The 230,686-nt window shown below is 53.4% G+C and carries 214 protein-coding genes, 6 tRNA genes and 2 pseudogenes (2 of these 222 only partly in view); 96 read left to right on the top strand and 126 right to left on the bottom strand.

What is annotated here, in order from left to right; translation table 11 throughout:
- Positions 1-251, top strand: the final stretch of a protein-coding gene (locus HALO_RS12200; protein WP_035579356.1) for an HAD-IC family P-type ATPase. 2,482 nt of this gene lie to the left of the window's left edge; the window shows 251 of its 2,733 coding nt (coding positions 2,483-2,733); its start codon lies off the left edge, out of view; it ends in the stop codon at positions 249-251.
- Positions 252-321: 70 nt separating this feature from the next.
- Here the strand turns inward: HALO_RS12200 and HALO_RS12205 are convergent, their stop codons facing one another.
- The 3 genes from HALO_RS12205 to HALO_RS23115 form a co-directional block, all read right to left on the bottom strand.
- Positions 322-1,383: a potassium channel family protein gene (locus tag HALO_RS12205; RefSeq protein ID WP_035579355.1), complete on the bottom strand. Its 1,062-nt coding sequence runs from the start codon at positions 1,381-1,383 to the stop codon at positions 322-324.
- Positions 1,384-1,545: 162 nt separating this feature from the next.
- Positions 1,546-1,689, bottom strand: coding sequence for a hypothetical protein (locus HALO_RS23110; RefSeq protein WP_157693171.1), 144 nt, complete (start codon positions 1,687-1,689; stop codon positions 1,546-1,548).
- A gap of 373 nt (positions 1,690-2,062) precedes the next feature.
- Positions 2,063-2,233, bottom strand: a complete 171-nt coding sequence (locus HALO_RS23115; RefSeq protein ID WP_157693172.1) for a hypothetical protein — start codon at positions 2,231-2,233, stop codon at positions 2,063-2,065.
- A 134-nt stretch (positions 2,234-2,367) separates the two neighbouring features.
- Between HALO_RS23115 and HALO_RS12215 the strand changes: the two genes are divergently transcribed.
- Positions 2,368-2,550 (top strand): hypothetical protein, encoded by a 183-nt coding sequence (locus tag HALO_RS12215; RefSeq protein ID WP_035579351.1) that lies wholly within the window; start codon positions 2,368-2,370, stop codon positions 2,548-2,550.
- Between the two features lie 148 nt (positions 2,551-2,698).
- Positions 2,699-2,869 carry a hypothetical protein gene (locus HALO_RS23215; protein WP_172821674.1) on the top strand — a complete coding sequence of 57 codons (171 nt, stop codon included), beginning with the start codon at positions 2,699-2,701 and terminating at the stop codon, positions 2,867-2,869.
- A 100-nt stretch (positions 2,870-2,969) separates the two neighbouring features.
- On the opposite strand, the gene HALO_RS12220 is transcribed toward HALO_RS23215, so the two are convergent.
- Positions 2,970-3,728, bottom strand: coding sequence for a dienelactone hydrolase family protein (locus tag HALO_RS12220; protein WP_035579350.1), 759 nt, complete (start codon positions 3,726-3,728; stop codon positions 2,970-2,972).
- 175 nt (positions 3,729-3,903) lie between these two features.
- Between HALO_RS12220 and HALO_RS12225 the strand changes: the two genes are divergently transcribed.
- The 5 genes from HALO_RS12225 to HALO_RS12245 all read left to right on the top strand — a co-directional run bounded on the left by HALO_RS12225 (position 3,904) and on the right by HALO_RS12245 (position 6,089).
- Entirely contained in the window at positions 3,904-4,584 is a 681-nt protein-coding gene (locus HALO_RS12225; RefSeq protein ID WP_035579348.1) for a Bax inhibitor-1/YccA family protein, read from the top strand.
- Between the two features lie 83 nt (positions 4,585-4,667).
- Positions 4,668-5,057 carry a sulfurtransferase complex subunit TusD gene (gene tusD / locus HALO_RS12230; protein ID WP_035579346.1) on the top strand — a complete coding sequence of 130 codons (390 nt, stop codon included), beginning with the start codon at positions 4,668-4,670 and terminating at the stop codon, positions 5,055-5,057.
- Between the two features lie 10 nt (positions 5,058-5,067).
- Positions 5,068-5,433 (top strand): DsrE family protein, encoded by a 366-nt coding sequence (locus HALO_RS12235; RefSeq protein ID WP_035579344.1) that lies wholly within the window; start codon positions 5,068-5,070, stop codon positions 5,431-5,433.
- Positions 5,434-5,445: 12 nt separating this feature from the next.
- Positions 5,446-5,736: a sulfurtransferase complex subunit TusB gene (gene tusB, locus HALO_RS12240; RefSeq protein WP_035579342.1), complete on the top strand. Its 291-nt coding sequence runs from the start codon at positions 5,446-5,448 to the stop codon at positions 5,734-5,736.
- A 2-nt stretch (positions 5,737-5,738) separates the two neighbouring features.
- The gene (locus HALO_RS12245) at positions 5,739-6,089 is read left to right on the top strand and encodes a TusE/DsrC/DsvC family sulfur relay protein (protein ID WP_035579340.1); all 351 of its coding nucleotides are present in this window, start codon (positions 5,739-5,741) and stop codon (positions 6,087-6,089) included.
- 6 nt (positions 6,090-6,095) lie between these two features.
- On the opposite strand, the gene HALO_RS12250 is transcribed toward HALO_RS12245, so the two are convergent.
- Together HALO_RS12250 and HALO_RS12255 are read right to left on the bottom strand one after the other, a co-directional pair.
- Complete coding sequence (locus HALO_RS12250) at positions 6,096-6,731, bottom strand: helix-turn-helix domain-containing protein (RefSeq protein WP_035579338.1); 636 nt, start codon at positions 6,729-6,731, stop codon at positions 6,096-6,098.
- Positions 6,732-6,846: 115 nt separating this feature from the next.
- The gene (locus tag HALO_RS12255; protein ID WP_035579335.1) at positions 6,847-7,788 is read right to left on the bottom strand and encodes a histone deacetylase family protein; all 942 of its coding nucleotides are present in this window, start codon (positions 7,786-7,788) and stop codon (positions 6,847-6,849) included.
- 104 nt (positions 7,789-7,892) lie between these two features.
- Between HALO_RS12255 and HALO_RS12260 the strand changes: the two genes are divergently transcribed.
- A complete protein-coding gene (locus HALO_RS12260; protein ID WP_035579333.1) occupies positions 7,893-10,640 on the top strand; it encodes a bifunctional acetate--CoA ligase family protein/GNAT family N-acetyltransferase in 2,748 nt (915 codons plus the stop codon).
- Between the two features lie 82 nt (positions 10,641-10,722).
- On the opposite strand, the gene pdxH is transcribed toward HALO_RS12260, so the two are convergent.
- A complete protein-coding gene (pdxH, locus tag HALO_RS12265; RefSeq protein WP_035579332.1) occupies positions 10,723-11,367 on the bottom strand; it encodes a pyridoxamine 5'-phosphate oxidase in 645 nt (214 codons plus the stop codon).
- A 235-nt stretch (positions 11,368-11,602) separates the two neighbouring features.
- Here pdxH and HALO_RS12270 point away from each other — a divergent pair, with 235 nt between their 5' ends.
- A complete protein-coding gene (locus HALO_RS12270) occupies positions 11,603-12,289 on the top strand; it encodes a cytochrome b/b6 domain-containing protein (RefSeq protein WP_035579329.1) in 687 nt (228 codons plus the stop codon).
- 11 nt (positions 12,290-12,300) lie between these two features.
- Here the strand turns inward: HALO_RS12270 and HALO_RS12275 are convergent, their stop codons facing one another.
- Genes HALO_RS12275 through HALO_RS12285 form a run of 3 tightly spaced genes read right to left on the bottom strand, consistent with a single transcriptional unit; the run spans position 12,301 to position 13,854 of the window.
- Positions 12,301-12,705, bottom strand: coding sequence for a DUF2069 domain-containing protein (locus HALO_RS12275; RefSeq protein ID WP_035579327.1), 405 nt, complete (start codon positions 12,703-12,705; stop codon positions 12,301-12,303).
- Entirely contained in the window at positions 12,702-13,325 is a 624-nt protein-coding gene (gene wrbA, locus HALO_RS12280) for an NAD(P)H:quinone oxidoreductase (protein WP_035579325.1), read from the bottom strand. The genes HALO_RS12275 and wrbA overlap by 4 nt, the downstream gene beginning before the upstream one ends.
- Positions 13,326-13,383: 58 nt before the next feature.
- The gene (locus HALO_RS12285; RefSeq protein WP_035579323.1) at positions 13,384-13,854 is read right to left on the bottom strand and encodes a gamma-glutamylcyclotransferase family protein; all 471 of its coding nucleotides are present in this window, start codon (positions 13,852-13,854) and stop codon (positions 13,384-13,386) included.
- A gap of 169 nt (positions 13,855-14,023) precedes the next feature.
- Between HALO_RS12285 and smrA the strand changes: the two genes are divergently transcribed.
- Positions 14,024-14,614 (top strand): DNA endonuclease SmrA, encoded by a 591-nt coding sequence (smrA, locus tag HALO_RS12290; RefSeq protein ID WP_035579320.1) that lies wholly within the window; start codon positions 14,024-14,026, stop codon positions 14,612-14,614.
- Positions 14,615-14,697: 83 nt separating this feature from the next.
- Here the strand turns inward: smrA and HALO_RS12295 are convergent, their stop codons facing one another.
- The 4 genes from HALO_RS12295 to metH all read right to left on the bottom strand — a co-directional run bounded on the left by HALO_RS12295 (position 14,698) and on the right by metH (position 22,068).
- Complete coding sequence (locus HALO_RS12295) at positions 14,698-15,246, bottom strand: DUF934 domain-containing protein (protein ID WP_035579318.1); 549 nt, start codon at positions 15,244-15,246, stop codon at positions 14,698-14,700.
- Positions 15,239-16,891, bottom strand: coding sequence for a nitrite/sulfite reductase (locus HALO_RS12300; protein WP_035579316.1), 1,653 nt, complete (start codon positions 16,889-16,891; stop codon positions 15,239-15,241). The genes HALO_RS12295 and HALO_RS12300 overlap by 8 nt, the downstream gene beginning before the upstream one ends.
- Positions 16,892-17,046: 155 nt before the next feature.
- On the bottom strand, positions 17,047-18,369 hold the full coding sequence (locus HALO_RS12305) for an MATE family efflux transporter (RefSeq protein WP_050713486.1): 1,323 nt from the start codon (positions 18,367-18,369) through the stop codon (positions 17,047-17,049).
- 3 nt (positions 18,370-18,372) lie between these two features.
- Positions 18,373-22,068 (bottom strand): methionine synthase, encoded by a 3,696-nt coding sequence (gene metH, locus HALO_RS12310; RefSeq protein ID WP_035579314.1) that lies wholly within the window; start codon positions 22,066-22,068, stop codon positions 18,373-18,375.
- Between the two features lie 292 nt (positions 22,069-22,360).
- On the opposite strand from metH, the gene nfuA reads away from it, so the two are divergent.
- Complete coding sequence (gene nfuA, locus HALO_RS12315) at positions 22,361-22,984, top strand: Fe-S biogenesis protein NfuA (protein WP_035579311.1); 624 nt, start codon at positions 22,361-22,363, stop codon at positions 22,982-22,984.
- Positions 22,985-23,077: 93 nt separating this feature from the next.
- Here nfuA and HALO_RS12320 read toward each other — a convergent pair whose 3' ends face one another.
- Positions 23,078-24,127: a DNA-binding protein gene (locus HALO_RS12320; protein ID WP_035579308.1), complete on the bottom strand. Its 1,050-nt coding sequence runs from the start codon at positions 24,125-24,127 to the stop codon at positions 23,078-23,080.
- Between the two features lie 238 nt (positions 24,128-24,365).
- On the opposite strand from HALO_RS12320, the gene HALO_RS12325 reads away from it, so the two are divergent.
- Complete coding sequence (locus HALO_RS12325; protein WP_035579306.1) at positions 24,366-25,547, top strand: tyrosine-type recombinase/integrase; 1,182 nt, start codon at positions 24,366-24,368, stop codon at positions 25,545-25,547.
- Positions 25,548-25,577: 30 nt separating this feature from the next.
- Positions 25,578-25,994 carry a SufE family protein gene (locus HALO_RS12330; RefSeq protein ID WP_035579304.1) on the top strand — a complete coding sequence of 139 codons (417 nt, stop codon included), beginning with the start codon at positions 25,578-25,580 and terminating at the stop codon, positions 25,992-25,994.
- 24 nt (positions 25,995-26,018) lie between these two features.
- Here the strand turns inward: HALO_RS12330 and yidD are convergent, their stop codons facing one another.
- Genes yidD through HALO_RS12360 form a run of 6 tightly spaced genes read right to left on the bottom strand, consistent with a single transcriptional unit; the run spans position 26,019 to position 30,789 of the window.
- Positions 26,019-26,348, bottom strand: coding sequence for a membrane protein insertion efficiency factor YidD (gene yidD / locus HALO_RS12335; protein WP_035579303.1), 330 nt, complete (start codon positions 26,346-26,348; stop codon positions 26,019-26,021).
- Between the two features lie 23 nt (positions 26,349-26,371).
- The gene (gene hisI / locus HALO_RS12340) at positions 26,372-26,842 is read right to left on the bottom strand and encodes a phosphoribosyl-AMP cyclohydrolase (RefSeq protein WP_035579300.1); all 471 of its coding nucleotides are present in this window, start codon (positions 26,840-26,842) and stop codon (positions 26,372-26,374) included.
- A gap of 56 nt (positions 26,843-26,898) precedes the next feature.
- Entirely contained in the window at positions 26,899-27,339 is a 441-nt protein-coding gene (locus HALO_RS12345; RefSeq protein ID WP_035579298.1) for a transcriptional repressor, read from the bottom strand.
- A 41-nt stretch (positions 27,340-27,380) separates the two neighbouring features.
- Positions 27,381-28,394, bottom strand: a complete 1,014-nt coding sequence (locus HALO_RS12350) for an alpha-L-glutamate ligase-like protein (RefSeq protein ID WP_035579296.1) — start codon at positions 28,392-28,394, stop codon at positions 27,381-27,383.
- Positions 28,391-29,914 carry an inactive transglutaminase family protein gene (locus HALO_RS12355; protein WP_035579294.1) on the bottom strand — a complete coding sequence of 508 codons (1,524 nt, stop codon included), beginning with the start codon at positions 29,912-29,914 and terminating at the stop codon, positions 28,391-28,393. Before HALO_RS12355 ends, HALO_RS12350 begins: the two co-directional genes overlap by 4 nt.
- A gap of 38 nt (positions 29,915-29,952) precedes the next feature.
- Positions 29,953-30,789 (bottom strand): ATP-dependent zinc protease family protein, encoded by an 837-nt coding sequence (locus tag HALO_RS12360; RefSeq protein WP_035579292.1) that lies wholly within the window; start codon positions 30,787-30,789, stop codon positions 29,953-29,955.
- 238 nt (positions 30,790-31,027) lie between these two features.
- Here HALO_RS12360 and HALO_RS12365 point away from each other — a divergent pair, with 238 nt between their 5' ends.
- Complete coding sequence (locus HALO_RS12365; RefSeq protein WP_035579290.1) at positions 31,028-31,558, top strand: DUF3833 domain-containing protein; 531 nt, start codon at positions 31,028-31,030, stop codon at positions 31,556-31,558.
- A gap of 98 nt (positions 31,559-31,656) precedes the next feature.
- Here the strand turns inward: HALO_RS12365 and HALO_RS12370 are convergent, their stop codons facing one another.
- From HALO_RS12370 to gorA, 4 genes are all read right to left on the bottom strand, one after another.
- Entirely contained in the window at positions 31,657-32,049 is a 393-nt protein-coding gene (locus tag HALO_RS12370; RefSeq protein WP_035558199.1) for an ectoine synthase, read from the bottom strand.
- Between the two features lie 106 nt (positions 32,050-32,155).
- Positions 32,156-33,424, bottom strand: a complete 1,269-nt coding sequence (gene ectB, locus HALO_RS12375; RefSeq protein ID WP_050713487.1) for a diaminobutyrate--2-oxoglutarate transaminase — start codon at positions 33,422-33,424, stop codon at positions 32,156-32,158.
- Positions 33,425-33,521: 97 nt separating this feature from the next.
- Entirely contained in the window at positions 33,522-34,100 is a 579-nt protein-coding gene (gene ectA, locus HALO_RS12380) for a diaminobutyrate acetyltransferase (RefSeq protein WP_035579286.1), read from the bottom strand.
- A gap of 223 nt (positions 34,101-34,323) precedes the next feature.
- Positions 34,324-35,706: a glutathione-disulfide reductase gene (gene gorA / locus HALO_RS12385; protein ID WP_035579285.1), complete on the bottom strand. Its 1,383-nt coding sequence runs from the start codon at positions 35,704-35,706 to the stop codon at positions 34,324-34,326.
- Between the two features lie 219 nt (positions 35,707-35,925).
- Here gorA and can point away from each other — a divergent pair, with 219 nt between their 5' ends.
- Positions 35,926-36,573: a carbonate dehydratase gene (can, locus tag HALO_RS12390; RefSeq protein WP_035579283.1), complete on the top strand. Its 648-nt coding sequence runs from the start codon at positions 35,926-35,928 to the stop codon at positions 36,571-36,573.
- Between the two features lie 57 nt (positions 36,574-36,630).
- Here the strand turns inward: can and HALO_RS12395 are convergent, their stop codons facing one another.
- From HALO_RS12395 to galU, 7 genes are all read right to left on the bottom strand, one after another.
- Positions 36,631-37,158 carry a cytochrome c gene (locus tag HALO_RS12395; RefSeq protein ID WP_035579281.1) on the bottom strand — a complete coding sequence of 176 codons (528 nt, stop codon included), beginning with the start codon at positions 37,156-37,158 and terminating at the stop codon, positions 36,631-36,633.
- A 49-nt stretch (positions 37,159-37,207) separates the two neighbouring features.
- On the bottom strand, positions 37,208-37,852 hold the full coding sequence (msrA, locus tag HALO_RS12400; RefSeq protein ID WP_035579279.1) for a peptide-methionine (S)-S-oxide reductase MsrA: 645 nt from the start codon (positions 37,850-37,852) through the stop codon (positions 37,208-37,210).
- 11 nt (positions 37,853-37,863) lie between these two features.
- Positions 37,864-41,940, bottom strand: coding sequence for an autotransporter assembly complex protein TamB (gene tamB, locus HALO_RS12405; RefSeq protein WP_081899071.1), 4,077 nt, complete (start codon positions 41,938-41,940; stop codon positions 37,864-37,866).
- 9 nt (positions 41,941-41,949) lie between these two features.
- The gene (tamA, locus tag HALO_RS12410) at positions 41,950-43,803 is read right to left on the bottom strand and encodes an autotransporter assembly complex protein TamA (RefSeq protein WP_050713488.1); all 1,854 of its coding nucleotides are present in this window, start codon (positions 43,801-43,803) and stop codon (positions 41,950-41,952) included.
- A gap of 107 nt (positions 43,804-43,910) precedes the next feature.
- On the bottom strand, positions 43,911-44,744 hold the full coding sequence (locus tag HALO_RS12415; protein ID WP_035579273.1) for a hypothetical protein: 834 nt from the start codon (positions 44,742-44,744) through the stop codon (positions 43,911-43,913).
- Between the two features lie 9 nt (positions 44,745-44,753).
- Positions 44,754-46,046, bottom strand: coding sequence for a nucleotide sugar dehydrogenase (locus HALO_RS12420; RefSeq protein ID WP_050713489.1), 1,293 nt, complete (start codon positions 46,044-46,046; stop codon positions 44,754-44,756).
- Positions 46,047-46,049: 3 nt separating this feature from the next.
- Positions 46,050-46,940, bottom strand: coding sequence for a UTP--glucose-1-phosphate uridylyltransferase GalU (gene galU, locus HALO_RS12425; protein ID WP_035579268.1), 891 nt, complete (start codon positions 46,938-46,940; stop codon positions 46,050-46,052).
- 171 nt (positions 46,941-47,111) lie between these two features.
- Between galU and ubiG the strand changes: the two genes are divergently transcribed.
- Both ubiG and HALO_RS12435 read left to right on the top strand, forming a co-directional pair.
- On the top strand, positions 47,112-47,855 hold the full coding sequence (gene ubiG, locus HALO_RS12430; RefSeq protein WP_035579266.1) for a bifunctional 2-polyprenyl-6-hydroxyphenol methylase/3-demethylubiquinol 3-O-methyltransferase UbiG: 744 nt from the start codon (positions 47,112-47,114) through the stop codon (positions 47,853-47,855).
- Positions 47,856-48,524 carry an HAD-IA family hydrolase gene (locus tag HALO_RS12435; protein WP_035579264.1) on the top strand — a complete coding sequence of 223 codons (669 nt, stop codon included), beginning with the start codon at positions 47,856-47,858 and terminating at the stop codon, positions 48,522-48,524. It begins immediately after the preceding gene.
- A 27-nt stretch (positions 48,525-48,551) separates the two neighbouring features.
- Here the strand turns inward: HALO_RS12435 and HALO_RS12440 are convergent, their stop codons facing one another.
- From HALO_RS12440 to HALO_RS12500, 13 genes are all read right to left on the bottom strand, one after another.
- The gene (locus HALO_RS12440) at positions 48,552-49,313 is read right to left on the bottom strand and encodes a YciK family oxidoreductase (RefSeq protein WP_035579263.1); all 762 of its coding nucleotides are present in this window, start codon (positions 49,311-49,313) and stop codon (positions 48,552-48,554) included.
- A 35-nt stretch (positions 49,314-49,348) separates the two neighbouring features.
- Positions 49,349-50,143 (bottom strand): tol-pal system protein YbgF, encoded by a 795-nt coding sequence (gene ybgF, locus HALO_RS12445; protein WP_035579261.1) that lies wholly within the window; start codon positions 50,141-50,143, stop codon positions 49,349-49,351.
- 50 nt (positions 50,144-50,193) lie between these two features.
- On the bottom strand, positions 50,194-50,733 hold the full coding sequence (pal, locus tag HALO_RS12450) for a peptidoglycan-associated lipoprotein Pal (protein ID WP_035579258.1): 540 nt from the start codon (positions 50,731-50,733) through the stop codon (positions 50,194-50,196).
- Between the two features lie 40 nt (positions 50,734-50,773).
- A complete protein-coding gene (gene tolB, locus HALO_RS12455) occupies positions 50,774-52,066 on the bottom strand; it encodes a Tol-Pal system beta propeller repeat protein TolB (RefSeq protein ID WP_035579256.1) in 1,293 nt (430 codons plus the stop codon).
- Positions 52,066-53,244 (bottom strand): cell envelope integrity protein TolA, encoded by a 1,179-nt coding sequence (gene tolA / locus HALO_RS12460; protein ID WP_035583356.1) that lies wholly within the window; start codon positions 53,242-53,244, stop codon positions 52,066-52,068. Before tolA ends, tolB begins: the two co-directional genes overlap by 1 nt.
- A 13-nt stretch (positions 53,245-53,257) precedes the next feature.
- Positions 53,258-53,695, bottom strand: a complete 438-nt coding sequence (tolR, locus tag HALO_RS12465) for a protein TolR (protein WP_050713490.1) — start codon at positions 53,693-53,695, stop codon at positions 53,258-53,260.
- 11 nt (positions 53,696-53,706) lie between these two features.
- Positions 53,707-54,402 carry a protein TolQ gene (tolQ, locus tag HALO_RS12470; protein ID WP_035579252.1) on the bottom strand — a complete coding sequence of 232 codons (696 nt, stop codon included), beginning with the start codon at positions 54,400-54,402 and terminating at the stop codon, positions 53,707-53,709.
- Positions 54,403-54,460: 58 nt separating this feature from the next.
- Entirely contained in the window at positions 54,461-54,874 is a 414-nt protein-coding gene (gene ybgC, locus HALO_RS12475) for a tol-pal system-associated acyl-CoA thioesterase (protein WP_269449296.1), read from the bottom strand.
- Entirely contained in the window at positions 54,871-55,908 is a 1,038-nt protein-coding gene (gene ruvB / locus HALO_RS12480) for a Holliday junction branch migration DNA helicase RuvB (protein ID WP_035579250.1), read from the bottom strand. The genes ybgC and ruvB overlap by 4 nt, the downstream gene beginning before the upstream one ends.
- Before the next feature lie 73 nt (positions 55,909-55,981).
- Positions 55,982-56,590: a Holliday junction branch migration protein RuvA gene (gene ruvA, locus HALO_RS12485; RefSeq protein WP_035583352.1), complete on the bottom strand. Its 609-nt coding sequence runs from the start codon at positions 56,588-56,590 to the stop codon at positions 55,982-55,984.
- A gap of 249 nt (positions 56,591-56,839) precedes the next feature.
- Positions 56,840-57,403 (bottom strand): crossover junction endodeoxyribonuclease RuvC, encoded by a 564-nt coding sequence (gene ruvC / locus HALO_RS12490; RefSeq protein ID WP_035579248.1) that lies wholly within the window; start codon positions 57,401-57,403, stop codon positions 56,840-56,842.
- Between the two features lie 61 nt (positions 57,404-57,464).
- Complete coding sequence (gene aspS / locus HALO_RS12495) at positions 57,465-59,246, bottom strand: aspartate--tRNA ligase (RefSeq protein WP_050713491.1); 1,782 nt, start codon at positions 59,244-59,246, stop codon at positions 57,465-57,467.
- Positions 59,247-59,312: 66 nt separating this feature from the next.
- Entirely contained in the window at positions 59,313-59,612 is a 300-nt protein-coding gene (locus HALO_RS12500; protein ID WP_035579243.1) for an FmdB family zinc ribbon protein, read from the bottom strand.
- A 280-nt stretch (positions 59,613-59,892) separates the two neighbouring features.
- On the opposite strand from HALO_RS12500, the gene HALO_RS12510 reads away from it, so the two are divergent.
- Positions 59,893-60,831 (top strand): D-2-hydroxyacid dehydrogenase, encoded by a 939-nt coding sequence (locus tag HALO_RS12510; protein ID WP_035579241.1) that lies wholly within the window; start codon positions 59,893-59,895, stop codon positions 60,829-60,831.
- Between the two features lie 2 nt (positions 60,832-60,833).
- Here HALO_RS12510 and HALO_RS12515 read toward each other — a convergent pair whose 3' ends face one another.
- Positions 60,834-61,109 carry an acylphosphatase gene (locus tag HALO_RS12515; protein WP_035579239.1) on the bottom strand — a complete coding sequence of 92 codons (276 nt, stop codon included), beginning with the start codon at positions 61,107-61,109 and terminating at the stop codon, positions 60,834-60,836.
- Positions 61,110-61,144: 35 nt separating this feature from the next.
- On the bottom strand, positions 61,145-62,044 hold the full coding sequence (locus HALO_RS12520) for a YihY/virulence factor BrkB family protein (RefSeq protein ID WP_035579237.1): 900 nt from the start codon (positions 62,042-62,044) through the stop codon (positions 61,145-61,147).
- Positions 62,045-62,202: 158 nt separating this feature from the next.
- Between HALO_RS12520 and HALO_RS12525 the strand changes: the two genes are divergently transcribed.
- Positions 62,203-63,303, top strand: coding sequence for a bifunctional nicotinamide-nucleotide adenylyltransferase/Nudix hydroxylase (locus tag HALO_RS12525; protein WP_050713493.1), 1,101 nt, complete (start codon positions 62,203-62,205; stop codon positions 63,301-63,303).
- A gap of 74 nt (positions 63,304-63,377) precedes the next feature.
- Here the strand turns inward: HALO_RS12525 and HALO_RS12530 are convergent, their stop codons facing one another.
- The 7 genes from HALO_RS12530 to HALO_RS12560 form a co-directional block, all read right to left on the bottom strand.
- A complete protein-coding gene (locus tag HALO_RS12530) occupies positions 63,378-64,295 on the bottom strand; it encodes a LysR substrate-binding domain-containing protein (RefSeq protein ID WP_035579232.1) in 918 nt (305 codons plus the stop codon).
- Between the two features lie 62 nt (positions 64,296-64,357).
- Positions 64,358-65,776, bottom strand: a complete 1,419-nt coding sequence (cls, locus tag HALO_RS12535; protein ID WP_050713494.1) for a cardiolipin synthase — start codon at positions 65,774-65,776, stop codon at positions 64,358-64,360.
- A gap of 80 nt (positions 65,777-65,856) precedes the next feature.
- Complete coding sequence (locus HALO_RS12540) at positions 65,857-67,362, bottom strand: fumarate hydratase (protein ID WP_035579226.1); 1,506 nt, start codon at positions 67,360-67,362, stop codon at positions 65,857-65,859.
- Between the two features lie 220 nt (positions 67,363-67,582).
- A complete protein-coding gene (nei, locus tag HALO_RS12545; protein WP_035579222.1) occupies positions 67,583-68,404 on the bottom strand; it encodes an endonuclease VIII in 822 nt (273 codons plus the stop codon).
- Positions 68,405-68,408: 4 nt separating this feature from the next.
- Positions 68,409-70,436 (bottom strand): excinuclease ABC subunit UvrB, encoded by a 2,028-nt coding sequence (gene uvrB, locus HALO_RS12550; RefSeq protein WP_050713495.1) that lies wholly within the window; start codon positions 70,434-70,436, stop codon positions 68,409-68,411.
- Positions 70,437-70,460: 24 nt separating this feature from the next.
- The gene (locus HALO_RS12555; protein ID WP_035579217.1) at positions 70,461-70,868 is read right to left on the bottom strand and encodes an OsmC family protein; all 408 of its coding nucleotides are present in this window, start codon (positions 70,866-70,868) and stop codon (positions 70,461-70,463) included.
- Positions 70,868-71,065: a hypothetical protein gene (locus tag HALO_RS12560; protein ID WP_035579215.1), complete on the bottom strand. Its 198-nt coding sequence runs from the start codon at positions 71,063-71,065 to the stop codon at positions 70,868-70,870. Before HALO_RS12560 ends, HALO_RS12555 begins: the two co-directional genes overlap by 1 nt.
- A 177-nt stretch (positions 71,066-71,242) precedes the next feature.
- Between HALO_RS12560 and ygfZ the strand changes: the two genes are divergently transcribed.
- On the top strand, positions 71,243-72,205 hold the full coding sequence (gene ygfZ / locus HALO_RS12565) for a CAF17-like 4Fe-4S cluster assembly/insertion protein YgfZ (protein WP_035579211.1): 963 nt from the start codon (positions 71,243-71,245) through the stop codon (positions 72,203-72,205).
- 10 nt (positions 72,206-72,215) lie between these two features.
- On the opposite strand, the gene HALO_RS12570 is transcribed toward ygfZ, so the two are convergent.
- From HALO_RS12570 to HALO_RS12585, 4 genes are all read right to left on the bottom strand, one after another.
- The gene (locus HALO_RS12570; RefSeq protein ID WP_035579209.1) at positions 72,216-72,977 is read right to left on the bottom strand and encodes a TatD family hydrolase; all 762 of its coding nucleotides are present in this window, start codon (positions 72,975-72,977) and stop codon (positions 72,216-72,218) included.
- Positions 72,978-72,995: 18 nt separating this feature from the next.
- Positions 72,996-74,585 (bottom strand): peptide chain release factor 3, encoded by a 1,590-nt coding sequence (gene prfC / locus HALO_RS12575; protein ID WP_035579207.1) that lies wholly within the window; start codon positions 74,583-74,585, stop codon positions 72,996-72,998.
- Positions 74,586-74,811: 226 nt separating this feature from the next.
- Entirely contained in the window at positions 74,812-75,021 is a 210-nt protein-coding gene (locus HALO_RS12580) for a putative motility protein (protein WP_035579205.1), read from the bottom strand.
- 150 nt (positions 75,022-75,171) lie between these two features.
- Positions 75,172-76,413 carry an NAD(P)/FAD-dependent oxidoreductase gene (locus HALO_RS12585; RefSeq protein ID WP_035579203.1) on the bottom strand — a complete coding sequence of 414 codons (1,242 nt, stop codon included), beginning with the start codon at positions 76,411-76,413 and terminating at the stop codon, positions 75,172-75,174.
- 312 nt (positions 76,414-76,725) lie between these two features.
- On the opposite strand from HALO_RS12585, the gene amt reads away from it, so the two are divergent.
- The gene (amt, locus tag HALO_RS12590; protein WP_050713496.1) at positions 76,726-80,106 is read left to right on the top strand and encodes an ammonium transporter; all 3,381 of its coding nucleotides are present in this window, start codon (positions 76,726-76,728) and stop codon (positions 80,104-80,106) included.
- Between the two features lie 118 nt (positions 80,107-80,224).
- Here the strand turns inward: amt and HALO_RS12595 are convergent.
- The 4 genes from HALO_RS12595 to HALO_RS12610 form a co-directional block, all read right to left on the bottom strand.
- Positions 80,225-80,299, bottom strand: a tRNA-His gene (locus tag HALO_RS12595).
- A 34-nt stretch (positions 80,300-80,333) separates the two neighbouring features.
- Positions 80,334-80,408 (bottom strand) — tRNA-His (locus tag HALO_RS12600).
- Positions 80,409-80,473: 65 nt separating this feature from the next.
- Positions 80,474-80,550 (bottom strand) — tRNA-Arg (locus HALO_RS12605).
- A gap of 94 nt (positions 80,551-80,644) precedes the next feature.
- Positions 80,645-80,721, bottom strand: a tRNA-Pro gene (locus HALO_RS12610).
- Positions 80,722-80,988: 267 nt separating this feature from the next.
- On the opposite strand from HALO_RS12610, the gene folD reads away from it, so the two are divergent.
- Both folD and mtnN read left to right on the top strand, forming a co-directional pair.
- Positions 80,989-81,855, top strand: coding sequence for a bifunctional methylenetetrahydrofolate dehydrogenase/methenyltetrahydrofolate cyclohydrolase FolD (folD, locus tag HALO_RS12615; protein ID WP_035579197.1), 867 nt, complete (start codon positions 80,989-80,991; stop codon positions 81,853-81,855).
- Between the two features lie 44 nt (positions 81,856-81,899).
- The gene (gene mtnN, locus HALO_RS12620) at positions 81,900-82,607 is read left to right on the top strand and encodes a 5'-methylthioadenosine/S-adenosylhomocysteine nucleosidase (protein ID WP_035579194.1); all 708 of its coding nucleotides are present in this window, start codon (positions 81,900-81,902) and stop codon (positions 82,605-82,607) included.
- A 57-nt stretch (positions 82,608-82,664) separates the two neighbouring features.
- Here the strand turns inward: mtnN and pyrC are convergent, their stop codons facing one another.
- Entirely contained in the window at positions 82,665-83,702 is a 1,038-nt protein-coding gene (gene pyrC, locus HALO_RS12625; RefSeq protein WP_035579190.1) for a dihydroorotase, read from the bottom strand.
- Between the two features lie 181 nt (positions 83,703-83,883).
- On the opposite strand from pyrC, the gene HALO_RS12630 reads away from it, so the two are divergent.
- The 3 genes from HALO_RS12630 to HALO_RS12640 are packed head-to-tail and all read left to right on the top strand — an operon-like array spanning position 83,884 to position 86,161.
- Complete coding sequence (locus HALO_RS12630; RefSeq protein WP_035579188.1) at positions 83,884-84,306, top strand: hypothetical protein; 423 nt, start codon at positions 83,884-83,886, stop codon at positions 84,304-84,306.
- A 1-nt stretch (position 84,307) separates the two neighbouring features.
- Entirely contained in the window at positions 84,308-85,579 is a 1,272-nt protein-coding gene (locus HALO_RS12635; protein WP_035579187.1) for an ATP-binding protein, read from the top strand.
- 42 nt (positions 85,580-85,621) lie between these two features.
- Positions 85,622-86,161 carry a response regulator transcription factor gene (locus HALO_RS12640; RefSeq protein WP_035579185.1) on the top strand — a complete coding sequence of 180 codons (540 nt, stop codon included), beginning with the start codon at positions 85,622-85,624 and terminating at the stop codon, positions 86,159-86,161.
- Positions 86,162-86,221: 60 nt separating this feature from the next.
- Here HALO_RS12640 and HALO_RS12645 read toward each other — a convergent pair whose 3' ends face one another.
- Both HALO_RS12645 and hybE read right to left on the bottom strand, forming a co-directional pair.
- Positions 86,222-86,995 (bottom strand): 3-hydroxybutyrate dehydrogenase, encoded by a 774-nt coding sequence (locus HALO_RS12645; protein WP_035579183.1) that lies wholly within the window; start codon positions 86,993-86,995, stop codon positions 86,222-86,224.
- A 72-nt stretch (positions 86,996-87,067) separates the two neighbouring features.
- The gene (hybE, locus tag HALO_RS12650; RefSeq protein WP_035579181.1) at positions 87,068-87,493 is read right to left on the bottom strand and encodes a [NiFe]-hydrogenase assembly chaperone HybE; all 426 of its coding nucleotides are present in this window, start codon (positions 87,491-87,493) and stop codon (positions 87,068-87,070) included.
- A gap of 182 nt (positions 87,494-87,675) precedes the next feature.
- Between hybE and HALO_RS12655 the strand changes: the two genes are divergently transcribed.
- Entirely contained in the window at positions 87,676-87,939 is a 264-nt protein-coding gene (locus HALO_RS12655) for a GrxA family glutaredoxin (protein ID WP_035579179.1), read from the top strand.
- A 104-nt stretch (positions 87,940-88,043) separates the two neighbouring features.
- Positions 88,044-88,811, top strand: a complete 768-nt coding sequence (locus HALO_RS12660) for a DUF1338 family protein (protein ID WP_050713497.1) — start codon at positions 88,044-88,046, stop codon at positions 88,809-88,811.
- A 71-nt stretch (positions 88,812-88,882) separates the two neighbouring features.
- Here the strand turns inward: HALO_RS12660 and HALO_RS12665 are convergent, their stop codons facing one another.
- Both HALO_RS12665 and HALO_RS12670 read right to left on the bottom strand, forming a co-directional pair.
- Positions 88,883-89,548, bottom strand: coding sequence for a CoA transferase subunit B (locus HALO_RS12665; protein WP_035579176.1), 666 nt, complete (start codon positions 89,546-89,548; stop codon positions 88,883-88,885).
- Between the two features lie 63 nt (positions 89,549-89,611).
- On the bottom strand, positions 89,612-90,310 hold the full coding sequence (locus HALO_RS12670; RefSeq protein WP_035579173.1) for a CoA transferase subunit A: 699 nt from the start codon (positions 90,308-90,310) through the stop codon (positions 89,612-89,614).
- A gap of 148 nt (positions 90,311-90,458) precedes the next feature.
- Here HALO_RS12670 and HALO_RS12675 point away from each other — a divergent pair, with 148 nt between their 5' ends.
- The 3 genes from HALO_RS12675 to HALO_RS12685 all read left to right on the top strand — a co-directional run bounded on the left by HALO_RS12675 (position 90,459) and on the right by HALO_RS12685 (position 93,256).
- Positions 90,459-91,367, top strand: coding sequence for a LysR family transcriptional regulator (locus HALO_RS12675; RefSeq protein ID WP_035579171.1), 909 nt, complete (start codon positions 90,459-90,461; stop codon positions 91,365-91,367).
- A gap of 90 nt (positions 91,368-91,457) precedes the next feature.
- On the top strand, positions 91,458-92,339 hold the full coding sequence (locus tag HALO_RS12680) for an acyltransferase (RefSeq protein WP_050713498.1): 882 nt from the start codon (positions 91,458-91,460) through the stop codon (positions 92,337-92,339).
- Positions 92,276-93,256: a LysM peptidoglycan-binding domain-containing protein gene (locus HALO_RS12685; RefSeq protein WP_331710081.1), complete on the top strand. Its 981-nt coding sequence runs from the start codon at positions 92,276-92,278 to the stop codon at positions 93,254-93,256. Before HALO_RS12680 ends, HALO_RS12685 begins: the two co-directional genes overlap by 64 nt.
- A gap of 93 nt (positions 93,257-93,349) precedes the next feature.
- Here the strand turns inward: HALO_RS12685 and gcvT are convergent, their stop codons facing one another.
- Positions 93,350-94,462, bottom strand: a complete 1,113-nt coding sequence (gene gcvT, locus HALO_RS12690) for a glycine cleavage system aminomethyltransferase GcvT (RefSeq protein WP_035579167.1) — start codon at positions 94,460-94,462, stop codon at positions 93,350-93,352.
- Positions 94,463-94,600: 138 nt separating this feature from the next.
- The gene (locus tag HALO_RS12695) at positions 94,601-96,010 is read right to left on the bottom strand and encodes an alanine/glycine:cation symporter family protein (RefSeq protein ID WP_035579164.1); all 1,410 of its coding nucleotides are present in this window, start codon (positions 96,008-96,010) and stop codon (positions 94,601-94,603) included.
- A gap of 391 nt (positions 96,011-96,401) precedes the next feature.
- Here HALO_RS12695 and gcvH point away from each other — a divergent pair, with 391 nt between their 5' ends.
- Positions 96,402-96,791: a glycine cleavage system protein GcvH gene (gene gcvH, locus HALO_RS12700; RefSeq protein ID WP_035579161.1), complete on the top strand. Its 390-nt coding sequence runs from the start codon at positions 96,402-96,404 to the stop codon at positions 96,789-96,791.
- An 87-nt stretch (positions 96,792-96,878) separates the two neighbouring features.
- Positions 96,879-99,773 carry an aminomethyl-transferring glycine dehydrogenase gene (gene gcvP / locus HALO_RS12705; RefSeq protein WP_035579158.1) on the top strand — a complete coding sequence of 965 codons (2,895 nt, stop codon included), beginning with the start codon at positions 96,879-96,881 and terminating at the stop codon, positions 99,771-99,773.
- 52 nt (positions 99,774-99,825) lie between these two features.
- On the opposite strand, the gene HALO_RS12710 is transcribed toward gcvP, so the two are convergent.
- Entirely contained in the window at positions 99,826-100,734 is a 909-nt protein-coding gene (locus tag HALO_RS12710; RefSeq protein WP_035579155.1) for a LysR family transcriptional regulator, read from the bottom strand.
- A 175-nt stretch (positions 100,735-100,909) separates the two neighbouring features.
- Here HALO_RS12710 and ppnN point away from each other — a divergent pair, with 175 nt between their 5' ends.
- From ppnN to HALO_RS12725, 3 genes are all read left to right on the top strand, one after another.
- Positions 100,910-102,292 (top strand): nucleotide 5'-monophosphate nucleosidase PpnN, encoded by a 1,383-nt coding sequence (gene ppnN / locus HALO_RS12715; protein ID WP_035579152.1) that lies wholly within the window; start codon positions 100,910-100,912, stop codon positions 102,290-102,292.
- A gap of 83 nt (positions 102,293-102,375) precedes the next feature.
- Positions 102,376-103,110, top strand: a complete 735-nt coding sequence (locus tag HALO_RS12720; RefSeq protein ID WP_035579149.1) for a sulfite exporter TauE/SafE family protein — start codon at positions 102,376-102,378, stop codon at positions 103,108-103,110.
- A gap of 132 nt (positions 103,111-103,242) precedes the next feature.
- On the top strand, positions 103,243-103,443 hold the full coding sequence (locus HALO_RS12725) for a hypothetical protein (RefSeq protein WP_035579145.1): 201 nt from the start codon (positions 103,243-103,245) through the stop codon (positions 103,441-103,443).
- A 131-nt stretch (positions 103,444-103,574) separates the two neighbouring features.
- Here the strand turns inward: HALO_RS12725 and HALO_RS12730 are convergent, their stop codons facing one another.
- Complete coding sequence (locus HALO_RS12730; protein WP_306448926.1) at positions 103,575-104,411, bottom strand: DUF6694 family lipoprotein; 837 nt, start codon at positions 104,409-104,411, stop codon at positions 103,575-103,577.
- A 591-nt stretch (positions 104,412-105,002) separates the two neighbouring features.
- Here HALO_RS12730 and HALO_RS12735 point away from each other — a divergent pair.
- A complete protein-coding gene (locus tag HALO_RS12735; RefSeq protein WP_035579142.1) occupies positions 105,003-105,530 on the top strand; it encodes an HPP family protein in 528 nt (175 codons plus the stop codon).
- A 73-nt stretch (positions 105,531-105,603) separates the two neighbouring features.
- Here the strand turns inward: HALO_RS12735 and HALO_RS12740 are convergent, their stop codons facing one another.
- The 10 genes from HALO_RS12740 to HALO_RS12785 all read right to left on the bottom strand — a co-directional run bounded on the left by HALO_RS12740 (position 105,604) and on the right by HALO_RS12785 (position 117,714).
- The gene (locus HALO_RS12740) at positions 105,604-105,987 is read right to left on the bottom strand and encodes a histone-like nucleoid-structuring protein, MvaT/MvaU family (protein ID WP_035579139.1); all 384 of its coding nucleotides are present in this window, start codon (positions 105,985-105,987) and stop codon (positions 105,604-105,606) included.
- A 689-nt stretch (positions 105,988-106,676) separates the two neighbouring features.
- Positions 106,677-107,666, bottom strand: a complete 990-nt coding sequence (gene moaA / locus HALO_RS12745) for a GTP 3',8-cyclase MoaA (protein WP_035579136.1) — start codon at positions 107,664-107,666, stop codon at positions 106,677-106,679.
- Entirely contained in the window at positions 107,663-108,067 is a 405-nt protein-coding gene (locus HALO_RS12750) for a putative zinc-binding protein (protein ID WP_035579133.1), read from the bottom strand. The genes moaA and HALO_RS12750 overlap by 4 nt, the downstream gene beginning before the upstream one ends.
- A 53-nt stretch (positions 108,068-108,120) precedes the next feature.
- Positions 108,121-109,383, bottom strand: coding sequence for a molybdopterin molybdotransferase MoeA (locus HALO_RS12755; RefSeq protein WP_035579132.1), 1,263 nt, complete (start codon positions 109,381-109,383; stop codon positions 108,121-108,123).
- Positions 109,380-109,958 carry a molybdenum cofactor biosynthesis protein B gene (gene moaB / locus HALO_RS12760; protein ID WP_035579129.1) on the bottom strand — a complete coding sequence of 193 codons (579 nt, stop codon included), beginning with the start codon at positions 109,956-109,958 and terminating at the stop codon, positions 109,380-109,382. The genes HALO_RS12755 and moaB overlap by 4 nt, the downstream gene beginning before the upstream one ends.
- A gap of 35 nt (positions 109,959-109,993) precedes the next feature.
- Positions 109,994-110,815, bottom strand: a complete 822-nt coding sequence (locus tag HALO_RS12765) for a peptidylprolyl isomerase (RefSeq protein WP_050713499.1) — start codon at positions 110,813-110,815, stop codon at positions 109,994-109,996.
- A 40-nt stretch (positions 110,816-110,855) separates the two neighbouring features.
- Positions 110,856-111,539, bottom strand: coding sequence for a respiratory nitrate reductase subunit gamma (gene narI, locus HALO_RS12770; protein ID WP_035579123.1), 684 nt, complete (start codon positions 111,537-111,539; stop codon positions 110,856-110,858).
- A gap of 13 nt (positions 111,540-111,552) precedes the next feature.
- Positions 111,553-112,365, bottom strand: coding sequence for a nitrate reductase molybdenum cofactor assembly chaperone (gene narJ / locus HALO_RS12775; protein ID WP_035579121.1), 813 nt, complete (start codon positions 112,363-112,365; stop codon positions 111,553-111,555).
- Positions 112,358-113,920: a nitrate reductase subunit beta gene (gene narH, locus HALO_RS12780; protein ID WP_035579119.1), complete on the bottom strand. Its 1,563-nt coding sequence runs from the start codon at positions 113,918-113,920 to the stop codon at positions 112,358-112,360. The genes narJ and narH overlap by 8 nt, the downstream gene beginning before the upstream one ends.
- Positions 113,917-117,714: a nitrate reductase subunit alpha gene (locus HALO_RS12785; RefSeq protein ID WP_050713500.1), complete on the bottom strand. Its 3,798-nt coding sequence runs from the start codon at positions 117,712-117,714 to the stop codon at positions 113,917-113,919. The genes narH and HALO_RS12785 overlap by 4 nt, the downstream gene beginning before the upstream one ends.
- A gap of 358 nt (positions 117,715-118,072) precedes the next feature.
- Here HALO_RS12785 and HALO_RS12790 point away from each other — a divergent pair, with 358 nt between their 5' ends.
- A complete protein-coding gene (locus tag HALO_RS12790; RefSeq protein WP_035579114.1) occupies positions 118,073-118,519 on the top strand; it encodes an Rrf2 family transcriptional regulator in 447 nt (148 codons plus the stop codon).
- A gap of 6 nt (positions 118,520-118,525) precedes the next feature.
- Here the strand turns inward: HALO_RS12790 and HALO_RS12795 are convergent, their stop codons facing one another.
- Positions 118,526-119,737 (bottom strand): NnrS family protein, encoded by a 1,212-nt coding sequence (locus HALO_RS12795; RefSeq protein WP_035579111.1) that lies wholly within the window; start codon positions 119,735-119,737, stop codon positions 118,526-118,528.
- Between the two features lie 158 nt (positions 119,738-119,895).
- Here HALO_RS12795 and hmpA point away from each other — a divergent pair, with 158 nt between their 5' ends.
- A complete protein-coding gene (gene hmpA, locus HALO_RS12800; protein ID WP_035579109.1) occupies positions 119,896-121,068 on the top strand; it encodes an NO-inducible flavohemoprotein in 1,173 nt (390 codons plus the stop codon).
- 115 nt (positions 121,069-121,183) lie between these two features.
- On the top strand, positions 121,184-121,534 hold the full coding sequence (locus tag HALO_RS12805; RefSeq protein WP_035579106.1) for a DUF488 domain-containing protein: 351 nt from the start codon (positions 121,184-121,186) through the stop codon (positions 121,532-121,534).
- A 73-nt stretch (positions 121,535-121,607) separates the two neighbouring features.
- Here the strand turns inward: HALO_RS12805 and HALO_RS12810 are convergent, their stop codons facing one another.
- From HALO_RS12810 to HALO_RS12820, 3 genes are all read right to left on the bottom strand, one after another.
- Positions 121,608-121,994: a SirB2 family protein gene (locus tag HALO_RS12810; RefSeq protein WP_035579104.1), complete on the bottom strand. Its 387-nt coding sequence runs from the start codon at positions 121,992-121,994 to the stop codon at positions 121,608-121,610.
- Positions 121,995-122,005: 11 nt separating this feature from the next.
- Positions 122,006-122,398: a hypothetical protein gene (locus tag HALO_RS12815; protein WP_035579102.1), complete on the bottom strand. Its 393-nt coding sequence runs from the start codon at positions 122,396-122,398 to the stop codon at positions 122,006-122,008.
- An 84-nt stretch (positions 122,399-122,482) separates the two neighbouring features.
- Complete coding sequence (locus HALO_RS12820; RefSeq protein WP_231896711.1) at positions 122,483-123,052, bottom strand: hypothetical protein; 570 nt, start codon at positions 123,050-123,052, stop codon at positions 122,483-122,485.
- 176 nt (positions 123,053-123,228) lie between these two features.
- On the opposite strand from HALO_RS12820, the gene HALO_RS12825 reads away from it, so the two are divergent.
- The 5 genes from HALO_RS12825 (at position 123,229) to HALO_RS12845 (ending at position 129,708) form a co-directional block, all read left to right on the top strand.
- On the top strand, positions 123,229-125,130 hold the full coding sequence (locus HALO_RS12825) for a type IV pili methyl-accepting chemotaxis transducer N-terminal domain-containing protein (RefSeq protein ID WP_035579097.1): 1,902 nt from the start codon (positions 123,229-123,231) through the stop codon (positions 125,128-125,130).
- The gene (gene narL / locus HALO_RS12830) at positions 125,127-125,795 is read left to right on the top strand and encodes a two-component system response regulator NarL (protein WP_035579095.1); all 669 of its coding nucleotides are present in this window, start codon (positions 125,127-125,129) and stop codon (positions 125,793-125,795) included. Before HALO_RS12825 ends, narL begins: the two co-directional genes overlap by 4 nt.
- A gap of 238 nt (positions 125,796-126,033) precedes the next feature.
- Positions 126,034-127,626, top strand: a complete 1,593-nt coding sequence (locus HALO_RS12835) for an antiporter (RefSeq protein ID WP_035579093.1) — start codon at positions 126,034-126,036, stop codon at positions 127,624-127,626.
- Positions 127,627-127,698: 72 nt separating this feature from the next.
- Positions 127,699-128,157 carry a universal stress protein gene (locus tag HALO_RS12840; protein WP_035579090.1) on the top strand — a complete coding sequence of 153 codons (459 nt, stop codon included), beginning with the start codon at positions 127,699-127,701 and terminating at the stop codon, positions 128,155-128,157.
- 57 nt (positions 128,158-128,214) lie between these two features.
- Positions 128,215-129,708 carry an MFS transporter gene (locus HALO_RS12845; RefSeq protein WP_035579089.1) on the top strand — a complete coding sequence of 498 codons (1,494 nt, stop codon included), beginning with the start codon at positions 128,215-128,217 and terminating at the stop codon, positions 129,706-129,708.
- 198 nt (positions 129,709-129,906) lie between these two features.
- Here the strand turns inward: HALO_RS12845 and HALO_RS12850 are convergent.
- The 4 genes from HALO_RS12850 to HALO_RS12865 form a co-directional block, all read right to left on the bottom strand.
- Positions 129,907-129,983: transfer RNA gene (locus HALO_RS12850), tRNA-Pro, on the bottom strand.
- A gap of 132 nt (positions 129,984-130,115) precedes the next feature.
- Positions 130,116-130,937 (bottom strand): inositol monophosphatase family protein, encoded by an 822-nt coding sequence (locus HALO_RS12855; RefSeq protein WP_050713501.1) that lies wholly within the window; start codon positions 130,935-130,937, stop codon positions 130,116-130,118.
- A 94-nt stretch (positions 130,938-131,031) separates the two neighbouring features.
- Positions 131,032-131,466: an anti-virulence regulator CigR family protein gene (locus HALO_RS12860; protein ID WP_035579085.1), complete on the bottom strand. Its 435-nt coding sequence runs from the start codon at positions 131,464-131,466 to the stop codon at positions 131,032-131,034.
- 132 nt (positions 131,467-131,598) lie between these two features.
- The gene (locus HALO_RS12865; protein WP_050713502.1) at positions 131,599-132,093 is read right to left on the bottom strand and encodes a pilin; all 495 of its coding nucleotides are present in this window, start codon (positions 132,091-132,093) and stop codon (positions 131,599-131,601) included.
- Between the two features lie 219 nt (positions 132,094-132,312).
- On the opposite strand from HALO_RS12865, the gene pilB reads away from it, so the two are divergent.
- The 6 genes from pilB to HALO_RS12895 all read left to right on the top strand — a co-directional run bounded on the left by pilB (position 132,313) and on the right by HALO_RS12895 (position 138,048).
- Positions 132,313-134,064, top strand: a complete 1,752-nt coding sequence (gene pilB / locus HALO_RS12870; RefSeq protein WP_050713503.1) for a type IV-A pilus assembly ATPase PilB — start codon at positions 132,313-132,315, stop codon at positions 134,062-134,064.
- Positions 134,065-134,067: 3 nt separating this feature from the next.
- Positions 134,068-135,300 (top strand): type II secretion system F family protein, encoded by a 1,233-nt coding sequence (locus HALO_RS12875; RefSeq protein ID WP_035579080.1) that lies wholly within the window; start codon positions 134,068-134,070, stop codon positions 135,298-135,300.
- 48 nt (positions 135,301-135,348) lie between these two features.
- Positions 135,349-136,194, top strand: coding sequence for a prepilin peptidase (locus HALO_RS12880; RefSeq protein ID WP_035579078.1), 846 nt, complete (start codon positions 135,349-135,351; stop codon positions 136,192-136,194).
- Positions 136,195-136,278: 84 nt separating this feature from the next.
- Entirely contained in the window at positions 136,279-136,881 is a 603-nt protein-coding gene (gene coaE / locus HALO_RS12885; RefSeq protein ID WP_035579076.1) for a dephospho-CoA kinase, read from the top strand.
- 34 nt (positions 136,882-136,915) lie between these two features.
- Positions 136,916-137,149 carry a DNA gyrase inhibitor YacG gene (yacG, locus tag HALO_RS12890; protein WP_022523595.1) on the top strand — a complete coding sequence of 78 codons (234 nt, stop codon included), beginning with the start codon at positions 136,916-136,918 and terminating at the stop codon, positions 137,147-137,149.
- An 11-nt stretch (positions 137,150-137,160) separates the two neighbouring features.
- The gene (locus tag HALO_RS12895) at positions 137,161-138,048 is read left to right on the top strand and encodes a DNA replication terminus site-binding protein (RefSeq protein WP_035579074.1); all 888 of its coding nucleotides are present in this window, start codon (positions 137,161-137,163) and stop codon (positions 138,046-138,048) included.
- 39 nt (positions 138,049-138,087) lie between these two features.
- Here the strand turns inward: HALO_RS12895 and HALO_RS12900 are convergent, their stop codons facing one another.
- Positions 138,088-138,429 carry a hypothetical protein gene (locus tag HALO_RS12900; RefSeq protein ID WP_035583345.1) on the bottom strand — a complete coding sequence of 114 codons (342 nt, stop codon included), beginning with the start codon at positions 138,427-138,429 and terminating at the stop codon, positions 138,088-138,090.
- Between the two features lie 387 nt (positions 138,430-138,816).
- Here HALO_RS12900 and HALO_RS12905 point away from each other — a divergent pair, with 387 nt between their 5' ends.
- The gene (locus HALO_RS12905) at positions 138,817-139,635 is read left to right on the top strand and encodes a helix-turn-helix transcriptional regulator (protein WP_231896712.1); all 819 of its coding nucleotides are present in this window, start codon (positions 138,817-138,819) and stop codon (positions 139,633-139,635) included.
- Between the two features lie 89 nt (positions 139,636-139,724).
- Here the strand turns inward: HALO_RS12905 and HALO_RS12910 are convergent, their stop codons facing one another.
- The 8 genes from HALO_RS12910 to HALO_RS12945 form a co-directional block, all read right to left on the bottom strand.
- On the bottom strand, positions 139,725-140,099 hold the full coding sequence (locus HALO_RS12910; protein WP_035579070.1) for a histone-like nucleoid-structuring protein, MvaT/MvaU family: 375 nt from the start codon (positions 140,097-140,099) through the stop codon (positions 139,725-139,727).
- 349 nt (positions 140,100-140,448) lie between these two features.
- Positions 140,449-142,128, bottom strand: a complete 1,680-nt coding sequence (gene rpsA, locus HALO_RS12915; protein ID WP_008957327.1) for a 30S ribosomal protein S1 — start codon at positions 142,126-142,128, stop codon at positions 140,449-140,451.
- A gap of 183 nt (positions 142,129-142,311) precedes the next feature.
- Positions 142,312-143,010 (bottom strand): (d)CMP kinase, encoded by a 699-nt coding sequence (cmk, locus tag HALO_RS12920; protein ID WP_035579068.1) that lies wholly within the window; start codon positions 143,008-143,010, stop codon positions 142,312-142,314.
- Complete coding sequence (locus HALO_RS12925; RefSeq protein WP_035579066.1) at positions 143,003-145,282, bottom strand: bifunctional prephenate dehydrogenase/3-phosphoshikimate 1-carboxyvinyltransferase; 2,280 nt, start codon at positions 145,280-145,282, stop codon at positions 143,003-143,005. Before HALO_RS12925 ends, cmk begins: the two co-directional genes overlap by 8 nt.
- 5 nt (positions 145,283-145,287) lie before the next feature.
- Entirely contained in the window at positions 145,288-146,379 is a 1,092-nt protein-coding gene (gene pheA, locus HALO_RS12930; protein WP_035579064.1) for a prephenate dehydratase, read from the bottom strand.
- Between the two features lie 5 nt (positions 146,380-146,384).
- A complete protein-coding gene (serC, locus tag HALO_RS12935) occupies positions 146,385-147,488 on the bottom strand; it encodes a 3-phosphoserine/phosphohydroxythreonine transaminase (RefSeq protein WP_035579062.1) in 1,104 nt (367 codons plus the stop codon).
- On the bottom strand, positions 147,472-150,210 hold the full coding sequence (gyrA, locus tag HALO_RS12940; RefSeq protein ID WP_035579060.1) for a DNA gyrase subunit A: 2,739 nt from the start codon (positions 150,208-150,210) through the stop codon (positions 147,472-147,474). Before gyrA ends, serC begins: the two co-directional genes overlap by 17 nt.
- Before the next feature lie 152 nt (positions 150,211-150,362).
- Positions 150,363-150,797 carry an acyl-CoA thioesterase gene (locus tag HALO_RS12945; protein WP_035579058.1) on the bottom strand — a complete coding sequence of 145 codons (435 nt, stop codon included), beginning with the start codon at positions 150,795-150,797 and terminating at the stop codon, positions 150,363-150,365.
- A gap of 143 nt (positions 150,798-150,940) precedes the next feature.
- Between HALO_RS12945 and HALO_RS12950 the strand changes: the two genes are divergently transcribed.
- The 12 genes and pseudogenes from HALO_RS12950 (at position 150,941) to HALO_RS13005 (ending at position 162,874) form a co-directional block, all read left to right on the top strand.
- Entirely contained in the window at positions 150,941-151,870 is a 930-nt protein-coding gene (locus tag HALO_RS12950) for a recombination-associated protein RdgC (RefSeq protein WP_035579055.1), read from the top strand.
- 67 nt (positions 151,871-151,937) lie between these two features.
- Positions 151,938-153,119, top strand: a complete 1,182-nt coding sequence (locus HALO_RS12955; protein ID WP_035579053.1) for a 1-acyl-sn-glycerol-3-phosphate acyltransferase — start codon at positions 151,938-151,940, stop codon at positions 153,117-153,119.
- A 128-nt stretch (positions 153,120-153,247) separates the two neighbouring features.
- Entirely contained in the window at positions 153,248-153,529 is a 282-nt protein-coding gene (locus HALO_RS12960; protein WP_035579049.1) for a hypothetical protein, read from the top strand.
- A gap of 102 nt (positions 153,530-153,631) precedes the next feature.
- Complete coding sequence (gene metG / locus HALO_RS12965) at positions 153,632-155,668, top strand: methionine--tRNA ligase (protein ID WP_035579046.1); 2,037 nt, start codon at positions 153,632-153,634, stop codon at positions 155,666-155,668.
- A 175-nt stretch (positions 155,669-155,843) separates the two neighbouring features.
- Positions 155,844-156,425: an electron transport complex subunit RsxA gene (gene rsxA / locus HALO_RS12970; RefSeq protein ID WP_007114112.1), complete on the top strand. Its 582-nt coding sequence runs from the start codon at positions 155,844-155,846 to the stop codon at positions 156,423-156,425.
- Between the two features lie 12 nt (positions 156,426-156,437).
- Complete coding sequence (rsxB, locus tag HALO_RS12975) at positions 156,438-157,034, top strand: electron transport complex subunit RsxB (protein WP_035579043.1); 597 nt, start codon at positions 156,438-156,440, stop codon at positions 157,032-157,034.
- Entirely contained in the window at positions 157,034-158,686 is a 1,653-nt protein-coding gene (rsxC, locus tag HALO_RS12980) for an electron transport complex subunit RsxC (RefSeq protein ID WP_050713504.1), read from the top strand. Before rsxB ends, rsxC begins: the two co-directional genes overlap by 1 nt.
- On the top strand, positions 158,683-159,732 hold the full coding sequence (locus tag HALO_RS12985) for an RnfABCDGE type electron transport complex subunit D (protein ID WP_035579037.1): 1,050 nt from the start codon (positions 158,683-158,685) through the stop codon (positions 159,730-159,732). Before rsxC ends, HALO_RS12985 begins: the two co-directional genes overlap by 4 nt.
- Positions 159,729-160,364: an electron transport complex subunit RsxG gene (gene rsxG / locus HALO_RS12990; RefSeq protein WP_050713505.1), complete on the top strand. Its 636-nt coding sequence runs from the start codon at positions 159,729-159,731 to the stop codon at positions 160,362-160,364. The genes HALO_RS12985 and rsxG overlap by 4 nt, the downstream gene beginning before the upstream one ends.
- Positions 160,361-161,062: an electron transport complex subunit E gene (locus tag HALO_RS12995; RefSeq protein ID WP_035579032.1), complete on the top strand. Its 702-nt coding sequence runs from the start codon at positions 160,361-160,363 to the stop codon at positions 161,060-161,062. The genes rsxG and HALO_RS12995 overlap by 4 nt, the downstream gene beginning before the upstream one ends.
- 71 nt (positions 161,063-161,133) lie before the next feature.
- Positions 161,134-161,772, top strand: a complete 639-nt coding sequence (nth, locus tag HALO_RS13000) for an endonuclease III (protein ID WP_035579030.1) — start codon at positions 161,134-161,136, stop codon at positions 161,770-161,772.
- 31 nt (positions 161,773-161,803) lie between these two features.
- Positions 161,804-162,874, top strand: a pseudogene (locus HALO_RS13005) (hypothetical protein).
- Here HALO_RS13005 and HALO_RS13010 read toward each other — a convergent pair.
- On the bottom strand, positions 162,857-163,933 hold the full coding sequence (locus tag HALO_RS13010) for a tRNA-queuosine alpha-mannosyltransferase domain-containing protein (protein ID WP_035579028.1): 1,077 nt from the start codon (positions 163,931-163,933) through the stop codon (positions 162,857-162,859). The pseudogene HALO_RS13005 and the gene HALO_RS13010 sit on opposite strands and share 18 nt — an antisense overlap.
- A 232-nt stretch (positions 163,934-164,165) precedes the next feature.
- Between HALO_RS13010 and HALO_RS13015 the strand changes: the two genes are divergently transcribed.
- Genes HALO_RS13015 through HALO_RS13030 form a run of 4 tightly spaced genes read left to right on the top strand, consistent with a single transcriptional unit; the run spans position 164,166 to position 169,574 of the window.
- Positions 164,166-164,540: a response regulator transcription factor gene (locus tag HALO_RS13015; RefSeq protein WP_035579026.1), complete on the top strand. Its 375-nt coding sequence runs from the start codon at positions 164,166-164,168 to the stop codon at positions 164,538-164,540.
- Complete coding sequence (locus tag HALO_RS13020) at positions 164,537-166,600, top strand: 3'-5' exonuclease (RefSeq protein WP_035579024.1); 2,064 nt, start codon at positions 164,537-164,539, stop codon at positions 166,598-166,600. The genes HALO_RS13015 and HALO_RS13020 overlap by 4 nt, the downstream gene beginning before the upstream one ends.
- A complete protein-coding gene (locus HALO_RS13025) occupies positions 166,597-166,806 on the top strand; it encodes a hypothetical protein (RefSeq protein ID WP_035579022.1) in 210 nt (69 codons plus the stop codon). Before HALO_RS13020 ends, HALO_RS13025 begins: the two co-directional genes overlap by 4 nt.
- A 2-nt stretch (positions 166,807-166,808) precedes the next feature.
- Positions 166,809-169,574, top strand: coding sequence for a sensor histidine kinase (locus HALO_RS13030; RefSeq protein ID WP_050713506.1), 2,766 nt, complete (start codon positions 166,809-166,811; stop codon positions 169,572-169,574).
- Here HALO_RS13030 and HALO_RS13035 read toward each other — a convergent pair.
- The 3 genes from HALO_RS13035 to HALO_RS13045 all read right to left on the bottom strand — a co-directional run bounded on the left by HALO_RS13035 (position 169,571) and on the right by HALO_RS13045 (position 172,387).
- Positions 169,571-170,710: a DUF294 nucleotidyltransferase-like domain-containing protein gene (locus tag HALO_RS13035; RefSeq protein ID WP_035579019.1), complete on the bottom strand. Its 1,140-nt coding sequence runs from the start codon at positions 170,708-170,710 to the stop codon at positions 169,571-169,573. The genes HALO_RS13030 and HALO_RS13035 overlap by 4 nt on opposite strands.
- 36 nt (positions 170,711-170,746) lie before the next feature.
- Positions 170,747-171,076: an HlyU family transcriptional regulator gene (locus HALO_RS13040; RefSeq protein ID WP_035579018.1), complete on the bottom strand. Its 330-nt coding sequence runs from the start codon at positions 171,074-171,076 to the stop codon at positions 170,747-170,749.
- A gap of 90 nt (positions 171,077-171,166) precedes the next feature.
- On the bottom strand, positions 171,167-172,387 hold the full coding sequence (locus tag HALO_RS13045) for an argininosuccinate synthase (RefSeq protein WP_035579016.1): 1,221 nt from the start codon (positions 172,385-172,387) through the stop codon (positions 171,167-171,169).
- A 255-nt stretch (positions 172,388-172,642) separates the two neighbouring features.
- Here HALO_RS13045 and rnt point away from each other — a divergent pair, with 255 nt between their 5' ends.
- Both rnt and HALO_RS13055 read left to right on the top strand, forming a co-directional pair.
- Positions 172,643-173,311, top strand: coding sequence for a ribonuclease T (gene rnt, locus HALO_RS13050; RefSeq protein WP_035579015.1), 669 nt, complete (start codon positions 172,643-172,645; stop codon positions 173,309-173,311).
- A gap of 163 nt (positions 173,312-173,474) precedes the next feature.
- Complete coding sequence (locus HALO_RS13055) at positions 173,475-174,734, top strand: 6-phosphofructokinase (protein ID WP_035579013.1); 1,260 nt, start codon at positions 173,475-173,477, stop codon at positions 174,732-174,734.
- A 96-nt stretch (positions 174,735-174,830) separates the two neighbouring features.
- Here HALO_RS13055 and HALO_RS13060 read toward each other — a convergent pair whose 3' ends face one another.
- Complete coding sequence (locus tag HALO_RS13060) at positions 174,831-176,546, bottom strand: bifunctional protein-serine/threonine kinase/phosphatase (RefSeq protein ID WP_035579011.1); 1,716 nt, start codon at positions 176,544-176,546, stop codon at positions 174,831-174,833.
- Between the two features lie 272 nt (positions 176,547-176,818).
- On the opposite strand from HALO_RS13060, the gene ppa reads away from it, so the two are divergent.
- From ppa to purH, 8 genes are all read left to right on the top strand, one after another.
- On the top strand, positions 176,819-177,349 hold the full coding sequence (ppa, locus tag HALO_RS13065) for an inorganic diphosphatase (RefSeq protein WP_022523655.1): 531 nt from the start codon (positions 176,819-176,821) through the stop codon (positions 177,347-177,349).
- A 189-nt stretch (positions 177,350-177,538) separates the two neighbouring features.
- Positions 177,539-179,413, top strand: a complete 1,875-nt coding sequence (gene dsbD / locus HALO_RS13070) for a protein-disulfide reductase DsbD (RefSeq protein WP_035579009.1) — start codon at positions 177,539-177,541, stop codon at positions 179,411-179,413.
- Between the two features lie 348 nt (positions 179,414-179,761).
- The gene (accB, locus tag HALO_RS13075) at positions 179,762-180,235 is read left to right on the top strand and encodes an acetyl-CoA carboxylase biotin carboxyl carrier protein (RefSeq protein ID WP_035579007.1); all 474 of its coding nucleotides are present in this window, start codon (positions 179,762-179,764) and stop codon (positions 180,233-180,235) included.
- 31 nt (positions 180,236-180,266) lie between these two features.
- Entirely contained in the window at positions 180,267-181,607 is a 1,341-nt protein-coding gene (gene accC / locus HALO_RS13080) for an acetyl-CoA carboxylase biotin carboxylase subunit (RefSeq protein WP_035579006.1), read from the top strand.
- 100 nt (positions 181,608-181,707) lie between these two features.
- Complete coding sequence (prmA, locus tag HALO_RS13085) at positions 181,708-182,622, top strand: 50S ribosomal protein L11 methyltransferase (RefSeq protein WP_035579004.1); 915 nt, start codon at positions 181,708-181,710, stop codon at positions 182,620-182,622.
- Positions 182,623-182,748: 126 nt separating this feature from the next.
- The gene (dusB, locus tag HALO_RS13090; protein ID WP_081899069.1) at positions 182,749-183,786 is read left to right on the top strand and encodes a tRNA dihydrouridine synthase DusB; all 1,038 of its coding nucleotides are present in this window, start codon (positions 182,749-182,751) and stop codon (positions 183,784-183,786) included.
- Positions 183,783-184,148 (top strand): DNA-binding transcriptional regulator Fis, encoded by a 366-nt coding sequence (gene fis / locus HALO_RS13095; protein WP_035579003.1) that lies wholly within the window; start codon positions 183,783-183,785, stop codon positions 184,146-184,148. The genes dusB and fis overlap by 4 nt, the downstream gene beginning before the upstream one ends.
- A gap of 69 nt (positions 184,149-184,217) precedes the next feature.
- The gene (gene purH, locus HALO_RS13100; RefSeq protein WP_172821675.1) at positions 184,218-185,816 is read left to right on the top strand and encodes a bifunctional phosphoribosylaminoimidazolecarboxamide formyltransferase/IMP cyclohydrolase; all 1,599 of its coding nucleotides are present in this window, start codon (positions 184,218-184,220) and stop codon (positions 185,814-185,816) included.
- Between the two features lie 111 nt (positions 185,817-185,927).
- On the opposite strand, the gene HALO_RS13105 is transcribed toward purH, so the two are convergent.
- A complete protein-coding gene (locus tag HALO_RS13105; RefSeq protein WP_035579000.1) occupies positions 185,928-187,385 on the bottom strand; it encodes an NAD-dependent succinate-semialdehyde dehydrogenase in 1,458 nt (485 codons plus the stop codon).
- A gap of 119 nt (positions 187,386-187,504) precedes the next feature.
- Positions 187,505-188,056 (bottom strand): GTP cyclohydrolase I FolE, encoded by a 552-nt coding sequence (folE, locus tag HALO_RS13110; RefSeq protein WP_050713507.1) that lies wholly within the window; start codon positions 188,054-188,056, stop codon positions 187,505-187,507.
- 359 nt (positions 188,057-188,415) lie between these two features.
- Between folE and HALO_RS13115 the strand changes: the two genes are divergently transcribed.
- Positions 188,416-188,982, top strand: coding sequence for a hypothetical protein (locus tag HALO_RS13115; protein WP_050713508.1), 567 nt, complete (start codon positions 188,416-188,418; stop codon positions 188,980-188,982).
- 36 nt (positions 188,983-189,018) lie between these two features.
- Here HALO_RS13115 and HALO_RS13120 read toward each other — a convergent pair whose 3' ends face one another.
- Complete coding sequence (locus tag HALO_RS13120; protein WP_035578993.1) at positions 189,019-189,993, bottom strand: serine/threonine protein kinase; 975 nt, start codon at positions 189,991-189,993, stop codon at positions 189,019-189,021.
- 54 nt (positions 189,994-190,047) lie between these two features.
- A complete protein-coding gene (locus HALO_RS13125; protein ID WP_035578992.1) occupies positions 190,048-190,752 on the bottom strand; it encodes a ComF family protein in 705 nt (234 codons plus the stop codon).
- Between the two features lie 83 nt (positions 190,753-190,835).
- On the opposite strand from HALO_RS13125, the gene HALO_RS13130 reads away from it, so the two are divergent.
- The 3 genes from HALO_RS13130 to HALO_RS13140 all read left to right on the top strand — a co-directional run bounded on the left by HALO_RS13130 (position 190,836) and on the right by HALO_RS13140 (position 192,909).
- Positions 190,836-190,920, top strand: a tRNA-Leu gene (locus HALO_RS13130).
- Positions 190,921-191,241: 321 nt separating this feature from the next.
- Positions 191,242-191,871, top strand: a complete 630-nt coding sequence (locus HALO_RS13135; protein WP_035578989.1) for a hypothetical protein — start codon at positions 191,242-191,244, stop codon at positions 191,869-191,871.
- 51 nt (positions 191,872-191,922) lie between these two features.
- Positions 191,923-192,909: a hypothetical protein gene (locus HALO_RS13140; RefSeq protein WP_035578987.1), complete on the top strand. Its 987-nt coding sequence runs from the start codon at positions 191,923-191,925 to the stop codon at positions 192,907-192,909.
- A gap of 81 nt (positions 192,910-192,990) precedes the next feature.
- Here HALO_RS13140 and HALO_RS13145 read toward each other — a convergent pair whose 3' ends face one another.
- Positions 192,991-193,752 carry an SDR family oxidoreductase gene (locus tag HALO_RS13145; RefSeq protein ID WP_035578984.1) on the bottom strand — a complete coding sequence of 254 codons (762 nt, stop codon included), beginning with the start codon at positions 193,750-193,752 and terminating at the stop codon, positions 192,991-192,993.
- Between the two features lie 182 nt (positions 193,753-193,934).
- On the opposite strand from HALO_RS13145, the gene HALO_RS13150 reads away from it, so the two are divergent.
- From HALO_RS13150 to HALO_RS13175, 6 genes are all read left to right on the top strand, one after another.
- A complete protein-coding gene (locus HALO_RS13150; protein ID WP_035578982.1) occupies positions 193,935-194,420 on the top strand; it encodes an FxsA family protein in 486 nt (161 codons plus the stop codon).
- Positions 194,421-194,655: 235 nt separating this feature from the next.
- Positions 194,656-194,949: a co-chaperone GroES gene (locus HALO_RS13155; protein WP_027959273.1), complete on the top strand. Its 294-nt coding sequence runs from the start codon at positions 194,656-194,658 to the stop codon at positions 194,947-194,949.
- An 85-nt stretch (positions 194,950-195,034) separates the two neighbouring features.
- Entirely contained in the window at positions 195,035-196,678 is a 1,644-nt protein-coding gene (gene groL, locus HALO_RS13160; RefSeq protein ID WP_035578979.1) for a chaperonin GroEL, read from the top strand.
- Between the two features lie 1,032 nt (positions 196,679-197,710).
- Positions 197,711-199,369, top strand: coding sequence for a group II intron reverse transcriptase/maturase (ltrA, locus tag HALO_RS13165; protein WP_035583339.1), 1,659 nt, complete (start codon positions 197,711-197,713; stop codon positions 199,367-199,369).
- A gap of 121 nt (positions 199,370-199,490) precedes the next feature.
- A complete protein-coding gene (locus HALO_RS13170) occupies positions 199,491-199,796 on the top strand; it encodes a hypothetical protein (RefSeq protein ID WP_035578978.1) in 306 nt (101 codons plus the stop codon).
- Between the two features lie 303 nt (positions 199,797-200,099).
- Positions 200,100-200,834, top strand: a complete 735-nt coding sequence (locus tag HALO_RS13175) for an RNA methyltransferase (protein WP_035578975.1) — start codon at positions 200,100-200,102, stop codon at positions 200,832-200,834.
- A gap of 64 nt (positions 200,835-200,898) precedes the next feature.
- Here HALO_RS13175 and HALO_RS13180 read toward each other — a convergent pair whose 3' ends face one another.
- On the bottom strand, positions 200,899-202,248 hold the full coding sequence (locus tag HALO_RS13180; RefSeq protein WP_035578972.1) for a Na+/H+ antiporter family protein: 1,350 nt from the start codon (positions 202,246-202,248) through the stop codon (positions 200,899-200,901).
- 206 nt (positions 202,249-202,454) lie between these two features.
- Between HALO_RS13180 and HALO_RS13185 the strand changes: the two genes are divergently transcribed.
- The 7 genes and pseudogenes from HALO_RS13185 (at position 202,455) to mntR (ending at position 208,064) form a co-directional block, all read left to right on the top strand.
- On the top strand, positions 202,455-203,852 hold the full coding sequence (locus HALO_RS13185; protein ID WP_050713509.1) for a GntP family permease: 1,398 nt from the start codon (positions 202,455-202,457) through the stop codon (positions 203,850-203,852).
- 58 nt (positions 203,853-203,910) lie between these two features.
- Positions 203,911-205,119 carry an MFS transporter gene (locus tag HALO_RS13190; protein WP_035578968.1) on the top strand — a complete coding sequence of 403 codons (1,209 nt, stop codon included), beginning with the start codon at positions 203,911-203,913 and terminating at the stop codon, positions 205,117-205,119.
- Positions 205,116-205,241 carry a hypothetical protein gene (locus HALO_RS23620; RefSeq protein WP_268746281.1) on the top strand — a complete coding sequence of 42 codons (126 nt, stop codon included), beginning with the start codon at positions 205,116-205,118 and terminating at the stop codon, positions 205,239-205,241. The genes HALO_RS13190 and HALO_RS23620 overlap by 4 nt, the downstream gene beginning before the upstream one ends.
- Before the next feature lie 35 nt (positions 205,242-205,276).
- Positions 205,277-205,726 carry a potassium channel family protein gene (locus HALO_RS13195; RefSeq protein WP_035578965.1) on the top strand — a complete coding sequence of 150 codons (450 nt, stop codon included), beginning with the start codon at positions 205,277-205,279 and terminating at the stop codon, positions 205,724-205,726.
- Positions 205,727-205,753: 27 nt separating this feature from the next.
- A pseudogene (locus HALO_RS13200) lies at positions 205,754-206,761 on the top strand (cation:proton antiporter domain-containing protein); the annotation flags it as partial.
- A 138-nt stretch (positions 206,762-206,899) separates the two neighbouring features.
- The gene (locus tag HALO_RS23750; RefSeq protein WP_442905701.1) at positions 206,900-207,295 is read left to right on the top strand and encodes an NAD-binding protein; all 396 of its coding nucleotides are present in this window, start codon (positions 206,900-206,902) and stop codon (positions 207,293-207,295) included.
- 289 nt (positions 207,296-207,584) lie between these two features.
- Positions 207,585-208,064 (top strand): manganese-binding transcriptional regulator MntR, encoded by a 480-nt coding sequence (gene mntR, locus HALO_RS13205; protein ID WP_035578960.1) that lies wholly within the window; start codon positions 207,585-207,587, stop codon positions 208,062-208,064.
- Between the two features lie 207 nt (positions 208,065-208,271).
- Here the strand turns inward: mntR and HALO_RS13210 are convergent, their stop codons facing one another.
- From HALO_RS13210 to HALO_RS13290, 17 genes are all read right to left on the bottom strand, one after another.
- Positions 208,272-209,030, bottom strand: coding sequence for a DUF3750 domain-containing protein (locus HALO_RS13210; protein ID WP_035578958.1), 759 nt, complete (start codon positions 209,028-209,030; stop codon positions 208,272-208,274).
- Positions 209,031-209,382: 352 nt separating this feature from the next.
- Entirely contained in the window at positions 209,383-210,330 is a 948-nt protein-coding gene (locus tag HALO_RS13215; protein WP_081899067.1) for a glycosyltransferase family 2 protein, read from the bottom strand.
- Positions 210,331-212,379 (bottom strand): acyltransferase family protein, encoded by a 2,049-nt coding sequence (locus HALO_RS13220; RefSeq protein WP_050713511.1) that lies wholly within the window; start codon positions 212,377-212,379, stop codon positions 210,331-210,333.
- Positions 212,380-212,565: 186 nt separating this feature from the next.
- A complete protein-coding gene (locus HALO_RS13225; RefSeq protein WP_050713512.1) occupies positions 212,566-213,324 on the bottom strand; it encodes an AAA family ATPase in 759 nt (252 codons plus the stop codon).
- Positions 213,325-213,501: 177 nt separating this feature from the next.
- The gene (locus HALO_RS13230) at positions 213,502-214,428 is read right to left on the bottom strand and encodes a glycosyltransferase family A protein (protein WP_050713513.1); all 927 of its coding nucleotides are present in this window, start codon (positions 214,426-214,428) and stop codon (positions 213,502-213,504) included.
- Positions 214,429-214,472: 44 nt separating this feature from the next.
- Positions 214,473-215,432: a glycosyltransferase family 2 protein gene (locus tag HALO_RS13235; protein ID WP_050713514.1), complete on the bottom strand. Its 960-nt coding sequence runs from the start codon at positions 215,430-215,432 to the stop codon at positions 214,473-214,475.
- A gap of 264 nt (positions 215,433-215,696) precedes the next feature.
- The gene (locus HALO_RS13240; RefSeq protein ID WP_035578944.1) at positions 215,697-216,512 is read right to left on the bottom strand and encodes a glycosyltransferase family 2 protein; all 816 of its coding nucleotides are present in this window, start codon (positions 216,510-216,512) and stop codon (positions 215,697-215,699) included.
- Between the two features lie 150 nt (positions 216,513-216,662).
- The gene (locus HALO_RS13245) at positions 216,663-217,562 is read right to left on the bottom strand and encodes a phosphoribosyltransferase family protein (RefSeq protein ID WP_050713515.1); all 900 of its coding nucleotides are present in this window, start codon (positions 217,560-217,562) and stop codon (positions 216,663-216,665) included.
- Between the two features lie 219 nt (positions 217,563-217,781).
- Entirely contained in the window at positions 217,782-218,990 is a 1,209-nt protein-coding gene (locus tag HALO_RS13250) for a glycosyltransferase family 4 protein (RefSeq protein ID WP_035578940.1), read from the bottom strand.
- A gap of 125 nt (positions 218,991-219,115) precedes the next feature.
- The gene (locus HALO_RS13255; RefSeq protein WP_035578938.1) at positions 219,116-220,471 is read right to left on the bottom strand and encodes a UDP-glucose dehydrogenase family protein; all 1,356 of its coding nucleotides are present in this window, start codon (positions 220,469-220,471) and stop codon (positions 219,116-219,118) included.
- A 51-nt stretch (positions 220,472-220,522) separates the two neighbouring features.
- Entirely contained in the window at positions 220,523-221,590 is a 1,068-nt protein-coding gene (locus HALO_RS13260; RefSeq protein ID WP_050713516.1) for an NAD-dependent epimerase, read from the bottom strand.
- A 67-nt stretch (positions 221,591-221,657) separates the two neighbouring features.
- On the bottom strand, positions 221,658-222,854 hold the full coding sequence (locus HALO_RS13265) for a hypothetical protein (RefSeq protein ID WP_035578936.1): 1,197 nt from the start codon (positions 222,852-222,854) through the stop codon (positions 221,658-221,660).
- A 199-nt stretch (positions 222,855-223,053) separates the two neighbouring features.
- Complete coding sequence (locus HALO_RS13270; RefSeq protein ID WP_081899063.1) at positions 223,054-225,054, bottom strand: polysaccharide biosynthesis protein; 2,001 nt, start codon at positions 225,052-225,054, stop codon at positions 223,054-223,056.
- Between the two features lie 49 nt (positions 225,055-225,103).
- Positions 225,104-226,255 carry a hypothetical protein gene (locus HALO_RS13275; RefSeq protein ID WP_050713517.1) on the bottom strand — a complete coding sequence of 384 codons (1,152 nt, stop codon included), beginning with the start codon at positions 226,253-226,255 and terminating at the stop codon, positions 225,104-225,106.
- A 24-nt stretch (positions 226,256-226,279) separates the two neighbouring features.
- Positions 226,280-228,094 carry an ABC transporter ATP-binding protein gene (locus tag HALO_RS13280; RefSeq protein WP_050713518.1) on the bottom strand — a complete coding sequence of 605 codons (1,815 nt, stop codon included), beginning with the start codon at positions 228,092-228,094 and terminating at the stop codon, positions 226,280-226,282.
- Positions 228,095-228,100: 6 nt separating this feature from the next.
- Positions 228,101-230,353, bottom strand: a complete 2,253-nt coding sequence (locus HALO_RS13285; RefSeq protein WP_035578929.1) for a polysaccharide biosynthesis tyrosine autokinase — start codon at positions 230,351-230,353, stop codon at positions 228,101-228,103.
- A gap of 43 nt (positions 230,354-230,396) precedes the next feature.
- On the bottom strand, positions 230,397-230,686 hold the final stretch of the coding sequence (locus HALO_RS13290) for a polysaccharide export protein (protein ID WP_197671935.1). The gene runs 865 nt beyond the window's last position; 290 of the gene's 1,155 nt are visible here — the last part of the coding sequence; its start codon lies off the right edge, out of view — the gene reads right to left on this strand; the stop codon is at positions 230,397-230,399.

The following is a 230,686-nucleotide window of genomic DNA, read 5'->3' on the forward strand; positions in this document are numbered from 1 at the left end:
TGCGCTATCTACACATGACCTCCTTTAACTGGCGTGGCGTGCTGGGAACCCCTGCTGTGCTGACAGCGGTCACTGTGGTCTTCATTGCTCAGCTTGCCTTCACGTATCTGCCGGTCATGCATGGCCTGTTCGATACTCGGCCGCTAGGTATTGCGGACGGGGTGTTAATCATCAGTATCGGTATCGCCATGATGATAGTGCTGGAAGTTGAGAAGACACTGATGCAAAGGGCCGGTTGGCTGGGGCAGTGAGCATGCAAGGGCATGCCCATCAAAAGGGCAAACCCGCTTAGCAAAGGGGAAGAAGGTGAACGTCACGTTGTTAACTTTCTGCGGAGAGTAACTCACTCAATTGCAGCTGTGAAAGCCGCGTATTGGCCATGTAGTAAACAATGTCGCCGTCCTGCAATGGGCGGTCAGTAGTGGGGTTAAGCATATTACCGTCGCTGTCGTCACTGCTGTTAGCGAGTCCTAGCACGGTAGCGTTGCAGACTTTTTTCGCTTGCATAAACAGGTCACCAAAGGTGGCACCGGCAGGCGGTTGGTTTAGCCTGGTTTGGTACTGGGTAGCGCCMCGATCAACCGCAAGCAGTTCATTAACGACTCGTGAAATTCCCGCATCAGACGCTGAGCGTACCAACATTTCAAGCGCTAGTGCTTGGGTGCATTCGATGCCGGGCAAGGTGCGTCGCAACATGGCTGCGGTGTCGGGATTAGCGCAGTGGGCGACGATATGGGCGTTTTTTGCTTTAAGGCTGTAGGCGCTCAGCGCGACAGTGGCAACACGGTCATCGCTGGTATCGTAAATAATGATGCGGCTGGCGCTCTCAACTCCTGCCCGCTTTAATAGGTCGGCATTGGAGAAACTCTCCCCTTTAATAAATTTCAAATCGGCCGGGCGAGGATTGCTCATCTCTTTGATAACGCAGAGCACTATTTCATCAGGCAGGCTCTTATCGGCTTGGAGAATGTCCAAAATGCGCTCTGTGGTTTCACCGTGCCAGCCAATAACAAGCGTATGGCCGGATAGATGGCTAAAATCGCCTTTTCCTTGCATTTGTAGTCTCCAAAAATTAGAGAGAGTGACAGTGGCTTTACCGATTAAGGCAGCAAACAGCGAAATGCCGCCAGGGATAAGATAGAGCGTGGCGATCCACTTGCCAGCCACGGTGGTCGGGCTAAAATCGCCGAAACCCACGGTACTGGAGACGACCACATAAAAATAAACCCAATCGGTAGCGGAATCAGCCATTGCTTCGCCGACCAGTGCAAACAGCACCCAGGTGGTGCCCATGTGGGCGAGCACAATCAGGAGAAGAAAGGTCCACGAAATTTGTAGCGTGGAGGCTTTTAGAACGCGGAGCAGTCGCTGAATAACGGGCATAACGGTCTCTTACAGTAATGGTGTGGCAGTCTAATTTGCTCGGCGTTGATTAGCTTTTGAAGCACTAGCACTTAAAGCACAGCAAGGCGCGCCTGCTATCGTGCTCTGAATAAACAAAAGGGCCGCTATATGCGACCCTTTCATATTTGTTAACGGGACTTGTCAAACAAATCGTTTGGCGAGCCAGGAAAATGCGCTATCGGTTAGCGATTTTTTACCGTGGTGCTCGCGGTGCTGACTCCACACCATACCGCCAGACACAACCGCTAGGCTCATCAACATACCGGCAAGAATAAGTTCATTCATAGCCTTTCATCCTCATCTGAGGTTTTATCGCGCTCTACATAACCATAGCCGAACGACCCTACAAAAATCAATATTATACCTAGCCCCACGCCGAGCCAAACGTTATCGGTATTTAGGCTGGGGTTTGTGACTACCCAGCCGGCAGTGAAGCAGGTAGCAACCACAATAACTCCCACGTTCCGAGTCGCCTCTAAGAACTGTTGTCGAGTCGCTCGGGCGCCAATTCTACGCCGATGGGCTGAAGCCCTGCGTTCTTGTAAACTTTTCTGGAGCCTCGCTCGCAGGGCCTCCTGTGGGTCCTTACCGCCATGAGGTTCTTTCATGCCACCAGCCTGCCATTAATCCAGAAAATCAACGTGAAAACAATGCGGTATTAAAAACCTGCCTTATTCACTTGGGTGCCGCGTATGCAGTCACCATAGACCATGGTGTCGCCAGCCTCTTCTGCTAGTTGGCGGCAGTCTGCGGTTCTTGAAGAGGTAGGGCCTGAACTACAGCCTGCAAGTATCAAGGTAAGTAGGCAGAGGGCGGTGAGGGCTTTCATTGGCAACTCCTTGTCAGCAAATAATCCTTTCGGCATTTAACCTCATAGGTATCGCATGTGTCGATGATATGTTTCGGAACATCGCGCTAAACGTGAATGTCATAGCTAGGGCTTTGTTTTTCTAGGATAGGCATATGGATCGTGTATTTGCATGGGATCACCACCACCGTCAGATCGTTTACCGCATCCCCGGCCATCAGCATGAAGATGGCCGGGAAGATAGCGATCTCTCTCCCGTATGGTTGCCCGCGGAGGAGTCAGACTTACCCGATGGGGTGACGGTTGAGGATCTGCGCAAAGTATCCGTTAAGGATTAGCCGTTAGTGGTCTGATCTGTTGAGCCGCTGCTATACGTGCTGTTCAGGGCTTTTAAACAGGTATGTTCAGGCTCATAAAATAGATTGTGTTTGGCTAGCGATCAGCTAAAATTCGATTGCTAGCCCCTCTATCTCTGGATATACCGCCATGTTGAAAGGTTTGATTGTCTGTTTTGCGGTGCTATTTGCGCAATTGGCGGTACTGCATGTGATTGATGCTCGTCTTTACAACTCCCCTCAAGATGCGCGACAAACGGCGGCGACCACCGTTACCCCGCATAAAGATGAAAAAGACGATGAAGAAGAAGTGCAAAGTTAAACGTTAGCTATCTTCACTCAGGTTTTCCCAACGGGTGTGGTACTAGACTGCTCTGCATTTAAGTTCTTAGCGGCGCCCAGCGCCGCTGACGTTGTTGGCTTTAAAGCATTTCATCCAACCAGACGTTGAAGGCCTCCCAAGAGCGTTGATCGGCGCGCTCGTGATAGGCATCACTACCAAATACGCTAAAGGCATGGGGCGCTCCAGAATAGATGCCTACTTCATAAGTAACGCCTGCGGTTTCCAGCTCCTCCGCCAGAGTAGCAACATCCTCTAAGCTTACCGCGCTATCAGCGCCGCCGTGGGCGATAAAGATAGGCGCCGTTTCACTTGAGTAGGCCTGGCCTTCGGGCGTTGTTAGTCCACCGTGAAAGCTTGTATAAGCGGCTATGTTGTCGGCTTCGCCGGAGCGGGCGATCTCTAATGCCACCGCTCCTCCAAAGCAGTAGCCCATGATCACCGTTTGTTCGGCAGCGCCTTGCTCTCGTGCTTGGGCTAAGCCGCCCAGCGTGAGGGCGCGCATCCGCTCTCTATCTTGGTAGAGCCGATTGGTAGCGGCGCGCTTATCATCGACTGCCTGGGGGCGATTGCCTTCACCATAAAGATCCACAGCGAACACGTCGTAGCCTTCATCGGCCAGCATATCGGCACGCTGGCGCTCATAATCATCCAACCCATCCCAGTCATGAACGATCAGTACACTGCCTTTAGCGTTGTCACCCGCGGAAACGAAGTAGCCCTGAAAATTCTCTTCATTCAGGCTGTAGGCAATATCCTCTCCAGCGGGTGAGAAAGCCATGGCAGGCAGAGCCAGGGTTAAAAGTGTTAAGGTGCTGACAGGCAGTAGAATTTTTTTCATCTTTCTGGTGTCCAAAGAAGTGTTCAACAAGCATAGACAATGATTGTTGAACTGTTTCAACGTTGAATAACCATTTAAGAGAAAGTCTTTGTGTATTAGACAAAGGCTTGCGTCTGGAACTCGGTAACGGCATTCTTGTCAGTTGTTGGAAATACCATTTAGGGAGCATGAATACATGGCTTACAACGATCTACGTACGGCACGTCCTCAGTCGAGCGGCGTTGCCAACAGTGTCAGCACTAACAAGGTGTTGCGTAACACCTACGCGCTATTGGCAATGACACTGCTGTTCTCAGCTGTCACCGCGGGTGCTGCTGTGGCCCTCGGTATCCAGCAAATGAACATCTTCGTGTTCTTCATTGGTGCTTACGGCTTAATGTTCCTGGTTCACAAAACCGCGAACTCAGCGGCTGGTTTGTTGGCGACGTTTGCCTTCACCGGTTTTATGGGCTTCACCCTTGGGCCGATTCTTTCTGCCTACCTGACCCTGCCTAACGGCGGTGCGTTGATCATGAATGCGCTGGCCATGACAGGCCTGACGTTTGTTGGCCTTTCCGCGGTCGCGTTGACTACTAAGAAAGACTTTAGCTTTTTGAGCAACTTCCTGATGGCAGGTGCCATCGTGTTGATTCTCGCTATGGTGGCTGGAATCTTCTTTAACATTCCGGCGCTTTCGTTGATGGTGTCCGCCGGCTTTGTGCTGTTTGCTTCTGCCGCCATCCTGTATCAAACCAGTGAGATTATTCACCGTGCTGGCGAAACTAACTACATTCTCGCCACGGTGACGCTCTACGTATCCATCTACAACCTGTTCGTTAGTCTGTTGTCTATTCTGGGTATTATGAGCAACGACTGATCTAAACAAGCGGTAGACGATATGACAGGCCCTATTGCAGGGCCTGTCTTTTTTTAGGGTAACTGTTACCAGGTATTATGATCATGCAGTACGGCTTATTGGTGATGGGCGCGCCATATAGCAGCCCGGCACCTCACTCTGCATTGCGTTTTGCCCATGCCTTACTATCGCGCGGGCATCAGATTACGGGTGTGTTTTTCTATCATGATGGCGTCCATAATGCCTCATCGCTGATGGCTCCACCCCAGGATGAGCTTAACCTGCGAGAGGCCTGGGTTGAACTGAATCAGCAACAGGCGGTTCCATTAGACGTCTGTATTGCCGCAGCGCTGCGGCGCGGACTGATGAGTGAGTCGGAAGCGCAACGGCATGGCAAGCAGGCTTTTAATGTAGCGCCTCCCTTTGAGTTGACCGGACTTGGTCAATTACTTGAGCTTCAGCAACGCGCTGATCGCTTAATTACCTTTGCTTAAAGGAGGGCCAATGGTGACACCTGAAGCGCTACTAGTAATAATCCGCCATGCACCTCACAGTTCAAACTTGTTACGGGAAGGGTTAGATGCTGCATTGGTCGCAGCGGCCTTTGGCCAGCCCGTGCATTTGCTATTTATGGGCCAGGGGATAATGGCGCTGCTGAAAGAGCAGGGCAGTGGTGCGCCCGGCCAAAAAGCTACGCTGCCCACCATCGATATGCTGGAAATGTACGATATCGACCAGCTTTTGGTTCCTGAAGGGGCGCTGCAAAGTATGCAAATATCCGCCGATTCGCTGATAGAAAACGCCACCTTGATAGCGGATCAGCAAATACCTGGGTTATTTCAGCAACACGCCACGATACTTAACTTCTAGGGTGAGTGCATTATGATCCTACACATCCTTACCAAAGCGCCTGATAGTAGTGCAGCTACGCAAATGCAGCAGGCGGTAGGAGATCAAGATGCCGTGCTGTTAATCGAGGCCGCGGTAACAGCTGCGCTCGATGTGTCCTGGGATGCTTGGCAGCAGTACCCGTCGCGTATATTCCTACTCTCAGAAGATCTTATCTCCCGCGGACTGGCCAATATTGCTGAAGATAACGAGCTGCCTACCCTAGAGATGGAAGGCTTTGTTGCACTTACTGAACAGTATGAAAAGACGGTCACCTGGTACTAACTATGTCAGAAGCAAAAATATACCGTTATCTTGATTCACCAAAAAAATATCCGCTAGATCCTGAAGGTTACTTAATTTATCAGTCCGAGTGGGATGAATCCGTCGCGAATTTAATGGCTGCCGAAGAGGGCTTAACGCTTACCGCTGAGCACTGGGAAGTGATTGACGTTGTGCGAGCATTTTATCAGCGTTACGAAATGGCACCGGCGATGCGACCACTGGTAAAAGCGACCAAGAATGCCTTGGGTGAAGAGAAAGGGCGCTCGATTTATTTGATGCAGCTATTCCCTGGCAGCCCGGCAAAGCGCATTGCTCGCCTGGCCGGTTTACCGAAGCCTACTAACTGCTTATAGCTGAGCCTAGGCCGTGTCGCCGCGGGTACAGACCGACAGAACAACGGCATCGTCTATGCTGGTGGATACCAGGGCGTGCCCCATGTCACTATCGAAATAGATGCTGTCGCCCTCGGCCAGCACTAGCGGGGCGTAGAATTCGGTATAGAGCATGATATCGCCATGCAGCACCATCAAAAACTCTTCACCATCGTGGCGTACCCACTGGTGATACTCGTCAAAGCTACGCGCCCGGACAATGGTTTTGAAGGGAATCATACGCTTTTGGGCTAGCTGATGACCCAGTAATTCGTGCTCGTAAGTGGGGGTGGGGTGCAGTTGCCCTTTGCCTTTACGTGTTAGGTCGCGCCGTCCCATGGTGTAACGCTCCCGCTTAGGCGGCGTGAGCAGCTGAGGAAGGTCGATATTTAAGCCGGTAGTGAGCTTCTGCACCACGCTAAACGTTGGCGAGACCTGGTCATTCTCAATTTTCGATAGCGTTGAGCGGGCAAGCCCTGTCCGCTGGCTAACGTCTTCCAGCGTCCACTGATTCGCGAGGCGAATTTGCTTGAGCCGCTCGCCTAAACGCAGCGGCTCAACAAAGGGTTTGCTTCCCGATGCGATACGCAGCGCGGCATGATGCTCTTCAGTTGTAGCGGTCATAGGTCGTCACATTGGCTGCGTTGTCAAACGATGCGTGTCTATAGGCGCGCGTGATATGCCAACATGATATCACAGCCAAGAAGTGGCTAAGAACGGTTGCCCGAGGCGAGTAAGCTCATGGTACCTCAGCAAAAGGAAGGCCCAAAAGTGCTTTTAGATGCGCCTCAACGCCACTCGCCAGCGACTTCGGGTTATAGCCCCCTTCAAGCACCGATACAATGCGGTTATCGGCATACAGCGTGGCGATCTCCATAGCCAGATGGGTTATCCAGTAGAAGTCCTCATCCTCTAAACAGATATCCCCCATGGGGTCATCCCGATGGGCATCGAAACCGGCGGATAGCATCACCAAGTCAGGTTTAAAGGCGTGCAGGGCAGGTAGCCAGTGGTTCTCAATAATGCGCCGAAACTCTGGGCCATCGGTACCCACTTCCAACGGTGTGTTGACAACGTTTTGCCACTCGCTGCGCAGATAACGCCACGGGTAAAACGGATACTGGAAGCTGGTGCAGATGAGTATCTCAGGGTCGTTTTTAAAGATATCGATGGTGCCATTGCACTGGTGCACGTCAAAATCCAGAATCGCGATACGCTTGGCGCCGTATTTGGCTCGCGCATGGGCCGCGCCCACGGCGATATTATTGTAAAAGCAGAATCCCATCGCATCGCTAGCTTCTGCGTGGTGGCCTGGTGGTCTAACCGCACAAAAGACGTTATCTGCCTGACGCTTAAATACCTGATCCACACCACGAATAACCGCCCCGGCAGCAACCCGCGCGGCTTGCAAGCTGTCAGGGTTCATCATGGTATCGCTATCTAGCGTAACAATGCCTTCGGTGGGCAAACACTTATCCAGCGAGCGCAGATGGCGCAAGGGGTGTACTCTGGCAAGAGCCTCTTCGTCGGCTTCCTTGGCATCCGCCTGCATGGTTTGTTGTAATAATCCGGCAAGCGACAGGCGAGCGCGAATAGCCTCCAGACGCTGAGGGCTTTCAGGATGCTCCGGCCCCATGTGATGCAATGAGCAGTCTGGGTGGGTAAGGTAGGCGGTAATCATTCCAACGCTCCATTATTATTGATGCCACCTTAATCGCCTTCAGGCCTTGGGCGACAGTGTCAATAAGTCGTACAGCTGCGATTCATGTTCAGGGGAGACGCATTTTGAGCACGCGCTTTTTACACCATTTTTTCGAACCTCGCACACTAGCGGTGTTTGGCGCCTCTGAAAAGCCTGCGTCGTTAGGCGGTTTAGTGCTGAGAAACATCCAAGAGGGCGGTTTTAAGGGGCCGCTTTGGGCGGTCAACCTTAAAGGCTACTCCCAGGTCTTTGGCGTGCCGTGCTTTAGTCGTGTAAGCGATCTACCCGAAGTGCCCGACTTAGCCGTGGTCTGCTCGCCTATTGAAGGCGTTCCCAGCCTGATTAAAAAGCTTGGGCAGTACGGTGTCAAAGCGGCTCTGGTTCTCTCAGGCGGTGCTTATCTGGACCGCGATAAAGGCAATAAGGGCTCTATCCGCGAGCGAATGCTCAGTGCGGCACGGGTTTCGGGTATTCGTGTGCTGGGCCCAGAGTGCATGGGGCTGATTGTACCGGGCAAAAAGCTGAATGCCTCTTATGCCAGTCAGCCAGTAAAAGCGGGCCGCGTGGCCTACTTGGGCCAATCCGGTATGCTCGCCAATGCGATGATCGATTGGGCCGCTGGGCGTGATGTTGGGTTTTCCCATTTGATTACCGTTGGCGATAGTGTGGACGTGCTGCTCCCGGATCTGATCGATTACGTTAATCAGTTCTCTCCCGCTCAAGCCATTATGCTGCACTTGGAGCGAATCAGCGACGCTCAGCACTTTATGACCGCGGTGCGGGATGCGTCACGTAACCGCTTGGTGTTGGCGATAAAAAGTGGCCGCACCCCAGAGTCAGATATATCCGGTATGGCGCCCACCCCAGGGATTGCCAATCGTGATGTAGTGTTTGATGCCGCCTTTGCCCGAGCAGGGGTGGTGAGGGTCGACGACTCCGATGAACTGCTTGATGCATTGGAAACCCTGTCGCGCATGAAACCCCTCAAGGGCGATCGTCTGGCCATTGTGTCTAACGGCTTAGGGCCCGCGATGCTGGCCATTGATAAGCTGATTAGTGCGGGCGGCAAATTGGCTGAATTTAGCGACGAAACCCAGGCAGCGCTGCACCGCAGCGAGGTCGATATGAGCAAGCCAGGGGAGAACCCGGTGGACGTGGGGGGCAACGCTTCGCCGGAGCGATTTGTCCAAGCCCTGGAGATTGTCGCTGCTGACGCCAATGTCGATGCGGTACTGGTGGTACACGCGCCCACCCGAATGGCGCCATCGCTAGTGACTGCCCAGGCGCTGATCGATAACCGCAAGAAGTTTCGCCGCAACCTGCTGACCAGTTGGATGGGCTTAAAAGAGGCGCTTAATGCCCGCCATATATGCAATTTAGCCGGAATTCCGACCTATATTTCACCCGAAAAAGCCGTTAAGGCCTTTATGCATATGGTGATCTATCAGCGCGTTCAAGCGCTGCTACAGGAGATCCCACCCAGCCTGCCGTTTTCCACTAGCCCGGAAATACGCGCCCAGTGCCGTACGCTGATTAAACAGGCAAAAGAGCAGGGCAGACAAACCTTAACTCACTCTGAAACCGCCCAAGTGCTTGAGGCCTATGGTATTCCCACGGCACCCAGCGTCTATTTGGCCAATGCCGATGAAGCGCTCGCCCGCGCTGCGGAGATTCCTGGCACCAAGGCGCTTAAAGTAGTGCATGAAGGCAACTGCCGCCCATATCGCTACCGTAAGCACCCGCATAAAATTTCGGCGGGTCTGCTGCAGGATTTAGACACGCCTGAACAGGTGGCGGAAGGCGTTCGCCAACTAGGCGAAAAAGTCGCTGAGAAATTCCCCGAATACGCGATCCGCGAGTACTGTTTGCAGCCCATGCAGCGTGGCAAGCACTCGATGCAGATTTGCGCGGGCATAACCCGTGACCCAGTCTTCGGCCCGCTTATCGTGTTTGGCATTGGCGGTTATAAAGTTAACGTACTGGCTGACCGCCAGGTCGCGCTACCGCCGCTCAATATGAGTCTGGCCGCCGATGTGGTGGGCAGAACCCACGCCGCCTCATTAATTCGCGAACATTCCGCCGACCCTGAGCGTGACATTCAGCACCTTTGCCAAATGCTGGTCAAACTATCGCAAATGGCGTCTGATCTAAGCGATCTGCGCGGGCTAGAAGTCAATCCTCTGCTGCTGAATCGTGACGGTATGGTCGCCGTCGATTTCGCCCTGGATCTTGGTTCGCCATCGCGCTTTGCGATCATGCCGTACCCTGAAGAGCTGCGTGAGTGGGTGACGCTGAAAAACGGCTGGCAGGTCGAGGTCAGGCCTATTCGTGCCGAAGATGCCCACCTAATCACCACCTTCCATCGCCAGCTCTCGGAAGAGAGTATTCGTTTCCGCTATTTCCACAATAAGTCCAACCTGACCCAGCGTGACTTATCGATCCTCTCGCATATCAATTACGACCGTCAGATGGCGTTTATTGCCGAGTATTTAGGCGACGATGGCAGCAAAGAGATGCTTGGCGTGGTCCGGGTGTGGAACGACCCAGATAATATTCGTACCGAATTCTCGGTCATTATCCGCGATGATCTGCAGGGCCTGGGTATTGGCAGCCTGCTGATGAAGAAGATGATTGATTACTGCACTAATATTGGCACCCTGGAGATGATCGGCAAAATTATGGTCGATAATCATCCTATGCGCGCGCTAATGAAACACTTAGGCTTTAAATGCCGCTATAACATGGAAGAGCAGGTAATTGATGCCGTGTTGCGCCTCAACGAGCCCGAAAGTGAGTGGCAGCGACACCGCCTTGAAAGTATGCCGGATTAGGCCTTTTAACAACGTAAAACCGCTACAAGGCCTGCGTACAACACGCAGGCCTTAATTGAATTGGTAAGCTTCGTTTTAGACGTTACGGCGCCATGCGGAAACGGCTCCATTCACCGCCGTCGCGACGTTCAAAGCGTAGGCGGTCGTGTAGGCGGCTAGGCTGGCCCTGCCAAAACTCAATCATTTCCGGACTGACACGATAGCCMCCCCAGTGAATCGGGCGGGGAATGTCCTGTCCATCGTAGGCTTGTTCAAAGCGCTTTTGGCGCTCTTCGATCCAGTTGCGGTCAGGGATCACCACACTTTGAGTCGCAATCCAAGCGCCCAACTGGCTGCCTCGGGGGCGACTGGCAAAGTACTCATCAGACTCGTCGGCGGAGACCTGCTCAACGGGGCCTTCAATACGCACCTGTCGGGAGAGCGAGGGCCACCAGAAGGTCATGGCCGCGTAAGGCACATTGCTCAGCTCGCTGCCCTTGTGACTGTGGTAGTTAGTAAAAAAAACCATGCCGCGTTCATCGAATCCCTTGAGCAGCACCACTCGGGCGTGGGGGCGGCCTTGGCTGTCAACGCTGGCTAGCGTCATGGCGTTGCCATCTTTACCTTCTTTTTCCAGCGCAAGGGTGAACCACTCATCAAATAACACGAATGGATCGTCGGGTGTCTGGGACTCTTCTAGCCTGCCGCCTTCATAATCACGCCTAATGTCGGCTATGTTACGTGTCATCGAATGCTTCTCCCTGTAGTTTCATCCATGTTCGCTGGTCTGCCTTTAAAGCTCAAGTGACCGACATCAATGGATGTTAAACGCGTTGACGCACTGCTTTTATTTACCCAATGTTCTGGCTAACGATGGCGGCTAACTGTCTCACATTCTATGAGACAGGCTCAATTAATGCGAAGCTATCTCATCATTCCGGGCTCACCCACTGTAAGCTCATCACTGCTAATGAGGATAGGTTATGCGCGAGAAGGTAGCGATTGAGGTATGGGATATTTGGGTTCGCCTATTTCACTGGGGGTTAGTGGCGGCGGTGTTGGTCTCCTTTTATACCACCAAGACCAGCGGTGCGCCCTTTCTATTTCCGGTTGAAGTGCACGCCCAAGCGGGCTACCTGGTAATAGGTTTACTCGTCTTTCGTGGGCTGTGGGGCCTACTGGGTAGCGTGTATGCGAGATTTAAAACGTTTTTATATCCACCCGTTGAAACGGTTGCTTATTCCCAATTGCTGCTAAAGCGTCGGCCCGGCGCTTATGCCAGCCATAACCCGCTAGGCGGGTGGATGGTACTGCTGATGCTGCTTTCGCTTAGTTTTCAATCAGTTAGCGGCCTGTTTTTAAGTGACGATATCTTTTTTCAGGCGCCGCTCTATGGCGTATTTGGCGATGGAGCAGGTGGCCAGCTTAGAACCCTGCATCAACTCAATAGTGATCTACTCATCATTCTAATCGGGCTGCATCTAGCTGGCTTGATCGTACATCGGCTGCTGGGTGAACCGCTAGTAACAGCAATGCTGGTAGGTACCAAGCGCTTTCGCCAGCAGCCAGTCGATGCGCGTAACGAACCGTGTAATGTTGCCACGCTGCGTTTACGTGCCATCGGCAGTTTATTTATTGCTGCTGGCGTCGTCCTATGGCTGTGGTTTTAAAGCACTTATTTTTATTGCCCCGTTTTCTGTTGACGCAACTGTCGACTGCGAAAGCGCGCATAGCCCATGCAGCCAGCAAACAGCACCAGCGCGACAACCGCCTCTAGAATTCCGCGCAGACCTTGCCCAGGCAGGGTTATTAACATCACGCCTTGGGTGAAGTAGAGCAGGCTAACAAAAGCGAGCCATGCGTGCCCGCGTGCGCGTTTACCAATGATGGAGGGTAAAAACAGCACCAGGGGAAGCACGAACGCGACCACAGGGCGCCAATTAAATTCGTCGCCTTGGAGTACAAGGCCACGGTAAACAACCAGTAGCAGCAGTATGGCAAAGCTGGCTAATACCACCTGTCGGCTTCGAAGGGTCAGTTTATCAAGCCCATGGCGTGCTTCTACATCTTCCAGCCACTGCCTCATAATGCCTCCTGACGCATAGCGTGCAGTGCCAAGGCAAGACGCGCCAATCGTTTACCCTGGGCAACACATAGTGCGCGCTCGTGCTCGTCGACCGAGCGGTCACTCCGCGTCCCTGCCAAATGGCTCGCACCATAGGGGGTGCCGCCGGTGCGTGTCTCTAGCAAGGTGGTTTCGCTATAAGGCACTCCTGCATAGACCATACCGTGATGCAGTAGCGGCACCAGCATGGTGAGCAGGGTGCTCTCCTGCCCACCGTGCAGGCTTGAAGTAGAAGTAAAAGCGCTGGCTGGCTTGTCGATTAAAGCGCCGTTCATCCACAGGCTGCTGGTAGAATCGATAAAATACTTAAGCGGTGCGGCCATGTTGCCAAACCTAGTAGGGCTGCCCAGTGCTAACGCGCTGCAGTTGCGCAGGTCGTCCAGGTCAACGTAGACCGCGCCTTCAGCAGGAATTTCTGGGTCAACGGCTTCGCAGGTTGTTGATACCGGCGCTACCGTGCGCAAACGCGCCTGAATGCCGGGCACACTTTCCACGCCGGCCGCGATCTGCTGCGCCATGGTGGCGGTCGCGCCTGAACGCGAGTAGTAGAGAACCAAAACGTAAGGGGTCATCTCACTCATCACTATTCCTGAATGGGTTCATAAAAGCTGGCTGGGCAATAGGGCACCGCGCAACTGCCTATGGTACCAGAGCTATCGGCAAGTCCGTGTACGGTAGCCAGGCTTTTTGTCGCGCTGGCAGGCGTTGGTAGACCCAGGCGCGAGTGCCATCGTCGAGGGTTATCGCCACCCGCTCGTAGCGAACTCCAAGTCGCTCGTAGCGGTCAAGGCGCGCCAGCTGTTTGGCGTCCACACGTAACAATAGGCCCTCCACGTTACTCCCCGGCTGCGGTGAAAGATCGAGACCGTTGCGCTGGTACCCCTCAAGCACGGCTTCCTCAGGGTCGCCGAAGCTACCCATAACGACCAAGCGCACAGGTGCATAGCGTAGCGTGCCGTAAACAAACACCTGATGGGTGCGCTGTTCGATAGCGGGGAGGTCGTCAGGGCGGTCATAAAACCAAGGGCTGAGCATGGTTAACCAGAGCCACCCGGCTAGGGCGAAGAACCCCACAGCGCTTAACATTAACAGGCGTTTTAGCCACACCATACGTTGCCTCACTATCTTTAACTCACTATGAACGATACAAAAATGGCTGGTTAGCTTGGCGCGCCCAACAGACAATGACAAGTTCTAGGTTATCGACTTATTGAATCTTCTTAAGCAAAGTGCCTGGATTTGCTAGGATAGCGAGTAGACCTTAACGGAGGAGCCTGCAATGAATCAGCCACTTCGTGAACATACGGATTTTCGTGCTCTTGTTGGCGATGTTAAGCCACTGCCACCGAGCAACCGTGCAGACCCAGGCGCTAACCGTACGAGCCCTTCTGAATCACAGTTGGCCCGGCGAGAATGGGCAGAAGAAGAGATGGGCGCGCGCAACTTTCTATCCGACGATTTTGTCGATCTGCTGCCCCCCTTTGATCCCATGGAGTATCGCCGTGAGGGCATTCAGCAGGGCGTTGTCGATAAATTAAGGCACGGTGGCTATAGCGTTCAATCGCAGTTGCATCTATTAAGGCGGCCATTAAGTGAGTGTCGCCGAATGCTGTTTCCGTTTATTCAAGAAGCCTACGCCCACGATTTACGCTCCGTTATGATCGTGCATGGCCGTGGCCGCGAGATTGATAGTCCAGCGAACGTGCTGCGTTCGTACCTAGCCAAGTGGCTCAGCCAGTTCGAGGAAGTGCAGGCGTACGTATCCGCACAGCCTTCGGAAGGGGGGCTGGGGGCTACCTGGGTGATGCTACGCAAAAGCGACCGCGCTAAGACCAATAACCGCGAGCGCCAGCAAAAGCGCCGGGGATGACGGTTTTACAATAACGCTGTTCACAAATAAAAAAGGGCAGCTGACGCTKCCCTTTAACATTACTTGATGGATGGAATGTGCGTTTAATCCCTAGTGGCTAAGCGGCGTTCAAACAGCGCCTGACGCTCTTCCACATCAGGCTGGTAGCGAACGCTGATAAAGCTGAGCGCACGCAGGGCATCATCTGGATGCTGGTCATCACGCAGCGCCATCGCACTGAATCCACAGCGGCGCATGTAATCCAACTGATCAACCAAGACGTCGCCTACAGCGCGCACTTCACCACGGTAGTCGTAACGCTCGCGAAGCAGGCGAGCGATGGAGTAGCCACGGCCATCAGTGAAGGCGGGGAAATCAATGGCGACCGCCGCAGAACTACCCAGCTGCTTGGCTAATTCTGCCGTCAGCTCGGTATCGCTGGTAAGTAGCGGTGCCAGCTCATCATCATCTTGATTCGCTTGCCATAGTGGCAAAGGCACAAACGCTGGGCGTTGCTCGGGTAGCGTGTCTTCATCATAGGAGACACACCAAGCGTTCTCCGCCGCCACCTCGCCGTTGGCAATCAGGTGATCGACATGAACCGGTGTTTGCTCAACCGCTTCAGTTTGCGTCTCAGCTGTTTTATTAGGCATAGACACGCTCCTTAAAGGGTTTTAGGCCAATACGGCGGTAAGTATCCAAGAAGCGTTCGTCCTCATGGCGCTGTGACACATAGACTTCCAATACTTTTTCCACTACGTCCGGCACGTCTGAGCGGAAAAAGGACGGGCCTAAAATCTTACCCAGCGAGGCATCGTCGGTGGAGTTACCGCCAATCGATATTTGGTAGAACTCTTCACCTTTTTTATCCACGCCCAGGATGCCGATATGGCCAACGTGGTGGTGGCCACAGGCGTTCATGCAGCCGGAGATATTCAGATCCAGCGGGCCAAGATCATACAGGAAGTCTAGATCTTCAAAGCGCTCCTGCAGTGCTTGGGCGATGGGAATCGATACCGCATTGGCCAGGCTGCAGTAGTCGCCGCCAGGGCAGCAGATAATATCGTTGAGCGTGCCCACGGTGGGGTTCGCCATACCCAGCGCTTCAAGCTCTTGCCAAAGTGCTTCCAGCTCGTCGACCGGAACGTCAGAAAGCACCAGGTTCTGCTCGTGAGTGACGCGCACTTCACCAAAGCTGTAGCGATCGGCTAAATCAGCCACGGCTTCCATCTGATCGGCGGTGACATCACCAGGCGCGTGCTCGCGGCGCTTCAGCGATAGCGTCACGGCTTTATACCCAGGCACCTTATGATCGGTTACGTTGTTAGTGACAAATCGTGCAAAGCTGCGATTTTCTGCACGCAGGCGGTCAAATTCTTCGTTTGCGTTTACTGCAACCGGGCGACGATCAGGCTCGGGGAAGTGAACTTTAGCCGCATCAACCGCTGCTTGGTTAAGCGTCTGCGGGCCGTCTTTCAGGTGCGCCCACTCTTCATCAACCCGACGACGAAACTCTTCAATACCCAGCGCTTTGACCAGAATTTTAATCCGCGCCTTGAACTTGTTATCCCGGCGACCAAACTGGTTGTAAACCCGTACGCAGGCTTCCAGGTAGGTCAACAAATGCTGCCAGGGCAGATCTTCACGAACCACGTCCGCAATCATCGGGGTACGGCCCAGGCCGCCACCGGCCAACACTTTTATACGCAGCTCGCCGTCGGCGTTGTACCAAAAACGCAGCCCAATATCGTGAACCTGGATCGCGGCACGGTCTTGGGCCGCACCGCTGACCGCGATTTTGAACTTGCGGGGCAGATAGGCGAATTCCGGGTGCAAGGTTGACCACTGGCGGATTAACTCACACCAAGGACGTGGATCTTCCACTTCATCGTTGGCGATGCCGGCAAACTGGTCGCTGGTGGTGTTACGAATGCAGTTACCACTGGTTTGAATGGCGTGCATCTGCACCTTGGCGAGATCGGCCAGAATATCCGGCACGTCTTCAAGGGCAGGCCAGTTCAACTGTAAATTTTGCCGCGTAGTAAAGTGGCCATAGCCGCGGTCGTAACGGCGAGTGATCTCAGCCAAGGCACGCAACTGGCTGCCTGCCAGCATGCCGTAAGGAATCGCAATGCGCAGCATGGGCGCATGGCGTTGAATATAGAGGCCGTTTTGCAACCGTAACGGACGGAACTCTTCTTCTCCCAAACGCCCGGCGCGGTAGCGTTCCATTTGGTCACGGAACTGAGCGACACGCTCATCAACCAGGGTTTGGTCGTGAATATCATAACGGTACATGGGGCACGATCCTGCTAAAAGCGAAATGGTCACGTTGAGACGGACGTTAATATAGTGTCACCTTAACGCGGGCGTCATATTCTACAAAAGAATATATAATTATCTTTTTATCTCTAAAAGCTATTTAGAACACATATCATGGGCCAGTCAACGAGTTAGAAAGCGGGGGCCAGCCAGCGGCGGCGCTGCCATACCCATAAAAATCCGGCTGAGTTTATCAATCGATAAAGCAGTTGCATAAGCCAAATACCTAATAAACCCTGTTCTAAGCCAATCCCCACCCACCAGGCCAGGGGTAAAAAAAGCAGCCACTGCATCCCCAGGGTGAGCATCATAACCGTGCGCTGGGCGCCTGCGCCCATTAACGCCTGGGCAAGCACCAGGGCGGCGGCATCCAGCACAATCATCACGCCGGTTAGCTGCAGCGGCAGTTTACCCAGCGCGACTAGCTCGCTACTGCTGAAAAATATCCCAAGTACCTGTTCGGGTATCACTAACATTGGCAGCGCCAGCACAAGTAGCAGTAGCCATGCGACCCGCAGCGCATCCAGACCCCAGCGGTGGGCTTCGTGCTGAGCATCTCGGCCTAATGCCTCACCCACTAAGCTCATCGCCGCAACGCCAATACCCACTCCCGGCAAAATTAGCAGCAGTGAAAGATTAATCAACACATGGCCAACCGCGACACTGGCCGTGCCTAGCTGGCTAAGTAACCAAATGAGTACCGCATATCCCGCTGCAAATAAAAACTGCTGCAAAGAGTGAGGAGCGGCAAGTACCAAGGTCGTACGCAGGGTGGCTAAGCAAGGCATGCGTGTCAAAAAATGGTGGATAAATGGGCTTTTTATGCTCACCCAACACCAAACAATCAAGCCAATAAACAGCGATAGTGTTGTGCCAGCACCCGCACCGCTCGCCCCCATTTTGGGTAGCCCGGCAAATCCATAGATCAACCCAGCACTGACCACCACATTAATCAAGTGAACCGCCACGATGATACGCAAATAGAGATGCGTTTGCTGGCGACCGTTCCAGTAGCCACGAAAGCAGAGCGTTAGCGCAATGGCCATCAGTGACACCACCCGCCAACGAAAATAGCTAACCGCTACGCCTTGAACGTCATCGGCCTGGCTAATCAAGCCAATCAGCAGCGGTGCTTGCCACCAAGCCCAGACGGACAGCGGCAGGCCAAACACAAGCCCAATCACCAGCCCCGAGTTAAGCGGTTGGGCGATCTCTATGTTGGCAGCACCGACGCGATGTGCAGTTTGTGACTGCACGCTGGAGGAGAGTCCAAACACGACAGCGCTGAGCATAAACATGGCGTAACCGCCCACTCCCACGCCAGCAAGGGCTACCTCGCCTAAATGCCCTACCAGTGCGGCATCGATCAAGTTGAGCATGCTCTGGGAGAGCATGCCCAGCATGATCGGTAAGGCAAGACGCATAACCTTGCCGTGACGGCCAACTGACAGCATTAATCAGCTCGGGTCGTAGGAGAGTACCGGCGAGAGCCAGCGCTCCATTTCCTCAAGGGGCATCTGCTTACGTGCGGCGATGGCCTCGACCTGATCTCGGGTGATCTTACCGGTAGAGAAGTATTTCGACTGCGGATGGGCAAAGTACCAGCCGGAAACCGCCGCTGCGGGCCACATGGCGAAGTTTTCGGTTAGCGCCAGACCGGTATTTTCAGTGGCATCGAGCAACCGGAATAGCGTGGCTTTCTCGGTGTGATCCGGGCAGGCGGGGTAGCCAGGGGCAGGGCGGATACCCTGGTATTTCTCGGCGATCAAGGCATCGTTGTCCAGAGTTTCTTCCGGCACATAGCCCCAAAACTCTTTGCGCACCCGTTCGTGCATGCGCTCGGCGAAGGCTTCCGCAAGGCGATCCGTCAACGCCTGCACCATAATCGCATTGTAGTCGTCACCGGCGGCCTCATACGCTTTGGAGAGCTTATCGACACCGTGGCCGGTGGTGACCGCAAAGCCACCAATCCAATCGGCTTTGCCGCTCTCTTTGGGGGCAATAAAATCGGCCAGGCTGTAGCAGATGCCGTCGCGGCCTTTGGTGGTTTGCTGGCGAATGTGATGCAGACGCTCGACGACTTCGCTGCGCGACTCATCCGCATAGACCTCAATAACGTCGTCATCGACGCTATTGGCGGGCCATAGGCCGATAACACCGCGGGCCTGGACGCGCTTCTCCTCAACCAGCTTGCGCAGCATGACTTTGGCGTCTTCAAACAGATTGCGGGCTGCCTCGCCGACGACTTTGTCGTCGAGAATTTTGGGGTACTTGCCCGCTAGCTGCCAGCTCATAAAGAACGGCGTCCAGTCGATGCGTTCGATCAGCTCTTCCAGGTCGTAATCATCGAAGGTTTTTAACCCCAACATATTGGGCTCGGCGGGGGTGTGGTTGTTCCAGTCGGTGCGAAAACGCCGCTTGCGCGCCTGAGTGTAGTCAAGATCCGCTGCTTTGGGGCGGCGCTTGGCGTTACGCTCGCGAACCTTTTCGTACTCTTCACGGATTTCGGCGACGTAAGGTGTTTTTAAAGCAGGCGTCAATAATTTGCCCGCTACGCCAACGGCCCGGGAGGCGTCGGTCACATAAATCACCGGATGCTCATACTGCGGTTCGATTTTGACCGCGGTATGCGCTTTAGAGGTGGTGGCACCGCCAATTAGCAGCGGTAGATCCATGCCGCGGCGCTGCATCTCTTTGGCGACGTGCACCATTTCATCCAGCGACGGGGTAATCAGGCCCGAAAGACCGATAATATCGGCGTTGTGATCTTTGGCTGCCTGTAAGATTTTGTCGGCGGCGACCATAACGCCCAGATCAATCACCTCGTAGTTATTACACTGCAACACCACGCCGACAATATTTTTACCGATATCGTGGACATCGCCTTTGACCGTGGCCATCACGATCTTGCCTTTGGCCTTGGTCTCTTCGCTCTTTTCGGCCTCGATATAGGGGATCAAGTAGGCGACGGCCTGTTTCATCACTCGCGCGGACTTAACCACCTGCGGCAAGAACATCTTGCCATCGCCAAACAGGTCGCCGACCACGTTCATGCCGTCCATCAGCGGGCCTTCAATGACCTCAATTGGGCGTTCGGCCTCGGCGCGGGCTTGCTCGGTGTCATCTTCGATATACACCGTAATGCCTTTCACCAGCGCATGTTCAATACGCTTATTGACCGGCCAACTGCGCCACTCGAGATCCTCTTTCTTGGCCGCGCCGCTACCGTCGCCTTTATACTTATCGGCAATATCCAGCAAGCGCTCGGTGCCGTCGCTGCGGCGATTGAGCACCACATCCTCTACAGCGTCGCGTAGCTCGGCGGGGAGGTCGTCATAAACGGCGAGCTGGCCCGCGTTGACGATACCCATGGAAAGGCCCGCGCGGATCGCATGATAAAGGAACGCCGAGTGAATCGCTTCGCGTACTGGGTTGTTGCCACGGAACGAGAACGAGACGTTAGACACACCMCCCGAGATCATTGCGTGGGGCAGGTTGTCGCGAATCCATTGAGTCGCTTCGATAAAGTCGACCGCGTAGTTGTTGTGCTCCTCAATACCGGTGGCGATGGCAAAGATATTGGGGTCAAAGATAATGTCTTCCGCGGGGAAGCCGATTTCATCCACCAGCAGGCGATAGGCGCGCTGACAAATTTCGGTTTTGCGGGCGAAGGTATCTGCCTGGCCATCTTCATCAAAGGCCATGACGACAATCGCAGCGCCAAAGCGGCGGCACTTGGTCGCCTGTTCGCGGAAGGCGGCTTCGCCCTCTTTAAGCGAAATGGAGTTCACCACCGCCTTGCCCTGGACGCACTTCAGGCCCGCTTCGATGATCTCCCACTTGGAGGAGTCGATCATAATCGGTACCCGGGCGATATCCGGCTCGCCAGCGATCAGGTTTAGAAAGCGCTCCATGGCTTCCTTGGACTCGAGCATGCCCTCGTCCATATTGATATCGATGACTTGCGCACCGCTTTCGACTTGCTCCAGGGCGACCTCTAACGCCGTGGTGAAGTCCTCTTCTACTATCAAGCGCTTAAAGCGCGCCGAGCCGGTGACGTTGGTACGCTCGCCGACGTTGACGAACAGCGAATCGGCTTCAATATTGAACGGTTCTAGACCGGATAAACGGCAGGCGCGGCTGCGCTCAGGAATGACCCGGGGCGCCATATCGCGAACAGAATCAGCAATGGCGCGAATATGCTCGGGCGTGGAGCCGCAGCAGCCGCCGATAATATTGACCAATCCGCTTGAGGCAAACTCGCTGACGATCTCCGACATCTCTTCCGGTGTTTGGTCGTACTCACCAAACTCGTTGGGCAGCCCCGCGTTGGGGTGGGCGGAGACAAAGGTGTCGGCCTTGGTAGAGAGCTCTTCCAGATAGGGGCGAAGCTCCTCGGCGCCCAGGGCGCAGTTTAAGCCCACCGAGAGTGGCTGAGCGTGGCGCACCGAATTCCAGAACGCTTCTGTGGTTTGACCCGAAAGCGTGCGGCCAGAGGCATCGGTAATGGTGCCGGAGATCATTACCGGCAGGCGCTCACCGCGGTCATCGAATAGCTCTTCCAGGGCATAAATCGCTGCCTTGGCGTTAAGCGTATCGAAGATGGTTTCGATCATGATTAGATCGGCACCACCTGCAATCAGCGCCTCGGCGGCTTCATAGTAATTCTCGCGCAGCTCATCAAAGGTGACGTTACGCTTAGCGGGATCATTCACATCCGGCGATAGCGAGGCGGTGCGCGAGGTGGGGCCTAACACACCGGCAACATAGCGGGGCACGCCGGTTTCGGCGGCCACCGCATCACACACCTCGCGGGCCAGGCGTGCTGATTCGCGGTTAAGCTCAACCACCAGCGATTCCATGCCGTAATCAGACTGTGACAGCTGAGTGCTATTAAAGGTGTTGGTCTCAATAATATCGGCACCGGCTTCCAGGTAGTCACGGTGAATCCGCGTGACCACTTCGGGGCAGGTAAGCGCGAGCAGATCATTATTGCCTTTGAGATCCGAGGGCCAGTCGCTAAACCGTTCGCCGCGAAAATCTTCCTCGATCAACTGGGCATTCTGCAGCATGGTGCCCATGCCGCCATCCAGAATCAGGATGCGTTCAGCAAGGCGTTGGGTGAGGGTTGCGATCAAAGCACTATCAGCCATGGCAGGGGGAGTTCTCCAGCGTCACAGTCGTCAAAGGGGATGTTGTTATCGTCGGAAAAGCAGCATCTGTCGTTATAAGGCGCATAATGATAACAAAAGGGATGGCAAAAGGCGCCCCTACGGAGGCTATACGCAAGATAAGGAAAGATAATTAATAGTCGCCCGTAAAAAGAGCTGTTTAAAATAGCCGACTAAAACAGTCGGGATTGTGTCAGCGCGCTGTTTTGCTTACCATAGACACAAATGACATGTGAAGTGGCGCCGCCACTACCACGGGAGGAAGACAGCCCTCATGACCACGACTAGCGAAAAAGAAACCAGTGTTGATACCCAAGGTATTGATATTACGAACAGTGCGCAAGAATACTTGGCAGAACTGCTGGAAAAGCAGAACGTTGAGGGTATTGCCGTACGCATTTTCATTACCCAGCCGGGCACACCCTACGCGGAAACCTGCCTAGCTTACTGCCGTCCCGGCGAAGAAGAGCCGACCGATGTCACGCTGGAGCTCGAGAAAATCAATGTATTTCTCGATAAAAACAGCTTAGCGTTTTTGGAAGAAGCGGTGGTGGATTTCAACGCCGACCGCATGGGTGGTCAGCTGACGATCAAAGCGCCCAACGCCAAGATGCCTAAGGTCAATGCCGATAGCCCGCTGGAAGACCGTATTAACTACGTACTTTACAGCGAAATCAACCCTGGGCTGGCGGCCCATGGCGGTGAAATCAAGCTGGTTGAGCTCACCGAGCAGCAGTATGCGGTATTAGCCTTTGGCGGTGGTTGCCAGGGCTGTGCAGCGGTCGATTTAACGCTGAAAGATGGCGTTGAGAAAACCCTGATGGAGCGCATTCCCGAGCTTGCCGGCATTCGCGACGTCACCGACCATACCGATACGACCAACGCTTACTACCGTTAAACCAACGGTATCGCACCAAAAGCCCAGCCTTTAACAGCTGGGCTTTTTTATATTCTCCGTTTTAAGACCAGTCTTTTAAGAACGCAGCTTTGATCACTGTTCTGGTTCATTACCCTTGGCACTCTGATGTGAAAGCGCGTCGGGAAGTGCCGTTAGCTGTGTTTGCAACGCCTCCATACGGTTCCACAACTTCTCTTGCCACGCTTGCTGTAGCGCGGTTTCGCGATCGGCATGCTGTTGGGCCTGCTTCTTGAGCGCCACCTTCGACTCATCCAGCTGTAGGGTAAGCGCCTTCAACTGCTTTTCCAGAGATGTGATTTGTTGCGCCTGGTCACTAAGCCGCTGCTCGCGTTCGTTGCCTTCCAGCTGCAGTTGATGCAGGGCCTGCTGCTTTGTTTTTAACTCCTGACTTAATGTCTCCACACGCTGCTCAGACTGCAGCTGACGTTTTTGGTAACTCTTCTCCTCCTGGGCGCGTGCCTGTTGAGCACTATCCAGCATCGCCATCAGCCTGCCTTCCGCTGCCTCATGACGCTGCTCTTCTTGTGCCAGCCGCTGCTCCCACGCCACCTGCTGCTCACTAAGGGCTTGGCTATGCGTATCTCGCTGCTCCTCTATCTGGCTCTTTAGCTGCTGTTGCGCCTGCTTCAGTTGATTGACTTCACTGTGTGACGCTTCGGCAAGCTGGTGCCAGTGGCGCTCACTGGTTTGACTCGCAGCTAATTCCCGGTTTAACGCCTCCATGCGCTGATCAATATGGCGTAAATGCTCGGCGAGGGCGCTTTCACGCTGTTCGGCGTTGGCCGCCTGCTGTTTAGCCTCCTCAGCAAGCTGCTGGGCATCTGCCACTTGACGGTCTGCATCTTCGCGATAGTGGAGCAGCGTTTGATTCGCTACCTCTTGGGCTTCGCGCCATAGCTCGCTGGCCATAGTCACCACGACTTCCGGCACCCCTCTGGGTGGTGGCACGTCGCGATTTTGCTCCCGCTCGCTGCGCCACTGGCGAAAGTGATCACTAATCGTGGTGAAGCTMCCGGTGCCCAGCACATCGCGGATGCGCTGCACGCTGGGCGTGTCGCCGCGAGCCTGCAGGGTATCTATCGCTTGTTGCACATCGCTGTACTGAATGCCGTTGCGGGCCATGAAGCGCTCCTTCCTTGCGGGCTTTTCTTACCGGATTTGTCGTCGCCATTGTCGGCATTAATGATTCAAAAGGCAATAATTACGTATTATGTAATACGTAAAATTATTTATGATATTGCGTATAAATTCAAGATTACCCGTATTATCTTGAATTTATTCAGCTACAGCGGCACACTTACGACCTATAGAGTGTCAATAAACCCTATAAACAAGGGCTTGGATAAGGGTAGAGAAAGGTATGGCGAATAATGTTATTACACCCACTGACCTGCTATTGCCGCTAAACACCTTGCCCAATGACGGACGCATTAGCGCCCAAAATGATGCCCAGGCGGTGATGGCGTGGCTGGAGGAGTACGTGGATAGCCCGCAAACCTGGAAAGCTTACCGCCGTGAGTCGGAGCGCCTGCTGCTGTGGCTGGCTAGCCAAGGGCTTACACTGGCCGACATAAACCGCGAAACGCTGCGCCAATTCGAAGCCTTTCTCACCGACCCACAGCCCTGCGAGCAATGGGTCGGGCCATCAAAACCCCGCTCGCATCCGGCGTGGAAGCCATTTCGCGGCGTGCTGTCGCCTGCCAGTCGACGCCAAAGTCTGGTGATACTGCAGGGTATGTTTGCTTGGCTGGTGGAAGCCGGGTGGGTTAACCACAACCCGTTTCGTTTGATGCGCGATAAATCGCGTCGACTGAATAACCAGACGCCGCGTATAGAGCGGTACCTGGAAAGCGATCTATGGGCGTGGCTATGGACGTGGCTGAATACACCGTTAGCGGCTGGGGAGGGGAGTCGCGCCCGTTTTGAACATGCACGACGGCGCTTTATCTTTGGCTTTGCCTATTTGCTGGCACCGCGCATTAGCGAGATGGCCGATGCACGCATGGGCGATTTCCAGCGCAGTGAAGGCCGCTGGTGGTGGCATGTGGTGGGCAAAGGCAGCAAGATGGCACGCATTCCGCTGCCTGAGGATATGCTGAACTGCCTTCAGCAGTGGCGCCAAGCACTGGGGCTGCCTGACACCCACAGTCAGCTGGAAACCGCTATGCCGTTGCTTCGCGCCCTGGATGGTCAGCGCGGCCTGGGTCATAACCAGCTTTATCGACTTATTCGAGAGACGTTTCAGCAGGCGGCGCAAGCACTTGAGGCTAGCGGCGGCGCACCTGAACATATTGCCGCACTTCACCAAGCAACGCCGCACTGGTTGCGGCATACCTCGATCACCCACCAGGCCCAGTCGGGTATTAGCCTGCGCCATTTGGCCGAGAGCGCACGTCATGCGCGACTGGATACCACTTCGCGCTATCTCCATAGCGAAGACGCTGAGTGGCACCGTGAGCAGCAGCGGCATCGATTAAACAATTCACTTCCTGATAGCTCCCTCAAGCCGCCTTTGAGTCGTTATAATGAGGTAGATTCATAAACATGCAGATACCACCGAAAAGGAAGCACCATGAGCACTTCCGGCGCCGAACAGGCCCAGCAAGAGCTGATCGAAGATTTCGAGATATTTGATAACTGGATGGACCGTTACCAGTACATTATCGATATGGGTAAACAGCTGCCTGACTTTCCCGATGAGTGGAAAATCGAGGAGTTTAAAATTCAGGGCTGTCAGTCCAATGTGTGGCTGCGCCATGAAGAGGAGGGCGATAAGCTGGTTTTTAAAGCGACGTCTGATGCAGCCATCGTGTCTGGCCTGATCGCCGTACTGCTGCGTATTTACAGCGAGCGAACAGCCGCTGAAATCCGTGCCACTGAACCACATTTCTTGGCTGATTTAGGCCTGGACAAACACCTCTCGCCAACGCGTAGCAACGGTTTGCACGCCATGCTAGAGAAGATCTACGCAGTTGCACAGCAGAAATAGCCAAAACAGAAGCAGGTAAACGCATTAACGAGGATGATGGTCACAGCAGGAGGACGGCGCCTGTTCATCATCCTCGCGGCACAGCTGCTCGCTACGGCCGCCGGGCACCGGATCCATACCGCCGGGATTGCCTGGGTGGCATTTGACGATGCGTTTAAGCGCCATCCAACCCCCTTTTAAGGGTCCATGCACCTGAATTGCTTCAATGGTGTATGACGAGCAGCTGGGCCAGAAGCGGCAGCGGGGGCCCAGCAACGGACTAAGCGTATATTGATAGACCCTGACGCAGCCAATCATCACTTTCATCACCGCCCAGCGTGAAGCTGAGCACAGCGTTGAAATAAATCGAGTCATGGCTAAGCATTTCATGTGTAGAGCTAGGTTTTCTTGCCGTAGAGCGTGTCAGGATCAATCAGCGGATTACTGGTGATCGAAGCCTGCTCTTCGTTAACGGCAATATAGAAACAGCTGCGCCGCCCAGTGTGGCAGGCAGGCCCGGTTTGCTCGACGTGCAACAGTAGCGTATCGCCATCGCAGTCAAGCGCGGCGGAGATAAGCTGCTGCTGCTGACCCGACGTCTCTCCCTTCCGCCACAGCGTTCCCCGCGAGCGCGAATAGTAGCAAACACGCTGGGTGGCTAAGGTCTCTTCAAGTGCCTCGCGATTCATCCACGCCATCATCAACACTTCTTTTGAGTCGTGCTGCTGCGCAATTGCCGGAATTAAACCGTCGGCATTAAAGCGCACAGCCGCCAGCAGAGTGGAAACTGCAGGCAGGCTATCTTCGGGGGTGGCACGCTCTAGTTGTTTAAACAACGCCTCCGGCGCGACTTGATCAAAACGGGACATGATTTACTCGCTGACTATACGAAAAAATTAGCTGTTCGCGATTAGCTGGCTCAGACTCAGTTCGATCGACAATCCTGGCAGAGCCCTTGGAGCTCAATGGTTTGGCGCTCAACGTTAAAGCCTTGGCTTTTTGCCAGCGCTGCCAGTTGGTCGCTGATCTCGTCCAAATGCAGCTCTTCAACATAACCGCATTGGCGGCAAATAAGCAGCTGAAAACCGTGAGCATGCTCTGGGCAAGCACAGGCCACATAAGAGTTCTGCGACTCAATCCGATGCACCAGCCCTTGATCAATTAAGAACTCCAGCGCCCGGTATACGGTCGGGGGACGGGCGGCTGCGTGCTCAGTAGAGAGCTTATCGAGCAAATCGTAGGCTTTTAGCCCACCGCCATTTTCAGCAATCATCTCAAGCACGCGTCGGCGAATAGGAGTGAAACGCACGCCGCGGATATGGCACTGAGACTCCGCCTGCTGTAGTAGTGTACTCGCTTGGGTCATGGGCAACTCGGTTGAACGTGATTAGCCTACTCGATAGTAGTCTACGCGCCGGTGGAAGGGGTGTCAGGGCTTTCTACCCGCTCGCTATCTACCAGTTCACTCTGCCGCGCGAAATGGTGCTGGGCAAAGGCCACACGCTGCTTAGCCGGCACGCCATCGGGTTGACGCTCAATAAGATCCAGGCGGCGGCGCAAGCCTTCGCCATTGGTCATTTGAATGGCCAAGCCAGGACGCGCGTTTAGCTCAAGCAGCATCGGGCCGTACTTGCGATCCAGCACCATATCGGTACCCAGGTAGCCAAGCCCGGTCATCTCATAACAGCCCGCTGCCAAATTAAGCAGCGTTTCCCACTGGGGCACGACCAAACTTGCCAGGTCGTGACCGGTATCCGGATGGCTAAAGCAGGGCCGGTCAAACTGGACGGCACGCAGGGCCGCCCCGGTGGCTATGTTTAAACCCACGCCCACCGCACCCTGGTGTAGGTTAGCTTTGCCGTCAGATGCCGCGGTGGAGAGGCGCATCATGGCCATAACGGGGTAACCTTTAAAAACAATTACCCGTATATCGGGAACCCCTTCATAGGTGTAATCCATTAGGCTTTCATCGAAATTAATCAGCGTTTCAATCACCGCCACGTCGGGCGAGCCGCCTAACGAGTACAACCCCGACAAAATATTCGACACGTGCCGCTCAACATCGGTAAGAGAGAGCTTGGCACCACTTGGCTTGATAAAGGCGTTATCTTCGACTTTTTCAACCACCAGAATGCCTTTGCCACCGCTCCCTTTGGCAGGCTTGATAACAAAGCCTGCGTGGCCGGTGAGCATTTCGCCAATGTGCTTAACGCCAAACTGAGTGGTCACGGTGCCAATCAGTTCGGGGCTGGTAATTCCATACTGCTGAGCCAGCAACTTGGTTTTAAGCTTGTCATCGACCAGAGGGTAAAGGCGGCGCTTATTGTATCGACCAATATAGCGAATATTGCGCCGATTCATACCAATGATGCCTTTATCCCGCAACCGTGTGGGCCAGGTCCAGTTCTTCAGCCAACTCATGAGGGTTTCTCATCATCAGTGATTGGCTTGAAGCGGCGCAGTTCCAGTAAACGGTAGCCGGTGTAATTACCCAGCAGCAAGATCAGCGCCATCAATATCAACTGCACACCCAGGAAGTTGAACGTTATGTGGCGCACCCAGGGGTTATTCATCGCCAGGTAGGCAAGAATGGCCGTGACCAAACTACCGCCACCCTGGATTAGCACCTGCTTGGGGCCTTCCTCTTCCCATAGAATCGACATCCGCTCGATCGTCCAGGCCAGGATAATCATTGGGAAGAAGGTAATCGTTAAGCCCGCACTAAGCCCCATGCGGTAGGCCAGCACAGTGAAGATCGAGATAATCGCAATCACCGTAATAATCACCGCAGAGACCCTGGCTACCAGCAATAAATTCAAGTAAGAGAGATAGTTACGAATAATCAAACCCACAGCAACGATAAGCAGGAAGCCAATCAAACCGGTTGGCAGGGTGGTTTGAATGAAGGCGAGGGCGATCAACACCGGCATAAAGGTACCGGACGTTTTAATACCCACCAATACACGCAAAAACACCACCATTAACGCGCCAATGGGAATCAGCAAGATAGTTTGGAACAGTGCTTGCTCTTCCAGAGGCAGGCTGTGAATAGAGAAATTCAGCAGCGTGTCTTCAGAGTAGTGGTTGCGCACCGCCGCCGAAGCCGGCTGGTCGTGGGTCATCATGGAGAACGTAACCCGTGAGTTGGTACCGCCTTGAACCTCCAGTACCGCTCGACCACCGGTTTCCCACAACAATAAATTGTCAGGCTTGCCTTGTTCGCCCGTCAGTGGGTGAAAAATGGTCCACTCTTCGCCGGACTGATCAAACACCTGGATCCAACTGCTGAGCGTTTGGCGACGACGGCCATCTTCCAACAGCAAGCCGCTCACCTCACGTGCCTGAACGCCCGCCTGGTTCAGTAACCGCACCACCAGTGCCGCCGGATTTTCTTGCGTCAGCAACAGACGTGCATTTTCCTCCTGACGCTCACCATTAATATCGCGAATTAGCTCGCGGGCGAAGGTGGCATTGTTGGCGCTGCGTGCCCAGGCTTGTTCAATCAGCTGGTTGGCCGCCGTGTCGTAGGGGCTTTCCCAGGGCGTGGTAATGGGTACTTCAGGGGCTGTTTGTACCGGTGAGCGAGCGTCTTCCGACACCAACATTTGCACCGAGTAGTAGAGCGTTTGGCTACCCACTGCTTGACGAATTGTCCAGCGGGCAGTGCGGCCTAATTCATCCGCTTGATAAGCAAGTCCATAGCCTGACGATGCGGTGTTTTCAGTCAGTACCCGGTAGCCTGCCTGATGAGAGGGCAGTGCCAAATCGACCTGAACAGGACCGTCTTGCGCATTGAAGTTAATGCCCGCCTCAATTTCCCACACCTGGCGTTGTTCGCCGGGCAGCCAAGGAATTTCAAACTGCACATGGCGATGCACGCTGGTCGCAATACCTGCGATCAGCAAAAAGCCGACAATAATATAAAACATTAACCGTGACATGGAGATTCCTTTCTACGTAAAACGCCAGGGGAGAGTAGTTACTCTTCAGTATCGTCTTCATCAACTGCTTCATCTTCAGCAGCTTGATCGGCTGGCTCACCGCCAGGAAACTCGGGGCGGTCATGCAAATATGTATCGGCCACATCAATCACCGCAATATCCATTAAAAAGCGCCGCCCAAGCAGCACTGGATAATCTAAATGGGAGCGATCATTGAGCGTGAATTCGACATTTTCACGAATTGGCCCTAAGGTCATTAATAGCGAAATGACCGGCCGCGACTCTTCACCTGAGGCTTGAACAATACGCACTCGGCGAACAATGGGCGCTTCAATCCATTCATCACGCTGTGATTCAACGGCCACATCATCTTCGTTTAATGCCAACTTGAAACGCACCCAGTTTTCACCATCACGTTCGAAACGGGTGATCTCTTCAGCAGAAAGTGACGACGTGTTGGCACCGGAATCGACACGCGCTTTGAGATAGGTACCCAGACTCGGTAGCCCTATCCATTCACTGCGACCCAGCAGTGTTTTGGTGGTTAAGCTCTCATCAATTTCACACTCTTCGCGAATGATGACAGGCTCTTCACCGCGGGCTTCCAACTGCTGCACATCTTGACGAAGGTAGCGCAGCAAACTGCCCACTTCACGCATGTCGGCAGTCAGTGCCTCTTGGTGGTCAAGCTGGCGTTCCTGCAGTGCCGACTGGGTGTCGCATTGCTGGGTTAGCTGGCTCTCTAATTCCAGGATACGGGAGTTGAATGAGGCTTCGCTTAAAGGGGGCGGTTGATTCGTTTCCGGCTGGGTTGCTGCACAGCCTGTGATCGCGAGCGACAAGCCAGCTATAAGCCACAAAACACCTGGGCGCATAACGAGAGATATCCTTGGACAATAGGTTGGGGAATGATAAGGAGATGGGGGGCGAGTGTCCAACGCCATCACAGCTTTTCGGACACCTATTAAAGACGACCAGAACACCCTATTTAACATAATATATATTAAGCGAACCCGGTGGTGCGCAGTAGTCACAGCCACTTAGGTGCTCTATGCTATAGAAATACTTTACCATAGTTGTACCGACTTCCATTTCAATATAGGAAATATCTCCATGACCCGCTCCCTGCGCATTAGTTTTTTCACACTGCTTTTCTTGCTGGCTGGTTGTGCTGGCGTTGATGTTGAAGACTACGCTGATTCTGAACCCCGCCTGGATATCGCCGAATACTTTGCGGGCACCACCCGAGCCTGGGGCATGGTGCAGGATTACTCCGGCGAGGTACAGCGACGTTTCACCGTAGATATCCAAGGCACCTACGAAAATGACACTCTCACACTGGATGAGTCTTTCGTTTTTTCAGACGGTGAAACCGATCGCCGCGTTTGGACATTTGAACGCGTTGATGAGCACCGCTGGATTGGCACCGCCAACGATGTAGATGGCCAAGTTGAAGCACACCAATACGGTCATGTCTTCCACATGCGCTATCCGTTAGATATCGAAATTGATGGCCGAATGATCTCATTTACCATGGATGACTGGATGTACCTTCAGCCAGATGGCCGTTTGATCAATCGAACCGCCATGCGCAAATTCGGCTTCACGCTGGGTGAAATTACCCTGGTGTTTGAGAAAATATAAGCCCATAGTAAATTTCTCTGCATAAAACCCAGGCTCAACAAAAAAGCAGCCCGCTTCATTTAGCAGGCTGCTTTTGTTATCTCATGCTAGCGCTATGCTTACTCTGGGGCTGCGTATGAGCCATCTTCCTGGTGAACTTCATTACCGGTGATCGGCGGTGTGAAGACACAGGCAACGGTCATGCCTTTCTCTTTACCGCGCAGCAGGTGTTCGTCATGCTGGTCTAGCAGATAAATATCACCTGCTTTGATGGGCCAGATTTTGCCGTCGGCCAGGGTTTCAACTTCACCTTCACCTTCATAGCAGAACACTGCTTCATAGTGATTTTTGTAGTGAATATGCGTCTCAGTGCCAGGAAAAATGCGGGTAATATGGAACGAAAAACCGGCATTGTCATTGGCCAGAACAAGGCGCGTGCTGTCCCAGTTACCATTTTCAGCGGTCACTAGACGCTCTGTTTTACGCGCTTCTTCAAGATTACGAACGATCATAGGAGTACTCCATTGAAAACGGCTGGCGACTACCAGCCGCTATATCCCTAACTAAAAAAACCTGTGAGCTTACTGTTTCAGCGTAACACCTAATTCTAGTGCCAAGTTACTCGCTAGCAACAGCCTTGACGCACGTTTCGAGGATATCCAAGCCTTCCAGCAGGTCTTCATCGCTGATGGTTAGCGGGCACAGACACTTAACCACTTCGCCGTCCTGACCACTGGTTTCAATCACCAGTCCATGCTCAAAGGCTTTGCTGGTAATCTTATCGGCAATGTCACCCGATACGACGTCAATCCCGCGCATCAGACCACGACCACGCTCAGTGGCGGGCATGCCGTGCTCGGTCAACAGCGCCGCTAGCTTCTGAAAACGCTCTTCTACAATACGTCCTTTACGCTGAACATCGCGTTCAAAGGTGTCATTAGACCAGTATTTTTTCAACGCTGCGGTGGCGGTCACCATTGCCAGGCTGAAACCACGGAAAGTGCCGTTATATTGGCCCGGCTTCCATTTATCCAGCTCTGGGCGCATCAGCACATGCGCAAATGGCAAGCCGAACCCGGAGAGTGATTTCGAGTTGGTGATAATGTCAGGCGTAATACCCGCATGCTCGAAACTAAAGAACTTACCGGTGCGACCACAGCCTGCCTGGATATCATCAATAATCAGCAGAATGTCGTGGGCACGGCAGATACCTTCAAGACGCTTCAGCCACTCCAGGCCTGCCACGTTAATACCGCCCTCGCCCTGCACGGTTTCAATGATGACACCCGCTGGAATATCCAGACCGCCAGATTTATCGCCGAGCAGCTTTTCAAAATAGTCCAGGGTATCGGTATGTTCACCCATGTAGCCATCGAAAGGCAGGAAGCTAGCGCCCTGAGTGGGTATGCCACCAGTGGCTTCACGGAATTTACGATTACCCGTGGTCGCCAGAGCGCCCATGGTGACACCGTGGAAACCATTGGTGAAGGTGACAATATTATGCCGACCTTTAGCTACTCGGGCTAGGCGAATAGCGGCTTCTACAGCATTGGKACCGGKTGGGCCAGGTAGGTGTACTTTGTAGTCAAGCCCACGGGGCTTAAAAATAACTTCTTCAAGCGTTTCTAAATAATCACGCTTAGCATTGGTCCACATGTCCAAACCGTGAACGACACCGTCAGTCGACAGGTAATCGATCATCGCCTGCTTCATGTGCGGATTATTATGGCCGTAGTTAAGCGTGCCCGCGCCGGCGAGGAAATCAATATACTCACGGCCGTTCTCATCGGTTAAGCGCGCATTTTGCGCTTTGGTAAACACCACCGGAAATGAACGAGAATAAGTACGTACATTGGATTCCATGCGTTCAAGCGTCTGGGTCTGCATTGCGACCTCCTTGGTTGATCATTTTGCCTTTAGGCGTTAAGCGTTACTTGCCCGGAGCAACATAAGCGGGAAAACCGTCAATCCACAAAACCACGTATTAGATGCGGTCAGTTTGGAACGGGCCAATACGCACCAGGTTTTCCGGGTCATGCTCCCCTCCGAGCTGTTCGGTAGAGAAGTATTCGCGGCTATTGAGCGGCGCATGCCAGCGCGCCGCCAAACGGCGAAACAAGCCCCAAGAGGCTAGATTGTCAGGTGTGATGGTGGTTTCAAGGTGATGCACATCGTCAAGTTCGGGGCGCGACATAATAGCCTCGACCAAGCGGCGCGCTAACCCAGTGCCACGGGCTTTTTCACCAACAGCCACTTGCCATAAAAAGTAGGTATCGGGGGCATTGTCCTTGACATAACCAGACACAAAACCCACGACTTCACCCTCTTCATTGGTAGCGACTGCACAGGTATCACGAAACTGGGTGGCGAGTAGCAGGTAGGCGTAGGCTGAATTAACGTCCAGCGGCGGGCAGGCTTTAATAAGCTCGTAAACTCCCCAGCCATCATCCGCATTKGGTTTGCGAATAAATAGTGGTGTCTCTGCATGACCGACAACGGCATCAGCGACTGTCGGCCGTGCAAGGTCGGCAGAGGGGGTAAACGGTTGTGTCGGCGTACTCATAGTTATGCTTCGCTGTAGCGAATTTGATGATCATTATAACAGCTGATTATGAGCAATTCAAAAACCATATTATTCTCCAACTCACTTTCCATAATTTTTTGTTATGAGCGGATAATCCAAAATGCCCGTTCACGCCAACCACTTCGCCGCTCTCACTTATAGAATAGTGCAAGTAGCCGGGAAAAAAGCGTGCCTACGGGCACGCCTCACGGTCTTTAAGCTATTACCGGCGGGTGAGCGTACGTAGCGTGACAAACTCTTCAGCCCCGGTTGGGTGAATGCCCACGGTGCGATCAAAGTCCTGCTTGGTAAGGCCTGCTCTAACCGCAATGGCAATGCCCTGAATGATTTCCCCCGCATCGTCACCGACCATATGAGCTCCCACCACCACGTCTGTCGCATCATCCACGATCAGTTTCATTAGCGTACGCTCTTGGCTACCCGACAGCGTATGCTTCATGGCACGAAAATCGGTGCTATACACGCGTATATGGGTAAATTTATCCCGCGCAGCCTGTTCAGAAAGCCCTACGGTACCAATATTGGGATGGCAAAAAACAGCGGTTGGAATCGTGGTGTAATCCAACGGCTGCGGGGTCGTATCGGCAAAGTGAACATCAACAAGCTGCATCGCCTCTGCCAAGGCTACCGGGGTTAGTTCAGGCCCAGCGATTAGATCGCCTAGCGCGAGAACAGAAGGCAGCGCTGTTTCAAATCGCTCATTAACAGGGACTTTTCCCGATTCATCCAAGCTCAACCCCAACGCTTCAAGCCCTAAATCACCAATGTTGGCTTTTCGCCCAGTGGCTGCGAGCACCACATCGACTTCAAGCACATCACCGTTGGTAAGATGCACGTTGTAGGCATCGTGGCTGGGCTCAATGCGCTCAATGTTGGTGTTGAAGTGAATATTGACGCCCTTCCTTTGCATTTCAGCGCAGGTAAACTCGCGAACCTGCTGATCAAAGCCTTTCAAAAACATTTCGCCGCGGTAGATGAGATGTGTCTCACTGCCCAGCCCATTAAAGATACTGGAAAATTCCACCGCAATATAGCCACCGCCCAGCACTAGAAAACGCTTGGGGAAGGTATCCAGATCAAAAATCTGATTGGAATCCAAGGCGTGCTCACTGCCAGGAAAATCGGGTACCCAGGGCCATCCACCGGTAGCGAGGAGGATTTTTTGCGCCGTTACCGATATATCGCCTTGCTCGCCACTCAACGTTACCGTATGAGCGTCAGCCAAGCGTGCTCGGGCGTTGAACAGCGTGACCCCAGCACCTTCCAGCATGCGCTGATAAATGCCATTGAGGCGTTTAATTTCGCTGATCTTATTATCACGCAGCGTGGCCCAGTCAAAGCTGGCAGGGCCTGGTAGCTGCCAACCAAAACCTACTGCATCGTCAAAGCTGTCATGAAAATGAGCAGCGTACGAGTAGAGCTTTTTGGGCACACAACCAACGTTGACGCAGGTTCCGCCCAGGTAGCGGTCTTCGGCGATCGCCACCTTGGCGCCGGTGGCGGCAGCCATACGCGCCGCGCGCACACCCCCTGAGCCTGCGCCGATCACCAGAAGGTCATATTCGTATTCAGAAACGTCTGCCATGCTTTGCTCCTGGGGAGTTAGAATTTGTATTAATCAATAGTCGTAGTGCCCATGGGCCAAGTGCGGTGGTTGACCTGACTGCCAAGGGAGGTTAAAACCTTCTGCGGCTATTTTGAACTAGCTCATATTTTATACAGTCCCTAATTTTATACTGCGTAGGGTTTGATATTCCGTTTACCTACCAGCAATTTGAAACCCCTCAACCTTACTGGAGACGCTATGTCTGACCCTATAGCCACACTACTTGATAATAATCGCGCCTGGGCTGAGCGCATGTGCGAAGAAGACCCCGACTACTTTAAACGCCTCTCGAACCAGCAAAACCCGGATTATTTATGGATTGGCTGCTCCGATAGCCGCGTGCCTGCGAACCAAATTATCGCTCTCCCGCCTGGAGAGGTATTTGTCCATCGTAACGTCGCCAACCTGCTTCACCATACCGATATGAATGCCCTCTCGGTGGTTCAATTCGCGGTGGATGTCCTTAAAGTCAGCCATATCATGATTGTCGGCCATTACGGTTGCGGGGGCATTAAGGCCGCCATGATGGGAGGTGAATGCGGCGTGGTGGATTACTGGCTGCATTCGGTGCGCGAACAGTACAACCACCACCGGAGCTCGTTGGATCATCTCCCGCTGGAGGATCAAATCGATCGCATGTGCGAACTCAACGTTAAAGCCCAGGTGAATAGCTTATGCCGCACCAAGATTTTGCAGCGCGCCTGGCAGCGTGGCCAGCAAATCTCCGTGCATGGCTGGGTGTATGGGTTAAGCGATGGTCGCGTTAAAGACCTGAATTGCACCGTAAGTGGCCTAGAACAAGTGGAAACGCTTTACCGTATTGATCGTATCCAGCAGGGCGACTAAGCGCCCTCCCCCAGCGTCTACTTTTCAAGTCGCTATTCTCCGATACCTACCGCTACGCTAGTCGTAGCGGTAGGTACGATGACAGCTCTTACAGCTTGCCCCTACCTCTGAAAGCGCGCTAGCAGTGTCACGGGGATTCTGTTGCTCGGCCACGTCTATCAAATTGGCGATTTTATCCTCAAGGTCGGTAAAACCGGCAGCGAACTGATCCCACTCCTCCCAAATAGAGGCCCGCGCCTCGGAACCACTACCATGTGTCCCGTTGATAAAGGCTGGCAGTAAATGCTCTGCACTGGCGCGCTCTTGAAGCTCCATTAGGCGTGGCGTGGCGACCTCAAAATCCTGGTTATTAACCAGGTCAAAGCGCAGCTGACGCACCAGACTTTCAATATCTTTAAGCTCCTCACGGCGCCAAATCACGGCTTCGCGTTCGCTTGCGAATGGCGTGTCGCTAACGGCCTGCGGCATGGCTAACGCATTTAGCTCCTCMCCAGCCCAGGCCAGCGGCGTGCAAATTAGTAACGCCAAGGCACTGCCCACCGCGGCGTGACCAGAAGCCCTTTTCAAGCGATGACGTTGCTGCATACTGGCTTCCTGTCGATGATTCGCTGATAAACAATTTTAACAAGCGTTGTTAACCGATGGGGCACGTGACACCTGTGCCTTTTAAGCCGCAGTAACCATGGGGATTTTTATCAAGGTACTGCTGATGATAAGCCTCTGCATAATAAAACGCTTCGAGTGGCTTAATCTCAGTGGTGATCGCTCCCCTACCCGCTTTGTCGAGCGCCTGCTGATAGGTAGCCGCACTCTGCTCGGCTGCCGCTTGCTGCGCTTCGCTGGTGGTGAAAATGGCGGAGCGGTACTGGGAGCCAACATCATTACCCTGACGGTTGCCCTGGGTCGGATCGTGCTGTTCCCAAAAAACCTGCAGCAGCGTTTCCAGCTCTACTTGCTTAGGGTCATAAATTACCCGCACCACTTCTGTGTGGCCAGTACGCCCTGTGCATGTCTCATCGTAGGTGGGGTTAGGCGTCTCGCCGCCAGCATAACCTGCCGCGGTGACGAAGACTCCGGGCAACTGCCAAAACAGACGCTCAACGCCCCAGAAACAGCCCATACCCAGCACGATCTCCTCGTGACCTTCGGGAAATGGCGGATGTAGCGAATGGCCGTTAATGGTATGTACATCGCTTGTCTTTATAGGCATATCGCGCCCCGGTAGTACACGGCTCGCATTTGAAGCCGTATTGGAAAATGTATTTGAAAACAATGACATATCGCCCTCACTTATTGCTGCTGTATGATTTCAGGATCACCGGATCGGGTGAAGGTGTAGATTAAATCCACCGCTTGGTTGGTACCCGATACGGCCTGTACATAGAGGTTGCGCCACAGCGTGTAGCGTAGTGTTAGTTCGGCAATCGGCGAGAAAATTCCCACGCCGTAACTAATCCTTAAATCATCGGTGAGTTGGCCACTAACGGCGACTTGACTGTCGTCACCGGCACCGGCGGTATCCAGCGTTAAGTCGTCAATACCGAAGGCTTCGCCAATGGAGCCCACCGCCCCACCGGTGCGCCCTAATGACATACCTATTAGTGCTGTTGTTAGCGCGCTATCAACACCGCCCCCTGAAGCATCCGGCGCGCGCCCCCGTAACAGATAGGAGAGTGCACGAGATTCATCCATCGCCGGTTCAGAAAAGATCAGGACGTTCGGTGCTTCAGCACTGCCCGTCACCCGCAAGCCCGCGATCACATCATCTTCGGTCACGTCAGGGTTGCGAATAGCCTCGAAGTCGAGTGTCGGCAGACCTGGCGGGCCGCTAAACAGCAGTTCACCGCGACGAATAACCAGGTCTTGGCCGAACGCCTGGAAACGTCCATCAACCAAATTAACATCGCCAAACAGCTGCAACGCCCCGCTGCTTTGGCGAATTTCCAGCGCGCCTCCTAATCCCGACTCAAGACCGTAGGCTGAAATTTGCATATCACGGCCCAGGGTTAAGGTTACCAGCACATCAATGGCCATGCCGCTGGCGGCAAGCTCATCAGCAGCGCTGGGCCCGTCTTCATTGGCAGCCGCGCGCTGGGCCTCTATTTCCGCCTGACGATCGTCGCGTTCGGTAATAATGACTTCGTCGCCACTCGGCGTGACGGCTGATGAGGGCATATCGCCAATTTCAAGCCGCGCCCAGGGTAAATTGACATCCCCTCTTACTTGTAGCCTTTCCGGCGTGACCCGGATACGGATATCCGGCGCTACCTCAAGACGGCCAAACTGGGGGAGTACCACCAAGATAGGCTCTTGAACGGCATTCAGGTCAACGCCTATCCGCCAATCATCGCCGCTTGGCCAATACGCATCACCGGTAATTTCCAGGCGGCCCCGCTCGGCGGCCAGGTAGCCATCTATATCGCCCTGTTCACCGTCGAAAGAGACCACCATTTCGCCACCCTGAACATCGACAGGAATATCCGGACCACTCACCCCTATACCGCGTAGCCCAAGCTGACCCTGTAAATCAGGCTGAGCGGTCGAGCCGGAAATTTGCACACTGCCACTAAGATCCCCCTCCAATCGGTCCATGCCTACCAACATGGGCCGATAGGGCTGCAGCGACACATCATTGGCGCGTAGTTCACCTGACAGTGCACCGGCCCCCAAGGGATCATTAATGGTTAGGTCTAAATTGAGATCGCCCGCCTCGGCAAGCGAAAGCGATACATTGGTGTCTGCCCGGGCTTGGGTGGCTTCAATCTGCGCGTCTAAACTAATCTCCGGCAGTGGAACAGGCTGACCATAATCATTAACGGCGGTAATCGCAAGTTCGCTAAGAATTTGCAGATCGGCCTGCCATTGGGCGCCACCCTGGCGCCAGTTAGCAGCAAGATCCGCCGTTGTATCGCCCTCTAACTGCCACTCTTCCGGCAAAAAAGGCTCCAGCATTTCCATCGGCACTTCACGTACCGAAAGCACAGCATTGCCCTGCTGCGCAGAGGCATTGATTTCCTCTTCAGAACAGACCAGCCCGCCCTGCTCACGGCGCAGACAGAACGACGATAGACGTGCCGCGCCATTCGCTAGGTTGTAGCGCACGTCCAGGGGGGCTTCCAAGCGTATATCTCCAGCGTCAGAATCGATTTCCAGCGGTGTTACGCGAGCTTGATACACCTGGCCCGGCTGGTCAAAACGGCCATCCAAGGCAATCAGTGCACGGCTTAAAACATTATTGTCTGCCCCCAGGGCAGACAGCTCAAGCTGATGTTCAGAGAGGCGCCCGGAAAGGTTTGCCTCAATGTTTGCCAGCGACTGCCCACCGGCATTGACGTTTTGTAGCGCCAGTTGTACGTCAAGCGTGGGGTCATCGATGCCCTGTACATCGGCATCCAGCGTCAACCGTTCAACCCGGTTCTCGCCAAAACGCACGCCATCACCCTGTAAATTGGCAAGTAACTGGGGCTGATTAAAACTGCCACTAGCCTCTAGCGTACCCACGACAGTGCCAGCCAAGTCTGGTGAGAGGGTTTGCAGCTGGCGTAGTGCAATATCCGCATTTAACGACATGGCCTGTTCGCTGACTTGACCGGCTGCTTCTAGGCGATTATCCCCCTGGGTGAACAGCAGTTCATCAATATCCAGTTCCAGGTTGCTGTTAGCGTCAAAGGCCGCTTGCAGGGTTAACGGGTAGTCACGCAGTTCACCGTCGATCGCTAAGTTGGGCACGCTAATGGCCCACAGTTCCCCTTGCTGGCGCAGCCTAAGCTCAATGTCGCCGTTTAAATCGCCCTCTAGCTGATCGACGAAGTGGGCCGGATTAAACTGATCCAAACGAATGGTCGTGTTGACCTGTAGCGGTGCTGCCCAGCTGATATTGCCTTCGCTGCGCAGGGAGCTTTCGTCGACCACGAGGGTGAGAGGTTGCCAGCTAAACTGCTCAAGATCACCCTCTCCGTCGACGTTAATTTGCGTACGCGGCAGGCTGGGGCCCTCAACCGCCATAGCAAGTTGCGCGCTATAATCGCTAAGGCTTCCGGTTATTTGTAGATTCAGGTCATCAACTATATAGGGGGCGGGGGCAACATCGCCATCGGCTTGGGCAGTCTCTTCTTCGCTGCTGTCATCTATACGCTCATCGCTGCTGTCAGTTTCGCTTGCAGGCAGCGGCCACTGAACTTGATCGCTTTGCAACTGTAGTTGAAACGGTAGCGTTGGTGCTAGTGCGTCGACTTGACCGCTTAGTGACGCATTGACCGCACCGGATGCCTCCAACTGCGCTTCAAGTGCATCCAGTGTGCCGGACAGCGTTAACGTTAACGTCTCGCCACTAAGTTGAGGATAAATCTCAGGTAAAAACAACGCTACGTTTAAGCGGGCATCGAGTGGATAGTTGCCGCTTAAGGTTGCGTTAGCCGTTAACTCAGCCTCAGCATCCGGGGTAACCAAGGAAAGCTCGGTTAACTCAACGTTATTTCCCTCGGTTAGCAACCCTAGCCGCAGACGCTCAACGCGATACTCGGTGGCCCCTTCAAGACGAAAATCGTTGAGCGTGAATTCAGGTAGCTGAATATCGATCGGTAGCGTGATTTCGGGTAATTCCAGGCGCTCGCGTGCTTCGAGCTGCTCTTCTAACGATTCAACTGCTGCCACGGCCTCTTGTTGCGGCTGGTTGAGCAATATAGCGGCATCGATGGTTGCGGCATCAAGCGGCGTTTGTATGCCTTGCGTTAGCAGGGTACCCGCCGATGGGGGTAAATAAACGCGGGGCTGCTCCAGGTGCGTTGGCGAGAGGCGCACTTGGGTGCCTTCAGCAATGGCCGCCGAGCTTAAAGATTGCCACGCTATCTCGGTACCATCGGCTAACCGCAAGCTGACATCGTCCAGTAGTAGCGAACGCAGTTCGATGGGAAAAGGAAAATGAATAGCCAACGGCGCTCCTTCCTCTTCGGGAGGTGGTGGCTGCTCGCTGGATGAACCTAAGCGGATGTCGGCGCCCACTACACGCAGGGTGTCGATACATAAGCGCCCTGACAGTACACAGTCATCCGCCCACTGGAGCTCAAACTCATCCACGCTGACGCGGGTTTCACCCAGCTGTAGTTGGAAATCTTCGAGCTGAAAATGGTCGAGCAACCCGCCTTCATGATGAGCGTAGGAAAAAAAATCACGCTGCTCACCCTGTGAAAGCAACACCCCGGTGCCCCAGGGAGATAACGCCACCCCAACAATCAGCGCCACAATGCCGAACAGCCAAATCGGTAGCACGATAACTAAACGCACAAAGCTCCAGAACAGAAGCCAAGCGCGATACCGGGGAGACAATATACGGCGTTTATCAGATGAAGCTGGTGCAACCTGGGACAAATCTTTCTCCTAGAATTCCGGGCCGATAGAAAAGTGCAAACGCCAATCGTCTTCATGGTCAAAGGGGTGGGCAATGTCAAAACGAATCGGCCCTACCGGTGAGACCCAGCGCACCCCGGCCCCAGCACCGGTTTTCAAATCATTGGGGCCCCAGTTATCAAAGGCGTCGCCGTTATCCACGAAAGTGGCCCCCCACCAATTTCCCGTCACCCGGCGCTGATACTCAAGGGTTGAGGTGAGCATTTGTTGGCCGCCGCGCAGTCGACCCTCTTCGTTGCGGGGGGATAAGCTCTCATAGGAGTAGCCGCGTACACTACGGTCGCCGCCCGCGAAAAAACGCAGCGATGGCGGTATTTTAGCAAAGTCATCCGTTTCAATAGCGCCCAAACTAATTCTCGCCAAGAAGCGGTTATCGTTGCCGATCATACGAATCCACTCCGTATCCCCCGTGATGCGCGCGAACTTAGMATCCGAGCCCCAGACGGTGTCCGAGTACTCTACAGAAAGCTGCTGGCGGTCACCCCATAATGGAAAGCGCTGAGGGCGTGTTCGGGTGCGAGACCACTGGATACCTGGATAGAATAACCATACTTGATCCGCTTCACCGCCCTGCTCGAAGTCCTCGTAGGTAGTGCGGAAATAGAGTGTTTGAACCCAGTCGTTATCGAATTGCCATCGCCGAGCTAGTTCGACAGTGCCTTCTATTGACTGAGTATCGCTATCGTCGATATTACGGATGCCGTATTGAAGCCGGTAGCTATCGCGCAACGGGTCTTCAAGCGGTACGTTATACACGCCGGTAAAACGCTGCTCCGGGGCGGATAAATAGAGATCATGATCAAGGCTATGGCCATAGCGATTAATCCACGGCTGCTCCCAACCAAAGCGCAGTCGCGGCCCGACATCAGTGGCGTAGCCAATACCCACTTCAAACTGATGACGGTCAGCCGGTTCAACGCTGACATCAATAGGCAACTGGGTATCACTGGGTTTATTAAGGCTTAGCGCGCTAGCCAAAGCAGCGCTGGTAACGCGTGGGCGCTCTGGCTGTGAAGCCGTTGCTTCACTCCACCAAGGGGCTCCGCCGCCGGCAGGAGCAATCACCAGCTCTTGAGCAGTTTCAAGGCGTGGACGCACGGAAACTGAGCTAAACCAGCCGGTTTCCGCAAGCGATTGATTATAGTCGGCTAGGGTTTGCGCCAAATAGGGATCACCGCTTTCAAAGGGTTGCATGCGGAGCAATCGATCTAGTTCAATATGGCTGCCGGTGATCGAGGTTTCACCAAACTGATAGCGAGGGCCGCTATCAAAATCCATATAGAGGCGGGCACTTTGCAAATACGGGCGTACTTCCATACGCCGATCGGTAAATCCCCAGTCAAAGTAACCTCGCTCGATAGCCAATCCGGAAAATTGGCTGCTGAGTCGATCCCAAGGGGCATGTCGCAGCACATCCCCCTCTTCCAGAGGAAAGTCTTCTACGGCCTGCTGAAAAGGCCGATCTTCACTGGCATCGCCTGCCACATTGATGGACAGAATTTCAATTTCAACCTGAGGCCCAGGCTCAATTTCAAGCTGCACACGCTCGTCAGTGGCGCTTTCAAGGGTTATCTCAGGTTCGTAATAGCCATAAACGCGCATGGCTTCCTGGGTGCGACGGCGAATTTCACCTTCTAAACGCACCTCAGTATATTGCGTTGCATCGATATTCTGTAAATAGGCTTGGATGTTGCCTTCAACCTCATCGGAAACACCCGTAATCGTTGCCTCTAGTGCCCATGTTCCAGGTGATACGCACAACATCGGTAGCACTACAATAAACGAGCGTCCTGTGGCTGATGTCCATCGCCGTTGTCTTCCCATACATTTTTATCCCAACCTAAATCAGCGGCTTCATCGACTAAGCCCAACGCATTACCATATTTAAAGATTAAGCAGTCACTCTCATACTTACGACGCAACACAGCTTATTAACGCAACATTTCTAGCTGAGCACTGAAGGCAAGCTGTGCTTGGCGTACTTGGCGCACATCGCTTTCTAGCGAATTTAGGCGTTGAGCCCACTCTTGCTCCAATGCTTCCAAGGCCTCTTGATCCGCCGGCGCTTCTACCTCCGCCAGTGACGCTGAAAAAGATGTTTCCAGCTCATCAAAACGAGCCTCTATCGCGGTTCTTTGCGCTGACAGCTGCTCTTCCCAGTCACTGCTAACATCGTTGATCTGACTATCCAGTACCGAGAGACGCTGTTCGGTCAATTGCTCCAGGTGGGACACTTCCTCCACAAGGTTTTGACGACCGGATGTACCCGTTTGTTCCAATGCATCGAGAGATTCCCGCATCGCCATGAGCTGTCCGTCGCGCGACTCGGCCTGTTCCCTGAGCTGGGTCAACTGTTGCATCAGCGTATTGATCGAATCACTGGAAACCATATCCTCGTTAGTGGTGAGCAAACTGTATAACTCTTCGCGGGTAGTGGCCAACGACATAGAGAGCTGCTCCTGCTCTTGGAAAAGCGTCGACATCTGAGCTTGTACAAAGGTTATCGTATCTTGTACGTCAGTGTCATCCGAATCCAGGCGAGCATGCACATTGGAAACCTCTCCACTCACTCGGTGCAGCTCAGCTAACAGTCGTTCACGCTCGTACCAAAGTCCTGCCGCCGAGGCGCCCAATAGCGCAATGATCAGTAGCAAACATAACCATAGCGGCCATAGGGTGGGCCCCTTTCGGTGGCGCAAGTGTTGCGCCGTCAAGCTTTGATCCACATCGGGCACGATACGAGAGGATCCGGTGGCGTCTGGCATGACATTTCCTCAAAGAGTCTTCGGGKCGGCACGACGGCCAATACCTCGGTACATTAATCCACAGCTGGCAACAAACTCGGGATCGTAAATATTGCGCCCATCTAATACGAGTTTAGCGTTTAATAGCGAACCGAGCCGGTGCCAGTCAGGGTTCCAATACGTTTTCCATTCGGTCACCAGCATCAGCACATCGGCCCCTTCACAGGCTTGATAGGGGTCATGAGTATAGGTGCGCAGGTCGTCGCGCTCGCCTACCAAGGCGCGCAGAGCAGGCACCGCCGCGGGGTCATGGAGCTGAACCTTAATACCCTGCGCCCATAGCGCCTCGAGCAGCGTTAATACCGGCGCATGGTCAATACGTGCAGTGCCGGGCTTAAACGCAGCCCCCCAAATCGCCACGGTTTTACCCGCCATTTCGCCAGCAAAGTGAGCCCACAGCTTGCGAAACAGGGTCTCTTTTTTCTGCTCGTTAATATCCATCACCTGCTCAAGCAGCGCGGAGTAACGGCCACTTTGCAGTTGAACATCGGCCAGGCGCATCAAATCCCGGGAGAAATTCGGCCCGCCAAAGCCACACCCTGGGTAGAGGTACTCAAAACCGATGCGTGAGTCGGCGCCCATTCCCTGTCGAACATGTTCAACATCTACCCCCAGGGTATCAGCCAAGCCAGCAATTTCATTCATATAACTGATGCGCGTAGCGAGCATGCCGTTAATGGCCAGCTTAGTGAGCTCTGCCGCGCGGCGTGGCATACACTGAAATACTTCGCTGCGGCGATTAAACGCGCGTAACAGCTCTCTGGTGACCTGCTCTCCCGTTGCATCATCACAACCCAGCAGACGCCTGGTGGGGCGAGTAAAAGAGTCCCACGCGCGGCCCTCTTCCAGCGTATCGGGAAGCGCCACACTGGTGTGTTGTGCTCCCATCAGGGCATGCAGGCGCTCGGTTTCGCCGACCGGAAACGTTGAGTTATTGATAAGCACAATGCCCTGCTGCTCAGCTAACAGCGGATCTTCAACCAGAGCACTCGCCGAATTGCGCTGCGCGGGAGATAACGCCAGCCAAATCACTTCAGGTGTGGCAGCCTCCTGAAGCTGTTCTATGACTTGAAGCGTCCCCTCCGCCAAGCCTTGTTCCAGATGTGCCATCAGAAGGGGTTCGCTGCGTAGCCAGTCCACCTGGGAAAGTGCGGACCAGGGGGCATCAGCGTGCGGTAACCACTGCACCTGATGTCCCACCCAGGCCAACGCCGCCGCCGCTGTCGCCGCGCTTAATTCGCTACCGTAAAGTAACACCCGCATGGGTTACTCTCCTTGGTGGTAACGTGATAGCAGGGCTTTGAAACCCTCGCCAAACTCGGGATGACGACGAGCATAAGCAAGCGTCGCTTCAAGGTAACCCAGCGGTTGGCCACAATCGTAGGTAGTGCCCTGCATACGGTAGGCCTGAACGCCCGACTGCTCGCGCAATGTTTCCAGCGCATCGGTGAGCTGTATTTCACCCCCGGCGCCCGGCGGCGTAGCTTCTAAAATGGAGAAAATATTCCCTGGCAGCGCGTAACGACCAATCACCGCCAGATTTGAGGGCGCGGCATCGCGCTTAGGCTTTTCCACCATACCCACTAAATCTGCCGACTGATTCGGTGCGGGCACGTCACCGGCTGGCGCCACGATGCCATATTTTTCAACTTGTTCCCAAGCCACCTCTTCCACCATCAGCTGCGCCGTTTGCTGCTGATCATACGCCGCTAACATACCGGCTAAATCCGTTGCTGAATTGGCACTATTATCGACCAACACATCGGGAAGCAGCACCGCAAAAGGTTCGTCGTCGCCAATGATCGGGCGAGCACATAGCACCGCATGCCCCAGTCCTAGCGGTACACCCTGGCGAATACTGATAATGCTAACGTTATCCGGCACCAGGTTGCGCAGCATCTCCAAAAGCTCGTGCTTACCTTTCGCTTCCAGGCTAGCTTCCAGCTCGGCGTGGGTATCGAAGTGGTTTTCAATCGCGCTTTTATTGCTACTGGTGACCAGTACAATTTCACGAATGCCTGCGGCAATCGCCTCTTCGACCACATATTGAATGACGGGCCTATCGACAATCGTAATCATCTCCTTGGGAATGGCCTTAGATGCAGGCAAGCAGCGAGTGCCAAACCCAGCGACAGGAAGTACGGCCTTGCGAATCATAGAGAGGTCCTTTTCATGCGTTCCGACACAGGAGTGGTTAGAATGTCCATAATACTGAAGGCGCGGATGGATGCCACCTCGCCAATGGACGATAACGAGTGTTAATGGTTAATAACCAGTGATTAGGCGTCAACTTTTTGCTTAATACTCAATGACAATGGGAGTCACAACATGCAAGCGACACCACAGGATAGCACTGCTGGTCACTATCAAGGCAACGTCGATGCAGCCGAAGTCGCTAAATTTGAAGCACTCGCTAGCCGCTGGTGGGATCCGCAGGGTGAATTTAAACCGCTCCATGAGATAAACCCTTTGCGCCTCGACTTCATCGATGCCCGGGCAGGCCTGGCGGGTAAAAAGGTGCTTGATGTGGGCTGTGGCGGCGGTATTTTAAGCGAATCGATGGCTAAGCGAGGGGCTAACGTCACCGGTATTGATCTTGGTGAAGCACCGTTAGCAGTAGCCAGGCTACATGCGGAAGAGCGTGGCGTTGAGGTTGATTATCAGCACATCAGCGTAGAAGCCATGGCGGTTCAAAAGCCCGGTTTTTACGATGCGGTGACCTGCATGGAAATGCTTGAGCACGTGCCCGACCCGGCATCTGTCATTCGTGCCTGCAGTGCCCTGGTTCGCCCAGGTGGCTATGTATTTTTCTCTACGCTAAATCGCACCGCCAAGTCTTACGCTTTCGCCATTTTAGGGGCCGAGTACGTGCTTAGACTGCTGCCCCGGGGCACGCATAACTATGCAAAATTTATTCGCCCTTCAGAAATGGCCGCCTGGTCTCGCGACAGTGGCTTGGAAGTACGTGAGCAGACAGGTCTTACCTATAACCCGTTAACCCGCCACTACCGCTTGGTTAGCCATGACGTTTCGGTTAACTACATGATGTACTGCCGCAAGGTGAGTGAATAAATGCCGATCCAAGCGCCTCAAGCGATACTCTTCGATCTAGACGGCACCCTGGTCGACACCGCTCCCGACTTAGCTCAAGCAACCAATGCGCTGCGTGTTCATCATGGCTTAGCCCCGCTCCCTTTTGAAGTCATTCGTCGCCAGGTCTCTAACGGCGGTAGTGCCCTGGTCACCCTGGCACTGGGGTTAGAATCCACATCAGACGGGCATTCTCAAGCGCGTCAGTTTTTGCTTGACGCCTATGAGCAGGCAGTTGCCGTTCACAGTCGGGTTTTCTCACCACTCGATGTATGGCTGAAGGAGTGGCATGGCGACCAGCGTCCCTGGGGAATTGTGACCAACAAACCGCGCCGCTATACCTTACCACTGCTGGAAGCCTTGGCTCTTCAGCCCGGTGCGCTGCTGTGTGCAGATGATCTAAACGTGAAAAAGCCAGCACCTGAGCCACTTTGGGAGGCTGCTCGCCGCCTAGGCGTTGAGCCTGCACAGTGCTGGTATATCGGCGATCATGCGCGGGATATCGAAGCCGCCATCGCTGCAGGCATGACCGCCGTAGCGGTGGGCTATGGCTATATCAGCGAAGAGGATGACTACCAGCAGTGGCCTGCCGATTTATGGTTTGCAGAGTGCGAGGCACTCGTCGATGCCCTCGGGGCGTTTAAACGCTAGCCGCCGAGCACATCGACATTTGAGTGTTTATACCCTGGGCGGCTGGGCATCAAACTTTTGGCCGCTCGTGCCTGTACTGTCGCGCCCCATCAGCCATAAGTAGGTAGGCATGATGTCTTCCGGGGTGCGTAGCGCTAAAGGATCTTCGCCGGGAAACGCGGTACGCCGCATTTGGGTACGCGTTGCCCCTGGGTTGAGCGAATTAACCCGGATATTGGGTTGGTTATCCAGCTCGTCGGCCAATACCTCAACAAACCCTTCGGTGGCGAACTTAGACACAGAGTAAGCGCCCCAGTAGGCGCGACCTTTGCGGCCAACGCTTGATGAGGTAAAAATCACCGAAGCATCCTCAGACGCTTGTAGCAGTGGCAATAGCGCCTGGGTCATCCAGATAGGCCCGTTAATATTCACCTGCATCACCTGCTGCCAAAGCTCAGGGTTATACTGCTCAAAGGGCGTGATGCGACCTAACAGTCCGGCGTTATGCAGTAAGCCATCCAAGCGGCCAAACTCTTTATCCAAGGTTTCCGCCATCTCATGAAAATCTTTGAGCGTGGCGCCTTCAAAGTTGAGCGGAAAAATCGCAGGCTGGGGGCCTCCGGCCGCTTCGATTTCATCGTAAACGCGCTCTAGCTTGGCAATGGTACGCCCCAATAGAATCACAGTGGCCCCGTGCTGGGCATAGCTTAATGCCGCGGCACGGCCAATGCCGTCCCCTGCGCCGGTTACCAACACGATGCGATTTTCCAACAGGTTGGGCGCTGGTTGATAGTCGATCTTGCAGCTCATGGTGATTCCCTGAAGCAAAAAAAGAGCAAAAAATATTAACTTGCTGATTGACGTAAAAAGTCATTGGCAAGGCCCGCGGCACTGCTTTGCGGGTAGTCATCACGTACTTGCTCAAGCAGCTCTCTACTTCGCTCTGCTTCGCCTTTACGCGCTTTCACCAAGCCTAGCTTATAGATCGCATCCGGCACTTTACTGCTGCCGCTATACTCATCGATTACACGGCTAAACGCTTGATCAGCAGCATCCAGCTCGCCCTCTGCAGCATATAGTTCACCGAGCCAGTAGTGACCATTAGCCGTTAGACTAGTATCAGGGTGGTCGCTAACAAAAGCTTCAAAGGCCGCAATCGCTTCGTCAAAACGGCGCGCCTGAACATGCGCAAAAGCCGCTTGATAGTCGGCCTGGGCATCCTCACTGACATTGCGACTTGAGGGTGCATTGACCACTTCCTCGGCAGCTTCAGGCTCTACCGCTGGGGTGGACTGCTCAATCTGGGTTGGACCGCTGCTCATCAGACGATCTTCAATATCGAGATATTGCTGCTGCGACTGGCGACGCAACTGCTCCAACTGGTGACGTAACTCTTCAATCTGACCACGTAGCTGCTGGATTTCCTGCTGGTGCTCCTGTACTTGGTTAAACAGTACAAGATTGCCACTGGACGCTTCCTGACGCTGCGTCTGCTGATAGAAGCTGCTGTTGGAATCGTTGGAAAGGTCTTGAACGAGCGGCTGTTGGGCGATGGCCGTTAGGGGCAATACGGACAGCGGGAGCACTAAGGCTCCCGCACCGCACAGCCTCTCAACGTAACGCTTGAGACTGTAATTCATGATGACTCCGGAGACGTAAACGGCGTGCGGTTAGCCGCACGCCGGATTCATCAGTAGTTAAATACGACGCGACGGTTCTGAGCGTAGGCGCTCTCGTCTTGGCCATTAACGGCTGGACGCTCTTCGCCATAGCTAACAACGCTCATTTGTGAAGAAGAGACGCCTTGAATATTCAGGAAGCGCTCTACTGCACCGGCACGACGCTCACCCAGCGCCATGTTGTATTCACGGGTACCGCGCTCATCCGTATGCCCGTGGAGAACCACCTGGGCATTAGGGTTGGCACGTAAATAGCGCGCATGAGCCATGACCACAGACTCGTACTCGCTTTTAATCGTATCGCGATCGTAATCGAAATAGATCGTGCGTACTTCTGGAATGCGTGAATCAGCCTGCTGACCAGCGCCTGAACCAGAAGTGGAACCATACTGACTGCCCGTGCCTGTACCTGAGGTGCTGGAACCGGTCGTGCTGCCATCCTGGCTACCGTACGAGTCACCGTCTTGGGTTCCGCCGGTGCTGGAACAGCCAGCGATTACTACGATAGATAGCGCTGCTGCTAATGAGCGAGCCAACGGTTTAAGTTGCATAATCAGACTCCTTGCCTGAAAACTAAAATTTCAATGTTAATCAATTTAAGAAGGGTGACCAAGCTGGATCACGAACATCGCCTTGTGCTGATGGCAGCCTGAATGATGAACGGCCATCGGCAGAAACAGCACTTAGCACCCCACTGTTACCCTGCTGGGTAGCGAAGATTACCATGGTCCCGTTCGGCGCAACACTAGGAGATTCATCTCTTGTTGATTCACTTAATACTACCAAGCGGTCGCCGCTTAGATCTTGCCTCGCTACTTGATAGCCACGGCTAGAACGGTGGATCAGGAATATCTGCTCGCCCTCGGGTGAGTAGCGACCGCGAGCGTTGTAGTTTCCGGTAAACGTCAGCCGTTGGGCCTCGCCACCACCCAATGCATATTGATAGAGCTGGGGGCCACCGCTACGATCCGAGGTAAACAGCAGGCTGCGTCCATCCGGTGCCCATGCGGGTTCCGTATCGATGCTGTTGTTATTAGTAATGCGCTCTACAGAACGGCTGCCGACATCCATAATATAAATTTCAGGCTGACCATCTTTAGACAGCGACATAGCGATACGCCGCCCGTCGGGTGACCACGCTGGCGCGCCGTTAATGCCTTCGAACGAGGTTGCTTGCACGCGCTGGCCAGTCGCTACATCTTGGATGTAAATAGCAGGACGCTCAGTTTCAAATGAGACATAGGCGAGCTTAGTGCCATCTGGCGACCACGCCGGTGACATGATCGGTTCGTCAGAGGTCAACACCTGCTCGCTACGGCGACCATCGGCGTCGGCAACGTACAGGCCAAACTGCATGTCGTCCCCTATACCCTGGGCCGTGACGTAAGCAATCTTGGTCGAGAAGGCACCACGAATATCGGTAATCTCTTCAAAGATTTGGTCGCTGATGTAGTGAGCAGCACCGCGCAGATCATTGCCCCTGACGGTGACGGTTTCACCCATCATCCGGCGTTGGCCGCTAATATCCATTAGCTCAAACTGCAGCTCAAAGCCGCCATCCGTCTGTTCGGCCGTACCTACCACCAAATAGCGCACGTCTAGCGAACGCCAAGTGCCGAACTCAACGTCGCCGGACTCGCTAGGCTGCTCAAACATATCGCCGCGCGCCAATGGGTCAAAGTATCCACTGCGCTCAAGATCATCTTGAACAATCTGTGCAACATCTTCAGGCAGGCCGTCTGAGCCTGCGAATGGCACAACACCTATCGGCAGTGCTTGATCGCTGCCTCGCGTGATTTCAATGGTTAAGTTAGCACTTGCCACACTGCTAAAAGTGATCAGCAAGCAAAATAACCAAAATTTCTTTAACACTTGAGTTTGCATCAACGGACTCCCCCTGGGGAAAAGTTCAAAGTGATATTGCGTCGGACTTCGCGCTGTTGATCTTCTGACAATTGTAGTAGCTCAGAAAACGGTGCCGCTTGCTCAACCGCCTGAACAATTGATTGATCAAAGGCACTATCGCCACTTGATGATGTTACGTTTACTAATAATACCTCCCCTGACGGCCCCAGGCGCACATTCACAGAAGCCCGCATACTATCACTTGATCCGCCGGGAATTATCCAGGCTTGTTCAATGGCGCGTTTCATTAAGTTACTAAAATTATTCGCAGCCTGCTCCGCTTGTTGGGCATTGGCAGCTGCTTCGGCTTCCCCTTCAAGCTGGCGCTGCATGGCTGCCTCTGCGGCTGCTTCCGCTTGACGTTGACGCTCTGCCTCCGCTTCACGACGTTGCTGCTCTTCAGCTTCACGTTGTCGCTGCGCCTCAGCCTCGCGCTCCCGTTGAGCCTCCTCTTGCTCACGAAGACGCTGCTCTTCAGCTTCACGCTGGCGTTCGGCTTCTGCTTCTTCGCGCTGCTGCTGTTCTGCCGCTTCACGCTGACGTTCAGCTTCTTCCGCTTCCCGGCGCTGTTGCTCTTCCGCTTCGCGCTGGCGTTCTGCTTCGGCCTCTTCGCGTTGCTGTTGCTCTGTGGCTTCCTGCTGGCGCTGCGCCTCTTCCACTTCACGTTGGCGCTGTGCGGCAGCTTCCGCTTCGGCTTCACGTTCAGCTGTTTCGGCCGCTTGCTGTTCAGCCTGCTCAGCCGCCTCTTCTGCTCTGCGCTGGGCTTCAGCCTCTGCAGTAGCACGCGCTTCTTCTAATGCTTGCTCTTCAGCTTCCGCCGCCTGCTGGGCGGCCTCTTCTGCTGCTTGCTGCTCGGCAGCAGCCTGCTGTTCACTGGCTGAAGGCTCCTCACTAGCTGAAGACTCTTCCGGCTCGGTAGGGGCTTCGGCGGGCGCATTCAATGCCGCTTGCTCTTCTGTGGCCTGCTGAGCCTGATCGGTAAACGTTTCGGTACTGACCAGTGTCGCCTGAACAATCGAGGAGCTATCGGGCTCTGCGTCTCGACTAGGCAGGCTGATCAAGCTAAACGCTACAATCGCGACGTGCACGCCTATCGCCAGCACAGTCGGCCATTTATAGCCGACATCTTGAGGATCGCGCGGGGCTTTCGGTGCCATGTGCAGCTTACCCTTACCCATCTTGCGGCGGCTCGGAAAGCAGCCCCMCATTAGCCACACCGGCGCCTTGCAGGGTACTCATCAAGACGACAATCTGCCCATAGGCCACATTACGGTCACCGCGCACCATGACCGGTGTACCCGGACGGCGCTCAAGAATCGTCGTCACCCGCTGGGACATCTCGTCCAGGGTAACCGATGTGGAGTCTTCTCCCAGCGTGATGAAGTAGCCCCCGTCGCTGTCCACCGAGATAACGATGGGATCATTATCTTCCTGGGTCTCAATGGGTTGGGAGGTGACTTGCGGCAACTCTACTTGTACGCCCTGGGTCAACATCGGCGCGGTGATCATAAAAACCACTAGCAGTACCAGCATGACGTCGATAAAAGGGACGACGTTAATCTCCCCCATCGGCTTGCTTTTATTACTGCGATTGAACGGTCCTTGCATGGCTCTCTCCCTTAGCTGGCGCTCGGTTTGCCGTCACGACCTTGCAAATTGCGGTGCAGGATCGCGTGAAACTCTTCGGCAAAGTCTTCGTATTTGCCCAGCAGACGAGAGGATGAGTTGGACAGGCGGTTATAGAAAATCACCGCAGGAATCGCCGCAAATAGCCCCATGGCCGTTGCGATTAGCGCTTCGGCAATCCAAGGAGCCACCGTGGCAAGAGTGGCTTGCTGGGTGAGCGATAGGGCCTGAAACGAGCCCATGATGCCCCACACGGTGCCGAATAGGCCGATATAGGGGCTCGCAGAGGCCACTGTGGCAAGAAAGACCAAGTGTTGGGTTAAGCGATCCTCTTCCCGCGACCACGCCACGCGCATACTGCGCTGCACACCTTCCAGCACGGTATCCGGGTCGCGGGTTTTAGGCATCAAACGGTTAAATTCGCGAAAACCGGCTTGAAAAATATGCTCGGCGCCGTGGCGCGGGTCATCAGTAGGGATCTCACGGTAGAGCTCGTTTAAGTCGACACCTGACCAAAAAGATTCCTCAAATTGGTTGTACTCTTTCTTGGCACGGCCCAGCGCAATACTGCGCTGAAAAATCACTACCCAAGAGAGGATCGACCCCACCAGCAGTAGTAGCATTACCAGTTGCACTACCGTACTGGCATTCATTATCAAATGGGGAATGGACATGGTGTTATCGTTCACAGGTGCCCTCATCAATCTATTAGGGTCGGTATTGCCGACACAGTGAATGACCTCTTGGTTAAGAGGCCCGGGTCAAAACGTTAAGCGCTGCTGGCCATGCTTTGGGTCGCAAACGCTCGGTGCTCAAGCAGGCTATCTCGACTGTGGCAGAGCAAAGGAGTTCCTCAGCACGCCAAACCTGCTGTTCAAATGTCATCCGACAGCGCCCAACATCGCTAACGTTGGCGCTAATTTCCAACGCATCGTCTAAACAAGCCGGTTTCGCATAGTGACAGGCCAAGCGGTATACCACTAGCTGTGTACCTTCGTCTAGCAGCGTTTGCTGATCCAGGCCCAACTGGCGGAGCCATTCGCTGCGCGCACGCTCCATAAACTTCAAGTAGTTAACGTAGTAGACAATACCTCCCGCGTCAGTATCTTCCATATAAACACGCAGCGGCAGTCGGTAGCCTTCGCTTATGTAACGGCTCACGGACGGCGCTCTCCTTCCATGTCGGTTGCCTGTTCGTGGGGCACACGCTCAAAGTGCAGCCACGCTTGACGGGTAACCACCCGCCCACGAGGGGTGCGCATCATCAAGCCTTGTTGAATAAGATAGGGCTCAATCACATCTTCGATAGTGTCACGCTCTTCGCTGATGGCAGCGGCGAGCGAGTCAATGCCCACCGGCCCGCCATCAAATTTATCGATCATGGCCAGTAGCAGCCGTCGATCCATATGATCCAAACCGTGGTGATCCACATTAAGCATATTAAGGGCGGCATCAGCCATGGCCACATCGACGACGCCGTTACCTTTCATTTCGGCATAATCGCGCACCCGGCGTAGCAACCGGTTGGCTATTCGCGGCGTGCCGCGGGAGCGTCGGGCTATTTCAATGGCGCCATCGTGGCTGGTCTCAACCCCTAACAAACGCGCTGAACGCGAAACAATTTCCGTTAATTCTTCAAGATTATAAAACTCAAGCCGCTGAACGATACCAAACCGATCACGCAGTGGAGAGGTTAATAATCCTGCCCGGGTAGTCGCGCCCACCAGGGTAAAGCGGGGAAGGTCCAGCTTAATCGAACGTGCTGCAGGCCCTTCACCAATCATGATATCGAGCTGAAAATCTTCCATGGCAGGATAGAGCACTTCTTCAACTACCGGCGACAGCCGATGAATTTCGTCAATAAACAGTACGTCGCCAGGCTCTAAATTAGTCAACATGGCGGCTAAATCGCCGGCCCGCTCGAGCACTGGGCCGGAAGTCGATTTCATACCGACCCCCATCTCAGTGGCAATAATATGCGCGAGGGTCGTTTTACCTAACCCTGGGGGGCCGAATACCAGGGTGTGATCCAGACTCTCTTCGCGCTGCCGGGCAGCACCAATAAAGATTTCCAACTGTTCCCGTACACGCGGCTGGCCAATATAGTCATCCAGCCGCTTAGGACGAATAGCGTAATCAATGCGCCCCTCACCCTGTTCAGGCTCTGCGGCGATCAGCCGATCGTGTTCTAGCATAGGTGCTCTTCTTTATGGCGATTGCAAAAGGTCTACTCGTTATCCGCAACATCGGACTTATATCACTGTCTGGTTAGCAACTCATGCGCTGGGTAAGGGCGGCTTTGATCAGTGCTTCGGTGGACTGATTGGGGTCGATGTCGGCGAGCATTTTCGACGCCTCAGTCAGTTTATACCCCAAGCTAACCAAAGCGGCTTCCGCATCGGCAAGATTATTGCGGGCAGAGGCACGGCCATTGGTTGCTTCAAGGGGGAGTAGCGCGTTGCTGCCGTCTTCCCATTCTGGAAAACGGTCTCGCATTTCAATTATCAGCCGCTCAGCGGTTTTCTTACCCACCCCTGGCAGCGTTGTCAGCGCTTTACTGTCGTCATCACGCACGCAGCGCATAAAGGCGTCTTCGTCCATACCTGACAGGATGGCCAGTGCCAGCTTGGGCCCTACGCCATTGACCTTGATCAAGGCGCGGAACAGTGCACGCTCGTGCTCACGACCAAACCCATACAGTAGGTGTGCATCATCACGAATGGTCAGATGAGTGAATAATGAAACGCTCTCGTTCACCGCCGGGAGCGCGACCAGGGTATTCATTGAGGTTTCCAGCTCATAACCTACACCGTGAACATCAATCACAATCCAGGGTGGTTGCTTCGCCACTAGCTGGCCACTCAGACGTCCAATCATAAATTCGCTCGCACAGGGGTGAAAAAGAGTGAAAAACAGATGATTACTATAAAGCGACTCTGTACAGGTGACCAGTAGTTCAAGGTGAGTGGTGAGGCCAGATTTCCGCGAGGGCGCTACTTTCGCCATCTGACCGCCATGGATGGCGGAAATGCCGAAATTGTTGGGAACACTTTCCGGCCCTGGTCAAAAGACCCTCGCTTCAATCTGCCCTCAGACACGGCTATGGGCACATTGTCTAAGCGTCATTTAAAGCCGCCAGCGGCCAGTGGAGCGACGCCGTCCCCGAGATGGTGCGGCGGGTAGACCCTGGCCGCTAAAGGCGTGGCCGTTATAGGCATGGGTTAGCGCAATGGCTAACGCATCCGCAGCGTCGGCTTGAGGAGTAGCAGAGAGCTGCAGTATCGCGGTAACCATATGCTGCACCTGCTCTTTATCCGCGCCGCCCTGACCGGTAACTGCCTGTTTAATTTGACGCGCAGCGTATTCAGCCAGGCTTAAACCATGGTTGGCCATGCACACCATGGCCGCACCGCGAGCCTGACCAAGCTTCAGCGCTGAATCAGGGTTTTTGGCCATAAAGACCCGCTCAATAGCGACCTCGCTGGGCCGATGCAAACCGACGACTTCACTTAAACCGGCGTAGATTTGCGCCAAGCGCTGCTCTAACGCCCCTTCCGCGGTACGAATACAGCCACTCGCTACATAGCAAGGTTTAACCCCGACCACATCAATCACCCCATAGCCAGTCACCCGGGACCCTGGGTCAATGCCTAAAATGCGGATAGGTACGGCGGGCGGTGTTGCATCCATAGCATTAACCTATAAAAACACCGACGCCGTAGCGTCGGTGTTAGGCAGTCAACCAACCGACTTATTCGGCGGCTGTTTCTGCTTTAGCTTTTTGGCGCAGGCGAATGTTCAAATCTTTCAACTGCTCGGGGCTGACTTCGCCCGGCGCGTTGGTCATCAAACAGGCAGCGCTCTGGGTTTTCGGGAAGGCGATCACTTCACGAATCGTCTTAGCACCAACCATCAGCATTACCAGGCGATCCAAGCCAAAAGCTAAGCCACCATGGGGGGGCGCACCGTACTGCAGCGCATCCAGCAGGAAGCCGAATTTCTGTTGGGCTTCTTCTTCACCAATGCCTAGAATCTCAAACACTGTACTCTGCATGGTTTGGTCGTGGATACGAATAGAGCCGCCGCCCAACTCGGTCCCGTTGAGCACCATGTCGTAAGCGCGGGAAAGCGCATTGGCAGGATCTGCCTTCAGCTCTTCCGGCGTACAGGAAGGCGCGGTAAAGGGGTGGTGCAGCGGGCTCAGGCGACCATTATCGTCGGCTTCAAACATCGGGAAGTCGACCACCCACAGCGGCGCCCACTCCTGGGTGTAGAGTTCAAGGTCAGCACCCAGCTTAACGCGCAGCGCGCCAATGGCTTCGTTGACAATACGCGCTTTATCGGCACCGAAGAAGATAATGTCACCATCTTCTGCGCCCACGCGGTCGAGCAGCTCTTCAACGATGTTTTCCATAAACTTGACGATCGGTGACTGCAGACCTTCAAGCCCTTTGGCACGCTCGTTGACCTTAATCCACGCCAAGCCTTTGGCACCGTAGATGCCAACAAACTTGGTATATTCATCAATCTCTTTACGCGACAGCTTGGCACCGCCGGGTACTTTCAATGCCGCGACGCGACCATCATCTGCGCTAGCGGGGCCAGAGAAGACTTTGAAGTCAACCTGCTGCATCAGGTCGTCCACATCGGTCAGTTCCAGCGGGATACGTAGATCCGGCTTGTCGGAACCGAAACGATCCATCGCTTCCTGCCAGGTCATGCGGGGAAACTCAGGCAGTTCAGCTTTTAGTACGTCCTGGAAAAGCTGACGAATCATGGCTTCAGTAATGCCCATGATGTCGCTCTCTTCCACAAACGACGCCTCGATATCAATCTGGGTAAACTCAGGCTGACGGTCGGCGCGCAGGTCTTCATCGCGAAAGCACTTGGCAATTTGGTAGTAACGGTCAAAACCCGCCACCATCAATAGCTGCTTAAACAGCTGCGGTGACTGGGGCAGCGCAAAGAAACTACCCGCGTGGGTACGGCTGGGCACCAGGTAATCCCGAGCACCTTCTGGCGTGGCGCGAGTGAGTACCGGCGTTTCGATATCCAGGAAGCCCTGGTTTTCGAGATACGCCCGCACGTTGTGAGAAATACGCGAGCGCAGCCGCAGCTTCTCAATCATATCCGGGCGACGCAGGTCGATGTAGCGATGCTTTAAGCGCACCTCTTCACCCACTTTGTTATGCTCGTCCAACTGGAATGGCGGGGTAACAGCGGTGTTGAGGACTTCGACATCTTTTGCCAACACCTCAATCATGCCCGTCGGCATGTTGGGGTTTTGAGTGCCTTCTGGGCGCAGCCGAACGCGACCAGTAATACGCAGGACAAATTCACTGCGGGCACGGTCGGCATTAGCGAACGCCTCGGCGGTATCAGGATCAACCACGAATTGAGCGATACCATCGCGATCGCGCATATCGAGGAAAATTACCCCACCGTGGTCACGGCGGCGATGAACCCATCCGCATACCGTAACCGTTTGATCCACCAAAGTTTCGTTCAGCTGGCCGCAATAATGGCTGCGCATGTCAAATCCTGTTCTGTTGCGTGGCAATGTAAGTGTCGCGGGTCGTTTCGACCCTGATTGCCGCGGCTATGCCGCGGCGCCCTTGTCTTTGGGAGTAATGCTCTTAGCGGTAGCGCTGGAATCGCTGGATTTTCCGGCATCTGCAGAGGCAGTTTTGCCATCAGCGACGAGGTTCTTTTTGCTACCCGTTTTGAAATCGGTTTCGTACCAACCGCCGCCGGCCAGACGGAAACCCGCGGCCGAGACAAGCCGTTCCAAGCCATCGCTTTGGCATGCAGGACAATCCTTGAGAGGATCGGCGCTAATTTTCTGCAATTTTTCCATGCGATGGCCGCAGGCCTTGCACTCATATTCATAGATGGGCATCTTAATGACTCCTAATAAGCTCAACCCTAACAAGCCTGGTTCTTAAAGCTAAGTTTTTAAAGACTAAGCTCTGAATGACCCAGTTTTTAATAACCCAGCTCTGAAGGCTCAGTTCTGAAAGAAAAAGAACAATGGCGAACACAAACGCTGCCAGGCTGCAATATGTGGCCAGTCGGGGTAAATTCCAAGGCTGCGGTTGATAAAGCGCCACCATTATACCCTTTTGTGCCCCCTGGCGAGCAAGGTTATACAGCCCCAGGCAGTTAATGGAGAGAAGAAAATGCCCCATGCGGTGATACTGGATGCAGAAAGCCTCGGCCCGGAGATCAATTTAGACGCTATCCGAGAGTCGGTCACACACCTGGAGGTGTTTGAGCAAAGCACGACCCAGCAAGCGCGGGAGCGCCTGGCCGGTGCAGACATAGCGATTGTGAACAAGGTGGTGCTGGATGCCGAGACCTTGCAACAGCTACCCAACCTGCGGCTGATATGCGTATTGGCAACAGGCCTCAATAACATTGATCTTGAAACCGCAAAACAGCAGAACATTACAGTAAAAAACGTTGCGGCTTACGGCACCGCCAGCGTTTCCCAGCACACCATGATGCTAATGCTGACATTAGCCAATCGCCTTCCCCTCTACCAACGCGATGTCGCCGCAGGCGAGTGGCAGCGCAGTGCTTTCTTCTGTCTGCAGGACTACCCAACACTCCAGCTGTCAGGCAAACAGTTAGTGATGGTCGGGCAAGGTGAGCTTGGCACTGAAGTAGCACGCTTGGCGGAGGCTTTTGGCATGCAGGTCACCTTTGCCGCCCGTCCCGGTAATGAAACGAATGATAAGCGCCCTGCCCTGGATGATCTGTTACCCGATGCAGATGTGATCAGCTTGCACTGCCCGCTAAGCGAGGCTACCAAGCACCTGATCAATCGCGAGCGTTTAGCGCGCGCCAAACCGTCGCTGATACTATTGAACTGCGCCCGCGGCGGTGTGATTGATGAAGTAGCCGCGCTGGCAGCGCTACGCAGTGGCAAACTAGGTGGATTAGGGGTTGATGTTCTGCCCGCCGAGCCGCCCAGAGATGGCCACCCGCTGCTGGATGCGCTCAGCGAGCCACTCAACTTAATCGTCACCCCTCACAATGCCTGGATCACCCCAGAGGCACGCCAGAATATTGTCAGCCTAACGGCGAACAATATTGCCCATTGGAAAGCCTCTTAACATCACTGGGTCGCAAAGTGATCCGGGGCGTGGCAACCATCCAGTACGTCGAGTTCGACGTGGGTAACCCGCGCCCCCTCTGAGCCCTGCCATAGCCACTCACTCAGCAGCTTGACCGCATCAGAGTGGCCGCACATCAATACTTCAACCCGGCCATCGGGCAAGTTCTTGGCGTAGCCGGTGATGCTATGTTGAAGGGCTTTCTCTTGAGTAGCACGGCGATACCAAACACCCTGCACCTTACCGGTCACTAGAGCACGTACACAGCAATCGCTCATACTCTCCTCCTTAGCTTTCACTTCTTAGCAAAATGCTAAACAAACTCGCGTTTGACAACCACGGCACTATTGCGCGGGATAAGCGGGCGCCCACGGCGCAGCAGCAATGAACGGGTAAACGCTGCTCCAAACAAAAGAATAAGCGAACTGTAATAGACCCAGAGTAGAATCATTACCACTGACCCGGCGGCGCCATACGTGGATGCTGTTGCCGTATAGGCTAGATAAATCGCAATCACGCTGCGGCCTAGGGTAAACAACACGGCGGTTACAACAGCGCCAATCAGCACATCCTGCCAGCGTAGCACTACGTCAGGCAGGACTTTAAAAATGGTGGCAAACAGCAAGGTGACAACGCCCAGCGAGATCAGCGACTCTACGGATGTCGTTAACAAGCTGGCATAGGGAACTAAATTATCGGCTGCTTGCAACATGCCTCGCAGCACGACGCCCATCACCAGTGAGACCAGTAATATAAACCCAATAGAGAGCACCACCGTTAGTGATAGCAAGCGACTTTTAATAAATCGTAAAGCACTATTAGAGGTAGGCTTTGCCGTTACCCCCCAAATGGTATTAAGCGAGAACTGCATCTGGGCAAACACCGTTGTCGCCCCGATCACCAGCGCCCCCACGCCTAATAGTGTTGGCAAAATACCGGACTCTTCAATTCTCGACTGAGCGACGGCTTCTTGAATAGCGACCGCTGCGTCCACCCCCAAGGTACCTTGCAACTGAGCAACAATCTGCCCTTGAGCCGCCTCTTCACCCATAACAACCCCGATCACTGTGACGGCAATAATGATCGTAGGCGCCAGTGAGAAAAGTGTATAGAACGCTAGCGAGCCAGCGTAGCTAAAGGCATTGCGCTCCAACCATAGTGACGTGGCGTCTTGGACTACTTTCCACCAAAAGATAGCAGTGCGTTTGATCATGTTCACTCCCTGTGTACCGGGTGCCGGTGCTGGATATCGAGGCGTTTTACAAACGTTATCAATAGCCTATTTTTTTCTAGCATACCTAACCACAGCGTTTAGCGCAGTTTTCTGGTACGTTGCATCTTTGAGATCACCACACCCAAAAGGAAGCTTGGATGGCCACTGACACTTCGCGCCCCGTGACCGCCTGCAACTTCGACTTCGACTGTTTGGTGTTCATTGGCCGTTTTCAGCCACCGCMCCTGGGGCACCTGGCGATAATCCGTGAGGCGCTTAAACGCGCACGGCAAGTGATTGTGCTGGTAGGCTCTTCGTGGCAAGCACGCTCACTGCGTAACCCCTGGCGCTTCGATGAGCGTCAAGCCATGCTGCGCGCGGGCTTTGACGACACCGATAATCAACGTTTGGAAATTACCCCGCTACTTGATGCACTCTATAACGACGACGTGTGGGTGCGCGACGTGCAGCGCAAGGTGCGAGATTTAGCTGCGCCTGCCAATGCCCGCCTACCGCGCATTGGCTTGATTGGAGCCAGTCGAGGCCAATCAAGCTACTACTTGTCACTGTTTCCTCAGTGGGAGTCGGTCAGCGTTCCGTCGGTGGAGGGGATTTCAGCCAGTCAAATACGCGAGCGCCTGTTTCGCTCTCCTAGCTCAACGGATGATTACCTGAGTACCGGTGCGTATCACGATTTACCGCCGGGCGTTGTGGCGAGCGTCAAACACTTTTGCAATGAGCGCGCCTATCAACGACTGCTGGAAGAGCAGCAATTATTGGATCAGTACCGTCAGGCATGGGCTCACGCGCCTTATCCACCTATTTTTGTCACGGTCAATGCGGTGGTAGTACAGTCTGGCCATGTGCTGCTGGTGCGGCGCACCGCGGCACCGGGAAAAGGCCTTTATGCCCTGCCAGGGGGATTTATTAACCCTCACGAGCGACTGCTGGACGCCTGTTTGCGCGAACTTCGCGAGCGCATCCGCTTGAAGGTTCCCGAACCGGTGCTCAAAGGCTCGCTGCGTGGTCAACGCCTGTTTGATGAGCCCCATCGCAGTTGGCGTGGTCGCACCTTGGCAGAAGCTTTCTACTTTGCGCTACGCCCTGATCAGCAGTTGCCGCGCTTAAAGCCCGTGAAAGGCGGCGATCATGCACGCTGGGTAGCGCTTGCCGACCTTGAGCCCGACAGCTTGTTTGAAGACCACTTTTTCATTATTCAGAACTTCCTGGGGTTGCCTGCCGATTTCGGCAGTGGCTAGACTACTAACATTCACCATTCACCATTCACCATTCACCATTCACCATTCACCATTCACCATTCACCATTAACTAATTAGGCCTGAAGAAAGTCTCGCGGCAGCTTCATCATCTGCCGCCACAAACGCTCCACACCCGGTTTATGCACCATAGAGCAGCGATATAAACGAATTTCCAAGGGTATATCCCAACTCGGGGCGCCTGCCCTTACCAAGCGGCCACTTTTTAACTCCTCGCGAATACAAAAATCGGGTATCCACGCCACCCCAACGCCTTGTAGCACCATTCCTTTTAAGCCTTCGGCCATGGCGGTTTCGTACACGGTGCGTAGCTTCATGCGCAACGGGTCATTCTTGAGCAGCATACGCACGCTGCGTCCTAAGAAAGCCCCCTGGGTGTAAGAAAGATAGGGAATGGAGGTGTCGTGCTGGAGTGAAAATTTTGCTTTGCCATGCTCGTCTGGCAACGAAACGGGCAGCATATTGACCTTACCAATCGAGAACGAGGGGAAGACCTCGGCATCTAGCTGCATAGTGGCAAAAGGGTCGTAATAAGCGAGCATCAGATCGCAGTTGCCCTCCCGCAGCACATGAATCGCTTCGCCCACATTCATGGCGACCAAGCGAGTCGGCAGCTCACCCAAGCCCTGCTGCAGGCGAGAGATCCACGGCGGATAAAAACTCAGCGCCAAAGAGTGCGCGGCGACAATATCCAGCGCCTCGTTAGCAATCGACAGGCCGCGCAAATGGCTAAGCGATTCGTTTAATTGCTCGACCAGGTTGCGCGCAGTGACCAGAAACAACTGCCCTTCTGGCGTTAACCCAACGGGGGTCGTCGAACGGTCCACCAAAGTGACATCAACGGCCTGCTCCAGCGCTCGAATACGACGACTAAATGCCGGTTGGGTAACGTGTCGCTGGCGTGCTGACGCAGAAAAGCTGCGCGTATTGGCCAGCGCTACAAAATCTTCCAGCCATTTTGTTTCAAGATTCACCCCATGACTCCTTGTATCACCCTGCTTTCACGCATGTTGGCTTTCCTTTTGGGCTAACTTAATTATTGAACCGGGGCCATTAAATAGGCCGCACGCGAGACGACTTTCATCCACACCGGACGCTGGTTAATTTCATCGATGGTCACACGCCGACAGTGTGAAAAGTCTTTTTCCAGCATCTCTTCAACGCTGGTCGCAAAATCGCGGCTTGGTATAAACGCGGTAATCTCAAAATTTAACCGAAACGAGCGATTATCCAAATTGACAGTACCCACCGTCGCTGCCTCGCTATCTACCAGCATGACTTTTTGATGTAAAAACCCCGGAAGATAACGGTATATTTTTACACCAGCCCTTAACATATCGGGTAGGAATGAGAACGCCGAGAGGAAAACTAGCAAGTGGTCGGGACGCTCGGGGATCATGACCCGAACGTCGACACCGCGCATCGCCGCAAGGCGCAGCGCGTCCTGAACTCCCTGGTCGGGAACAAAATAGGGGCTGGTCACCCATAGCCGCTGCTTGGCGCTATGAATAACCTGCTGCACTAGCAGGCTGGCGGTGTCCTGGCGGTCAGCGGGGCCAGAAGGCACAATAACCACGTGATGGTCGGTGGTGGGCGATGTATCCGGGGACCAGTTCAGGCTAATCACTTCATCGGTGGCCCAATGCCAATCTTCCCAAAAAGCCTCCTGCAAGCCCAATACACTGGGCCCTTCCAGCTTAAGATGAGTATCCCGCCAAGGCCCATGGCGCGGATTCTCACCGAGATACTCGACCCCAACATTAAAACCTCCTACCCAGCCCTCCTTACCATCTATCACGGTCACTTTACGATGGTTGCGGAAGTTAAGCTGAAAACGATGCTTAAGGCCTCGCGATGAGCGAAAGGCACTCACGGCTACCTCATCAGTGATTAAATCATTGAGGTAGCTATCGGCTAATTTACGGCTGCCCMCCTCATCATAGAGAAAATACACCCGCACGCCACGCTGCGCAGCACGCTGTAAATGATGCTTCAGGCGCTGCCCAAGGGCATCATTGCGAACAATAAAAAACTGCAGCAAAACATACTGCTCAGCGCGATCAATACCGTCAAACAAGCTTTCGAAGGTCGCGGTCCCATCGATGAGCAGTGTCGCTTGATTGCCATGGGTAAGCGGCATCATGGCAAGCTGTTCCACCGCCTGAATATCCGCACTGCTGGAGGGGGCCACATAAGGCTGAACATTGGCCCGGTAGCGCACGAGCACTCGGCGTAGAACGGTGTCTCGCTGGCCTCGGGCAGATACATAGCCATAAAAACGCGGTCGCCCGAAAAACCAGTAAGCAGGAAGCGCCACATAGGGGAACGTCAGTAGCGATATGATCCATGCCACGGCCCCCTGGGAGGTGCGGCTGGACATCAGTGCCATAATCGCGGAGACAAAGCCTAGCAGGTGTATCAGTAAGATGCCGGTCCCTAGCAACCAGGAGGTCATATCAACGTCCTCATAAAGCAAGGGCCTCGCCGTCAGCGAGGCCCTTATGCGTTTAAAGCCTAATCAACCTTACCACTCCATCATGCCGACTGGGCAATAATCTCTTTCCACTTCGCCGGACCGGTTTGATGTACCGATGTGCCCAGGCTATCAACAGCCACGGTCACTGGCATATCTTCGACCTCAAATTCGTAGATCGCTTCCATACCCAGATCTTCGAAGCCCACTACCCGCGATTTTTTAATCGCCTGTGCTACAAGATAGGCAGCGCCACCGACGGCCATTAAGTAGACAGCTTCATTATCACGAATAGCATCTATGGCGAGCTGCCCACGCTCTGCTTTACCTACCATGCCCAGCAGTCCAGTCTCTTCCAGCATGGTGCGGGTAAATTTATCCATTCGTGTGGCGGTAGTCGGGCCAGCAGGTCCCACTACTTCATCGCCAATCGGATCAACCGGGCCGACGTAGTAGATAAAGCGACCTTTCATATCGACGGGCAATGGCTCGCCTTTGGCCAGCATATCGATCATGCGCTTATGGGCCGCATCGCGGCCAGTTAGCAGCTTGCCATTTAACAGCAGGGTATCACCGGGCTGCCAGGTTTTGACTTCGGCGGGCGTCACCGTATCAAGGTTGACACGTTTTACGTTCTCGCCCGCCTCGCGGGTAATTTCCGGCCAGTCCTCAAGCTTCGGCGCTTTTAGCGCTGCGGGGCCAGATCCATCCAGCGTAAAGTGGGCGTGACGGGTCGCCGCGCAGTTGGGAATAATCGCTACAGGCTTGTTGGCCGCATGGGTCGGATAGTCTTTAACTTTAATATCCAGCACGGTGGTTAAGCCGCCTAGCCCCTGGGCACCAATACCGCTCTTGTTGACCTTATCAAACAGCTCTAAACGCAGCTCTTCAGCACGGTTGCTGGGCCCGCGAGCCTGCAGATCCTGAATATCGATAGGATCCAGCAGCGCCTCTTTGGCAATCAGCATGGCCTTTTCAGCGGTGCCGCCGATACCAATCCCCAGCATACCGGGCGGACACCAGCCAGCGCCCATCTTCGGCAGTTGCTCCATCACCCAATCAACCACGCTGTCGGAGGGGTTAAGCATGGCAAACTTGGATTTTGCCTCGCTGCCACCGCCCTTCGCGGCAACGTGAATATCGACGCTGTCACCGGGCACAATTGAGTGGTGAATAATCGCCGGCGTGTTGTCTTTGGTGTTGGCCCGCTTGCCGTCGGGATCCGCCAGCACCGAGGCACGGAGGATATTATCCGGCAGCAGGTAAGCGCGACGAACACCTTCATTGATCATGTCGTCCAGGCTCATGTCCGCTTCCCAGGTAACGTTCATACCCACGTGAACGAACACGGTGACGATGCCGGTATCCTGGCAAATCGGGCGATGCCCGGTGGCACACATACGCGAGTTAATCAATATCTGAGCAATGGCGTCTTTGGCGGCGGGGTTCTCTTCGCGCTCGTAGGCAGCCGCCATGGCGTCGATAAAATCTTTGGGATGGTAATAAGAGATGTACTGCAGAGCATCGGCAACGCTTTGAATAACGTCGTCCTGGCGAATCACGGTCATGGACTAATTGCTCCTAGGTTATCGTCTAGTTAGCGGCTTTCGTCCGCGCCTGCGGAAGTGCCGTCTTAGCGTGAACCCAGTATACCGTATTGGCCCTTACGCAGCAGCACTCTGCGGTGTAGAACTGATTACTTCAGCAAATCTTGATCCAGGTGTGTTTCTACCAGCAAGATAACGGTATAAATATTAAAGCCAGCGCTGCGACGCGCTTTGGCGCTGCTTATCCTGACTGGCAGTGAGGGCAGAGATAGAGCCGCCGCGAACCGATCATTTTGCGCTCAATCACCGATCCACAGCGGTGGCACTCAAGACCTGCCCGATCGAAAACCGCGAAACGCCACTGTCTGCGCGCCTCGCCTGCAGCTTTGGCCTGGGAGATCCAGGCCTCACGATTGGTGACGCCTGCGGTTTGGTAGGCTTGGCGGGTAATGTCAATGATGCACTCAGCCAGGGTTTGCTGCTGTTCTGGGGTCAAATCCACCGGTCGAGCGCTTGGCGGCAGTTGAGAGAAAAACAGGATTTCAGAGCGCAAATAATTACCCAGCCCGGCGACCAACCCCTGGTCGAGCAGCAGTGCCCCCAGGCTGCGTTTATGAAATCGCTTCAAATTCAGGCGCTGCTGCACATCGGATGGAGCCACATCTTGGCTCAACAAATCAGGGCCCAAGCGGGCTAAGAAAGGGTGCTCGGTGAGATTGTCTGCATGCCAGAGGGAAATATCCGATGCGCTATAGAGACTGGCGCTACGCCCTTCTGCTGTAAGTCGAACACGCAGGGTGCGCTTGGTGTTGGGCGGTTTATCCTCACTATGCAGCTTCCAAACCCCATAAAGCTGATTGTGGGAGTAAAGCACGCGCTGGTCGGCAAAACGGATCAACATTGCTTTGCCCCAGGTATCTACCCGAGAAACCCGAATACCGATCAGTGACGCGGCCTGCTCGGCAAGCTCTGGAAAGGCGAACCAAGCATCGTCAATCACCCGCCCGCCTATTTGCTGTTCAATACGATCCGCCGCGCGGCGAATTTCTGGGCCTTCCGGCATACCGTTAGCCCAGCGCCAGCTGTTTTTCTTTCATCTGGTGGAGTTGATCACGCAGCCGCGCGGCCTCTTCAAACTCGAGATTTTGTGCGGCTTCAAACATGGCATCCTCAAGCTTACTGATGGCACCCAGCAGGTCTTGGTTGCTCATGGTGGTGATATCGTACTCTGCAGCGCTTTCCGCCACTTTACGCTCGTTGCCACGGCGACGGCTGCTCTTCTTGCTGCCTGGCGCCTGGGCGGCTTCAAGTATATCGGCCACCGACCGCGTCACGGTGGTCGGTGTAATGCCATGCTCAAGGTTGTGTTCGGTTTKCTTCGCCCGCCGCCGCTCGGTCTCATCGATCGCTTTGCGCATCGAGTCAGTAATCCGGTCACCATAGAGAATCGCCTTGCCGTGGGCGTTACGGGCCGCTCGGCCAATTGTTTGGATCAACGAGCGCTCGGCGCGCAGAAAACCCTCTTTATCAGCATCGAGAATCGCCACCAGCGACACTTCGGGAATATCCAAGCCTTCGCGCAGTAGGTTGATACCTACCAACACATCAAACTTGCCTAGGCGTAAATCACGAATAATCTCAACCCGCTCGACGGTGTCGATATCCGAATGCAAGTAGCGCMCCCGAATGCCGTGCTCGTCAAAATACTCGGTCAGGTCTTCCGCCATGCGCTTGGTTAGCGTGGTTACCAGCACCCGTTCGCCTACCGCAGTGCGCAGACCAATCTCCGAGAGCAGATCGTCTACCTGAGTGCTGGCCGGGCGCACCTCAATTTCAGGGTCCAGCAGCCCGGTGGGACGCACCACCTGCTCTACCGTTTGGCTGGCGTGCTCGCCCTCATAACGGCCTGGGGTGGCGGAGACAAAGATCGTTTGCGGGGAGATTGACTCCCACTCCTCAAACTTCATGGGCCTGTTGTCCAGCGCCGAGGGCAGCCGAAAACCATACTCGACCAACGTCTCTTTACGCGAGCGGTCGCCTTTATACATGCCGCCTACCTGGGGCACGCTGACATGTGACTCGTCGATAAACAGCAGCGCGTCGTCGGGCAAGTAGTCGAAGAAGGTCGGCGGTGGCTCGCCCGGCGCACGGCCAGAGAGATAGCGGGAGTAGTTTTCGATACCATTGCAGTAACCCAGCTCCAGCATCATTTCGATATCATAGAGGGTGCGCTGCTCTAAACGCTGCGCTTCTACCAGCCGCTCGTGCTTACGCATCCATTCAAGGCGCTCTTTGAGCTCCTGTTTAATGTCATCAATGGCGCCTAGAATCGTTTCCCGCGGGGTAACGTAGTGGGACTTGGGATAGATGGTCATCCGCGGCACTTCCCCGCGCACGGCACCGGTGAGCGGATCGAACAGGCGAATGGTGTCGATCTCGCTATCGAACAGCTCTACCCGAACCGCCTCTTCGTCGGAATCAGCAGGGAAAATATCGATCACATCCCCGCGCACCCGGTAGGTACCGCGGCGGAAATCCATATCATTGCGGGTATATTGTAGCTCCGCTAAGCGGCGCAAAAAGGCGCGCTGATCAATCAGCTCACCGCGGGTGAAATGGAGGCGCATTTTAAGGTACTGGTCAGGGTCACCGAGGCCATAAATCGCCGAGACTGACACCACAATCAGCGCGTCGCGGCGTTCTAGCAGTGCCTTGGTGGCCGAAAGCCGCATCTGCTCGATATGGTCGTTTATCGAGGCATCTTTCTCGATAAAGGTATCCGAGGAAGGCACATAGGCTTCCGGCTGGTAGTAGTCGTAGTAGGAGACGAAATACTCTACGGCGTTATCCGGGAAGAATGCCTTGAATTCGCCGTAAAGCTGGGCCGCAAGCGTCTTGTTCGGCGCCATCACAATGGTAGGACGCTGCTGCTGTTCCACCACATTGGCCATGGTGAAGGTTTTACCCGACCCGGTCACGCCAAGCAGCGTTTGGTGAGCAAGCCCAGATTCCAGGCCACTAATCAGCCCTTTAATAGCAGCAGGCTGGTCGCCAGCGGGCTGAAATTTTGACTGCAATCGAAAGGCTTTGCTCATCGGTGCTCCTATAAAAGATATAATTTAAACTAACCGGGTGGCGATCTCGACCGTAGACTGGGTCATCAGGCGTTGAATGGGGCAGCGGTGGCTAATATCTTCCAGCCGGGCGCGCTGCTCCGGGTCTTCAATACCGTGCAGCGTTAATGCCACGTCTAGCTTGTAGATGCCCTTTTTTTCCTGGCTATCGTCACGCTGCACCGTGACAGTAATACCCTCGAGCGGCCACTCTTTACGCTTGGCGTACATCTGCACAGTAATCGCCTTGCAGGTACCCAGAGCAATATCGAAATAGTCGTGGGGATCAGGGGCACTGCCCTCGCCMCCTACTATCGGTGGCACATCAGCGTATAGATCTTCCAAGCCATTGACTTCAACTCGCTGCCTAAAGACATGGTTGCGTTCACTGATCACGGTAATCGGTGGGTGCATTAGGATACCTTTACGCCTAGCTTGAGTTTTTCAATGGCATTAATCAGCGTTTCGCGCCTTGCCCGGCCGTCTACATCGGCGCCATGGCGCCCCACTTCGGCACTATCAACGCCATCAAGCATCATCAGCGCCGTGGTGATTTTGTTGACCTGATCGACCGATTTAACACCTTGGAATGTTAACGACTGCTGCGCCATAGCGTTTCCCTGCCTGTTGACCTGTGCAAAACTGATACAAGAGAAAGAGTCTAGCACGCTAATGGTGCCTTGCAATCAGCGCTGACCGCCCACACCTAATAGTACTAACGTTACTTTTGACTCTTACGTACTGAATACATCACTACCGAACGCTTTCCCACTTTTTCAGGAGTTTTTATGGCGACCGTTACCGCTAGCACCCCCGCCCTTGGCAGCGTCCGCCTTAATCATTTAGCCGCGCTGGATGTGAAGGGGGCGGATGCCGAAAAGTTCCTTCAGGGCCAGACCAGCGCTCAGGTCAGCTTGGCCGATGGACACTTCGCGCCGCTCACCTGTTTTTGTACGCCTAAGGGGCGGATGTTAGCCAACGCTCAACTGATGCGCTTGGGGGATGAGCATTTTCGTTTGCTACTGAGCGTTACCCTACTTGACAGTTTAGCCAGCCATCTTAAAAAATTCGCCGCCTTCTATAAGACTGAGTTGGTCTCGCTGCCCGATCTTATCGTCGTGGGTTCAAGCGATGATGCCCAATCGATTGCGGATCAATTTGCTTTATCACTACCTGATCAAGTGGGTACCCACAGTAACAACGATCAAGCCTGCGTACTCCGCTACCCCGGTGAGACACCGCGCTGGCTGTTGTGTTTCGATCACGATACCCCGGCATCGGTTAAGGATGATGCAGTGAGCCGCAACGCTTGGCAGCTTGAGGATATTCGTAGCGGCCTGGCGTGGCTTACCGATGCCCAGCAGGATCATTTCCTGCCCCAGATGCTTAACTGGGAAGCGCTGGGTGGCATTAGCTTTAAAAAAGGCTGCTATACCGGTCAGGAAGTTGTTGCCCGGGCACACTTTCGTGGCCAAGTGAAAAAGCGCCTGATGCACATCAGTGTAGAAACCACATCGCTGCCCGAGGTGGGCGCCAGCATCGTTAATTGTGACGATAAATCAGTGGGTGAAGTGGTAGCCAGCGCGACGACCCCGCAAGGCGACATCGAGCTGCTAGCGGTCATGAGCACCAAAGTGGCCGAAGCAATGACGCCGCTGTTTTTAGCTGGGACGCCAGCCACCCTGCTTCTATTACCTTATGCGATTGAGCGCGTTGATCCCGAGCAGCTGGCGGTTAGCCTCAACGGCTAAGGCTTACGTTTTAGGATAAGCCAAACAACGTTGCAGCGGTTTCACTGCTCTGGGCCGCAACATGTTCCACTGTTTGTCCACGCAGAGTGGCCACAATGTCACACACCTCGGCCACTCGGCACGGCTCGTTCCGCCCCCCCTGATAGCCGCTAAGCGGCATGTCGGGGCTGTCGGTTTCCAGCACAAAGGCCTCGTCAGGCAGCGCCGCAGCGGTTCGCCGTAGCCGCTTGGCTCGCTCATAGGTGACGGCGCCACCCAACCCCAGTTTGAATCCCAAGTCGAGAAACTTCGTTGCTTGCTCAATGGAGCCTGAGAAGGCATGAATCAGCCCCGCCTTGGGCAGCGCCAACTGGCGAAGGCGCTTAGCGACCTTGTCGTTGGCGTGGACGCAGTGCACCACCACCGGCAGCGCATGCTGTTTGGCTAGCTTCAATTGGGCATCAAAGTAGTGCCACTGGGCTTCAAGGGTGTCGGTAAAGCGACCATCGATACCGCACTCGCCCACGGCCACCACCTTAGGGTGCTCACTGAGCAGGTTGTCCAGCGCGGCAATATCCGCCTCTTGATGCTGATCCATAAAGTAAGGGTGTAAGCCCAGGCATACCGAGGTGTCCGCTCGTGCGCCAAGCGCCAGCACCTGCTGCCAGCGGGAACGGGTGGTGCCCGGCACCACAAAGTGCGCCACACCCACTGCCTTGGCGCTCTCAAATACCTCAGTTCGATCCTTATCAAACTGGGCAAAGTCGAGATGGCAGTGGGCATCAACCAGCATGGGGCCTACCTATAAACGTTAGTGCTCGCGGGTTGGCTGGAAGCGAATGTCCGGCCAGCGCTCCTGGGTCATCTGTAAGTTAACCCGGGTAGGCGCGATATAGGTGAGGTAACCACCGCCATCAATTGCCAGGTTAGTACTGGCTTTACGCTTAAACTCTTCGAGTTTTTTAGCATCTTCACAGTAGACCCAGCGGGCGGTCTGAACGTTGACCCCTTCGTACAAGCAGTCGACCTTGTACTCCTCTTTCAAGCGGTGGGCGACCACATCGAACTGCAGGGTACCCACTGCGCCGAGAATCAGGTCGTTGTTGTCCATGGGCATAAAGACCTGGGTAGCGCCCTCTTCGGAAAGCTGCTGCAAGCCCTTTTGTAGCGCCTTCATTTTCAGCGGGTCTTTCAGCCGCACGCGCTTAAAGAGTTCAGGCGCAAAGTGGGGGATGCCGGTAAAGCGCATATCCTCACCCACGGTAAAAGTATCGCCGATCTGGATCGTACCGTGATTGTGCAGGCCGATAATATCGCCGGGCCAGGCCTCTTCTACCTGGGAACGGTCGGAGGCCATAAAGGTCAACGCATCGGCAATCTTAACGTCCTTGCCGATACGTACATGGCGCATCTTCATGTTCTTTTCGTACTTGCCTGAACAGACCCGCAAAAAAGCGATGCGGTCGCGGTGATTGGGATCCATGTTGGCCTGGATTTTAAACACGAAACCGGTGAAGCGCTCATCGTCAGACGTAACTACCCGCGTATCGGTTTCGTGGGCCTGGGGTGGCGGCGCGTACTCGACAAAACCGTCGAGCATTTCACGCACGCCAAAGTTGCCCATGGCGGTTCCGAAATAGACCGGTGAAAGCTCACCACGACGATAGGCGTCTAGATCAAACTCATGGGAGGCACCGCGCACCAGCTCGACTTCCATACGCAGCTCTTCGGCCTGATCTTCTCCCAGCACGGCATCCACTTCAGGGCTATCCAAGCCCTCAATGCGCCTATCATCAGGGATTCGGCTGCCCTGGCCCTGGGTATAAAGATGAATCACGTCGTTATAGAGGTGATAAACGCCCTTGAAGTGACGCCCCATGCCAATCGGCCAGGTCATCGGCGCACATTGAATGTTTAGGACGGTCTCGACTTCATCCATCACCTCAATGGGGTCGCGGATATCGCGGTCCATTTTGTTGATAAAGGTGAGGATCGGCGTGGTACGCAGACGACACACTTCCATCAACTTAATGGTCCGATCCTCAACGCCTTTGGCGCCGTCGATGACCATCAAGGCTGAGTCAACTGCCGTAAGCGTACGGTAGGTATCTTCAGAGAAGTCTTCGTGACCGGGCGTGTCCAGCAGGTTAACGATGCGCCCCCCGTAGGGGAACTGCATCACCGAGGTCGTTACCGAGATCCCCCGCTCCTGCTCCATCTTCATCCAGTCCGAGGTAGCGTGGCGATCGTTACGCTTGCTCTTTACCGAACCGGCTAACTGAATGGCATTACCAAACAGCAGCATCTTTTCGGTGATCGTGGTTTTACCAGCATCAGGGTGCGAAATAATAGCGAATGTCCTGCGAAGCTCGGCTTCACGGGCTAATTGAGTCTCTTTCATTGTGCCTCTTCAAATATAGGTACTCAGCGCAGCACTCAATTAGTAGTTCTCGACCAACTAGCCGCCGCGCGTTGAGCAATGTCCATTGCGGCAATTGTAACGCCTGGGAGCGGCTTTTGTCGCGGGTGGCGTCAAACGCGGACCCTGAAAGAAAGACCAAAAAAAACGCTGACCAGGTCAGCGTTTTTTATTTAAGGCACCCATAGCTTATTCAGCATAGGATTTATTAAGCGTAGGTATTTACCTGCGTGCCTACATTGCCCTCTTTCGCCAAGTCTGGCTGAGCGCCAGTGTCAGCGGAGGCCATTATTTCCGTTACTTGATCAGCTTGCGTATCCAAAGCTTCTTTGAACACCTGCATTTGAGCCTGTTCAGCGGTTTGCGCCTGGTTCATATACAGCGATGCGCTTACTGAACTACTGATACCAACATCCATATTTCCMCCTCATGGCGTGCGAATGTACCTACAAATTAGCAAAGCATTAGGTCACACGCAAAAAAATCATCATTACTACGTGTGCTTACACCTGACGCTCTCTAATACTATCGGCTTAATCATCCTGATCATTAATGAATATAGCGCTAGTTAGAACCTATCAGCGCGAAAGGGCGCCATATCAATGGCGGTAGGTTGCCCTTCCATCATATCCGCCAGCAGATGGCCTGTAGCAGGCCCTAAGGTAAATCCTTGGTGGCCATGGCCAAAGGCCAGCCATAGCCCTGGGTGCCGCGGCGCAGGCCCAATTACCGGCTTCATATCGGGCAAACAGGGCCGTGCGCCCTTCCAAGCGGCGTCATCGCAGCGCTCGCCTAGCGGGAATACGCTGCGCGCGACTTTCTCAGCTGCTGCTAATTGATTAACATCCGCAGGCGCATCCAAGCGGTCCAATTCGGCACCTGTGGTCAAACGAACGCCAGCGTTCATCGGCGCCAGCAGATAGCCGACCTCGGCATCCATAACCCAAAAATTGAGCTTTGCCGACGCCTGAGGTACGTAGTGCATGTGATAGCCACGCTTAACAAAGGTAGGAAAGTGATAGCCAAGCTCTTTTAGCCAGCTTCCCGCCCATGGACCTAGCGCCACCACGACCTCATCTACTTCTAATGTTTCGGAGGCGGTATTAACCTGCCAGCGCTCCCCCACCTGCTTAACTGACTTAATATCCGCCTGCAAAATGCGTCCGTCGTCGTTGCTAAACGCCTCCGCGTAAGCCGCAACCAGCGCACCGGGATCAGCAACGGTCCAGGGATCCAGCCAGTGAATCGCACCGATAATGGTATCGCTCAGGGAAGGCTCTTTATCCACAAGAGCCGCCCTATCCAACTGCGCGAACTCCACGCCATAAAGACGCCGCGCTTCTTCAGCCTCTTTTATCCGCGCCGCCAGCTTTTCAGGAGTGCGATAAAGCTCAAGCCACCCCTGCCTGCGCACCAGGTGCTCGGCGCCTGCGGCATCAATCATCGGGCCGTGGGTTTTTAGCGAAAGCTGAATAAGTGAGGCGTATTCCGGGACAATTTTCTGGTAAGCCTTCGGCGCCGAGTTCATCCAGTAGCGCAATAACGGGGAGGCAGCGTTAACCATCCCCGCCGTGCGATAACGAATATCTACCCGGCGATTAGGTAAGACGCTAAGTAGCGTTTTGACGTCGCGGGGAAAAGGGTACGGCCTAACCGCTTCACGCTGAATGATACCCGCATTGCCAAACGAGGTTTCACGGCCAGGCTGAAGGCGGTCCACCAGGGTGACCTCATGCCCCCGCTGGCGCAGATGCCAGGCAATGCTGACACCCACCATGCCTGCTCCCAAAACTACCGTTTGACGCGCCATTTTGATGCACTCCCTTTCACGGATTTAGAACCACATTTGAAGATCGATAACCATTTGAAAAATATCACCAATTCATCCGCATTTATATAGTCGTAAACGCTATTTTTACATCAATAAACAGCAATTAACACTGCTATAAGCGTCAAAAACGATGACTTCACTATTAGCGGCATAACAATTGCTTAGTTTCTATTAGGAAACCTAAATGGCATTCAGCTAGCGCCGCCGTAACGGTTTCTTCTCCTACCGCGCAAATCCAATAAAGCACCAAAAAGAAGCGCATGTGCACCAAAAGTTGCTAAGGAAAACATCATGCCTGCCACGCTAGATTTGCATAGCTCGCTGCTCGACACACTCTGGGTGCTATGGGCCGCTGCTCTGGTATTTGTGATGCAAGCTGGCTTTCTCTGCCTAGAGGCGGGTACTACGCGCACCAAGAACGCTATCAACGTCGCTATGAAAAACGTAGCGGACTTTGCCATTGCCGTCAGTGTTTTTTGGTTAGTCGGCTTTGGCATCATGTTTGGCGACGCCCACCACGGCTTAATCGGTACGACGCTGTTTGGTTGGCAGCTAGAAGCTTCCAGTAGCTGGGTGATTACCGTTTTTATTTTCCAGGCAATGTTTTGTGCTACCGCCGCGACCATTGTGTCGGGCTCGGTGGCAGAACGCATGCCCTTTTTAGCCTACACATGGACGGCTCTCTGGATCGCCCTACTGATCTACCCGGTATTTGGCCATTGGGCATGGGGCGGGCTTTTGGGCGGCGCAAAGGGCTGGCTAGGGTCGCTTGGGTTTGTCGATTTTGCGGGCTCGACGGTGGTGCATAGCGTGGGCGGCTGGGTAGCGCTGGCAGCCGTACTCTGTATTGGCCCACGCACTGGGCGCTTCACCCATGGCAAACCACCTACCGCCTTTCCCTCTGGCAACCTCCCCCTCGCCATGCTCGGCGCGCTGTTTATGATTTTAGGCTGGTTTGGTTTTAACGGCGGCAGCACCCTGGCGGTTACCGCGCAAATACCCGGCATAATAGCCAATACTGTTTTGGGCGCCGTTGGCGGCATTCTTTCGGGCATGTTAATGGGCCTAAGAACGCGGCGCTACGCGGACGTGATGTATGCGATTAATGGCGCCATTGCGGGCTTGGTTGCCGTCACCGCCAGCGCTCACGTGATCTCTTTATCGGCGGCATTTGGGCTGGGTGCAGTTAGCGGCGTCCTGATGGTGCTGACCAGTGAATGGCTGCTAAGCAAGCATATTGATGATGCCGTCAGCGCCATACCCTCACACCTCGTAGCGGGCATATGGGGGACGCTAGCCCTGCCTTGGGTGGCTGACTTAACGCTGCTGGATAGCGGCCTGTCTCGAGCAGCTCAGTTTGGCGCCCAGCTGCTGGGCGTTGTGGTATGCGGTGTCTGGAGCTTTGGCAGCGCCTGGCTGCTGTTTCGTATTACCCGGCGCTTCTTACCCATTCGCGTCTCACCTGAAGCAGAAAAGATGGGCCTTAACCTCGCCGAACATGGCGCTAAGAATGAGTTGAACCAACTGCTTGAGCATATGCGTCAGCATGAACAGCAGGGCGATATGCGCCAGCGAATTGACGCCGACCCGTTCACCGAAGTGGGCGAAATAGCGGCGAGCTATAATCGCGTCACCGCCGCCCTTGAACGCGCCGTTGGGCATACCCGCGTCATGCTGCGCAATCTGCGCGACGGTGTGATTACCTGGCAGGCAGACGGCACCCTGACAAGCCTCAACCCCGGCGCTGAGCAACTCTTTGAGGTAGAGGCCTTACAACTTATTGGCCAACCTGTTACGCAGCTATTGCCGGGGCGCTCCCTTATTCCTGGGGAGCGCCATGAAATCAAACGACGCTCTACAGATATGCAGGTGCGCTATCTGGAAATACAGGTGAGCGAGGGTGCCAGCGGCTCCGCATCAGAACGCTCGGGCATGGTGCGCGATATCACCGAGCGTAAACAGTTACAAGAGCAGCTAAACCGCGAGCGGGATCTAGCCCGCACCACGCTGGCCTCTATCGGGGATGGCGTGATTACCTGCGACGCCAGTGGCAACGTGACGTTTATCAATACCGAGGCTACGCGTTTAACTGGATGGACACCCGAAGAGGCCATGGATAAGCCCATCTATCTGGTGTACCAATTACGCGAAGAAGCCAGCGGTGAGCCGCTAAGCAATCCAGCCAGGCAAGTGCTCACCCAACTAACCTCGGTACACTCCACCGAACACTGCCTGCTGGTTAATCGTGAGCACGCGCGCACTCCCATCCAACACAGCGCCTCACCGATACGTTCACGCAGCGGCATTACCCTCGGCGCAGTGGTCGTTTTTCAGGATGTCAGCCTCACTCGCCAACTGACCGAACAGCTCAGCTATCAGGTCAGCCACGATAACCTAACCGACCTGCTCAATCGCCGCGCCTTCGAATCAGCGCTCACCGCGCTACTCAACCGCGACGATGGTCAACATGTGCTGTGCTACCTGGATCTTGATCAATTCAAAATCGTCAATGACAGCTGCGGCCATCTCGCGGGAGACGAACTGCTGCGCCAGGTCGCGTTAAAATTAAAAGGCCACGTGCGCAGCAGCGATATCGCCGCACGCCTGGGTGGCGATGAATTTGCTTTGTTGCTACCTGATTGCACTTTAGAGCGCGCTTTGACAATTGCAGAAGCGCTGCGCTGCGATATCGAACAGTACCGTTTTGCCTGGCAGGGACACACCTTTGGTATCGGTGTGAGCATTGGCTTKGTTGAATTAAACCCTGCTCAGCCCATGCAGTTGAGCCAGGCACTCCACGCTTCTGATGCAGCGTGCTACGTCGCAAAAGAGACCGGCCGTAATCGCATCCACTGCTATCAGCCTGACGATCATTCGTTACTGGAAAAGCACGGCGAACTTCAGTGGGCACAACGCCTGCAAAATGGCTTGGATAACGACGCTTTCCGCCTTTTCGCCCAACCCATTACAGCCGTTTGTGCCGACAGCCCTGGCTACCGCGAAATTCTGCTCCGCCTCGAAGAGCAGGGAGAGGTCATCGCGCCGGGTAGCTTTCTCCCCGCCGCTGAGCGATATCACTTTATGGTGCGTATTGACCGCTGGGTTATCCGTAACACCCTGGCCTGGCTAGGGGATCAAAACCGCCACGCAGCACTGCCGTCACATAGCCTGTGGGGTATCAATCTTTCGGGCGATTCGCTTTCTGATGCTGATTTTTGCCAGGACCTTATTAGCCAAGTTGCCAAGGCAGAGCTACCCCACGGCACGCTGTGTTTTGAAATTACCGAAAGCACCGCTATTGCCCAACTCTCCAATGTCAGTGAATTAATTGTCACCCTGAAAGAGTATGGCTGCCGCTTTGCACTGGATGACTTTGGCACCGGCGTCTCCTCTTTTAGCTACCTAAAGCAGTTGCCCGTCGATTATCTAAAAATTGACGGTAGCTTTATCCGCAATGTGCATCAGGACCCCATTGACCGGGCAATGGTTGAGGCGATTCATGCCGTTGGCAAGGCGTTGGCGATTCAGACAATTGCTGAATTTGTGGAGACCCAAGCAACGCTGGACACGCTGCACCAAATGGGCATCGACTACGCACAGGGGAATTTACTCGGCAGACCTGAACCACTCACCCATATGGCGAACCACCGCATTAAGGTGATGCCACGCTAGCGGCAGGGAAATCTAAATGCCAGAAACGCAAAAAAACCCAAGATGGGCATCGTCTCTAAGAGAAGGAAGGCAGTCACTAAAATAGGCTAGGATAAATACTGGAGGATATACCGGCTAATGGGGTGGATGATGGGACTTGAACCCACGACCACCGGAGTCACAATCCGGGGCTCTACCMCTGAGCTACACCCACCACAACCTAAAACTGGAAACGCAAATATTGTCACTGGGGTGGATGATGGGATTTGAACCCACGACCACCGGAGTCACAATCCGGGGCTCTACCCCTGAGCTACACCCACCATAGACAAACTTGCGAAACATGCTTGAAGAGATGATTCTGACAGGTTGTTACCACTGAATTAGGTGGCACGCCCAGCAGGAATCGAACCCGCAACCTACGGCTTAGAAGGCCGTTGCTCTATCCGGTTGAGCTATGGGCGCACATAAAGAATTCGGAAGAAACGAATACTGATGAGCACTAGACCACAACCAAAGCTTGGAAAAGCAAACTGCTACCTTTCGCGCTAGTTAAGTGTGGTCGGGATGGAGGGATTCGAACCCCCGACATCCTGCTCCCAAAGCAGGCGCGCTACCAGACTGCGCTACATCCCGATTTCTCACTCTAGACGCTACCGCATGGCCCGTCTCAAGCGAGGCATATATTACTATTTTTAATTTTAAAGTCAACCATTAAAGTGATTGTTAGTGAAGGCGCTTTGCCTGGATGCCCCAGCGTGCGAAAATTAGCATCTCTACGCGCTGCTGTATGAGCGCTTGGTACCAGTTTTTGTCTGAAGTGTTAGCGAACGCCGCTAGCTTTCAGACATGGCTCTTAAGACCTAGCCTTAGCTCTTTTAACATCCACAGGGATTCCATTACATGACCGCCCAACTAATCGATGGCAAAGCCATCGCTGCTACTGTCCGCCAACAGGTTGCCGAAAAGATCGCTGCACGCCGTCAAGCCGGCGGGCGGGCACCGGGACTAGCCGTGGTTGTGGTCGGGGACGATCCCGCCTCTCAAGTGTATGTCAGTAACAAGCACCGCGCCTGCGAACAGGCAGGTATTCTTTCCTTTCAGCATGCCCTGCCCGCCACGACCTCACAGCATGAGCTGGAAGCCCTGGTTGACCAGCTCAACAGCGATCCTGCCGTGGATGGCATCTTGGTTCAATTGCCGCTGCCCAAGCACCTGGATGCAGAGCCTATTTTAGAGCGTATTCTTCCTGGCAAAGACGTCGATGGCTTTCACCCTTACAACATTGGCCGTCTAGCGCAGCGTATGCCCGCCCTACGCCCTTGCACGCCGAAAGGCATCATGACCCTGCTGGCACAGAGCGATATTGCGCTACGTGGCTTAGACGCTACCGTCGTAGGCGCCTCTAACATCGTAGGCCGCCCCATGGCGCTGGAACTGATGCTGGCAGGCTGTACCACTACCGTCTGTCACCGCTTTACCCAAAATCTTGAAGCCCACGTAGGCCGCGCCGATATTTTGATTGTGGCTGTCGGTAAGCCCGGCATCGTCAAAAGTGAGTGGATTAAGCCGGGCGCTATCGTGATCGACGTGGGTATCAATCGCCAAGAAGATGGCACGCTAAAAGGCGACCTCGACTTTGCTGCTGCTGCCGAACGCGCCAGCTTTATCACCCCGGTACCGGGTGGTGTGGGGCCGATGACGGTGGCAACGCTGCTGGAAAATACCCTGGAAGCCGCTGAGCAGCACGATTTAGCCCAACAGGCATAGCCAATTCCGGCATTATCAAATCATTTATCTAGGAGCATGGCGCAGTGAAGCGTATTGGTATTATTGGCGCAATGGCGCAGGAAGTGAGCACCCTGGTGGGTCAGTTGGACGCCCCCCAACGCTATGAGCACGCCGGTTTTGTCTTTCATACCGGCATGCGTTACGGCCTCGAAGTCATTGTGCTGCAGTCAGGGATTGGCAAAGTCAATGCCGCGGTGGGCACGGCTATTCTATTAGAGCGCCACCAGCCCGACGCTATTATCAACACCGGTTCAGCCGGAGGCTTTGCCACCGATTTAAACATTGGCGATGTAATTATTTCAGATGAAGTGCGTCACCATGACGTTGACGCCGTGGTGTTTGGGTATGAAATAGGCCAAGTGCCAGGGATGCCCGCCGCCTATTTAGCCGACACAGCGCTGCGAGAAGTCGCGCGTAACGCCATCGCCTCGTTAGGCGAAGTCCAAGTGCGCGAAGGCTTGATTGCCACTGGCGACGCCTTTATGTCCGACCCTGCCCGGGTAGACGCGACCCGCGCCCTGTTCCCCAGCATGCTGGCGGTAGAGATGGAGGGCGCCGCCATTGCCCAAACGTGCCACCTCTACCAGTGCCCTTTCGTGGTTATCCGCGCGCTCTCTGACATTCCCGGCAGTGGCGACAACCACCTCTCCTTCGATGAGTTTCTGGAGGTGGCTGCTGACCACTCGTCACGCATGGTGGATCAAATGCTAAAGCAGCTCGGTAACGTCTAACAGGGCGCTAAACGCTTGATGCCGTCGACGGTTAAAGCGTCGACGGCAGCCATCTCCCTAAGACTTAATCGCCCAGCCCAGCGACTCCCCCGCCAGTAGGGGAATAATTGTTTCCCCCTGGGCGTAAGCGTAGCTTTCCGGCAACGTCCACGCGCGGCGCTCCAGCGTAATGGTGTCGGGATTAGGCGATAGCCCATAAAAGCGCGGCCCATTAAGACTGGCAAAGGCTTCCAGCTTATCCAAAGCATCCATTTCATCGAAAGCGGCGGTGTAAAGCTCAATGGCCGCGGGAGCGGTATAGGCACCGGCACAACCGCAGCTTGACTCTTTAGCACCCTGGGAGTGGGGCGCGCTATCGGTGCCCAAAAAGAATTTGTGGCTGCCGCTGGTGGCTGCTTTTAGCAGCGCCTGGCGATGCTGCTCACGCTTTAGAATCGGCAGACAGTAGTAGTGAGGACGAATACCCCCTACCAGCATCTTGTTACGGTTAAACAGCAAGTGATGGGCGGTAATGGTGGCGGCCACGTTATCCGGTGCCTGGGCAACAAACTCAGCGGCCTGCTGGGTGGTAATATGCTCACACACTACTTTCAGCGTCGGGTGACGCTCCAACAACGGTTTCATCACGGTTTCAATAAACACCGCTTCGCGATCAAAAATATCGATCTCGGCATGGGTGACCTCACCGTGCACCAAGAGAGGCATACCGACCTTAGCCATCATCTTGATAGTGGCGTCACAATGCGCCAAATCGGTTACCCCAGAGTCAGAATTAGTGGTTGCCCCAGCAGGATAAAGCTTCACCGCTTTAACAATGCCACTTTGCGCCGCACGCTCAATCTCTTCGGGTGGTGTTGTATCGGTCAGATAGAGCACCATTAAGGGTTCGAAGGCACTGCCCGCGGGCAAGGCTGCGAGAATCCGCTGTCGGTATTCAAGCGCCTGGGCCGTCGTGGTAATCGGCGGAGTGAGATTGGGCATAATGATCGCCCGCCCCATCTGCGCAGCGGTATGGCCGACGACTGCTTTTAGCGCCTCACCATCGCGCAAGTGAAGGTGCCAATCGTCGGGGCGGGTCAGTGTCACAGTGTCCACGGCAAGTCCTGTAGTGGTGTTAAATCGGGTAAAATGCAGTGCGCACAGTATACGCAATTGTGCGAGGGGATAAATCCGCTACTCATGCGTCCACACCTATGCCCAAGTGTCGTATCATTACGGCGCTGTTCTAAGACCCAGGTCACACCACTAGTTTTTGACGCTAAGGATTCGGTTGTTTATGCAGAACGTGCGGCGCTATGCGGACATTATTGCCAGCCTGGAAGGATTGATGTGGCTAAGCCTCGCTTGGTCGATTTCGCTCTCCGTTCATATCGGCAGTACCGAACCCACTCTCGCCAGTTTACTGGTGATTGGTGCTTTGGTGGTTTTCTGCTGGGCTCATCGGCCCTTGCGTTATTTGCTGCGCCGCTACCATATCCGCAAACGTCGCACCGATATGTGGATCCACACCCTGGCTTTGCCGCTGCTGCTGGCGATGTTCTTCCACATAATGATTGACGCTTTACTGGGTGGTGCTTGGTTACCACCTAAAATGTTGCTGTTCAATATTTTGGCGTCTGCAGGCTGGACAACCTACGTCATGACCCTCTTAATTAAATTTGTCATTCATGGCTTTAAAGCCAAGAAGAAGCAAGCCTAACATGCCGACCGCCCTCCCCCTTCCGCTGTCTACGCCTAACCGCAACTTGGTGCGGCTAACGATTGTGCGCGGCATCACCTGGACTGGTTTTTTACTGGCCATTGTGGTCGGCGTTGAACTACTTGCTTTCGACTTGCCAGTGACGGCCGTGGTGAGTGTGGTCATTTCCATGGGCGTACTCAATATCGCCACCTGGTGGCGCCTGGGCCGCCCCCGCGCGGTGACGCATCTTGAGTACTTGTTACACTTACTAGCCGACATTACCGGCTTGACGCTGCTGTTCTACTTCTCGGGTGGCTCTACCAACCCCTTTATTACCTACTATCTGGTGCCGGTTACCATCGCTGCCGCCACACTGCCCTGGCGCCATGCCTGGATCATTGCCGCCTGCTCCATGGCGGGTTACACCTTTTTAATGTTTTCCTATCACCCCATCCCTCAGCTGGGCCATATCAACAGTGACAGCCCCCTAAGCCTGCATATATTAGGCATGTGGCTTAACTTTGGTCTCTCTGCGGGCCTGGTGACGTTCTTTATTTATAAAATGGCGCACGCGCTGCGTAGCCGTGATCAAGCGCTCTCCCGCACGAGGGAAGCCGCCCTACGTAATGAGCAAGTGCTAGCGGTGGCTACACAAGCCGCAGGCACCGCCCATGAACTGGGCACCCCATTGTCTACTATGGCTGTCCTTCTCAAAGAAATGCAGGCTGACGCCCCCGCCGATTCGGTGCTTGATCAGGACATTAACTTATTGCGCCAGCAGGTAGACGTATGCAAATCACGCCTGCAAAATTTGGTTTCTAACGCTGATCGGCGACGCATGGCCGAACCCGAGGTACTCGACGCGGAAGTGTGGCTAGCAGGCGTTGCGCAGCGCTGGCTGGTGCTTCGCCCGGATGTGAGCCATCAATTCGATGTGGCGGAGAAGCGCGGCAGGCCCTGGCTTGCTGTCGACGCCACCCTCGACCAAGCGTTGACCAATTTGCTCAACAACGCCGCTGACGCCAACCCAGAGCACATTGCTATTCGCTTAGACTGGCAGGGGGAGAGCGTGGTGATCGATATTAGAGATCACGGCCCAGGCGTTGCCATGTCAATTGCCGATCAGTTGGGTGAGACGTTTATTTCGACTAAAAGCAAGGGCATGGGTATCGGCTTGTTTTTAACCCATGCCACCATCAATCGCTTTGGTGGCGGTGTTAGCCTGTATAATCACCCGGAAGGGGGTACGCTAACAGAAGTTACGCTGCCTCGCTGCGCGGCACCCAATTAGACGCGCCCGCCCCAAGCACCGCCAGTAAGGATTGAGGACAACATGCAAACGCGAGAGCAACGCCTGCTGATCATTGATGACGATGAAATGTTTTGCCATGTGCTGAATCGTGCCCTAACGCGCCGTGGTTACGACGTCATCGTTGCCCACGATGCAGAGCAGGCTCTGACCCTGGCAGCGCAGTATTCACCTGCCATGGCGACCCTTGATTTAAAGCTGGAAAACAGCTCAGGCTTAAAGCTGCTTCCCGAGCTGCTTGCCACCGTACCCCAGTGTCGCATTGTGGTGCTAACGGGCTACTCAAGCATTGCCACAGCCGTTGAGGCAATGAAACTTGGCGCGGTTAATTACTTGTGTAAACCGGTGGATGCCGATGATGTTTTAATCGCTTTTGAGCGCCAAACTGGCGACCCGGATATTGAGCTCGCTGACAACCCGCCCTCGATTAACCGCATCACCTGGGAGCATATTCAGAAAGTGCTGCAGGAGCATGATGGCAATATATCTGCCACCGCACGGGCGCTGGGCATGCACCGCCGCACCCTTCAGCGCAAATTACAAAAACGCCCCGTACGTCGTTAAAGCCTGAAAAAAGCCATCTCGCCAACCACACAAGGTCATTGGCGAGGCCAGGCTGATGACTTAATGTGCCGTCCAGCCTAAATCGATATTAAAGCTCGATCCGGTCACGGCGCCGGCAGCGTCAGATGCCAGGTAAGCGACTAACTGCGCCACTTCTTCAGGCTCGATCAAGCGCTTGATCGCCGCCTGTTTGAGCATGACCTTTTCGATCACTTCCTGCTCATCCATACCGTGCAATTTAGCTTGGTCGGCGATTTGGTTGTCCACCAGCGGGGTTTTAACATAGGCAGGACACACGGCATTAGCAGTAATGCCTTGCTCACCGCCCTCCAGCGCCGCCGTTTTGGTCAAACCGATCATACCGTGCTTGGCACTGATATACGCCGCTTTACCCGGCGAAGCCACTTGGGCATGTATCGAGGCCACGTTAACAACTCGCCCCCAGCCTTTTTCACGCATATGCGGCCATGCCGCCTGGGTCAGCAAGAAAGGCGCCGTCAGCATCAGATCGATGATTTGACGCCACTTCTCTTCAGGGAAGGTCTCGATTGAAGCAACATGCTGAATCCCAGCATTATTGACCAAGATATCTACGCCGCCAAAACGCTTAACCGCATCGGCCACCGCCGCACGGCAGGCATCAGGGTCGGTTAGGTCAGCTTCAAAAAAAGCCGCTCCGGCTTTTTCTGCGATCGCCTTACCCGCCGGATTAAAGTCGACGGCGAGCACTTGATGGCCCAGTTCGCAAAAGTGCTTAACCACGGCGGCACCGATGCCACTGCTGGTACCGGTGACTAGCGCAACTCGCGGCGTTGTAACGGCTTGGGAAGTCATAGGCCATTCCTTTTTCACTACGTAGATGGAAGGTACTGTCTGTAGAAACCCTGTCAGTATAGCTGCCTACACTTAGGCGTTGAGCTCTTTGGCAGGTTGCATTAAACGCGCCATCATTTGCTGTGCCAGCCTTGCAGCCTCCTGCATGCTCTCAAGTTCGCCCAAATCATGCAAAATGGCGCGCTTATAGAGCTTATAACCGCCTGGCAAACGCTCTAGGGATACTTTATAGGCACCTGACGGTAGCGAGAGCGTTAGCGTATCCGCCAAAGGCTCAGTAAGCAGCGATTGATCAGGTAACAAGACTAACCACAGCTCACAAGGCGTAATCAACGCCCCCACCCTATGCTCAGCGCCATGATGCTGAAAGCATAGCGCATCAACCCCTAAACGCGGGTTCCAGCCACTCCTTTGTTTAATGGCGGGTAAGTGGACATCGCGGTACGCCTTCGCCAGTGCAGTAAGGAAAGTGTATTCGTCAGTGGTAAGCATTTGCATAGACTTGTTCGTTTTTCCAGATGATAACGGGCATTAATGGTTCATGTAGCGAGCTGCTATTGGCGAAACGTGCTCTGCTCAGCCACAATGGGCGCAAATTTATCGCTTAGCCAACGGCTATTTTCCACTCAGTTACTGCCCACTTGGTAACTTAATCTGCTTATCGTAAAGGAGCGCCAGCTATGTTTGTGGTTATTTTTGGTCGAATGTCATGCCCCTTCTGTGTGCGTGCAAAACAACTTGCCGAGCACTTGGAAAAAGTCGGCAAAATTGAGGGTTATCGCTATGTCGATATGCCTTCAGAAGGCGTAACTAAGGAAGATATCGCCAAAACGGCAGGCAAACCCATTCACACAGTGCCGCAGGTGTTTGTCGATCAAGCCCATGTGGGCGGCTTTACTGAATTTGATCAGTTTGTGCGCGACCAGCAGTTGCTTGCCGTTTAACCGCTCGTTAATACCCGTTGAACCCTTGCTTATCTCGCTTGCCTATACTTAGCAGTTATTAAATGGCTCACGCTAGGTGTGCCACCTTGGGCAAGGAGTTCACCATGCAGCGTCAGGAGTTTGTTCAGCAGCTGTGGCTTKACTATGTACATACCCATCCCGATGTCGGCGCTCTTCGGCTGTGGCCACTAGCAACCGCAGCCGAATATCTAACCTTAGTCACGCTTAATTACGGCCCCTTTGCCGCCACCGCAGTCAGCGGCAACTTAGCCCATATGGGTTACCGCGCTATCGGCCACTACGCCATGGCTGACAAGGGTTTGCTGGTGCATTTACTCGCGCCGAGTGACGGCGGTAGCTGGCTGGTGCTGGCAGAACTGCAAATTGGCACATTATCCAAGGCGCCACGGGAAGCCATCGAAGGACTCGTACGGCAATCGCATCCCCAGGATTGCAAGGGCCATAACTTACTCTGCCGGGGTCGCCCTTGGCCAATGCCTAGCTGGGCGCTTTATCAACAGCTGCAGCAAGCGCACCCCTTGGCTGCCTGGATAGCCGTCATGGGTCCCCGCCTGCATCACGCCGGCTTTGATTGTGGCCAGCTTGGCGAACCCTTGGCAGTCTTGGATCAACGCCTCAACGAGGTAGGCATGCCCAGCCTACAGGGGCAGCAGAACGGCGTTTTTACAGTATCTTCACTGCTTGATCACCGCTTCTACCCCACTACGCCGCAAAAAATGGTGTTCGCCGATGGTGATGAACACCGTCTCTGCCTGGGCGGCCTGGCATTAGTCCAAAAACACGTTGAAGATAACCACGAGCGTATTGCCGATGTCTTGCTACCCCACCACACGCGCTGCGAGATGGCATAAGACGCTAGCGACAAAAACGCTAGCGTCTCACAGAGCTGCCTATTCAAGCGCTACGCCAATAGAGGAGGGGCTTATTCGGCATCAAACGTCATTTCAGGAACATTGTCAGGCACAATTAACTTGCCCGCCGTTTTCTCGACGATCTCCTCAACGCTTACGCCCGGGGCGCGCTCCTTGAGAATAAAGGCACCGTCTTTGATTTCAAGATAGGCGAGATCCGTCAAGACGCGGTTAATGCAGCCTGCGCCGGTTAGCGGCAGTTCGCATTTTTCCAACAGTTTGGACTCGCCATGCTTGGAGGCGTGCGTCATGGTACAAATAATGTTTTCAGCACCGGCAACCAAGTCCATGGCGCCGCCCATGCCTTTGATCAATTTACCGGGAATCATCCATGAGGCGATATTGCCCTGCTGATCCACCTCAAAAGCACCCAGCACAGTGAGATCGACATGACCGCCGCGAATCATGGCAAACGATTCTGCTGAAGAAAAAATCGCTGCTCCGGGACGGGCTGTGACGGTCTCTTTACCCGCATTAATCATATCTGAATCGAGTTCTTCTTCGCTGGGATAACGACCCATCCCCAGCAGCCCGTTTTCGGATTGCAGCATGACATCAATGCCATCCGGGATGTAGTTGGCAACCAGGGTAGGAATGCCAATGCCCAAGTTAACGTAAAAACCATCTTGAAGTTCGCGGGCGACACGCTGAGCCATCTGTTCTCGTGTTAAAGCCATGGTGATTTCCTCTTACTAAATCGTTAAATGAGAAGCGAATGAGACGTTTGAAGCCGTGGTGCGTTAACTGCGCACCGTGCGTTTTTCAATCCGCTTTTCAAACGTGCCTTGAATAATCCGATCCACATAAATGCCTGGGGTATGGATCTGGCTAGGCTCAAGCTCACCCGGCTCAACGATTTCTTCAACTTCCACCACGGTGATTTTTCCCGCGGTGGCGGCCATGGGGTTAAAATTTTGGGCCGTATGGCGATACATCACATTGCCATAGCGATCCGCCTTCCAGCCTTTTACTATGGCGAAGTCACCGACAATGGCTTCCTCTAAAATACAGTGACGCCCGTTAAACTCGCGAACCTCTTTGCCGTCACCAATCGGCGTGCCGTAGCCAGTGGCGGTGTAAAAAGCGGGAATGCCCGCGCCGCCCGCGCGCATTTTTTCAGCTAGCGTACCTTGCGGCGTTAGCACCACCTCAATTTCATCGTTGAGCATCTGCTTCTCAAATAAGGCATTTTCACCTACATAAGAGGCCAGAATCTTACTGATTTGACGATCTTCAAGCAGTATCCCCAAGCCAAAGCCATCGACACCGCAGTTATTGGACACCACGGTGAGATCATTGACACCGCGGCGTTTGATTTCGGCAATCAGGTTTTCGGGAATACCGCAAAGACCGAAGCCACCAGCGATTACGGTCATACCGCTCTCGATGCCTTCCATTGCCTCTTCGTAGGAAGCTACACGCTTATCGAATCCTGCCATTGTGGTACCTCACATTGTTGTAGGTAATACGTGTTGTAGGTGATACGTGAACTGAATCTTACGATAGTGCCAGTGTTGTGCGAGATGATATATTTGTTAAGTTTGTTTTTCTTATCAATTTATTTTTAAAACTTATAAAAGGCACTTTATGACCGTCAAACAGCTACGCGCCTTTCTGGCGGTCGCCCAAACCCTCAGTTTTACCCAAGCCTGCGAGCGGCTGCACCTCTCTCAACCGGCACTCAGCCTGGCGATTAAGGGCCTGGAGGAGTCCCTGGGTGGCAAACTGCTGATTCGTAGCACCCGTAGCGTCAGATTAACCCCAGAAGGCGAGTCACTGCTACCGCTAGCCAAACATCTGCTGGCCCAGTGGGACAATACCGAGGAGCGTCTGCGCCAACGCTTCACCCTTCAATTAGGGCGACTCAGCGTCGCGGCGATGCCCGCGTTTGCCTGCAACCTGCTCCCTGCAGCGCTGGTTAAATTTCGCCAGCAGTATCCCAAGATCAACATTACCGTTCACGATGTGATCAATGAGGAGGTCACCGCCATGGTGCGCTCCCGTCAGGTCGAAATGGGGATCGCTTTTTCACCCGAAGGTACTGGCAGCCTGCTGTTTACGCCGCTATTTGAGGATCATTTTGTGGCCGTTGTGCCGCCTGGATCTGGGTTAATCCAGGCCACCCAGCTCGACTGGACGACCCTGCTCAACCACGATTTCATTACCCTGCAGCGCCCCTCTATGGTGCGGCGTTTACTGGAGCAGGAGCTGGGTAAGCAGCAGATGGAGCTAACGGTGGCCTTTGAGAGCCACCAGCTCTCCACCGTGGGTAGGATGGTGGCCGACGGCCTGGGCGTCAGCGCGGTACCTTCCATGTGTATTCGCCAAATGCACGAACTGGGCGCCCGCTGCATACCACTAACGGCGCCCGCCATTTCCTGCCGAGTCGGCATTTTGACCCACCAAGAACTTTCCGTCGCCGCACATGCACTACGCACCGTACTGCTTGATACCGTTCAAGCGCCCTCGCTCTCGACTAGTTTCATACTAAGTTGATGAGATACACAGGGTTTCTGCTGGGCAGCGTGGCTAGGATCATTTAGCATTCAGTATTACGCTATGGGTCTGACGGTAAGGAAACACGGTATGCCTATTTTAAAGGGGCTAGTTAGCGCACTGCTGCTAACGCTCAACACGCTGTTCTGGGGCGTACCTCTCATTCTCCTGACGCTACTTAAAGTCATTGCCCCAGGGCAACGGCTGAAACAGTTCGTGCTGCAGGGGCTGAATGGCGTCGCGCTGAACTGGATAGGGGTAAACCTATGGTGGATGCGCCACTGGCTGAAGCCAGTGCTCCACGCCAGCGTACCCGACCMCTTGAGCCCGCAGCAGTGGTGGCTGGTAATCTCCAACCATCGCAGCTGGACCGATATTTTTATGCTACTAATGGCGCTGCATCGGCGCATCCCTATGCCACGCTTTTTCCTAAAGCGTCAATTAATCTGGATTCCCATTGTGGGGCTGGCTTTTTGGGCACTAGAGTTTCCCTTTATGCGCCGCTTTAGCCGCGAGCAAATCGCTAAAAATCCTAAACTGGCCAGCATTGATCGTGCCGCTACTGAACGGATGTGTCAGCAGGCGCGCCTTTCGCCCATTGCGATTTTTAATTTTGTCGAGGGCACCCGCTTCTCAGTTGCCAAGCGCGACGCCCAGCAAAGCCCCTACCGCCACTTACTTCGCCCCAAGGCGGGCGGCGTTGCCCAGGTACTTAGTCTGCTAGGGAACCAATTGGATGGTATCCTGGATGTGACGATCAGCTACGCCAACCCCTCGCCGACATTTTGGGGTTTTTTGTGCGGCAAGGAAGCGCCCGTTACGTTGCAGGCACGGCAACTCAGCATTCCTGAGTGGATGTACGCACCAGATAACCACGAAGAAAAGCAGCATAAGGAACGCTTCCACACATGGATCAATTCACTCTGGTTGGAAAAAGATGGCATGCTGGACAGCCGCACCGATCACGACTAACCGGCTGGCTAACGGCCTGGTTGTTAGCGGGATTACTGACCGGCTGCGCCAGTGCYCCTCCATCGTCATCCCAACGAGCGGCATCCCCAAGCGCCAGCCAGATTAGTGGCGATTGGGKACAGGTACAGCGTGGTGACACGCTGGGTAAGCTGGCGGCTCGGGCTAACGTGCCACTGGAACGCTTGGAGCGCTTTAACCCAGGTGCCGATACGCGGCGCCTGGAAATTGGGCAACGTCTATTAATTCCTACCCAGCAGGAGCGGGCACCTTCAGGTGGCCCCTACCGCTATCAAATCCGTCCTGGTGATACGTTCTCGAGCATCGCCCGACATTTTGGCACTACCAGTGGCCGCATTCAGAGCGCCAATCCTAGCGCCTCGCCCACTAGCTTGAGAATCGGTCAAGTGGTCAGCCTGCCTCTTGGCGGTTCTGCGCCGCGCAGCTCATCGCAACGGCAGGCGGCGAGTAGCAGTGGTTCATCAAGCGCTAACAAGCCCGCCGCCGCGCCCACCAGTAGTGCGCCCAGCCAGGCACTGCCCTCTTCCGCCAGGCGCTGGCCCTGGCCGCTGGATGATTATCGCGTGGTTCGCCGCTTTGGACCGGACAGCCGGGGCACTCTGCAACCCATGCTGCTGGCTACTCAAGCCGGTGCTCAGGCTAAATCCGTCGCCCCCGGCGAGGTACGCTTTGCCGATGGCATGCGCCAGTTAGGTGAAGTGGTGATTGTGCATCATGCCGATAACTTACAGACCGTATACGCCCTTTGCGAGCGCATTTTGGTCGAGGTAGGCAAGCAGGTGAGCGCAGGAGATCCGCTGTGCGAGGTAGGTCAAAGCAGTTCCACACAACGCTATGATCTACTCTTTGACCTACGCCAAGGCGGTAAACCCATCGATCCCAAACAGGTACTGCGCTAAAACACTCGGTTGATAACGCTGTCCTTCGTAATGCTGTACTTTATATAACAGCGGCCCTAGCTATGCGGGGGCCGCAGGTATAGGGACACGCTTCTAGCCGCGATAGTAGCCAGGTTTTACAAATGGCATGGGGGTTACCACCATGGGTAACTGCTTACCGCGCACTACCGCGGACACAGCACTTTGCGGCGTTTCCAGTTCACGACTGACATAGCCCATCGCCACTGGTTTGCCGACACTGGGGCCAAAACTGCCGGAGGTCACAATCCCAATCTCATTGCCTGCTTCATCTACCAGGGGTGCACCCTCGCGGACCGGCGCTCGGCCTTCAGCTAATAGCCCAACACGCTTGCGGGTGTGATCTTTGGCATCGACCTGATGAAGAATCACGTCAGCGCCTGGAAAACCTCCTGGCCGATCACCGTCGCGGCGACGCGGCTTGCCTATCGCCCAGATCAACCCCGCTTCGACTGGCGTGGTTTGCTCATCCATATCGTGGCCGTAGAGGCATAAACCGGCCTCTAGCCGCAACGAGTCCCGCGCGCCCAGGCCAATGGCCTCTACTTCGGGCTCGGCTAGCAGCTGCTCGGCGAAGGCTTCACAGCCATCGGCGGCGACTGAAATCTCAAAACCATCTTCACCGGTATAGCCACTGCGGCTCACCCACACTTCCTGCCCAGCAATGGTAAAGCGGCCATGCTGCATAAACACCAGCTCGCAGGCTGCAGGGCAAAGCCGTTGCATCACCTCACGCGCCTGAGGCCCCTGCAGCGCCAGCAAGCCGCGATCTAGCGGCTCAATCGTGTGGCTTGATGCCAAATTAAGACGCAGGTGCGCCAAATCCTGATCTTTGCAGGCGGCGTTCACCACCAAATAGAAGTGATCGCCTGCGTTGACCACCATCAGGTCGTCAATGATGCCACCTTCGGAATTGGTGAAAAGCCCGTAACGCTGGGCGCCCTTTTCAAGCCCCACTAAATCAGCGGGTATCAGGGTTTCTAGGGCTTCGGCCGTGTTGTCACCGGAAACGCTAATCTGCCCCATATGGGAGACATCAAACAGGCCGCACTTTTGACGGGTGTGCTCGTGCTCTTTTTTGACCCCCAGCGGATACTGAACCGGCATATCGTAGCCTGCAAAAGGGACCATTTTGGCGCCCAGCTTAAGGTGCAGCGCGTGCAGCGGCGTTTGCTTTAATTCGGACATGGGGGGCTTTCCTCACTTAAAATTGCTGACTTAAAAACTGTTCGTTCAAAAATAAGACGGGAAGCCACCTGATTAGTGCCTTCCCGACTCTACTGTTATTCACGTCCACCTATAGCGCCGATTAACGCGCTGCGGTATTTATTGATCGTGATCCAGCTCTTCACCCGGCAATACGTCTTTGCCGTCGAAATAGTCCTTGGTTAGCTTAAAGACTACCGGCGAAAGCAGTGCCAAGGCAATCAGGTTAGGGATCGCCATCATGGCATTGAAGGTATCCGCCATCAGCCAGATAAAGCCCAGTTGCGCGATAGCGCCCAATGGGATAGCCAGCACGAACAGCACCCGATAGATCATAATTGAGCGGGTGCCAAACAGGAACTGGCAGCACTTCTCACCGTAAAATGACCAGCCCAGGATGGTGGTAAAGGCAAAAATGGCTAACGCAACCGCCACGATCTGATTACCAAAACCTGGCAGCGCTGCATCGAACGAGAGCGCGGTGAGCGACGCCCCGGCTTCGCCTTCGATCCATACCGTGGAGGTCAAAATCACCAGTGCGGTAATCGTGCACACAACGATGGTATCGATAAAGGTACCCAGCATCGCGATCAAGCCCTGACGCACCGGGTTTTTGGTTTTGGCCGCCGCGTGAGCGATAGGCGCGCTACCCAAACCCGCCTCATTAGAGAAGATACCGCGTGCTACACCAAAACGAATCGCCGCCATAACCGCTGCCCCGGCAAAACCACCGGCTGCCGCCATGGGGTTAAAGGCGTAGTAGAAGATTAAGCCAAAGGCCTCACCGATCTGCCCGGCATTGATGATCAAGACCAGCAGGCCAGCCACTACATAGGCAATGCCCATAATAGGCACCAGCTTACCCGCCACTTTAGCGATGCGCTTGATGCCGCCCAGAATCACCGCGCCCGCCAACACCATAATGATCACGCCCGTTAGCCAGTGCGGCACACCGAAGGTGGCGTCCATGGCATCAGCAACGGAATTGGACTGGACGGTATTACCAATGCCGAACGCTGCCACGGCACCAAAGAAAGCGAATAATCCGCCCAACCATAGCCATTTTTTACCCAGGCCATTTTTGATGTAGAACATCGGCCCGCCCACGTGGAAACCGGTGCTATCAGTTTCACGGTAACGTACCGCCAGCACCGCTTCGGCAAATTTTGTTGCCATCCCCACCAGCGCGGTAATCCACATCCAAAACACAGCGCCAGGGCCACCTAACGCAATGGCCGTGGCGACACCGGCAATATTACCGGTGCCGATGGTCGCCGAGAGTGCGGTCATCAAAGCATCAAAGGGGGATATTTCCCCTTCGTCACCCTCTTTAGCCGGCGCCGCTTTACCCACACCCGGCTTAGCATCACGTCCCGCCCACATTAGCTTGAAACCCATGCCGAGCTTTCTAATCGGCATCAGTTTCAAGCCAAGCTGCAGGTAAATCCCCACACCGAGCAGCAGAACCAACATGACGGGCCCCCAGACCACGCCGTTGATCGCCCCCAAGAGGCTAGTTAATGCTTCCATGTCCATCTCCTCACTTTGTTGGTATGCAATATTGGTGTGTATTATTGGCTTGTTGCGATTACGGGCTAGCCCTAACGTCGCTATTGTTGGTTAGCGCACGATTTGAATGTTTTACACCATAAACTTAGCAAGCATCTAGGGTGATGTCGCTTGTGCATAGAGGATACCGCTTTTTTCATAACCCATTTGCTGCGCAAAAGCACCTCAACAGATTACGCTGTGGTGCAAGCCATGGCGTCCCAAAAGAAGCAACGGAGAAATTTGTTTCCGATTGGAAACACGTTAACATGCTTGCTTATTCGCTTGGCCAGCACCAGTGACTAGTCGCCAAGGCGATCGACAACCGCTAGTATGCTCGAGTCCAGAAAACTGTTTCATATAGGAAAACATCATGAGCAATCTTCCTGCCAATCTTCGTTACGCTGAAAGCCACGAGTGGGTGCTTGATAATCAAGACGGCACCGTTACCGTGGGCATTACTGATCACGCCCAGCAGGCGCTAGGTGATGTTGTGTTTGTAGAGCTGCCCGAAGTGGGTACCGCGCTGAGCAAAGGTCAAGAGTTTGGCGTTATCGAATCGGTCAAAGCCGCCTCTGATCTCTACTCGCCAGTGGTGGGCGAAGTCGTCGAAGTCAATGAAGCCCTTGAAGACGCCCCTGAAACAGTCAATGAAGCGCCTTACGAAGGTGGTTGGATCATGAAAGTGCGCTTAGAAGGCGACGCCCTTGATGGCCTGCTAGACGCAGACGCCTATCAAGCAACGCTAAGCGCCGACGAGTAAGTTTTGCATTCTTGAGCCTGCCCTTAACGGCAGGCTTTGCGCTGTTTGCTCCTGCACGGTTCTCTCTTAACGTCCGGAATCTTCTTCATGTCTTTTGAAACACGCCGTCTGGCCGAGCTGGCCGATCACGATGCTTTTATCAAACGTCATAATGGTCCAAGTCAAGATGACGTGGCCACCATGTTAAAAGCGCTCAACATGCAGCACATGGAAGATCTGATAGAACAGACCGTGCCGAGCGATATCCGCCTTAACCGCGAGCTAGCGCTCGATGAGCCACGTAGCGAAGCCGAGGCACTTGATTACTTGGCGCAGCTAGCGCGGCAAAACCGGGTAGCCAAAAGTTATATTGGTCAGGGCTACTATGGCACCCATATGCCCGCGGTGATTCAGCGTAACGTGCTGGAAAATCCAGGCTGGTATACGGCTTATACGCCTTACCAACCGGAGATTTCGCAAGGCCGCTTAGAAGGCCTGCTGAACTTTCAGCAGGTAGTGATGGATCTAACCGGCATGGAGCTGGCAAACGCTTCACTGCTCGACGAAGCCACCGCTGCCGCCGAAGCCATGGCCCTGTGCAAGCGTGGCAATAAAAAAAGTAAATCCAACGCTTTCTTCGTCGCCGACGACGTTTTCCCGCAAACCCTAGACGTGGTTAAAACCCGCGCCGAGTTTTTTGGTTTTGAGCTAATCACCGGCCCGGCTGAAGAGTTGGCGAAGCACGATGTATTTGGGGCACTTGTCCAGTACCCCTCTGCCAGTGGTGAAGTGCGCGAGCTGGCACCGCTATTAAGCGCCGCGGCTGAACGCAATATCATGACCTGTGTGGCCAGCGATCTTTTAAGCCTGGTGCTGCTTAAAGAACCCGGCAAACTGGGCGCTGACATTGTCGTCGGCAACTCCCAACGCTTTGGTGTACCCATGGGCTTTGGCGGCCCCCATGCGGCGTTCTTTGCGACTTCCGACAAGCTCAAGCGTTCGATTCCTGGGCGTATCATCGGCGTATCAAAAGATAGCCGCGGCAATACCGCCCTGCGCATGGCAATGCAGACTCGCGAGCAGCATATCCGCCGCGAAAAAGCGACCTCCAACATCTGTACTGCCCAGGCGCTGCTGGCCAATATCGCAGGCTTCTACGCTACTTATCACGGCGCTGAAGGGCTGCGCAAAATTGCCGGTCGCGTTCACCGCCTAGCCACGCTGCTTGCCGAGGGCCTTAAGCAGGCAGGCGTAACGCTCGCCCATGACAGCTGGTTTGATACGCTGCGCTTGACCGGCGTTGACGCAGGCAAGATTCATGGCCGCGCCATGACCCACGATATTAACCTGCACTACTTCGCCAATGGCGATGTGGGCATCAGCCTGGATGAAACCACCACCGCCCACGATGTGGCAGCGCTGTTTGACGTTCTACTGGGCGATGAGCACGGCCTTTCCATCGCAGTGCTGGACGAGCAGGTAGTGGCTGACGGCGCTTTAGGCATTCCCGCTGCCTGCCAGCGCGAAAGCGACTTTTTGAGCCACCCTACCTTTAACCGCTACCGCAGCGAAACCGAAATGCTGCGCTACTTAAAGCGTCTGGAAAATAAGGATCTGTCGCTTGCCCATGCGATGATCCCGCTTGGCTCCTGCACCATGAAGCTTAACGCCACCAGCGAAATGATCCCGGTCTCCTGGCCTTCGTTTGCGCATCTGCACCCCTTCGCGCCCCGCGACCAGGTTGCTGGCTATCAGCAAATGATCGACGAGCTCTCGGCCTTCCTGGTCGAAGTCACCGGCTATGATCATCTCTCGATGCAGCCCAACTCCGGCGCTCAGGGGGAATACGCTGGCCTAGTAGCGATTCGTCGCTACCAGGCGGCCCAGGGTGAAGGCCATCGCGATGTCTGTTTGATTCCCAGTTCCGCCCACGGCACCAATCCAGCCTCGGCGGCGATGGTTCAGATGAAGGTGGTGGTGGTCGAGTGCGACCAAAACGGCAATATCGATATGGCAGATCTGCGCGCTAAAGCCGAGCAACATCGCGATCAGCTCTCAGCCATCATGCTGACCTACCCGTCCACACACGGCGTGTTTGAAACCAGTGTGCGCGAAGCATGCAAGGTCGTTCACGACAACGGTGGCCAGGTGTATATCGATGGCGCCAACATGAACGCTCAGGTCGGCTTGACCCGCCCCGGCGATTTTGGCGGCGATGTATCTCACCTTAACCTGCATAAAACGTTCTGTATTCCCCACGGTGGCGGTGGCCCAGGCATGGGGCCTATCGGCGTTAAAGCGCACCTCGCGCCTTATGTGTCTAATCATGTGGTGACACCGATCAACGGCGTTAACGCTGATAGCGGCGCAGTGTCCGCGGCAGCGTTTGGCAGTGCCTCAATCCTACCCATCTCCTGGGCCTACATTAAGATGATGGGCGCGCGGGGGCTGCGTGAAGCCACCGAACTTGCCATCCTGAATGCCAACTACATTGCCAAGCGACTGGAAGCATCATTCCCGATTCTTTACCGCGGCCAGAACGGCACCGTCGCCCACGAATGCATTATCGATATTCGTCCGCTCAAAGCGGCCTCTGGGATTAGTGAGGAGGATATTGCCAAACGCCTGATGGATTACGGCTTCCACGCGCCGACCATGTCGTTCCCGGTGCCGGGCACGCTAATGATCGAACCAACCGAGTCGGAGTCGCTGTATGAAATTGATCGCTTCTGCGATGCGATGATTGCTATCCGGGCAGAGATCGCCCGAGTGGAGAGCGGTGAATGGCCGCTGGACAATAACCCGCTGGTCAATGCGCCGCACACCCAGGCGGATCTAATGGATAACGACTGGCCGCGGCCTTATGACCGTCAGTTAGCCGCTTTCCCGACCGCAGCTGTCCAGGCCGCTAAGTACTGGCCAGCCGTTAACCGTGTCGATAACGTCTTTGGCGACCGCCAACTGATCTGCTCTTGCCCGAGCATCGATGAATATCGCGACTGATCAGCAGGCCGTAAAGCAGTAACGTCTGAGAAAATATAAACGCCTCTGGAACCTAACTATTCGATGGTACTGGGGGCGTTTTTTCTTGCAGGCGCTGAGCGTAAAAACCATCTAGCAACTTCTCGTAGCGCTTAGGCAGCACCGAGTCGCGGCGGCGCAACAAATAAAGCACTTCATTGACCGCGTTAGGCAGGTTCAGCGCTTTGACCTGACGCTGCCAGGGCGAGGTCTCCAATACCAGCCGCGAGACCACGGTAAACCCCAACCCCCTTGCCACCGCATCCAGCACCATACTGACTTCATTGGTAAAGCCTTGATGTCGGAAATGCGTCATTGAGCGAAACTCGTCGGGGTAATTCGCGCGCAGCAGCGCATTGGCGTGGTTAATCCCGTCGTAATAATTGAGAAAACCAATACCCATTAAATCGGACAGCGTGTTACCCGCAAAATCAGCTGGCACCACGAGGCAGAGAGGCTCTTGGTGCCAGATTGTGCAATCAAGCTCGGGGTGGCGCATTGCCTCGGTGACTATACCGATGTCATAGCGCCCTTCGAGCAGGTCATTGACGATTTCGTGATTAAACGCAAAGCTATAGTTAACCGTTAGATTAGGGTGCATTTGCTGCTGCCCCAATATATACGGATAAAACATCAGGCCAACGCTGCCTGGTGAGGCAATACGGCAGTCACCGCTATCCAAAGAGTCATCGTCTAGTCCGTGACGGAACTGCTCATGTTCAGCAAATAGTTTTAAGGCGTAATCGTAAGCACGCCGCCCCGATTCGGTTAACGTAAAGCTACGCCCCTTACGCTCTAGCAACTCTTTATTTAAATACCCTTCCAACTTACGAACATGCTGGCTGACGCCCGGCTGGGTCATTTCTAACCGCTGAGCTGTGCGGGTAAAACTGCCTGTTTCAACAAGCGTAATAAAGGTACGAAAATAGTGGGCATTAAACATAATGAAGCGCCATGGTCTTGGGTAACGGTCTTTAACGGTTAACTCTCTACTGCCGCCGCCCTTGAAAATATGCCTCATAATAGCACAGCCGAGGAGGCCAGCCGCTGCGCTGTACCCGCCGCGTGGTCATGGTAGTATGCAAGAAGACATCACACGATTAGGGACAGCCCCGCTAATGACCGAAAACGTTCAACCTCGCGCCACCCTCTCCAGCATCATTTCTCCCGAAGGAAGCCTCGAAGTACTCTCTCAGCATGAAGTTAATCGGCTGCACAAAACTTCTCAAAGCGGCCTACACGATCTGCTTCGGCGCTGCGCGTTGGCAGTACTTAATTGCGGTAATCCCAGCGATGATAGCCTGGCGATTTTAGAAGCCTATAAAGATTTTGATATTGAAGTGCTACAGCAAGACCGGGGTATTCGCTTAAAACTAACCAACGCGCCCGCCGAAGCCTTTGTTGATGGCCGTATGATTCGCGGTATTCGTGAGCATCTGTCCTCGATCATTCGCGATATTGTTTACGTCTACAATGAGATTCAACACCACAATCGTTTTGACCTTAGCACGGGCGAAGGTACCACCAATGCGGTTTTCCACATTCTGCGCAAAGCGGGCACGCTAAAACCTGGCCGCGATCCTAGCCTGGTGGTGTGTTGGGGCGGTCACTCTATTTCCCGGGAAGAGTACGAATATACCAAAGATGTGGGTTACCACTTAGGCCTACGCGATTTGGACATTTGTACCGGCTGTGGACCTGGCGCAATGAAAGGCCCCATGAAAGGCGCTAACGTTGCCCATGCTAAGCAGCGGCGCAAGGAAGGCCGCTATTTAGGTATTTCAGAGCCCGGCATTATCGCTGCCGAAGCGCCCAATCCCATCGTCAATGAACTGGTGGTGATGCCAGATATTGAAAAGCGGCTAGAAGCCTTTGTGCGCCTAGGCCATGGGATTATCGTGTTCCCCGGTGGAGTCGGCACTGCGGAAGAGATTCTCTATTTACTGGGCATTCTGCTCCACCCCAGCAACAAGGATATTCCCTTCCCGTTAATCTTCACCGGCCCCGCCAATTCTGCGGCCTACTTTCAGAAAATTGATGAGTTCCTGGTCTATACCCTGGGTGAAGACATTCGCCGCTACTACACCATTATTACTGGCGACCCGGTCGCGGTAGCGCGCGCCATGCGTCACGGTATCGATGAAATCGCTGAATTCCGGCGCACCCATCAGGATGCCTTCTACTACAACTGGCGATTGACCATTGCGCGTGACTTTCAGGCCACCTTTGAGCCGACGCACGAAGCTATGCGCGCCTTGGCCCTGCACCGCCAGCAGCCCACCCACGAGCTCGCCGCCAATCTGCGCCGCGCTTTCTCGGGAATTGTAGCGGGCAACGTCAAAGAGCCCGGTATTCGTGCCATCGAAGCTCATGGTCCCTTTCTACTGACCGCCGAACCCGAATTGATGCAACGCCTGGATGAGCTACTGACCTCTTTCGTGGCCCAAGGCCGGATGAAGCTTGATGGTCAGCACTATACGCCTTGCTACGTACTCAACTAACGGCGCTAAATCCTGAATAAACAATACGCACAGCTGCCATTAGAATGGCGGCTGTGCGCTAAAGGTGGGCCGAGTAGTCTTTTATGCTATCGATTGCATTTATAGCCCTGCTAGTTGCAGGCATCGTCAAAGGGGCCATCGGCTCAGGCGTGCCAGTGATTGTCGTGCCCGTTCTCACCATGCTGTACGACGTTCAACTCGCAATCGCCCTACTAGTCGCGCCTAACCTATTTAGCAATGCCTTACAGGTATGGCAATATCGACGCCACTTATTGCCCCTGCGTTTTTTAGCGGCTTTCTCTATTGCAGGCGGGCTAGGCATTGTTCTGGGCACCTGGGGATTAATCGTTTTATCTCCCGATATACTATCACTGGGTGTCGCGGGTGTGATCGTGCTTTACCTGATCATCAAAGTCATGAAACGTCGCATCGCCCTGCCTTTTAATATCGCTGCGCGCCTAGTGATTCCCATTGGGCTACTCGCTGGCGTACTTCAAGGTGCGGCAGGCATGTCAGCGCCCGCTTCGGTTACGTTTCTCAATGCGATGCAGTTAAAACGTAACGTATTTATTGGTTCAATCTCGGTTTTCTTCGTCGCCATTACCATCGTTCAAATACCGGCGCTTTTAAACGCAGGTATTTTAACCCTAGAACGCTTCCTTTTTAGTATCCTGGCCCTGGTAATCATACTTGCCGCCATGCCACTCGGCGCTCGCCTGGGCAATCGGCTGCCCCACTACTGGTTCGATAATTTGGTTATGCTGCTGCTAGCGAGTATCGCCGGTAAGATTTTTATCGATGCGCTGATAGCCGCCTAACCCCACGGAAAGCCTTCTCTACCTTTTTCTCACGACAGCTAAACAGTGCAGGGAACCAAGTCAGGTAAAAGTGGCCAGAATAGCTACACTTATCAGGCAACACCTCACTATTGACCTTGAAAGGAACTCAATATGTCGATGATTAACCAGTTAAAAGATGTAAAAACCAAAGATTTCGCCAAGCACTGCTATGAAAGCAGCAGCGTCGATAAACTGCGCGAGGCGTCGGAAGGCAGCGCCGATCAGGCAGAAATGGAGCACTGGGGGCTAACCGAAGGGCAGTGGGAAGAGGCAGTTGTTGCCGCTCTCGCCGACCATGAAGCCAAAGAGTAGGTAACACCGCGGCTTTGTAACAAAGCTAATTAACAAAACTATTTAAAGACCACCTTAACAATATCTATGCATGCGCCCTATCGGACAACCGATGGGGCGCTTTGTTTGGCATCGTTTACTTCGCACGATGCTTACTCCACACCCGACAGCGCAACGCCGCCATACTCCTCCCGCAATCGTTCAAGCTTGGCCATTTCACGCTCTGTTAGCTCAGGGGAGCTCCATAGAAGCTGCTCATCACCCCCCTTCAGCCCTTCCAGGGTTACTGTCAGTTCTGCATCAGTGGGTATTTGGGCATTTCCCCAGGGGCCAAATCGGTTGGGTGCCAAGCTCCACTCCAGCGTTTCCCCCGGCTCAATGCCACTAGGAACAACGTAGTAGAAAGACTCATCAACCCAAGGCACCGAGCGGTCAGAGCTAGTCACAACGCCCCTCAACAGCAGCTCAGCAATAGCCTGATCCGTGCCATTGGTCACTTCAAGATCAATCACTGGCTCTGGGGCGCCATAGGGGCTTGCGCCGATGTAATAGCGAGCACTATCAATGGTGAACCGCGCTAGCTGCTGCTGATCACTGGCGGCTTGTGCTTGCTTCTCTTCCAGACGCCTTAAAGTACGAATCGCCTGCTCGCGCTCGCGCGCACGGCGTTCGCGCAGGATCTGATCGGCACGCTGGATCACCTGATCCCCCGTTAACCCGTGCATTTGCGCATTGGCTGTTTCGGCAATCTCAGCAGCATTCATGCGGTGAGGGTTGAGAATATCGATACCACTAAACGACGTTGACGTGGCGATGATGATCAATCCTTGATCAAACTCATCGCGCTTGTAGGAAGGCAACGAGTTACGCACTTCTTCAACAGAGACAACCGACGCAGGCATGGAGCTAGTATCAATTTTGGGATCTGAGCAACCAGCTATCATGAGTACTGATAGTGATATAGCAGACAGCCTTAGCAGGCTCCTCATACAATCACCTCAAAGCAGGCAAATAAAAATTGCTGAGGAGCTTAACGGAAAGCGCTATTAACCACTACCCCCTTCGACCCCAACCGTTTGTTGAGCATTTTCGATTACTCTCTCAAGCCCGTTATATTTGGTCAGCCAAACCACACTGGGATGATGCTAATTGCCCCCCTTATGCGAACGAATACATTCACAGCGAACTGCGCTGCTTGGATATCACACGTTGCCTTGCTGCGTCGCTGTCAGTTTGGGCCGACGATCCGGCGCGAACTCTTAGCGCCACAGCGAAAGTTGATATCCGGTATCACTACAGCGCTATGGATACTCTGCCTTGGGGCCACCTTGGTAACAATTATTTGGATGTGATGTACAGAGAGATATGCTCCATTGCTGACTGAAAACCTAGTACCGAGTAGTCGTCTTTAAGCCAATTAGCTAATTGCTTATGCACACGGTGCAGCCCTTGCACCCCTATAGACAGGCGGTTTGAGGTGCACCTTGAGCCGCTTGCATAAAAGCATTACAAACATTCATTTGCATTAATACGGTGCATTTTGCAATCATTCGCGCTCAATTGGTGCATTTGAGCGTAATATGAAGACCTATTTAAATAAGATGCGCGGTGAGCGTGTTCAGCGTTCATTTGTCGGTTGGAAGGATGCTTTCTGGTCGTGGCTCGGTGCCTTTAGTGGGATGGTGTTAATTTGCTGGTTGAGTGTAGGCTGGCTATCAAAAGAATTGTTAATTGTGGGCTCTTTTGGCGCCACTTCTGTTTTGATCTATGCGGCTCCTGAAAGCCCTTTTGCGCAGCCGAGTCATGTACTCTTTGGCAGCATGCTGTCTGCGCTAGTAGGTGTGGCTTGCTACCAATGGCTTGGAGCCTCCCCCATTGCCATGGCACTCGCTGTGTCATTATCAATTCTGGTTATGCAAATCACCCATACGGTTCACCCACCAGGTGCCGCGGCTGCATTGACTGCCATAGCGGGTGGGGAAAATGTGCACCAATTAGGCTGGTTATTTCCCATTTTCCCCATTGGGGTTGGTTGCATCATTATGCTTGCAGTGGCCATTACGATTAACAACCTTGCCCGCCACCGACGCTATCCTCGCTATTGGTAAAATAGGCAGGTAAGAGGCTGAAGTTACAACAAAAATGCCCCAATATGGGGCATTTTTATATTTAAAACGTCAACTACACCCGCTCCTCTACAACCCAACTCACCACCTCTTCATTGCCAAATTTCGCTTTCCATTCCTGGATCACCTTGTGGTTCCCTCCACGGGTTTCGACCACTTCGCCCGAATGCGGATTTTTATAGACCTTCAAGGGACGCTTCTTACGTCCATCCGTACTGCTTGTCTTGGTGCTCTTGTTTGAAGCTTTACGGTAGGAAGGATCAAGCATGGCGCACACATCTTGCGCTAATTTTCCATACTCCGTCATGAGCGCTTGTAATTTTTCTTTAAATTCAATCTCTTTTTTCAACTCACTGTTATCTTCAAGCGCTTTTAACTCTGCTTGTAACTGCTTCAACATCTGTTCTTTTTTGATGTAATCACTCAGCACTGACGACATGCGTAATATCCTTTATTTTGAATAATCAACGATTGTATTCCAAGCACATATTACACCATACGTTCAATGTTTATACATAATTGAAGTAAGCTGGCATGCGACTGCTAGGCTTCGCTACAACCCGCTTAAATGCGTACTGACTGGCTATTACGCACCTTTATGTTGATACATAGCAGCATCAAATCGAGGCCAACATTGCCATCAACTGCTCTATAGGATTCACGACCCTTTTCATTATTTCCGCAATTGTGGCTGAATCCATGCCTTAAGCCGAGTCCCAGACACTGCACCAGCGAGGCGCGAAACTTCCGCCCCTTATCAATCAGGATCAGCGTAGGAATACAGAGAGCTAAGTTCAGTACCCTTAGGCCTATTCGTTTTGCCAACATTTCACCAACCAACAAAAAACCGCCGCTTGGTTTTACCCAAATCGGCGGTTTTTAATAATCTTTGGTCGGAGCGACAGGATTCGAACCTGCGACCTTTGCAACCTCATTCCATTTACCCCACATTCAAGCAGAAACAAACAGAAACAAAATTAAAACATTGAAAAATATTAAATTAATCATGAGTCATAGTTTTTCCGTTGTCTCCCAGTGTACTCTTCTTCTGCTACCTATTTGCTATCTAGAAAATAAGAGACCACACATGGCAACCACGGGAAAAATGAAGCTAACCGGCAAAATGGGTTAGCCGCCTGTTGCATTCATAAATCGCACTATCTGAACTTCACCATCAGTCGTGAAGTGATGACGCTCTGGCTTCTTCTCCATGGCAGCCACAATGTTCGTTTTAAGCCGCTGAGTATCCCCTGGATAACGTCGCATGACGGCGCGTAAATCTACCGAGTGCTCATTGCCCAGACAAAGCAGTAGCCGCCCTTCAGCCGTCACTCGAACACGATTACAGGCAGCACAGAAATTGTGGCTATGGGGAGAGATAAAGCCAATCCGCGACTGGCTGTCTGCCATACGGTAATAGTGGGATGGATCTAGTGTGGTCTCGGTGGTGGGTAAGAGTTGATAGTGGTTTTCTATGGTCTCGCGTACCGCATCAGTGGAAAGAAAGGTTTCACCACGGTTATGCTCGCTGATAGCGCCCAGCGGCATCTCCTCGATAAAGCTGATATCGACTTGTTCATCCCGGGCAAAGTTTACCAAGTCGATAATTTCGTCGTCATTGCGCCCCTTGAGCAATACGGCGTTGAGCTTAATCGACTGAAAGCCAGCGCGACGCGCTGCACGGATACCCGCGACCACCTGATCAAGATCCCCCGTCCGGGTTAATGCTTTAAAGCGTTCGGGCTTTAGCGAGTCGAGGCTAATATTGAGTCGATGTAGCCCGCCTTGCCGCAAAGCATCGGCATGCTTGACCAACCCTGAGCCGTTGGTGGTCATCGCCAGCTCGCGCAGGCCTTCCAATGCACCGAGTTTTTGCACTAACGTGAGTACGCCCTGGCGTACCAGCGGCTCACCGCCAGTTAGACGGATTTTCTCCACGCCCAGCTCGACAAATGCCTGTGAAAGCGCGGCTATCTCCTCAAGGGTAAGCAGTTGGGCGCGTGGCAGAAAGGTCATTTCCTCAGCCATGCAGTACACACAGCGAAAATCACAACGATCAGTTACCGATATACGCAGGTAACGCACCGTACGGCCATACCCATCGACTAGCGCACTCATTCCATGGGTTCCTCTTGGGTATTGGCATTAACGGGCAGCCGTGCAATGAGTTCTTTTACTTCTGCAGTGACGTCGATGATTGTTTGCTCATCATAAAACTGGCCCCGCCGCTTGCGCAGGCCGTTTCCATATAGCTTTACGTGCTCTGTGGGTATCACATCCGCTTTGGCGAGACAGTGGCTGGCGCAGTGCATCTGGCACCCGTCAATGGCTACAATAGGGCGCCCGGAGCGGGCAATGCGCACCAGACCGGGCACACCACCGCCCACACCGGCAATGCAGGACATTTCCGCCTCTCCTGCATGGTCAAGTCGCAGGGCAACGCTATTGGCAAGTTGCGCCACATCAGAGCAGCCGGAGCAGGCATAAATCAGTGTGCGGGGTTTGTATTGTGAAGACATACCCTCTCCTATGAAAAACAAACGAGGTCAGTGGCCACGATAGGAAAAGCTGTTCAAGCGGCGAACTGATTGATGGGGTAATAGTGATAGGTGGCCCCTTCAGTTACCTGCGTGGCGGGGTTAATCATTAAATAACCATGGGCCTGGCTAGCCGCGCTGAGCATATGTGAGCCCTGCCCGCCCGCTAGCTGCGCCACGGGAGCCCCCTGTGACCAATCCATCACCACCCGTAGTAGCTCGCAGCGCCCCTGGGGGCCACGCTGAGAAAAGCCCGCTTTTACCGGGTAACGCTGTAGAGCCGCTACGGCTCTACCTTGCATGGCATGGATAAACGGCAGCGCCAGCAGTTGCCAGCCCACCAGGGAGGCCACAGGATTACCCGGCAGCGCCATTAACGGTGTGGAAGAGGCAGGCTCCGCGCCCAGATAACCGAACGCAAAGGGCTTCCCTGGCTTCATGGCGACACCATGAAAATGTAAGCCACCGCGCTGCTCGATCACTGGGCGTACATGATCCTCCTCGCCTACCGAAACGCCTCCGGTGCACATCACCACATCCGCAACGGTTTGTGCGTGCTCAAAGGCCTGATGCAATGACTGCGGTGAATCAGCGATGACGCCCAAATCCAGCACGTCGCACTGAGCTTGCGCTAGCAGTACGTTAAGCATGGCGCGGTTGCTGTCGTATACCTGCCCCGGTGATCGCACTGTACCTGGGGCAATCAGCTCATCGCCGGTGGAAAGCAGCGCCACCCTCAGACGCCGTTTGACAGTCACGGCATTGATTCCATGGCTTGCCAGCAGCGCAATCGACGCGGCATCAAGAAGCTTACCCACAGCGAGCAGCGGGGTGCCTATGCGAGTCTCCTCGCCTTGGCGACGAATGTTAGCGCCTAGCACCAAGCTACCCTCGAGGTGTATATGCCCGCGCGGATCAAGAGCCACCCGCTCTTGAGGCACCACAATATCTGCCCCCATGGGCATCGGCGCGCCGGTAAAAATACGCGCGCAGCCTCCTTCCGGTAGCGGCATGACGCCTGCGCCAGCTGGTACGCGTTGGAGAATGGGTAAGCCTGCGCCGCGAGGKGCCGCTTGGTAATCAGCCAGACACAGCGCGTAACCATCCATAGCGCTATTGTCCACGCCCGGCATATCGAGAGGTGCGACCAGCGTTTCTGCCAGCACTCGCCCTGTCGATTGTTCTAGGGTGATGGTTTCTACTGCATTAATGGACGTGGCTGCGTCGATAAGCCGTTGGCGCGCATCAAACAGATCTAACAAGCCGGGCGTGACTATTTCTACGCAGTGACAGTTCATAAGCGCTCCACCTCATTGGAAGAAGTCGCTGTGTGACGTCCACTGCACGGGGTCGCTGAAGGCAGCACCATGGCGGCGAAGTTGCAGGGCCGAGTGCGGGAGTCCAGCTGCAAAGCAATAATCCTGTCCCACGCCAAGGCACACGCTTTGGGCGAACCGGGCATCGCAAATATCATCGTTCGGTTGGCCACCCCCGCTACGGCGCGAGACTGGATCGTCGCTGTGCCGATTGTTTTCAGAGAGTAGTGGCGGAACAGCTCGCCATACCCCTCAATCGCTTTGTCGAACAGCGGTATCAACGCCTCGGGAGTGGTATCCCGGGCGGTAAAGCCAGTGCCGCCATTAACCAGAATCGCGTGGACATCCGTTCGCGCAATCCACTCCGAGACCACAGCACGAACCTGGTAGATATCATCAGAAACGATGCGCCTCTCGACCAAGATATGGCCGCTTTCGCTCAGATGTTCAACCAGCAGGTCACCGCTACCATCCTCGTCGAAACCACGGGTATCGGAAACCGTTAGCACCGCGATGCCGAGCGGAGTGAAAAGAGCATCTACAGGAACATGGGACATCAAGCCTCTCCTATTAGCTTTGCTATTGCTTCAAGCTATTGCATCAAGCTGCCGCCAGCATCGTCATCCAGAACAATTCCTTCGACGCCTATTTCACTCTCTAACGCCAGCAAATAGTGACGCAGCGCGCGTCGAGTTGCCTGCTCCCGTAGGCTATGGCGCACCCGGTCAATAACTTGATCGAAAGGTAACGCCCTACCTTCTCTGCGCTCGTCAATACTCACCACATGCCAGCCATAGCGAGACGCCAAGGGCCGCTCGTGCAGACCTTCGGGCAAGTGCTGCAAAGCGCGATCCAACTCTGGAACGGTCTGCCCTGGAACCAACCAGCCCAAATCACCATCCAGCTCTTTTGAAGGGCAAGCGGAGTGGTGTTGAGCAAATTCGGCAAACCGTTCGGGTATCTGATTAAGCTGTTCGACCAGCTTTTCGCCAAGCTGGTACTCTTCATCGCGACCCAAGGAGTCATCGGGTGCGGCCGCAAGCAGGATATGCCGAACGCGTAACTGGGTCGGKTCGCTGAAGCGTTCACGGTGGGTGTCAAAAAAGCGCTGGCAATCGGTTTCCCCCGGTTCGGGCACCTCTAGCTCCTGTTCGAGCAGTGCAGCAATTGCCGCATCTTCCTGTGCTTCGCTGGCTGCCTGCAGCGACAGCAGGCCGAGCATGTTCGCCCGCTGGCGCAGCAGTTCCCTAACCACCAGCGCGCGAGCCGCCTGAAGCTGGGCCTCCCCCGCCGTTTCAGCGGGGTGATACTGCATCTCTAACGCAATCGTTTCTTCATCGATACTAGCGCCGCCGACGCGTACCGGAGGCGGAGCGATGCCTCCAGGTAGTTGCACGATATCAATCATCTGCATCTTATTTCTCCTCTGGTCCTGGACGTGCACAAGCCGGTTTTTAACTGCGCCGACGGACAATCTGATAGCGACGAGTCACATAGCCGAAAGGCACGCTCCACACATGCACCAAGCGCGAAAACGGGAACAGCAAAATGATAGTTAGGCCAATAAAGATATGCAGTTTGTAGATCCACGACACTTCCTGCATGTAATCCGCCGCACCGCCGCTGAAGAAGACAATCGACTGCGCCCAGCTGGAGAGCGTCAGCATCATTTCACCGTCCATATGGCCTAGCGAGAAGATGATGGTCACCATGCCAAGGCATGCCTGTAAGACGATCAAACCCAGGATCAAGGTATCCATCAAGCTCGACGATGCCTTTACGCGAGGATTGAACAATCGCCGATAGAGCAACATGGCGCCGCCCACCACGCACATGGCACCGGCGATACCCCCCACCACGATGGCAATCAGCTGCTTGGTACCGGCATGCAGGAAAGGTGCGTAGACCCAGTGCGGCGTGAGCATGCCCACCAAATGACCGAAGAAAATCACGATAATGCCGATATGGAACAGGTTGCTGGCCAGACGCATGTTTTTCGAGGACAGCATTTGGCTGGAGCCGGTCTTCCAGGTGAACTGGCCTTGGTCGTAACGCACGAGACTGCCGACCAAGAACACCGTACCGGCCAGATAGGGATAATAGCCGTAGATAAGATGTTGCAGATATTCTATGAACATGGCGATTCTCCTTTTAGCGATCGGCCACGGTTGAGGAAGGCGAAGCGCTCCAGGCGGACGGCATGATTTTGACGGGGTCGCTGTGCACTGCTTTTTTGCGCTCGGCAAGCCGCCGTCCTTCCGCCGACTGCAGCGCGCAGTCTTCGTCAGAAGTGGCCGAAAAGCGTACTGCTTCTTCTTCCCACACGGCGTCCAATGCTTCGGGCGTGTTGTCAGGCGCTTCTTTTTTGACCTGGGGCCGATGCTCTTCGACATCGTCCTCGGCCCCGATTAACGCCAATAGTGACAACGGTACCAGCGCGTGATCCGCTCCCCGCTCCTCCAGCCGCGCAGTCAGCAGCGCCAGAATATGGCGTATTTCGCCCAGCCAGCGGCCGATCTCGGCTTCATCGCACATTGAAAGGTATTCAAGAAATACCGGTAGATGATCGGGCAGTTCACGGGCATCCAGCTCGAACCCGGCCGCGCTGTACTCGGCCATAAGATCTACCATGGCCTGACCACGGTCACGGGACTCGCCGTGAACGTGCTCAAATAGCAGCAGCGACGTAGCCCGTCCCTTATCGAACATAGCGACATACTCGGCCTGCAGCTCAAGCAGGTCGCCCTCTTGGAGACGCTGACACCACTCCATTAGCGACGATTTGAGAGCCGCCCCCAGGCGGCGCTCGGCATTGATAATTTCGATGAGCTCGCCGCTGGCATCCTGCAGTTCCTGTGTCGGGTAATCGAGCAGGCGGGCCAGTACGCGTAGGCTACGCATACCCTGTAGCGGCTCGAACGACGGCTCTACCGGGATCGGCGATTGGGTAGTGGCTTCAGTCATGACGAGACTCCTCAAGTTGTGGCTGCGGGTCGAAGACCTCTACCGGTTTCACCAACACGCTGGTCTGCTTACGGCCATTGAACAGGTTGGGCTGGCTCTCACCGTGGCAACCATCACCAAAGGTAAAGCCGCATCCTCCCCGTTCAGGGAAGGCTTCGGTGGCCATTTCCCGATGGCTGGTGGGGATCACAAACCGATCCTCGTAGTTGGCAATGGCCAGGTAGCGGTACATCTCCTCTACTTGGGCCACGCTCAGCCCCACGGCATCAAGCACTTCGGCGTTGGGGGCACCCTCCACGTGCTTGCCGCGCATGTAGACACGCATCGCCATCAAGCGCTTGAGTGCCAATACCACGGGCTCCTCTTCACCGGCTGTCAACAGGTTAGCCAGGTACTTCACCGGGATACGCAGTGATTCGATCTTGGGCAGGATGCCATCGAACTCTACATGCCCCGCCTCAGCGGCGGACTGAATCGGCGACAGCGGCGGCACGTACCACACCATCGGCAGCGTGCGGTATTCCGGGTGCAGCGGCAGCGCCAATCCCCAGTCGATAGCCATCTTGTAAACCGGTGAGGCCTGGGCGGCTTTGATGACGTTATCCTGGATGCCATCCCGCTTGGCCTGGGCAATTACTTCCGGATCGTTGGGATCTAGGAAAATCTCGCACTGGCGGTGGTAGAGATCACGCTCGTCAGGGGAGCTTGCCACTTCCTCTATACGGTCAGCGTCATACAGCAGCACGCCGAGATAGCGAATGCGGCCCACACAGGTCTCGGAGCAGATGGTCGGCTGACCGGCCTCGATACGCGGGTAGCAGAAGATACACTTCTCGGACTTACCGCTTTTCCAGTTGTAGTAGATCTTCTTGTAGGGGCAGCCGGAGATACACATACGCCAGCCACGGCACTTGTCCTGGTCGATTAGAACGATGCCGTCCTCTTCCCGCTTGTAGATCGCACCACTGGGGCAAGCCGCTACACAGGTTGGGTTCAAGCAGTGCTCGCACAGACGCGGCAGATACATCATGAAGGTGTTTTCGAACTGGCCGTAAATATCTGCCTGCACCTTGTCGAAGTTGGCGTCTTTGCGCCGCTTGGCGAACTCGGTGCCAAGAATCTCTTCCCAGTTCGGGCCCCATTCGATCTTTTTCATACGCTGACCGGAAATCAGCGAGCGCGGACGCGCCACCGGCTGGTGCTCACCGATCTTGGCGGTATGCAAGTGTTGGTAGTCGAAAGTGAACGGCTCATAATAGTCATCCATCTCGGGCAGGTCGGGGTTGGCGAAAATGTTCGCCAGCACCCGCCATTTGCCACCAATACGCGGTTCAATCCGACCGTCGTTACGGCGCATCCAGCCGCCCTTCCACTTGGCCTGGTTCTCCCACTCTTTGGGATAGCCGATACCGGGCTTGGTCTCGACATTGTTGAACCAGGCGTACTCCATACCTTCGCGACTGGTCCAGACATTTTTGCAGGTCACTGAACAGGTGTGGCAACCAATACACTTATCAAGGTTGAGAACCATGCCTACCTGGGAACGAATTTTCATTTCACGGCCTCCTGAGCACTGTTCTTCTGAACACTGTCATTKCCTTCACCATCCAGCCAGTCAACGTGTTTCATCTTGCGCACTAACACGAACTCATCGCGATTTGAGCCGACAGTGCCGTAATAATTAAAACTGTAAGAGAGCTGCGCGTAGCCGCCGATCATATGGGTTGGCTTGGGGCAGACACGGGTGACCGAGTTGTGAATACCGCCCCGCGTGCCGGTGACCTCAGAGCCAGGGACGTTCACGTTGCGCTCCTGGGCGTGGTACATCATCACCATGCCCGCTTTGACCCGCTGGCTGACCACTGCCCGCGCGGCAATCGAGCCGTTGGCGTTGTAGACCTCGATCCAGTCGTTGTCCTCGATATCGATCTCAGCCGCGTCCGCCTCGGAGAGCCACACCACCGGGCCGCCTCGGTTAAGCGTCAACATCAGCAGGTTGTCCGAGTAAGTAGAGTGGATGCCCCACTTCTGGTGCGGCGTGAGAAAGTTCAGCGCCTTCGTTTTAAAACCGTTGTCGGCAGGCAGCGTGAAGCCTTTGGCTGCCTTGGTATCGATGGGCGGGCGATAGACCAGCAGGCTTTCGCCGAAAGCGCGCATCCAGGCATGATCCTGATAGAACTGCTGACGACCACTCACGGTGCGCCAGGGGATCAGCTCGTGAACGTTGGTGTAACCGGCGTTATAGGAGACATGCTCATCTTCGAGGCCGGACCAAGTCGGGCTGGAGATAATCTTGCGTGGCTGGGCGACGACATCGAGAAAGCGGATTTTTTCGTCATGTTTGGGCCTTGCCAGGTGGGTATGGTCACGCCCGGTAATTTTGGAGAGCGCTTCCCACGCTTTCACAGCCACGGCGCCGTTGGTTTCCGGTGCCAGGGTCAAAATCATTTCGGCAGCATCGATGGCGCTGTCGATCAACGGGCGCCCTTTATGCGGGCCATCCAGCTTGCAATGGTTGAGTTTGCCCAGCAGCTCGACTTCCGCATCGGTATTCCAAGCGATGCCCTTGCCGCCGTTACCGATGCTTTCCAGCAGCGGCCCTACGGAGGTGAAGCGCTCATAGGTTTCAGGATAGTTGCGCTTAACCTCAATCAGCGATGGCATGGTCTTACCGGGAATCGGCGCGCATTCGCCCTTCTTCCAATCCATCACCGCCGGCTGGGCCAACTCTCCTGGCGAGTCGTGCTGCATCGGCAGCGTGACCAGGTCGGTCTCTTCGCCCAGGTGGCCTACACACACCTTGGAAAACGCCTTGGCAATACCCTTGTAAATATCCCAGTCGCTGCGCGATTCCCAGGCCGGATCGGTGGCGGCAGTCAAGGGGTGAATAAAGGGGTGCATGTCAGAAGTGTTAAGGTCGTCCTTCTCATACCAGGTTGCCGTAGGCAGCACGATATCCGAGTAGAGGCAGGTGGTGGACATGCGGAAATCCAGCGTCACCAGCAGGTCGAGCTTGCCTTCCGGCGCCTCGTCACGCCATACGACTTCTTCGGGCTTCTGGCCGCCGAAGTCGCCCAGATCTTTACCCTGAATACCGTGGCGAGTACCCAGCAGGTACTTGAGCATGTACTCATGGCCCTTACCGGAACTACCCAGCAGGTTGGAGCGCCAGATGAACATATTGCGCGGGAAGTTCTCTGGCGCATCCGGGTCTTCCGCGGCAAAGCGCAGTTCACCGTTCTTGAGCTGCTGAACGGCATAGTCAGCTGTCGTCATACCCGCGGCTTCGGCTTTTTTCGCTAGGCGTAGCGGGTTAGTGTCCAGTTGTGGTGCTGACGGCAGCCAGCCCATGCGCTCAGCACGCACGTTAAAGTCAATCAGGCTACCGGGGTAATCCTCGGCCTTGGCCAACGGCGAAAGAATTTCTTTAATCTCGAGCTTCTCGTAGCGCCACTGGGAGGAGTGACTATAGAAGAAGGAAGTAGAGTTCATATGGCGCGGCGGGCGCTGCCAGTCGAGGCCAAAGGCCAAAGGCGTCCAGCCAGTCTGCGGACGCAGTTTTTCCTGACCAACGTAGTGGGCCCAGCCGCCACCGCTCTGACCGATACAACCACACATGACCAGCATGTTAATCAGGCCGCGGTAGTTCATGTCCATGTGGTACCAGTGGTTCATACCGGCACCAACGATGATCATGCTACGGCCGTTGGTTTTATTGGCATTATCGGCAAATTCACGGGCAATGCGGGTGCACTGCTCTGCAGGGACGCCGGTGATTTTCTCCTGCCACGCGGGGGTATAGGGACGAATCTGATCAAACGAGGTCGCGCCATCATCTTCGCCGTCGCCGACAAAGCCACGGTCGATACCGTAGTTGGCACACATCAGATCAAAAACGGTGACCGCCAGCATTTCGCTGCCATCGGCTCTCTTCAAGCGTTTGGCGGGCAAATTGTGGAACAGTAGGTCATCGGCGGCACCTACACCGGCTCCTTTTACGTGCTCAAAGTGTTCGTGTTCGATACCACCAAAGTAAGGAAACGCAACGCGCGCGACGCTATCGTGGTGATTGACCAAACTTAGCAACGGCTTGATCTCGGTGCCTGCGGCGTCCAGCGATTCCAGGTTCCACTTGCCCACTTCGTCGCCGGTTTCGCCCCAGCGGAAACCGATGGAACCGCGTGGCACCACCAGCTGGTCACGGGTTTCGTCCCAGGCAACGGTTTTCCACTCGGGATTGTTTTCCTGACCCAGGGCAGCATCAAAATCACTGGCACGCAGTTGGCGACCCGGTGCGAAGCTGCCATCTTCACGCACTTCCAGTTCCACCAGGAACGGCATGTCGGTATAGCGGCGCACATAGTCAGTAAAGTAAGCACTGGGGTTCTCAAGGTGGAATTCCTTGAGGATGACATGGCCCATGGCCATCGCCAGGGCGGCATCGGTGCCCTGTTTGGCGGACAGCCACTCGTCGGTAAGTTTGGAGACTTCGGCATAATCCGGGGTGATCGAGACCGTCTTGGTACCCTTGTAACGTACTTCGGTAAAGAAGTGGGCATCCGGGGTACGCGTCTGGGGCACGTTGGAGCCCCAGGCGATGATGTAGCCGGAGTTGTACCAGTCTGCGGACTCGGGAACGTCGGTCTGCTCGCCCCAGGTCATTGGCGAGGCCGGCGGCAAGTCACAGTACCAGTCGTAGAAGCTCATGCAGACGCCGCCAATCAGCGACAGGTAGCGGCTACCCGCGGCGTAGCTGACCATCGACATGGCAGGAATCGGCGAGAAGCCGAGAATACGGTCGGGGCCGTACTGCTTGGCGGTGTAAACGTTAGAGGCAGCGACCAGCTCGTTGAGCTCGTCCCAGTTACCGCGAACGAAGCCGCCCATGCCGCGAGCACGCTTGTACTGTTTGGTCTTGGCGGGGTCTTCGACAATAGACGCCCAGGCGTCGACCGGGTCTGGGTTAGCCTTGAGCGCTTCGCGCCATAGCGCCAGCAGCGGCTTGCGGATCAACGGGTACTTGAGGCGGTTAGCGCTGTACAGATACCAGGAGTAGCTGGCGCCGCGAGGGCAGCCACGCGGCTCATGGTTAGGCAGGKCGGGACGGGTACGGGGGTAGTCAGTCTGCTGGGTTTCCCAGGTAACTAAACCGTTTTTGACGTAGATCTTCCAGCTACAGGAGCCGGTGCAGTTCACCCCGTGGGTGCTACGCACTACCTTGTCGTGTTGCCAGCGGGCACGATAACTATCTTCCCACTGGCGGGATTCGCTGCGTAGCTCACCGTGTTCGTTGGCAAAAGGCTCGCGGGACTTGCGGAAGAAATTCAGCCGATCTATGAAGTGACTCATGGTCGATCTCCAGGCTCCTCGGAAATTTGCATACCCGACAGTGCGGGTTCCATGGAGTGGATTCTGCGTGATCGACAAGCGAATTACTGCGTGATTACCTCCATATACACCCTGTCTACCCCCAAGGTGATAGAACGGCCAACGTAAAGGAATAGACGGTTGGCGCTGTTGAAATTACACCGTGCGCGAGTGCTGGTTTTTGAAAAAAGGGATATGCACGCAGACAGAAAAGGAGCTTTCAAAGGAGACTCACTATTGAGTGATCATCAACGTTTGATCCCGTTATCATTGCAACCTACTGAACATTCATACAACATGCTTCTTATAGCTGGATTACTCTCGGAGCAAAACGCACTCCATGCATCTCACCCGATTCACAGATTATTCGATACGCGTATTGATCTTTCTTGCGGCCAAGGGGGAGGAGCGTTCGACGATTAATGAAATTGCCGAGACGTTTAATATCTCACGCAATCATTTGATGAAAATTGTTCAGGAGCTAAGTCAAAAGAACTACGTTACCGCTATTCGTGGCAAGAATGGCGGCTTACTGCTGACACGTGCCCCTGCAACCATTGGGTTAGGCGAGCTGGTACGCGAGATGGAGCATGACATGGCGTTAGTGGAGTGCTTTCATAGCGACAATGCCTGCATCATTACGTCGGCATGTCGCCTTCAACCGATACTTAATGATGCACTGTCAGCATTTCTAGGTGTACTCGACCACTACACATTGGCCGACCTGCTGGGCAGTCAACAATCTCAATTGGCGCAACTTATGCGCATTCCTACCGTTAGCGCTTAGCACTTTCTAGCCATCCTGCCCGTCAACGCGCGCCTGCATCAACGGCCAAGTGTAGTGCGCGAGGAATATTGCGTAGGCTACGCACCAGAAGATGATGCTGAGCGTGTAAGTCCAGTGGGTGATCTGGGGAAATAACCCCAAAACGGGTGAGCGCACTAAGGCGGCTATTAGCATTAAGCCTAGCGCCACACCCATACCTGGCAAAGTGCGTATGGGTCGGCCCGTATGACCTAGCGAAACCCTGGCCATCATGGCCAGCATCATGGTACCCATGCCACCAATCGTCAGGGCGTGCACGGCTAGCTCTGTACGCATCAGTCCCATAAATGCCAAGACCCACATAATAAACCCTAGCGGAATGCAGGCGTAGCTACCGTGGAGCCCCCAAAGTAAAGGTTCGCGCCAACTGTGCAGCCCACCCCAGCGCGCCATGCGAACAGTATTGGCCAGCGCTGCTAAGAGCATTACCCCACCCATGAATGCAGCAGGCATGGCAACACCCAGCATGACGACCAGCTGCAGCACGACTACGCCAGCCGTGCTAACCAACGTCACTCCTTCGAGTAAAGGAATAGGGTCAGGTTTGGTTCGTCCCAAACGGTTGGCGGTAAACATGGCAATCACGCGCCCGCCAACGACTGTCATCATTAGTGTGATTAACAGCACGGCTAAGTAGGCAGCTTGGCGAATTAACTCGGCGTTACCCTGCATCACTCCTAAGTGCATCGCCAGGTTAGCAATGGCAAACAGCAACAGCACGGGTATAAAGACCAAGTTGCGCCAACGCTTTGCGGTGATAACTAGACGCGCCATAACAATGGCGACCATTGGCAGAAACGCAAGGTCAACCGCCAGCAATATCCACTCCGGCATCTCCATGGGGAAAGCCATCAGCACCCTACCTAATAGCCATAGCACCACCAGACCCAGTAACGGCCCGCTGTTTAAACTCGGCAATCCTGTCCAGTTACGCACAGCGGTAAGCAAAAATCCCGCGACCACCGCCGCGGCAAAGCCAAACAACATTTCATGCTGATGCCAGAACACCAAGCCGCCATAAGGTCGCAGCAAAATATTGCCGTGCCAGAAGCCCAACCACACCAATAGAGACGCCACGCTAAACAGCGCGGCCAGCAGAAAGAAAGGCCTAAAAGCCAGGCGCATTAATGGCAGATGCTCAAGCTTAGAAGCAGGCTGGGATGAGTTGGTCGTTGGCATGGCGTAATCCTGACTAAATTACTTGGAAATATGATTTTGCGCCTAGCCATCAACAAAAACCATGACATGCATCAAAAATACATCTTATGGCTAGCACCCAAAGACTCACAGCATTAAGATGCACTATAAATGCATCTTAATGTATCGAGGAAATAACAGTGCTAACTCATCAGCAAGAAACACTAATCAACGCAACCGCTCCCGTCGTGGCCGAACACCTCAATGCGATTACCCAGCGCTTCTATCCGCTGATGTTTACTCGCTACCCAGAGGTCAAGCCCCTCTTTAATGAGGTTCATCAGCAAAGCGGTGGTCAGCCCCGTGCCCTGGCCAACGCTGTTTTGGCCTATGTCCAACTGCGCAGCAACCCAGGTCAGGCGCGTGCTACTCTGGATGTTGTGGTCAGTAAACATATCTCGCTAGGCATTCTTCCCGAGCAGTACCCTATTGTCGGTGAGTGCTTGCTGGCAGCAATTGGTGAAGTGCTGGGTGAAGCTGTCACCCCGGAAATCGCCGATGCCTGGGGCGCTCTATATAACGAGCTTGCCGCACTGTTAATCGACCTCGAAGACCAGCGCTATCGTGAGTTTGAGCAGCGCCCGGGCGGATGGCGCGGCACACGCCGTTTCAAAATTGCCAGTACCCAGCAGGAAAGTGCTTTAATTCGCTCTTTTATCCTTGAGCCCGAGGATGAAGGTCGTGTGGCTGACCATGAGCCAGGTCAGTATATCGGTATACGTCTAACCATTAATGGCGAGCTGGTTTATCGACATTACAGCCTCTCAGACACCCCAAATGGCCAAAGCTATCGAATCTCGATMAAACGCGAAGAACAGGGCCAAGTCAGCCGCCACTTCCACGATGTCTTACAACCCGGCGACACCTTGGAGCTGTTACCGCCAGCAGGAGACCTCACGTTGGTTGAGGGTGATGAGCCTCTTCTGCTTGCCAGCGGCGGCGTTGGTCAAACGCCCCTGCTCCCCATGGCGCGCCATGCCTTATCTCTTGGACGGCAAGTTATCTATCTACACGCCGCCCTGGATGCCGACCATCAGGCCTTTAAAGACGAATTAGAGGCGCTGAAGAGCGAGTATCCTCAACGCCTTCAGGCTGCCCGAATTCATGAACGCGGTAACGAAGCCGAACATATTGGTCGTATCGACCGCAGTTTATTAGCTCACTACCTGCCTGATCTCAAGACACGCTGCTATTTCGTCGGCCCCCAAGGGTTTATGACAGCGATTAACAGCGCTTTGTCTGAACTGGGTGTCGACGAGGATCGTCGACACTTTGAGCACTTTGGCCCCTCACGCCCGCTCGACGCAGCTTGATAATGGCCGGTTAGGGTAACGACTTTTAGGCTACCTATTAAAGGCAGGGGATCCCATGACCCCCTGCTCAACTTTACTAGCCTTAAAGAGAAACCAAGGTAATACGGAGGTGGCTATGAAAATCGAATTAAAACGTGCCTACGACTCACCTCACAGCAAGGATGGTTATCGTGTCCTAGTCGACGGGATCTGGCCGCGCGGTGTGTCCAAGGAAGAAGCCAAAATCGATGAGTGGCGCAAGGAGATCGCACCGAGCAGCGAACTTCGCAAAGCATTTCATAATGGCTCACTCAACTGGAATGACTTCCGCCGACGCTATCTCAAAGAGTTAACGCCCTATCGCGAGTCCCTGCGTGACCTTGCACAGCGTGCCAGGAAAGAGCAACTCACGCTGGTGTTCGCCTCTAAGGAAGAGCGCCATAACAATGCCGAGGTGCTGCGCCAATACTTGAACATGTTGAAATAATCGGCCCGACCCATGCCTAGAGAAGTCATAGCGCTCACTAAAGAAAGGAGTAAACGCCCAAAATAACCGCGTCTCAGGCCAACCAGGAGAGAGGACTGTGGCGAACAGCGGCCCCCACCATATAGGCAAAGATAGCCACCGCCACTACCGCGGCTAGGGCTCGCACCGTTGGCTTCGCCCCGCGCTTAATCGCAATGGTGCCAATACCGATATAGGCCAGCAGCGCCAGTAACTTGGCGCCAAGCCAGGGAAGCTGCCAGGGCCATACAGAAAGCAATACCATTAAAGTCACCCCCAACCCCAGCAAAGCCGTATCGATGAGGTGAGGCAATACCTTGACCCAACGGGCGTTGAGCCGCGGGCTTTCCTGCACCGACCACCAGGCGCGCACTACGAAGAGCGTGATGCTCAGCGCAGCGGCCGTCATGTGCAGGTGCTTGATGAGGAAATAGTGCTCCATGGTAACCGTCCCTAGCCGACGTTAACCGCATTGCCGTGATGGTCGAAGGCAAGATAGGCGGTGATATTACCCATTTGCAGCGACTCCATCATACGCTGGAGCTGCCGTTCAACCTCAGCGTCATCTTTTGGGTCGTCCATGGCAGCTGTGAAAACTAGATCCCATTCGATCTCGGTACGGCGTGATTCTTCGACCAACGCCGCCATGCTGGTCAATTCCTCCGTCGACTTATCTACGCATACCACAGGCACCAACACACCCCCTTCACCCTGTTCGAAGCGAAGACGCTGGTCAGCATCAGGGAAATCAGGCAGCTCTGCGCGAACGAACACAAACAGCAGTCGCTGGGACTTAGGTTGTTTACGTGCTTCCTGCAGTAAATCGGCAAACGTCGCTATGGTCATAAAATGGGCCTTATCGCTAGTGGTTTAGAATCAGAAGGTGAGAGAGAGTAGGTAAGAATGAACAGGTGAGACTAATAGGCGACGTTACTCGGGTGACTCTACGAAAAGCCACAGCAGCAGCATTACCATGAATAGAGGGATCAGCAGGCTAAGTGGCGCTGCACGCCAACCATAGGCTTGAACTACCAGGGGGGCCATCCGAAGGGAAAGCCCTACCCCCGCCGCTAAAGCCAGAAAAAGGGCGACAAAAAGAAGCGCCCATCGACCAGGCATCCAGCCTTTGGCGTGGGCAATGCCAGTGGTAATCACCGCACCTCCCAACCCAAGACCAGACCCCACCAATAAAAACTCCCAGGGCTGGCTAGCCATCCCAAACCCACCCAGCGCCAGCGCTAGCCCCAGCAATAGCCACTGCATCAAGCGACAGGTGTCGCCTCGCCTGGCAATACACCAAGACGGCCATGCGAGCAGTGCACCGCTACTCAACGGCACCAGCACATAGAGGGGTTGTTTTGCGAGCAAGGCATAAAGTGTCCAGCTAGCCACTGCTAAAGCGCTTGCCAAAGGCATTAGCAGCATAGCCACCAGCAACTGATAACCATTGACTGGCTGTGTTGATGTCTCCAACGCTGGAGGCGGCACAGATGACGGCATGGCGTTTCCCAGCGAAGGTATAAAGACATCGGAAGACATGCCAGAATTGTCGGTAAATACCGGGTGTAGGTCAAAAAGCATCGGAGGTAGGTCGGCTAACCACAAAGGAATAGCCCTCGTATCAAGATGCAGACAGTGCCACACTCTCCTACCTCTAACGCGCTATCGGAACAAGCATGAAATTACTTCAACGTTCCCTGGTTGCTCGCATCATTGCGTCCCTGCTTGCCATTAGCGGTATGGCCCTCATCAGCATCACTCTAACCATGGCAATGTCTAACAGCAGCCGTGGCGATGCGGCCGCGATCAATGTCGCTGGCTCATTACGCATGAATGCTTATCAGATCATGGGGGCCTTGCAGCGCCTGGAGTATTCCCCTGCAGAGGCAAGTGAAGAACAGCTCGAAGGTCTGATAACGCGCTTCGATCAGCGTTTGCATGGCACAACGTTACAACAAACGATCCCCGCCGATGATCGACATGAGCGTCGCCGTCAATTGGAAAAGCTTCAAACCTACTGGCAACACACGCTTCGCCCGGCACTACAGGTTCCTTCCACAGCCGCAGAGCTTGATCTGGATACGCTAGAAGTGATGATCGTGGCGATGGTCAATGACATTGAAGTGCTAGTAACGTATTTGGAACAGAGCACCGAGGCCAAGGTGCGGCTGCTGGGCATGATGCAGTTGCTCTTTTTGGTACTGATCGCAATTGTGGTCTCGATCGCCCTCTACGATGTTCGCCATAATCTGGTAGTGCCGCTGCGCCAGCTGATGGTACTTGCCCGCGAGGCGGCGCAGCGTAACTTCAAGCCACGTTCACAGCTCCGCGGCAGCGACGAGTTGGCATCGTTAGGCCACACCTTTAACAAGATGTCTACCGAGCTGGCAACAAGCTACGCCGCATTGGAAGACAAGGTATCGCGCAAGAAGCAGGAGCTTGAGCGCAGCAATCAGGCGCTGCAGGTAATGCACGATGCCAGCCGCTCGCTGTATGGGGGCGGTAACGACCTCTGTTCCAGCGCAGCGCCCATGTTGCGCGAATTGGAAAAGCTGCTGGATATCGGGCCGATACGGCTTTCCCTAAACGACCCTTTCGATCAACGGGAAATGCCGGTATTAGAAACCCACTCGCGTACCCGACCAGAGTATTGCCGTGACCAGGAGTGTCACGCCTGCCTGATCGATCCTCGCCCCTTGGAGATGGTGTCCAACAACCAGTCACAGTGCTTACTGCTACCGATTAGCGTAGGCGATACGCTGCTAGGTACCCTGGAAGTGTGGTATCCCCAGGAGCGCCTCAACGATAGCACTCGGCGGTTGCTCACCATGTTAGCCGACCAGCTTGCCACGGCGGTGTACCTACAGCGGCGTATCGAGGAGCAGCAACACGTAACGCTGATCAATGAGCGAACCATTATTGCGCGCGAACTGCACGACTCCTTGGCTCAGTCACTCTCTTATCTCAAGATGCAGGTCGCCCGACTCGAACGCATGCAGCAAAAAGAGGCAACCCGCGAGGCGCAGTCCGCGGTATTCGATGAACTGCGTACCGGGTTGAACAGCGCCTATCGTCAACTGCGTGAGCTACTCACCACTTTCCGACTCAAACTTGAGGGGCCGGGGCTGCAATTTGCCTTGCGCCAGACCGTCGAGGAGTTCAGTCAGCGCATGGGGGTAACGGTCGAGCTTGACTACGATGTGCCGCCTTACCTACTTAACCCCAATGAAGAGATACACGTGCTGCAGATCATTCGCGAGGCGCTGGCCAATACCCACAAGCACGCCCAGGCCCACTGGGCCGGGGTCACTGTGCGCTTCGCCGATGCTCGCCTGCTGGTGCGTATTGAGGATGACGGCATCGGCCTGGAAGACGACAGTTCGCCGCCGATGCACTACGGTTTGGTGATCATTCGTGACCGAACCACCACTCTGAATGGGGAGCTGAGCATCGCCAATCGCCCCACGGGGGGAACCGGTGTTGAGATTGTGTTTACGCCATTGACCGCCCGCTTAATTCAGCAGCAGCCTGCTCCGGCCGCTTCCAACTCTCACTTAGGCATAGAGACCTCTAAATGACGCTGACCACCGCCAACGATACACCCGCCAGTCTGATGATTATCGATGACCACCCGCTACTACGGCGTGGCGTGATACAGCTGCTTGAGCTAGAAGACGACCTTGAATTAGTTGGCGAGACGGGCGACCCGGAAGAAGGCATTGCACTGGCTCTCAAACTTGAGCCTGACTTGGTTCTACTGGATTTAAACATGCCGGGCGTCAATGGATTAGAAGCGTTACGCCGCCTTCGGGAAGCTAACTATAGCGGACGTGTGGTGATGTTCACTGTTTCTGACCATGAGGATGATGTGGTCGCGGCACTGCGCAACGGTGCCGACGGTTACCTGCTTAAGGATATGGAGCCTGAAGACATGGTTCGCCAGCTGCGTCAGGCTGCTTTGGGGCGCATGGTCATCAGCGAAAGCCTGACCGCCCTACTCGCTGAAGCCCTGCGTAATCAGCGCAATGCGCCCACCACTCCCGACATTCATAGCCTAACGCAGCGTGAACGTGAAATTCTGCAACAGCTTGCTGGCGGACTCTCCAACAAGCTCATCGCGCGCAAGCTGGATATTACCGAAGGCACGGTCAAGGTTCACGTCAAGCACCTACTCAAAAAGCTCAACCTACGCTCACGTGTCGAAGCCGCCGTCTGGGCAGTCCAGGAAGGTATCGAGCGCTAGTCGGTTCTGTGTGGTTACCTCCAAAGACTCACAGAGTACTTCTGCCCTGACCCGCCTTTACCCCCGCCCGATTTTTTCTCTTTAAAATCAACGAATCCAGGCTTTTCAGCGACTACCTCTCAAGAGGTATGTCGCTGATTTTACTGCCATTTACACCTATTCCCCAACTTCTTCCTCAAGCGTATCTTGCTTTCTAACTGCTAGATGCAGATAGGTTTGATGCCAAGGGGAAATCGCCATGAGTAAGAGAAATACCGACATTGAAAAGTGGGATGTCGAAGACGCCCAATTCTGGGAACAGGAAGGCAAGCACATTGCCAACCGCAATCTATGGATATCCATTCCCAGTCTGCTGATGGGATTCGCTGTCTGGATGATGTGGGGAATGATTACCACCCAGATGCAGAACCTGGGTTTTTCGTTCACGGTTAACCAGCTATTTTCCCTGACGGCGCTTGCCGGTCTAGCAGGTGCCACACTGCGCATCCCAGCATCGTTCATGATCCGCATCGCTGGCGGGCGTAACACCATCTTCCTGACCACCGCGCTATTGATGATCCCCGCTGCCGGTACTGGTATCGCCTTGATGAACCCAGACACGCCGTTCTGGGCATTCCAGGCTTTAGCGCTACTTTCCGGTATCGGCGGTGGTAACTTCGCTTGCTCGATGAGCAACATTTCCACCTTTTATCCCAGCAAACAGCAAGGTTACGCCCTGGGCATGAATGCTGGCCTCGGTAATTTCGGCGTCACTACCATGCAAATTGTCATCCCGCTGGTAATGACCGTCGGCATTTTCGGCGCTATAGCCGGTTCGCCGATGGAATTGCAAAGCGCTAGCGGTACGTTGATCGGCCGGATCGAAGCAGGTACCGATACCTGGATCCAGAATGCTGGCTTTATCTGGCTTGTATTCCTGGTTCCATTAGCGTTCGCCGGTTGGTTCGGTATGAACAATCTTCGCACTATTACACCCAACCCTGGTTCGCCGCTGGCGGCTTTCAGCAAAATATTAGGCCTCTACGGCGTCGGCATGGTAACTGCCATCGTCGGCATGCTGGCTCTCAGCTGGCTTAATATGTGGGTTGCCCTGCCGCTAACCATTGTTCTGGCTCTGGTGTTGTTGCGCCTGATTCCTGGCGACATCAAGCCTAATATCCAGAAGCAGTTCGCGATATTTTCCAATAAGCACACTTGGTCAATGACCATCCTCTACATTCTGACCTTCGGCTCCTTTATCGGCTTCTCTGCAGCCCTGCCGCTCTCCATCAACGTCATCTTCGGCAACATGATGGAAGCCACAGCAGACGGTACGCTGATTCGCGTGGCCAACCCAGAGGCGCCCAGCGCTTTAACCTGGGCCTGGATAGGCCCCTTCGTGGGCGCCCTGATCCGTCCGCTGGGCGGATGGATTTCCGACAAAGTGGGTGGCTCCATCGTCACCCAAATAATCTCTGCGGTCATGGTGGTCGCCTCTATCGCCACCGGCTACGTGATGATGCAGGCCTATAACGCCACCGATCCCAATCAATTCTTCTGGCTATTCCTGCTGCTATTCATCGTGTTATTCGCCGCCAGTGGTATCGGCAACGGCTCTACCTTCCGCAGCATCGGCGTGATTTTCGACCAGCAGCAGAAAGGCCCGGTACTTGGCTGGACCTCAGCCGTCGCTGCCTATGGCGCCTTCATCGCCCCGCGGGTAATGGGTGAGCAAATCCAGGCCGGTACACCGGAACTTGCCATGTACGGCTTTGCGGTCTTCTACGCCATCTGCTTGGCCATCAACTGGTGGTTCTACCTACGCAAAGGTGCCTACGTTAAGAACCCCTAAATAGGGCTTGCTTCTTTACGCCCGGAGCCAAGCTCCGGGTCTTCACCCCCTACCCCACTGCGGGAGGACACCATGAAAATCATGATCGCCTATGACGGTTCGCGAAACGCCAAACTGGCTCTCGCTCAGGTCGTCACTATGTTCCGCTGTAACCAACCATTGCTGGTACTGGTCGGCGTGGTGGAGAACCCACTCGACGCTACCGATAACAACGAGGCGCTTTTCCAGCAGGAGCACGATGAGGTTAAACAGCACCTTCAAGAGGGTGTGGCATTCGCCATCGGCGAGGGCTTCCAAGCCGAGCAGCTTCTCGCCGATGGGGATGCGCGCAAGATGTTGCTGCAGGCCACTCGCAAACTCTCGCCAGACCTACTGGTGATTGCCCGCCATAGCCATCAACCGGACGGCGGCATCATCGCCAAGTCATTGACTTATTTCGTCGATGAACTCGATTACATGACTTTCGGCAGCGTCAGCTCATTCCTGGCCCGGCGCGCCGAATGTCCCTTATTGATCCTACCCAGCCCTTGAGCAGCCCCTACCCCTCCTTTGGTAAAGACCACCTTTGGGACACAGGACGATACGACCATGAAAGTTTCCGCTGTATTCAAGTTTCGCAGCCCCGAGATCCGGGCCTTGCACCTGACCTGGATTGCCTTCTTTATTACCTTTTACGTGTGGTTCAACATGGCGCCGCTCGCGTCGAGCATGCTCAAGAGCGTCGACTGGCTGACCACAGATGATCTCAAGCTGTTCGCCATCTGCAACGTCGCCCTGACCATTCCCGCGCGCATCATCGTTGGCATGGCACTGGATCGGTTCGGCCCGCGACGGGTGTTCTCGGTGCTCATGGTCACTATGTCGCTACCGGCGCTGGCGTTTGCTTTCGGTAACAGCATGACGCAGCTGCTGGTGGCGCGCCTGGTACTGAGCTCGATTGGCGCCAGCTTCGTGGTCGGTATCCACATGACGGCGCTGTGGTTCAAGCCTAAGGACATCGGCTTCGCCGAAGGCTTCTACGCTGGTTGGGGTAACTTCGGCTCCGCCGTAGCCGCCATGTCGCTGCCAACCATCGCCCTGAGCATGTACGGCGGCCCCGATGGCTGGCGCTGGGCAATCGCCCAGAGCGCTATTGTTATGGCCGCTTACGGCGTTTACTACTGGTTCGCGATTACCGATGGCCCGGATGCCCAGGCTCACAGGAAGCCACGCAAATCCGCTGCCATGGAAGTGAGCTCCTGGGGCGATATGATCAAGCTGATCATCTGGACGGTTCCACTGGTCGGCGTACTCGCTATCCTGGTTTGGCGTATTCAGTATATGGGCTATCTATCAATCACCGGTGCGGTCATCGCCTATCTCGTCATTGTGGCGATCGTTATTTATCAGATCGTACAGATCCTGCGGGTCAACCTGCCAATCCTGCGTAAGGGGGTACCCGAAGATGATAAATACTCGTTCAACAGTGTGGCGGCGCTTAACAGCACCTATTTTGCCAACTTCGGCGCTGAGCTAGCAGTGGTATCGATGCTGCCCATGTTCTTTGAGGAGACCTGGGGCCTGAATGCCGCTACGGCCGGCCTGATCGCTGCGTCATTCGCGTTCGTCAATCTGGTGGCGCGCCCCATGGGCGGCATGGTTTCCGACCGCATGGGTAACAGGCGCTTTGTGATGCTGTGCTACATGTTTGGCATTAGCGTGGGGTTCTTGCTGATGGCCATGCTAAATTCGAGTTGGCCACTCATTCTGGCCATTGCGGTAACCATCGGCACCTCGATTTTCGTGCAAGGGGCTGAGGGGGCAACCTTCGGTATCATTCCCTCCATCAAGCGCCGCATCACTGGGCAAATCTCGGGCATGGCCGGTGCTTACGGTAATGTTGGCGCGGTGGTTTACCTAACCATCTTTACGTTTGTCACACCGTCGCAGTTCTTCTACATCATCGCGACCGGCGCCTTCATCAGTTGGGTTATCTGCCTAGTGTGGCTCAAGGAGCCAGAAGGCGCTTTCGATGACGAATACTACGTCTCTTCAGTCGATAGAGACATCGAAGAGCAAGCCCTACAGAATGCCAAGCCCTGAGTGCTCAGGCCATCTGTAAATAACAGACACACTCCAGGTCGCTTAGGCCTGGAGGATGTTTAATGACGAAAATGGAGAGGTCAGTCTTTGCTAATGCGACTAAGAATAAGCTGAAGTGGCTGAAATCGTAAGCCAGTTTTATCTCAAACAAAAAACCGCCGATTGGTTTTACCCAAATCGGCGGTTTTTAATAATCTTTGGTCGGAGCGACAGGATTCGAACCTGCGACCTTTGCAACCCCATTGCAACGCGCTACCAAGCTGCGCCACGCTCCGCTGTCTTTATTAGCCGCTACATCTTTGCCTCAAGACGGTGCGTATACTAGCGGTTTCTTAGATAAATGAAAAGCCCTTATAGCGCTTTCTTTTCAAGTATTTGTCACACACCGCTATAAATCTCGCCAGCCTTTAGGGCTTGCGTTGATCAGCCTCAAGCAACAGATAGGCCATGGCGTCATATACGCCGGGGGCCGTTACGATTAAATGATCCGGATAAAGGTCTTCTGGTACCGCTGGGGGCACAGGGTATAAGTGCCCTACTCGCGCGCCGGCTTCCCGTGCAATAACCCAGCCTGCAACAAAATCCCAGGGCGAAACACTTTCGTAGTACGCATCTAGGCGTCCACAGGCCACATCGCACAAATCGAGCGCTGCAGCGCCATTACGACGAACATCTTGGCACTCAAATAACACGGCTTCCAACCGCTTCAAAAGGTGCTTACGCTCCTCTTTACGATAGGGAAACCCCGTACCTACCAAGGTGTGGGCCAGTGAGTCTGCACTACTGGGCTGTATGGCTTTACCGTTGCAGAAAGCTCCTGTCCCTTCGGCTGCGCTAAAAGTTTCGCCTAAAAACGGCGCATGCACAACGCCCACCTTGGCAACACCCTCTTCCATCCAGCCAATGGAGACCGCTACATGGCGCAGCCCTTGGGCAAAATTAACCGTGCCATCAATAGGATCTACCACCCACAGCTTCGGCGCCGCTTCATGTAAAGCGCTCTCTGGGGCAAGCTCTTCACTCAGCCGCGCTTCACCCGGGAAGTGCTCCTCCAGGCGCTGACTAATAAGCTTATCCACGGCCACATCCACATCGGTGACCAGCTCATTATCCTTTTTTAAGCGCTGGGCAAAGTCCTGCTGCTCCCGCGCCTTGATGATCATCTGCCCGGCTTCTTCGGCAATAGCGATAGTAATTTCAAGACGTGCGGCTAGTGTGTGGKCGCTCATTGAATCTCCCTTTTGAACGCGATGATGCTGTGAGCCTCTACCATAAGCCGCCGAGATGTAATTTTCGAGTCAAACCGACTTCCGGGGGCAGGAGTTAGCGCAATACGTCTACTAACACATCTACCACGATGCGCGTGGCGGCTTCAATTAGTACCACATCGGCACCAACACGCTCCCACTCATAGCCTGGGTAGTGCGGCAATTGAGACGCTAACTGGCCATCAAATCGCTTGGCGATACCCGGGGGTAAGGGTTTGCCACGCTCAAGGTTGCGCTGAATACCTGGCGGCAACGATTCGGCTCGCGGTGCGTCATGCCGACGCAGCAGTTGGCGTAGCTCACGCTCGTTGATACGTGGCAGATCGACTCGCTCATCGCGGGATTGGCTAGGTCGGTTAGACTCATGCTGCTGGTGCTGCCCCTTATCACGGGCACCGTGGGCCGGGGCATGGTCAGGCTGGGCAAAGGCAGCGCTATTGAGTAGCAGCGCGCCAAGCGCACTCATGGCAATCAGTTTGATAGGGTTCACTGTAAGCTCCTCGCTTAAGGTCAGAGATTTCAGTGTAAAGAACAAATGCGGAGGAAGTATGGAAATAAAACAGTCGCTCCAAAGAGCGGCTGAAAAGTAAAAGAAAACTTGTCGACTGTAGTCTGAATCGGTTTAGTCTTGGCAGCCGCGCGGAAGGATATTGTCAGAAATAGTTGCGTCACAGGTCCAGCTTCCGCTGCTCGCATTTCTACTTAGTGACATTGTGTTTGATGCGCTATCCTCACCAGATGCAGCGTCCCCTATTGATCCAAAATTGAAGGTAATTGTAGGAGCATTGGTATTTAAGTCTGAATAAGTGACGGTATTTCCACCAGTCAGATCATCTTCATTAAAACCGACATAGTCTATGAACGCATTGTCTCCATCCCCTGTTTGAAATTCGGTAGAAGGATTCACCCCCGAAGCCACCGCAGCATCAAATCCTGTTTGTAAAGATTTTAAGGTGGAATATGCTGATGTCGCTTCAGCCCGCTGGATATAAGACTGATACTGCGGCACAGCCACAGCCGATAGAACGCCAATAATAGCGATAACGATCAGCAACTCAATCAACGTGAAGCCGCCTTGTTTGGCGTTATGTGTAATAGGTTGTGCAGCATTCGGCATGAAGGCATCTCCTGAGTGAGGAAAAGATAAGCCTTTATAAGGAGCTGTAATCCTTCAAAAGAATTACAAATAATTGCAATTACATTAGCTTACGCTAACTATTTTTTCAACGCACACTATTAACTTTATCGGCTTGGCCGGATTAGCCATTTAATGCCTGTAAACGCTGGTTTATAGTACAAGCAACATGCCTACATTGATGTGAAACAGGTTTTTTGGATGAGCCAGCCCCCCTCGTTAAGTCACGCCGCCGCGCGTGGCGGCCTGCGCGGCATTGCCCAGCGCTTGGTTAAGCACGACTTGCTGACCGGCGCACAGGCCGCCACGGCAGAAACAACCGCGTCGGATTTGGAAATCTCGCTACTTCAGCATGTTATCGAAAGTGGACTGGTCGACCCTATAAAAGCCACACTGGCCGCAGGCTGGGAGTATGGGTTGCCGGTCATTGACTTGGAGACTGTGCGGCTTGCCGCCCTGCCCCCGGCCTCTGACTACCCCACCAAAGTGCTGCAGAGCCTTAACGTTCTGCCTTTAGCACGGCACGGTCATCGACTCACGGTCGCGGTACCCTACCCGGCCACGTTGACGCAACTGGATGAATTGCAGATTGCCACGGGCCTTGGCGTTGAGGGCATCCTTGCGCCCGTTGATCAAATCACCGTCGCCCTCAATAGCTACCTGGCGCAAAACGAGCGCGGCATGTTGGATGAGCTCGACGATATTGATGATGTGGTTAGCTCGTTGAGCATTGTTCAGAATAACGACGGTAGCGAGGCCCCGCTGCTGGAAGAGTCTTCCCAAAATAGCGACGACGCGCCTATCGTCAAATTTGTGAATAAGATTCTGTTGGACGCTATCCGCCGGGGCGCCTCCGATATCCATTTCGAGTCCTACGAAACACTCTACCGGGTGCGTTTCCGTGTTGACGGTATGCTAACAGAAGTGGCTCGGCCTCCCTTCGCCATGCGCAACCGTATCGCGGCCCGTCTGAAAATCATGGCGCACCTCGATATTGCCGAGCGCCGCTTACCCCAGGATGGAACGATAAAAATTAAGCTTTCCCGCACCCGCTCGCTGGATTTCCGGGTTAACTCACTGCCTACCGTCTATGGCGAAAAGCTGGTGCTGCGGATTTTAGACCCCACCACAGCGCAGCTGGGTATTGAGCAATTAGGCTTCACCGACGAACAGCGTGGCCATTATGAACGAGCGCTAAAACAGCCCCAAGGCATGATCCTGGTCACCGGCCCCACCGGTAGCGGCAAGACCGTTTCGCTGTATACCGGCATTAATATTCTTAATAAAGTTGAGCGCAATATATGCACCGCCGAAGATCCGGTTGAGATCAAAGTCGCCGGCATCAACCAGGTGAGCGTATTACCTAAAATCGGCCTCGATTTTGCCAGCGCGCTCAGAGCGTTTCTGCGCCAAGATCCTGATGTAGTCATGGTCGGGGAGATTCGCGACCTTGAGACAGCCGAAATTGCCGTTAAAGCAGCCCAGACAGGACACTTGGTGCTCTCCACGGTACATACTAACTCCGCGGCAGAAACACTGACGCGACTGGCTAATATGGGCGTCTCCTCGTTTAACATTGCCAGCGCCGTAAGTTTGATTATTGCTCAACGGCTGGCGCGCAAACTATGTACATACTGCAAAGAGCCCATTGAGATTCCCCACGAAGCGCTGCGTAAAGAAGGCTTTAGCAKCGCAGAGCTCCACCAGTCGACTACTTACAAACCGGTCGGTTGCAAACGCTGCACCCAAGGCTACAAAGGCCGCATTGGTATTTATGAGGTAGTACCCATTACGGAAGCGATGCGCCAGTTGATTATGCGTGATGCCAATGCACTCGATATTGACCAACAGGCGCGCAAGGAGGGCTATCCAAGCCTTCACCGCAGCGGGTTATTAAAAGTCATGCAGGGTATTACCAGCCTGGAAGAGGTTAACCGAGTAAGCAAGGAGTAAGGCATGGCTAAAACGGCACGTCGTCGCCAAACGCCCGCCATCAAGCTAGTACGCTGGAAATGGAGTGGTAAAGGCCCGCGGAATAGGCCGCTAAGCGGAGAGATGATTGGCCGCAGTAAAGCTGAAGTAGCCGCTGAGCTAACCAAGCAGGGTATTGTTATCCGCCGGATTAGTAAAAAGGGCACCCTGGGTGGCAGCGGTCGCATTAATCCCAACGATGTCATGGTCTTTGCGCGCCAAATGGCCACTATGATTCGCGCGAGCATTCCCTTACTGCAGGCGCTTCAGGTGGTGGCTGAGAGTCTCAAAAAGCCCGCCATGGTCGCCCTGGTTCAGCATATGATGAGCGATGTCTCGTCGGGCTCAAGCTTCTCTGACGCCTTGCGCCGCCACCCAAAGCAGTTTGATCGGCTGTTTGTTAACCTTGTCGACGCTGGCGAACAGTCGGGTGCGCTGGATCAGATGCTTGATCGTATTGCGACCTATAAAGAGAAGGTTGAGTCGCTGAAGGCGCGGGTCAAGAAAGCACTTTGGTATCCCACCGCCGTTATGACGATCGGTATTGCAGTGACCATGCTGCTGTTAATCAAAGTGGTACCTGAATTTGAAAGTATGTTCCAAAGTTTTGGCGCTGAACTGCCTGCATTGACCCAGATGACCGTGAATTTATCCGAGCTTGCCCAGCATTATTGGCTAGCAGCGCTCGTCGCAGTGGTTGCCGCTGGGCTTCTGCTCACACTAAGTATTCAGCGCTCACCTAATGTCGCCTACCGGATGCACGCACTGCTGCTTCGGTTACCGATCATTGGCGATATCATGCATAAATCTGCCATCGCCCGTTTTTCGCGCACGTTAGCGACCACCTTTGCCTCCGGCGTACCGCTCGTTGAAGGCTTAGACACCGCCGCGGGCGCCACAGGCAATAAAGTTTACGAGCGCGCAGTAATACAAACGCGCCAGGACGTAGCCACCGGGCAACAGCTACACTTCGCCATGCGGATGACCAACCGCTTCCCCCCCTTAGCGGTTCAAATGGTCAGCATCGGTGAAGAAGCGGGGTCGCTTGATGCCATGCTCAATCGCGTGGCTGATTATTACGAAGAAGAAGTCGACAATAAAGTCGATGCCCTCACCTCGCTGATGGAACCGGTTATTATTGTGGTACTTGGAGTACTCGTCGGCGGTGTGGTTGTCTCTATGTATTTACCCATCTTCGACTTGGGCTCTGCCCTCTAAGCGTCAAATGCTTAAACAACGCTAATTTCAAGAAGCCTAAGGAGCTCCATGCATCACCCTCCGTTTATTCTGTGGTTAATCGTTTTATTGATGGGACTATGCCTGGGCAGTTTTCTAAATGTGGTGATTACGCGCCTGCCGGTGATGCTGATGCGCGGCTGGCGTAACGAAGCCCGCGAAGCACTTGAGCTTAGCGCCGAACACTCACCACGCTTTAATTTGACTACGCCTGGCTCCATGTGCCCACGCTGCGAAACCCCTATAGCATGGCACGACAACCTACCGCTGATCGGCTGGATAAAGCGCCGCGGGCGCTGTGCTGCGTGCCAAACGCCTATTAGCATTCAATACCCGCTGGTAGAAATAGCCGGTGGCTTACTGGCCATGGCAGTGCTAGCGCTCCACGGGCTTTCTGCAGAATCAGTCTTCGTTTATGGCGCCTGCCTGATGCTGTTAGTGCTCGCCGTGATCGACTTTCGCACCCAGCTACTGCCCGATGTCATCACCCTCCCCTTACTTTGGGCAGGGTTACTGTTTCAGCTCCTCTTCCAGCCACTTATGCTACAGAGTGCCGTTATCGGCGCAATGGTAGGCTATCTTTCACTGTGGAGTTTTTATTGGCTATTCAAACTGGTCACCGGCAAAGAGGGAATGGGCTATGGCGACTTTAAGCTCCTAGCAGCGCTAGGCGCCTGGCTGGGATGGAGTTTTTTACCGCTGATTTTGCTACTTTCCGCAGGCCTTGGGGCCATTGTTGGACTGGTTGCCCAAGCCTGTTCACCACGCTTGCGCGGCACACCGTTTCCCTTTGGTCCTTTTCTTGCCCTCGCGGGCTGGGTTGCGTTGCTAGTCGGTGATGAAATAATGGTGCTATATCTCAGCCTGCTTATGTAAATATAAGCGATGTGAAGCTCAACTATATAAAAACTCAGCTATATAAAATTTAGCTATGTAAAAGTTAGCTAAGCGAGGCAGCAGATGATTATCGGATTAACGGGTGGCATTGGGTCGGGTAAATCGACCGTTGCACGCGCCTTCGAAACACTAGGCGCCGCCTGGGTCGATGCCGACGATGTCGCCAGGGAGATAGTCTTACCTGGGGAACCGGCACTATTAGCCATTAAAAAACGCTTCGGTGATCGGGTTATGCATGAGGATGGCACCCTTAATCGTGCCGCCCTACGCGAGATTATTTTTAACGATCCAGCACAGCGGGAGTGGCTAGAATCTGTCACACACCCCGAAATAAGGCAGCGACTATTGCAGCATTTAGAGCGACTTAAAACCCAGGGCGCACCCTATGCGCTGCTTGTGTCACCATTACTGTTTGAGTCGGGACAAAATGCGCTAGTTAATCGTGCAGTGGTTGTCGACGTGCCACAAGCGCTACAATTATCCAGAACCCAGCAGCGTGATGGGGTGAGTGAAAGCCAGGTGCGTGCTATTCTCGCCGCCCAACTTTCCCGCGAACAACGGCTAGCAAAGGCAGATGACGTGATAGATAACAGCGGTGACCACGCCAGCATGATGAAACAAGTGGCACTGCTTGATAAAAGTTACCGTCGACAGCTCAACTACTGAAATATCGCGCTTGTTAACGCAATTGGAGTTTTTTATGGCTCGCCCTGCAAACGATTCCCCGCTAGAAGTTAATTGCCCGCAGTGCGCTAAGCGCGTGCCCTGGTTACCAGAAAGCACTTATCGACCATTCTGCAGCAAGCGCTGCCAACTGTTAGATTTGGGCGCCTGGGCAGATGAGTCGCACCGCATATCGGGCGAATCCGCAATGGATGAAGCCGATATAGAAACACTGCTGGCGCAGGCCGACAAGGATGCACCGCTCACCTAAAGGCACTGACTATGGCCGATAAACACGTTAATCCATCATCGCCTTCGGCCTATCAACTGCTGCTTCAATTAGAGCAGCAGTTTGATCATCTACTTGAAACCATTGAAACCGCTGTCTTGCTATATGAACAGCAGCCATTGGCTACGTGGGTCTTTCATCAAACGAAACCGTCTAGCGACTGGCTGCGTAAAGCCCTGTTCGATATGTGGCATGAGCAGGATCAAGATGGCCGTGAGACACGCAATTATATTGCCGTAGTGGCTGCTAATGACGAACTGCTAAAGGCAATAGGCGCCGTTAATCAAGCCAAAGCCAGCTTTAGCGAGCTACTGCAGCATATTAAACAGGCATTCCCACAGGCACTTAGCGATGCCAAAAGCCGTTTGCCTCAACGCCATCCTCACGTTGATGAAGTGTTACGCCGCAATGGGCTTGCCCGCTTGCACCTTAAACAGAGCTGGCGGCAGTTACCTATCGCACAGGCGCCTGTTTCACGGGTTCGTTTTGCTTGGTACAGCAGCGGTCGCTCTATTAAACGCCTGTCCGTGCAAGAGGCTGAACATAAGCTTTTGCAGCTTGATACCGATGCGCCGCATATTCGTATTCAGCTACGCAAACTCGCTGGCATACCAAGCGACGAAGCACTCGCTCAGGTACAAACTCAGGCCCCGCTAATGCGGGCTAACCTGTTTTTTACCGAGCCACTTGATGATGGGCATACACGACGGGCATTGAACGCCGCCATGCCGATCTTTGTGCCTGACAATAACCAACGGCTGCCCCATATTAACCTACCTGCACAAGAGCCCCCCACCACCCGCACACGGGCACGACGACGAGACGAGAAACTAGAGCAAGATGTGTTTTTGCCCAGCTTGCGAGTTTATCGCTACCGTTAGCGCAGAAGCGCATCTGCGATGTTGGGTGACACAGTAGAACTAGCTACCCGGCACGACATCCTGCTGCCATAGCCCACAACCAAGTAGCGTTTCAATCAGCTCGGCCAGATCCAAATGATCCACACCGTACTCGCTCAACAAAGCCTCAAAACGCTGTCTGAACATGCGCTCCTGCTCTTGTTGGTGCTCCTTCTGCTGGGTTTCTACATCTTCTTGTTCCAATGCAGCAAGCGAGCGAACCGGTGGGCCGGTCGGTATATCGAAATTGCTCTCTGGGTCATCTAATTGGCGTAAAGCCTCCGCAAAGGCATCGTCTAATTCACGAAACTTACGTAGCTTTTCACGCTCATCTACCGGCTTTTGAACCTTTTGATATTTCATCGATGTTTCATTTACACCTTGCTTGAAATGGTCGATATGACTGCCAATATAGCTTTTTTTGGCAAAAACTGTGCACAAACGCGTAAAGATAGCGAGCAAACTTGCCTTTGTTACCCAATTGCAAGCATAAAGGCAGCATCAATAGGTATATAAGGGTAACAAGCACACTTATCAAACACGGCACAGTCAGCGACAACTTATTAATCGATGCTTAGCATCAACATTACCTACAAGTAGCCTGAATAGAGATTCAACGCTCATCTGTAGGCTGAACTGTATTCCTTTCAGCCAGGTTACCAACACTAACGCACTGGGAGAGTGCACTACAGGCGAGATAAGCACGACCTGTACGATTCACGCATGAGAGGCCAGATAATGTTCAACGCAATGACACGAGCTGAGATCTGGCTGCAGGATACACTGGATAAGCCGCTCGGTATCGAAGACCTTGCTAATCACATAGGGTATTCGTCTTCCCAAGTTCGGCGCCAATTTCGCCAAAGCTTCCACATATCACCTAGCGCCTATCGTGAAATAAGGCGGCTGGAGCGCGCGGCGGTGTTGCTAGGGCTTACTCCTCTCAATATAGCGCAAATTGCGATCCGCTGTGGTTATCATAACCACTCATCGTTTTCACGGGCGTTTCAACGTCGTTACCAGTTGAGTCCGCGCAACTTTCGGCAAACACTGAAAGCGACTCTCCACAACCCGACGCCTGGTCATGGCTTTAACACGCGTATCGAAAAAAGTAATGGCCGCCAAATGATCCTAATGCGCCTCTACAAAGCTCCCGAGCTTATTAAGGGGCTAGGGGAAGCCAGCTATCATAATAAGCAGCTAGCGTGCATACAGGCGCGCCTGCGGCTATCAAAGACCATCATTGCACTACCCGACATACTCGCAGATAGAATTAGTGCGCTTAATAATGAATCGTTTCATGCTTACCGTACCGACTTTGGCCTTTACCTGGCGGAGACGGACAATGCACAAGATATTGCCCTGCCCGTTCCCTATCGACGGGTCGACATTCCCACCCATTACTACGCAAGCACGTGCTTTGATACTTTAGCGGATCTGTATGGCGCTTTGACGCAGACCATCATGTATCTACTACACAGGCAAAACGCTTACCACGTTAGCGGCCACCCACCTCAGGTATTATGGAAAGCAAATCATTTAGAACTTCGCATCCCATTAATAAGCTAGCAGCGTTGATACCGGCACTGAGGCATAGCTAAAGCATATACCAATAAAAAACCGGCATTTCTATACAGAAATGCCGGTTTTTAGCTAACTTAGTCTTCCATACGCTCCAACCAAGATTCGACGGTTTCATCGCCATACTGGTCTTTCCAGCTACGCAGGCCTTTATGGTTGCCACCGCGAGTTTCGATCACTTCCCCTGTCTTGGGGTTTTTGTAAATCTTAAGACGACGCTTACGGCGGGCATTGCCACTCGCCGTGGTTTTAGTATTGCGCTGGTCAGCAGCAGGATCTAATAAGGCAATGACATCGCCCGGACGTTTGCCGAACTCAGTCATTAGCGCTTCAAGTTTGGCCTTAAATTCCAACTCGCTTTTTAGGCGCTGATCGCCTTCTAAGCGCTGTAGATCTTCTTGAAGCTGCTTTAGCTGCTGTTCTTTTTGGATATATTCGTTAAGTAATGACATCGGGGTTCCTTTAATATCGTATCCAACTGAACGGGGTTCAACTGAATGAGATCCAACTGGCTTAGGTGCAGATTGACAGCCTTTGCACCCACTAGTTCAGAATGCAGGGACATTATTCCTGTAAAAAGAGTAACTGACAACAGTCTAGTTGATTTTCACTCAATTACTAATCGTTTTTTTAAAACTCAATTGCCGTTTAAAGAGATTAACCCAACTAGCATATGACGACTATGCGAACCAATCTGCCGAGCTATTACATGCGTTCAATTACTACAAAGCGGTCAACCACCACAAACAAAAGCGCCGCCCATAAGGGCGGCGCTTTTACAAACCAATAACTAATCGATAATTAGTCTTGGCCCATTTGCTGCTTGATCAAATCACCGATGGTGGTCGGGCCACCCGCTGTTTCCGGCTCTTGCTCACGCATTTTCTTCAGGTTCTGACGCGTATCGTCCTGGTCTTTCGCTTTTACCGACAGATTAATCTGACGGCTCTTGCGATCAACGCTGACAATACGAGCTTCGACGCTGTCGCCTTCATTCAGCACATTGCGCGCGTCTTCTACGCGGTCAGCACTGATTTCAGAGGCTTTCAGCACAGCAATAACGTCAGTCGCCAATTCAACTTGAGCTTCTTTAGCATCAACTTCAATAACGCGACCCGTTACAATGCTGCCCTTATCGTTGACTGACAGGTACTCAGCAACGGGGTCAGAATCCATCTGCTTGATGCCCAGCGAGATGCGCTCACGCTCAGGATCAATAGATAGAATAACGGCTTCAGCTTCGTCGCCTTTCTTAAAGCTGCGTACGGCTTCTTCGCCAGTATCAGTCCAAGAAATGTCAGACAAGTGAACCAGACCGTCAATACCGCCTTCTAGGCCGATAAAGATACCGAAGTCAGTAATTGACTTAATGGTACCGGAAACGCGATCGCCCTTGTTGTAGTCAGTGTTGAAGGTTTCCCACGGGTTAGCAGTACACTGCTTGATACCCAGAGAAATACGACGACGCTCTTCGTCGATATCCAACACCATGACGTCAACATCATCGCCAACTTGCACGACTTTAGACGGATGGATGTTTTTGTTAGTCCAGTCCATTTCAGACACGTGAACCAGACCTTCAACACCCTCTTCCAGCTCGGCAAAGCAGCCGTAGTCAGTCAAGTTAGTGACGACCGCGTGCACTTTCATGCCTTCCGGGTAACGCTCTTTAATGTTGACCCACGGATCTTCGCCCAACTGCTTCAGACCCAGTGAAACGCGATTGCGCTCACGGTCAAACTTCAGAACTTTGACGTTGATCTCGTCGCCAACGGCAACGATTTCGGACGGATGCTTGATACGCTTCCACGCCATGTCTGTAATATGCAGCAGGCCGTCAACACCACCCAGGTCTACGAAAGCGCCGTAGTCTGTCAGGTTCTTAACGATACCCTTGATTTGCTGACCTTCTTGCAGAGTTGCCAGCAGCGCTTCGCGCTCGGCACTGTTCTCTGCTTCCAGAACCGCACGACGTGATACTACAACGTTGTTGCGTTTCGGATCGAGCTTGATGACTTTGAAGTCCAGCTCTTTGTTTTCCAGGTGCGCAGTGTCACGAACTGGACGAACATCAACCAGCGAGCCCGGAAGGAAGGCGCGGATAGAGTCAACTTCGACCGTGAAGCCGCCTTTAACCTTACCGTTAATAACGCCCTTAATGATTTCGTCTTTCTCGAAGGCTGCTTCAAGAATCTTCCAAGCTTCTGCACGCTTGGCTTTTTCACGAGACAGACGCGTTTCACCGAAACCATCTTCTACGGCTTCAAGTGCAACGTGCACGTCGTCACCGATAGCGATGTTCAGATTACCGTGTTCATCGCGGAATTGTGACGCAGGGATCTGACCTTCAGATTTCAGACCAGCGTTGACAGTAACCCAGTCACCGTCAATGTCGACAACCTGGGCCGCGACAATAGCGCCTGGCTCCATGTTGATGTCGTTAAGAGACTGTTCAAACAGCTCAGCAAAGCTTTCGCTCATGGTGTTCCTACGTAATTACGTTGTTGAGGCATAAATGCCTTCTCCGCACCACCAGCAAGTGCGGGCCTAATGTCACTCAGCTTTTGGAGGTGTTAACGCTGGTTAGACCTGACCGGGCTCACCGATGTGAGTTTAGTGCCCTGCCACGTCGTGACACCTATCCAAAAACGCCGCAAGGGAGAATCACACGCCGCTTACCAGCCCTCTTTGGGCGAGCAGTTCGGTCAGTCGATCAACCACTTCCGGTATGCTCAGGCGCGTGGTATCAAGCGTAATGGCATCATCTGCCGGCTTGAGAGGAGCCACACTACGTTGCGTGTCGCGTGCATCGCGTGCCTGAATCTCCTTTAAAAGACTCGAAAGACTAGCATCCACCCCGGCTTCCTGCAACTGCAGATGACGGCGACGTGCCCTTTCATCGGCACTGGCCGTCAAAAAAATCTTTAGTGGGGCATCGGGAAAGACCACCGTTCCCATATCACGGCCATCCGCCACCAAACCTGGCGCTTGGCAAAAATCACGCTGCCGCTGTAGCAGGGCTTGTCGCACTGCAGGCAGTGCCGCCACTTGGGAAGCGCGCTCGCCGGCCTGTTCGGTGCGAATAACCTGGCCAACATCTTCACCTTCAAGCAGCGTACGTGGCTGCCCCTCTTCAACAGGAAACGCCACATCTAGCTGTTCTGCCAAACGTGCCAGACCCAACTCATCGTCAACGGCTACGTTGTGCTTAACCGCAGCTTGAGCCGTCAGTCGATAAAGTGCACCACTATCGAGAAGATGCCAGCCTAAGCGCTCTGCCACCAAGCCACTGATCGTACCTTTACCTGCGCCGCCAGGGCCATCAATGGTGAGAACAGGAGCAGTAGCAACACGATCACTCATGCGCGCCCTCCACACTAACGCCCATGCCAATACGCGTGGCTAATTCGACAAAGTCAGGGAATGAGGTCGCCACATTAGCGCAGTCTTCAATCACAATTTCTGCACTTGCGCGTAGCGATGAAATCGCAAACGCCATGGCAATACGGTGATCGCCCAGGCTATCGACACGCCCACCGCCGTAACTCGCTTTTTGACCATCGCCATTGCCGACGATATCAATGCCGTCTTCAACAACAGTGTGCTGCACACCTAACACAACCAAGCCATCGGCCATGGCCTGAATGCGATCAGACTCTTTGACGCGTAGCTCTTCGGCACCTCTAAGACGTGTCACGCCTTCAGCGTTAGCGGCGGCAATAAACAGTGCAGGGAATTCATCAATCGCTAACGGCACTTGATCTTCGGGAATATCAATACCTTTCAACGGTGCATAGCGGATACGAATATCAGCCACCGGCTCCCCACCCACTTCGCGCTCGTTCTCTAGCGCTAAATTCGCCCCCATCAGGGTAAGAATATTGATCACGCCAATCCGAGTGGGGTTAATACCTACGTGCTCAAGGGTAATATCAGCGCCTGGGGTAATGGCAGCGGCCACTAAGAAGAAGGTAGCGGATGAGATATCCGAAGGCACATCAATGGGGCCTGCGGTGAGTTTGCCGCCCCCTTTGAGCCAGCAGGTATCACCTTCACGGGAAACTGCATAGCCAAAACCATTGAGCATACGCTCGGTGTGGTCGCGGGTCGGCGCAGGTTCGCGCACCCGAGTTTCGCCTTCGGCGTAAAGCCCCGCCAGCAACAGGCAAGATTTTACCTGTGCACTGGCCATGGGCATATCGTAATGGATGCCTTTAAGCTTGGCGCCACCGCGAATCTTCAGTGGCGGGCGCCCGCCCTCAGCGGTATCAATGGTTGCGCCCATCAAGCGCAGCGGGTCAGCCACACGCCCCATAGGCCGCTTGGTTAGTGATTCATCGCCGGTCAGCTCGCTATCAAACGCCTGGCCTGCCAGCAGCCCTGAAAACAGCCGCATCGCGGTGCCCGAGTTACCCACATAGAGCGGGCCAGCGGGGGCTTTTAAGCCATGCATACCGACACCATGAATGGTGACCTTACCCTGATGCGGCCCTTCAATCGCCACGCCCATTTCACGAAATGCCTGCAGAGTCGCCAGACTATCTTCACCTTCCAGAAAGCCTTTTACTTCAGTGACGCCTTCCGCCAACGCGCCCAACATAATAGAGCGGTGCGACATGGATTTATCGCCCGGTACGCGCAAGCGCCCCTGGGCTTGACCGCCCGGCTGCACACGGTAGGTGACCTTACCTTGTGGTTGCATATGATATTCCGCCTGATAACTGGTTTTATTCAATAAGGAGTCGAAATAGTGCCGGGCATGGCTGGCCCGATCAAAGGTGGCAATCAGCGCATCGCTGTCACCGGCTTCTACCGCTTGACGCAAGCGCGAAAGCCCCGCTTCAAAATCATCCAGGGAGGCTAAAACCGCCTGCTTATTGGCAATGAAAATATCCCGCCACATCACCGGGTCGCTTCCCGCAATACGGGTAAAATCGCGAAAACCGCCCGCTGCGTAACGGAAAATATCGAGGCGCTCATCCTGGCGGGCCAGCGTATCCACCAGTGAAAAAGCTAGCAGGTGCGGCAAATGGCTGGTACGCGCCAGCACCTGGTCATGGCGCTCTACATCCATTTCCAGCACATCGGCACCACAGGCTTCCCATAAGCAGCGCACGCGCTGCAAAGCTTCACGGTCGACGTTCAGCTCAGGTGTCAAAATAACCTTGTGGTCTACATACAAACGCGGATTCGCCGCTGCCACACCGCTTTTTTCTGAACCGGCAATAGGGTGCCCCAGCACCATATTAGTGGGTACCTGGCCAAATACACGCTGAGCGCAGGCGCGGATAGTCGCCTTGGTACTACCAACATCGGTAATCACAACGTCAGCCGACGCGTTAGGTAGCGCTTCGGCCAAGCTTGCCATCACGCTCTCCATGGCGAGCACCGGCACCGCTAGCACTACCATTGTGGCGTCATTGACTTGCTCATCAAGGTGGGTACCGCCTGAGTCGATCAGCCCCATCTCAATACCGCGTGCAATCTCAGCTTCGTCAGGGTCACAGGCAACAATTTGACCCTGAAACCTTACCGCGCGCAGCGCTGCCGCTAGCGAACCACCAATTAAACCCAAGCCAACAATTAATAACCGCGACTCATGACAGCCCGATGTTTTTACACTGTCTCCGACCATTAATGTCACAGCACGCCTATGGGGTAGGAACCCAGCACGCGCAGATCCGCCGCCCGCAGTTGCACTTCTTCAAGCACTGCCGCGACCTTAGGCTCATCACGATGGCCTTTAAAATCAATAAAAAAGACGTAGTTCCACACCCCGGTGCGGGAAGGACGCGTTTCAAGACGGGTTAAATCAATCTGGTGGCGATGAAACGGCTCCAGCAATGCGTGCAAGGTACCTGGCTGGTTACGCATAGCGACCACGATGGAGGTTTTATCCTCCCCCGCCATGGGCACATCCTGGTTACCAATAATCAAAAACCGCGTGGAGTTATCTGGGCTGTCCTCAATTTTTTCGGCGATATGCTCTAGACCATAGAGCTTGGCCGCCATATCGCCCGCGATGGCAGCGCTATGCCACTCGGTTTTAACTAACTTGGCCGCTTCCGCATTCGAGGAAACCGGCACGCGCTCCGCATGGGGGAAATGTGCGTCCAACCATTTGCGACACTGGGCAAAAGACTGCGGGTGCGAATAGATACGCGAGACTTTATCGCGGCGAGTGTTTTCACTGACCAGCAAGTGGTGGTGGATACGCAGCACCACCTCGCCACAAATTTTGATCGAGGAGTCCATGAAAGTATCCAGGGTGTGATTGACCACCCCTTCGGTGGAGTTTTCCACCGGCACCACACCGTAATGCACGGCGCCCGCCTCTACTTCGCGAAACACCTCGTCAATGGCTGCCATGGGCAGGCTAACCGCGCTTTCACCAAAATGCTTGAGCGCCGCCTGCTGAGTAAAAGTGCCCTCTGGGCCTAAATAGGCCACTTTAACTGGCTGCTCAAGCGCCAAACACGCCGACATGATTTCGCGGAACAGGCGTGCCATCTCTTCGGAATCAAGCGGGCCTTTATTCAACGCCATAATGCGCCGAAGCACCTGGGCTTCCCGCTCAGGGCGATAAAATACCGCGTCTTTGTCTTCAGCCAGCTTCACATGCGCCACCTGCTGGGCACAGCTAGCTCGCTCGCTGATCAGATTCAGAATATCGCTATCAAGCTGATCGATACGCTGGCGCAGTTCGTCCAGGTTGATCGACGTATCGGACATGGTGATTAGCCTCTTGTTTTCTCGAAATCAGCCATAAATGCAACTAAGGCATCTACCGCAGACTCAGGCACCGCGTTGTATAGGCTGGCACGCATACCGCCCACGCTGCGGTGGCCTTTTAAGTTAAGCAGCCCCGCCGCATTGGCTTGTTGTAAGAACGCCTTATCCAGCGCCGCATCGGCTAAGACAAAAGGCACGTTCATCCGCGAGCGGTTATGTTTGGCAATCGGGTTGCTATACAACTCGCTGGCATCAATCGCTGCATAAAGCTTCTCGGCTTTACGCTGATTGATGGCATCCATCGCCGCCAGTCCACCGATATCGTCTTTCAGCCACTGGAAAACCAGGCCGGCCAAATACCAGGCGTAAGTAGGCGGCGTATTCACCATCGACCCCGCGTCTGCCAGCATTTGATAGTCAAACAGCGAAGGCGTATTGGCCTGGGCTTTGCCTAATAGGTCGTCACGCACGACCACCAGTGTTAACCCAGCGGGGCCAATATTCTTCTGCGCCCCGGCATAAATCACACCAAACTCGCTAACGTCGATGGGCCCAGAAAGGATATTCGACGACATATCGCAGACCAGTGGCACATTAGCGCCATCGGCTCGCTGGACATGGGGCGTATAGTCAAACTCCAGACCACCAATCGTTTCGTTAGAGGTGTAGTGCAAATAGGCAGCGTCAGCGCTTACCTGAAGCGCATCACGTGCAGGCACCGCCGTATGGCCGTTGGGCTCACTGCTGGCCACCACATGGCAGTCAAAACCAAGGTGTTTGGCCTCAGCGAGAGCCTTCTTGCCCCAGATGCCGGTCTGGATAAAGTTGCCGCTACCGCCCTGTCCCAATAGATTCATCGGCAGCATGGCAAACTGCATGCTGGCACCGCCCTGCAAGAACAGCACTTTATAATTATCCGGCACGCCTAAAAGCTGACGAAAATCAGCTTCAGCGCGCTCAGCAATGGCGATAAATTCATCGCTGCGGTGGCTCATTTCCATCACGGAAAGGCCGCGCCCCTGGTAGTCCAGCAGCTCTTCACGGGCACGTTCCAGCACAGCGACTGGCAGGGCCGCTGGCCCTGCGCAGAAATTATAGTGACGTGTCATCGGTCCCCGCTTCCTCTCCGTCATCGGGTGATTCGCTCGGCTGGGTATCAAGGCTACCTTCTTCAAGATCGGTTCCTTCAAGAGCAGTGAGTTCATCGCTCTCTTCGGGTTCGTCAACGCGAACCGTCTTGACCAGCTTCTCTTCTTTGCCGAGACGAATCAGCATCACACCCTGGGTATTACGCGATGTGGTAGAGACCTCTTCCACGCGGGTGCGCACCAGCGTGCCGCGGTCAGTGATCAGCATCATCTCGTCGCTGTCGTAGACCTGCATTGCCGCCACCAGAGAACCATTACGCTCGCTGGTTTGCATGGCGATAACACCCTGGCCACCACGGCCACGCAGCGGGAACTCTTCCAAGCGGGTGCGTTTGCCGTAACCATTTTCACTGGCGGTCATAATGTAGATTTGACCATCGGTGGTTTCGGCCACAACGCCCTCTTGGGCGCCATCCTGCATTTCCTCTTCGGCATCCGCTTCAGCGTCGATCTGCTGACTCTTGGGAATAATCAAGCTAATGACTTCCGCGTCGCCTGCCAGACGCATACCACGCACGCCGCGGGCAGTACGCCCCATGGCGCGGGCTTTGCCCTCTTCAAAGCGGATCGCTTTGCCGTTAGACGACAGCAGCATAGCGTGATCGTTACCGGTGGTAATCGCCGCGCCGACTAAGCGGTCACCCTCTTCCAGGTCAATCGCAATCAAACCAACACTACGTGGGCGCGAGAACTGCTCAAGGCTAGTGCGCTTGACGGTGCCTTTGGCCGTGGCAAAGAAGATGTAGTTATCGGGATTGTAGTCGCGCACCGGTAAGATGGCGTTAACCGCCTCACCCTCTTCCAAAGGCAGCATATTAACCAACGGCTTACCGCGAGAGCCGCGGCTGGCATTGGGCATTTCGTAGACTTTCAACCAGTAAACCTTGCCGCGATTAGAGAACAGCAACACGGTATCGTGAGTCGAGGCCACCAGCAGGTGCTCAATCACATCTTCGTCTTTCATTGCGGTGGCAGACTTACCGCGACCACCACGACGCTGGGCTTGATAATCCGACAGCGGCTGGGTCTTGGCGTAGCCAGAGCGGGACACGGTGACCACCATGTCTTCCTCAGCAATCAAATCTTCAATGGAGAGATCCAGGTGGCTGGCCTGAATTTCCGTACGACGGTCATCGCCAAACTGATCACGCACGGCGTGCAGCTCTTCACGAATCACTTCCATCAAGCGATCGGCTGAAGCCAGAATTTCAGTGAGCTCGGCAATTTTCTCAAGAATATTTAAGTATTCATCGAGCAGCTTCTCGGTTTCAAGACCTGTCAAGCGGTGCAGGCGCAGCTCAAGAATTGCCTGAGCCTGGGCAGGTGAAAGCCGATAAGAAGTGGCCGCAGTATTTAAACCAAAGCCCTCTTCCAGCTCTTCTGGTTTACACGATGTGGCGCCAGCCCGCTCCAGCATGGCGGTTACCTGGCCGGGCTGCCATGTCTTGGCGAGCAGCTTTTCGCGCGCTTCTGCCGCATTCGGCGAGGCTTTGATCAGCTCAATCACTTGGTCAATATTGGAGATAGCAACGGCCAAGCCTTCCAACAAGTGACCACGCTCACGGGCTTTTTTCAGCTCATACAGCGTGCGCCGGGTCACCACTTCGCGGCGGTGGCGAATAAAGGCTTCCAGCATCTCTTTGAGGTTGAGCGTACGCGGCTGGCCGTTTTCCAGCGCCACCATGTTAATGCCGAACACATTTTGTAGCTGTGTCTGGGCAAACAGGTTATTGACCACGACTTCGCCGGACTCACCGCGCTTGATCTCAATCACCACACGCAGGCCGTCTTTATCCGACTCGTCACGCAGTTCGGCGATGCCTTCAATCTTCTTCTCTTTCACCAGCTCGGCGATTTTCTCGATCAACCGCGCCTTGTTCACCTGATAGGGCAGCTCGGTAATGATGATGTGATCGCGACCGGTTTTGTCGTGGTGCTCGATGGTATGGCAAGCGCGCACATAAATACGCCCGCGACCGGTGCGATACGCCGACAAAATACCCGCGCGGCCGTTAATAATCGCGCCGGTTGGGAAGTCAGGGCCGGGGATATACTCCATCAAGTCATCCACCGACAGCGTGTAGTCGTCGATTAACGCCAAGCAGCCGTCAATCACTTCACGCATATTGTGCGGCGGAATATTGGTCGCCATACCCACCGCGATACCCGACGAGCCGTTGATCAACAGGTTGGGCACTTTGGTAGGCAATACGGCGGGAATACGCTCGGTACCGTCGTAGTTATCGACCCAATCAACGGTATCTTTTTCCAGGTCAGCTAGCAGCTCGTGGGCGAGGCGCGACATACGCACCTCGGTATAACGCATGGCAGCCGCGTTATCCCCATCAATCGAACCGAAGTTACCCTGGCCGTCGACCAGCACATGACGCATCGAAAAGTGCTGCGCCATACGTACGATGGTGTCGTATACCGCGCTATCACCGTGCGGATGGTATTTACCGATGACATCGCCGACGACACGCGCCGACTTCTTGTACGGTTTATTCCAATCATTACCCAGTTCATGCATGGCAAACAGCACACGCCGGTGAACCGGTTTAAGGCCATCCCGCACATCTGGAAGCGCGCGGCCGATAATGACGCTCATCGCATAGTCGAGGTACGACTGTTTGAGCTCGTCTTCAATATTGACGGGCAAGATTTCTCTGGCGATGTCACCCATGAAAGTCAGATCCTTTGCACTGCATTGGCACTGCGAGAGTTGAAAGCGCTTGTAAACACCGCTCTGAAATTAGAGCAGAACGGCGCGCAAATACTTCGCCATCATACCACTGCAAAAGCAGCAAGGGCAGCCAGGGAGCTCAGCAAAGCCGTTTAGGGGCTAAATGCCTCTTTCGCCGAGGTTAACGCGGCTAACGCCTCACGCAGCTCTCCCTCTATGGCAGCGGCCTTATTGGCGCGGATATCAAGCAGCACGAAGGTTAAATCCGCACGGGCGATGACGGTGCCATCTTTACGCACAATACGGTGGTGGCACACGCCACTGCGTTCACCTATATCAACAATCCCGGTCATAATCTCCAGGTCGTCGCCGTGCCCCGCTGCCGCCAAATAATCAATATTCAAATTGACAACGACAAACGCCCGCCCGGCTTGATGGAGCTCTTTGATCATTGCGGGGTGCTGATCAAAAAAATCCCACCGCCCCTCCTCCATAAACTCAAGATAGCGGGCGTTATTGACATGGCCGTAGCCATCTAAGTGAAAACCGCGAACACGTAATTGAACCCGTGAAAGTGATGCAGTCATAACAGTTCCTTCTTTATGAATTAGCCAACGACTCAATCAAACACAAGTTTGAAACGTGCGCAACAGAGACGATTGGTGGCCGCCGCTGGTAGGAAGGCCCCGCTTTCGACATAATGTGCCACCTTTTGAACAGGATTGGCTCCATGTGGTTTAAGCACTTGCATTTATACCGCCTGCACGACGCGCCCGAATTATCCAGCGATGCGCTCGCTAGCGCTTTAGACGAGCATTCCGCTAAACCACTCGGCAACGCCGATGCGCGACGCCTGGGCTGGACTGCACCAGCGGGTCGTCTTGGCGGCGGTCAGCTCGTTCACGAAATCCAAGGGCACCGGCTGCTTTCAGCCCTGCGCCAAGAACGCTTACTGCCTGCTTCTGTGGTCAAAGAAGAAGTTGATGAACAGGTCGCCGACATTGAGGCCAGTGAAGGCCGCAAAGTAACCCGCAAAGAAAAAACCGCGCTAAAAGAGCAGGTCACCGAGAATTTATTACCCCGTGCCTTTGTGCGCAGCCAGAAAATTGATCTGTGGTGGGATACCCGCGGCCAGATGATTGGCATCAATGCCAGTTCACGTACCCGCGCCGAAGATATTCTGGATCTGCTGCGCGAAACCTTGGGCAGCTTAAAAGCCACCCCGTTAAGCTCCCAAACACTACCTATCCGCGCCATGACCACCTGGCTAGGCGACACGGCTAGCCGGCCTGCCGATCTGCAGCTGGGTGATCAGGTTGAGCTTAAAGCCAAAGGTGATGATGGCGTGTTGCGTGCTCGTCAGGTCGATTTAGACAGCGATGAAATTCAGCAACTGCTGGAGAGCGGCCGCCAAGCCAGTAAACTCGCTGTTAGCCTGGAAGGCCGGCTAAGCTTTGTATTGCACGATGATTTGGCCCTGAAATCGTTACGCTTTGGCGATGCTTTGATTGAAGAAGCCGACCATGCGGACGATGGCGATGATGCCCTTGCTCGCCTGGAAACAGACTTTATTTTAATGGCCCAGGCGCTATCCACGGATATTCCGCGCTTGATAGAGTGGCTCGGCGGCGAGACGCAGCGGGAACCTGCGGCTCAATAAGTGGTTCTATAGACCTTCGCCTCGATGTTATTAATCGATATTTATTATTTACCATCCAACGGTTCGCATGACTCAACACAATAACGCTACCAACGTCTCTACCGAGACAGACCCGTGGGCCGATATTCGGCCCTTTATGGATCATGAAGTGGCCGACGTGCTTGCCAGGCTCTCACGGGATAACGAGCTGCTGGATGCGCTGACCCGCTTTCGGCTGCCGCGTATGGCACGCTGGGCGCCGTCACTGGCGCGTGTTTTTGCCAGCCGTGCCGTGCGTCGTGAAGTCAAAGGCGTCTCGTCGGTTTACGAGTTTCAAATGCGCATTGCCCACTACATGGAGCGCATGATTCGCACCACCACGGATGCCTTTGAAGTTACCGGCCTCGACAAACTCGACGCCAACGGCGCTTACCTGTTCATAGGTAACCACCGCGATATCTCGCTGGATCCCGCGTTCGTCAACTATGCGCTGTATCAAGCAAACCGCGACACCGTGCGTATCGCAATCGGTGACAATCTGCTTAAAAAGCCCTATGTCACCGATCTAATGCGGCTTAATAAAAGTTTTATTGTGCCACGCAGTGCACGGGGCAAGCGGGCTATGCTCGCAGCGTACCAGCAGTTGTCCGCCTATATTCGCCATACCATTACCGAAGATCAGCACTCTATCTGGATGGCCCAACGCGAAGGCCGTGCCAAGAACGGCATCGACCACACTGAGCCCGCCATCATCAAAATGTTGATCATGGCCAGGCGAGCCGCAGAACGGGACATGGTGTTTGGCGAGGCGATTGCCGAACTAAAACTGGTGCCGGTATCGATTAGCTATGAATATGATCCCTGCGATGTACAAAAAGCCCAGGAACTGCACGATATCGATACGCAAGGCAGCTACGCCAAAAGTGAGTTTGAAGATATTCGCTCTATTGTCGCGGGCATTACTGGCTCTAAAGGCCGCGTGCGGCTACATTTTGGCACACCGGTAGGATCCGATATGGCCACCCCCGACGAAGTCGCTGCTGAGATTGACCGTCAGGTGATTGGTGGCTATCGCTTATTCCCCAGCCACTATTTGGCCTTAGAGGCGTTGGGGGAAGCACCTGAACTGGTAGCGCGCAAGTCGATCACACGTCAAGACAGAGAGCGCTTTAATGCCAGGCTTGCCGAAGTACCGGAGCCGTTGCGTCCTTATTGGCTTGCCCAGTACGCGAATCCCGTTAAACACAAGGCCGGTCGATTGACGCTGTAAACCTACGCTTTAATTTAGCTTTTTTAAAGCCGTGCAACGCATGCCCGTTGGCGGAAAAAATGCTATGGTCAAGGCATTGATTGGTTTCGCTTGGCGCTGTCGTCAATTGCGACCCTGAGGAGATTCCCATGTCCGGTTCAGAAATTCAGAAAACACGTGTCATCAATGAGCTACGTGGTTTTATTCGCAAACTGCTGCAAGACCCAAAAATTCTCGAGCAGTCCCTGGCGGTTGCCAGACAGCAGTTAACAGAAGGCAATAGCCCAGCAGCAATGGCCAGGATTGCCAACGAAATTTCCGATACCACCAGTGTGCACATCCCGGAAGACCCAGCCGAGCACTCTGAGGCAGATAAACTCTTTTTAGAACTACTGCGCGAAGTCGTTCAAGAGGAGCAAGCACTCTACTAGTCAGTATCGCCAACCGCGTCAGCGGCGAAGTCTTTTGAAACTTCGCCGTGTTTTTGTTATTGCCGAACCGGCACCCCTATTCACTCGGAATTAATCTTCACCATGTCTACTACCGCCACGCGCAACATTTTGGTGACTAGCGCGCTCCCTTATGCCAACGGAGCTATTCACCTCGGTCACTTGCTTGAGTATATCCAGACTGATATCTGGGTGCGTTTCCAGAAAAGCCGTGGCCAACAGTGCTACTACGTGTGTGCCGATGACGCCCATGGCACTGCCATTATGCTGCGTGCCGAGCAGGAAGGGATTACCTCTGAAGCGCTCATTGAGCGGGTATCCAACGACCACCAAACAGATTTTTCCCGTTTCGGCGTCGGATTCGACAATTATCACTCCACCCACTCCGCTGAAAACCGCCACTTCAGCGAAATGATTTATAAGCGCCTACGTGATAAAGGCCATATCGCTACCCGTGATATCGAGCAGATGTTCGACCCGCAAAAAGGTCTATTTCTGGCGGATCGCTTTATTAAAGGCACCTGCCCCAAGTGCGGCGCCGATGACCAGTATGGCGATAACTGTGAAAAGTGTGGCGCTACCTACACGCCAGCCGACTTGATCAACCCGGTTTCAGCAATTTCAGGCGCCACCCCCGAAGTACGCACCTCGACCCACTACTTCTTCAAGCTGCCCGATTTTGCCGACTTCTTACAGCGCTGGATTGACGACGGCCATGTGCAGCCGCAGATCCGCAATAAGTTGATGGAATGGTTTGAGTCCGGCTTTAACGAGTGGGATATCTCCCGCGATGCGCCCTATTTCGGCTTCGAAATTCCCGACGCCCCCGGCAAGTACTTCTATGTCTGGCTGGATGCGCCGATTGGCTATTTGGCCAGTTTCAAAAATCTATGCGACCGGGAAGGCATCGACTTCGACAGCTATTGGAACAAAGATTCCGATGCCGAGGTATATCACTTTATCGGCAAGGATATCGTCTACTTCCATGCGTTGTTCTGGCCCGCCATGCTGCATGGCGCAGACCTGCGCACGCCCACCGCTGTCAACTGCCACGGCTTCCTGACGGTAGACGGCGCCAAGATGTCGAAATCCCGCGGCACCTTTATTAAAGCCGCCACCTACGCCGATCACCTGAACCCAGAATACTTGCGCTACTATTTTGCCGCCAAACTCACTTCCAAAGTCGATGACCTGGATCTGAATTTGGAAGATTTTGCCGCACGGGTAAACGCTGACCTGGTCGGCAAAGTGGTCAATATTGCCAGCCGCTGCGCCGGGTTTGTTAAAAAGCTCGGTGGTGGAAATCTTTCCAGCCACTGCGCTGAACCACAGATGGTGGCACGTTTTATAGCCGCCGGTGACCATATCGCCGAAGACTTTGAAGCCCGTGAATTTAGCCGCGCAATGCGCAAAATTATGGATCTGGCAGACGAAGCCAACACCTACATTGCCGATAAAGAGCCCTGGGCACTGGCCAAGCAGGATGGCCGAGATGCTGAAGTCCTAGACATATGTTCGGTCGGCATAAACCTGTTCCGCCAGTTGATGGTCTATCTAACGCCCGTGGTACCCGCCATGGCCGAGCAAGCGCGTGAGTTTCTTAACGTTGAGTCGCTGGATTGGCACACTCGACAGAGTGTGCTCACCGAGCACACAATCAACAAATTCAAGCCGCTGATGACCCGCGTTGAACGCGACAAAATCGATGCCATGATTGAAGCGTCGAAGGAAGATCTCGTGGAAGAGCAAAAATTGAAAGAAGCGCCCAAAGGCCCGCTGGCGGAAGAGCCTATCGCCGAAGAAATCGACTTTGCCGCTTTTGCCAAGGTCGACCTAAGAATTGCGCGCATTGCCAAAGCCGAATACGTCGAAGGCGCCGACAAGCTGCTGCAACTCACCCTCGACCTGGGTGGCGAAACCCGCAATGTGTTCTCCGGCATTCGCTCTGCCTACGCGCCGGAAGCTCTGGAAGGCCGCTTGACCGTGATGGTCGCCAACTTGGCACCGCGCAAAATGCGCTTTGGCGTTTCGGAAGGCATGGTATTGGCCTCTGCCAACGAAGATGGCATCTACCTGCTCTCCCCTGACACGGGGGCAGAACCGGGCCAGCGGGTAACTTAATCCGTCGCATAAGCGGTAAGCAAGTTAAAGGGCAGAGACTCAAAGCGCTCTGCCCTTTGCATTTTTATTAAAGCGGCTCTGTTATTCAAACTTCTCACTGCACAGGTGTTTCAAACATCAAACTCCCTTACCTCCCACTAGCCAGCGCCGCCTTTTCTTCGCAAAATATGCAGCCATGAGTGAGCTATTTATCATTTTGATCAGCACTGCCCTGGTCAACAACTTCGTACTGGTTCAGTTTCTGGGCCTGTGCCCATTTATGGGTGTCTCTAATAAACTGGAGTCGGCCATGGGCATGTCCCTGGCCACTACCTTTGTGCTGACCCTGGCGTCGGCTGCTAGTTTCGTGGTTTATCATGGTCTGCTTGTGCCGCTGGATGTCACGTATCTGCGCACCATTAGCTTTATCGTGGTGATCGCCGCTGTGGTGCAGTTTACCGAAATCATGGTGCGCCAGCTGAGTCCGCTGCTGCACCAGGTGCTGGGCATTTTCCTGCCCCTTATCACAACCAACTGCGCAGTATTGGGCGTAGCGCTGCTGTCGTTAAACCGTGAGTTAAGCTTTTTTCACACCACCCTTTATGGGTTGGGCGCAGCGCTAGGCTTCTCACTTATTTTGGTGCTGTTTGCCGCCATGCGTGAACGTTTAGCGGGGGCGGATATTCCCAAACCCTTCCAAGGTGCCGCGATTGCTATGGTCACCGCCAGCCTTATGTCGTTAGCATTTTTAGGGTTTTCAGGGTTGGTGCAGGGATGAAGGCAGCGCGCGATGAATAGCCCCAGTGATGTCATAGCAATCCTTAGCGCTATCGCGGTATTAACCGGCTTGGGTATCGGATTTGGTGCCCTGCTGGGCGTGGTTAGCGAGCGCTTTAAGCGCGAGGATAACCCGCTAGTTGAACAAATTGATGCGCTACTGCCGCAAACCCAGTGCGGCCAGTGCGGCTACCCAGGCTGCCGCCCTTACGCTGAAGCGATTAACCAGGGCGATGCGCTGAATAAATGCCCACCCGGTGGCGAAGCGACGATTCATGCCCTTGCCGATCTGCTTGGTCGCGAACCGGAGCCCCTGGATGGCGAAGCCCAGAGCGAAGCCAAGGTGGCGTTTATTCGCGAAGCAGAGTGCATTGGCTGCACCAAGTGCATCCAAGCCTGTCCGGTCGATGCAATTATCGGCGCAGCTAAATTAATGCATACCGTGATTGAAGACGAGTGCACCGGCTGCGATCTGTGCTTAGACCCCTGCCCCGTGGACTGCATTGATATGCTGCCGCGCTCCACTCCGATCACCCAGTGGCAACCGGTAGTAGCGCACTCATCAAACATGATTGCCAGCGACCGCCAACCCGCTTCAGGGGTGTCTTGATGTCGAACGCCTTTGACTTCCCCGGTGGCATTTATCCGCCTGAGCGCAAACAGCGCTCCAACCAAACCGCACTAATTGAAGCGCCACTGCCCCGTAGGGTCACTCTCCCCCTGCAGCAGCACAGCGGCCAGGCCGCCACGCCCTGTGTGGCGCATGGAGATGCGGTGAAAGTGGGCAGCGTGATTGCCAAACGCGAAGGTATGATCTCTAGCAACCTGCACGCCAGCATTAGCGGCACGGTGAGCGAGGTTAGCGCTACCCAAATCTGCATTGATGGAGATGGGCAAGATGAGTGGCTTCGACTGCCACCCTTGGCGTGGCGACATGTCGAACCCGATGCGCTGCTCGAGCGGTTAAACGAGAGCGGCATCGTCGGCTTAGGTGGCGCTGGGTTTCCCMCCCATATTAAAGCGCGTGTGGTCGAACGTCATGCGATTAACACCCTGGTGATTAACGCCGCCGAGTGCGAGCCTTATATCACCGCCGATGACCTTACCCTGCGCCACCACGCTAACGAAGTGCTCGAAGGTGCGCAGATAGTCGCCAAGCTATGCGGCGCGCAGCATATAATTATTGGCATCGAGGATAACAAGCCCGATGCCATAGAAGCCCTGAAACACGCCCTTTCAAATTGCCAGCCGATCAACATTGAGCTGAAAGTAATRCCCACCCGCTACCCCAGCGGCGGCGAGCGCCAGCTAATTAAAAGGCTGCTAAACCTTGATGTACCCAGCGGCGGGCTGCCCGCTGATGTGGGCGTGCTTTGCCATAACCCAGGCACGCTACTGGCGATACTCAATGCAGTGCGTGATGGGCAGCCGCTGGTTTCCAGGGTCGTCACACTGACTGGAGAGGCGATTACCCAGCCCGGCAATCGCTGGGTGCGTCTAGGCACTTCTGTTAGAGAGCTGCTGGAGCAGGCAGGGCTGAATACCCCAGAGTTACACCAAGTGATTCAGGGTGGCCCCATGATGGGCACGCCACGGCTAACGCTCGATACGCCGGTCACAAAGCTTACCAACTGTTTAATCGCGGCCACGCTTGAAGAGTTGCCGCTGCCCCCAAAAGAATCACCCTGCATTCGCTGCGGTGAGTGCGAAAGCGTTTGCCCGGTCGCGCTGCTGCCGCAACAGCTGCACTGGTACGCTCGCGCTCAAGACGATGCCAAGTTAGAGCGCTATCATCTGTTTGACTGTATTGAGTGCGGCGCCTGTAGCTATGTTTGCCCCAGCCATATTCCGCTAGTGGCGGATTACCGGGAAGCGAAAAGCCGGTTACGCCTGCAGCGGATTGAGGCAGTAAAAGCAGAACACGCCAAGCACCGTTTTGAGTTTCGCCAAGCGCGGCTCGCTCGAGAAGAGGCTGAAAAACAGGCACGCAAGCAAGCCCGCCAGGCGCAACAACGTCGCTCGACCAGTACCGCCGCCAGCAGCGAAAAGGTCGACTTACGCGGTCTGCGCATCGCCCATGCCGCCGCCAAAGCATCGGTCAAAAAGGCTGAAAAAACCTTAGCGCGAGTCGCTCAAGAAGACCCCAAACAATCCCTGGATGACTTAGAAATGCAGCTTGCCACCGCCCAGGAGAACTTAAAAGCAGCCGAGTTGCAGCTTGCCCAGGCGCGCGAACAGCCGTCTAGCGAGGAGTCGTCATGAGCATGATGCACGCTTCAGGGGTTAAAGATGCCAACACGGCAACGTCTGTGCCGCCAACGGCGAGCTTAATGCGCTGGGTCATTGCGGCAACCCTGCCAGGCATCGCCACCATGAGCTACTTCTTCGGCCTGGGTGTTATCAGCAATGTACTGCTAGCTGCCGCTTTTGGTATTGCGCTTGAAGCCGTCGTGCTTCGGCTACGCAAGCGCCCTATCCGTGTGACGCTGAATGACTCAAGCGCTCTGCTTACCGGCGTTTTGCTAGGCGCGTCACTGCCGCCCGCTAGCCCCTGGTGGCTTATCGGCGTGGGTATGATCGCGGCGATTGTGGTCGCCAAGCAGCTATACGGCGGCTTGGGCCATAACCCTTTTAACCCCGCCATGGTGGGCTATGCGCTGCTGTTGGTGTCGTTTCCTACCTACATGACGCTGTGGGCACCGCCCCAGGAACTGCTGCCTAATGGTTTATGGACACAAATCGCCGGAACGTTGCCAACCGCCCAACTAGATAGCTTGAGCGGCGCAACGCCCCTTGATGCTTTTAAGCACAAAGGCGAAGCGGTGCTGGCCAGCGAGTTCTGGGCGACCAACCCACTGCCGGAGGGCACCCTAAGCGCCTGGCGATGGGTAGCGCTTGCTTGGCTAGCGGGTGGTGCGGTGTTGTTAGCGAAGCGGATTATTAGCTGGCACATCCCAGTAGCGATGCTTGGCAGCCTACTACTACTGGCCACGCTGTTTTATCTCAGCGACCCCAGCCACTTCGCTTCACCGCTGTTTCACCTGCTCACCGGGGCAACGCTATTCGGGGCGTTCTTTATTGCCACCGACCCGGTCTCCGCTGCCACCAGCCAACGCGGCAAGCTACTCTATGGCGCTGGGATTGGCGCGCTGGTCATCATCATTCGCACCTTTGGCGGCTACCCAGATGCGGTGGCGTTTGCGGTCTTACTGATGAACCTGTGCGTACCCTTACTGGATCTTTATAGCGTGCCGCGGCCCACTGGCCAGCAAAAAGCCTCACCGGGTAAGCCAGGAGAACAGCCATGACGCTGTTCCAGGCCATGCAGCGCGGCGCGCTTGCCCTGGGGACCTTTGCGCTAGTAACGGCAGGCAGCGTCGCGCTTACCCGCGCGCTAACCGCCGAACGGATAGAGACACATCAGCTGGCTTACCAACACCGTCAGCTGCAGGAAGTACTGCCCCAAGCGCTGGCGAATACGCCCGTCACCCAGGTGTTGGAGAGCACTTTTGCGCTTCCCAATCCAGAAGCGCTGGGGCTTGCAAGCGATAGCCAAGGCTGGTGGGTAAACGCTCAAGGTAGCAGCGCGGKGATCTTACCGGTGGTAACCCGGCAGGGATATAACGGCGAAATCCGCCTGCTGATTGGCATTGACGAGCAGCAGCGTATCAGTGGCGTACGCGTTACCCAGCATCAGGAAACGCCTGGGCTAGGCGATGACATTGAGCGCAGCCGTAGCGACTGGATCACCGAGTTTAATGGTTTAAGGTTAGATAGCTTCCCGCCAGAAGGCTGGGCGGTGACCAAAGACGGTGGTCACTTTGATGCGTTTACCGGCGCGACGATTACGCCCAGGGCCGTGGTTAACGCTGTCCATAAAGCGCTTCAGTACGCCAACGATACACCGCTACCGATATCATTTAAGGAGCCCACCCAATGAGCCAGTGGCGCGAACTCGCTCGAAGCGGTCTTTGGTCGAATAACCCCGCGCTGGTTCAGCTGTTGGGGCTCTGCCCGCTGCTAGCGGTAAGCGGCAGCGTAGTCAATGCGCTGGGGCTGGCGCTGGCCACGTTGCTGGTCATGGTCGGKGCCAGCACGGCGATTTCGCTGATTCGTCACCAGGTGCCCAGCGCAGTGCGTCTGCCCGCTTTCGTGATGGTGATTGCGGCTTTTGTTACCTGCGCTGAACTGCTGATGGCCGCCTACGCCTACCCGCTCTATCAGGTGTTGGGGATTTTTATTCCGCTGATCGTGACCAACTGCGCCATTCTTGGCCGAGCCGATGCCTTTGCCTCCCGCCAGCCGGTATTACCAGCAGCCATTGATGGCTTTATGATGGGGTTAGGTTTTGGTGCTGTGCTGGTATTACTAGGCGCTCTTCGCGAGTTACTGGGCCAAGGCACGCTGTTTAGCGATATGGCGCTACTGTTCGGGCCGCAAGCAGCCAGTTGGCAGCTGACGATTGCCGACGACTACCAGTTCCTGTTTTTCGTGCTGCCGCCCGGCGCATTCTTTGTGGCGGGTCTGTTGATTGCGCTGAAAAACGTTATCGATCAACGCAATGCGGCCCGTGCCAAGCCAGTGGCGACAACACCTAGAACTGAGCGCCGCGTGCGGGTTACCGGCACGATAAAATAGCTGGCAAAATGCCGAAAGTGCACATGTAAACAACTGCTCGTCTTTATAACGTAATTATTAAGAGACCCGCCATGAATGCCCAAAAGCGTCATGAAATTTTCACTCGCCTTCAGGCAGAGAACCCGCACCCGACTACCGAGCTTAATTGGAACACGCCTTTTGAGCTACTGGCCGCCGTGTTGCTTTCTGCTCAAGCCACCGATGTAGGGGTCAATAAAGCCACGGCGCGGCTCTACCCAGTCGCTAACACGCCCCAAGCGATCATTGATTTAGGTATCGACGCGCTTAAAGCACATATCAAAACCATTGGCTTATACAACACCAAAGCCGAAAACCTGATGAAAACCTGCCACATGCTCGTTAATCTGCACGGTGGTGAAGTGCCCAATACCCGCCAAGCGCTGGAGGCCTTGCCCGGCGTAGGCCGTAAAACGGCCAATGTAATACTCAATACGGCGTTTGGTCAGCCCACCATGGCGGTGGATACGCATATTTTCAGGGTATCCAATCGCACCGGCATCGCTAAAGGCAAAGATGTCGTTGAGGTGGAGCAGAAACTGCTACGCCATGTGCCAAAAGGGTTTCTTCACGATGCTCACCACTGGCTGATTCTGCACGGCCGCTACACCTGTATCGCACGCAAACCCCGCTGTGGTAGCTGCATTATCGAGGATCTGTGCGACTATAAAGACAAAACCGAGCTCGCATAGTCGACAAAAAACTTAGCTGATGGAACCCGCCATGCCTAGCCCCGCCACGCTACTCCACGATCAGCCGATTGCACGGCGAATTGATGCGCTGCTGGATTTGTCACGGCAACACGCCGAGCACTTCTGTAGCCCAGGGGCCTGGCTGGCGCGGCAACGTTATACGGCCGAGCACCCAACCTCCATCGTGGTAATGAAGTGTATGGATGGGCGGATTCATATTCCCCACGCCACGCGCACGCCGTTAGGGATTATTACCCCGTTTCGTAATCTCGGCGGCATTTTCGATCTGGGTTGGCCTTACTTGGGTGAGCTACTGACCGATACAGTAGTCGATACAGCTCAGGCCGGGCGCGCCACCCTGATGCTGATCACCTACCACTTTTCCCGTGGCAACCAGGCCCGCGGCTGCGCCGGTTTCAACTGCGACACCCAAGCGGCGAAAGCCCACGCCTATGCCATTGCCGAACAGGCGGGCAAGCTATTCGGTCACGATCATCAGCAGGTTTATCCGCTGGTATGTGGCTTTGAAACCGACAGCGATGCGCTAATTATTCACGGCAAAGAGGGTGCGACCCTGGATGTAAGCGACTGGGTAGGGAGAGCTGCCGAGGGGCTGAGCAGTCAACTGAACGCTATTTGCCCGGATATGCCTCATGACATGCTACGAGATCTGCTACCCCTGCTGGAAGGCAACCTTGCCCACGTTAGCGAACTCCAGGGTGTTGAGCGGGAACTGGATATCGAACACCGTGAATAGGTAATCTGCATTGGCCGGGGCTTTGATTTTCTGCACCTGCCCAATACTGCCTTGATCATAGGCCCCTACGGCCCTGATTTAGCGGTACCCATTGGCACCGCGGCCACTATTATTGACGCCAATATGCGCGCCGGACGCATTCCAGACGATGGCTTTATGCTGCTGGCTTCGACGCCCTATCAACATAGCGGAGTAGACCGCGCCCGGGCGGAGCTAAAATCACACTTTCTATCCGAGTTTGCCGAGCAGGTGATTCGCCGGGAACACCCAGCACTTGCGCAAAAGATGCGTCGTCACACCGCCGTGGTTCACTGGCCGACGCGGCGCTTAGACCGGCTCGACTAATAAAAGCTGCCGATAAGCCTCACGCCAAGCGGGCCACTCCCAAACGGCGGTATCAAGGCGTTCAGGGCGAGCCGCAGGATCGGTGAGCCAAGCACTAAGCCGGTCATAAAGCCCTTCCCGAGAGCCGTCATAGCGATAGGCTGCAGGGTAAAGCGCCGGGAAGCAGAGCCGATCGGGCACCAGTGGTAACGCCCCGCGCTGGGCCGCTTCCATTATCGCCAAGCCTTGAAACTCATGCCAAGTGGTCGAGACCACAATGCCCGCGCTATCCAATAGTTCGCGGTACGCCTCCTCCGGCTGCGGCCCCCAAGCCACAATATGCCTGGCTAAACGCTGCTCAGCCTCGGCAAAAATAGCGGGACCTTGGCGAAAACGCTGGCCAAGCACCGCCAGCTCAAATGAGATGCCTGCTTCGCTTAACGCAAACAACACGGCAAAGAAGTCGTCCGGGTTTTTGTCATACTCCCAGCGATGGTTCCAAACAATTCGCTGCGGCATTGTTTTTTTAAAAGCCGTGTGGTGGCCAGGTTCTGAACTGTCACCAATGGGCACCGGCATTACCATGGCCCGCTCGCGTAGCGCTTCAAGTGGCTTAGCTGCTGGGAGGTTTTCGGGCATTTTTTTCAGAAAGGCTCGCGCACCATCAATAAAGGAGTCGCGGTTATAGGCGCTGTTAAACACCACGCTATCCGCTGCCAGCGCCGTATAGAGGTTAACCATCTTGGCCTCTACTTGTGGCATCTGATCGCTCGATTCAGGATAGGCGAACTGGTTTTCATGAAAGTAGACGACCTTTTTTGCTCGGCCAAGATGCGGAAAAAGCCCCACCAGCGTGGCCAGATCCACCATTGATGTGGCCAGCACTACATCAAACGACTGACTGAGAGTGTCATGCTCTTTTAGCATCCAGCTCAGCGGGTTACCGCGAATACGCCAGGCGAAATGGCGCGGCGGCAGGCTCAAAAGCGTCCATGACACCTCATTAAGCTGCGCCATCAAACTTTGTGCCCAGTAGCTGTGGCTCACCGCTTCGTAGGCGGATAACAGGAGTACGCGCATTGGTAGCCTTAGCAAACAGATCAGAGAACAGCCATCACTCGTCAAGCCATGGCAAAGAGGCCAATAGTGTAACAAAGCGCTCCTGATTGCCCTGTTGAAATGGCCCTATAGAAATACCCCTGTCGAGACAGCCCCTTATCTTGCCTGCATTCGGCCAAGGTCGTCTTGGCTGACCGGTTAGATCTAACTAGACTCCATGCAATGTTAAAACAAATAAAAGCAGGAGAGCTCCATGGCTAAAGTGCTCGTTGTCGATGACGAACCCAACATTGTTTTATCGCTGGAATTCCTGATGGAGCAAGCGGGGTTCGAGGTCGTCACTGCCGAAGACGGTGAACAGGCCCTGGCAAGAGTGAATGATAGCCAGCCCGATCTACTGCTCCTCGATATTAGCCTGCCGGGAATTAGCGGTTTTGACGTGTTAGAACAGCTGCGTGGCAAAGAGGCCACTGCCCAACTGCCGATTATCATGCTGACCGCTCACGGGCGTGATGTTGAGCGGGAGAAAGGCATGGCGCTGGGCGCCGATGATTACATCACCAAACCCTTCTCAACCCAGTCGCTGGTGGAAAAAGTCAAAGCGCTACTGACTGAGGAGCAGCCATGACCCGGGGCGGGCTACCCAAACGTCAGCGCCTGATGGGTCTGTGGCTACTGCTTAGCGGCATCAGCCTGCTGGGTGGGGCCATTTTTGCCGCTTGGCTGGATGCCCAGCTCGCCCCTACTGGGGTAACGCGCATTGCCCTTTGGCTAGGCAGTTTCTCCGGTGGCGCAACGATTTTTTTAGTCGGCTTGCTGCTTGAACGCATGCTGTTTACCCCGCTGCGCCATTTACAGGTGCAGCTGGCGCGCTTAGTCGCCAACCCCGATGCCCGGGACGAACATCCACCCGAAGGCTGGCTCAAAGGGCTGGGACCCGACCTACGCCGGGTGCGCGAAAGCTGGCGTTCGGATCGTAGCCGTTTAGCCACCGCCCATGCAGACGGCGCCCGCAGCGCGGCACGCATTCGCCAAGAGCTGGAAACGCTGCTGCAAGTACTCGAAACACCGCTGCTACTGTGCGATCACCACCGCCGTCTCATGCTGTTCAATCAGGCGGCCGAGGACTTTTTTGAGGGTAACACCGGGCTAGGGCTGGGCAAACGCTTGGAGGCGCTGCTGCCGGTCGCGAGCTTACAGCAAGTGCTCAGCCAACTGCCCAACGACGGTTCTCCCAGAGAGCTGCTAGCGCCCTGTGATGATCGTTGGCTCAAGGTGATTTTACGCCGCGTGCCGGGTAGCGATGGCGAAACACTGCTGACCTTTAGTGACGCCACCGCTTCCTGGTCGAATGAAATGGGCGTTAGGGCGGAATTGGCCGATATGCTGACACCGCTGCGTCAGCATACCGCCAGCCTGACCAGCGCCGCCGATGCATTGATTCAACTGCGCAATCAAAACGATGCCAGCACGTCTGCTTTGCGCCAGCGTTTTGAGCGGGTTATCCAAGAAGAAGGCGCTACACTCGGCGACAACGTGGCGAAAATCGGCCAATTGCTCGACGATATGCAACACCAGGGCGAGCGCTTAACGCCTATGTGGTCAAACGACTTCTGGCAAGCGCTGGATGAGCGCCTTGACCCGGAGCACCGCTTGATCACCCCGGTGGGCATGCCCGCCTGGTTTAAAGGCGACGCACCTGCGTTGATCGCGCTGTTTGACTCGCTGGTCAAACACCTCAATACCCATCTGCCTGACAGTGGCTTTGAAGGTGAGATATGCCTGGGTAACAAACGCGTCTACCTCGACCTTATTTGGCGTGGCAAGGCGATCCCCGAGCATGAACTGGGGGAGTGGCGCCAGCAGCCGCTCAACTCACTGCCGTTGACGCCCAGCGTCGCCGATGTGCTACGTCAACACGCCAGTGACATCTGGAGTCTGGCTGACGATAATGGCGTTTATTCACGCCTACGACTTCCCCTACCCGCCATGGAACGCGTCGGCGCCCCACGCGAAACCGCACCGCCGCGCCCTGAATTCCATGACTTTGGCATTGCCGACCTGCCACCACCGGATGAAGCGCTGGCCAGCCGAACGCTGCGCAGCCTGGAAATTGTCGCCTTTGATACGGAAACCACTGGGCTTGAGCTGCGCCGAGGTGACACGGTGATCAGTCTTGGCGCTTGCCGCGTGGTCAACGCACGCTTATTGGCCAGCGAGGTCTTCGATCAAAAAGTTGATCCGCAGCGTCCAATCCCCCCCGCTAGCACGGCAATTCACGGCCTGACCGATGCCGATGTGGCCGGTGCGCCGCCGCTGGACATTGTACTTACTCGCTTTCGTGATTATGTCGGCGAAGCGGTATTACTGGCCCATAACGCTGCCTTTGATCTGCTCGCCATCAGCCACAAGGGGGTCGCCTTTGATATTCCCATCATCGACACCCTGTTGATTTCGCGGGCACTGGACGAAGCGCTCGATGGGCATGATCTGGATAGCCTGGCCCAGCGCTATGACCTGGCTTTTCCGCCGGGCACCCGCCACACTGCATTAGGCGATGCCCGTGTGACCGCTGAGCTATGGCTAGCCCTGCTGCCACGGCTAGAAGCCCGCGGCGTCGATACGCTTGAGCAGTTGTTAGCGCTGCAAGCCAACGCCTTTGATCGACAGGACGCCAGTGCGTTATGAAACCATCGGGCCTGAAATCGCGACGCAATGAGCGCCTGATAGCGCTAGTGGCTATCGCCCTGCTGCTATTCTGTCCTCCGCTGATTATTGTCGTAGACCGCCTGCCGGCTTTTAGCGTGGGCTGGTTACCGCTCTATCTATTTATCGCCTGGGCAGTGGTGATTGGCCTAACCGCTTGGCTAATGGAACAGCGAGCGGGCCACTAACCGTGCGTAGTGAGGCCGTTATCCTCGGCACCGCCTTTGGCTACCTGGCGCTGCTGTTTGTGGTCGCCGCCTGGGGTGACCGGCGAGCGGAGCAGGGCCGCTCAATCATTGGCTCGCCAMCGGTCTATGCCCTCTCCATCGCTGTTTACTGCACGGCTTGGACGTTCTACGGCAGCGTTGGCCGCGCAGCCGAGTATGGCCCCAGCTTTTTACTCATCTACCTGGGGCCGACGCTTGCGATGCTGCTGGCTCCTTTTGTCATCCGCAAGATGGTGCGCATCGCCGCGCGGCAGCGAATCACTTCCATTGCCGACTTTATCAGCGCCCGCTATGGCAAAAGCACCAGTTTAGGCGCGCTGGTGGCACTGATGGCCCTCATTAGCATCACCCCCTATATCGCCCTGCAGTTAAAAGCCATTACCGTGAGCCACGCGGTGCTGATTAATTATCCTCGCGCGGCCGACACCACCTTGGTAGATGAACACTTCTGGATGGATAAATCCCTCTGGGTCGCCCTGGTATTGGCAGTGTTTATTATTCTATTTGGCACGCGCCACCTGGATGCCAGTGAGCGTCATGAAGGCATGGTGGCGGCAATCGCGGTGGAATCAATAGTCAAACTAGTCGCCTTTATGGCCGTTGGCGTGTTTGTCGTATTCGTGATGTTTGAAGGCCCCGCCGCGCTATTTGCCCAGGTAGCAGCCACGCCCGCCCTTGTCGATAGCATGCGTTTGGACAGCGTTCCTGGTGGCGCCACCGGCTGGGTAGGTATGCTGGTGCTGGCCTTTCTGGCTTTTCTAACGCTGCCCCGGCAATTCCAGGTATTGGTGGTCGAAAATGTCGACGAGCAGCACTTGGCTCGAGCGAGCTGGCTATTTCCCCTTTACATGCTGCTGATTAACCTATTCGTTATCCCCATTGCTTTGGCGGGCCTGCTGCTAGGCGTAAGCGCGGGTGACCCGGACAGCTTTGTGCTGACGCTACCMCTTTCAGCCGGTTTAGAAGGGCTGCCGCTACTGGTGTTTATTGGTGGCCTGTCTGCGGCGACAGGTATGGTGATTGTCGAGACCATCGCGCTCTCCACCATGGTGAGCAACCAGCTGGTGATGCCGCTGTTACTGCGCTCAAGGCGGCTGCACCTAAGTACCAAAGGCGAGCTTGCCGGTTGGCTGCTGGGTATTCGCCGCATCGCTATCGTGCTGATTCTACTGCTCGGATATCTCTACCATGCGCTGATTGGTGACTCCTATAGTTTAGTGACGATTGGGCTGGTCTCCTTTGCCGGAGCGGCCCAGTTCGCCCCGGCGCTGTTAATTGGCCTGTATTGGCGCGGCGCTACTCGCCAAGGCGCCACTGTTGGCTTAATCGCCGGCTTCTTAATCTGGTGTTATACGCTGCTGCTTCCCGGGKTTGCCCAGTCCGGCTGGCTAGATGCCTCGCTGCTCACTGAAGGCCCCTGGGGAATTGCCTGGCTGATGCCCTATGGTTTATTCGGTCTGGAGAACTGGGACATTTACACCCATTCGTTGCTCTGGAGCATGTTGGCCAACGTGGGGTTATTGGTGGGTGTATCGCTATTTACCCGCCCCACGCCCCTTGAGCAAACCCAGGCAGCGCTGTTCACAGAGGCGATGCACCCCAACCTGCAAATCACCTCGCTATCGACATCACTATGGCGCGGGCAGACTACCCAGGGGGCACTCAAAGAGCTGCTTGTTCGCTATTTGGGTACCCAGACCACCCGCCGTGTATTCAGCCATAGCGGAAGTAAAAGCGCTTATGCAGCGGATGAGCCCGCCACTGCCGAGCTGATCACCCGTGCCGAACAGGCGCTGGCGGGGGCGCTGGGCAGCTCCTCAGCGCGAGTACTCATCAACTCGGTGGTACGCGGCGAGGCACTGGATATTGAGTCGATTCTGAGCATTCTGGACACCACCTCACAAACCCTGGAGTACAACCGCCGTTTGGAGCAGAAGTCCCAGGAACTGGTGCAAATCGGCGAAGAGTTGCGTAGCGCCAATGAACGACTACGCGAGCTGGATCGCTTGAAAGATGAGTTTGTCGCCATGGTCAGCCACGAACTACGTACCCCCCTCACCTCCATACGTGCCTTTGCCGAAATTTTGCGCGATAGCGGGCAACTACCTGATGAGAAGCGCCAGCATTTTCTGGGTGTCATCGTTCACGAGAGCCAGCGGCTGTCGCGTTTAATTGAGGAGATCCTGGACCTTGCCCGCCTGGAGAGCGGCCGTTTAACGCTTAATCCCGTGCCCCTCGACCTTGCCGCCCTGACGCGGCACAGCATTGATGCCATTGCCCATCTGCATGAAGAGCGCGGCATTGCACTAGACGTTAGCTTAGCAGCTGACCCTGCGATGGTAGTCGGCGATCATGACCGCTTGGAGCAGGTGATTATTAATCTGCTTGATAACGCGGGCAAGTTTGCTGACCGAGAGCAGCCAAAAGTACGCCTCACGCTTTATCGCCATCGCCGTCATTTCCGGCTAAGCGTGGAGGATAACGGCGCGGGGATTAGCGAAGACGAGCGTGAACGCGTGTTTGAAAAATTTCATCAAATTCAGCAGGACGACGATATTCCTAGGGGTCGGCCAAGAGGCAGCGGCTTAGGGTTGCCGATTAGTCGGGGCATTATTGCCCACCTGGGGGGGCGGCTATGGGTCGAGGATGCCAAAACCTTAGGCGGCGCCTGCTTAACGCTAGAACTCCCCGCGGCACCGGATGACGCTTCTCCCCCCGACTCAGGCTAGGCGTTTTTCACTCTCTGAACAAAGGATCGAACCTGCTGCAGGTCAAACTTCAGCAATAGACGCTCATCTTCGCGCAGGCGCCGCAGGTCAACCCAGCCATCGGCGGTTTGACCACGGGCTTTGTTATACCGCTGCTGATCCAATAGACGCTGCTGCAGACGCTCAAAAGCGGCCACCAGCAGCTCTGATTCAGCCGAGGTTAGCACATCTGCCCTATGACTAAGCGCGATCAAGCGTTCGCGTGTCGCTATGTTGGCTAGCCCATAGCGCAGACAGAGCAAGCGCGCAGCGCTGATCAATGGCAGCAAGCCTTGATGTTTAAGGTTAATGGCGTGCTCGTGGGGAGCATCCAGGCCCGGGCTTGAGGCGAGGCGGCCAAAACGATCCAGTGCCACCGGCAGTTCTTCCAGTAGCGCCGCCATTTCGTTCATAAACAGTGACGCTTTGGGAAGTATTGAAGCAATGCTATTACCCAATTGCTCGGCAAGCACTGGGTTACCCGCTACCGGGGCAAAATCGAGCAAAATATTGGTCTGCTGTACGCGCTTTACCTGTCGGTCGGCGCTCCATATCTCAAGCTGTGCCTGCCATTCGCTAAGCCGTTTGCGCCACATCGGCCAACGCGCCATGACATGACCATGGCAGAGTGGAATGCCTGCTTCATCCAGGCGTTGAGTAAACCGTTCGCCTAGCGCTTGAAAGTAGCCGTCAATCTCCACATGGCGGTAATCCGGATAGTCATCAATAATCAGCGCATTATCCTGGTCGGGGCCTAGCAGGCTTTCGAAACGCGCCGCAGAGCCTAACATCAGAACACAGTAGCCGACTGGCGGTGGGCCCCACCCTTGCGCCTGCATTTCGTCCAGGGATAGCGCAACAGCTTGGCGATACAGTGAAGCATTGTGGTCACTGATAATCTGGCTAATACGCCAGGCGGGCAGGTCGTAATGCACCAATGTTTCCACCAGCGACAGTTGCCAAGCGTAGGCGTCCGCTAATGAGGTGTTCGGCGAGGAGAGCTTTGCGAAGAGTTTAGAGAACAGATGGTCTAACGGCGCGTTGAGCGCCGAGGTATTAAGCGTTCCATTCTCATGGAATAGAGAGCGCCAGGGCGAGGCTTGGTGTACTACACGCATACGCCTCTCCTTTACTCAATGTGTTTGGCGGCATAACTACTCGCTATCGCCTGCCCGGCGAGGGTCGGGCTCAAACATCGCTTCGCCGACTTCATCGATATAGCGCTGCGCTTTGGTGACCATCATGGTATCGCAGGCATCTCGCCCTGGCAGCATATCGGAACGCTCAAAGCGGTGTTCCAGGGTTTCACCGCTGGCATCCGCCTTACGAATCCAGCCGCTGACGCGGTACTGACCGCTCTGATCATCTGGCTGAGAGACAATTTCGTAGCCCTTGTATTCCACCGGTTCAGCAGCTTTGGTGGTAGCGCCTGGCTCAGCCTGACGATCACTACCAAAGAGACCGGAAAGTATTTTTTTTAGCATAATGGCTCCTTTTTAAACACATTGGCTCCTTTTCTTGTAGAGCGGCAGTAATTGCCTGCCGCTCTAGCAAGGTTTGCAGTGCTCTTTTTATTAGCTCTGTTTACGCCCTTTACCTGCGGCAATGCGTAACCGCAGCGCGTTCAGCTTGATAAAGCCTTCCGCATCTTTCTGGTCGTAAGCGCCCGCATCATCTTCGAAGGTAGCGATTGATTCATCAAATAGCGACTCATCAGATTTACGCCCCACCACGATAGCGTTGCCTTTATAGAGTTTCATACGCACGACGCCCGATACATTCTTTTGGGTCTCGTCAATCGCCACCTGCAGCATGCGGCGCTCGGGGCTCCACCAATAACCGTTGTAGATCACTTCCGCGTATTTAGGCATCAGTTGATCTTTCAGGTGGGCTTCTTCGCGGTCTAGGGTTAGCGACTCAATCGCGCGGTGGGCACGCAACATAATGGTGCCCCCTGGAGTTTCGTAACAGCCGCGGGATTTCATACCCACGTAGCGGTTTTCAACAATATCCAGCCGGCCGATACCGTTGTCGCCACCTAGTTTGTTGAGTTTTTCGAGCACTTCATGCGCTTTCAACGGCTCGCCGTCGATGGCCACGATATCGCCCTTTTCATACGTCAGCTCAACGTAAGTCGGGGTATCAGGTGCGGCTTCAGGAGAAACGCTCCAGCGCCACATATCGTCTTCCGCTTCGGCCCACGGATCTTCCAAGATGCCACCCTCGTAGGAGATATGCAGCAGGTTGGCATCCATTGAGTAGGGCGACTTTTTCTTTTTATTGGCAAAATCGACGGGGATTTTGTGCTCTTCGCAGTAAGCCATCAGCTTTTCGCGGGAGGTTAGGTCCCATTCACGCCAAGGGGCGATCACTTTGACGCCGGGCTTCAGAGCATAGCCACCGAGCTCAAAGCGTACCTGGTCGTTGCCTTTACCCGTCGCACCATGGGAAATAGCGTCGGCACCGGTTTCATTGGCAATTTCGATCAAGCGCTTGGCAATTAGCGGCCGAGCGATAGAGGTGCCCAGCAGGTATTCGCCTTCATAAATAGTGTTGGCGCGGAACATCGGGTAGACGTAGTCACGCACGAACTCTTCGCGCAGATCTTCAATATAAATCTCTTTTACGCCAAGCGCTTGCGCTTTTGTTCGCGCCGGTTCGACTTCTTCGCCCTGACCGATGTCGGCAGTAAAAGTCACTACCTCGCAGTTGTAGGTCTCTTGCAACCACTTAACGATTACGGATGTGTCCAGGCCGCCTGAATACGCCAGCACAACCTTTTTGACATCGGACATTCTTTGCTCCTCGTTGACGATAAGAAATTCATGAGTAAAAACCACATCTGCCATTAGCGCTCGGCTAATGCGATCGCTCTCGGGGCTAGACCTTTGAGATAGCCCTTTGAAACAGACCTTGAGTATAGCGTTCTCAATGCCCAGCGAATACCGTCAACGACGCCTGGGGGCTAAAGCTGCTAGAATCACACCACTCAAAGCGGTGGTTTGCCGCTGATGTTGACTGATTACTCGCTTTACACTGAGGAGAGCTGCATGAGCGAGGCAATTGCCCGCGAATTAATGGCCCAACGTTTTCGCAGTTACCTGCCCGTGGTCGTTGATTTAGAAACCGGGGGATTTAATGCCCAAGGCGACGCCGTACTTGAGATAGCCGCCGTCACGCTGACCATGGATCCGGAGGGCAACCTGCTTCCTGATGCTACCTATGCTTACCACATTCAGCCCTTTGAAGGGGCGAACGTGGAGCAGTCCGCGCTCGATTTTACCGGTATTAACCTGGACGACCCCCTGCGCCGTCAGGTAGCACTGAGTGAATCGGAAGCGCTGGGAGAAATTTTCCGCCCGATCCGAAAATCGATCAAGGCCCACGACTGCACCCGAGCTATTTTAGTCGGCCATAATGCGGCGTTCGATCAGGGTTTCTTGAACGCAGCAGTCAATCGCTGCGGCATTAAGCGCAATCCTTTTCACCCGTTCTCAAGCTTTGACACCGCCACACTTGCAGGTCTGGTCTATGGCCAAACGGTGCTTGCCCGTGCCTGTCGTGCCGCGGGCATTGAGTTTGACAACAAGGCTGCCCACTCCGCTCGCTACGACACCGAGCGCACTGCAGAGTTATTTTGCGCCATGGTCAATCGCTATAAAGACCTGGGTGGCTGGCAGCTCGCCCAGCGTGAACAGGAGATGGACGGCGGGGATTAACAGACCGCCGCAGCTAATGCAGTCAACAGGGCTTTACGCTAAACTTTGCGACATTGCAGTAGCGCCATTTTGTAACCCCACTGCCGCCTGTAACCAGAGCATACCTAGCAGTGGGAGATTGTTGCCGATTTACCCAACCGTTTTCAGGAGATGAGACGTTTCCATGGCCCAGCATAATGCCTTTTACGCCCAATCCGGTGGCGTCACCGCCGTGATCAATGCCAGCGCCTGTGGCGTTATCGAAGCCTGCCGTCAAGCACCCGATCAGATTGGCAAGGTTTACGCCGGTCATAACGGCATTATCGGTGCCTTAACGGAAGACCTGATCGACGTTACCCAGGAGAGCGATGAAGCGATTGCCGCTCTACGCCATACACCGGGCGGCGCTTTCGGCTCCTGCCGCTATAAGCTGAAAGATATTGATACCCATCGCGCCCAGTACGAGCGCTTGATCGAGGTATTCAAGGCCCACGATATTCGCTACTTCTTTTACAACGGTGGCGGTGACAGCGCCGACACCTGCTTAAAGGTCTCGCAGCTTTCCGAGAAGCTGGGCTATCCGCTGACCGCTATCCACGTGCCTAAAACCGTGGACAACGACCTGCCGATTACCGATAACAGCCCAGGCTTTGGCAGCGTGGCAAAGTATATTGCCACCTCGACCCTGGAAGCCTCGCTGGATATCGCCTCCATGTGTGCAACGTCCACCAAGGTATTTGTACTTGAAGTCATGGGCCGCCACGCGGGCTGGATCGCCGCCGCGGGTGGCTTAGCAGGCGAAGCCGAAGGCGAGCCGCCACATATGATTATCTTCCCGGAAATTCCGTTTAACCGTAAAGCGGCCATGGCGCGGGTTGAAGAGAGCGTTAAGCAGTATGGCTACTGCGTTATTGTGGTTTCTGAAGGCGCTCGCTATGAAGATGGCACCTTCCTGGCCGATGCGGGTAATACCGATGCCTTCGGCCACCGTCAGCTTGGCGGCGTAGCCCCGACGCTTGCCGGTATGATCAAGCAGGATTTGGGCTACAAGTATCACTGGGCGGTGGCTGACTACCTCCAGCGTGCGGCGCGTCACCTGGCGTCTAAAACTGACGTTGAACAAGCCTATGCGGTGGGCCGCGAAGCGGTCACCTTGGCGCTGGCGGGTAAAAACGCCATGATGCCCGCTATTCGCCGTATCTCCCAGACGCCCTACCAGTGGGACGTGATCTCCGCCCCGCTCTCCCAGGTGGCTAACCAAGAGAAGTTTATGCCCCGGGACTTTATCAGCGAAAACGGCTTTGCGATTACCCAGACCTGCCGTGACTATCTCTCACCGCTGATTCAGGGCGAGGACTTTCCGCCGTTTGAAAACGGCCTGCCTAAAGTGGCTAAGCTAAAACTGGCCAAAGCAGAGCGCAAGCTGCCTATTTTTACGCTGTAAACAGCTAACCCAGCAAGGCTAAAAATAGCGGCAATAAAAAAACGGGGCGATGAAGTGATTMATCGCCCCGTTTTATGTCCAGTTCGCTGCTTGGGCTTAGCGCAACAACCAGGAAAGCACTAGCAGCAGTAACAGAATGCCCGCCACGCCCTGCCAGAAACGCCGCGGCTCCTGGCGGTTCTCTTCCCGATGGGGCAACCGCCCAAGCGGCACCCTCAACGCATGCAAAAACTCGGACATGCGCCTAAACCGCAGTGCCCTTTGAGGGTCCAAGGCACGGCGAAGCGCATCGTCTAGTTCTGGCGTGATTTCCGGGTTAGTGGTACGCGCACTGCGATAGGTCAACTCTTCAAGGTCGGTATGACTGCGCAAACGATTGGGTGTCAACGTATAGGGCAAAGCACCGGTTAACAGCCAGTAAGCCGTCGAGGCTAGCGAGTACTGATCGCTGCGTCGACCGATGCTGTCGCCCAAGGCATATTCAGGGGCGGTGTGCTCGTTAAAGCCAATTTGGCGGAGCAATTCACCGGAGTGACGGTGGCCTTCACCATCGCGCATATGGCAAGCACTAAAATCAGTGAGCACTAGCTTGCCGTGGGGGTCAATCAAGATGTTATCGGGATTGATCTGCTGATGAATAATGTCCCGATGATGCAGCGCCTGCACCGCTTTCCCCAGCTGATTGGCGATATCCAGGCGCTGGGTCAGGCTCGCCTGAGGATGGCGCTCCGCCCATTGCCGCAGCGTCTCGCCTTCAATATGTTGCATCAAATAATACAGGTAGCGGCGTGGCCGGGATGGCTCCATCACCTTCACCACAAAGGGCGAATTAACGCGCTCCACTACCCACTGCTGGAGCAGGAAGTGCTCAAGATAAGCATTGCGCAGCGAAAGCTCAGGGCTAGGCGCTTTCATCACCATTTCCCGTTCGCTATGCACATCACGGACCCGATAAACCCGCGACTGGGCCGTTCGCGATAGCACGGCGAGAATCTCCAGGCCGTCTAAACGCTCACCCGGTGCCAGCTCAGGGGGAATCGGCAGATCGCCGTATAGCTGCCCCGGGTGCTCGGTGACCTCATCGGGTAGTTCATCTATACGTACCAGCTGGAAACAGAACTGATCCCCCCCATAGCCGCGCTCCTGGGCGCGCTGCTTGGCCTCATCGGCTAAGCGCTCGCAGGCGGCATCCAGATCACTGGCGTCCTGACGAATCAGGCGCACATAGTCGGATGGCAACAGCGTGCCGCGCACGCCCTGGGTGGTGAACAGGAACAAATCGCCCTGTTTAAGCGCAACGTGGGTGTAATCGATATCGACACTGCCGTCCATACCCAGTGCCCGTGAAGGGTAGCGATAGCCGCCCAAGTCGGTTACATGGTCACGGCTCAATTGCTCAAACTCCGCGCCGCGTAAACGAAACACCAACGTATCGCCCATATGAAACAGGTGGGCTTCGCGACCACGAAATACCATCGCTGACATAGAGGAGACAAAACTGCCCTCTTTAACATGCTGGCTTTGGCTGTAACACCAGCTGTTGAGCGCGCGTAGTACGCGGGTGGCCGACGTTTTAACATCCCAGTGGTCGGGGGTAGAAAAATAGTCGGCCAGGAAGCCGCGTACACTTATATCCCCCGCCTGCTTGGCCATGGTATTGCGTGAAATGGAGTCGCTAATCACCGCGCAGCCGCCTTTGGCGCGAAGCAGCGGCGCTTCAGGAAAGCGAACCGACATTGAACTGCGGTGCAGGCGCCTATCGGGCGCGACAAACGCTTGACCATAACTGATGAGCAATTGGGCGTGCGACAAGTCATCCTCCTAGGCTGCCGACTCGATCGAGGGACATCACTGTCAACCAATACTGTCAATAAACTCTGCCTATGATACACGCAGCAGAGCAGAAACGATGCCCACCAAACGTCTCTATCGTATTCATCTAATTTGAAGGGCTCCTAGCGGCCAACCTATGTCGCATTGGTAATCGGGCAGCCATGTTCGTATAATTCTTCGCCATAAACGACTTTGAAACGATTGCCTAATCACTGCACGACTTTAGCCACAGCACTATCAAGGAATCAACGATGAACTTCGATAATATCCCCGCTGGAAAGGATCTCCCCAACGACGTTTACGTGGTGATCGAAATTCCAGCTAACCACGACCCAATTAAATATGAAATTGATAAGGACATGGGCGCACTCCTCGTTGACCGCTTTATGGCCACCCCCATGTTCTACCCCGCCAACTATGGCTTTATCCCACACACTCTGGCCGATGATGGCGATGCCCTGGACGCCTTGGTGGTTACCCCGCACCCAGTTCAACCTGGCAGCATTATTCGCGCACGTCCGGTCGGCATTCTGAACATGACCGACGAAGCCGGTGAAGATGCCAAGTTAATCTGCGTGCCCCATGCCAAGCTCAGCTCGCTCTACGACGATGTCCATGAAGTAACTGACCTGCCTGAGCTACTGCGCCAGCAAATTGCACACTTCTTCGAGAACTACAAAGATCTCGAAAAAGGCAAATGGGTAAAAGTCGAGTCCTGGGAAGGCGCAGATGCCGCACGTAAGGCGATTGAAAAGTCCGTTACTGCCTATCAAAAAGCGTAACAATCTCCTTGCGGTGTATCTACCCGCCGCCAATGGGATAAGAGGCCGCCTTCGGGCGGTCTTTTTATATGCGTAGGATTAACGCATTATTAACGGCCGCGTCACGTCACCGCAGCGTATACGCCAGGGGCTTAAGGTTGCGGTATGCTGTTCGCCTTTCATTGCGATGCCATTGATTAAGGACGCACCGTGTTATCTCTTAAACGCCTGAGCCTGTTTACATTATTGATTTTCTTTCTTGGCTTGCTACCGCTAAGTGCAAACGCCCAATGGTTTTCATCATCTAGCAACCAAGACGAATTTTTGCCAGTGATGGAAGCCTTTCAGCCGACTGCTTGGCATGATGGCAATACGCTCTATATCGGCATGGATATCGCAGATGAGTACTACCTATATCGCCACCAGTTCGCGGTAGTCAGCCAAACGGAGGATGTCAGTCTCGGCGACCCCATTATCCCCCAAGGCATCTTTACCAACGATGAGTTTATGGGCGATGTGTATGTGTTCCGCGATCAGGTAGTGTTTGAAGTACCGCTGGAAGCACCCTACTCAGGCCCGCTCAATATTGCCCTGACCTTTCAAGGCTGCGCAGATGCCGGGCTCTGCTACCCTCCAGAGCAAACAACCCTAGAGGCCAGCGAAACCCAACCCCCCAGCCAGTTTGCCGATTGGCAAGCCGATAGTACGGCATCCAGTCCAGCAGCCAACACTTCAGCCGCTAACACCTCTGAACAGAATGGTTTCGCCGCCCCCCAAAGCGAAGACAGCCGCTTTAGCGCTTTGATCAGCGATGCCAGCTTGCCGCTAGGGCTGGGGCTGTTTTTTATTGCTGGCCTGGGGCTTACCTTTACCCCCTGCGTGCTGCCGATGATTCCGATTTTGTCATCGATCGTGGTGGGTCAAAACCCTACCCGCCCTCGCGCCTTTGCACTCTCGTTCAGTTACGTAATGGGCATGGCGCTGACCTACGCGCTGGTCGGGGTGTTAATGGGATTGTTTGGTGCCGGGCTTAATCTTCAAGCGCGTCTACAGTCAGCCCCGGTATTAATCACCTTTGCCGTGCTGTTCACGCTCTTCGCGTTGGCCATGTTCGGGGCCTTTAACCTTAACCTGTCGCCCCGTCTAGCCAACCGTATCGACGCTTGGCAGGCCCGAGCACAGCGCAGTGGACCGGCGGGCTTAGCCTTGGCTGGCGCCCTCTCGGTGCTGGTGGTGTCACCCTGTGTAACAGCACCCTTAGCGGGCGCGCTGGTGTTTATCTCGTCGACCGGTGATGCGGCGATGGGCGGCGCGGTGCTGTTTGCGTTGGGCATGGGTATGGGCGTACCGCTACTGTTAGTCGGCACCTTTGGTACCACGCTGCTGCCCCGCTCGGGCGCCTGGATGAATGGGGTGAAAATTGCCTTTGGCCTTTTGCTGTTGGGCGTCGCGATTTGGATGATCGAGCGTTTAGTGGCCGCGCCCATTGCGCTGTTGCTATGGGCAGCGCTTGCGCTTGGCACAGCGCTCGCCTTGGGGGCGTTAAATTTCAATCAGCCACAGGGGTGGCCGCGGGCACGCCAAACGCTGGGGCTAATGCTGTTGGTCTGGGGAATAGTGCTGGTAATTGGTGCCGCTCAAGGCGGCAGCAACCCCCTGCGCCCTCTCGCGGCAACGTCCAGCCTTTCCGGCGAGCAGCAAGCAGCAACACTCGACTTTACTGAGGTAAGCAGCTTAACCGAGCTTGAAGCGGCAATTGCCCAAGCTGAAGGCGCTAATCAGCCGGCGTTTGTTCACTTTACCGCCGACTGGTGCATTTCCTGCAAGTTGCTGGAGCGGGATGTTTATCCCGACCCACAGGTTTCCGCAGCGCTAAGTAATTACACCTTGATCGCCGCCGATGTTACCCACACTAACGCCCAGAGTCGTGAGTTGCTTGACCAATTCAATCTTTTCGGCCCTCCCAGTCTGCTGTTTTTTAGCCAGGGKGAAGAGATCCGTCCTGCACGCATCCAAGGTGAAGTGACTGCCGACCAACTGCACGAGCATCTCGAAACAGTCAGCCAATGGCTAGTGAACCGTTGATTTCAATACCTGTCATAGCAGCACGTTGAAGCGCTAAAACGGCTTTTTGCAGCGAACATCGTCAAACAGTTGTTTAATTCTTAGCGGCAAGCAGATATAGACGTTGACTTAGGCTGTTGCTGGACATCCTGGCACTTTTTCGGCAAACTCCGCTGCCATATTAGCTAAAAACTTGCTTTTTAACGGTGAGAACGGGGTAACGTTCGCTAACATGCAGCGTTCTCTTCATTTTTACATTTGGTTTACTGCGCTTACATAAGTGCCGCACAGCACCCTTGCCTGCTGGCTAGGGTTAGCTCTGTGACTATTTTTCATAATCTTCTGTTATGACATTGATGGGGCTATGCCATGGATATCCGCAAAGTTAAGAAACTGATTGAGCTGCTCGAAGAATCCAATATTAGCGAGATTGAAATTCAGGAAGGTGAAGAGTCAGTACGTATCAGCCGCCACCCTAATGGCGCCTCGTGGCAGCCACAGCCCATGCCGCAATATGCTCAGCAGCCTGGCTACGCTCCAGCCCCTGCAGCGGGTGCTCCGGCGGCAGCGCCTGCTGCTGAAGCAGAACCCCAGGGCGTTAGCTACCGCGGTGAAGCGGTCAACTCTCCCATGGTAGGCACCTTCTACCGTAGCCCTGCGCCGGGCGCCAAGTCGTTTGTCGAAGTCGGCGATAGCGTCAAGCAAGGCGACACCATATGCATCATTGAAGCCATGAAAATGATGAACCAGATTGAAGCTGACCGTGACGGTGTGGTGGAAGCCATCCTGGTGGAAGATGGCGAGCCAGTAGAATTCGATCAACCCATGATCGTTATCGCTTAATCTTTCATTTTCAACACGGGTGGACTCTCCCATGCTGGACAAGGTACTTATCGCCAACCGCGGCGAGATTGCCCTCCGTATCCTGCGGGCCTGTAAAGAACTGGGCATTAAAACCGTAGCGGTACACTCCAAAGCTGATCGTGAACTAATGCACGTTCGCCTGGCGGATGAAGCCGTGTGTATTGGCCCGGCGTCGTCAGCGCAATCTTATTTAAATATTCCGGCCCTGATTAGTGCGGCCGAAGTCACCGACTCAACCGCTATTCACCCTGGCTACGGCTTTTTGTCTGAAAATGCCAACTTTGCCGAACAGGTTGAGCGCTCGGGTTTTACCTTTATTGGCCCCCGCGCCGAGACGATTCGCCTAATGGGCGACAAAGTCAGCGCCATCCAGTCGATGAAGGAAGCAGGCGTTCCCACGGTGCCAGGCTCAGACGGCCCCTTGGGTGACGATGACGCCACTAATCTCGCCACCGCGCGTCGCATTGGCTACCCGGTCATCATCAAAGCGGCCTCTGGCGGCGGTGGTCGCGGTATGCGCGTAGTGCACACGGAAGGCCATCTGCTCTCGGCGATTACCGTTACCCGCACGGAAGCCCACGCCGCCTTTGGTGATGGCACGGTCTACATGGAAAAATTCCTTGAGAAGCCGCGCCACGTCGAAGTACAGGTGCTAGCCGACGGTCAGGGTAACGCGATTCATCTCTATGACCGCGACTGCTCACTGCAACGTCGTCACCAAAAGGTGCTTGAAGAAGCCCCGGCACCAGGCCTCGACCCAGATGCCCGCGCCCAGGTGCTTGAAGCGTGCCGCCAGGCCTGTATCAAGATCAACTACCGCGGTGCGGGCACCTTCGAGTTCTTGTACGAAGACGGTGAATACTTCTTCATCGAGATGAATACCCGCGTTCAGGTTGAACACCCGGTCACCGAAATGGTCACCGGCGTGGATATCGTCAAAGAGCAGCTACGTATTGCCTCGGGTCTGCCGCTGTCGATTCGCCAGGAGGATGTGCAGCTCAACGGCCACTCTTTTGAGTGCCGGATTAATGCCGAAGACTCGCGCACCTTTATGCCTTCGCCCGGCAAGGTAACGTTGTTTCACGCTCCGGGTGGTTTGGGCGTTCGTATGGACTCTCACCTGTATACCGGCTACACCGTGCCTCCGCACTATGACTCCCTGATCGGCAAGCTGATCACCTGGGGCGCGGATCGTGAAATAGCCTTGACGCGGATGCGCAATGCCCTCGACGAGCTATTGGTGGAAGGCATTAAAACCAATATCGACCTGCAAAAGGATTTGGTTCGCGACAGCTATTTCCGTCAAGGCGGTGTCAACATTCACTATCTGGAAAAGAAACTCAGCAGTTAACGTCTTCCAGCGCTATGCTTGATGCCCAGCGGGGTGGCCATGTCCACCCCGTTTTTGTCTTTACTGTATTTGCCTTTTATTTGCCCCGCGGAGACTCTCCATGCCCTGGCTTCAACTCAAAGCCCACGTCGCTCCCGAACAGGCAGAGTTCCTCGAAGAACTGCTGCTTGACGAAGGTGCGACGGCCATTGGCCTTCAGGACGCCCACGATGATCCGGTATTTGAGCCAGAGCGTGGCACCACGCCGCTATGGGAAGATACCATTCTCACCGGCCTGTACGATGACCTGGAGGGCGTCGAGAGCATGCTGGAGCGTATTGAGGCCGCTTGGTCCGAACAGATGCCTGGCGAGCCCTGTCCCACCATAGAGTATGAACTGCTCGCCGATCGAGATTGGGAGCGCGAGTGGATGGATGACTTCACGCCGCTGCGCATGGGCCAACGCCTGTGGATTGTGCCTAGCTGGCACGAGCCACCTCAAGCCGACGCCGTCAACCTGATTCTCGACCCCGGCCTTGCCTTTGGTACCGGTACGCACCCGACCACAGCACTCTGCCTTGAGTGGCTGGATGAACTGGCCGTAGCCGGTCACTTAGCCCAGCACCCCGTACTTGATGTGGGCTGCGGCTCAGGCATTCTCGCTATCGCCGCGCTCAAGCTGGGGGCTAGTCACGCCGACGCCACCGATATTGACCCCCAGGCGCTACAGGCCAGCCGCGATAATGCCGAGCGCAACGGTATCGCCGAGTCGGATTTAAACCTCTACTACCCTGAGCAGTTAAGCGATAGCGGCGGCTACCCTATCGTGACCGCGAATATTTTAGCGGGCCCGCTGGTTGAGCTAGCGCCAATGATTGCCGGCCACTTGGCTTCTGGTGGTCGCATTGCGCTATCAGGGATTTTGGCCAACCAGGCCGATGAGGTTTACGAGGCCTATGTGGCCCAGGGGCTCGCTATGGATGAGCCGGTGATTCGTGAAGGCTGGGTGCGGCTTAGTGGCGTACGGCCGCGTTAAAGCGGCAATTGGCCTTCACCCCATCACCGAGTAGGCGTATCATACGCCCCCTTGAAACGCCTACTCGCCGCCAGAGCGTACTCACACACCAGTACTCACAGCTGATAACCAACAAAGCCTGACGCCATGACCTCAATCGATACATTACCCACCATTGGGGCCTTTGCATTACCTAATAGGGTAATGCTTGCGCCAATGGCCGGCGTCACCGACCGGCCTTTTCGCCAGCTATGTCGGCGGCTTGGGGCTGGCTGGGTAGTGGGCGAAATGGTCACTTCAGACCCTAGCTTATGGCATACTCGTAAATCTCAGCTGCGCATGGACCACCAAGGTGAGCCCGACCCGAGGGTGGTGCAAATCGCCGGTGGCGACGCTGACATGCTCGCCCAAGCGGCACGCTTGAATGCCGAGCTGGGCGCGCAGATTATTGATATCAATATGGGCTGCCCGGCCAAAAAAGTATGCAACAAAGCAGCCGGATCGGCGTTACTTCGCGATGAAGCCCTGGTGGCCGAGATTCTTGAAGCGGTGGTGGCAGCGGTTGATATACCCGTGACGCTAAAAATACGCACGGGCTGGTGCGCCGAATCAAACAATGCCCTGCGTATTGCCCGGCTCGCCGAGTCAGCCGGTATTCAATCGCTCGCTGTACATGGCCGACATCGTCAACAGCGCTATACTGGACAGGCAGAGTACGACACGATTGCTGAGATCAAGTCTCACCTATCGATCCCAGTGATTGCTAATGGCGACATAACAAGTCCCGAAAAAGCCGCCGAAGTTCTCGCATATACCGGCGCTGATGCCGTAATGGTCGGCCGTGGCGCCCAGGGCAACCCGTGGATCTTTCAACAGATCAGCCACTACCTCCAACATGGAGAGCGGATGGCGCTACCCAGCCTTACGGAGCGCCACCAAGTGCTGCACGGGCACGTCGAAGCGTTGCATGAGTTTTATGGCACCACCATGGGTGTGCGTATTGCCCGCAAGCATGTCGGCTGGTACCTCAGCGATGACCAACGCTTTACGCCGCCTCAACAGCGCGCGCTTAAGCAGCAGTTCAATGCGTTAGCGACACCTGAGACGCAATTTGATTGGATCAACGACGCGATGGCCCCGGGCGCCGCCACGCGTTTGCTAGCCAAAGGAAGCCATGCTGCATGACCGAACGCGATCTTCTCTCTAGCGACAGCTACTCCAGCGACGCTTATTCCAGCGACGCCTTCTACAAAAGCAACGCTCATTTAGCGGGCACGCTCGCGGATCCTGCGGCTAACGCACCGCCACAGCCCCTTCGCGAGGCCGTGGAAGCGGCCATGCGCCGCTACTTTGAACATCTGGACGGTAGCCAGGCTAGCGATCTTTACGCCATGGTGATGGCTGAAGTAGAGGCGCCTTTACTTGCCTGCGTCCTAGAGCACACCGACGGCAACCAGACCCGGGCCGCAGATGTGCTGGGGCTGAACCGAGGCACGCTGCGCAAGAAACTCAAGCTATACGGACTTATCGAAGGTGACGCCCCATAAACCCAGGGGCGTTGTTGTTTTTAATTCTCGACTCTGCACACGAGCACTCTAAAGGCTGATACCCCTGTTATGGCTGATAATCCTCCCCTGACTGACCGCAACGCTACCCCCGTCCGCCACGCCCTGCTGAGCGTTTCGGATAAAACCGGCATTGTGGAATTCGCCCGCGGCCTCACTGAGCAGGGTATTGAACTGCTCTCCACCGGTGGTACTTTCCGCTTGCTGCAAGAAAATGCCATCCCAGTGAAAGAAGTCTCTGAGCACACCGGCTTCCCCGAAATTATGGATGGCCGGGTTAAAACGCTGCACCCGAAAATTCACGGCGGCATTTTAGCCCGTCGTGGCCAGGATGATGCGGTAATGGCCGAGAACGACATCACCCCGATCGATATGGTGGTGGTCAATCTTTACCCGTTTGCGGCCACCGTCGCCAAGCCCGACTGCACGCTAGAAGATGCCATCGAGAATATCGATATCGGCGGCCCCACTATGGTTCGCGCCTGCGCCAAAAACCATGCCTACACCACCATTGTGGTCAATAGCAGCGATTACCCGCGAGTGCTTGGCGAGCTGGCCGCTCAAGATGGCCAGGTCAGTCGCGCCACGCGTTTTGATTTAGCAGTAAAAGCCTTTGAGCACACCGCTGGCTACGATGGCGCCATTGCTGACTATCTAGGCCGCAAAGTATCGACTGCCGATGAAGCTTTCCCGCGCACCTTTAACCTGCAGCTAGCTAAAAAGCAGGATATGCGTTACGGCGAAAACCCTCATCAGCAGGCGGCCTTCTACGTAGACCCTCAGGCTAGCGAACCCAGCGTTGCGACTGCAAAAATGCTCCAGGGCAAACCGCTTTCTTATAACAATGTGGCTGATACCGACGCCGCCTTTGAGTGCGTCAAGGCCTTTAACGAGACAGCCTGCGTTATCGTTAAGCACGCCAACCCCTGCGGTGTCGCTATTGGCGCCACCGCGCTTGCGGCCTATGACAAAGCATTTGCCACGGATCCTACCAGCGCGTTTGGCGGCATTATCGCCTTCAATACGCCGCTGGACGCGGAAACCGCCCAGGCGATTATCGACCGCCAGTTTGTCGAGGTAATTATTGCCCCAGGCGTCAGCGACGAAGCCGTCGCCATTGTGGCGAACAAGCAAAACGTACGCTTGTTGGACGTCAGCGCTCACTGGCCCGGTGAGCAGCAGCCAGCGCTGGACTTTAAGCGCGTCAACGGCGGCTTGCTGGTACAACAGCGCGACGACGGCATGGTATCCCGCGACGATCTGACCGTGGTTAGCCAGCGTGCGCCCAGCGAACAGGAGCTGCGTGATCTGGCCTTTGCCTGGCGGGTAGCCAAATTTGTTAAATCTAACGCCATTGTGTACGCCAAAGAGGGCCAAACCGTGGGCGTTGGCGCCGGGCAAATGAGCCGTGTTTACTCGGCCAAGATCGCCGGCATTAAAGCCGCTGATGAAGGGCTTTCGGTTCCCGGTTCGGTAATGGCCTCTGACGCCTTCTTCCCCTTCCGTGATGGTATTGATGCCGCCGCAGCGGCAGGCATTACCGCCGTTATTCAGCCCGGCGGCTCCATGCGCGACCAGGAAGTCATTGATGCAGCCAACGAAGCAGGCATTGCCATGGTGTTTACCGGCATGCGCCACTTCCGCCMCTAAAGGCATTTTTTAACGCCTACAAAAACGCCAAAGCCCCACCGGCACTGTGCCAGCGGGGCTTTTTCACGCTCCTTTTTTTACGTTGCTTTTCAGTAAGCGACGCTATAAAGCTTAGCCAAGGTCAATACACAGATACTTGGTTTCCAAGTACTCTTCCAAGCCCTGATGACCACCCTCGCGGCCTAGCCCCGAGGCTTTTACCCCCCCAAAAGGTGCAGCAGCGTTGGAAATGGCGCCAGTATTTATGCCCACCATACCGTACTCCAGCGCCTCAGCTACGCGCCATACGCGGGCAAGATCACGGGAGTAGAAATAGGACGCCAAGCCATACTGGGTGTCATTGGCCATCTCAATCGCAGTCTCTTCATCGTCAAACGGGAAGACAGCGGCCAGGGGCCCGAAGGTCTCTTCGTGGGCCACTTTCATTTTGTCTGTGGCAAAACTAATCAGCGTCGGGGTAAAGAAATTGCCGCCCAGCGGATGCGGGTGGCCGCCCAGCAGCAGCTCAGCGCCATTATCAATGGCGTCCTGCACATGCTCGCTGACTTTTTTTACTGCGTTATCATCGATTAACGGGCCGATATTAATGTTGGGTTTGGTGCCATCCCCCACATGCAGCTCGCTATTCATGGCGACCGCTAATTTTTCACAAAAGGCATTAATCACGCTGGACTGGACGAGGAAGCGATTAGTGCAGACACAGGTTTGCCCGGCGTTGCGGAATTTAGCGGCCATGGCGCCTTCCACGGCGGCGTCTAAATCTGCATCCTCAAACACGATAAAGGGCGCATTACCGCCCAGCTCTAACGAGATTTTCTGGATATGTTCCGCCGCTTGGGCCATCAGCTTGCGACCCACTTCGGTCGAACCGGTGAAGGTGATTTTGCGCACTTTGGGCGACTGCGTCATCGCCTGGGCAATATCGCTAGCGCTACCCGGCACCACGTTAAAAACCCCACGCGGGATGCCTGCACGTTCGGCCAACAGTGCCAGGGCCGTAGCAGAAAACGGCGTCTGGCTAGCAGGCTTAACGACTATTGTGCAGCCAGCTGCCAATGCCGCCCCGGCTTTGCGGGTAATCATCGCAGCGGGAAAATTCCACGGCGTTATAGCGCCGACAACCCCCACCGGCTGTTTGGTAACGACGATACGTTGATTAGCTTTTGCTGCGGGAATCGTTTCGCCGTAAACGCGCCGCGCTTCTTCGGCAAACCAGCGTAAAAAGCTGGCCGCGTAAGCGATTTCACCGGCGGCTTCCTTAAGTGGCTTGCCCTGCTCATAGGTCATCAGCATGGCCAGATCCTGCTGGTGCTCCAGCATCAAATCGTGCCACTTCAACAGCAAATCAGCGCGTTCTTGGGCAGTCATCGCTCGCCAAGCCGGTAGTGCAGCATCCGCCGCATCAATGGCCCGCTCGGTCTCGGCTTTACCCAGGCGAGGAATGTCGCCAATCGATTCACCGGTGGCCGGGTTTAATACGGTAATCTGCTCACCGCTATCAGCCGCAACCCAACTGCCGTCAATATAGGCAAAGGGGCAATATAGCTGTGTTTCTTTAAGCGCTTCCATGACAGGCTCCTGACCAAAATGATGGCCTTCTAGGCTCATTAACGTCTTCATGCTAAGACGAAACACCCCTTCAAACCAAATTTCCGGCGTGTTCTAGTGGCCACAGACTACCGGCAAATTTAGCTAATAAGCATTAAAAMCTCTTGCCGAGTCGCTTGATTGCTGCGAAACCCGCCTAGCATTACCGATGATGTCATGCTGGAGTTTTGCTTCTCTACGCCACGCATCATCATGCAAAGGTGTCGCGCCTCAATGACGACGGCAACGCCTTTGGCCTGGGTAACGTCCTGCACGGCCTCGGCGATCTCGCGGGTGAGGTTCTCCTGAATCTGCATACGGCGGGCAAACATATCGACAATCCGCGCAAATTTAGACAGTCCTAACACTTTACCGTTGGGCAAATAGGCAATATGGCATTTGCCGATAAACGGCAGCAGATGATGCTCACACATTGAGTAGAGCTCAATGTCTTTTACCAGCACCATTTCATCCGTTTGCGACTCAAACACCGCACCATTAATAATGTCGTCCAATGACTGAGTGTAGCCCGCATTGAGAAACTGCATGGCCTTGGCCGCACGCTTCGGCGTATCTCGTAGCCCTTCGCGTTCAGGGTCTTCGCCAAGTGCTGAGATTATCTGGCGGTAGTGCTCAGCGATATCATCGGACATATTTAGCCTCATCAAAAACTAGATCAAAAACCATCTTAAAAACTATCTCAAAAGCTATGCGCAATCGCGTCCAGGCGGTTGCCAAGGTCTATCCCCTTGCGCTTGAAAAGTAAGACCATTGTAGAAGCGACGTTAAACAACGCTTCCTCTGCAAACATTGTACAAAAGATATACCTTCACTAGAGTCCGCACAACGAGTATTAAGCAAAGCATGTATTTTACCGCATCTCGGCTGCCTGTGGCCCGTTTACCTGCGGCAGAGCGCCGCGTCGTTAACTTTGCAGCCTAGGGGCCTGTGATATAATTAAGCGTTTTTATTTTACTGCCTTTATTGCAGGCGCCCACATTGAGAGCTCGCCATGTCATTTAAGCCAACGCCTTTTTGGTTAACCGCCCTCGTGGCCCCCTTTTTTGCTACGCCGCTAGTGGCCATAGCTTCTGAAGCCACGCTTTCTCTGCCCAATGAAGCAACCGTCGGCGTCGAAGTTGTTGAAGAGCTTGCGTTTGAGTCAAACCAAGCGCGCCTGAACGATATTTTGCTGCACCCTACTCAAGCCGCCAGCGCCTCGCACTCTTTACCCGAATACTGTGTCATTGTAGGCAGCGCGCAACGGGTCGATGAGCGTATTCGCGTGACCACCCAAGAAGCAACGTGCATTGAAACACACGACGCTGACAGCAATATCTTCACCGGTGAATTTAGTGCCAGCGCCTATGGCGAAGATGGTCAATACGGCATTGCCTGCGAGGATGCCGCGTGCACCCTCTCCCCAGGCCAGCCATTCCTTCTCACGCTGAACCAACCCGTTGAGATTGAAGAGCTGGACAMCCCTTCTGAAGCGCTTAATCAGCAGCGCCAGCAGGCCAATGGCGAAGGGGTCGCAAATCCCATACCGCGTGAAGATGCTGACCCGGAAGTTGAGTAGGTAATTGATTGGATGCTGTTGGTATATCAAGGGCAGCTATGCCAACCAGCGCGGATTGTCTAACTGAAGGCACTGCTGCTCTAATTGGCGGATATGCTGATCCCAATAGCCGCTGTCCGCCAGCCACGGAAACGCTCGTGGAAAAGCAGGATCGTCCCAGCGTGATACCAGCCACGCTGAGTGCCTGATCAGCCGATAACTTCTAAGCGGCTCAATAAGCGACATCTGCTCGGTAGGAAATGGGCGCGTCTCTTCATACCCTTCGGTAATTTCACTCAAGTAGGATCGCCACCCCTGAGGGTCATCGGTGGGCAGTAGCATCCAGATATCCTGCATGGCAGGGGCCATGGTGCAGTCGTCAAAATCGACCAGCGTAAAGTGCTCGTCACGCCCCAGCACATTGCCCAAATGGCAGTCGCCATGGCATCGAATCATACTGCTAGCAGGCACGTCATGTTTAATAAGCTGCTGATACACCTTCTCTATCACACCATCATAGGCCCGGCGCTGATGACGATTCATCCAATGACTGGTCAGCACGCGCTGCTGAGCATCAAGAATACCGCTAGCCATCTCTAATCGCGGGCGGTGCTGAAAGGTTTTTTTAGCCGCCACTTCGTGTAACCGCCCCAGCAACTCCCCCATGGCAAACAGGTGCGAAGGGTTATCCAACTCCGGCGCCTGGCCGGGGCAGTGGGGAAACAGCGTAAACCGAAAGGCTTTAAAATAGTGTAACGACGTACCCGCCTTATCACGCCAAGGGGCAACGACCGGCACCTGCTGATCAGCCAGCTCCTGCAGAAAATCGTGTTCTTCCTGGATCGCACTATCCGACCAACGGTCTGGCCGATAAAACTTAACGATCCAGTTTTTACCGTCGTCATCACGAAACATCAGCACACGGTTTTCATAGCTATTTAGCGCAAAAGGCTCACCTGCAGGCCAAATGTCCAGCGACTCCACTGCAGACATCACTAAATCAGGCGAAAGAGAGCTAAACGGGTGTGACATCGGTCACTCCTGGGTTGGCAAAAAGGCTGTTGAATCAACGAAAGGGCTATTCTATCAATCCTTGCCTAACGGTGTCCGCGCGGCCGCCCAAATATCAACGCGCTTTGCGCCCGCATCGAGTGCAGCGCACGCCAATGCATGGCCAGTGGCGCCAGTGGTGACCACGTCATCCACCATGACCACATGTGCCGGGGGCGGTGATTCAAATACAAAGACACCCGCCAGGTTGGCGGCCCGTTGACGGCGATTCAAGGTGCGCTGGGATGGAGAGTTTTTTATCCGTTTGGCAGATACCATGGGAATTCCAAGCTGGCGGCTAAGCTGTTCGGCCAACCAGCTCGATTGGTTGAACCCTCGCGTGCGGGCATGTGCAGGGGTCATAGGCACCGACAACAGCACGCTACCCTGGGTGGCCGGTGGGGTTAATAGCATCAATTCAGCTAATAGCATGCCCGCCCGTGGAGAAGCATGAAATTTAAAATCATGCACCAGCTGTTTGATCGCCCCTTGATACAGCAGCCCTGCCTGAGTAGTCGAGAATGCCGGCGGGGCAACTAAGCAGTGCCCACACAAGCTTGCTCCATGAGTGACAGGGTCGCCGCATTGACGACAGGCATGTAGATTCCACGGCAGCTCATCTAAACAGGTTGCGCACCACCCCTGCCCCGCTAAAGCCGGTGCCAGGCAAAATGCGCAGTAGCCAGGCATGGCCTGCTTGATCCAATGCCCTCCCCGCTGTATCCACTGCTTTAATGCCATGCCCTCTCCTTACGGCTAGCTGCATAAATATCAAATCATTGATTGACTTACACCAAAAATTTGATACTATACGTCTCGTCTTAGCGGATGTGGTGGAATTGGTAGACACGCTAGATTTAGGTTCTAGTGCCGTAAGGTGKGGGAGTTCGAGTCTCCCCATCCGCACCAATTACTTGTTAGTTTTCAAGATATTAGAGTTACCCTACCCCCTTGAATTAGTCATTATATAGCCTGTCTCAGGCATTATATTACTAGCTTTTTGTCAGCATCCCCCCTTAAATTAAAAAACATAAATGGCTTATCGCCATGTTTTTGTGTGCTTGTCATCTACTGAATTTATTTCTATTACCCCTGACTTGCCCCCGCTTTTCCGCTAGTCTCTATGCTAAATAATGCTTCAAAAAAACGCGCCGAAGCTTCCCTAGATGGCTATTGCCTAAAAGCCCTCTACAGAGATTATCGCTAATAACATGAGAAGGATCTCACATAATGGAATGGCTCAACGATAACGCTCAAGCAATTTCAGCTGTAGCGAGCATTTGCACGCTTTTCGTGTGGGTATTTTACGCCCAGTTGCTCTATAACGGTTACGTACGGCAACGCCGTCCTCGCGTGATTATTAATCGCGGCAAGGGAATTGGCGTGGACGCTATCTGCTTAATCAGCAATATGAGCAGTGAAGCGATCTACGTACAGCACCTGGTAGCGGTTTTACACACCCAAAAACGCAGCTACTCCCTGGATGTAGTAGAGTATCAGCAGCATGGTGGCAAACATCAAGAAGCCGACTATCGCACTCATCAAGGCCCGCTAGCTTCCGGTGATTACCTAAATATTCAATCGTTTGGCGATATTGTTAAGCAAGTTAAAGATTATTGGGAAATTGATGATAATCTGTTGCAAGAGCAGAACATACAACTTGAAATTCGCGTTATCGCCATTTACGGATCCGAGGATATGCCTACCGGCGCATCGCGAACCTTTAACCTTGACTTGAACGCATCACCCAATCACCAGCTTATCCCGGCGAGCGTCGATACGGATCGACTCAATAACCGAGGCCAACGTAAGCGTGTTCTGGAGTGGGCGAAAGAGATCGAGACCCACAAAGCACGCTGAATCAACGCTAATGCTAAGCGGCAACGCGCCCCATTACCGAGACTACCCACTATGCATAAACTTGTAACCCTCTGTTGGCTTGGCATACTCACGACGGTATCGACGAATGTGTATGCTGAAGAGGAGGATAGTGACTTACCCGAGTGGGCAGAAGAGCGCATTGAGCCGTTTCGTGAAAGCGTCGGCAACTGGGTAGATAACACGTCACGCCGCATTGATGGGTTCTTTGGCACTGACGACCATATGCAGGTCAATAACGAGTCCTATCTTCGTTTCGGCCAAGAGATTGACTGGATGGAGGGCGACGGTACCCGCGGCGACACCACCCTTCGTTACCGTATTGACCTGCCTACCTCCGAGGATCGTCTGCGACTGGTGATCGAGAGTGACCCGGAAGAGTCACAGGGCACCCTAGAAGAGCAAGGTTCTGGACGCCTTGCCAATGATCAGCGTGACCGTCGCAGCTCTACATTAGGCCTGGATTGGCTAGAAAGCCGCGATAAACGCGAAAACTGGAGTAATCGAGTAGGTGCCGGTGTTCGCCTGCGCCTCCCTCTTGACCCTTACGTGCGCTTTACCAGCGAGCGCCTGTGGCAACTGGGCGAAGGGCCGTGGCAACTTGAATCGAATAACCGCGTTTCATGGTTCAATAATGAAGGCTACTCAGCGCGCACTCGCTGGGATGTCGGCCGGCCGTTGAGCGAACGCCGCCACTTACGCTTTATAACGACAGTTCAGTGGCGCGAGGAAGAGGACAAGCTGGAGTACAGTGAAATTGCCGAAATCAATCACCGCATCAACCGGCGCAGCGCACTGCGCTACTCGGCGATAGCCATCGGCGAAAGCGCCTCAAATCCGCGCATGACCAATTACTACCTACAAACCCGCTACCGCCGCGATATTCATAAAGGCATTTTATTCGCCGATGTGATCCCAGAGCTACACTTCCAGCGCGACGTTAGCTACGACCCACGCTGGGCAATGACACTGCGTCTGGAGATGTACTTTCAACGCAAAATCAGCCGCGACTATTTTTAAGCTAATGAAGCATTCCTTGCGGGCGGCCTTAGTGGGCCGCCTACTTATTTAGCAAATCCCTGCGTGGCCTCAATGACAACCCTATAGCCGCAACCCACCATCGCACTCAATGATGCGTCCGGTGAAGTAGTCGTTCTCAATAATAAAGGCGACGCTTTGGGCAATATTATCCGGCTCACCCAAACGCTTTAACGGCACGCTTGACGAGATACGCTCCAACATATCAGGGCGCATCGCAGCGGTCATTTCGGTCGCTACAAACCCAGGCGCTACGGTGCCGGTACGAATACCATAGCGAGCCAACTCCTGGCTCCAAGTTACTGTCAGCGCATGCACGCCCGCTTTAGCGGCAGCGTAGTTGCTTTGCCCCATATTGCCCGCCCGGGAAATACTCGAGATATTGACGATCACACCTTCATGCCCAGCTTCAATCATCTGGGTAGCGGCCTCGCGACCACATAGGAAAACGCCAGTTAAATTAACATTTATGACGTTTTGCCACGCCTCTAAGGACATGCGTTTTTCCACTTGCCCCTCTTTGGCCTTTACCAGCAGAGCATCCTGGGTGATGCCCGCATTATTAACACAGCCGCTGATCGGTCCCATGCGTTGTGCTATATCGGCAAACGCCTGAGTTACAGAAGCCTCCTCGGCGACGTTGACCACAAACGCCTGAGCATCGATACCTTCAGCGGAAAGCTGCGATACCGCCTGATCAAGCGCTTCAGTGCTCATATCCAATAGCGCCATGCGTGCGCCATGCTTGCCCAACCGGAGCGCCATGGCATACCCCAACCCACGCGCCCCACCCGTAACTGCAATTACTTTATCGGTAAGTACCATTCGTGACTCCTTACAACAGATTAAACCAGCGTCATTGTGCACTGCAGCATAGAAGAATTATTGGTATAAATCGAGCTCCATCAGCGCTGAAATACGCCATGCTAGCTGCTTGCTATTTATATTTATGTCACCATATTACGCAATTACGACGGTTTTCGAGTCGCTTTTGCTAGGAGTTAGCCATGCCAATCCTTATTTTCATATCACTCTTCACTCTACTTGATTTTGTGGTTCTGTTTTCGATTGGCAGCCAGATTGGCCTGCTCACGACGCTACTTTTGGTGCTCGGCACCGGCTTTGTCGGGCTACACCTGATTCGCAAAGAGGGTGTCTCCACGTTTGCCCGGGCACGCCAGCGCATGCAGGCCGGTGAAATCCCTTCCAGCGAGCTATTAACCGGCGCTGCGCTTATCTTTGGCGGCGCCTTATTAATGGCACCAGGCTTTTTGTCTGATGCGCTAGGCTTGGCGTGCTTAATTCCCAGCGCACGCCAGTTGATGTTCAAGGCCCTAACCTGGCTGGGGCTTAAAAAAATTGCCGGGCAACAGCCAGGCCCGAGTGATTCATCAGACCAGACTAATCAAAATCAAAATCGCCAATCGTCACAACAGGATGGCCCGATTGAGGGAGATTTTATCAGTCGAGATGAGCCCCGACGCCGTCGTTAAGGTTTCCCTCGGTAGAAAATCAACGAAAAAGCAATTTTTTTATTACCCGCCCCCTTGAAAGGTCATCCGCAGCCCCCATTTTTCATTCAGCACACAAATTCGGCGGCGATCTAAACGGTAGCTGCCATTAACAATGAAGACTGTGAAGTCTTCACCTCTCGCGGGTTAATCCCTCGAGAACACTTTTTAGCTAACCGCCCTTATCAGGGCTTCAACCATACTCAGGAGAACGTGAATGAATATCCGTCCTTTGCACGATCGTGTCATCGTCCGTCGCGTTGAAGAAGAGCAAAAAACCGCAGGCGGCATCGTGCTTCCGGGCAATGCAGCAGAAAAACCGACACGCGGTGAAATACTCGCCGTCGGTAATGGTCGCATTCTGGAAAATGGCGATGTCCGTCCGCTAGACGTTAAGGTTGGCGATAACGTGATCTTTAAAGATGGCTATGGCGTCGAGAAGCAAAAAATCGACGGCGAAGAAGTCTTGATCATGAGCGAAGCCGATATTCTTGCCGTTGTTGAAGGCTAAGCATCGTTGCAGCTGGTACTTATTTAACCAGTGCTTCGACTATTTACTTTCACGTTTTTGCATTCAATATTAGGAAGTAGCAGATATGTCAGCTAAACAAGTTAAGTTCTCCGATGATGCTCGTAAACGCATGGCCCGCGGTGTCGACGTTCTCGCCAACGCGGTAAAAGTTACCCTCGGCCCGAAAGGCCGTAACGTAGTACTGGAAAAATCTTTCGGCTCCCCCACCGTTACTAAAGACGGTGTTTCTGTCGCCAAAGAGATCGAACTGAAAGACAAGTTCGAAAACATGGGCGCCCAAATGGTTAAAGAAGTCGCTTCACAGACTTCTGACGCTGCAGGTGACGGTACCACTACCGCTACAGTTCTGGCCCAAGCCATTATCGCTGAAGGCCTGAAAGGCGTGACAGCGGGCATGAACCCGATGGATCTTAAGCGCGGCATCGACCAAGCCGTTAACGCTGCCGTCAAAGAAATCAAAGCAATGTCTGTCCCCTGCACTGACACCAAGTCGATTGCTCAAGTAGGCACAATTTCTGCTAATGGCGACAAGCGCATCGGTGAAATCATTGCCGAAGCGATGGAAAAAGTTGGCAAAGAAGGCGTCATCACTGTTGATGAAGGCCGTGGCTTTGAAGACGAACTCGAAGTTGTTGAAGGTATGCAGTTTGATCGCGGCTACCTCTCTCCTTACTTCGTTACCAACCAGGACACCATGACGGTTGAACTGGAAGATCCTTACATCCTGTTAGTGGATAAAAAGATCTCMAACATCCGTGAGCTGCTGCCGGTTCTCGAAGCCGTTGCTAAACAAGGCAAGCCGCTAGCCATCATCGCTGAAGATATCGAAGGCGAAGCACTGGCAACACTGGTTGTGAACAACATGCGCGGTATCGTTAAAGTAGCCGCTGCTAAAGCGCCTGGTTTCGGTGACCGTCGTAAATCCATGCTGCAGGATATCGCTATCCTGACCAACGGCACGGTTATCTCTGAAGAAGTAGGCCTGACGCTTGAGCAAGCGAACCTGGATCACCTGGGTACCGCTAAGCGCATGACCATGTCTAAAGAGAACACCACCATCATCGATGGCGCTGGTGCAGAAGGCGATATCGAAGCACGCGTTAACCAGATCCGCGCGCAAATCGAAGACACCTCGTCTGACTACGACAAAGAGAAGCTGCAAGAGCGCGTTGCCAAACTGGCAGGCGGTGTTGCCGTTATCCGCGTCGGTGCTGCCACCGAAGTGGAAATGAAAGAGAAGAAAGCCCGCGTTGAAGACGCCCTGCACTCTACTCGTGCAGCCGTTGAAGAAGGCGTCGTACCTGGTGGTGGTACCGCACTGGTTCGCGTTATGGCAAAAGTACAAGGCCTGACGGGCGACAACGAAGACCAGAACCACGGTATCAACATGGCGCTACGCGCTATGCAGTCTCCGCTGCGTCAAATCGTTGCTAACGCCGGTGAAGAGCCCGCTGTGGTCATCAACCGCGTGAAAGATGAAACCGGCAACTTCGGTTATAACGCTCAAACCGGTGAATATGGCGACCTGTTCGAAATGGGCGTTCTGGATCCGGCGAAAGTTACCCGTACTGCGCTGCAGTCCGCTGGTTCGGTTGCCGGTCTAATGATCACCACCGAGTGCATGATCGCTGAAGATCCGGAAGAGAAAGACTCAGCCCCCGATATGGGTGGCATGGGCGGAATGGGTGGCATGGGCGGCATGATGTAGTGCGACGAGAGTCGCGCAGGTAGCTAGCCTGGCTGGGTTACGTCCTCTGGGAGCACTTACTTTAAATAGGTAAGTGCCCCTTTTCCAGCAGAAAATAGCATTCTATAAACCCGATATCCGGGCTGAACACCAGCTCGGGTATCGGGACTCCTTAATGGAGTATTCGATCGCGAGTATTGGCTTAAGCCTGTACCCCTCCTATGAAGGATACACGTTGAAGCAGCTTTAAATCTTCAAGCTGTGATGCAACGGGGATATCTACGTTTAAAGAAAGCTAAGCACCTGCCGGTGTGAAGCTGTGTCTGATGATTGTTCCACGTTGTCTTGTCCAAAAGTAACTTGGACGAGATAGCGAGAGGAACCCGTTGTGCAACCAACGGTAGTCTAGGGATAGTGCGTCGCTGGTAACGGCGGGGTTCGAAGCTTCCTGACAATGTACTCCCCATAAGGGCTTGAATTTCATCGTGAGGTGGATCAAGGATACCGCCAGTAGCAGGCGGTTGAGAGGCTAGGCTGAGTCATATGGTTAACTTATGTGAACTGCTAAAAAGCACCGTCAGCCGCAATGAGCGCAAGCTGCTGATGCGCTCTGACCAAAAGGTATAAGGCTAGCTATCCCTCTTACATCTGGGGATACGTTGCTATTCAGCCTTCGGTGTATTGGCAGAACCTAAGTGACTCATGTCATCGACACGGAACTCGGAAACCCTGTATCTCCGCCCTTCTTGGGCAGGCAAAGAGCAATCGATGCTGTAGGAGGTGCAGGCTTAGGATGTTGGAAAAAGCGAATGCCATCCTGTAACGGGATGGATAAGAGGTTAAACGTTCCTCTACCGGAAACGGGGCCCACGTCCAACTGGTCTTTAATCGTGTGATAGTGCTGTAAAGCGCTCTTCATGCAGACATGACGATAAAGGTATAGGCTCTTCCAGAGCCTTACCAATACCCTTGCGGGAGCAAATACACTCCCGCAAGGGACTAATGTATTTGTTCTCCGAGGGTCGTCCTATCGGCATTTCGGAGGATAGCAAGATGAGTACTGACTTTAACCAAGTACCTGCGTTCTCCCACCCGCCCGAAAGCTGGCACACCATTGATTGGTCTGTCGTTAATAGGCAGGTGAGAGGGCTACAAGTGCGGATCGCGAAGGCGACTCGGGAAAAACGTTGGCGCAAGGTGAAAGCCCTGCAACGACTACTTACCCACTCGTTTGCGGCCAGAACATTGGCCGTTAGACGTGTCACTGAAAACCGGGGCAAGAAAACGCCCGGTGTTGATGGTGAATTGTGGAGTACTCCACAAGCCAAGTGGTTAGCGTTAGGCAGGCTAAAAAGGAAGGGCTATCGCCCTGCCCCACTACGCCGTGTCTATATTCCCAAAACGGACGGCTCACGCCGCCCACTAGGGATACCTACGATGCGGGATCGAGCCATGCAAGCACTATATTTGCTGGCGCTCGAACCAGTGTCGGAAACGGTAGCTGATCGTAATAGCTATGGATTTCGTCCCTGGCGCTCAACGGCCGATGCGATAGAGCAATGCTTTGTCAATTTGAGCCGTAATCACTCTGCTGAATGGGTGCTGGAAGGCGATATCAAGGGGTGCTTTGACAATATCAGTCACGACTGGCTACTAGCTAACGTCCCTATGGACAAGCACGTACTCAAGATGTGGCTGAAAGCGGGATTCATGGAGTCCAGACAACTGTATCCGACAGAGGCAGGAACACCTCAGGGTGGGATTATCTCTCCGGTATTAGCCAACTTGGCGCTTGATGGGCTGGAAAAAGTGTTGGAATCCCATTTTGGGAAGAAAAATACCAAAGCCAGCTACAAGACCAAAGTTAATTATGTGCGATACGCCGATGATTTCATCATTACTGGCATCTCAAAAGAGCTGTTAGAAAATGATGTTCTACCTGTCGTTACTGCCTTCATGGCAGAGCGCGGACTAACATTGTCGACCAGCAAAACCTTGGTCACGCACATTACAGAAGGATTTGATTTTCTTGGGCAGAACCTGCGGAAATACAACGGTAAGCTGTTGATTAAGCCTAGCCGTAAGAACCTGCAAAGACACCTGAGCAAAATCAAGGACATCGTCAAAGTGAACCGTACGTCACGACAAGACATATTGATAAAGCAGCTCAATCCAGTCCTACTCGGTTGGGCTAACTATCATCGTCATGTCGTGGCCAAGGAGACATTTGGCTATGTTGACTACCGTGTTTGGAAACTCTTGTGGCGCTGGAGCTGTCGGCGTCACGGTAATCGTCAAAAACGCTGGGTGAAAAAGAAGTATTTTCACTCAGTCAAAAGCGAGAACTGGGTTTTCCAAAGCACCTTATTGCCCGGCAAGCCAGTGAGGTTGTTGAGCAGTAAGGACATCCCAATTGTGCGACATACTAAGATCAGGGCGGAAGCGAACCCTTATGACCCTAGAGACGAGCAGTATTTTGAGGACAGGCTGGAGCGTTCTTGGAAGTCGTCGACGAAAGGTCGTAAGAAACTGCAAACGCTCTGGACTCGGCAAGGTAAACGCTGCCCGATGTGCCGTAGTGTTATCACCTGGGAAACGGGCTGGAATGTTCACCATGTGATGGAACGGCATAAAGGTGGCGGTGACGAGCTGAGTAATTTAGTGTTGTTACACCCTAACTGCCATCGGCAGTGGCATTCGAGGGCTACTTAATAATGCAATTATAACGCTCTACATGTGGTAGATTCTGTCTAATAAAGCACGATATATTGACAATCAATCATAAAAACTGTAAATTAAGACAGTAGCTATGATCTTGTTGATGAGGTGTGTAATGACTGATGACTTTATTACCGCAAGTGAAGCAAGAAAAATTGCAGGCTCAACCCAAAAAGACCTTGGCGAGCTGTTATCTCTGGCTGACAGGGAAATTAGAAATTATGCTTCAATCGGCTCAACTAGTTTGGCGCCGGATTTAAGTGGAAATCTAAACACTGTCGACCAGAGTACGTTAAAGATGTTTGTCTCATTTCTGCAAGAAAAGGGTTATGTGACAGAACTCTCAACTACAACGGATCGTTATAGCGTTTCAATCAGTTGGGCAGGTAAAGATCCTCAAAGACTAGTCGCTGGCCCTTAAAGCTTAAAAGGGCTTATAAAGGCTTGAGCCGTATGCGGGGAAACTCGCATGTACGGTTCTTAGGGGGCGGAGACGTAGCAATGCGTCTCTGCTACCCGACATGCACCCCTGAGCCCTCTGCTCAAGACTGCTAGCTGTTACTAGTTGCAATGCAGTCACCAACAACCCCGCCTCGTGCGGGGTTGTTGCGTTTTGAAAGATCACTAGATTCATTGCAACCCAATATCTCCTTGCCCCATCGGGTAGAGCGAACGTGGTACTATCAGCGCGGATTTTTATAAGGCTATAGGGCAAAACCAGCGCATGTTGCAGCATATCCGTATCGTACTCGTTCAGACCTTCCACCCCGGCAATATCGGCGCTGCGGCACGAGCCATGAAAACCATGGGTTTAACCGAGCTGGTGCTGGTTAATCCACGTCTGTTTCCCGATGAAGAAGCAACTCGACTAGCGGCAGGCGCCACTGATGTTCTAGAGAGCGCCCGCGTGGTTAACTCGCTGGAGGAAGCCGTTAACGATTGTGTTCAGGTAGTCGGKGCCAGCGCGCGACTACGTAGCCTACCCTTGCCCCATTTTGACGAACCCGATGATATGGCGGCAGACGTCATTCAGAATGCGCAAACGGCGCCGGTAGCGCTAGTGTTTGGGCGTGAACGCTCGGGGCTGACTAACGATGAGATTCGCTGTTGCACGCACCAAGTCAGCATTCCCGCCAATCCTGATTACGGCATTCTAAATTTATCTCAGGCGGTACAGATACTGGCTTACGAAGTGCACCGCGCCTGGCGTAAAGGTGAGGATAGCGGCTTTGCTTATCAGCGCCCGCTGGAGGCAACGCCGCCCAGCCGCGAACAGTTCTTACACTTTCAGGCGCATCTGGGTCGCTTAATGCAGGAGAGCGGCTTTTTAACCCAGCCACATGCCCGCACTGAAGAGCAGCTTCAAGCCCTCTTCGCCCGCGCCCAACCCAGCCGCAAAGAACTTTCGCTTCTGCGAGGGCTATTAAGCGCGTTTGAAAGCCATCTGCCTAAACAGTGAAGTATTGAATAGCTATAAAAAAGGGACAACAGCGTTGTCCCTTTTGAGTTTGCAGATAGAGCTTTTAGAGCATCATTGCCGCTAGCCAGCCAAAGCCGACTAACGGAATGTTATAGTGTAGAAACGTCGGCACCACGCTGTCCCACATATGATCGTGCTGACGATCAACGTTTAGGCCAGATGTTGGCCCCAAGGTAGAGTCAGAGGCAGGCGAGCCAGCATCACCCAATGCCGCAGCCGTACCCACCAGCACCACCGTGGCCATAGGGGAAAAGCCAAACTGTACCGCCAAGGGCACGAAGATCGCGGCGATAATTGGGATGGTTGAGAACGATGAGCCGATACCCAGCGTAATAAATAGCCCTACCAGCAGCATCACCAGTGCCGCTAACCCACGGTTATCGCCAAAGAGTGCAAAGGCCCCCGATACCAATGCATCAATCTCTCCCGTGGTTTTCATGACTTCGGCAAAGCCCGCCGCGGAGATCATGATAAAACCGATCAGCGCCATCATGCGCATACCGCTAGTAAATAGATCGTCCGCTTCGCGCCACTTAAAGATGCCGCCCATTGAAAGCAGACCAATCCCCACCAAACCACCCAGTATCATTGAACCGCTATAAAGCTGGAGACCGAGTGCTGCGACGATCGCCACCCCCGACATAACAAGCCCCAGCATATGCGGTTTGGCGGGCGTATGGCCTGCGGTAACGTTGGCGTTAGCGATATCTTCGGCTTGATACTCACGCGGGCGGCGGTAACTCCAAAATAGCGCAACGATTAGCCCCAGCGCCATGCCCCCTACCGGCACCGCCATGGCCAGCGGCACCATGCCACGGGTAATCTCTAAACCTAGCGGTTCCCCAGCGCTATTTAAGTTGGCCAAAAGAATATCATTTAGAAAAATCGCCCCAAACCCTACCGGAAGCAGCATATACGGCGCCGTTAAACCAAACGTAAGCGCACATGCTACTGCGCGTCGATCCAGCTTTAAGCGATTCATCACGGTTAGCAGCGGTGGAATCAGCACCGGTATAAAGGCAATATGCACCGGGATCGCGTTCTGAGAAGAAATAGCCACCAACAGCACTGCCGTTAGCAACAGCATTTTGACCCGCGTCTGTTGCGCAACGCTGGCCTCTTCTTTACCCAATAACGTAATCAACCGATTAGCCAGCATATCCGGTAGGCCAGAGCGGGAGATCGCCACCGCAAAGGCCCCCAAGGTGGCGTAGGCCAGTGCTACCTGGGCCCCGCCGCCAACGCCTGTATTAAAGGCGTCCAGCGTTTGTTCTAGTGACAACCCACCCACTAAACCGCCGACTAAAGCACCCACCACTAAAGCAAATACAACCGAGACACGCGCCAGCGATAGCGCCACCATCACCAGCACCGCAAGAATTACTGCATTCATGAAGTTTCCTAGAGCAATTGAAAGGTCATTAACGGCGAAGGGGGCGGATTTTAGCAGATTAAATAGGTAAACCTAAGGCCACAGTTCATGCTTAAAGCATTGCTACTTTAGTCGCGATACCATTACTGCATTGCACCACACTACCTAACATCGCTCTCTGGCTTAATTTCAGCGCTGGCTACTTTACGGTCTGCTTAGGAGCTCGCATGAGCATAGTTGCGATTGTCACTTCACTGCTTTTATTAATGTTCCTCGCTTATCGCGGCATTTCGGTGCTGCTGCTGGCTCCTCTTATGGCGTGTTTAGCGGTGTTGCTCTCTGGCGATGCCGCCTTTTTATTGCCGATCTACACCGATACCTTTATGCGCGCGCTGGGTAATTACGTCATCCAGTTCTTCCCGTTATTCTTGTTAGGCGCTCTGTTTGGGCAGTTGATGGCCGATTCTGGTGCCGCCCAATCGATTGCCAACGGAATTGTCAAAAAACTGGGCACTCACCATGTTGTGCTCACCGTCGTCATGGCCTGCGCGGTGCTCACCTATGGCGGCGTATCGCTGTTCGTCGTTGCTTTTGCCATTTATCCGATCAGCCGTGAACTGTTTCGCAGCGCCAATGTGCCCAAGCGGCTAATTCCAGCTTCCATCGCGCTTGGCTCTTTCACCTTCACCATGACAGCCCTACCGGGGACACCTTCGATACAGAACGCGATTCCCATTCCTTATTATGAAACCAACAGCTTTGCAGCCCCTGGTCTCGGTATTATCGCCGGACTGATTATGCTTGGGCTAGGGACTTTCTATCTTCAGTCACGGGTAAAAAAAGCCGCATCTAAGGGTGAAGGATACGGTCAACATACTGAGCGCGAAGCAGTTGCCAATGAAGAGCAAGAACAAGCACCCACTAGCCTCCCGCTGTGGCTGGCACTGATACCGATCATTATGGTGATTGGTTTGAATGCTCTGTTTACCTACGGTGTGTTTCCTGCCCTTGATTTAAGCTTTATCAGCGAGGAGTTTGAAAATGTATCGCCATCGGGACAGAGCGGGCTTTGGGCTATTCTGATCGCCCTGCTCAGCGCATCTGCATGGCTGATTATTACCCGCTGGAAGCATTGGCTGGATCTTAAAGAGAGTGTCAATAAAGGCTGTTTGGGCTCGCTGCTGCCGATTTTCAACACGGCTTCAGAGGTAGGCTACGGTGCCGTCATTGCCAGTTTGGCGGGCTTTGCGATTATCCGTGATGCCGTGCTTACAGCTTCACCTGGCAACCCATTGATTTCAGAAGCCATGGCAATGAGCGTGCTGGCGGGGATCACTGGCTCCTCTTCCGGCGGGCTCTCAATTGCGCTAGAGMCTCTGGGTAGTGAATACATGGCCATGGCCCAACAAGCAGGTATTAGCCCAGAGCTAATGCACCGCGTCGCAACGCTTGCTGCTGGTGGCATGGATACGCTTCCCCACTCAGGCGCGGTTATCACCCTACTGGCTATCTGCGGCCTTACCCATCGCCAATCTTATGGCAACGTCGCCATGGTCACCATTGCTCTGCCGATCATTGCGCTCATCAGCGTAATTACTTTGGGTACCCTTTTTGGCAGCTTCTAAAAGCGCACAACGCATGCGATAGTGAGCTAATTGTTAGCCTGCCAATAAAGAGAACATCATGGCCTTCGTTCTTCGCCACTCGCTGCTGCTGATTATATTGGGAAGCCTGGTTATTTCCACGGCCATGGGCTTACGCCATGGTTTCGGGCTCTTTATGGAGCCCCTTAGCAGCGAGCTCGGCTGGGGGCGTGGCGTATTTGCTTTTGCATTAGCCTTACAAAACCTGGTTTGGGGCTTATCGCAACCCTTTACCGGTGCACTCGCGGATCGTTTCGGCGCGGCCAGAATTATCGTGGTTGGCGGCTTGCTGTATGCCTTGGGGCTGCTGTTTATGAGCCTCTCTACGTCAGAACTAGGCATGACGATGAGCGCTGGGCTGTTGATTGGTCTGGGCCTCTCTGGCACCACATTCTCGGTCATTTTAGGCGCTGTGGGCCGCGCTGTGGCGCCCGAAAAACGCAGTATGGCGATGGGCATTGTTAGCGCGGCGGGCTCGTTCGGGCAATTCGCCATGCTGCCCGGCACTCTTGGCTTGCTCGAGTGGCTTGGCTGGGCGGCAGCGCTGATGGCGATGGCGGCTATTGCAACCATCATCATTCCCCTGGGGGCAATGCTGCGCGATAAGCCATCCGCCAAAACCACATCCGATTTAAGCCTCAAAGATGCGCTCAACGAAGCAGCAGGCCAAAAAGGCTTCTGGCTACTCTGTTTAGGTTTTTTTGTCTGCGGCTTTCAAGTGGTTTTCATTGCCGTTCACCTCCCCGGCTACTTATTCGATAACGGCCTAGCGGTACAGGTGGGCACGACAGTATTAGCGTTAGTGGGGCTGTTTAATATTGTCGGCACTTATACCGCGGGGTGGATGGGTGGCATCTGGTCAAAACCCAAGCTGCTAACCTGGCTCTACTTGATTCGCGGCGTAGTGATTACAGCGTTTGTTTATTTGCCGTTAAGCCCTGTTAGCGCTTATTTATTCGGTATCGCCATGGGGTTGCTATGGCTCTCCACTGTGCCGTTAACCAACGGCATTGTGGCGTCCGTGTTTGGTGTTCGTCACCTCTCTATGCTGGGCGGCATCGTGTTTCTATTTCACCAGTTAGGCTCCTTTATGGGCGTCTGGCTGGGCGGCTATTTTTATGATCTTACCGGGCACTACAATACAGTCTGGCAAATTGCGATAGTGCTCTCGGTCGTCGCTGCCGCACTACATTGGTTTATCAGTGAAAAGCCGCTCGAGCGCTCGCAGTCAACAACAGTGATCCCATGACAATCAATCATTTACTCAAAGCCATGGCGGCCATTCTGCTGCTTACCTGTTTAATGCTCGCATGGTGGGGCTGGCAGCATATGGATGCTGCCTTGCTACTGATTGGAACCCGGTTATGCTAACGAACAAAGGCCGATTAAGTTGATGACTTGTTAAGATGACGATTCCTTACCCCGAGCATATCGCGGTTGTGGTAACCACCTTTGTTACCGTGGTCATTGCGGTACTGCTTCACTATGAAGCCCTGTGGCTTATCTCGCGCCAAATAGAAAAATCTCGACGCCCGCACCGACAACGCATCCTGGGGATGGCGTTTGGCGTATTAATGACCCACATTGTTGAAATTTGGCTGTTCGGGGTTACTGGCTGGTGGCTAACCGATCAGCTAAGTATCGGTGCTTTACACGGGTACGACAGCTTTAACGTACTTGATTACATCTTTTTCTCTGCGGTGACCTATACCACCGTGGGCTATGGCGATATTTATGCCATGGGGCCGGTGCGCTTTCTGTACGGCACGTTGGCCTTAACAGGCTTCGTTCTGATCACGTGGTCGGCATCGTTCACTTTTATAGAAATGCAAAAGCACTGGCGGGTTGGCAGATAGTCAGCACCGTCGCTCTAGGGATCCGGCATGTTTGAAGTGGTTATTCTATCGGTAGCGTTTGTTTTTGGCATCGCTGCGCGACAGCTAAGTTTACCGCCCCTTGTAGGGTTCTTAGCAGCAGGGTTTGCACTCAATGCTTTTGGCCCCAATATTGGCCTACCAGCAGATGCGGGCCCACTACTTGAGCATCTTGCTCATTTAGGAGTGCTGCTACTGCTGTTTACTATTGGCCTGAAGCTCAATATACGTAGTTTGGCAGAACCCGTTGTACTGGGAAGCTCATTTATACACTTGGCGTTTACCTGCGTGTTGTTTACGGCGGGTTTTGTCATTTTYTTWTCGCTACCCCTTGATAAAGCGATACTGCTCGCCATTGCGCTGTCTTTTTCAAGTACGGTATTAGCGGCCAAAGTACTCGAAAGCAAACGCGAATTACGTGCCCTGCACGGTCGGATTGCGATTGGCATATTAATCATTCAGGATCTAGTTGCCTTAGTGGTTCTTAGCGTTTATGGCGGTGATTCCCCCAGCCCATGGGCCGTGTTGGTTTTTCTGCTGCCACTATTAAGGCCTGTTCTTTATTGGCTTATGAACGCGGCGCAGCACGATGAACTGCTGGTGCTATTAGGTACCGTGTTAGCCATTGCCGTTGGCGGCATGGGCTTTGAGGCCGTGGGTTTAAGCTCTGAAGTAGGCGCTTTGGTGATGGGACTTCTGCTTGCCAAGCACCCCCGCGCTCAGGAGTTATCTAAGGCGCTGTGGGGAGTTAAAGAAGTGCTGTTAGTCAGCTTCTTTCTGCAAATTGGCATGGCAGGATTACCCGATAAAGAAGCACTTATCTTTGCAGTGATCATGGCTATTCTGCTTCCACTTAAAGGGGTGCTGTTTTTTGCCCTACTGATTGCCTTCCGTATCAGAGCGCGTAACGCCTTTCTGGGTGGCTTGAGCCTGACGGCCTATAGTGAGTTTGGTTTGATTGTCGCTGCGAGCATTTTGCCAGAGTGGCTTGTTCCGCTGGCAATTACCGTTGCCCTATCCTTTGTTATCGCTGCACCGCTTAACCGCATCGCCCATCAACTTTTTGATCGTTGGGAGAATAACCTGCTCCGTTTTGAACGGCACGCCCGACATCCTGACGAGCAGCCGGTAGATTTAGGTAGCGCTACCATTCTGGTGTTGGGCATGGGTAGAACAGGTAACGCCGCCTACGATTTTTTTACCGATAAGGGCATGGCGGCAGTGGGCATTGATTCAGATCCCAATAAAATAAATACTGAACGGCATGTTTTTTATGGTGATATCGAGGATGTGGGCTTTTGGCACCACCTTGATATTGCGCAAATAACAGCTGTTACGCTAGCCACTCCGGAACTTGAGAGCAAGCTTATTGCAACCCGCGAACTACGCGAAGCGGGCTTCACTGGCCACATTATTGCGGGCATCCACTTCCAGGATGAAGCCGACCCGCTGCATGCCGCTGGAGTAGATCAAACATATTTGCTAATGACCGGTGCAGGCATCGGTATTGCCGAAAAAACCTGGGAAAGCCTGCAGTCACCGCCGCTGTAAACGTTTGGGTAAGTGGTATTAACCAATTTGACGATGCCGCCAAAACCGCATCAGTCCCCCCCTTGCTTGGGCGAGAACAGCAGCGCCATAAAGAACTAACAGAGCCATATCTAGATTGCGCTTACTCGTTGCCTCTCACTTTTTGTTAATGAGCGATAAGTGGACTTTAGCTCCGCAAGAAAGCTTTGTGCAAACAGTTTAGCCTTGGCTAACAATATTGCACAAAAATACGTTACTATCCCTCCGACTATCCAATGATTGTTCCCACTGCTTCCGATATAATTTACCAATGACTGATTCTAATCCGAACGCCTCATTGACTACCCCAAGCATTCCTGGAGATGCACTGCCCCCCGTGGAGCAGCATGCCCAGCAGTATGCAACGGTGCGAAATGCCCACGAAACCGAACTGATCGAAGACTACGTTGAGCTAATTGGCGACCTGCTGGCGCACCGCGGCGAAGCGCGTGCAGCGGACATTGCCAACCGAATGGCGGTCAGCCAGGCCACAGTCTCAAAAATGATTCGGCGTTTAAATGAGCTGGAGCTGGTCACTAGTAAGCCCTATCGCTCGCTGTTTCTAACCGAAGCGGGCCAAAAAATGGCAGAAACKTCACGCGCCCGCCACGATATCGTGCTGCACTTTTTACGTGCCCTTGGGGTAAGAGATGCGACTGCACGTATTGACGCCGAAGGCATGGAGCATCATGTAAGCGACGAAACCCTCGCCATCATGCAGCGCTTTACCGAGCAGCAGCAAAACGACTAAACCCGCGTCTCGTCATCGGTGGGAAAACCGCAGATGAGTCACTTGGGTAATTGTACCGTTCGAAATCATTTCCAGTTGAGTGGTTTGGATACTGTCGGCCMCACTGTTTGGTGTCATCAGCGCCCAACAGTGTGCATTAAGCTTGCGTGCAGAGTGATCGCGAAGCCCACACACACCGACGACTCCTCATGGCTGTTACTTTTATAATTAGCCTCCCAATACTTTAGCAGGCATCCCCAACCGCCCTATACCCGGCAGTTTCAGAGCAGGTCGCATAACATCGAGACCAAAGCTCAGGCCGAGGAGATTGAGTTCAATCCCCTCCTCCAATGCCAACATAATGCCCACCACCCCACCCAATGACACCTGATAACCAGTGCCGCTTGGCGCAGCCGCAAAGACGCCATTGAAAATATAATCCTTGCCGATAGCGGTTACCGGTAGCGTCACCTCAAATCCTGGCACTTCGCGTATTACCCAAACAATAAAGCTATTGCTGTTCGGGCCAGGCCACACTCGATAAAGCTCAGCTTGGGGGTAGTCAGCGGCAGCGACCTCTATCTGCGGTATCATCTGCGTAGCCGCATCGCCGCGATAGTCGGCCAGTAGTGTAGGTGGATTGCCAAACCAGGCTCGATCAGGCGTATCGATAGAAGACACCACGGTGGGACGCCGCCAGCTCAATACTTGATGGAGTCGGTAGCTATCAGCGTCTTCCGCCTTAGTCGCAATCCAGATATGTTCGCCAAACGCCCCGCGCCAATTATAAGCTCGTGCTGAATAGACCTGAACAACGGCTTCAGAACTTACCGCTGGGTCAGGCGCTATGCCCGCGGATGAGCGATCCAGTGATGACCAAGGGCTATCAGTCACTACTTGATTACTCGCCAATATCCAAACAGGCCCCGCCAACAGCAGCGCTACAAGCGCTACAAAAATAAGCAGCCAACGCAGTAACATTTTCATCGCTTTATCCGTAGCTGAAAGTTATCTGTTTAGTACCTCGATAGCTCACATGGTGCAAGCACGGGTTTCAACGGCGTCATGGGTTCTGCAGGGGTATGGATAATCGTGCAGTAAAATCCGTTCTAATCGAGACATGAAATATAAGAAATATTTACATAAAAAAAACCCTCCAAAAAATTCAGGAGGGTTTCTAAACTCTATATCTATACTGATTTCAAGTTTACAGTGACTATCTTTTATAAACCTTAATGTCAGCTGAAGATTTCAATAAAACTCTGTTAAAAAACAACAACCACTCAGAATGTTCTGCTTATTAAAATTAGCATAACATAGAAAAATCTATAATTATTTATCAAGACCTTTCAGGTTTAGCAATGCCAATTAGCAAGGCTAGTTTATAGGTAGTCGAATAAATCTTAAAATAATAACATAACAAATAAGCCAAGAGCTTTTTAGAAAAAGGGAGACCCTTTTTAAAAAAAAGACTCAACTGCCTTCGCGGAGGAAAATAACCTTTAAGCAGTGTTAAAAAAAAACTTTTTTTAACACTCTCATTTTCCTTATTTACTTCACCACCGAGCACTCTCTTACGTTTTTTAAGCATGGCTTTGATATCGGCACGAGCAGGATGGTTCACAATAACCTCTGGAGCGTATTCTATTGGTATACCTTTAGCCATTGCCCTCCAGCCCCACTCATTATCACCTCCGGACATTAATGCATCATTAAAAAAACCAACCGTTTTAAAATGTTTAGCCAATGTGATCATGTTGGCAGTTGCGGCGCCACCAGTCTTTGCATATTTTTCCTGATCGAAAGAAAAAGCTTTTTCATAAATTTCAACAAGAGTGAGCTTATCAGACTTAAAAAAAAGCTCTATCCTGCCAGCAATTCGCTCTACACCTTTATCAAATCGATTAACTGCAGCTTCCAACCAGTAAGGATCAGGAATACAATCAGAATCTGTAAAGGCAATAATTTCACCTTTGGCCAATTTTAAAGCAGCATTTCTAGCAGCGTATGACCCTGGTTTAACCTCAGTAATTACACGAAAATTATTGGGCAAGTGAAAATCAAGAGGCAACGTATCTTCTGGTGCATTATTTACAATGATGACTTCAAAATCATTTTGTGGATATGATTGATTTTCCAATGCAGTAACACACAGTTTTAAACGTGCCCAATCATAATAGGTAGGCACAATAACTGAAGCTCTTGGGTTGCTAATTTTCATAACCCCTCCTGCATTTTCTCTGGCACTTTTATATTTCACCTCTTTTTCAAATCTATAAAAAGACATTTAATCGCTCTCCCCATGGTTATTAAAAGTCTGAAAAATGGATGTTTGGTGCTCAAGTGACGCTTTCAGACTTGGGGTAATATATTCAAGATAATTTCGTGTCAGGTGGTGAGTATCAGACCACATTAACCTTCCATCAAAATATGCTGGACACAACCCATCAACACATATTAATTCAGTAAAGTCTATAGAGATGAAAAGAGGAATTTCACCTACATACGCCTCTATAGGATTGTCTTCTAGTAGCACTTCGTCAATTGGTCGAGCGCATTGGCTCGCTTCTTGACGATTCTTCCMCACGCAATAGCTTGGATCACTTTCAAACCACGGATTATCTCTTATCCCCATTACTGGAATACCCAGGTTGGTTATTTCTCTCCATTTCTCCACATGCCCAGTAGGAACAAATTCAATAACATTGTCTGCTACTAATCTGTTGTCGCGTGGCCGATTAGATCTCGTAGAATTCGTTATAACAAGGTCAGGTGATAGCTCACTCAAATACTCAACAATGCTTTCATTCCACAGTTTACAAGTATCATTGTCCTCCACAATTTCATAACCAAGGGAACAGGATTGTTTTATTATACTTACTATCTTGAATCCATATTCTTCTGCTAAGTTCGTAAAAAAAGGCTCCCATTGTCCTATATGTGAACCACCCACTAATGCAACAACGCTGTCAGATGTAACATCTCCAAACTCACAAGTTGAGATTTCAGACTCAGCAACCGTTGCAGCACAATCATTGTCTCTAGCCATGGCTTCACCTAAATCATTAGATATTGCCGTAACATAACTATAATTTAAACTTGAAGCATTATTTTGTATAGAAATTTTAGAGCCATTAAAAAAAGAGTCTTTAAAAACAACGCTTACATCATGAAGATTTTCAATATAATATTTCGCTCCTAGACCAAGCGTCACAGAAGGAATAAAGAACAAAAATCCCGCCATATAAGAAATCCATATTTTAGACTTTGGTATTCTTCTAAAAGGTTTTTCAACTAACCAGGTTGTAATAATAGCTAGCAAAACACTTAATATCACGACTAAAAAACCCTTTATCACTCCTAAACTTGTCGTTTCATAATAATGCTGGAAGAAAACCAATATTGGCCAATGCCAAAGATAAATGGTAAAAGACATTGCACCAAACATAACAAGATATCGATTTGACAAAAGCCTATTCATCAGCGTCGTATATTCAGATTTATCTCCTGAAATTATCAGAAACACGGCTGATATGACAGGAAATAGTGAGACATATCCGGGAAAATTCCATTCTCTAGGCAAAAATATGCCTACACTAAAAAGCACTAGAACACCTAGCAAAGAGAGAGCCGAAGCATGTTTTTTACTCAGATTTATATAAGGTATAAATATAGCAGCAAGTGCACCTATTAAAAACTCCCACACTCTTGCTATAGGATTAAAATAAGCCGTATCTGGAGTATAGTGCGTAGAGATGAGGGAGTATATAAAAGAGAAAAGCACAACAGCAGAAACACCCAATATCAAGGGCATCAATGATTTTATTCTGCTTGAAATATACAATAACGGCCCAATTAAAAAAGGAAAAAAAGCATAGAACTGTACTTGCATTGAGAGAGCCCAGTACTGTTGGAAGGGACTAGCCGGGTCGCCAATCTGTAAGTAGTCAACCTCTCTTCTTATTAACAATAGGTTTTCTAGATGTCCGGCACTAAAAATAAATTCATGTATTGTAGCCACCCAGTATACAGGAGGCACGAAGAAGTAACTAAGAATAAAAGTAGCCAAGAGTACAACGTAAGCAGATGGAGCTACACGCTTAATAATTCCTCCCCAAAAATGAAAAGGCTTTATACTCCCTTCCTTTCCATACTGGCGAAGCAACATGCCTGTCATTAGAAACCCAGATACAACGAAAAATACATCGACACCTCCAGATACCTTCTGAAACCAGATATGGAAAACAAGTACAAGCATCGCGCCGATGGCACGAACTCCTTGAATATCTTCACGATACTTATTATTTAGAGTATAAACATCAAATATTTTGTTCACTTTTATCCTCCTTGATAAATAGCAAAAACATTCAAAAAACCTAGTCATAGGTATCCCCTGAAGCCCCTCAAGAGGAAAACTCAACGTCTATATAAAGTGATTAAGGACAAATAATCGGCAATTCATTACTTTATCAAAATATTTTCAAGCTCTCTCAACCCAAACAATTAGATTCATAATAATTAATTATTGACCTTTTTTTTTGACAAAATCATCTATATATTTCGTGTTTTCTTGACTACTATCTTCAGCATTTATCGTTAACACCGGCACTCCTCTTGTTTTAAATTTCCTAATCACTTTTTTTCTTTTTTCTTGAGCCTTTCTACAGTATTCAATAATTTCACATTCTTGTTTGTTTTTATAATATGGCAAAAGATTACCAGTTTCCCTGTAACGTTTCAGAATACGTTCCGCTATAATTTCTGGCCGAGCGATCATATGTACAAGAATCCTTTTCTCCATCAACTTACTAAATATAAACTTATTTTGTTCCCAATTATCACTAATTTCATATTTGAAATGGTGAAAAAGCCCTTCGTCTATTAGTAATACAGTAGGATTTTTGTTATTTTCAATATATTTATCCATTGCTCTTGGAATAATAGCGTGCCGCAAATATCTAGACCTTACTCTCTCATCCTCCAAACTCATTATTTTATAATCTAAAATACTTGTATATGCACTGGCTATTTTATTATTACGTTGCAGCCTGGTTGCCCATAATTTTGTACAAATCAAGCCTTTAATTAATTCCTTTTCTTCCATATAGTCTATCAGCGTACTCTTCCCCACACCTGGGCATCCTATAATCTCTATAAAAAGTGATTTATTTGCGTTATCTATCTGGTAATCAAAAACACCTTTAACTAAAAAATGTGCTCTATACTCACAACCATAAAATCGATCTAATAAATTTTTGGCAGTTAATACTAATTGGGTCATGGCTCATTACCTTTACAAGTAAATCATTGCATAGATTTATTTTTGTTAGCTAAGATATACAGACATCATTCATATCAGCATGCGGAAAATTCTACAAATCCTCTGTAGTTGTATGATTATTTAGGTGATCTATCTTATACTTTCATTTCGAACAATTACCGTAAATAAAAAATTTTCTTATCCACTTAAAACACGATCCCGTAATCTACCGTAATAGGGCTGAGGTATTATTAGAGTTATTAAGGTCATCCACTGACGGGGGCGCATACTAAAAAGCGTTAATGAGCGAATATCTTTCTCAACCGACCTTCCAACTATCTTTTTCTCGACTGCCCATGACAATATTTTACGATTGATAGCGGCATTGAGATAATGTTTTTCAAACCAATTCAGCCCAACATTAAACTCCCTCTTTAAATCTAAACATGGATGAGTTTGAATTATATTATTTTTATTGCTTACCACACCGCTGTTATGAAGTAACCACATGCTCGTAACAGTGGGATCATAGTGAACCATTTTGAGACTGCATATCACTTTTAACCAAAAATAAACATCCCCTGCACGCAGATACCGATCAACAGGAAATCCACCAAGAGCCTTGAATGTATTTCTATGTATGCAAGCGCCGTTCATATGAATGAAGTCAGAACGAGCGAACGCTGCTAAAGCTTCCTGTCGACTCAAAACTCCGTTTTTTAAAAATTCACTTCGCGGAAGTACTATATTTCCTTCCATCTTCCTAAATGCATTTACAAAAAAATTAATAGATGGGTTTTCCGAAATAGCATTAGCAAATCTCGATAGATGGTCATACACAAGCAGATCATCAGCATCAAAAAAAACCAACCATTCAGATGTTGCCTGCTGTGCCCCATAATTGCGCGCTGCGTACCCACCTGGACCGGGTTTATCTCGGTGGTACAATCGCAGCTTACCCTTACGCTCCTCTTGCAATAAAATCTGTAGAGACCCATCCGTAGAGGCATCATCAACCACAATAATTTCAAAATTCTTAAATGTTTGGTTATAAAGACACGCGAGGGAGTCCAATAAAGTTGCAGCCTTGTTATGAACAGGCATGATAACAGAAAACTTATACATAAACTCACCTCACTTTAAGCCATTAACATCTTTTAACCAAAAATTTATAAACTTTCACATTTATAAATTCTCAAAGGGAGGCACTGACTATTAACCGGAGAATCAATATATTCAATCCCAGGAGAAAATAAAAAACCTTCAATCAAGCCTGTTGTTACAATACTAGCTTTTTTTAACTCCCACCTTCGTAATAACTTTAATATCATATATAAATCCAAACACATCACTTTTATTACTACACGAGCAGGACGATATTTTTTGGTAACAAATATTCTATTTCTTATTAAGTACTTATAATATTTGAGACGTACATCACTATTTTCAGAAATGATGTTCAGCACTCCTTTCTCCTGACGTAAATGCATCACCCTACTGGAACCAACAATAAATCCAGGAACATCTTTCGTTATTCTTAATGTATATTCAGTATCTTCACCCCATATAAACATATCAGAAATAGGTAAACCATATTTATCAAGCGTAGCGCGGGGAACAAGAATGGATACAAAAGTTGCTCGATCCACGGAGACCACACCATATTGAGTGAACTTAGGCCAATCCTTATATCCAATATGATTCATTTTTTTATTGATAGAGGGTGAGTTAGTTACATAGCCATTTTCTGTAAAAGCAGTAGAGATCAGATAAGCTCTGTCAATGCCATTTTCATCGAGGGTATGATCTGCTTCAATCAACCGTTGCAAGGCAGACGGTTCCGGGATCACATCATCGTCCATCATCCAAATAAAATCAGCACCTTCCTGATATGCAAGACGAAACCCAGTATTGAACCCACCTGCAGCACCGACATTCTGCGACAATAAATACACTTTTAGATTCGGGTAGTCCAATTCATTTAGCATTTTTTGTGTATTATCATTGCTAGCATTGTCGACTACAATCACCTGGTCACAAATACGTGTTTGTGAATAAATGGATGCTAAACATAGCTGCAGCAAATCCTGCCGATTGTAGGTGAGTATCACCGCGATCACCTTGTTCATAGTGTCCCCTAAAAATTGTGCCCTTGAGAAATGAATATGGCGTTTATTTATTAGCTAACGCTTCATAAATTTAATAAAACAGCGTCTGCTATTATGTATCGCCTTAGTTTAATCGTTGTTGCTGGTAATAAATATAAGCTAGAGATAATAGCGATTCTTACAAACCCAAATAGATAACACACATAACTTATCTAGCTCACAGCTTATAGTTACTCCCTTTCAGACGACAACCCTAATCACGTTACTAAGTCATTATCGTAGCTATTAAAGCCCCACCCTTTTTAAGCGACGACGGATGCTTCTTGGTATGTTATTATAAAAAAATTTAACAAATGCAATTGGAAAGTAGTAAAAAGGAGCTTTAAGCTGTCGTAATTTTCTTAAGCTTACTTTTAATGAATTATATGTATAACCCAATCGATTTCCAACTTCAAAGCTTTGTTCGTCATGAAGACGTTTAATCGTTAACGGTAAATCCACTCGGTAAAATATAAAACCTTGGCTAAGAGCGCGTACCCAAAGGTCAATATCGACCTGCCTAAATAATGTTTCATCGTACCCCCCAACCTGATCAAAAAATCGTCGAGAGAACAGTATAGAACTATGATTTATCGGATTATGAACATAGAAACTGTCACACCCCATTGGCGTCACTGAGAATCCCCCTCTGAGAATCGACTCTCCTTCACCCTCTTCTTCTCCATAAACGATCTGACTAGCTGTAACGACAAGTTCTACGTCTGGAAACAGACTCAAAGTAGCGACCTGCTGCGATAACTTCTCGGGTAGCCATTTATCGTCTGCATCGATATTGGCTAGCCATGGATAGCGAGCTTGGCTGACGGCAAGATTAAGCGCCTGCGAGCGCCCAACACCTTGCGTATTCACTAACTGGACCTGGATGGGAGCCGTATGGCGTAATCGCTTGAGCACTTCCCAGGTATCATCGTCAGATCCATCATTGACCACAACGACTTCTTTAGCCGGATAGGTCTGAGAAAAAACGGATAAAAGACTAGATTCCAAGTATTTAGAACCATTCTTAACAGTCATAATGACTGAGATGTGAATCTGATCCATCAGTCATCTCCATGGCGTCAAATAAGCTTATTGATGAACCCCAGAAAGCCAAATAAAATTAATCTTCGGACTCTGGTGATGCAATTCATTAGTTTTTAGCAACAGGTTTTGATGTGTTCTACATAAACAGTAATCTGGAAATATCCCTTGCTACCACGCCTTGCTATTAACGATTTTCCACACCAATAACTTTATCTTATTCTTAACAAAACGAGTCCCAAGTTCATCACCGGGATTATATATACAGTTATCACTAGAACAGAAAACTGGCTTCCTTGCTTCCCGACAAATAAGTTTTGCTTGATCAGAATTCGCTTCGACAAATAAATCCGCCGTTGAATCTATGAACGTCTTGACTTTGAACCTCACAAGAGAATCCATTTCCATCACATCTTTATCGTTGTTAGCCATGACAAGGTTTCGATATGAAATTCCATTGTTCACAAGTAAAATTTCTACCTCATGGCGGCTTGATTCATGTTGGCAAGAAACAATTGTATTGATGTACCTTGATGGAATATAACGAAAGCGTGCTGTGCGCTTGTCGCTGCCTGCCTCGCCTTCGATAATCATACCCTCGAGACAAATACACGATCTATTCATGACATTGTGATGGAATATGTTCCATTCGAAAGCCCTAGGGTGTGGAAGGAATTCAAGAATGATATCTATATCACTTCTGATTGGCTTGCCGGAATAAACGGCCAGAGTAGTTGCACGAGATGCTAACCACTCAGGAAGCGCGTCAATCTCGCTTCTTATTGATTTGCCMCTCATTATGCTGTCGTCCACAATGAGAACCTTTTTTGCCTCCCAAGGAGAGCTCAATTCTTTTCTCACTCCTCGGGTAAGCCCTCTTTTCAATGGATAATTATTCACCCAAGATGAGATATCCGTGCAGTTCACATTCAGTGCAAGTGCAATCATGTAAGCGGGAACCATACCACTTCTCGGTACCCCGACAACTAAGTCCCAGTCACCAGAAAATTTTTCAAAATTTTTTGTAATATCTCTGCCTAAATCACCATATGACTTAAACTGAATCTGCATTAAGTTTTCTCCGATAACTTGCTTAATATATCCAGCAACAGCTATCTACCACCCATTTAGCTGATACATATAGATACTTGGTGTATCACCGGTCAAAAATACCTATTGCATCAGAGACAGCAGCTCTAAAATGAGAGACACTTAGAACATGAGCATTGAGGCTGTTAATGCTTTTTTGAGGGTATAATGTAAATAACGCACAGCAATGTTTTATATATTCTATTTAGCCGAAATAGTATCAAATGGTTTTGCCACCATATTCCGAACCTCTGGTTTTCCTATACCCATTGCTTCAAGCATAACGGCATTTACTTTATGCACATCGTATTTATCTTTAGCAATCTCGTTGGAGCGTCTCCCCATACTTTGCATTAAAGCGGGGCGGTCAATAAAATGCTGCATGGCTTTAACCAGCGCATCAACATCTTTCACGGGTATCAAGTAGCCATTTTCGCCATCAATTACGGTTTCTCGACAGCCCGGTGCATCGGTGGTGATCACCGCTCGCCCCATAGACATAGCTTCCAAAATTGAGCGTGGCGTGCCTTCCCGGTAATAACTAGGCAGTACAAAAACGCTGCTCTCGGCTAGTGCCGGTCGCACATCACTTAGCCAACCTAAATGTTCAAGGAATCCTTCCCCTACCCAGGTATCCAATTCTTGTTGCGTAATCGTATCGGGATTGCTATCGATATCACCGGCCAATTGAAATACGACCTCAGGATGCTGCTGTTTGATTTGCCTAGCGGCCTTAGCGTACTGACGCACGCCCTTGTCGGCCAGCAAGCGAGCAACTAATAAAAACCGTGGCGGTCCTTCAGGTAAAGGACCCGCTGCAAAATGAGCCATATCTACCCCTGACCCATTGAGTACTTGCGAAGGGATGTGAGCGCGTAGTATCCCCAAATCACGAAATAAAGTTTCGTCATCAGGGTTCTGAAAAAATACTCTATCTACCTTATTCAGAGCTGCCGAATACAGTCTGCACACCAAATGAAAAAGCAGAGCACGCTTGCCACGAGCCTCTCCGGCAAAGGCATACCCCAGCCCAGTGATTAATGCGTAGCGCTGAGGAACCTTCGCCAACCAAGCCGCTAACATTCCATACACCACCGGCTTGATGGTATATCCCAGAACAGCATCGGGACGAATATCGTTCATCAAGCGATAAAGTGCCTTCAGGGTAAGGAAATCGTGCCAAGGATTCAGTCCTGTTCGTTGCATAGGGATATCATGAATAAACACCCCCCAGGATTCGAGCTGCCGACATGTGGCAGGATCATCACGAAGCCCTGGAGAAGCCGCATGAACTTCTAATCCTGCATTAATCAGACTGCGTACTAGCGGGCCGCGAAAATTAACCAAGGAATAACTTGAGCCCGACACCAGCAGAAAACGGCGATTTGGTTTATCAGACTTAGCGTTCATAATGCCTCCTCAAAAAGTACCAGACAGATTAATAATTTTGCTCTTTAAAACTGGCATAAAATTAATATATTTAATGAGATGTGCTGTCTATCAGAGAATATCAAACAGGTTATGAAAGTGTGCTTTTAGTGGGGAGTGGGTGAAGATAGTAACGGGCTAGGCCTACCCACTGAGTAGTAAGTAAATCCTTTCTCCTTCATGCGACGTGGCTCATAAATATTACGTCCATCAAAGATAGTGGGTTCAGTAAGTTGTGATTTAATAAGATCAAAATCAGGCGCCCGAAAATTTTGCCACTCGGTGACAATAATCAAAGCGTCGGCATGCTTTAAAGCAGCTTCTTTGGTGCCACAAAGAACCAAGTGATCATGCCGCTCATAAAGACGCTGTGCTTCTTCCATGGCTTCCGGGTCATACGCCTTAACCTTGGCACCGGCAGCCCAAAGTGCTTCCATAAGCACCCTGCTCGGAGCATCACGCATATCATCAGTATTAGGCTTGAATGAAAGCCCCCAAATGGCGAAGGTTTTTCCCTTTAGTTCCGCATTGAAGTGCTGACTTATCTTGTTGAATAACGTGTTTTTTTGCTCTTTATTACGTGACTCCACTGCTTTCAGTAATTTGGCATCAAAATCGATAGCATTTGAGACGTGTATAAGTGCCTGGAGATCTTTTGGAAAGCAAGAACCACCATACCCCACGCCAGGGTAAATGAAGTCGTAACCAATACGTGGGTCCGAGCCTATTCCTTTACGCACCGACTCGATATCGGCACCCAAACGCTCAGCCAAATTTGCCATCTCGTTCATAAAACTTATCTTAGTAGCCAACATGCAGTTGGCTGCATACTTAGTCAATTCGGCACTTTTTACGTCCATCACGATAATCTTGTCGTGATTACGATTAAAGGGAGCGTATAACTCGCGCATTACTTCGATCGTGGCATCGCACTCGGTACCGATAATAATACGATCAGGTTTTTGACAGTCGGCGACCGCACTACCTTCTTTTAAGAACTCAGGATTAGACACCACGTCAAACGCAATATCATCACGGCCGCGTCTTGCTAGAATTTTTTCCACCTCAGTTCGTACTCTGTCCGCACTACCTACAGGCACGGTGGATTTGTTAATGATAACTTGGCTCTGTTCCATATGTTCAGCAATGGTTGCAGCCACAGTTAGAACGTACTTAAGGTCAGCACTACCGTCTTCATCCGGTGGAGTCCCCACAGCAATAAACTGTACTTGACCATGTTTGACCCCGGCTACTGCGTCGGTGGTAAACTCAAGCCGTCCAGCGGCGTGGTTTTCTTTTACCAAAGACTCAAGACCAGGTTCATAAATAGGGATGTTACCCTGCCTAAGTTGTTCGACCTTATTATCATCCAGATCAATACAAACAACGTGATGGCCAACTTCAGCTAGAATAGTGCCTTGAACCAGGCCTACATAACCGGTTCCGAAAACTGTAACGTTCATTGAATTACCTAAATGTAGAGTAGAGTAATGAGAAGAATATGAAGAAAGGGGTTACTCAGACGGACTATGTATTTCACTCAAGACGGTGTTTGGTTTATTTAACGAGTAGTAATTACGATACCATTCGACAAAATTTTCAACGCCTTGAACTACTGGTGTAGTGGGTTTATAACCAACCATTCTTTCTAATTCACCTGAATCCGCATAAGTGTCTGGGACATCGCCAGGCTGTAAAGGCAACAGGTTCTTGATGGCTTTTCTACCTAACGCTTTTTCAATAGCTTCTATATAGACGTTGACCGTAACAGGATCATTATTGCCAATATTGAAGATACGAAAAGGAGCATTGCTGGTAGCAGGATCAGGACTATCGCTATTCCACTGATAAGCAGGAGTAGCTATATCATCGCTGGCGCGAATAACACCTTCCACGATGTCATCCACATAGGTAAAGTCACGCGTATGACAGCCATAATTGAAAACATCAATAGGCTCATTGGCCAAAATACTTTTGGTGAATTTAAAAAGTGCCATATCTGGTCGCCCCCAGGGGCCATAGACGGTGAAAAACCTCAGTCCGGTGGTCGGTAATCCAAACAAATGACTATAGCTGTGAGCCATCATTTCATTCGCTTTCTTGGTGGCGGCATAAAATTGCAGTGGGTGATTAGCACCTTCATGTTCGGAAAATGGCATTAGAGTATTAGCGCCATAAACACTACTGGTACTGGCATAAGTCAGGTGCGCTATATTGGAGTGGCGGCACGCCTCCAACACATTAGTAAATCCAATCAAGTTGCTTTCCACATAACTCAGTGGGTTTTCCAGCGAATAACGCACCCCCGCTTGGGCAGCCAGATGAATGACCCGGTCAAAGCGGTGCTCATTAAAGCACTCTGCCACCGCCTGTTGATCCGCTAGATTAGCGCGAATTGAAAGATAGTCGCCCCTCGTTGCTAACGCCGTCTGCTCAAGAATTTTCAGACGCGCCTCCTTAATAGCGGGGTCATAATAGTCATTCACGCTATCAAAGCCGACGACACTATCGCCGCGCTCCAGCAACCGTTTGGCTGTGTGAAAGCCGATGAATCCGGCATGGCCGGTAACAAGAATCTTCATTTAATGACTCCATGACGGGGAAATAGAGGGCATTAGGCAGGAGTGGGAACTATTAACAGCACTAAACTCAGTTGCGTACAAAGCGCTGAATATGGCGCCAGCTCACTCGCCTCAAGCCATCCAACGTCAAGGGCACCAAGGCCACTGAACGCACCATGGCAAGTAATGGACGCGGAAGTTCACTCAGGCATAAGGTTCGCGGCAGCCCGGTATAGGGAAACCAACGATGTCGATAGGAGCTATGACGAGCTGAAAGCGGCAAGTCGCCGGTAAAAAGCGAAGGCACTTCGTACCAGGCATAGTTGCCTTTCAACGTCTTTATTTCATTAGGACCGGGCTGTAGAAATTCGAAATCAATAATCTTTAACCCCTGACAAGGGTCATAGATAAGATCTTGCGGATTAAGGTCGATGCATTCGTAGCCAAGACGGCGATAGTGCAAAATCACTGCTCTCACGCGCTCAATGGTCCAGATAGGCAGCAAACCATGACGAGAAAAAGGCGCACGAGGCGATAAAATGCGTTCCATACAATTGGCATAGCGCTCAAACACTAGGTAATGAGGCCCGACTTCTAGCAGCCGAGATACTTCTGGCAGTGACGCACCGAGCTCACGCGCCTTTACTTCACGCTCTAGATAGCGCTCACGCCCAGGTCGAAACGTCTTGCAAATCGCCTCAGAGCCATGAAAATCCACCAGCTCTACCTTGGCTCGACAAACCTCTTTACTTAGGTCGGCCAGAACCGGATAAGGTGTGCGAAATGCAGCCTCGTTGCTTAGAGCTACTGCACGTATTTCACCAGCCTGCTTGGGTACCAACGTATTGAGATACTCGAGCGCTTGGCCAGCATCGCGGGAACAATGTATCGGACTAAGCAGTTCTTCCTTGCTCTCCCCTTGATGGACCATGGCACTGAACGCTGCCTTGATAATAGGTACGCGTAGATTGTTAACCTTTTCAGGAGCGTCACTTGAAATCTGCTTCTCCGTTAATGGATGGACATCCTGTACCACCAGGAGAAAAACAGGTAGGTACCCACCGCTGGAATATTTTCCTGGCGCCTGTTCATCATCAATAATCCACTGAGCAAGTGCCTGTTGTTGCTTGCCTTCAATTGGCACGCCATACAGCACATTAAATCCATGGTGATCAAGCAAATTGCGGAGGGTATCCAAATACGCCAGTTGACAATCTCTGATCAGAAAAACGGTAATCCCGGATAGCCACTCTTGTTGTTCGCCATTAGATTGTTTGTTCGTCATGACTTGCCTCCTTGTGCTAAAGAGAGCACTTTTTATTGAATAAGCATTGATGACATGCTCAATAATGCTTTTCGCATCACTCAAGCACGAAAAAATGGTGATCAGAGCGAGGATTGAGAAGCTCAGACCCTATGGCATAGGCACCGTAAGAACAGGTTGTGGCAGGATGGGGGTAAACGTCAGGCGGTCACTCGGCTGCTCAGCCTTCCTTGGATACCGGGCTTAATATAGGACCTAGTCGTGTGACCGACCTTAAGGCCAAGTTCGTTGCATCAATGGGTTGACGTTGCGTATCTAAAGGCATTGCCTGGCGTGCTTTCCATACCAGATCGGCTATTTCATCCAAGGGGTTGTAGTCCAGGGGGGCCGACTGCAGCAGTTGGCGGATACGCAGATGATCAGTAGCAATAAACGCCTGCTCCAGTTGCTGTAAAAAGGCTTCGAGCCTCGACCATTCCCAGAATCGCTCTTGTGACGTCATGATACGATCATGGCGCGTCTTGCTGACGTCATGACCTATCAACAATTCCTCGTACAGTTTTTCACCAGGCCGCAAGCCGGAATAGATGATTTCGATATCCCCATCAGGATGGGCAGCGTCTTTTACTTCCAGCCCCGAAAGACGAATCATATTCATGGCCAGATCATGAATACGTACTGGCTCGCCCATATCGAGCACGAAAACCTCCCCMCCCTCACCCATAGCACCGGCCTGGATAACCAGTTGCGCAGCTTCGGGAATCGTCATGAAATAGCGGGTGATATCAGGGTGAGTCACCTTAATGGGGCCGCCTTGCTCAATCTGTTGACGGAACACTGGGACAACTGAGCCGCTTGAGCCTAAAACATTGCCAAAGCGCACCATGCAGAATCGTGTGTTGGACTGGGCATGGGCGAAAGCTTGACAGATAAGCTCAGTTAAACGTTTGGATGCTCCCATGGCATTAGTGGGGCGAACGGCTTTGTCGGTGGATACCACAACAAAAGTTTCTACATCCGCCGCCATTGCCGCCTTGGCTAGATTTAAGGTGCCTAAGACGTTATTGCTCACTCCCTGCACGAGATTGAACTCAACCATTGGCACATGCTTATAAGCGGCAGCGTGGTAGACAGTATGCACCTCGAAGCATTCGAATACGGCCTTAAGACTGCCCGCATGCTGCACTGAGATAAGTAATGGTTTTAGATCGCACCGAGACAACGTACTTTCAATATATTGCTTCAGCTCTTGCTCAATGGCGTATAGTGCGAATTCGCAATTGTCTACCAAAAGTAGCCGAACAGGATTCTGATTTAGAATCTGACGACACAGCTCGCTACCTATCGAGCCTCCCGCCCCCGTCACCATGACCGCTTTATCACGGATATTGGCCTCCAGCAATTCGGGGAAAGCAGGCACCGACTCCCTACCCAATAAATCCTCAAGCGCCACATCGCGAAGTTCGCTGATTTTGGCCCTCCCGGCGATCACATCGGCACTTCCGGGAATTGTTTTGAGAGGCACGGAAAGTCCCGAAAGCCAATGCAATATCTCGCGTCGACGCCAACGGGGAGCGCTGGGAATGGCCAGAAGAACCATAGCGGCCTGATATTCTTGGATCAGGGCCGCCAACGCGACCGGTTGATGTACCCGCAGTCCTTCTACCATGGCACCTTCCAACCCGCGCCAATCGTCAACGAAGGCCACCGGTTGGTACTCTTCTCCGTTTCGAAGCGCCGCTACCAGCTCGCAACCAGCGGCTCCTGCCCCATAGATCACCACCGGCTTGCGCTGACGCAGCTGACTATGGCGATACAATTCACGTAAAACAAAACGCAGGCTGCCGATACCCAACAACAAGAACAGCGCATAGATAACGATAATCGATAACCCAATGGGTGAGGCCGTCATGTAACTGGCCGGTGCGACTAACAAACTCGATGCCAGCACAGCCATAACAATCGTCGATACAGTGGCATGGCTCATGTAGCGAATGACGACGCGATAAAGCCCTAGCCAACGGAAGAGCAAGAGACTCACCGGAACCAACAGGCCGATGGTCATCCACAAGACAACACTGCTTAGCGGTTGTAGGCTTTCCACATGAGTCATTGTTGCAAGCTGCAAGCTGCCCGCGATAATCAAACCATCTAGTGCTACAAGCACCCTGCGCTTTATGCAACGCGGCGTCATCGATAGCGACTTCATTAAACTAGCCATAAGTTATCTCTATCCATTCTCGCGGGTTATCAGATTACAGCGCTGGCAATCACGTCATTTCAGAAGGGGGATTAAAAGCGAAGCCTCGACGGGAAGCCGCGATCGAGCCTTGCCGGTAGAGATGCCAACAGATCACAAGTAGTATCCAGAATAGCGTCGAGCGTAAACCGTTATGGGTAGTGGAATAGATCAATGGTCCCGCTACTCCCGCCCAGATATAGAGCGGAGCTCGCCGCAATACGGTGGCTATCATCGACAGAAAAAGTACTAGCCCTGGTAAACCATAGGCAAACAGCATATTAACGAAGGAAGAATGAATTTCGGCCCCATCATAAGGAGCAAAACGCTCTCGTTTAGCTTCCCCTGCCCCCAATATGGCGTAGGCGGGAAAGTTTGTTAGCCGGTCAAACTTGCGCTCCTCATAAACMCTATCCACTTTGCTTGGTGCCCGATCCATTCGTGCCTCAAGGTTGCGCAATACTTGCCCCTCCGAACTGATATTAGCTATTACAATGCCTCCCAATAGCAGTGGGACTACCAACAGCAGGCGCGCAAAATATTTGACTTGCTTGGCATTTGCTATGGCCCAACCGACCATTACCATGACGCCTCCCCCCATAGCGGCCAACGAAGACGCCGATAAAATCCCTAGTACGCCGCTAGCCAGCCCGGCCAATGCCAAAGGCCTCATTTTCGGGTGAAAATCATCGAGCATTAACAATACCACCACACCACATAGCGAAAAATAAGCCAGCTGGTTGGGGTTATTAAAGCTTCCAGTGGTGCGGTTAATGCCCAAGGCTAGTTGCACTAGCACAAAGCCACCGGCGACCAATAGCGCAATAGACACGCTATTGCGAATCAGGCTATTAGCACGCTCACCATAAACGCTCAGGAAACGCAGCAAGCCCATACCAATTAAAAAGTTGAACAAGAAGAACAGAGCAGGCATAAAAAAGTCCGTCGTTTGCATCACTAACGTCCAACTAAGACATACCATTACCACCCATAACACCATTAACCCCCAACACATAGCGAAGGCAGAAACTTTCAGGTGTTTATCTCCTAGTGACATCAAAAGCATCACGCCAGCAAAAACGATCAGCACAAAGTCAGCCAGCTGTGGGCCACCACTGGGAAACAAATAAAGGCTGCTTAACGCAAGACCCACAAACAGCAATAGCGCACCAATCAAGTTCATGGCGATACCTTTTTTCTACTGTGGCTAGAGGTTAGCCATCATTTGGAAGGTATGATTGCGGCTGGCCAAATCATCATAAGTACCAGCATCACTCACTCGTCCGTTTTCAAGCATATAAATGATGTCGCACTCTTTGACCGTGGCCAGACGGTGGGCAATAAGCACTACTGTCATCTGGCCTGCAAAGCGCTGAATATCTTCCATTACACGCCGCTCGGTAATCCCATCCAGAGCGCTGGTGGCTTCATCAAAGACCAATACTCTGGCTTGCTGATAAAGGGCACGAGCAATACCCAGACGCTGGCGCTGCCCTCCTGATATCTGAACTCCTCGCTCGCCGATTCGGGTTTCGAGCCCTTCGGGAAATCGCTCGATCAGCTCATCAAGTTGCGCCATATGCAGAGCTTCCTTGACCCTCTCAACGTCAATATTTTCGCGTTCAATGGCAAAGGCGACGTTTTCGAGAATGGAACCATCGGCAAGAAATATCTGTTGCGGCACAAACCCCACACCCGCATGCCAATTGCGCAAGTTTTCCTGCGTTAGAGCCACACCATCAATGAGTATTTGACCTTGCTGAGGCTCAATCAGACCCAGCAATAAGTCCACTGCAGTGCTCTTGCCACTGCCTGAAGCGCCGACTAAGCCGACCATTTTGTTCGCCGGAATTGTCAACGTCAGCCCATCCAGTGCCAATGCCCGCGTTCCAGGGTAGTCGAAGGCTACCTCCTGTATCGTTATCTCTCGCTGAGGCACCCACGGCGCTGATTGAGCCTCCGGCTGAGATTCACTACCTGCATTTAATTTTTTGGTTTCACCACGGCTAGCCATTAGATCTTCTCGGATCGCATCATAAGCCGCTAAGTTGCCGCGTATTTTAGTAATAGAGGTATAGATTTTCTGAAAGCCAGGTAACATCTTGAAGCCGGCCAGGGCGTAGATTGAAAGTGCCGGTAGAATGGCGCCCAGGTTGCCTTCGTAGAGGTTAAGCAGGTAGAGAACCAACAGGATTACCGAGCCAAAGGCCACCAGTTCGATCGCGTAACGGGGGGCTTCACTTAATCCTTGTGTCACGCCTTGGCCCCGCGCTATGCGATTGCTGGCCTTTTCAAAACGCGAGGKAAAATTCGCCTGACGATGCAATAAAAGGAGATCCTTAATACCTCCAAATCCTTCGGTCATCAGTTTGAAGCGTTTAGATTGAGCCTCCGATATACGCTTGCCATTAATGCTAAGAAAGCGACGCACCGTTTGATAAAGCAACAGATAAGTGGCGAGGAATATCACCAACCCGGATATCGCTACAACGGGGTTGTAGATAAAGATAGCCAGGCTCATCAAGGTCACCATGACCGTCTTAGCGTTGAGCTCCATCGCTGGGTTGATCACTTTAGTGGTCACGCGCTGGACTTCAACCGAGACCTTGCTGATCAGGTTGCTGGTGTTTTGGTTGGAATGAAACAGCCAAGGCTGGTGCAGGTAATAGCGATATAGGCGACTAGAGAGTTCCGCCCCCACTTGCTCGCTATAAAGCGAAAGACGCCAAGTGGTATACATGGAAATGAGTGCCGCCATTAGCAAAACCCCAAGCACCAAACCGCCTAATAGACTTAAAAAGGATTTGTGGCTTTGCGCCCCGCTATAGGTATAAGCCCAGGCTAACCAGCCATCACCCTGGAGTTTGCTCATGTCACCAACCACTGCCATGAAAGGCCCAATGGCGATCACACTAGCGATCTGCGCTAACGCCATAATAATGATCAGTACCTGGAGGCTTAGCAATCGGCGACGCTGTTGTTGCGTTAGTAAGGAATAAAATTCACGCAATTGATTAAGCATATTGGTTCACCGGTAAGCATAGAGGTAGCTGCCGTAATATCCATGGCGGCTGCTGGTCGGTTTCTTCACGCCGTTTAGAATCCCACCTTTGAGTCTCACACCAGCACTCTCAAGACGACGCTTAGCGGCTTTGATTTCGCCAGGCGGGTTAGTATCGAAACGCACCACCATTAAACTGGTACCTACCAATTTGCCTACCACCGAAGCATCGGTAACCGCCAGTATCGGAGGTGTATCCACGATTACCAGATCATAGCTTTTACTTATAGTGTCTAGAAATTCGTGAAAACTTTGCTGCATCAAAAGCTCTGATGGATTAGGCGGCACACTCCCTCTTGCCACATAATCAAGCCCATCTAGATCACTATGCCGAATGGCCTCTTCTAGGCTGATACGTCGTGCCAATAACTCTGAGAGCCCCTTTACGCCCTTGCCGTGAAAGGCATGGTGCAAATGGCCGCGGCGCATATCCGCATCAATTAACAACACTTTTTGCCCCGCTTGGGCACATACCGCCGCCAAGTTAGCGGCTATAAAGCTCTTACCTACCCCTGGGCTCGCACCAGTAATCATTAACCGATTATTGTCGGACTCCAGCATGGCGAAATAGAGACTGGTACGCAGCCCACGCAATGCTTCCACCGCGATTTCGGCTGGTTTTTTKATGGCCAGCAAGCCGCGAAAAACTTCTTGGGCTTTTTTGGAACGACGCGGGCGAATCCGTTCGGTAAGCCCAGCCTGTTCGCCGGAATTCGGTAATGTGGCATAGACAGGCAACCCCAGTTCTTCAAGCTGTTCGGGAGTTTTAATCGCTCGGCTGAGCAAAATACGAACAACTAGTACTAGCATCGCCAACAGTGCACCAATCAAGCCACTGACAGCAGTTATTAGAGCAATACGCGGCGCAATAGTGCCAGGGCTTAGCATGGCCGCATCCAAGATACGTACATTGCCCACGGTACCAGCCTTCACCAAACGCATCTCTTGAAGTTGGTTGAGCAGTTGCACATACACTTGCTGATTAACCTGGGTGTCCCGGGTAAGACGCAGCACTTCCTGCTGCGTCTCGGGTAGCTCATTCACCAAGGTGTTTAGTCGGTCACGCTCGGCTTCAAGCTGACCGCGTTGCCTCAATAACGTTTGGTAGTTGGGATGCGAGGGACGGTACCTTTCAGCCAAATCTGCTTCTCGCATCGCCAGTTCACTGAGCTGATTCTCCACATCGACTACCCGAGTAAGCAGGTTCTGTGTCTCGAACGTCAGATCCACAGAGTCACGTTGTGCTCGGTAGTCGTTAAGCATTCCTTCGGCATCTGACAGTTGGTTGCTAACCTGGGGAATTTGCTCATCGAGAAAGGCGATCTGGTTTTCTGCTTCTTCCGAATGACGCTGAACATTCTGGGTCAAAAAGACGCTGGTCAACGTATCTAGCGTAGGCTGAATCTGGCTCTGGTCAGAACCATTCAACGTCAGTTCATAGACCCCCGACTCTAACCCGCGCGGGATGATTTCAAAGCGATTCTTCAGCTCTCCGATGGCGCTAAGCGCGGACGTCCGCACTAATGTGAATTCTGCACCGGGGTGTGCTTCTGCCTGACTAACAAACAGACGATATCCCAATTCATCATTCTGGGCGGTTTCCCCAACGCTGCCCGTCAGCAGCGTTTGCTCATCTAACAGTAGCTCGAATTCACCGCCTTCGATGAGGCGCAGCACATGCTCACTTCCCACATTTTCCTCTGGAACATCAAAACGGGCGACTCGCAGCGACTCGCCGGCCCATACATAAGGATTGTTCCAATCATCTTCGGAATCTGCCAACCACTGGAGAATGAAATTCGGCGTAAGGCTTTCAAACCACTCTTGGTTAACGCCATGATGCACCAGGAAGTCTCCTACCAACGGCAACCGACGCGGTTCAACCTGAATAGCAAGGTCAAGACGGTCTGCGGTTTCCCCCAGCACCATACGTGACTGCAGAATTTCGAGCTCAGCAGAGGTGGGATTACCTTGTTGCGGCTCTCCCAGTGACTCCATGAACGCCAAGTTCGACCCTCTGGTCTCTATCTGAACCAAGGCATCAGCCTGATATATTCTCGGCTGAGAACTGGCATTAAAATAGCCCGCCAGCAGAAAAAATCCCGTCACAGACACAATAAACCAGCGATGATCGGAAAGCGTATCTACCAACTTACGCAGATTAAGGTCATCGCTCTCTTGGGGGGATGGCGACGAAGGTGGTGAAGGGAAATTAGTCATGGTGATGCCTCATCACTCTTAAGATATATTGCAAAATTGATGCTTACAGCTCACCGGCATCGATTGCTGACGTTGCAAAATCGCCAGGCAAACTAACTGATGGCAGCAGTAGTGAGATCACAGAGTTCCAGCGAGCCAGCGGTGCTGACGTCACGTAAACCACATCCTGCGGCTCAAGAGGAAAACGTGTTCCCAGCAATAAGCGTGTGGCATCCTGAATATCCAACTGATAGACAGTGGCAAGTTTCTCGCTACCAGGCGGGTTTCCTCGCACTACGAAAATACCCGACGGCTCGGCACGATTTTCATTAACACCACCAGCTCTGCCCAATG

Source organism: Halomonas sp. R57-5 (assembly GCF_900070345.1).
Lineage (GTDB): Bacteria > Pseudomonadota > Gammaproteobacteria > Pseudomonadales > Halomonadaceae > Vreelandella > Vreelandella ventosae_B.

Coding starts and splice junctions, on each gene's coding strand:
- HALO_RS12805 (WP_035579106.1), top strand. CDS start 121,184: ATGAAAATCGAATTAAAACGTGCCTACGACTCACCTCACAGCAAGGAT.
- HALO_RS13040 (WP_035579018.1), bottom strand. CDS start 171,076: ATGCTAAAAAAAATACTTTCCGGTCTCTTTGGTAGTGATCGTCAGGCT.
- HALO_RS12670 (WP_035579173.1), bottom strand. CDS start 90,310: ATGGCAGGATTCGATAAGCGTGTAGCTTCCTACGAAGAGGCAATGGAA.
- HALO_RS12710 (WP_035579155.1), bottom strand. CDS start 100,734: ATGTTTAATGCCCACTATTTTCGTACCTTTATTACGCTTGTTGAAACA.
- HALO_RS12435 (WP_035579264.1), top strand. CDS start 47,856: ATGCCGATCCAAGCGCCTCAAGCGATACTCTTCGATCTAGACGGCACC.
- tolA (WP_035583356.1), bottom strand. CDS start 53,244: ATGGCACCGAAAGCCCCGCGCGATCCTCAAGATGTCGGCTATAAATGG.
- HALO_RS12440 (WP_035579263.1), bottom strand. CDS start 49,313: ATGAGCTGCAAGATCGACTATCAACCAGCGCCCAACCTGTTGGAAAAT.
- HALO_RS12740 (WP_035579139.1), bottom strand. CDS start 105,987: ATGTCGTCAGTGCTGAGTGATTACATCAAAAAAGAACAGATGTTGAAG.
- HALO_RS23620 (WP_268746281.1), top strand. CDS start 205,116: ATGACAATCAATCATTTACTCAAAGCCATGGCGGCCATTCTGCTGCTT.
- narJ (WP_035579121.1), bottom strand. CDS start 112,365: ATGACTGAAGCCACTACCCAATCGCCGATCCCGGTAGAGCCGTCGTTC.
- moaA (WP_035579136.1), bottom strand. CDS start 107,666: ATGAGTGCGCTAGTCGATGGGTATGGCCGTACGGTGCGTTACCTGCGT.
- tusB (WP_035579342.1), top strand. CDS start 5,446: ATGATCCTACACATCCTTACCAAAGCGCCTGATAGTAGTGCAGCTACG.
- dusB (WP_081899069.1), top strand. CDS start 182,749: ATGACCTCAATCGATACATTACCCACCATTGGGGCCTTTGCATTACCT.
- pheA (WP_035579064.1), bottom strand. CDS start 146,379: ATGTCCGATACGTCGATCAACCTGGACGAACTGCGCCAGCGTATCGAT.
- HALO_RS12300 (WP_035579316.1), bottom strand. CDS start 16,891: ATGTACCGTTATGATATTCACGACCAAACCCTGGTTGATGAGCGTGTC.
- narH (WP_035579119.1), bottom strand. CDS start 113,920: ATGAAAATTCGTTCCCAGGTAGGCATGGTTCTCAACCTTGATAAGTGT.
- HALO_RS12905 (WP_231896712.1), top strand. CDS start 138,817: ATGACACGAGCTGAGATCTGGCTGCAGGATACACTGGATAAGCCGCTC.
- HALO_RS12950 (WP_035579055.1), top strand. CDS start 150,941: ATGTGGTTTAAGCACTTGCATTTATACCGCCTGCACGACGCGCCCGAA.
- HALO_RS12735 (WP_035579142.1), top strand. CDS start 105,003: ATGAAGACCTATTTAAATAAGATGCGCGGTGAGCGTGTTCAGCGTTCA.
- HALO_RS12245 (WP_035579340.1), top strand. CDS start 5,739: ATGTCAGAAGCAAAAATATACCGTTATCTTGATTCACCAAAAAAATAT.
- cmk (WP_035579068.1), bottom strand. CDS start 143,010: ATGAGTGATCGTGTTGCTACTGCTCCTGTTCTCACCATTGATGGCCCT.
- HALO_RS12750 (WP_035579133.1), bottom strand. CDS start 108,067: ATGTCTTCACAATACAAACCCCGCACACTGATTTATGCCTGCTCCGGC.
- wrbA (WP_035579325.1), bottom strand. CDS start 13,325: ATGAGTGAGATGACCCCTTACGTTTTGGTTCTCTACTACTCGCGTTCA.
- HALO_RS12270 (WP_035579329.1), top strand. CDS start 11,603: ATGCGCGAGAAGGTAGCGATTGAGGTATGGGATATTTGGGTTCGCCTA.
- HALO_RS13250 (WP_035578940.1), bottom strand. CDS start 218,990: ATGAACGCTAAGTCTGATAAACCAAATCGCCGTTTTCTGCTGGTGTCG.
- HALO_RS12215 (WP_035579351.1), top strand. CDS start 2,368: ATGGATCGTGTATTTGCATGGGATCACCACCACCGTCAGATCGTTTAC.
- nth (WP_035579030.1), top strand. CDS start 161,134: ATGAATGCCCAAAAGCGTCATGAAATTTTCACTCGCCTTCAGGCAGAG.
- narL (WP_035579095.1), top strand. CDS start 125,127: ATGACGCTGACCACCGCCAACGATACACCCGCCAGTCTGATGATTATC.
- HALO_RS12305 (WP_050713486.1), bottom strand. CDS start 18,369: ATGCTGTCAGTTGGCCGTCACGGCAAGGTTATGCGTCTTGCCTTACCG.
- ppa (WP_022523655.1), top strand. CDS start 176,819: ATGAACTTCGATAATATCCCCGCTGGAAAGGATCTCCCCAACGACGTT.
- HALO_RS13225 (WP_050713512.1), bottom strand. CDS start 213,324: ATGACCCAATTAGTATTAACTGCCAAAAATTTATTAGATCGATTTTAT.
- HALO_RS12725 (WP_035579145.1), top strand. CDS start 103,243: ATGTCGATGATTAACCAGTTAAAAGATGTAAAAACCAAAGATTTCGCC.
- HALO_RS12325 (WP_035579306.1), top strand. CDS start 24,366: ATGGCGAATAATGTTATTACACCCACTGACCTGCTATTGCCGCTAAAC.
- HALO_RS12630 (WP_035579188.1), top strand. CDS start 83,884: ATGCAGAACGTGCGGCGCTATGCGGACATTATTGCCAGCCTGGAAGGA.
- HALO_RS13215 (WP_081899067.1), bottom strand. CDS start 210,330: ATGTCTTTTTATAGATTTGAAAAAGAGGTGAAATATAAAAGTGCCAGA.
- hybE (WP_035579181.1), bottom strand. CDS start 87,493: ATGCAAATGCTTACCACTGACGAATACACTTTCCTTACTGCACTGGCG.
- HALO_RS13230 (WP_050713513.1), bottom strand. CDS start 214,428: ATGTATAAGTTTTCTGTTATCATGCCTGTTCATAACAAGGCTGCAACT.
- HALO_RS12810 (WP_035579104.1), bottom strand. CDS start 121,994: ATGGAGCACTATTTCCTCATCAAGCACCTGCACATGACGGCCGCTGCG.
- HALO_RS12275 (WP_035579327.1), bottom strand. CDS start 12,705: ATGAGGCAGTGGCTGGAAGATGTAGAAGCACGCCATGGGCTTGATAAA.
- HALO_RS13210 (WP_035578958.1), bottom strand. CDS start 209,030: ATGAAAATGTTACTGCGTTGGCTGCTTATTTTTGTAGCGCTTGTAGCG.
- HALO_RS12655 (WP_035579179.1), top strand. CDS start 87,676: ATGTTTGTGGTTATTTTTGGTCGAATGTCATGCCCCTTCTGTGTGCGT.
- HALO_RS12515 (WP_035579239.1), bottom strand. CDS start 61,109: ATGAGCGATTGCTGTGTACGTGCTCTAGTGACCGGTAAGGTGCAGGGT.
- pal (WP_035579258.1), bottom strand. CDS start 50,733: ATGCAACTTAAACCGTTGGCTCGCTCATTAGCAGCAGCGCTATCTATC.
- HALO_RS12910 (WP_035579070.1), bottom strand. CDS start 140,099: ATGTCATTACTTAACGAATATATCCAAAAAGAACAGCAGCTAAAGCAG.
- HALO_RS12560 (WP_035579215.1), bottom strand. CDS start 71,065: ATGGCGCAGCAGTCGTTAACATTCCAAGGTGTTAAATCGGTCGATCAG.
- rsxA (WP_007114112.1), top strand. CDS start 155,844: ATGAGTGAGCTATTTATCATTTTGATCAGCACTGCCCTGGTCAACAAC.
- HALO_RS12635 (WP_035579187.1), top strand. CDS start 84,308: ATGCCGACCGCCCTCCCCCTTCCGCTGTCTACGCCTAACCGCAACTTG.
- HALO_RS12350 (WP_035579296.1), bottom strand. CDS start 28,394: ATGAGTTGGCTGAAGAACTGGACCTGGCCCACACGGTTGCGGGATAAA.
- HALO_RS13255 (WP_035578938.1), bottom strand. CDS start 220,471: ATGAACGTTACAGTTTTCGGAACCGGTTATGTAGGCCTGGTTCAAGGC.
- HALO_RS12790 (WP_035579114.1), top strand. CDS start 118,073: ATGCATCTCACCCGATTCACAGATTATTCGATACGCGTATTGATCTTT.
- HALO_RS12645 (WP_035579183.1), bottom strand. CDS start 86,995: ATGACTTCCCAAGCCGTTACAACGCCGCGAGTTGCGCTAGTCACCGGT.
- ybgF (WP_035579261.1), bottom strand. CDS start 50,143: ATGAATTACAGTCTCAAGCGTTACGTTGAGAGGCTGTGCGGTGCGGGA.
- HALO_RS13235 (WP_050713514.1), bottom strand. CDS start 215,432: ATGAACAAGGTGATCGCGGTGATACTCACCTACAATCGGCAGGATTTG.
- HALO_RS12640 (WP_035579185.1), top strand. CDS start 85,622: ATGCAAACGCGAGAGCAACGCCTGCTGATCATTGATGACGATGAAATG.
- ruvB (WP_035579250.1), bottom strand. CDS start 55,908: ATGCTAGAACACGATCGGCTGATCGCCGCAGAGCCTGAACAGGGTGAG.
- HALO_RS12865 (WP_050713502.1), bottom strand. CDS start 132,093: ATGCCGAATGCTGCACAACCTATTACACATAACGCCAAACAAGGCGGC.
- HALO_RS12520 (WP_035579237.1), bottom strand. CDS start 62,044: ATGATCAAACGCACTGCTATCTTTTGGTGGAAAGTAGTCCAAGACGCC.
- HALO_RS12370 (WP_035558199.1), bottom strand. CDS start 32,049: ATGATCGTTCGTAATCTTGAAGAAGCGCGTAAAACAGAGCGTCTAGTG.
- HALO_RS23115 (WP_157693172.1), bottom strand. CDS start 2,233: ATGAAAGCCCTCACCGCCCTCTGCCTACTTACCTTGATACTTGCAGGC.
- msrA (WP_035579279.1), bottom strand. CDS start 37,852: ATGTCATTGTTTTCAAATACATTTTCCAATACGGCTTCAAATGCGAGC.
- HALO_RS12500 (WP_035579243.1), bottom strand. CDS start 59,612: ATGCCCATCTATGAATATGAGTGCAAGGCCTGCGGCCATCGCATGGAA.
- HALO_RS12360 (WP_035579292.1), bottom strand. CDS start 30,789: ATGCGCCCAGGTGTTTTGTGGCTTATAGCTGGCTTGTCGCTCGCGATC.
- HALO_RS12225 (WP_035579348.1), top strand. CDS start 3,904: ATGGCTTACAACGATCTACGTACGGCACGTCCTCAGTCGAGCGGCGTT.
- HALO_RS12695 (WP_035579164.1), bottom strand. CDS start 96,010: ATGGAAGCATTAACTAGCCTCTTGGGGGCGATCAACGGCGTGGTCTGG.
- metG (WP_035579046.1), top strand. CDS start 153,632: ATGTCTACTACCGCCACGCGCAACATTTTGGTGACTAGCGCGCTCCCT.
- HALO_RS13025 (WP_035579022.1), top strand. CDS start 166,597: ATGAAACCATCGGGCCTGAAATCGCGACGCAATGAGCGCCTGATAGCG.
- HALO_RS12510 (WP_035579241.1), top strand. CDS start 59,893: ATGCCCCATGCGGTGATACTGGATGCAGAAAGCCTCGGCCCGGAGATC.
- HALO_RS12825 (WP_035579097.1), top strand. CDS start 123,229: ATGAAATTACTTCAACGTTCCCTGGTTGCTCGCATCATTGCGTCCCTG.
- HALO_RS12875 (WP_035579080.1), top strand. CDS start 134,068: ATGGCTAAAACGGCACGTCGTCGCCAAACGCCCGCCATCAAGCTAGTA.
- HALO_RS13265 (WP_035578936.1), bottom strand. CDS start 222,854: ATGACGAACAAACAATCTAATGGCGAACAACAAGAGTGGCTATCCGGG.
- HALO_RS13195 (WP_035578965.1), top strand. CDS start 205,277: ATGACGATTCCTTACCCCGAGCATATCGCGGTTGTGGTAACCACCTTT.
- gcvT (WP_035579167.1), bottom strand. CDS start 94,462: ATGTCCGAATTAAAGCAAACGCCGCTGCACGCGCTGCACCTTAAGCTG.
- HALO_RS12840 (WP_035579090.1), top strand. CDS start 127,699: ATGAAAATCATGATCGCCTATGACGGTTCGCGAAACGCCAAACTGGCT.
- HALO_RS13140 (WP_035578987.1), top strand. CDS start 191,923: ATGCATAAACTTGTAACCCTCTGTTGGCTTGGCATACTCACGACGGTA.
- HALO_RS13150 (WP_035578982.1), top strand. CDS start 193,935: ATGCCAATCCTTATTTTCATATCACTCTTCACTCTACTTGATTTTGTG.
- HALO_RS12675 (WP_035579171.1), top strand. CDS start 90,459: ATGACCGTCAAACAGCTACGCGCCTTTCTGGCGGTCGCCCAAACCCTC.
- tolB (WP_035579256.1), bottom strand. CDS start 52,066: ATGCAAACTCAAGTGTTAAAGAAATTTTGGTTATTTTGCTTGCTGATC.
- serC (WP_035579062.1), bottom strand. CDS start 147,488: ATGACACGTCACTATAATTTCTGCGCAGGGCCAGCGGCCCTGCCAGTC.
- can (WP_035579283.1), top strand. CDS start 35,926: ATGTCTGACCCTATAGCCACACTACTTGATAATAATCGCGCCTGGGCT.
- HALO_RS12720 (WP_035579149.1), top strand. CDS start 102,376: ATGCTATCGATTGCATTTATAGCCCTGCTAGTTGCAGGCATCGTCAAA.
- HALO_RS13055 (WP_035579013.1), top strand. CDS start 173,475: ATGGCCCAGCATAATGCCTTTTACGCCCAATCCGGTGGCGTCACCGCC.
- HALO_RS13180 (WP_035578972.1), bottom strand. CDS start 202,248: ATGAATGCAGTAATTCTTGCGGTGCTGGTGATGGTGGCGCTATCGCTG.
- HALO_RS13045 (WP_035579016.1), bottom strand. CDS start 172,387: ATGTCCGATGTCAAAAAGGTTGTGCTGGCGTATTCAGGCGGCCTGGAC.
- HALO_RS12815 (WP_035579102.1), bottom strand. CDS start 122,398: ATGACCATAGCGACGTTTGCCGATTTACTGCAGGAAGCACGTAAACAA.
- HALO_RS12955 (WP_035579053.1), top strand. CDS start 151,938: ATGACTCAACACAATAACGCTACCAACGTCTCTACCGAGACAGACCCG.
- aspS (WP_050713491.1), bottom strand. CDS start 59,246: ATGCGCAGCCATTATTGCGGCCAGCTGAACGAAACTTTGGTGGATCAA.
- HALO_RS12570 (WP_035579209.1), bottom strand. CDS start 72,977: ATGCTGGTTGATGCCCACTGCCATCTCGACTTTGCCCAGTTTGATAAG.
- yacG (WP_022523595.1), top strand. CDS start 136,916: ATGGCTCGCCCTGCAAACGATTCCCCGCTAGAAGTTAATTGCCCGCAG.
- HALO_RS13120 (WP_035578993.1), bottom strand. CDS start 189,993: ATGTCACACCCGTTTAGCTCTCTTTCGCCTGATTTAGTGATGTCTGCA.
- rnt (WP_035579015.1), top strand. CDS start 172,643: ATGAGCGAGGCAATTGCCCGCGAATTAATGGCCCAACGTTTTCGCAGT.
- HALO_RS12880 (WP_035579078.1), top strand. CDS start 135,349: ATGCATCACCCTCCGTTTATTCTGTGGTTAATCGTTTTATTGATGGGA.
- HALO_RS23215 (WP_172821674.1), top strand. CDS start 2,699: ATGTTGAAAGGTTTGATTGTCTGTTTTGCGGTGCTATTTGCGCAATTG.
- HALO_RS12415 (WP_035579273.1), bottom strand. CDS start 44,744: ATGCCAGACGCCACCGGATCCTCTCGTATCGTGCCCGATGTGGATCAA.
- prmA (WP_035579004.1), top strand. CDS start 181,708: ATGCCCTGGCTTCAACTCAAAGCCCACGTCGCTCCCGAACAGGCAGAG.
- nfuA (WP_035579311.1), top strand. CDS start 22,361: ATGACCACGACTAGCGAAAAAGAAACCAGTGTTGATACCCAAGGTATT.
- HALO_RS13190 (WP_035578968.1), top strand. CDS start 203,911: ATGGCCTTCGTTCTTCGCCACTCGCTGCTGCTGATTATATTGGGAAGC.
- HALO_RS12795 (WP_035579111.1), bottom strand. CDS start 119,737: ATGCCAACGACCAACTCATCCCAGCCTGCTTCTAAGCTTGAGCATCTG.
- hisI (WP_035579300.1), bottom strand. CDS start 26,842: ATGTCCCGTTTTGATCAAGTCGCGCCGGAGGCGTTGTTTAAACAACTA.
- nei (WP_035579222.1), bottom strand. CDS start 68,404: ATGCCGGAAGGCCCAGAAATTCGCCGCGCGGCGGATCGTATTGAACAG.
- coaE (WP_035579076.1), top strand. CDS start 136,279: ATGATTATCGGATTAACGGGTGGCATTGGGTCGGGTAAATCGACCGTT.
- HALO_RS12345 (WP_035579298.1), bottom strand. CDS start 27,339: ATGACCCAAGCGAGTACACTACTACAGCAGGCGGAGTCTCAGTGCCAT.
- ppnN (WP_035579152.1), top strand. CDS start 100,910: ATGACCGAAAACGTTCAACCTCGCGCCACCCTCTCCAGCATCATTTCT.
- HALO_RS12820 (WP_231896711.1), bottom strand. CDS start 123,052: ATGCCGTCATCTGTGCCGCCTCCAGCGTTGGAGACATCAACACAGCCA.
- HALO_RS12835 (WP_035579093.1), top strand. CDS start 126,034: ATGAGTAAGAGAAATACCGACATTGAAAAGTGGGATGTCGAAGACGCC.
- ruvA (WP_035583352.1), bottom strand. CDS start 56,590: ATGATTGGACGTCTGAGTGGCCAGCTAGTGGCGAAGCAACCACCCTGG.
- HALO_RS12220 (WP_035579350.1), bottom strand. CDS start 3,728: ATGAAAAAAATTCTACTGCCTGTCAGCACCTTAACACTTTTAACCCTG.
- ubiG (WP_035579266.1), top strand. CDS start 47,112: ATGCAAGCGACACCACAGGATAGCACTGCTGGTCACTATCAAGGCAAC.
- HALO_RS12900 (WP_035583345.1), bottom strand. CDS start 138,429: ATGAAATATCAAAAGGTTCAAAAGCCGGTAGATGAGCGTGAAAAGCTA.
- HALO_RS13020 (WP_035579024.1), top strand. CDS start 164,537: ATGACCCGGGGCGGGCTACCCAAACGTCAGCGCCTGATGGGTCTGTGG.
- HALO_RS12250 (WP_035579338.1), bottom strand. CDS start 6,731: ATGACCGCTACAACTGAAGAGCATCATGCCGCGCTGCGTATCGCATCG.
- accC (WP_035579006.1), top strand. CDS start 180,267: ATGCTGGACAAGGTACTTATCGCCAACCGCGGCGAGATTGCCCTCCGT.
- HALO_RS23110 (WP_157693171.1), bottom strand. CDS start 1,689: ATGAATGAACTTATTCTTGCCGGTATGTTGATGAGCCTAGCGGTTGTG.
- folD (WP_035579197.1), top strand. CDS start 80,989: ATGACCGCCCAACTAATCGATGGCAAAGCCATCGCTGCTACTGTCCGC.
- HALO_RS13155 (WP_027959273.1), top strand. CDS start 194,656: ATGAATATCCGTCCTTTGCACGATCGTGTCATCGTCCGTCGCGTTGAA.
- HALO_RS12295 (WP_035579318.1), bottom strand. CDS start 15,246: ATGCCTAATAAAACAGCTGAGACGCAAACTGAAGCGGTTGAGCAAACA.
- HALO_RS12235 (WP_035579344.1), top strand. CDS start 5,068: ATGGTGACACCTGAAGCGCTACTAGTAATAATCCGCCATGCACCTCAC.
- HALO_RS13240 (WP_035578944.1), bottom strand. CDS start 216,512: ATGGATCAGATTCACATCTCAGTCATTATGACTGTTAAGAATGGTTCT.
- HALO_RS12355 (WP_035579294.1), bottom strand. CDS start 29,914: ATGTCACGGTTAATGTTTTATATTATTGTCGGCTTTTTGCTGATCGCA.
- HALO_RS12895 (WP_035579074.1), top strand. CDS start 137,161: ATGGCCGATAAACACGTTAATCCATCATCGCCTTCGGCCTATCAACTG.
- rpsA (WP_008957327.1), bottom strand. CDS start 142,128: ATGAGCGAAAGCTTTGCTGAGCTGTTTGAACAGTCTCTTAACGACATC.
- galU (WP_035579268.1), bottom strand. CDS start 46,940: ATGATTCGCAAGGCCGTACTTCCTGTCGCTGGGTTTGGCACTCGCTGC.
- HALO_RS12985 (WP_035579037.1), top strand. CDS start 158,683: ATGAGCATGATGCACGCTTCAGGGGTTAAAGATGCCAACACGGCAACG.
- HALO_RS13010 (WP_035579028.1), bottom strand. CDS start 163,933: ATGCGCGTACTCCTGTTATCCGCCTACGAAGCGGTGAGCCACAGCTAC.
- HALO_RS12255 (WP_035579335.1), bottom strand. CDS start 7,788: ATGATTACCGCCTACCTTACCCACCCAGACTGCTCATTGCATCACATG.
- HALO_RS12540 (WP_035579226.1), bottom strand. CDS start 67,362: ATGACCGTGATTCGCCAGGACGACGTTATTCAAAGCGTTGCCGATGCT.
- HALO_RS12845 (WP_035579089.1), top strand. CDS start 128,215: ATGAAAGTTTCCGCTGTATTCAAGTTTCGCAGCCCCGAGATCCGGGCC.
- HALO_RS12730 (WP_306448926.1), bottom strand. CDS start 104,411: ATGAGGAGCCTGCTAAGGCTGTCTGCTATATCACTATCAGTACTCATG.
- HALO_RS12925 (WP_035579066.1), bottom strand. CDS start 145,282: ATGGTCGGAGACAGTGTAAAAACATCGGGCTGTCATGAGTCGCGGTTA.
- gcvP (WP_035579158.1), top strand. CDS start 96,879: ATGTCTTTTGAAACACGCCGTCTGGCCGAGCTGGCCGATCACGATGCT.
- gyrA (WP_035579060.1), bottom strand. CDS start 150,210: ATGGGTGACATCGCCAGAGAAATCTTGCCCGTCAATATTGAAGACGAG.
- HALO_RS12580 (WP_035579205.1), bottom strand. CDS start 75,021: ATGGATGTTGGTATCAGTAGTTCAGTAAGCGCATCGCTGTATATGAAC.
- gorA (WP_035579285.1), bottom strand. CDS start 35,706: ATGGCAGACGTTTCTGAATACGAATATGACCTTCTGGTGATCGGCGCA.
- HALO_RS13015 (WP_035579026.1), top strand. CDS start 164,166: ATGGCTAAAGTGCTCGTTGTCGATGACGAACCCAACATTGTTTTATCG.
- smrA (WP_035579320.1), top strand. CDS start 14,024: ATGAATCAGCCACTTCGTGAACATACGGATTTTCGTGCTCTTGTTGGC.
- HALO_RS13125 (WP_035578992.1), bottom strand. CDS start 190,752: ATGGCATTAAAGCAGTGGATACAGCGGGGAGGGCATTGGATCAAGCAG.
- HALO_RS12365 (WP_035579290.1), top strand. CDS start 31,028: ATGACCCGCTCCCTGCGCATTAGTTTTTTCACACTGCTTTTCTTGCTG.
- HALO_RS12285 (WP_035579323.1), bottom strand. CDS start 13,854: ATGGTGTGGCTAAAACGCCTGTTAATGTTAAGCGCTGTGGGGTTCTTC.
- HALO_RS12585 (WP_035579203.1), bottom strand. CDS start 76,413: ATGGCGCGTCAAACGGTAGTTTTGGGAGCAGGCATGGTGGGTGTCAGC.
- HALO_RS12665 (WP_035579176.1), bottom strand. CDS start 89,548: ATGGCTTTAACACGAGAACAGATGGCTCAGCGTGTCGCCCGCGAACTT.
- HALO_RS13135 (WP_035578989.1), top strand. CDS start 191,242: ATGGAATGGCTCAACGATAACGCTCAAGCAATTTCAGCTGTAGCGAGC.
- HALO_RS13260 (WP_050713516.1), bottom strand. CDS start 221,590: ATGAAGATTCTTGTTACCGGCCATGCCGGATTCATCGGCTTTCACACA.
- gcvH (WP_035579161.1), top strand. CDS start 96,402: ATGAGCAATCTTCCTGCCAATCTTCGTTACGCTGAAAGCCACGAGTGG.
- accB (WP_035579007.1), top strand. CDS start 179,762: ATGGATATCCGCAAAGTTAAGAAACTGATTGAGCTGCTCGAAGAATCC.
- narI (WP_035579123.1), bottom strand. CDS start 111,539: ATGTTCATAGAATATCTGCAACATCTTATCTACGGCTATTATCCCTAT.
- HALO_RS13145 (WP_035578984.1), bottom strand. CDS start 193,752: ATGGTACTTACCGATAAAGTAATTGCAGTTACGGGTGGGGCGCGTGGG.
- fis (WP_035579003.1), top strand. CDS start 183,783: ATGACCGAACGCGATCTTCTCTCTAGCGACAGCTACTCCAGCGACGCT.
- rsxB (WP_035579043.1), top strand. CDS start 156,438: ATGAATAGCCCCAGTGATGTCATAGCAATCCTTAGCGCTATCGCGGTA.
- HALO_RS12945 (WP_035579058.1), bottom strand. CDS start 150,797: ATGACTGCATCACTTTCACGGGTTCAATTACGTGTTCGCGGTTTTCAC.
- tusD (WP_035579346.1), top strand. CDS start 4,668: ATGCAGTACGGCTTATTGGTGATGGGCGCGCCATATAGCAGCCCGGCA.
- ltrA (WP_035583339.1), top strand. CDS start 197,711: ATGAGTACTGACTTTAACCAAGTACCTGCGTTCTCCCACCCGCCCGAA.
- HALO_RS13105 (WP_035579000.1), bottom strand. CDS start 187,385: ATGGAAGCGCTTAAAGAAACACAGCTATATTGCCCCTTTGCCTATATT.
- HALO_RS13035 (WP_035579019.1), bottom strand. CDS start 170,710: ATGCGTGTAGTACACCAAGCCTCGCCCTGGCGCTCTCTATTCCATGAG.
- yidD (WP_035579303.1), bottom strand. CDS start 26,348: ATGACTCGATTTATTTCAACGCTGTGCTCAGCTTCACGCTGGGCGGTG.
- prfC (WP_035579207.1), bottom strand. CDS start 74,585: ATGAAAGAGACTCAATTAGCCCGTGAAGCCGAGCTTCGCAGGACATTC.
- ygfZ (WP_035579211.1), top strand. CDS start 71,243: ATGGCGACCGTTACCGCTAGCACCCCCGCCCTTGGCAGCGTCCGCCTT.
- moaB (WP_035579129.1), bottom strand. CDS start 109,958: ATGTCCCATGTTCCTGTAGATGCTCTTTTCACTCCGCTCGGCATCGCG.
- HALO_RS12330 (WP_035579304.1), top strand. CDS start 25,578: ATGAGCACTTCCGGCGCCGAACAGGCCCAGCAAGAGCTGATCGAAGAT.
- HALO_RS13170 (WP_035578978.1), top strand. CDS start 199,491: ATGACTGATGACTTTATTACCGCAAGTGAAGCAAGAAAAATTGCAGGC.
- HALO_RS12960 (WP_035579049.1), top strand. CDS start 153,248: ATGTCCGGTTCAGAAATTCAGAAAACACGTGTCATCAATGAGCTACGT.
- ruvC (WP_035579248.1), bottom strand. CDS start 57,403: ATGGATGCAACACCGCCCGCCGTACCTATCCGCATTTTAGGCATTGAC.